This is a genomic window from Labrys sp. Lb11 (assembly GCF_057554225.1).
Genome location: NZ_BAAJOT010000004.1, coordinates 675001 through 903293, shown reverse-complemented (window position 1 = coordinate 903293; position 228293 = coordinate 675001). Strand labels below are relative to the sequence as shown.

At 69.4% G+C, this 228293-nt stretch carries 192 protein-coding genes, 1 tRNA gene, 2 rRNA genes and 2 pseudogenes (2 of these 197 only partly in view); 87 read left to right on the top strand and 110 right to left on the bottom strand.

All coding sequences use genetic code 11. From position 1 onward, the window contains the following. Positions 1-1265, bottom strand: partial view of a transcription termination factor NusA gene (gene nusA / locus AC27L4_RS18705; protein ID WP_487143806.1) — the 5' portion only. The gene continues 352 nt to the left of window position 1, outside the view; 1265 of the gene's 1617 nt are visible here — the first part of the coding sequence; the start codon lies at positions 1263-1265; its stop codon lies beyond the left edge, outside the window. A gap of 48 nt (positions 1266-1313) precedes the next feature. After that, positions 1314-1979, bottom strand: a complete 666-nt coding sequence (gene rimP / locus AC27L4_RS18700; protein ID WP_487143805.1) for a ribosome maturation factor RimP — start codon at positions 1977-1979, stop codon at positions 1314-1316. A 261-nt stretch (positions 1980-2240) separates the two neighbouring features. Here rimP and AC27L4_RS18695 point away from each other — a divergent pair, with 261 nt between their 5' ends. Next, entirely contained in the window at positions 2241-4640 is a 2400-nt protein-coding gene (locus tag AC27L4_RS18695) for an OmpA family protein (protein ID WP_487143804.1), read from the top strand. Between the two features lie 467 nt (positions 4641-5107). Here the strand turns inward: AC27L4_RS18695 and AC27L4_RS18690 are convergent, their stop codons facing one another. The 7 genes from AC27L4_RS18690 to hrpB form a co-directional block, all read right to left on the bottom strand. Next, positions 5108-6214: an endonuclease/exonuclease/phosphatase family protein gene (locus AC27L4_RS18690; RefSeq protein WP_487143803.1), complete on the bottom strand. Its 1107-nt coding sequence runs from the start codon at positions 6212-6214 to the stop codon at positions 5108-5110. A 636-nt stretch (positions 6215-6850) separates the two neighbouring features. Beyond that, complete coding sequence (locus AC27L4_RS18685) at positions 6851-7219, bottom strand: DUF423 domain-containing protein (RefSeq protein ID WP_487143802.1); 369 nt, start codon at positions 7217-7219, stop codon at positions 6851-6853. Continuing rightward, complete coding sequence (yihA, locus tag AC27L4_RS18680; RefSeq protein ID WP_487143801.1) at positions 7216-7866, bottom strand: ribosome biogenesis GTP-binding protein YihA/YsxC; 651 nt, start codon at positions 7864-7866, stop codon at positions 7216-7218. Before yihA ends, AC27L4_RS18685 begins: the two co-directional genes overlap by 4 nt. 7 nt (positions 7867-7873) lie before the next feature. Then, positions 7874-9724, bottom strand: a complete 1851-nt coding sequence (gene yidC, locus AC27L4_RS18675; protein WP_487143800.1) for a membrane protein insertase YidC — start codon at positions 9722-9724, stop codon at positions 7874-7876. Next, the gene (gene rnpA, locus AC27L4_RS18670; RefSeq protein WP_487143798.1) at positions 9721-10098 is read right to left on the bottom strand and encodes a ribonuclease P protein component; all 378 of its coding nucleotides are present in this window, start codon (positions 10096-10098) and stop codon (positions 9721-9723) included. Before rnpA ends, yidC begins: the two co-directional genes overlap by 4 nt. A 29-nt stretch (positions 10099-10127) precedes the next feature. Continuing rightward, the gene (rpmH, locus tag AC27L4_RS18665) at positions 10128-10262 is read right to left on the bottom strand and encodes a 50S ribosomal protein L34 (RefSeq protein WP_307426214.1); all 135 of its coding nucleotides are present in this window, start codon (positions 10260-10262) and stop codon (positions 10128-10130) included. A 294-nt stretch (positions 10263-10556) separates the two neighbouring features. Then, positions 10557-13019: an ATP-dependent helicase HrpB gene (gene hrpB, locus AC27L4_RS18660; RefSeq protein ID WP_487143796.1), complete on the bottom strand. Its 2463-nt coding sequence runs from the start codon at positions 13017-13019 to the stop codon at positions 10557-10559. Between the two features lie 130 nt (positions 13020-13149). Here hrpB and parA point away from each other — a divergent pair, with 130 nt between their 5' ends. The 3 genes from parA (at position 13150) to AC27L4_RS18645 (ending at position 17126) form a co-directional block, all read left to right on the top strand. Further along, positions 13150-13788 (top strand): ParA family partition ATPase, encoded by a 639-nt coding sequence (gene parA / locus AC27L4_RS18655; protein ID WP_487143795.1) that lies wholly within the window; start codon positions 13150-13152, stop codon positions 13786-13788. Between the two features lie 181 nt (positions 13789-13969). After that, the gene (locus AC27L4_RS18650; RefSeq protein WP_487143794.1) at positions 13970-15166 is read left to right on the top strand and encodes a hypothetical protein; all 1197 of its coding nucleotides are present in this window, start codon (positions 13970-13972) and stop codon (positions 15164-15166) included. A 166-nt stretch (positions 15167-15332) separates the two neighbouring features. Next, entirely contained in the window at positions 15333-17126 is a 1794-nt protein-coding gene (locus AC27L4_RS18645; RefSeq protein WP_487139914.1) for an IS1634 family transposase, read from the top strand. 235 nt (positions 17127-17361) lie between these two features. Here AC27L4_RS18645 and AC27L4_RS18640 read toward each other — a convergent pair whose 3' ends face one another. Next, the gene (locus AC27L4_RS18640) at positions 17362-18519 is read right to left on the bottom strand and encodes an aminotransferase (RefSeq protein WP_487143792.1); all 1158 of its coding nucleotides are present in this window, start codon (positions 18517-18519) and stop codon (positions 17362-17364) included. Between the two features lie 93 nt (positions 18520-18612). Between AC27L4_RS18640 and AC27L4_RS18635 the strand changes: the two genes are divergently transcribed. From AC27L4_RS18635 to AC27L4_RS18620, 4 genes are all read left to right on the top strand, one after another. Then, entirely contained in the window at positions 18613-20682 is a 2070-nt protein-coding gene (locus AC27L4_RS18635) for an FUSC family protein (protein ID WP_487143791.1), read from the top strand. A gap of 95 nt (positions 20683-20777) precedes the next feature. Then, positions 20778-21356: an ATP-dependent protease subunit HslV gene (gene hslV, locus AC27L4_RS18630; protein ID WP_487143789.1), complete on the top strand. Its 579-nt coding sequence runs from the start codon at positions 20778-20780 to the stop codon at positions 21354-21356. Positions 21357-21759: 403 nt separating this feature from the next. Then, positions 21760-23061 (top strand): ATP-dependent protease ATPase subunit HslU, encoded by a 1302-nt coding sequence (hslU, locus tag AC27L4_RS18625; RefSeq protein ID WP_487143787.1) that lies wholly within the window; start codon positions 21760-21762, stop codon positions 23059-23061. 191 nt (positions 23062-23252) lie between these two features. Then, complete coding sequence (locus AC27L4_RS18620; protein WP_487143786.1) at positions 23253-23807, top strand: cupin domain-containing protein; 555 nt, start codon at positions 23253-23255, stop codon at positions 23805-23807. Here AC27L4_RS18620 and AC27L4_RS18615 read toward each other — a convergent pair. The 3 genes from AC27L4_RS18615 to AC27L4_RS18605 all read right to left on the bottom strand — a co-directional run bounded on the left by AC27L4_RS18615 (position 23745) and on the right by AC27L4_RS18605 (position 26281). Further along, entirely contained in the window at positions 23745-24449 is a 705-nt protein-coding gene (locus AC27L4_RS18615) for a class II aldolase/adducin family protein (protein WP_487143785.1), read from the bottom strand. The genes AC27L4_RS18620 and AC27L4_RS18615 overlap by 63 nt on opposite strands. Before the next feature lie 268 nt (positions 24450-24717). Further along, on the bottom strand, positions 24718-24999 hold the full coding sequence (gene infA, locus AC27L4_RS18610) for a translation initiation factor IF-1 (protein WP_487143784.1): 282 nt from the start codon (positions 24997-24999) through the stop codon (positions 24718-24720). Between the two features lie 40 nt (positions 25000-25039). Further along, a complete protein-coding gene (locus tag AC27L4_RS18605; protein WP_487143783.1) occupies positions 25040-26281 on the bottom strand; it encodes a DEAD/DEAH box helicase in 1242 nt (413 codons plus the stop codon). Positions 26282-26856: 575 nt separating this feature from the next. On the opposite strand from AC27L4_RS18605, the gene AC27L4_RS18600 reads away from it, so the two are divergent. The 7 genes from AC27L4_RS18600 to AC27L4_RS18570 all read left to right on the top strand — a co-directional run bounded on the left by AC27L4_RS18600 (position 26857) and on the right by AC27L4_RS18570 (position 33466). Further along, positions 26857-28044 carry an aminotransferase class V-fold PLP-dependent enzyme gene (locus AC27L4_RS18600; protein WP_487143781.1) on the top strand — a complete coding sequence of 396 codons (1188 nt, stop codon included), beginning with the start codon at positions 26857-26859 and terminating at the stop codon, positions 28042-28044. Between the two features lie 86 nt (positions 28045-28130). Next, a complete protein-coding gene (locus AC27L4_RS18595; protein WP_487143780.1) occupies positions 28131-29081 on the top strand; it encodes an HpcH/HpaI aldolase/citrate lyase family protein in 951 nt (316 codons plus the stop codon). Between the two features lie 26 nt (positions 29082-29107). After that, positions 29108-30286, top strand: a complete 1179-nt coding sequence (locus AC27L4_RS18590) for a malate--CoA ligase subunit beta (protein WP_487143779.1) — start codon at positions 29108-29110, stop codon at positions 30284-30286. Positions 30287-30289: 3 nt separating this feature from the next. Further along, positions 30290-31201 (top strand): succinate--CoA ligase subunit alpha, encoded by a 912-nt coding sequence (sucD, locus tag AC27L4_RS18585; protein WP_487143778.1) that lies wholly within the window; start codon positions 30290-30292, stop codon positions 31199-31201. A gap of 85 nt (positions 31202-31286) precedes the next feature. Further along, the gene (locus AC27L4_RS18580; RefSeq protein ID WP_487143777.1) at positions 31287-32507 is read left to right on the top strand and encodes a DUF1444 domain-containing protein; all 1221 of its coding nucleotides are present in this window, start codon (positions 31287-31289) and stop codon (positions 32505-32507) included. A gap of 203 nt (positions 32508-32710) precedes the next feature. Continuing rightward, a complete protein-coding gene (locus tag AC27L4_RS18575) occupies positions 32711-32956 on the top strand; it encodes a type II toxin-antitoxin system TacA family antitoxin (RefSeq protein ID WP_487143776.1) in 246 nt (81 codons plus the stop codon). Then, positions 32957-33466 (top strand): GNAT family N-acetyltransferase, encoded by a 510-nt coding sequence (locus AC27L4_RS18570; RefSeq protein ID WP_487143774.1) that lies wholly within the window; start codon positions 32957-32959, stop codon positions 33464-33466. Positions 33467-33523: 57 nt separating this feature from the next. Here AC27L4_RS18570 and AC27L4_RS18565 read toward each other — a convergent pair whose 3' ends face one another. From AC27L4_RS18565 to AC27L4_RS18535, 7 genes are all read right to left on the bottom strand, one after another. Then, complete coding sequence (locus AC27L4_RS18565; protein WP_487141056.1) at positions 33524-35317, bottom strand: IS1634 family transposase; 1794 nt, start codon at positions 35315-35317, stop codon at positions 33524-33526. A gap of 242 nt (positions 35318-35559) precedes the next feature. Further along, positions 35560-36459, bottom strand: coding sequence for an OmpA family protein (locus AC27L4_RS18560; RefSeq protein ID WP_487143772.1), 900 nt, complete (start codon positions 36457-36459; stop codon positions 35560-35562). A 7-nt stretch (positions 36460-36466) separates the two neighbouring features. Then, entirely contained in the window at positions 36467-39157 is a 2691-nt protein-coding gene (locus tag AC27L4_RS18555; protein WP_487143771.1) for a DUF4384 domain-containing protein, read from the bottom strand. Between the two features lie 28 nt (positions 39158-39185). Further along, positions 39186-40703: a caspase family protein gene (locus tag AC27L4_RS18550; RefSeq protein ID WP_487143770.1), complete on the bottom strand. Its 1518-nt coding sequence runs from the start codon at positions 40701-40703 to the stop codon at positions 39186-39188. Between the two features lie 5 nt (positions 40704-40708). Beyond that, positions 40709-42325, bottom strand: coding sequence for a caspase family protein (locus AC27L4_RS18545; RefSeq protein WP_487143769.1), 1617 nt, complete (start codon positions 42323-42325; stop codon positions 40709-40711). A gap of 105 nt (positions 42326-42430) precedes the next feature. Next, on the bottom strand, positions 42431-43351 hold the full coding sequence (locus tag AC27L4_RS18540; RefSeq protein ID WP_487143767.1) for a c-type cytochrome: 921 nt from the start codon (positions 43349-43351) through the stop codon (positions 42431-42433). A gap of 109 nt (positions 43352-43460) precedes the next feature. Further along, positions 43461-43889, bottom strand: a complete 429-nt coding sequence (locus tag AC27L4_RS18535) for a c-type cytochrome (RefSeq protein WP_487143765.1) — start codon at positions 43887-43889, stop codon at positions 43461-43463. Between the two features lie 250 nt (positions 43890-44139). Between AC27L4_RS18535 and AC27L4_RS18530 the strand changes: the two genes are divergently transcribed. Then, on the top strand, positions 44140-45399 hold the full coding sequence (locus tag AC27L4_RS18530) for a L,D-transpeptidase family protein (protein ID WP_487143763.1): 1260 nt from the start codon (positions 44140-44142) through the stop codon (positions 45397-45399). 82 nt (positions 45400-45481) lie between these two features. Here AC27L4_RS18530 and AC27L4_RS18525 read toward each other — a convergent pair whose 3' ends face one another. Together AC27L4_RS18525 and tpiA are read right to left on the bottom strand one after the other, a co-directional pair. Next, the gene (locus tag AC27L4_RS18525) at positions 45482-45925 is read right to left on the bottom strand and encodes an RpiB/LacA/LacB family sugar-phosphate isomerase (RefSeq protein ID WP_487143762.1); all 444 of its coding nucleotides are present in this window, start codon (positions 45923-45925) and stop codon (positions 45482-45484) included. Next, positions 45922-46716 (bottom strand): triose-phosphate isomerase, encoded by a 795-nt coding sequence (gene tpiA / locus AC27L4_RS18520; protein WP_487143760.1) that lies wholly within the window; start codon positions 46714-46716, stop codon positions 45922-45924. The genes AC27L4_RS18525 and tpiA overlap by 4 nt, the downstream gene beginning before the upstream one ends. A gap of 321 nt (positions 46717-47037) precedes the next feature. Here tpiA and AC27L4_RS18515 point away from each other — a divergent pair, with 321 nt between their 5' ends. From AC27L4_RS18515 to AC27L4_RS18490, 6 genes are all read left to right on the top strand, one after another. Next, positions 47038-48183 carry a sugar ABC transporter substrate-binding protein gene (locus tag AC27L4_RS18515; RefSeq protein WP_487143758.1) on the top strand — a complete coding sequence of 382 codons (1146 nt, stop codon included), beginning with the start codon at positions 47038-47040 and terminating at the stop codon, positions 48181-48183. A 202-nt stretch (positions 48184-48385) separates the two neighbouring features. Further along, on the top strand, positions 48386-49939 hold the full coding sequence (locus tag AC27L4_RS18510) for a sugar ABC transporter ATP-binding protein (RefSeq protein ID WP_487143757.1): 1554 nt from the start codon (positions 48386-48388) through the stop codon (positions 49937-49939). Positions 49940-49941: 2 nt separating this feature from the next. Beyond that, positions 49942-50916, top strand: coding sequence for an ABC transporter permease (locus AC27L4_RS18505; RefSeq protein WP_487143756.1), 975 nt, complete (start codon positions 49942-49944; stop codon positions 50914-50916). 137 nt (positions 50917-51053) lie between these two features. After that, positions 51054-52595 (top strand): FGGY-family carbohydrate kinase, encoded by a 1542-nt coding sequence (locus AC27L4_RS18500; protein ID WP_487143755.1) that lies wholly within the window; start codon positions 51054-51056, stop codon positions 52593-52595. After that, entirely contained in the window at positions 52592-53368 is a 777-nt protein-coding gene (locus AC27L4_RS18495) for a DeoR/GlpR family DNA-binding transcription regulator (RefSeq protein ID WP_487143753.1), read from the top strand. The genes AC27L4_RS18500 and AC27L4_RS18495 overlap by 4 nt, the downstream gene beginning before the upstream one ends. Beyond that, complete coding sequence (locus AC27L4_RS18490) at positions 53365-55113, top strand: glycerol-3-phosphate dehydrogenase/oxidase (RefSeq protein ID WP_487143752.1); 1749 nt, start codon at positions 53365-53367, stop codon at positions 55111-55113. Before AC27L4_RS18495 ends, AC27L4_RS18490 begins: the two co-directional genes overlap by 4 nt. Positions 55114-55274: 161 nt before the next feature. Here the strand turns inward: AC27L4_RS18490 and AC27L4_RS18485 are convergent, their stop codons facing one another. The 4 genes from AC27L4_RS18485 to AC27L4_RS18470 all read right to left on the bottom strand — a co-directional run bounded on the left by AC27L4_RS18485 (position 55275) and on the right by AC27L4_RS18470 (position 59707). Next, a complete protein-coding gene (locus AC27L4_RS18485) occupies positions 55275-56513 on the bottom strand; it encodes an ABC transporter permease (RefSeq protein ID WP_487143750.1) in 1239 nt (412 codons plus the stop codon). A gap of 9 nt (positions 56514-56522) precedes the next feature. After that, positions 56523-57185: an ABC transporter ATP-binding protein gene (locus AC27L4_RS18480; RefSeq protein WP_487143749.1), complete on the bottom strand. Its 663-nt coding sequence runs from the start codon at positions 57183-57185 to the stop codon at positions 56523-56525. Between the two features lie 2 nt (positions 57186-57187). Further along, positions 57188-57649, bottom strand: coding sequence for a hypothetical protein (locus AC27L4_RS18475; protein ID WP_487143748.1), 462 nt, complete (start codon positions 57647-57649; stop codon positions 57188-57190). Between the two features lie 315 nt (positions 57650-57964). After that, on the bottom strand, positions 57965-59707 hold the full coding sequence (locus AC27L4_RS18470) for an alkaline phosphatase (protein ID WP_487143746.1): 1743 nt from the start codon (positions 59705-59707) through the stop codon (positions 57965-57967). Between the two features lie 234 nt (positions 59708-59941). Here AC27L4_RS18470 and AC27L4_RS18465 point away from each other — a divergent pair, with 234 nt between their 5' ends. Then, positions 59942-60433 carry a DUF2165 family protein gene (locus AC27L4_RS18465; RefSeq protein WP_487143744.1) on the top strand — a complete coding sequence of 164 codons (492 nt, stop codon included), beginning with the start codon at positions 59942-59944 and terminating at the stop codon, positions 60431-60433. Positions 60434-60509: 76 nt separating this feature from the next. On the opposite strand, the gene AC27L4_RS18460 is transcribed toward AC27L4_RS18465, so the two are convergent. After that, the gene (locus tag AC27L4_RS18460) at positions 60510-61283 is read right to left on the bottom strand and encodes an SDR family oxidoreductase (protein ID WP_487143742.1); all 774 of its coding nucleotides are present in this window, start codon (positions 61281-61283) and stop codon (positions 60510-60512) included. Positions 61284-61409: 126 nt separating this feature from the next. On the opposite strand from AC27L4_RS18460, the gene AC27L4_RS18455 reads away from it, so the two are divergent. The 3 genes from AC27L4_RS18455 (at position 61410) to AC27L4_RS18445 (ending at position 64633) form a co-directional block, all read left to right on the top strand. Next, positions 61410-62315 carry a LysR family transcriptional regulator gene (locus AC27L4_RS18455; RefSeq protein WP_487143740.1) on the top strand — a complete coding sequence of 302 codons (906 nt, stop codon included), beginning with the start codon at positions 61410-61412 and terminating at the stop codon, positions 62313-62315. A gap of 174 nt (positions 62316-62489) precedes the next feature. Continuing rightward, positions 62490-63695 (top strand): Gfo/Idh/MocA family protein, encoded by a 1206-nt coding sequence (locus tag AC27L4_RS18450; protein WP_487143739.1) that lies wholly within the window; start codon positions 62490-62492, stop codon positions 63693-63695. Beyond that, positions 63692-64633, top strand: a complete 942-nt coding sequence (locus AC27L4_RS18445; protein ID WP_487143738.1) for a sugar phosphate isomerase/epimerase family protein — start codon at positions 63692-63694, stop codon at positions 64631-64633. Before AC27L4_RS18450 ends, AC27L4_RS18445 begins: the two co-directional genes overlap by 4 nt. Positions 64634-64645: 12 nt before the next feature. On the opposite strand, the gene AC27L4_RS18440 is transcribed toward AC27L4_RS18445, so the two are convergent. Further along, positions 64646-65650 carry a LacI family DNA-binding transcriptional regulator gene (locus tag AC27L4_RS18440; protein ID WP_487143737.1) on the bottom strand — a complete coding sequence of 335 codons (1005 nt, stop codon included), beginning with the start codon at positions 65648-65650 and terminating at the stop codon, positions 64646-64648. 398 nt (positions 65651-66048) lie between these two features. Here AC27L4_RS18440 and AC27L4_RS18435 point away from each other — a divergent pair, with 398 nt between their 5' ends. Further along, positions 66049-67005 (top strand): sugar ABC transporter substrate-binding protein, encoded by a 957-nt coding sequence (locus AC27L4_RS18435; protein WP_487143735.1) that lies wholly within the window; start codon positions 66049-66051, stop codon positions 67003-67005. 82 nt (positions 67006-67087) lie between these two features. Here the strand turns inward: AC27L4_RS18435 and AC27L4_RS18430 are convergent, their stop codons facing one another. After that, a complete protein-coding gene (locus tag AC27L4_RS18430; protein ID WP_487143733.1) occupies positions 67088-67849 on the bottom strand; it encodes an SDR family NAD(P)-dependent oxidoreductase in 762 nt (253 codons plus the stop codon). Positions 67850-68026: 177 nt separating this feature from the next. Between AC27L4_RS18430 and AC27L4_RS18425 the strand changes: the two genes are divergently transcribed. Together AC27L4_RS18425 and AC27L4_RS18420 are read left to right on the top strand one after the other, a co-directional pair. After that, on the top strand, positions 68027-68938 hold the full coding sequence (locus AC27L4_RS18425; protein ID WP_487143732.1) for a class I SAM-dependent methyltransferase: 912 nt from the start codon (positions 68027-68029) through the stop codon (positions 68936-68938). Beyond that, positions 68938-69792: a TrmH family RNA methyltransferase gene (locus AC27L4_RS18420; protein ID WP_487143731.1), complete on the top strand. Its 855-nt coding sequence runs from the start codon at positions 68938-68940 to the stop codon at positions 69790-69792. The genes AC27L4_RS18425 and AC27L4_RS18420 overlap by 1 nt, the downstream gene beginning before the upstream one ends. Positions 69793-70020: 228 nt before the next feature. Here AC27L4_RS18420 and AC27L4_RS18415 read toward each other — a convergent pair whose 3' ends face one another. The 6 genes from AC27L4_RS18415 to AC27L4_RS18390 all read right to left on the bottom strand — a co-directional run bounded on the left by AC27L4_RS18415 (position 70021) and on the right by AC27L4_RS18390 (position 77447). Next, entirely contained in the window at positions 70021-70743 is a 723-nt protein-coding gene (locus AC27L4_RS18415; protein ID WP_487143730.1) for a class I SAM-dependent methyltransferase, read from the bottom strand. 11 nt (positions 70744-70754) lie between these two features. Continuing rightward, positions 70755-72362, bottom strand: coding sequence for a Mur ligase family protein (locus tag AC27L4_RS18410; protein ID WP_487143728.1), 1608 nt, complete (start codon positions 72360-72362; stop codon positions 70755-70757). A gap of 281 nt (positions 72363-72643) precedes the next feature. After that, complete coding sequence (locus AC27L4_RS18405) at positions 72644-73426, bottom strand: alpha/beta fold hydrolase (protein ID WP_487143727.1); 783 nt, start codon at positions 73424-73426, stop codon at positions 72644-72646. 10 nt (positions 73427-73436) lie between these two features. Then, positions 73437-74255 carry a M15 family metallopeptidase gene (locus AC27L4_RS18400; RefSeq protein ID WP_487143726.1) on the bottom strand — a complete coding sequence of 273 codons (819 nt, stop codon included), beginning with the start codon at positions 74253-74255 and terminating at the stop codon, positions 73437-73439. Between the two features lie 47 nt (positions 74256-74302). Continuing rightward, positions 74303-75979 carry a methyl-accepting chemotaxis protein gene (locus AC27L4_RS18395; RefSeq protein ID WP_487143725.1) on the bottom strand — a complete coding sequence of 559 codons (1677 nt, stop codon included), beginning with the start codon at positions 75977-75979 and terminating at the stop codon, positions 74303-74305. Positions 75980-76109: 130 nt separating this feature from the next. Next, positions 76110-77447, bottom strand: coding sequence for an 8-oxoguanine deaminase (locus AC27L4_RS18390; RefSeq protein ID WP_487143724.1), 1338 nt, complete (start codon positions 77445-77447; stop codon positions 76110-76112). A 190-nt stretch (positions 77448-77637) separates the two neighbouring features. Between AC27L4_RS18390 and AC27L4_RS18385 the strand changes: the two genes are divergently transcribed. After that, positions 77638-78789 (top strand): YbfB/YjiJ family MFS transporter, encoded by a 1152-nt coding sequence (locus AC27L4_RS18385; protein WP_487143722.1) that lies wholly within the window; start codon positions 77638-77640, stop codon positions 78787-78789. 46 nt (positions 78790-78835) lie between these two features. On the opposite strand, the gene AC27L4_RS18380 is transcribed toward AC27L4_RS18385, so the two are convergent. The 4 genes from AC27L4_RS18380 to AC27L4_RS18365 form a co-directional block, all read right to left on the bottom strand. Beyond that, positions 78836-80038, bottom strand: coding sequence for an acyl-CoA dehydrogenase (locus AC27L4_RS18380; protein WP_487143720.1), 1203 nt, complete (start codon positions 80036-80038; stop codon positions 78836-78838). An 87-nt stretch (positions 80039-80125) separates the two neighbouring features. Further along, entirely contained in the window at positions 80126-81157 is a 1032-nt protein-coding gene (locus tag AC27L4_RS18375; RefSeq protein ID WP_487143719.1) for an ABC transporter permease, read from the bottom strand. A gap of 13 nt (positions 81158-81170) precedes the next feature. Next, positions 81171-82691, bottom strand: coding sequence for a sugar ABC transporter ATP-binding protein (locus AC27L4_RS18370; RefSeq protein ID WP_487143717.1), 1521 nt, complete (start codon positions 82689-82691; stop codon positions 81171-81173). A gap of 80 nt (positions 82692-82771) precedes the next feature. Continuing rightward, on the bottom strand, positions 82772-83806 hold the full coding sequence (locus AC27L4_RS18365; protein ID WP_487143716.1) for a sugar ABC transporter substrate-binding protein: 1035 nt from the start codon (positions 83804-83806) through the stop codon (positions 82772-82774). Positions 83807-84343: 537 nt separating this feature from the next. Here AC27L4_RS18365 and AC27L4_RS18360 point away from each other — a divergent pair. From AC27L4_RS18360 to AC27L4_RS18340, 5 genes are all read left to right on the top strand, one after another. Beyond that, on the top strand, positions 84344-85423 hold the full coding sequence (locus AC27L4_RS18360) for a LacI family DNA-binding transcriptional regulator (RefSeq protein ID WP_487143714.1): 1080 nt from the start codon (positions 84344-84346) through the stop codon (positions 85421-85423). A gap of 114 nt (positions 85424-85537) precedes the next feature. After that, positions 85538-86491, top strand: a complete 954-nt coding sequence (locus AC27L4_RS18355; RefSeq protein WP_487143713.1) for an ABC transporter substrate-binding protein — start codon at positions 85538-85540, stop codon at positions 86489-86491. Between the two features lie 69 nt (positions 86492-86560). Next, positions 86561-88087, top strand: coding sequence for a sugar ABC transporter ATP-binding protein (locus AC27L4_RS18350; RefSeq protein WP_487143712.1), 1527 nt, complete (start codon positions 86561-86563; stop codon positions 88085-88087). Beyond that, on the top strand, positions 88084-89139 hold the full coding sequence (locus AC27L4_RS18345; protein ID WP_487143711.1) for an ABC transporter permease subunit: 1056 nt from the start codon (positions 88084-88086) through the stop codon (positions 89137-89139). The genes AC27L4_RS18350 and AC27L4_RS18345 overlap by 4 nt, the downstream gene beginning before the upstream one ends. Before the next feature lie 74 nt (positions 89140-89213). Further along, entirely contained in the window at positions 89214-90569 is a 1356-nt protein-coding gene (locus tag AC27L4_RS18340; protein ID WP_487143709.1) for a hypothetical protein, read from the top strand. A gap of 27 nt (positions 90570-90596) precedes the next feature. Here AC27L4_RS18340 and AC27L4_RS18335 read toward each other — a convergent pair whose 3' ends face one another. Both AC27L4_RS18335 and AC27L4_RS18330 read right to left on the bottom strand, forming a co-directional pair. Next, positions 90597-91037, bottom strand: a complete 441-nt coding sequence (locus AC27L4_RS18335; protein WP_487143707.1) for a response regulator — start codon at positions 91035-91037, stop codon at positions 90597-90599. Continuing rightward, the gene (locus AC27L4_RS18330; protein ID WP_487143705.1) at positions 91019-91381 is read right to left on the bottom strand and encodes a DUF2934 domain-containing protein; all 363 of its coding nucleotides are present in this window, start codon (positions 91379-91381) and stop codon (positions 91019-91021) included. Before AC27L4_RS18330 ends, AC27L4_RS18335 begins: the two co-directional genes overlap by 19 nt. Before the next feature lie 185 nt (positions 91382-91566). On the opposite strand from AC27L4_RS18330, the gene glgA reads away from it, so the two are divergent. The 5 genes from glgA to AC27L4_RS18305 all read left to right on the top strand — a co-directional run bounded on the left by glgA (position 91567) and on the right by AC27L4_RS18305 (position 100066). After that, complete coding sequence (glgA, locus tag AC27L4_RS18325) at positions 91567-93072, top strand: glycogen synthase GlgA (protein ID WP_487143703.1); 1506 nt, start codon at positions 91567-91569, stop codon at positions 93070-93072. Then, a complete protein-coding gene (glgX, locus tag AC27L4_RS18320) occupies positions 93069-95132 on the top strand; it encodes a glycogen debranching protein GlgX (protein WP_487143701.1) in 2064 nt (687 codons plus the stop codon). Before glgA ends, glgX begins: the two co-directional genes overlap by 4 nt. Beyond that, positions 95129-96892: a malto-oligosyltrehalose trehalohydrolase gene (treZ, locus tag AC27L4_RS18315; protein WP_487143700.1), complete on the top strand. Its 1764-nt coding sequence runs from the start codon at positions 95129-95131 to the stop codon at positions 96890-96892. The genes glgX and treZ overlap by 4 nt, the downstream gene beginning before the upstream one ends. Next, complete coding sequence (gene treY, locus AC27L4_RS18310) at positions 96889-99408, top strand: malto-oligosyltrehalose synthase (RefSeq protein ID WP_487143699.1); 2520 nt, start codon at positions 96889-96891, stop codon at positions 99406-99408. Before treZ ends, treY begins: the two co-directional genes overlap by 4 nt. Before the next feature lie 217 nt (positions 99409-99625). After that, positions 99626-100066, top strand: coding sequence for a hypothetical protein (locus AC27L4_RS18305; RefSeq protein WP_487143698.1), 441 nt, complete (start codon positions 99626-99628; stop codon positions 100064-100066). An 88-nt stretch (positions 100067-100154) separates the two neighbouring features. On the opposite strand, the gene AC27L4_RS18300 is transcribed toward AC27L4_RS18305, so the two are convergent. From AC27L4_RS18300 to AC27L4_RS18255, 10 genes are all read right to left on the bottom strand, one after another. After that, on the bottom strand, positions 100155-100832 hold the full coding sequence (locus AC27L4_RS18300) for an HAD family hydrolase (RefSeq protein ID WP_487143697.1): 678 nt from the start codon (positions 100830-100832) through the stop codon (positions 100155-100157). A 76-nt stretch (positions 100833-100908) separates the two neighbouring features. Further along, entirely contained in the window at positions 100909-101997 is a 1089-nt protein-coding gene (locus AC27L4_RS18295) for an ABC transporter ATP-binding protein (protein ID WP_487143695.1), read from the bottom strand. After that, positions 101994-102794 (bottom strand): ABC transporter permease, encoded by an 801-nt coding sequence (locus tag AC27L4_RS18290; protein ID WP_487143693.1) that lies wholly within the window; start codon positions 102792-102794, stop codon positions 101994-101996. The genes AC27L4_RS18295 and AC27L4_RS18290 overlap by 4 nt, the downstream gene beginning before the upstream one ends. Positions 102795-102798: 4 nt before the next feature. Continuing rightward, on the bottom strand, positions 102799-103671 hold the full coding sequence (locus AC27L4_RS18285) for an ABC transporter permease (protein WP_487143691.1): 873 nt from the start codon (positions 103669-103671) through the stop codon (positions 102799-102801). A gap of 70 nt (positions 103672-103741) precedes the next feature. Beyond that, a complete protein-coding gene (locus AC27L4_RS18280) occupies positions 103742-104767 on the bottom strand; it encodes an ABC transporter substrate-binding protein (RefSeq protein ID WP_487143689.1) in 1026 nt (341 codons plus the stop codon). 58 nt (positions 104768-104825) lie between these two features. Beyond that, a complete protein-coding gene (locus AC27L4_RS18275) occupies positions 104826-105140 on the bottom strand; it encodes an NIPSNAP family protein (protein WP_487143687.1) in 315 nt (104 codons plus the stop codon). A 10-nt stretch (positions 105141-105150) separates the two neighbouring features. Next, a complete protein-coding gene (locus AC27L4_RS18270; protein WP_487143833.1) occupies positions 105151-106620 on the bottom strand; it encodes an aldehyde dehydrogenase in 1470 nt (489 codons plus the stop codon). Between the two features lie 17 nt (positions 106621-106637). Continuing rightward, complete coding sequence (locus AC27L4_RS18265) at positions 106638-107672, bottom strand: LLM class flavin-dependent oxidoreductase (protein ID WP_487143686.1); 1035 nt, start codon at positions 107670-107672, stop codon at positions 106638-106640. Between the two features lie 15 nt (positions 107673-107687). After that, complete coding sequence (locus AC27L4_RS18260) at positions 107688-109469, bottom strand: alpha/beta fold hydrolase (protein WP_487143684.1); 1782 nt, start codon at positions 109467-109469, stop codon at positions 107688-107690. After that, positions 109462-110049, bottom strand: a complete 588-nt coding sequence (locus AC27L4_RS18255; protein ID WP_487143682.1) for an amino acid synthesis family protein — start codon at positions 110047-110049, stop codon at positions 109462-109464. Before AC27L4_RS18255 ends, AC27L4_RS18260 begins: the two co-directional genes overlap by 8 nt. Before the next feature lie 140 nt (positions 110050-110189). On the opposite strand from AC27L4_RS18255, the gene AC27L4_RS18250 reads away from it, so the two are divergent. Next, positions 110190-110861, top strand: coding sequence for a GntR family transcriptional regulator (locus AC27L4_RS18250; RefSeq protein ID WP_487143681.1), 672 nt, complete (start codon positions 110190-110192; stop codon positions 110859-110861). Positions 110862-110865: 4 nt separating this feature from the next. Here the strand turns inward: AC27L4_RS18250 and AC27L4_RS18245 are convergent, their stop codons facing one another. From AC27L4_RS18245 to AC27L4_RS18235, 3 genes and pseudogenes are all read right to left on the bottom strand, one after another. After that, positions 110866-112023: an AAA family ATPase gene (locus AC27L4_RS18245; RefSeq protein ID WP_487143680.1), complete on the bottom strand. Its 1158-nt coding sequence runs from the start codon at positions 112021-112023 to the stop codon at positions 110866-110868. Positions 112024-112133: 110 nt separating this feature from the next. Next, positions 112134-113279, bottom strand: a pseudogene (locus AC27L4_RS18240) (MFS transporter); the annotation flags it as partial. Further along, positions 113275-114042: a DeoR/GlpR family DNA-binding transcription regulator gene (locus AC27L4_RS18235; protein ID WP_487143679.1), complete on the bottom strand. Its 768-nt coding sequence runs from the start codon at positions 114040-114042 to the stop codon at positions 113275-113277. The pseudogene AC27L4_RS18240 and the gene AC27L4_RS18235, both read right to left, overlap by 5 nt. A 311-nt stretch (positions 114043-114353) precedes the next feature. Here AC27L4_RS18235 and AC27L4_RS18230 point away from each other — a divergent pair, with 311 nt between their 5' ends. From AC27L4_RS18230 to AC27L4_RS18210, 5 genes are all read left to right on the top strand, one after another. Then, positions 114354-117872 carry a helicase-related protein gene (locus tag AC27L4_RS18230; RefSeq protein WP_487143831.1) on the top strand — a complete coding sequence of 1173 codons (3519 nt, stop codon included), beginning with the start codon at positions 114354-114356 and terminating at the stop codon, positions 117870-117872. A gap of 4 nt (positions 117873-117876) precedes the next feature. After that, positions 117877-118272 carry an RNA-binding S4 domain-containing protein gene (locus AC27L4_RS18225; RefSeq protein WP_487143677.1) on the top strand — a complete coding sequence of 132 codons (396 nt, stop codon included), beginning with the start codon at positions 117877-117879 and terminating at the stop codon, positions 118270-118272. A gap of 187 nt (positions 118273-118459) precedes the next feature. Continuing rightward, entirely contained in the window at positions 118460-118879 is a 420-nt protein-coding gene (locus AC27L4_RS18220) for an NAD(P)-dependent oxidoreductase (protein WP_487143675.1), read from the top strand. A gap of 47 nt (positions 118880-118926) precedes the next feature. Beyond that, positions 118927-119376, top strand: coding sequence for an RrF2 family transcriptional regulator (locus AC27L4_RS18215; protein WP_487143673.1), 450 nt, complete (start codon positions 118927-118929; stop codon positions 119374-119376). A gap of 164 nt (positions 119377-119540) precedes the next feature. Continuing rightward, positions 119541-120494: an aldo/keto reductase gene (locus AC27L4_RS18210; RefSeq protein ID WP_487143672.1), complete on the top strand. Its 954-nt coding sequence runs from the start codon at positions 119541-119543 to the stop codon at positions 120492-120494. Between the two features lie 70 nt (positions 120495-120564). Here the strand turns inward: AC27L4_RS18210 and AC27L4_RS18205 are convergent, their stop codons facing one another. The 5 genes from AC27L4_RS18205 to AC27L4_RS18185 all read right to left on the bottom strand — a co-directional run bounded on the left by AC27L4_RS18205 (position 120565) and on the right by AC27L4_RS18185 (position 125218). Then, the gene (locus tag AC27L4_RS18205) at positions 120565-121167 is read right to left on the bottom strand and encodes a hypothetical protein (protein WP_487143670.1); all 603 of its coding nucleotides are present in this window, start codon (positions 121165-121167) and stop codon (positions 120565-120567) included. 185 nt (positions 121168-121352) lie between these two features. Continuing rightward, complete coding sequence (locus tag AC27L4_RS18200; RefSeq protein ID WP_487143668.1) at positions 121353-122369, bottom strand: sugar-binding protein; 1017 nt, start codon at positions 122367-122369, stop codon at positions 121353-121355. An 83-nt stretch (positions 122370-122452) separates the two neighbouring features. Continuing rightward, complete coding sequence (locus AC27L4_RS18195) at positions 122453-123481, bottom strand: ABC transporter permease (RefSeq protein WP_487143666.1); 1029 nt, start codon at positions 123479-123481, stop codon at positions 122453-122455. 7 nt (positions 123482-123488) lie between these two features. Beyond that, on the bottom strand, positions 123489-124229 hold the full coding sequence (locus AC27L4_RS18190; RefSeq protein ID WP_487143665.1) for an ATP-binding cassette domain-containing protein: 741 nt from the start codon (positions 124227-124229) through the stop codon (positions 123489-123491). 167 nt (positions 124230-124396) lie between these two features. Next, positions 124397-125218: an SDR family oxidoreductase gene (locus AC27L4_RS18185; RefSeq protein WP_487143664.1), complete on the bottom strand. Its 822-nt coding sequence runs from the start codon at positions 125216-125218 to the stop codon at positions 124397-124399. A gap of 103 nt (positions 125219-125321) precedes the next feature. Between AC27L4_RS18185 and AC27L4_RS18180 the strand changes: the two genes are divergently transcribed. Both AC27L4_RS18180 and AC27L4_RS18175 read left to right on the top strand, forming a co-directional pair. Continuing rightward, positions 125322-126062, top strand: a complete 741-nt coding sequence (locus AC27L4_RS18180; RefSeq protein ID WP_487143663.1) for a glycosyltransferase family 2 protein — start codon at positions 125322-125324, stop codon at positions 126060-126062. Positions 126063-126220: 158 nt separating this feature from the next. Then, positions 126221-126961: an SDR family oxidoreductase gene (locus AC27L4_RS18175; protein ID WP_487143662.1), complete on the top strand. Its 741-nt coding sequence runs from the start codon at positions 126221-126223 to the stop codon at positions 126959-126961. Between the two features lie 39 nt (positions 126962-127000). Here AC27L4_RS18175 and AC27L4_RS18170 read toward each other — a convergent pair whose 3' ends face one another. Together AC27L4_RS18170 and AC27L4_RS18165 are read right to left on the bottom strand one after the other, a co-directional pair. Continuing rightward, positions 127001-127459 (bottom strand): cyclic nucleotide-binding domain-containing protein, encoded by a 459-nt coding sequence (locus AC27L4_RS18170; RefSeq protein WP_487143661.1) that lies wholly within the window; start codon positions 127457-127459, stop codon positions 127001-127003. Positions 127460-127552: 93 nt separating this feature from the next. Beyond that, on the bottom strand, positions 127553-128239 hold the full coding sequence (locus tag AC27L4_RS18165) for a response regulator transcription factor (protein ID WP_487143660.1): 687 nt from the start codon (positions 128237-128239) through the stop codon (positions 127553-127555). Between the two features lie 105 nt (positions 128240-128344). Here AC27L4_RS18165 and AC27L4_RS18160 point away from each other — a divergent pair, with 105 nt between their 5' ends. Further along, positions 128345-128872 carry a L,D-transpeptidase family protein gene (locus tag AC27L4_RS18160; RefSeq protein WP_487143659.1) on the top strand — a complete coding sequence of 176 codons (528 nt, stop codon included), beginning with the start codon at positions 128345-128347 and terminating at the stop codon, positions 128870-128872. 7 nt (positions 128873-128879) lie between these two features. On the opposite strand, the gene AC27L4_RS18155 is transcribed toward AC27L4_RS18160, so the two are convergent. Together AC27L4_RS18155 and AC27L4_RS18150 are read right to left on the bottom strand one after the other, a co-directional pair. Further along, complete coding sequence (locus AC27L4_RS18155; RefSeq protein WP_487143657.1) at positions 128880-129287, bottom strand: ACT domain-containing protein; 408 nt, start codon at positions 129285-129287, stop codon at positions 128880-128882. Further along, positions 129284-129946 (bottom strand): YggS family pyridoxal phosphate-dependent enzyme, encoded by a 663-nt coding sequence (locus AC27L4_RS18150; RefSeq protein ID WP_487143655.1) that lies wholly within the window; start codon positions 129944-129946, stop codon positions 129284-129286. Before AC27L4_RS18150 ends, AC27L4_RS18155 begins: the two co-directional genes overlap by 4 nt. A gap of 293 nt (positions 129947-130239) precedes the next feature. Here AC27L4_RS18150 and leuS point away from each other — a divergent pair, with 293 nt between their 5' ends. The 4 genes from leuS to AC27L4_RS18130 all read left to right on the top strand — a co-directional run bounded on the left by leuS (position 130240) and on the right by AC27L4_RS18130 (position 136603). After that, positions 130240-132858: a leucine--tRNA ligase gene (leuS, locus tag AC27L4_RS18145; RefSeq protein WP_487143654.1), complete on the top strand. Its 2619-nt coding sequence runs from the start codon at positions 130240-130242 to the stop codon at positions 132856-132858. Then, positions 132845-133384: an LPS assembly lipoprotein LptE gene (locus tag AC27L4_RS18140; protein ID WP_487143653.1), complete on the top strand. Its 540-nt coding sequence runs from the start codon at positions 132845-132847 to the stop codon at positions 133382-133384. The genes leuS and AC27L4_RS18140 overlap by 14 nt, the downstream gene beginning before the upstream one ends. Before the next feature lie 97 nt (positions 133385-133481). Continuing rightward, positions 133482-134513: a DNA polymerase III subunit delta gene (gene holA, locus AC27L4_RS18135; protein WP_487143652.1), complete on the top strand. Its 1032-nt coding sequence runs from the start codon at positions 133482-133484 to the stop codon at positions 134511-134513. A 278-nt stretch (positions 134514-134791) separates the two neighbouring features. Continuing rightward, positions 134792-136603, top strand: coding sequence for a pre-peptidase C-terminal domain-containing protein (locus tag AC27L4_RS18130; protein WP_487143651.1), 1812 nt, complete (start codon positions 134792-134794; stop codon positions 136601-136603). Positions 136604-136932: 329 nt separating this feature from the next. Here AC27L4_RS18130 and AC27L4_RS18125 read toward each other — a convergent pair whose 3' ends face one another. The 5 genes from AC27L4_RS18125 to AC27L4_RS18105 are packed head-to-tail and all read right to left on the bottom strand — an operon-like array spanning position 136933 to position 143012. Beyond that, the gene (locus tag AC27L4_RS18125; RefSeq protein ID WP_487143650.1) at positions 136933-138261 is read right to left on the bottom strand and encodes an amidohydrolase family protein; all 1329 of its coding nucleotides are present in this window, start codon (positions 138259-138261) and stop codon (positions 136933-136935) included. 38 nt (positions 138262-138299) lie between these two features. After that, a complete protein-coding gene (locus tag AC27L4_RS18120; RefSeq protein ID WP_487143648.1) occupies positions 138300-139235 on the bottom strand; it encodes an ABC transporter permease in 936 nt (311 codons plus the stop codon). Positions 139236-139244: 9 nt separating this feature from the next. Next, entirely contained in the window at positions 139245-140297 is a 1053-nt protein-coding gene (locus AC27L4_RS18115; protein ID WP_487143646.1) for an ABC transporter permease, read from the bottom strand. Continuing rightward, entirely contained in the window at positions 140294-141877 is a 1584-nt protein-coding gene (locus AC27L4_RS18110) for an ABC transporter ATP-binding protein (RefSeq protein WP_487143644.1), read from the bottom strand. The genes AC27L4_RS18115 and AC27L4_RS18110 overlap by 4 nt, the downstream gene beginning before the upstream one ends. Before the next feature lie 25 nt (positions 141878-141902). Further along, complete coding sequence (locus tag AC27L4_RS18105; protein WP_487143643.1) at positions 141903-143012, bottom strand: BMP family ABC transporter substrate-binding protein; 1110 nt, start codon at positions 143010-143012, stop codon at positions 141903-141905. Positions 143013-143128: 116 nt separating this feature from the next. Between AC27L4_RS18105 and AC27L4_RS18100 the strand changes: the two genes are divergently transcribed. Next, complete coding sequence (locus tag AC27L4_RS18100; RefSeq protein ID WP_487143642.1) at positions 143129-144043, top strand: LysR family transcriptional regulator; 915 nt, start codon at positions 143129-143131, stop codon at positions 144041-144043. A gap of 9 nt (positions 144044-144052) precedes the next feature. On the opposite strand, the gene AC27L4_RS18095 is transcribed toward AC27L4_RS18100, so the two are convergent. From AC27L4_RS18095 to AC27L4_RS18050, 10 genes are all read right to left on the bottom strand, one after another. Beyond that, entirely contained in the window at positions 144053-144820 is a 768-nt protein-coding gene (locus AC27L4_RS18095) for an outer-membrane lipoprotein carrier protein LolA (RefSeq protein ID WP_487143641.1), read from the bottom strand. An 82-nt stretch (positions 144821-144902) separates the two neighbouring features. Further along, on the bottom strand, positions 144903-146300 hold the full coding sequence (gene lpdA, locus AC27L4_RS18090; RefSeq protein ID WP_487143640.1) for a dihydrolipoyl dehydrogenase: 1398 nt from the start codon (positions 146298-146300) through the stop codon (positions 144903-144905). Between the two features lie 86 nt (positions 146301-146386). Next, entirely contained in the window at positions 146387-146821 is a 435-nt protein-coding gene (locus AC27L4_RS18085) for a VOC family protein (RefSeq protein WP_487143639.1), read from the bottom strand. A 148-nt stretch (positions 146822-146969) separates the two neighbouring features. Further along, entirely contained in the window at positions 146970-148193 is a 1224-nt protein-coding gene (gene odhB / locus AC27L4_RS18080) for a 2-oxoglutarate dehydrogenase complex dihydrolipoyllysine-residue succinyltransferase (RefSeq protein ID WP_487143638.1), read from the bottom strand. Between the two features lie 38 nt (positions 148194-148231). Beyond that, complete coding sequence (locus AC27L4_RS18075) at positions 148232-148540, bottom strand: YciI family protein (protein WP_487143636.1); 309 nt, start codon at positions 148538-148540, stop codon at positions 148232-148234. An 11-nt stretch (positions 148541-148551) separates the two neighbouring features. Then, positions 148552-151506: a 2-oxoglutarate dehydrogenase E1 component gene (locus AC27L4_RS18070; protein ID WP_487143634.1), complete on the bottom strand. Its 2955-nt coding sequence runs from the start codon at positions 151504-151506 to the stop codon at positions 148552-148554. 33 nt (positions 151507-151539) lie between these two features. After that, complete coding sequence (gene sucD, locus AC27L4_RS18065; protein WP_487143633.1) at positions 151540-152424, bottom strand: succinate--CoA ligase subunit alpha; 885 nt, start codon at positions 152422-152424, stop codon at positions 151540-151542. 3 nt (positions 152425-152427) lie between these two features. Next, positions 152428-153621, bottom strand: coding sequence for an ADP-forming succinate--CoA ligase subunit beta (gene sucC, locus AC27L4_RS18060; protein WP_487143632.1), 1194 nt, complete (start codon positions 153619-153621; stop codon positions 152428-152430). 27 nt (positions 153622-153648) lie between these two features. Next, positions 153649-154611: a malate dehydrogenase gene (gene mdh / locus AC27L4_RS18055; protein WP_487143631.1), complete on the bottom strand. Its 963-nt coding sequence runs from the start codon at positions 154609-154611 to the stop codon at positions 153649-153651. A 320-nt stretch (positions 154612-154931) separates the two neighbouring features. Continuing rightward, positions 154932-155054 (bottom strand): hypothetical protein, encoded by a 123-nt coding sequence (locus tag AC27L4_RS18050; RefSeq protein ID WP_487143630.1) that lies wholly within the window; start codon positions 155052-155054, stop codon positions 154932-154934. Positions 155055-155178: 124 nt separating this feature from the next. Between AC27L4_RS18050 and rph the strand changes: the two genes are divergently transcribed. Together rph and rdgB are read left to right on the top strand one after the other, a co-directional pair. Continuing rightward, positions 155179-155895, top strand: a complete 717-nt coding sequence (rph, locus tag AC27L4_RS18045; protein ID WP_487143628.1) for a ribonuclease PH — start codon at positions 155179-155181, stop codon at positions 155893-155895. After that, positions 155892-156509, top strand: a complete 618-nt coding sequence (gene rdgB / locus AC27L4_RS18040) for an RdgB/HAM1 family non-canonical purine NTP pyrophosphatase (RefSeq protein WP_487143627.1) — start codon at positions 155892-155894, stop codon at positions 156507-156509. The genes rph and rdgB overlap by 4 nt, the downstream gene beginning before the upstream one ends. A gap of 6 nt (positions 156510-156515) precedes the next feature. On the opposite strand, the gene AC27L4_RS18035 is transcribed toward rdgB, so the two are convergent. Next, complete coding sequence (locus AC27L4_RS18035) at positions 156516-157259, bottom strand: glutamine amidotransferase (protein ID WP_487143625.1); 744 nt, start codon at positions 157257-157259, stop codon at positions 156516-156518. Positions 157260-157466: 207 nt separating this feature from the next. Between AC27L4_RS18035 and AC27L4_RS18030 the strand changes: the two genes are divergently transcribed. The 5 genes from AC27L4_RS18030 (at position 157467) to prmC (ending at position 163673) form a co-directional block, all read left to right on the top strand. Further along, positions 157467-157808 (top strand): response regulator, encoded by a 342-nt coding sequence (locus tag AC27L4_RS18030; RefSeq protein WP_487143624.1) that lies wholly within the window; start codon positions 157467-157469, stop codon positions 157806-157808. Between the two features lie 121 nt (positions 157809-157929). Further along, complete coding sequence (locus AC27L4_RS18025) at positions 157930-159180, top strand: aspartate kinase (RefSeq protein ID WP_487143623.1); 1251 nt, start codon at positions 157930-157932, stop codon at positions 159178-159180. A 218-nt stretch (positions 159181-159398) separates the two neighbouring features. Continuing rightward, entirely contained in the window at positions 159399-161663 is a 2265-nt protein-coding gene (ptsP, locus tag AC27L4_RS18020) for a phosphoenolpyruvate--protein phosphotransferase (protein WP_487143621.1), read from the top strand. Positions 161664-161736: 73 nt separating this feature from the next. Then, positions 161737-162813 carry a peptide chain release factor 1 gene (prfA, locus tag AC27L4_RS18015; RefSeq protein ID WP_487143619.1) on the top strand — a complete coding sequence of 359 codons (1077 nt, stop codon included), beginning with the start codon at positions 161737-161739 and terminating at the stop codon, positions 162811-162813. A 5-nt stretch (positions 162814-162818) separates the two neighbouring features. Further along, positions 162819-163673, top strand: a complete 855-nt coding sequence (gene prmC / locus AC27L4_RS18010) for a peptide chain release factor N(5)-glutamine methyltransferase (RefSeq protein WP_487143618.1) — start codon at positions 162819-162821, stop codon at positions 163671-163673. A 52-nt stretch (positions 163674-163725) separates the two neighbouring features. Here prmC and AC27L4_RS18005 read toward each other — a convergent pair whose 3' ends face one another. The 4 genes from AC27L4_RS18005 to AC27L4_RS17990 all read right to left on the bottom strand — a co-directional run bounded on the left by AC27L4_RS18005 (position 163726) and on the right by AC27L4_RS17990 (position 167031). Then, positions 163726-164307, bottom strand: coding sequence for a CarD family transcriptional regulator (locus AC27L4_RS18005; RefSeq protein WP_487143617.1), 582 nt, complete (start codon positions 164305-164307; stop codon positions 163726-163728). Positions 164308-164729: 422 nt separating this feature from the next. After that, a complete protein-coding gene (gene fdxA, locus AC27L4_RS18000; RefSeq protein WP_487143615.1) occupies positions 164730-165068 on the bottom strand; it encodes a ferredoxin FdxA in 339 nt (112 codons plus the stop codon). 171 nt (positions 165069-165239) lie between these two features. Then, positions 165240-166646: an ammonium transporter gene (locus AC27L4_RS17995; protein WP_487143614.1), complete on the bottom strand. Its 1407-nt coding sequence runs from the start codon at positions 166644-166646 to the stop codon at positions 165240-165242. A gap of 46 nt (positions 166647-166692) precedes the next feature. Continuing rightward, positions 166693-167031, bottom strand: a complete 339-nt coding sequence (locus AC27L4_RS17990) for a P-II family nitrogen regulator (protein ID WP_487143612.1) — start codon at positions 167029-167031, stop codon at positions 166693-166695. Between the two features lie 315 nt (positions 167032-167346). Here AC27L4_RS17990 and AC27L4_RS17985 point away from each other — a divergent pair, with 315 nt between their 5' ends. From AC27L4_RS17985 to AC27L4_RS17970, 4 genes are all read left to right on the top strand, one after another. Next, positions 167347-168108 carry a thermonuclease family protein gene (locus tag AC27L4_RS17985; RefSeq protein WP_487143611.1) on the top strand — a complete coding sequence of 254 codons (762 nt, stop codon included), beginning with the start codon at positions 167347-167349 and terminating at the stop codon, positions 168106-168108. Between the two features lie 53 nt (positions 168109-168161). Next, on the top strand, positions 168162-169619 hold the full coding sequence (locus AC27L4_RS17980) for a M48 family metalloprotease (protein WP_487143609.1): 1458 nt from the start codon (positions 168162-168164) through the stop codon (positions 169617-169619). 210 nt (positions 169620-169829) lie between these two features. Beyond that, complete coding sequence (locus AC27L4_RS17975; protein ID WP_487143608.1) at positions 169830-172343, top strand: DNA translocase FtsK; 2514 nt, start codon at positions 169830-169832, stop codon at positions 172341-172343. A gap of 46 nt (positions 172344-172389) precedes the next feature. Beyond that, positions 172390-173145, top strand: a complete 756-nt coding sequence (locus AC27L4_RS17970) for a M15 family metallopeptidase (protein WP_487143607.1) — start codon at positions 172390-172392, stop codon at positions 173143-173145. A gap of 58 nt (positions 173146-173203) precedes the next feature. Here the strand turns inward: AC27L4_RS17970 and AC27L4_RS17965 are convergent, their stop codons facing one another. Continuing rightward, the gene (locus AC27L4_RS17965) at positions 173204-174703 is read right to left on the bottom strand and encodes an HAL/PAL/TAL family ammonia-lyase (RefSeq protein WP_487143605.1); all 1500 of its coding nucleotides are present in this window, start codon (positions 174701-174703) and stop codon (positions 173204-173206) included. Between the two features lie 218 nt (positions 174704-174921). Here AC27L4_RS17965 and gloB point away from each other — a divergent pair, with 218 nt between their 5' ends. The 3 genes from gloB (at position 174922) to AC27L4_RS17950 (ending at position 176884) form a co-directional block, all read left to right on the top strand. Beyond that, a complete protein-coding gene (gloB, locus tag AC27L4_RS17960) occupies positions 174922-175689 on the top strand; it encodes a hydroxyacylglutathione hydrolase (protein ID WP_487143604.1) in 768 nt (255 codons plus the stop codon). Between the two features lie 22 nt (positions 175690-175711). Next, positions 175712-176146 carry a cupin domain-containing protein gene (locus AC27L4_RS17955; protein ID WP_487143602.1) on the top strand — a complete coding sequence of 145 codons (435 nt, stop codon included), beginning with the start codon at positions 175712-175714 and terminating at the stop codon, positions 176144-176146. A 108-nt stretch (positions 176147-176254) separates the two neighbouring features. Next, positions 176255-176884 carry a CDGSH iron-sulfur domain-containing protein gene (locus AC27L4_RS17950; RefSeq protein ID WP_487143601.1) on the top strand — a complete coding sequence of 210 codons (630 nt, stop codon included), beginning with the start codon at positions 176255-176257 and terminating at the stop codon, positions 176882-176884. Between the two features lie 111 nt (positions 176885-176995). Here AC27L4_RS17950 and AC27L4_RS17945 read toward each other — a convergent pair whose 3' ends face one another. Beyond that, positions 176996-177739 (bottom strand): MBL fold metallo-hydrolase, encoded by a 744-nt coding sequence (locus tag AC27L4_RS17945; protein WP_487143600.1) that lies wholly within the window; start codon positions 177737-177739, stop codon positions 176996-176998. A 316-nt stretch (positions 177740-178055) separates the two neighbouring features. On the opposite strand from AC27L4_RS17945, the gene AC27L4_RS17940 reads away from it, so the two are divergent. The 5 genes from AC27L4_RS17940 to AC27L4_RS17920 all read left to right on the top strand — a co-directional run bounded on the left by AC27L4_RS17940 (position 178056) and on the right by AC27L4_RS17920 (position 181626). Beyond that, positions 178056-178319: a DUF1488 family protein gene (locus AC27L4_RS17940; RefSeq protein ID WP_487143599.1), complete on the top strand. Its 264-nt coding sequence runs from the start codon at positions 178056-178058 to the stop codon at positions 178317-178319. Positions 178320-178485: 166 nt separating this feature from the next. Next, positions 178486-178788 (top strand): co-chaperone GroES, encoded by a 303-nt coding sequence (locus AC27L4_RS17935; RefSeq protein ID WP_487143598.1) that lies wholly within the window; start codon positions 178486-178488, stop codon positions 178786-178788. A 49-nt stretch (positions 178789-178837) separates the two neighbouring features. Next, positions 178838-180469 (top strand): chaperonin GroEL, encoded by a 1632-nt coding sequence (gene groL, locus AC27L4_RS17930; RefSeq protein ID WP_487143597.1) that lies wholly within the window; start codon positions 178838-178840, stop codon positions 180467-180469. Positions 180470-180555: 86 nt separating this feature from the next. Next, entirely contained in the window at positions 180556-180741 is a 186-nt protein-coding gene (locus AC27L4_RS17925) for a hypothetical protein (protein ID WP_487143595.1), read from the top strand. A 54-nt stretch (positions 180742-180795) separates the two neighbouring features. Next, positions 180796-181626 (top strand): transglutaminase-like domain-containing protein, encoded by an 831-nt coding sequence (locus tag AC27L4_RS17920; protein ID WP_487143829.1) that lies wholly within the window; start codon positions 180796-180798, stop codon positions 181624-181626. Between the two features lie 166 nt (positions 181627-181792). Here AC27L4_RS17920 and AC27L4_RS17915 read toward each other — a convergent pair whose 3' ends face one another. Further along, entirely contained in the window at positions 181793-182983 is a 1191-nt protein-coding gene (locus AC27L4_RS17915; protein WP_487143594.1) for an alpha-amylase family protein, read from the bottom strand. 5 nt (positions 182984-182988) lie between these two features. After that, entirely contained in the window at positions 182989-183999 is a 1011-nt protein-coding gene (locus tag AC27L4_RS17910) for a M14 family metallopeptidase (RefSeq protein WP_487143593.1), read from the bottom strand. A 62-nt stretch (positions 184000-184061) separates the two neighbouring features. Between AC27L4_RS17910 and AC27L4_RS17905 the strand changes: the two genes are divergently transcribed. Next, positions 184062-185021: an amidohydrolase family protein gene (locus AC27L4_RS17905; protein ID WP_487143592.1), complete on the top strand. Its 960-nt coding sequence runs from the start codon at positions 184062-184064 to the stop codon at positions 185019-185021. On the opposite strand, the gene AC27L4_RS17900 is transcribed toward AC27L4_RS17905, so the two are convergent. From AC27L4_RS17900 to AC27L4_RS17885, 4 genes are read right to left on the bottom strand one after another with little or no spacing between them, the layout of a single operon-like run. Then, the gene (locus AC27L4_RS17900; protein ID WP_487143591.1) at positions 184977-185951 is read right to left on the bottom strand and encodes an ABC transporter permease; all 975 of its coding nucleotides are present in this window, start codon (positions 185949-185951) and stop codon (positions 184977-184979) included. The genes AC27L4_RS17905 and AC27L4_RS17900 overlap by 45 nt on opposite strands. Next, positions 185948-186898, bottom strand: coding sequence for an ABC transporter permease (locus AC27L4_RS17895; protein WP_487143589.1), 951 nt, complete (start codon positions 186896-186898; stop codon positions 185948-185950). Before AC27L4_RS17895 ends, AC27L4_RS17900 begins: the two co-directional genes overlap by 4 nt. Next, entirely contained in the window at positions 186895-188400 is a 1506-nt protein-coding gene (locus AC27L4_RS17890) for a sugar ABC transporter ATP-binding protein (RefSeq protein WP_487143588.1), read from the bottom strand. Before AC27L4_RS17890 ends, AC27L4_RS17895 begins: the two co-directional genes overlap by 4 nt. 22 nt (positions 188401-188422) lie before the next feature. Beyond that, positions 188423-189475, bottom strand: a complete 1053-nt coding sequence (locus AC27L4_RS17885) for a substrate-binding domain-containing protein (protein WP_487143586.1) — start codon at positions 189473-189475, stop codon at positions 188423-188425. Positions 189476-189780: 305 nt separating this feature from the next. On the opposite strand from AC27L4_RS17885, the gene AC27L4_RS17880 reads away from it, so the two are divergent. Both AC27L4_RS17880 and AC27L4_RS17875 read left to right on the top strand, forming a co-directional pair. Next, positions 189781-190167, top strand: coding sequence for a RidA family protein (locus AC27L4_RS17880; protein ID WP_487143584.1), 387 nt, complete (start codon positions 189781-189783; stop codon positions 190165-190167). 68 nt (positions 190168-190235) lie between these two features. Further along, positions 190236-191048, top strand: coding sequence for an IclR family transcriptional regulator (locus tag AC27L4_RS17875; protein WP_487143582.1), 813 nt, complete (start codon positions 190236-190238; stop codon positions 191046-191048). A 61-nt stretch (positions 191049-191109) separates the two neighbouring features. Here the strand turns inward: AC27L4_RS17875 and AC27L4_RS17870 are convergent, their stop codons facing one another. The 10 genes from AC27L4_RS17870 to AC27L4_RS17825 all read right to left on the bottom strand — a co-directional run bounded on the left by AC27L4_RS17870 (position 191110) and on the right by AC27L4_RS17825 (position 204947). Next, entirely contained in the window at positions 191110-194274 is a 3165-nt protein-coding gene (locus tag AC27L4_RS17870) for an efflux RND transporter permease subunit (protein WP_487143581.1), read from the bottom strand. A 10-nt stretch (positions 194275-194284) separates the two neighbouring features. Beyond that, on the bottom strand, positions 194285-195454 hold the full coding sequence (locus AC27L4_RS17865; protein WP_487143580.1) for an efflux RND transporter periplasmic adaptor subunit: 1170 nt from the start codon (positions 195452-195454) through the stop codon (positions 194285-194287). A 153-nt stretch (positions 195455-195607) separates the two neighbouring features. Next, positions 195608-196369: an SDR family NAD(P)-dependent oxidoreductase gene (locus AC27L4_RS17860; RefSeq protein WP_487143579.1), complete on the bottom strand. Its 762-nt coding sequence runs from the start codon at positions 196367-196369 to the stop codon at positions 195608-195610. Between the two features lie 37 nt (positions 196370-196406). Continuing rightward, on the bottom strand, positions 196407-197393 hold the full coding sequence (locus AC27L4_RS17855; protein WP_487143578.1) for an ABC transporter permease: 987 nt from the start codon (positions 197391-197393) through the stop codon (positions 196407-196409). Between the two features lie 2 nt (positions 197394-197395). Then, positions 197396-198913, bottom strand: coding sequence for a sugar ABC transporter ATP-binding protein (locus tag AC27L4_RS17850; RefSeq protein WP_487143577.1), 1518 nt, complete (start codon positions 198911-198913; stop codon positions 197396-197398). A gap of 62 nt (positions 198914-198975) precedes the next feature. After that, positions 198976-200103, bottom strand: coding sequence for a sugar ABC transporter substrate-binding protein (locus tag AC27L4_RS17845; RefSeq protein WP_487143576.1), 1128 nt, complete (start codon positions 200101-200103; stop codon positions 198976-198978). Between the two features lie 18 nt (positions 200104-200121). After that, on the bottom strand, positions 200122-201405 hold the full coding sequence (locus AC27L4_RS17840; protein WP_487143574.1) for an acetoin dehydrogenase dihydrolipoyllysine-residue acetyltransferase subunit: 1284 nt from the start codon (positions 201403-201405) through the stop codon (positions 200122-200124). Then, complete coding sequence (locus AC27L4_RS17835) at positions 201405-202379, bottom strand: alpha-ketoacid dehydrogenase subunit beta (RefSeq protein WP_487143573.1); 975 nt, start codon at positions 202377-202379, stop codon at positions 201405-201407. The genes AC27L4_RS17840 and AC27L4_RS17835 overlap by 1 nt, the downstream gene beginning before the upstream one ends. An 11-nt stretch (positions 202380-202390) precedes the next feature. After that, a complete protein-coding gene (locus AC27L4_RS17830; protein WP_487143571.1) occupies positions 202391-203407 on the bottom strand; it encodes a thiamine pyrophosphate-dependent dehydrogenase E1 component subunit alpha in 1017 nt (338 codons plus the stop codon). Positions 203408-203441: 34 nt separating this feature from the next. After that, a complete protein-coding gene (locus tag AC27L4_RS17825) occupies positions 203442-204947 on the bottom strand; it encodes an FGGY-family carbohydrate kinase (RefSeq protein ID WP_487143569.1) in 1506 nt (501 codons plus the stop codon). 128 nt (positions 204948-205075) lie between these two features. Between AC27L4_RS17825 and AC27L4_RS17820 the strand changes: the two genes are divergently transcribed. Continuing rightward, positions 205076-206083 carry a sugar-binding transcriptional regulator gene (locus AC27L4_RS17820; RefSeq protein ID WP_487143568.1) on the top strand — a complete coding sequence of 336 codons (1008 nt, stop codon included), beginning with the start codon at positions 205076-205078 and terminating at the stop codon, positions 206081-206083. Positions 206084-206180: 97 nt separating this feature from the next. Then, entirely contained in the window at positions 206181-207155 is a 975-nt protein-coding gene (locus AC27L4_RS17815; protein WP_487143567.1) for a small ribosomal subunit Rsm22 family protein, read from the top strand. Positions 207156-207350: 195 nt separating this feature from the next. On the opposite strand, the gene AC27L4_RS17810 is transcribed toward AC27L4_RS17815, so the two are convergent. Beyond that, positions 207351-208127, bottom strand: coding sequence for a FadR/GntR family transcriptional regulator (locus tag AC27L4_RS17810; RefSeq protein WP_487143566.1), 777 nt, complete (start codon positions 208125-208127; stop codon positions 207351-207353). A gap of 13 nt (positions 208128-208140) precedes the next feature. After that, positions 208141-209583, bottom strand: a complete 1443-nt coding sequence (locus tag AC27L4_RS17805; protein WP_487143565.1) for an FAD-binding oxidoreductase — start codon at positions 209581-209583, stop codon at positions 208141-208143. Positions 209584-209718: 135 nt separating this feature from the next. Here AC27L4_RS17805 and AC27L4_RS17800 point away from each other — a divergent pair, with 135 nt between their 5' ends. Together AC27L4_RS17800 and attM are read left to right on the top strand one after the other, a co-directional pair. Continuing rightward, the gene (locus AC27L4_RS17800) at positions 209719-211005 is read left to right on the top strand and encodes a hydroxyacid-oxoacid transhydrogenase (protein WP_487143564.1); all 1287 of its coding nucleotides are present in this window, start codon (positions 209719-209721) and stop codon (positions 211003-211005) included. Positions 211006-211040: 35 nt separating this feature from the next. Beyond that, complete coding sequence (gene attM, locus AC27L4_RS17795; protein WP_487143563.1) at positions 211041-211829, top strand: AttM family quorum-quenching N-acyl homoserine lactonase; 789 nt, start codon at positions 211041-211043, stop codon at positions 211827-211829. A gap of 251 nt (positions 211830-212080) precedes the next feature. Here the strand turns inward: attM and AC27L4_RS17790 are convergent, their stop codons facing one another. Further along, positions 212081-213580, bottom strand: coding sequence for a CoA-acylating methylmalonate-semialdehyde dehydrogenase (locus AC27L4_RS17790; RefSeq protein WP_487143562.1), 1500 nt, complete (start codon positions 213578-213580; stop codon positions 212081-212083). Between the two features lie 123 nt (positions 213581-213703). Here AC27L4_RS17790 and AC27L4_RS17785 point away from each other — a divergent pair, with 123 nt between their 5' ends. The 6 genes from AC27L4_RS17785 to AC27L4_RS17760 all read left to right on the top strand — a co-directional run bounded on the left by AC27L4_RS17785 (position 213704) and on the right by AC27L4_RS17760 (position 218866). Next, a complete protein-coding gene (locus AC27L4_RS17785) occupies positions 213704-214597 on the top strand; it encodes a LysR family transcriptional regulator (RefSeq protein WP_487143561.1) in 894 nt (297 codons plus the stop codon). A gap of 176 nt (positions 214598-214773) precedes the next feature. Then, complete coding sequence (locus AC27L4_RS17780; RefSeq protein WP_487143559.1) at positions 214774-215829, top strand: Rieske 2Fe-2S domain-containing protein; 1056 nt, start codon at positions 214774-214776, stop codon at positions 215827-215829. A gap of 7 nt (positions 215830-215836) precedes the next feature. Further along, positions 215837-216679, top strand: coding sequence for a hypothetical protein (locus AC27L4_RS17775; RefSeq protein WP_487143558.1), 843 nt, complete (start codon positions 215837-215839; stop codon positions 216677-216679). Next, positions 216676-217278 carry a Rieske 2Fe-2S domain-containing protein gene (locus AC27L4_RS17770; protein ID WP_487143557.1) on the top strand — a complete coding sequence of 201 codons (603 nt, stop codon included), beginning with the start codon at positions 216676-216678 and terminating at the stop codon, positions 217276-217278. Before AC27L4_RS17775 ends, AC27L4_RS17770 begins: the two co-directional genes overlap by 4 nt. After that, on the top strand, positions 217275-217925 hold the full coding sequence (locus tag AC27L4_RS17765) for a glutathione S-transferase family protein (RefSeq protein WP_487143555.1): 651 nt from the start codon (positions 217275-217277) through the stop codon (positions 217923-217925). Before AC27L4_RS17770 ends, AC27L4_RS17765 begins: the two co-directional genes overlap by 4 nt. Continuing rightward, positions 217922-218866 carry a PDR/VanB family oxidoreductase gene (locus tag AC27L4_RS17760; RefSeq protein ID WP_487143553.1) on the top strand — a complete coding sequence of 315 codons (945 nt, stop codon included), beginning with the start codon at positions 217922-217924 and terminating at the stop codon, positions 218864-218866. Before AC27L4_RS17765 ends, AC27L4_RS17760 begins: the two co-directional genes overlap by 4 nt. A 33-nt stretch (positions 218867-218899) precedes the next feature. Here AC27L4_RS17760 and AC27L4_RS17755 read toward each other — a convergent pair whose 3' ends face one another. Then, positions 218900-219853, bottom strand: coding sequence for a LysR family transcriptional regulator (locus tag AC27L4_RS17755; RefSeq protein WP_487143552.1), 954 nt, complete (start codon positions 219851-219853; stop codon positions 218900-218902). Positions 219854-220237: 384 nt separating this feature from the next. Here AC27L4_RS17755 and AC27L4_RS17750 point away from each other — a divergent pair, with 384 nt between their 5' ends. Continuing rightward, positions 220238-222181, top strand: coding sequence for a solute carrier family 23 protein (locus tag AC27L4_RS17750; RefSeq protein WP_487143550.1), 1944 nt, complete (start codon positions 220238-220240; stop codon positions 222179-222181). Positions 222182-222429: 248 nt separating this feature from the next. Here AC27L4_RS17750 and AC27L4_RS17745 read toward each other — a convergent pair whose 3' ends face one another. The 5 genes and pseudogenes from AC27L4_RS17745 to AC27L4_RS17725 form a co-directional block, all read right to left on the bottom strand. After that, entirely contained in the window at positions 222430-223656 is a 1227-nt protein-coding gene (locus AC27L4_RS17745) for an ISAzo13 family transposase (protein ID WP_487143549.1), read from the bottom strand. 87 nt (positions 223657-223743) lie between these two features. Beyond that, positions 223744-225183 (bottom strand): annotated as a pseudogene (locus AC27L4_RS17740) (IS701 family transposase). A 416-nt stretch (positions 225184-225599) separates the two neighbouring features. Beyond that, positions 225600-225676, bottom strand: a tRNA-Met gene (locus AC27L4_RS17735). A 64-nt stretch (positions 225677-225740) separates the two neighbouring features. Further along, positions 225741-225855, bottom strand: a 5S ribosomal RNA gene (gene rrf / locus AC27L4_RS17730). Positions 225856-225989: 134 nt separating this feature from the next. After that, positions 225990-228293 (bottom strand): 23S ribosomal RNA (locus AC27L4_RS17725) (it continues 524 nt past the right edge of the window).

The window sequence follows — 228293 nt, the reverse complement described above, 5'->3', positions numbered from 1 at the left end:
TCGACGCGGGCGAGATAGTCGCGGGCGCGGGTCTGGATCTCGGCCGCCGTGTCCTCGTCGAAGCCCTCGATCGAGGCGACGTCGGAGGCGTCGACATAGGCGACCTCCTCCACGGTCCGGAAGCCTTCGGAGGCCAGCAGCTGGCCGACGACCTCGTCGACGTTGAGGGCCTGCATGAAGGTCTGGGTGCGGACGACGAACTCCTTCTGGCGGCGCTCGCTCTCCTCGGCCTCGGTGAGGATGTCGATGTCCCAGCCGGTAAGCTGGGAGGCCAGGCGCACGTTCTGGCCGCGGCGGCCAATGGCGAGCGACAGCTGCGCCTCGGGCACCACCACCTCGATCTTCTCCGAATCCTCGTCGAGCACGACCTTGGAGACCTCGGCCGGCTGCAGCGCGTTGACGATGAAGGCGGCCACGTCCGGCGACCAGGGGATGATGTCGACCTTCTCACCCTGCAGTTCGCCGACCACGGCCTGGACGCGCGAGCCGCGCATGCCGACGCAGGCGCCCACGGGATCGATCGAGGAATCGCGGCTGATCACGGCGATCTTGGCGCGGGAGCCGGGATCGCGGGCCACAGCCTTCACCTCGATGATGCCGTCATAGATTTCCGGCACTTCCTGCTCGAACAGCTTGGCCATGAACTGGGGATGGGTGCGCGACAGGAAGACCTGCGGACCGCGCTGCTCGCGGCGCACGTCGAAGAGATAGGCGCGGATGCGGTCGCCGGGGCGGAAGACCTCGCGCGGCAGCAATTCGTCGCGGCGGATGATGGCCTCGCCCCGCCCGAGGTCGACGACGACGTTGCCGTATTCCACGCGCTTGACCAGGCCGTTGACGATGGTGCCGACGCGGTCCTTGAACTCGTCGAACTGGCGGTCGCGCTCGGCCTCGCGCACCTTCTGCACGATCACCTGCTTGGCCGACTGGGCCGCGATGCGGCCGAAATCGAAGGGCGGCAGGGTCTCGGCGATCCAGTCGCCGACCTGGGCGGCCGGGTTCTTGCGGCGGGCGTCCTCCAGCAGGATCTGGGTGGCGTCGTTCTCGATCTGGTCGACCACCTCCAGCAGGCGCGACAGCCGGATCTCCCCCGTCTTCGGGTTGATCTCGGCGCGCACCTCCGTCTCCTGGCCGTAGCGCGAGCGCGCGGCCTTCTGGATGGCGTCCTCCATCGCGGCGAGCACGATCTGCCGGTCGATCACCTTTTCACGGGCGACCGCGTCGGCGATCTGCAGAAGTTCGAGGCGGTTCGCGCTGACGGCCATCGTCGTGTCCTTTTGGAGAATCCTGAGTTCGAAGTTCGGCGTTCCGGTTCAGCGCTTCCCGCGCGCCGGCGGCTCGGCCGGCTCCTCCTCCGCTTCGGCGGCCTCCAGCTCCGCCAGAAGCGCCTTGGAGGCCGCCTTGGCGCGACGCAGCGACTCCGTGATCAGCGCGTCGGTCAGCACCAGGTGAGCCTCGCTCATATCGGCCATGCGCAGCTCGACGTCGAGCGCTTCGCCGGGCTGGGCATCCGAGCGGCGCAGCTTGGCCTTGACCCCGTCGGCGCCGAGCAGCGTGCCGCGGAAGCGACGGCGGCCGGCGACGATCAGCGTCATGTCGATCTTGGCCTCGTACCCGGCCCAGCGCTGGAAATCGGAGGCGCGCACCAGCGGCCTGTCGATGCCGGCGGACGAAACTTCCAGATGGTAGGGACGCCCGACCGGATCGTCGAGGTCGAGCACCGGCGAGATCGCCTTGCTCACCGCCTCGCAATCGTCGACGGTCATCGTGCCGTCCGGCCTCTCGGCCATGATTTGCACGGTGCAGCCGTTGTTGCCGTTGATTCGCACCCGCACCAGCCGGAAGCCCATCGGCACGACCGAACGCTCGACGATCGCGGCCACGCGCGCCGCCGCACCGGTCTCGGTGATCAGGCGCGGCTCGTGCAGGGCGTCGGGCGTTGCACCCGGTTCGGCGGTTTCGATGTCGGTTTCGGCCAAGGAGGACCCCGTAATACAAAAAGAGCGGGTCCCGGCAGGAACCCACTCTCAACGGCACGATCCGAAGATCGTCTATGAGATGTCCTTATCGGACAGGGCGGAATATAGGCCTTTTTGACACTGATGCAAGGGGGCGGGAGTCGGCCCTCCCGCCTCGGTCCGGCCTGGCGCCCTCCTCGCCCTTTTTTTGCTCGCTCGGAGCGTTCAGGTTCGGTTCAGTCGAAGCAGGATTGATTCCCGGCAATGCAACAGGAGCACATCATGCCCCTCAAGACCTACCTGATCGGACTTGCCGGCGCATTGGCGCTCTCGGTCTCCCCGGCCGCGATCGCCGCAGCCCAGCAGGCTCCGTCACATCCCATGATGGTCGCCCAGGCCGAGCCGGCGGACGGCAATCCCGACGACGCCCAGGCCAAGCGTCGCAAGAAGCTTCAGGAGATGAAGGCCGCCAGGGAGGCCCAGCAGCAGGGCGCGCCCGACCAGCAGGCGGACGATGCCCAGGCCAAGCGCCGCCAGAAGCTCCAGGAGATGAAGGCCGCCCGGGAGGCGCAGCAGCAGGGCGCGCCCGACCAGCAGGCGGACGATGCCCAGGCCAAGCGCCGCCAGAAGCTCCAGGAGATGAAGGCCGCCCGGGAAGCGCAGCAGCAGGGCGCCCCCGACCAGCAGGCGGACGACGCCCAGGCCAAGCGCCGCCAGAAGCTCCAGGAGATGAAAGCGGCCAAGGAGGCGCAGCAGCAGCGTGCGCCCGACCAGCAGCCGGACATGCCCGTTCGGCCGCCCAAGCCCAAGGCGGTGCAGGACGGGGCCGACCAGATGCCGCAGGCCACGCCGGATCAGAAGCCGCGCCGCAAGCCGCCCGCCGACCAGCAGGCCGAGCCCGTCCCGGCCGAGCCCGCCCGGCCCAGGCCGGTCGACCAGGCCAAGCCCGACAAGGCGCAACCCGATACGCGGCCGGCGCCGGTGGCCGACACGCCCGACGTGCTCAAGGACAGCCGACCGGCCGGCCAGCTGAGCGATGCGGAACTGCGCGCCAGGCTCGACGCCGCGCGCCGCCAGATCAACGACAAGTCGCTGCCCGCGGCCACGCGCGACAAGCTGCGCGAGACCATCGAGACCAGCCGTCAGGAAGTGCTGTCGCGCCGCAAGCAGCCGCAGCCCGACCAGGCCGGGCAACCCAAGCCCGTCGACCAGGCGCAGCCCGGGCAGCCCAAGCCGGCAGACCAGGCCAGGCCCGACACCAGGCCCGAGCCGGTTGCGGGCGGGTCCGACGTCCTCAACGACGGCAGGCCCGTCGGCCAGCTGACCGACGAGGAACTGCGCGCCCGGCTCGACACCGCACGCCGCCAGATCGGCGACAAGTCGCTGCCCGCGGCCACGCGCGACAAGCTGCGCGAGACCATCGAGACCAGCCGCAAGGAAGTCCTGATGCGCCGCGCCCGCGCCCAGAAGGGCGACAAGACCGGGCAGCCGGTTCAGCCCGACCAGGCCGGCCAGACGCCGCTGCCCGGCCGGCCGGACACCGGGCTGCCGACGCCGGTGATCGCCAATCCGCGCGTCGACGCCAACGCCGAGCGTCAGGCCACCGCCTTGCTCGCCGACCGGACGCCCGCCGGCAACCTGTCGAACGTGGCGCTGCGCGGCCGCCTCAGCCTCTATCGCGATGCGCTCGCCGGCGGCAATCTCTCGCCCGAGACCCAGAAGGCGCTGCGCCAGCGCCTGCGGGACGAGAGCCAGGCGTTACGCCAGCGCGTCGTCCTGCAGGAGAACACGCCGCCGTCGCAGCCCAGCCAGCCGGACCAGCCCGGCCGCCCGCGCCGGCCTCCGCCGCTGGTGGTGCTGCCGCCGACGCCCCAGGACATTCCCGGCATCATCGCCGACCGGCGCCAGTCCGTCGACCTCGACGAGCGCGGGCTGAACCGGCGCATCCTGGTCTATCGCGACGCCATCAACGACACCCGCTACTCGGACGCCGAGCGCGACTATTTCCGGCGCTACATGCTGGCCGATCGCCAGGAGCTGCGCCGGCGGATGATGGACGACCGGCAGAGGCGCTGGGACGAGCTGCGCTGGGCCCGGGACAATCGCCAGCTCGACGTCGACATCGATGTCGATCTGCGGCCGCCGATGCCGAACTACCGGCCGGTGCCGACCATCTGGGCGGCGGAAGTCGACGACGACGCCATCGAGGAGCAGCTGATCGCCCGGCCGCTGCGCCCCCTGCCCCAGCGCTATCCGCGCCAGGTGCTGATGGCGCAGCCCGAGACCGTCGTCGCGCAGCCGGAAGTGCGCCAGGCGATCCCGAGCGTCGAGCTGGACACGATCCACTTCGCCTTCAACGACGCCACCGTCAGCGAGGAGGAGATCGCCAATCTCGACCGCATCGGCCGCGTGCTCGAGAAGATCGTCGCCGCCCATCCCGGCGAGGTCTTCCTGATCGAGGGCCATACGGACGCGGTCGGCAGCGACGCCGCCAACCTGGATCTGTCGCGCCGGCGCGCCCAGTCGGTGAAGGATGCCCTGACCGAGTACTACCAGATCTCGCCGGACAACCTCACCACGGCCGGCCTCGGCGCGCGCTACCTCAAGGTGCGGACGCCGGACGCCGAACCGGAGAACCGGCGCGTCACCATCCGCCGCATCACCTCGCTGGTGCAGAACTGAGCCGCCGTCCGCGGCGCCGCGATGCCCGAGGCCGGGGGCGCAAGCCCGGCCTCGGGACGGAAGCTGCGCTTCCGGGAACGGCCCCTCGCCGCCCCGCGGCGCCGCCGGCCTCGGGCGTCGTCCGAGAACAAGTGCTCCAGGCGCGACGCCGGCCGGTCCCCTCCCCTTTGCGGGGAGGGGTGAAGGGCTGGGGGTCGTCGACGTAGGGTTCATCCTATCCTGCACGACCCCCACCCTTTCATCCCTCCCCACCCATCTCGGGTGTTCCCGAGATGGGCAGACAAGGAAGGCAAGTCGGAAACATCCGACTTGCCGGGGGAGGGAAGACGCGGGCGTCGCGGCAAGTCCGGCATGGAGCCCATCTCGCCCACAGGGTGGCTTCACAAAATTGAGGTGAAGCACTTAGTCCCGGACGCCGCCTTATGGGCGCCGGCTCCGGCAATACCCGTCCGGACCGGCCGGACCGCTCAGCCTCCGGCCGCCTCCCGCATCAGCAGAGCGATCTCGGCCACGGGCATGCCGTGATCCGACGAGGTGCGGTCGCCGTTGCGCAGATCGGTCATGTGCGTGTCGACGACATGGTCGTTGTAGACCTGGAGGTAGCGCATCTCGCCGATGCGGTCGGGGTTGCGCGGATAGAATTCCTGGCTGAGCAGGATGTGGTCGAGCACCTGATAGTCGCCGAAATGGATATGGGTGTAGAGCGCCGCGCCCGTCATGTGGCCGGCCTGCATGGCCGCCGCCGAATAGAGATGCAGGTCCCACAGGCGCCGGTTCTTGCGGCTCCATTCCTGCGGATCGGCCATCAGCGCCTTGAGGCTCTCGGGCAGCGGTTCCTCGCCGCGCACCAGGCCCGTGGTGACGCTGGCCAGTTCGTCGTTGAGATCGCCGAGGACCACCACCGGCTTCGGCACGCCGCCGCGATCGGCCATGTCGCGGGTGAGCATCAGCCGCAGGGCCGCCGCCTCGGCGCCGCGTTGCACCAGGGCACGCACCACGGCGGCGGCGCGCACGGCCGGATCACGCTGATCCTCGCCGTCGAGCACCACCGGGCGCTTCGACTTGAGATGGACGACATAGACGGTCAGGGAAGCCCCGGTCGGCAGGGACACTTCGGCGCGCAGCACCGGCCGCTCGAACAGGCGCAGGCCGGTGGCCACCGCGGTCTGCCGCCCCGCCTCGTCACGGCGGGCGACGAAGGCGTCGTTGAGCTCGGGCGGGAAGGCGGCGATCGAGTCCAGCCGCGTCACCGGCAGGCGGCTGGCCAGGCCGAGGCGCGGCGCGTTCAGCGCCCCGTCCGGCGTCCTGGGTCCGTCGTCCGTCGCGCCGGGCGCGGCGACGAAGGCGCCGGCGAAACGCTCCGACTTGGCCACCGCGGCGGCGAGCGCATCCTCGTGGAACACTTCCTGGAAGCCGACGATGTCGGCGCGCGAGCGCTCCAGCATGCCGCCGATCCAGGCGGTCTTGGCCTCGTATTCCGCCAGCGTATAGGGCTGCTGGTCATGGAAGCGCACGCCCGGGCGGGCGAGCAGGAAACTGTTCAGCGTGGCGATGCGCAGGATGGCGGCGGGCATGGCGGCTCATGATGGGACTGTCTGCCGCCAGACTATCCGCCGGACGGGCCGCTGTCGAAGGCCGCCGGTCAGCGCGCCTTGTCGACGCACGAGCGCCTGGCGTTCTTCGCCGCGACGGGGCACCCAGCTCGGCGCCCTCCTGCCAAAGCTCGCGAGATCCTTGGCCGCCGCCGGCTGCGCGGCCCCGGGCCAGGCCCAGAGCCCGGCGAGCAGGGCGGCGGCGAGGTGCGATCTCATGACGGGTCTCCGGTGTTCCCGCGGCCGCCCGATCCTATGCCCGGAACCGACGCCCTGTGAAGCAGCCCGGCCCATGCGGGCACGGCGGCCGCCGCCCCGCTGTTCGATTCCGCACGGCCCGCCGCCGGCCTACGGTTGCCGGCCGGCCTTGGAGCAGGCGAGCGCGGTCTTGACGCAGGCGATCGACGGCGTCGAGCATTGCGGCTGGCCGCCTTCGATGCGGCACACCATGCAGCCGTCGGCGATCTCCAGGCACGCGGGATGGGCCTGGACGAAGGCGAGGATGGAGCCGGGGGGCAGGCGGCGCCTCGGTCGGCCCGGCGTCTTCGGCGCGGCCGAGGCCGCAGCCCAGCAGCATGGCGAGGACCGCGGCACCGAGGAAGCGGGCCGGCGCGACGCTCACCGGTTCGGCACCGGGACCAGGGCTGCGGCCGCCAGCAGCAGCCAGGCGCCGATGGCGAGCGAGCCGCCGGTGGGCGCCGCCATCGGGAAGAGGCGGCCGCCGGTGATGGCGTTGAACGTCACCGCGCCGGAGAACAGGGTGACGGCCACGACCAGCAGCACCATCGCAGCCAGGGCCAGGGTCGGGTGCAGGACGCCGGTGCGCACCGCCGCGACGACGGCGAGCAGCACGGGAGCGTGGGCCAGCACCATGATGGCGGCATAGTCGATCGCCGGCCATTTGCCGTGCGCGGCCAGCGCCAGAAGGCCGATGCCGACAGCCCCGAACAGGCCGGCGACGGCGGCGACGGCACGGCCGAGCGTCATGCCGCCCGCCGCTCGGCCAGCAATTGCGCGATGGTGGCGCGCAGCGGCTCGATGCCGTCTCCGGTGCGGCTGGAGGTGGCGAGGATCTCCGGGAAGGCGGCCGGGCGCCGGGCGATCCTTTCGGCCGTTTCGGCGATGCGTGCCTCCAGGGCGCCGGCCTTGACCTCGTCGGCCTTGGTCAGGACGATCTGGTAGACCACGGCGGCGGCGTCGAGGGTCTTCAGCACCGCATCGTCGGTGCTCTTCAGGCCATGGCGGGCATCGACCAGCACGAAGACGCGGGCGAGGTTCACCCGCCCCCTGAGATAATCGTGGATAAGCCGGGTCCAGGCCTTCACCTTGGTCTCGGCCACCTTGGCATAGCCGTAGCCGGGCATGTCGACCAGCGTCAGGGCCGGGTCGGACCGGAAGAAGATCAGCTCCTGCGTCCGGCCCGGCGTGTGGGAGGTGCGGGCGAGCGCGTTGCGGTTGGTCAGCGCGTTGATCAGGCTGGACTTGCCGACATTGGAGCGTCCGGCCAGGGCGATCTCGATGCCGTCGGCCGGCGGCAGGTTGGCGAGGCTGGTGGCCGCCCAGAAGAAGTCCCAAGGCGCCGCGAACAGGCGGCGCCCGGCTTCGGTGAAGTCGGGCGCGGTGGGGCCGGTCATCCCCGCCTCAGGCCTTGGCCTTGGATTTGCGCGAGAAGATGCCCTTGAGGTTGTCCCACAATTCGATCTTGACGCCGTTCTTCTTCATGATGAAGGCCTGCTGCAGGATGGTCAGCGTGTTGTTCCAGGTCCAGTAGATCACCAGGCCGGCCGGGAACGAGCCGAGCATGAAGGTGAACATCAGCGGCATCCAGCGGAACAGCGAGGCCTGAATCGGATCGGGCGGCGCAGGATTGAGCTGCATCTGCAGGAACATCGAGATGCCCATCAGGATCGGCCAGACGCCGAGCATGAGGAACAGCGGCGGCGACCACGGGATCAGCCCGAACAGGTTGAAGATCGTGGTCGGGTCGGGCGCGGACAGGTCGTGGATCCAGCCGATGAAGGGCTGGTGGCGCATCTCGATGGTGATGAACAGCACCTTGTAGAGCGCGAAGAACACCGGGATCTGCAGCAGCACCGGCACGCAGCCGGAGACCGGATTGATCCGCTCCTTCTTGTAGAGCTCCATCATCGCCTGCTGCTGCTTCATCTTGTCGTCGGCGAAGCGCTCGCGGATGGCGGCCATTTCCGGCTGCACCTTCTTCATCTTCGCCATCGATTCGTAGGATCGGTTGGCGAGCGGGAAGAAGGCGAGCTTCAGGAGCAGGGTGACGATCAGGATCGCCCAGCCGAAATTGCCGGTGAAGCGGTAGAGCCAGTCGATCAGCTTGAACAGGTTCTTGGTGATGTAATAGAACCAGCCCCAGTCGATCAGCAGGTCGAACCGGGCGATGCCCAGCGACTTCTCATAGCCGTCGACGAGCGCGACCTCCTTGGCGCCGGAGAAGACGCGGTTGGTCACCTCGGCCTTGCCGCCGGGGGCGACGGTCCTGGGCTCGAACAGGAGATCGGTCTGGTAGGTCCTGACGCCGCCGGCCTCGGCCGACGAGAAGCGTGCGGTATAGGACGAGGCCTGGTCGGGAATGACGGTCGTGGCCCAGTACTTGTCGGTGATGCCGAGCCAGCCGGACGTCCCCTTCCATTCCCGCGAGGCCGCCTTGCTGGTGGCGTTGGCCTCCTTGTCGATGGTGCTGTAGGTGTATTCCTGCAGGCGGTTGTCGCCAAGGAAGCCGATCAGGCCCTCGTGCAGGATCCAGTAGCCGGCGACCGTCGGCGTGCCGTGGCGCGAGATCAGGCCGTAGGGCGAGAGTTGCACCTCGCCGGTGCCCTTGTTCTCGACCGCGTCGGTGACGGTGAACATCTGGGCTTCGTCGACGGCGATGGTGCGGCGGAACAGCAGGCCGGCGCCGTTGTCCCATTCGAGCACCGCGGGCTTGGACGCGGTGAGCGGGCCGGTCGACGCCTGCGTCCAGACGGTATCGGCAGCCGGCACCTTGACGCCGGAGCCGGGCTGCACAGCCCAGCCGAAATCGGCGTAGTAGGGCCCCTGGTTCTCCAGCACGTCGCGATGGTTAGCCGCGTGGACCGGCGAGCCCGACGGCGACAGCATGATGATGTGGGGTGACTTGGGGTCGATGGTCTCGCGGAAGTCCCGCAGCGACAGGTCGTCGAGGCGCCCGCCCTTCAGGTTGATCGAGCCGAAATAGCGGGGCGTGTCGATGGCGACGCGCGGCGTCGAGGCGACGACCTCGGCCCGGGTGGCGTTGGCCGCCGGCGCGGCGGCGCTGCCCGGGATGGCCGGCGCCTGACCGGGCGCGGCCGGGGCCTGGGTCTGCGCAGCCTCGCGCTGGGCGACCTCGTGCTGACGCTGCATCTGCGGCATGCCGACGAAGTACTGCCAGCCGATCAGGACGATCGCCGACAGGACGATCGCCAGCAGCATGTTCTTGTTGTCGACCTTCTTGTCGCCGTTCATCGTGCAGCCTCGTCGGCCGGTCGCCGCGCTGCACGGCCGCCGGGGCGGTCCGAATGCACGCGGCCGAACGCCGTCGTCAAGTCGTTCAGGATCGTTGCGAACGGCGCGTCGATGGCATTGTGCCGTCCGACCACCACATAGTCATACCCGACACGCGCGTGAAGCGCGCCGATCTGCCGCATCGCCTCGCGCAGGCGGCGGCGGATGCGGTTGCGCTCGACGGCACCGCCGTTCTTCTTGGTCACGGTGAAGCCGACCGCGGCCTCGCCGTCGAGGCCGGTTCGCACCCGTGCCTGCAAGGTCATGGTCGCGGCGTTCGCCTTGCGGCCGTCGCGGACGCGAAGAAAGTCCTGGCGCTTGCGCAGTCGCTGCATCGGAGGGAACGGGCGGCGCCCGTCCGGCCTCAGGCCGACAGGCGCTTGCGGCCGTGCGCGCGGCGCGCAGCGAGAACCTTGCGGCCCCCCTTGGTCCCGAGGCGGGCGCGGAAGCCGTGACGGCGCTTGCGGACGAGCTTGGAGGGTTGATAGGTGCGTTTCACGGGACTGTCTCCGCATTCGCGGCCGGATGCCGGGATCGAACTATGAGCGACAAAGCCCAGGCCGGATGCGGATCCAGCCCCTGCCCTGCCACAGGGTGTGACGTTCACAGGATGCCCGGGCCTGCCGTCAGGCCGGTGTCCGGATATCCTGCATGGAGAATCGCGGGCCCACTAACGCGAAAACGCGCCCCGGCGCAAATGCCACGGGCGCGACCAAGCCCAGGGGGCGGCGCCGAATTCGCCGGGGCTTATGCGGGAAGACGGGGGCGAAGTCAAATGTTCCGGCGCGTGACTTCACGTCCCGCGCGGCTTGGCCCGGGTCGTCGGCGGCGCGGCCAGCGGATCGTCGGGCCAGGGATGCCTGGGATATCGCCCCTTCATCTCCGTGCGGACGGCGGCGTAGGAGCCTTTCCAGAAACCGGGAAGGTCCTTCGTCACCTGGACCGGCCGGTGCGCCGGCGAGAGCAGATGCAGCGTCAGCGGCACGTGTCCGCCGGCGATGGCGGGATGGACGGCGAGGCCGAACAACTCCTGCACGCGCACGCAGACGGCCGGGCCGCCCTCGGCGTCATAGTCGATGGCAAGGCGCGAGCCGGTCGGCGCCTCGAAATGGGTCGGCGCCTCGGCGTCGAGGCGCTGGCGCAGCCGCCACGGCAGCAGGCCCGCCAGGGCCGCATCGAGATCGCCTGCCTCGATATCGGCGAGGCTGCGGCGCCCGAGGAGGTGCGGCGCCAGCCATTCGGCCGGGGTGGCGGCCAGGGCGGCGTCGGAGAGGTCCGGCCAGTCCTCGCCTTCGGCGGCACGCAGGAAGGCGACACGCTCGCGCAGTTGCGCCTGCGCCCGCGTCCAGGGCAGGCGGCCGATGCCGAGCCGGGCGACCCCGGCGGCCAGCGCCGCGGCCGCCTCGGCATCGAGGTCGAGCGGCGCGGTCCGCTCCGCCAGGAGCAGGCGGCGATAGCGCGTCACAACCCGCGAGCGCAGGCTGCCGGAGGCCTCGTCGAAGCCGGTCTCGATGCGCGTGGAGACCCCATGCAGCGCCTCGATCTCGGCCGGGGAGATCGGAGCCGCCAGCAAGAGGCGGGCGGACTGGGCCGCGCCGGCGACCTCGGCCACGACCAGGAACGGCTCGCGCGCCAGGCGGTCGTGCGGCTCCAGGCTCGCCCCCCGCCCGTTCTCCATGGTGACGGCGCCCGGCCGGCCCCGGGCCGCGGCGACGCGGTCGGGATAGGCCAGGGCCAGCACGGCGCCGCTGCGCGCCGGATCCGTCGCTCCGGGCCGGCCGCCCGCGGCCTTCAGCCAGGAGGCGGCCAGGCGCCGCATATCCTCCGCGCGCCGGCCGCGCTCCCGCCGGAAGCGCTCGACCCGCTCCACGAGGTCCGTGCCGTCGCCGCCGAGGCCGCGCTCGACCAGGATCGCGGCGATGTCGGCGGCGAGATCCCCCTCCCCCGCGGCGCTCGCCGCCACCAGCATGCGGGCCAGTCGCGGCGGCAGGGCCAGGGCGGAGAGCCGCCGCCCCTCGTCGGTCAGGCGACCGTCCGCGTCGACCGCCTCGATGTCCCGCAGCAGGGTCCGCGCCTCGGCGAGCGCCGGCTTCGGCGGCGGGTCGAGCCAGCTCAGAGCCAGGGGATCGGGCACGCCCCAGGCGGCGCAGTCGATCAGCAGCGGGCTCAGATCGGCCGCCAGGATCTCCGGCTTGGCGAAGGGCTCCAGGGCGCCGGTCCCCGCCTCCTCCCACAGCCGGTAGCACACGCCCGGCTCGATCCGGCCGGCCCGGCCGCGGCGCTGATCGGCGGCCGCGCGCGAGACGCGCACGGTCTCCAGGCGGGTGATGCCGATATCCGGCTCGTAGCGCGGCACCCGGGCCAGCCCCGAATCGACCACCACCCGCACGCCCTCGATGGTCAGGCTGGTCTCGGCGATCGAGGTCGCCAGCACGATCTTGCGCCGGCCCGGAGCCGCCGGCGCCACGGCCCGGTCCTGGTCGCGCCCGTCCATGGCGCCGTAGAGCGGTGCGATGTCGATGCGTGGATCGCGGACCCGCTCGGCGAGCAGGCGCTCGCAGCGCCCGATCTCGCCCTGTCCGGGCAGGAAGACCAGGATGGAGCCCGTCTCTTCCGCCGCGGCGCGCAGCACGGCGTCGGCCACCTCCTCCTCGATGCGGCGGCGCGGATCACGGCCGAGGTGGCGCGTCTCCACCGGGAAGGCCCGCCCGCGGCTCTCGACCACCGGCGCCTGGCCAAGCAGCGCAGCGACGCGGGCGCCGTCCAGCGTGGCGGACATCGGCAGGATGCGCAGATCCTCGCGCAGGCCCGCCTGGGCGTCGAGCGCGAAGGCCAGGCCCTGGTCGGCATCGAGGGACCGCTCGTGGAACTCGTCGAACAGCACGGCGGCGACGCCATCGAGGCCGGGATCGTCGAGAATCATCCGCGAGAACACGCCCTCGGTGATCACCTCGATGCGCGTCCTGGCCGAGACCCGCGATTCCAGGCGCACGCGCAGGCCGACCGTGCCGCCGACCGCCTCGCCCAGCGTCGCGGCCATCCGCGCGGCCGCGGCCCGGGCGGCGAGGCGCCGCGGCTCCAGCACCAGGATCTTGCGCCCCTGCGCCCAGGGCTCATTCATCAGCACCAGCGGCACCCGCGTGGTCTTGCCGGCGCCGGGCGGCGCCACCAGCACGGCGTTGGAACCTGTGCGTAGCGCGGCGGTGAGGGCGGGCAGCGCCTCGTCGATGGGCAGGGGGAGGTCGAAGGGCGGCATCGCCCCGATGTGGCGGAAGCCGCGGCTGTGCGCAATGGCCGGGCGGGCACAGTTCGCAATTGCGGCGCGGATGTTGCGATGCAACTATCCACAGGGGAATGATTCCCGTCCCGCGGCCAGGAACCCAAGCATGTCCGGCCTCATCATCACCGTCGCCCAGCAGAAGGGCGGCTCGGGCAAGACGACGATCACCGCTCATCTCGCCGTGGCCTATGCCCGGCAGGGCCGCAGCGTCGCCGTCCTCGACGTCGATCCGCAAGGCAGCCTCGGCCAATGGTTCGAGAAGCGCGAACGACGCCTCGGCGAGGGCCGCACCGGCCTGGAGTTCCGCACCGCCAGCGGCTGGGGCGCCCGGCGCGAGGCGCGCAACCTGGCGCGCGACTATGACCTGGTGCTGGTCGATACGCCGCCGAAGTCGGACCTCGAGTCGGGCCCGGCGGTGGAGGCCGCCGACCTGGTCGTCACGCCGGTGCAGCCGACGCCGGTCGATGTCTGGGCGACCGAGGCGACGCTCGCGATGATCGCCCGCGAGCGCGGGCGGGCGCTGCTGATTCTCAACCGCGTGCCGCCGCGAGCCGCGATCACCGACGACATGGTCAAGGCGGTGCTGGCCACCGGCGCGGCGGCGCAGGCGCGCCTCGGCAACCGTGTCGCCTTCGCCCAGAGCATGGGTGAAGGCTCCACAATCCTGGAAGCGGCGCCCGGCGGCAAGGGCGCGCAGGAAGTCGAAGCCCTGGCCGCGGAAGTGCTGCGCTACGCCGCGCGCTGACGGCGCACGGACCTTCGGTGAAAAAACCTTGCGGAACGGCAGGGATGGCTCGGTCGGATCCGGAAAAAAGCCGCAGCCCGGCCATATGGTGCGCTTTTGCGGAGAGTGTGACTTTTCTCCCATTTACGCGACGACTGGCGGACGGGCAGAGTGAATCCGTTTCGGATGGACCAGTGACGCTATGGAACGGCGCGCCTATGATGCCCCCCTCGATCCCGCCCTTGCGGTGTCAGGACTGCTGACGCGCCTCGGCCTGTTCCTGCTCGTCGTCATCGTGCCGGTGCTGGCGATGGTGTCGCGCCGCACCGTCGGCATCCTCGTGCCGATCGCCACGGCGCTCCTGATCCTGGCAGCGGCCCTGGACGGGCGCCTCGTGCTGGCTTGCGGGCGCTTCGGCCGGGTTCTGGTGTCACCCCAGGCGCTCGCCCTGGCGGCCCTGCTGCTGTGGGTCGCCGTCACCTTGTTGTGGACGCCGCGCCCCATCGAGGCGCTGGGGCGCCTGATCAGCGTCATCGGCAGCGTGGCGCTCTTCGCCGGCGCCATCGCCTGCCTCAAGGACCAGGCCAAGCTCAGCGACGTCAATCTCATTCCCGTCGGGGTCGCCATCGCCGCCCTGGCGCTCGCCACCCTGTTCGTGCCGCACTCGCCGCTCGCCTCGCTGGTCGGCCCCAATCCCGACAGCGCCGAGAGTCAGCGCGCCGCCACGCTGCTGGTGCTGCTGGCCTGGCCGGCGATCGGCTCGCTCGCCTCCAAGGGACGCACCTGGCAGGCGGTCGCCATCGGGGCGCTGGTGGCGCTGGCCCTGTGGCTGGTGCACAACCTCGTGGTGATCGCCGGCTTTCTCGCCGGGCTGCTGGCCTTCCTGCTCGCGACCTGGCGGCCGCGCACCAGCATCGTCGCGATCGGCGGCAGCGTCCTGGCACTGCTGCTGCTGGCGCCCCTGGCGGGCTGGCTGATGGCCAAATATGGCGGCTTCCTGCTGCCACGCGAGGGCGACAGCCTGGTCGCGGCCTGGCGCGACGTCACCTATTCCCTGCCCACCCATATCCTGCAGGGCTTCGGCTACGAGGCGAGCGGCGCGCTCGAGCGCGGCTCCAGCGGCGTCGTGCTCGGCTCTCCCCGCAACGCGGCCCTGCAGATCTGGCTTGAACTCGGCCTGGTCGGCGTGGCGCTGGCCGCCGTCGCCCTGTTCGTGGCGCTCCTGGCGATCGAGAGGGTCGATGCCAAGGCCCAGCCGGCGACGCTGGCCGTGTTCGCCTCGGCCGCCGTGATGATGTTCTCAGGCCTGGCTGCCTGGCAGAGCTGGTGGATCACCGCACTGGGCCTGACCGCCGTGTCGCTCGCCTTCGTCTCGCGCCGGGCCCGCAGCTGGCGCTAGCCCGTCTTCGCGGATTCGCGCGCGGAAACGTCGATTTCGAGGTTTTTTGAGCGCGTAAGTATTTGATCTGATTGAGGCGAGGTTCGCATGTTCTACCGGAATCGGCTGTAGTGAAGACCTAGGCTATTTCCAAGATACGGTTTGGCGTGCATAGATTCATGTCGCCATGTTTCTGCGACGAACCGAGCGAAGGAAGGACGGCAAGACGCATACCTACTGGAACATCGTCGAGAACAAGCGTCTCGACGATGGCCGGGTGGTGCAGCGGCAGGTTTTGTATTTGGGTGAAATCAACTCTTCTCAGGCCGCCGCCTGGCGCAAAGCCATCGAGGTGCTCGATACCGACACCGGCGATCGACAGACGCTGGCTCTGTTTCCGGAGGATCGCTGCCAAGCCGTCGCGGCCGATGCCTCAGTGGTGCAGCTTCGCTTGTCGGAGCTCCGGCTGTGCCGGCCGCGCCAATGGGGTGCCTGTTGGCTGGCCGGGCTCCTATGGCGCGACCTGCACCTCGATCGGTTCTGGGCCGACCGCCTGCCGCCGAGCCGCAAGGGGACACGCTGGGACCAGGTGCTTCAGGTTCTGGTGACCTATCGCCTGATCGCACCGGGCAGCGAATGGCGCCTGCATCGCGAATGGTTCGAGCGTAGCGCCATGGCCGACCTCTTGGGGGCGGACTTCGGGTTGGCCGAGGCGCACAAACTGTATGCCTGCCACGACCTGCTCCTGGCGCACAGGCAGACCCTGTTCGCTCATCTGGCGGAGCGCTGGCGCGATCTGTTCAACGCCCGCTTCGACGTGCTGCTCTACGATCTGACCAGCACCTATTTTGAGGTCAACGCCTCGGATCTGCCCGAGGGCGACAAGCGCCGTCACGGCTATAGCCGCGACAAGCGGCCGGACTGTCCGCAAGTGGTGATCGCCCTGGTCGTCACCCCGGAGGGCTTGCCTTTGGCCTACGAGGTGCTGGCCGGCAACACCGCCGACAGCAAGACGCTGGGGATGTTCCTCGGCAAGATCGAGCAGCAATACGGCAAGGCGCGGCGCGTCTGGGTGATGGATCGCGGCATTCCCACCGAGGCGGCCCTGGCACAGATGCGGGCCAGTGACCCGCCGGTCCAGTATCTGGTGGGAACGCCCAAGGGACGGCTGAACCGCCTGGAAAAGCACCTGCTGGACAAGCCCTGGCAGGAGGCGCGGCAGGGCGTTCAGGTGAAGCTGCTGGCCGAGGATGGCGAACTCTATGTCTTCGCCCAGAGCCTCGACCGCGTCTCCAAGGAACGGGCCATGCGGCGGCGGCAGTTGAAATGGCTGTGGAAGCGGCTCCGGCAGATCGCCGCCATGGCGGTCTCCCGCGAGGAGCTCCTGATGAAGCTGGGCGCCGCGCGCTCCAAGGCGCCGACCGCCTGGCGCCTGGTCGATGTCGACATCGACAAGAACGGCGGGCTGACCTTCCGCCTCGACCGCAAGAGGCTGCGAACCATCAGACGGCGTGAAGGGCGCTATCTGCTGCGAACCAATCTCACCGACAACGATCCCGCCCTGCTATGGCAATATTACATTCAGCTCGTCGCCGTCGAAGAGGTCTTCAAGACCCTGAAAGGCGACCTGGCGATCCGCCCGGTCTTCCACAAGGATGAGAGGCGGATAGAAGCCCACATCTTCATCGCCTTCCTGGCCTATTGCCTGCAGATCACCCTGACCCGCCGCCTCCACGCCCTGGCCCCGGGACTGACCGCTCGAAGTGCTCTGGAAAAGTTCGTTGCCATCCAGATGATCGACGTCCACTTGCCCACCACCGATGGTCGCGAGATCCAGCTGACCCGCTACACCCAGCCCGAGCCCGAACTCAGCCTCCTCATCAGCCGCCTCAAGCTCCAATTGCCGCCACAGCCCCCGCCCAGAATCACCTCCTCCGTCCTCGCCCAAGCCAGTCGACGTAGTGAAGACCTTTTAGCCTAACCCATTGATCGCCAACCGCGGGGATGCCTCAATCTGCCCCCAATCCGCGAAGACGGGCTAGAGCAAAGCGCGTTTTGGTGGAAACGCTCTTTGCTCTAGCTCCTTGTTTCGACGCGTCTTTGCGACTTGACGCGAGTCCGTCAAAACGCAAAACGCTTTAGGCAGGTTCTCCGGAACCTGTTTGGGCAGAATCGAGCCTGCGAACTCGATCGTTGCGGAAGCCGCGAGGCACTGCTCAGGCTCCGGCTCGGCGCAGGCCCCGCAGCCGCTCCAGCGCCGCATCCAGCGTCTCGTCGCGCTTGGCGAAGCAGAAGCGCACCACCGAGGAGACCGCGCCCTCGGCGTAGAAAGCCGACACCGGGATGGCCGCCACGCCGTGATCCGACACCAGGCGCCGGCAGAAGGTGACATCGTCCTCGGCAATGCCGCTGGCGGCGAGGTCGACATTGACGAAGTAGGTGCCGGCGCTTGGCAGCACCGCAAAGCCGGCTTCCGCGAGGCCGCGACTCAGCCGGTCGCGCGAGCGCTGCAGGTCCCGGCGCATGCCGTCGAAATAAGCATCCTCCTTGGCCAGCCCGTAGGTCACGGCCACCTGCAGGTTCGGCGGCGTGGTGAAGGTGAGGAACTGATGGGCCTTGGCCAGGACCCGCATCACCGGCGGCGCAGCCATGACGAAGCCGACCTTCCAGCCGGTGAGCGAGAAGATCTTGCCGGCCGAACCGATCTTGACTGTGCGCTCGCGCATGCCGGGAACGCCGATCAGCGGCCTGTGGCGGCGGCCGTCGAAGACCACATGCTCCCAAACCTCGTCGCAAACCGCGATCGCATCATGGCGCTGGCAAAAGGCGGCCAGAACAGCCAGATCCTCGTCCGGAAAGATCGAGGCCGAGGGATTGAGCGGATTGTTGAACAGAACGACCCGGGTCCGGGGCGAGAACGCCTCGGCCAGCGCCTCTTCCGTCAGCCGCCAATGCGGCGGCTCCAGGCGCACGAAGCGCGGCACCCCGCCGGCGCGCCGCACCAGCGGCAGATAGGCGTCGTACATCGGCTGGAACAGCACCACCTCGTCGCCCGGCTCGATCAGCGCCAGCAGCGCCCCGGCGATCGCCTCGGTGGCGCCGGAGGTGATCATCACCTCGGCCTCAGGGTCCAGCTCCAGGCCCTGGAAACGCCGGTAATGGGCGGAGACCGCCTGGCGCAGTTCGGGCAGGCCCAGCATCGGCGGATACTGGTTCCAGCCGGTCAGCACCGCCTCGGCCGCCATGCGGCGCACATCCTCCGGGCCGGGATCGTCGGGGAACCCCTGGCCGAGATTGACGGCGCCGGCCTCGCGGGCGAGCCGCGACATCGCCTCGAATATGGTGGTGGGCAGGTCGGCGAACACGGAATTCATGACAAGATCTGTAGACGCGAGGCCCCTCCGAGGCAATGTCCGAAACGATCGGGCTTTGCGCCGGCCGGGCGGCGGTGGCAATGATCGGCGCGCATGTCCCCGCGCTTTCCCGCCCTCGCTCCCCGTCTCGCCATGCCGCCCCGGGCGGACTGGATCTTTGCCGTGCGCACCACCGCGGGCGGGCTGCTGGCCCTGGTCGCCGCCTCGGCATTGCGGCTCGGCCAGCCGCAATGGGCGATGATGACGGTGTTCATCGTCTCTCAGCCGATCGCCGGCATGGTGCTCGCCAAGGGCTTCTTCCGCCTGGCGGGCACGCTGGCCGGTGCCCTCGTGGCTGTCGGCATGACCGCGGTCGCAGGCGATTCGCCCTGGCTGTTCATCGCGATCCTGGCGGCGTGGATCGGGCTGTGCACCTTCGTCGCCTCGATGCTGCGCAACCCGGAAGCCTATGGCGCGGCGCTGGCGGGCTACACCGCCGCGATCATCGGCCTACCCGCCCTCGGCCATCCGCATCTGTCGGGCGAGCTGGCGGTGGCGCGCTGCACCGAGATCATGCTGGGCATCGTCTGCGCCGGCATCATCGGCCGCTTCGTCCTGCCCCAGCTCGCCCGCGACACGCTCGTCGAGCGTCTCGCCGCCTGCATCGCCGACCTCGCGCGCTACGCCTCCGGACCGATCCGCGGCCTCGGCAAGGACGAGCTCGACGGCATGTATGCCCGGCTGATCGCCGACACGCAGGCACTGGCCGCCCTGCGCGCCTATGCCCGGCTGGAAGCGCCGCGCCTGGTCACCCATGGCCGCAGGGCTCGCCACACCATCGGCCACATCCTCGCCGCCCTGTCGGCGGCACGGACGCTGCAAGCTCGCTCCGCCCATCCCAGCCGCACGCTGCAGCCGCTGCGACAGGCCTTCGCCGGCATCCTCGCCGACATGGCGGCCGGGCCTGAGGCCCTGCGCGAGGTGCGTCCGTTCATCGCCCGCATCGAGGCGCTCGCCGCCGCGGCGCAGCGCGCGTTCGACGAAGGCAGTCTGGAGGACGACGACAATGTCGGCACCGTCGCCCGCCTGACCATGCTGATCGAGTTCCTCGGTGCCCTGAAGACGGCCTTGCAGGGCCTGGCGGCGTTGCGCCTGCGCTCGCCCGACGCGGTCGGTCCGCACGGGTTGCCGACGCTCCTGGTCTCCCGCGACCATGAGGCGGCGCTGGCCAACGCGGTCCGCGCCGCCGCGGCCAGCCTCTGCGTCGCCGCCTTCTGGATGGCGACGCGCTGGTCGGACGCGGTCGGCACCGCGATCATCGTCGCGGTGGTGTCGAGCCTGTTCGCCTCGATGCCCGATCCCGTCCGGTCGGCCTGGGGCTTCTTCAAGGGCACGCTGCTGGCCGCGCCCTTCGCCTTCCTGGTCGGGCAGATCCTGCTGCCGGCCTTCCCGGGCCTCGGCTGGTTCGCCCTGTTCGTAGCCCCGGTGCTGATCCCGGCCGGACTCGGCATGGCCGATCCGCGCTTCACCGGCCTGGCCACCGCCTTCGCCATCAATTTCCTGGTCTTCCTCAGTCCGCATGAGATCACGGCCTATGCGCCCCATGTCTTCTTCGCCAGCACGGCCTCGATCTTGATAGGCATCCTGATCAGCATCGGCGTCTTTACCGTGGTGCTGCCGCTTCGACCGCGCGAGAGGATCGCCCGGCTGATCGACGCCATGCATGGCGATCTCCTGCGCCTGTGCCTGCATGAGCGCATCCCCAGCCCCTCGGCCTTCGAGAGCCTGGCCTATGACCGCGTCAACCAGCTGATGCCGTTGCTGCAGCGCCAGGGCGAGGCCGGCAAGGTGAGGCTGGACGGCGCCGTCGCCTCGGTGATGCTCGGGCTGGAGATCCTGCGCCTGCGCCGGGCGCTCGCCGCCGAGATGCTGCCGGCCGGCGTGCGCCGGGTGCTGGCCGACAGCCTCGCCGGCCTCGCCCGCCTGATTCGCACCGGGCCGCACGGCGAAGGGCAGGCGCTGGCGGCCGTGGCGGCGCTGCGGTCGGCCGCGGCCGGCATCACCGCGCAGGATCCGGCCCCTGCCCCCCTCCACGCCGCCGCCTCGCTGCGCCTGATCGCGGCGGTGATCGAGGACCACCCGTCCTTCTTCACACGCCCCGACGGCGACGGGCGCGCCGCCTGAGCGGCGGGCCCGGAGTCGCGGGCGCATTCGCAACCCGGGCTTTGCGTTTGCCGCAAGGCTCCATAGATAAGGCGCACCGCAAATCGAGACCGCCGATGACGTTTCCCCACGACAGCATGACCGACCACGGGCCGCGCTCGCCCTTCCACGCCACCACGATCCTGATGGTCCGCAAGGGCGGGCGGGTGGTGATCGGCGGCGACGGGCAGGTGAGCCTCGGCCAGACGGTGATCAAGGGCAATGCCCGCAAGGTGCGGCGGCTCGGCAAGGGCGACGTCATCTCGGGTTTCGCCGGCGCCACGGCCGATGCCTTCACCCTGTTCGAGCGCCTGGAGGCCAAGCTGGAGCAATATCCCGGCCAGCTGACGCGCGCCTGCGTCGAGCTTGCCAAGGACTGGCGCACCGACCGCTATCTCAGGCGCCTGGAAGCGATGATGCTGGTGGCGGACAAGTCGGTCAGCCTCGCCCTGACCGGCACCGGCGACGTGCTGGAGCCGGAGGGCGGCGTGATGGCGATCGGCTCCGGCGGCAACTATGCCCTGGCCGCCGCCCGGGCGCTGGCCGACACCGACCTCGACGCGGAAGCGATCGTGCGCAAGGCCATGGGCATCGCCGCCGACATCTGCGTCTACACCAACCACAATCTGGTGCTGGAGAGCCTGGACGCGGCGTGAGCGGCCGGCGCTCAGCCCTCGGCACCGTCGGGCAGGCCCGCGAGCACCGTGGTCGGGGCCGGCGGGAGCCGGCCGTGTCGCCGCGCAAGAGAAGGAGGCACCGCGCCCGATCAACTCGCCGACCCGCGCCAGCGCCAGCGCCATCCCGGCCGCCCGTCGAGGTTCCGCCGCCGGATCGAGCGGCGACAACCCGCGGGCAATCTCGTCGAGATCGACGAAGCGAACCGAGCCGGACACGGCTCGGATGTGCCGGAAGGCGTAGGTGGTCTTGCCCGCACCGCCCGGCCCGGCGACGATCCAGAGCGCAGGCGGCCCTTTCGCTTCCGGCGTCATGCGAGTCGCGGCTGATGAATTTCCGTCGTCTTCCCACTATGTAGCAGCTTTGCCCCACTTCCGAGTCCCCATGACCATCTTCTCCCCCCGCGAAATCGTCTCCGAACTCGACCGCCACATCGTCGGCCAGCACGACGCCAAGCGGGCGGTCGCCATCGCCCTGCGCAACCGCTGGCGCCGGCTGCAACTGGACGAGACGCTGCGCGAGGAGGTGATGCCCAAGAACATCCTGATGATCGGGCCGACCGGCGTCGGCAAGACCGAAATCTCCCGGCGCCTGGCCAAGCTTGCCAACGCCCCCTTCCTCAAGGTCGAGGCGACCAAGTTCACCGAGGTCGGCTATGTCGGTCGCGACGTCGAACAGATCGTGCGGGACCTGCTCGACATCGGCATCGCACTGACCAAGACCGAAAAGCGCAAGGAGGTGCAGGCCAAGGCCCATCTCGCCGCCGAGGAACGGGTGCTCGACGCGCTGGTCGGCGCCACCGCCAGCCCGGCGACGCGCGATTCCTTCCGGCGCAAGCTGCGCGCCAACGAGCTCGACGACAAGGAGATCGAGATCGAGGTCAAGGACACCTCCGCCCCCACCCTCGACATCCCCGGCCTGCCCCAGGGCCAGATGGGCGTCATCTCGCTCGGCGACATGTTCGGCAAGGCCTTCGGCGGGCGCACGAAGAAGCGGCGCACCACGGTCCGGGAAAGCTACGAGCAGTTGATCCAGGACGAGGCCGACAACCTGCTCGACCAGGACAACATCGTGCAGGAGGCCATCCGCCAGGTGGAGAACAACGGCATCGTCTTCCTCGACGAGATCGACAAGATCTGCGCCCGGGAGGGCCGGGCCGGCGGCGACGTCAGCCGCGAGGGCGTGCAGCGCGACCTGCTGCCGCTGATCGAAGGCACCACCGTCTCCACCAAGCATGGCGCGGTGAAGACCGACCACATCCTGTTCGTCGCCTCCGGCGCCTTCCACGTCGCCAAGCCGTCGGACCTCTTGCCGGAGCTGCAGGGCCGCCTGCCGATTCGGGTCGAGCTGCAGGCGCTGACCCGCGACGATTTCCGCCGCATCCTGGTCGACACCGAGGCCAGTCTGATCAAGCAATATGTGGCACTGATGAAGACCGAAGGCCTGGAGCTGATCTTCACCGACGACGCCATCGACGCGATCGCCTCGGTTGCGGTCGAGGTGAACTCGACGGTGGAGAACATCGGCGCCCGGCGGCTGCAGACGGTGATGGAGCGGGTGCTGGACGAGATCTCGTTCACCGCGCCCGACCGCAGCGGCGAGACCACCACCATCGACGCGACCTATGTGCACAGGACCGTCGGAGACCTGGCCAAGAACGCCGACCTCAGCCGGTTCATCCTCTGAAGACGGGCGCCGGCCGCCCGAAGCGGAAGCTCAACGTCTCGGCGGGACGTCCCGGATCGGCAGCATGGACCGGTCCGGGACGCCACCTATGGCAGGCAGCGTGAAGGATTGACGCAAGTTCACGATTTTCCCGCGATCGCGGAAAGACAAAACTCATCCCTGCGCTGTAATGCGGTGCCGAGGATGACAAAATGACAATTGACCCCATCGTCAGCGCCAGCCTGAGCGAGGCCAAGCTGAAGCCGGCGCCGATCCGGCCGGAATGGATCCTGGAAGGAACGCCGCGCGCCCGGGCGGTCGAACTGTCGCGCACGGCCGACGGCGCGGCCCTGACCGCGGTCTGGGACTGCACGGCCGGCACCTTCAACTGGTATTTCGGCGGCGACGAGGTCGTCCACATCCTCGACGGCGAGGTGGTGGTCGACGACGGCCGCGGGGCGCGGGTGCTGCGCCCGGGCGACGTCGCGCTGTTCCGGGCCGGCACCTGGGCGCATTGGCGCGTGCCGCACTATGTGCGCAAGCTCGCCTTCTGCCACGACGCCCTGCCGCGGCCGGTGAGCCTATGGCTGAAGGCGACGCGCAAGCTCGGCCGCCTGGGCGTCCGGCTGACCGGGCGGGCCGCGGCGCCTGCCGGGCCATTGGCGGCCGGCCCCCCCGCCGCCAACGGCGCGGTCGTTTCGCTGCTAAACCGCCTTGGCTTTCTTGCGATCCGCTCCGTCAGCTTCGGCTCCGCGCTTGTCCTGTAGCCCGTAGCTCTTGAAGCCTTCCTGGACCTTGGCGATTTCCGCGTCCGGCAGGACCACCGGGCCACCGATCAGCAGGGTGTGGTAGTACTGCTTGGCGAGAGTCTCGAACTCGTGCGCCAGCCACATCGCCTTGTCGAGGCTGGAGCCGACGGCGATCATGCCATGGTTGGCGAGCAGGCAGCCGTTGCGGTCCTTGAGGGCAGCCAAGGCGTTTTCCGATAGTTCCTTGGTGCCGTAGGTCGCATAGGGCGCACAGCGGATGCTCGGACCGCCGAAGGCGGCGATCATGTAGTGGCAGGCCGGAATCGGCTTGTTGGCGATCGCCAGGATCGAGCAGTACATGGCATGGGTGTGGACGATGGCGTTCACATCCGGCCGCGCCTTCATGATGTCGAGGTGGAAGCGCCACTCCGTCGTCGGCTTGAGCGGTCCCTCCCAGGAACCGTAATCCTCCTCCAGCGGCATGGAGGCGATCATCTCCGGCTCCATCTCGTCATAGGGGACGGCCGACGGCGTCACCAGCATCCGATCCTTGTAGCGGGCCGAGACGTTGCCGGAGGTACCCTGGTTGATACCGTGGGCGTTCATCCACCGGCATTTGTCGATGATCTCCTTGCGCAGTGCCAGTTCGTCCTTCTTCACGCCGCCGTCTCCCTCGCAAACGTTGCGCCATCCATGCCGCATGGGCCGGAACGCTGCAAGCGCCTTGTGACGCCGAGAGCCTCGAGCCGGCCCGGAATGCCGGCGACGGGAAGAAGCAACGGCGCGGGCGGACGGAATGACGTGAGGCCCGGCGGCGCCGCGACATCGGCGGAGCCCGGGCAGAGCCCTGCGCCCCCGTCCGCGGCGGGCGGGGGGCGACACTGCGGCGTGGTCCGTTCGCGCCGTGCGGCGCGGACCGTCGGACGGCTCAGCGCCGGCGCATATTGCCGCCGCCGCGCTGGGGCGGACGCGGGCCGGTGGCGGCGCGCTCGTCCTTGTGCCGGAAGATGATCCGGCCCTTGTCGAGGTCGTAGGGGCTCATCTCGACGGTGACGCGGTCGCCCTCGATGGTCTTGATGCGGTTCTTCTTCATCTTGCCGGCGGTGTAGGCGATCATCACGTGGCCGTTGTCCAGCGTGACGCGAAAGCGGGCGTCGGGCAGGACCTCGGAGACGGAACCTTCAAACTCCATCAGTTCTTCTTTGGCCATGGGCTCTCTCTAGGCTTGGGTCTTCATCGCAGCGCCTCTGTCAGGCAGCGCGTCGCTGGGGGCGGCGCGCGCCGCGGTTGCGATCGCGCGGACGCTGGTCCTGGTGGGCCGGACGATGCCCGCGATCGCGATGCTGGTCGGCCTCGAGCCCCTGCACCGGCGCGGCAACCTGCAGCGGCTTCCTGGTCAACCGTTCGATATCCTTCAACTCACCCTTCTCGGCGGCATCGCAGAAGGAATAGGCGACGCCGCTGCGCCCGGCGCGGGCCGTGCGGCCGATACGGTGCACATAGCTCTCGGCATCCGCCGGCAGCTCATAATTGATGACGTGGCTGATATCGTCCACGTCGATGCCGCGGGCGGCGATGTCGGTGGCGACGAGGATGCGCGCCGCACCGGTGCGGAAATCCTCCAGCGCCCGCTGGCGGGCATTCTGCGACTTGTTGCCGTGGATCGCCACCGCCCGGACGCCGGCGCGGTCGAGCTGGTCGGCGACGCGGTTGGCCGCGTGCTTGGTGCGGGTGAAGACGATGACGCGCGTCATCGCCGGATCGTTCAAGAGGTGCAGCAGCAGCGCGCGTTTCACCGAATTCGGCACGTGGAAGACGAACTGGTCGATCTTGTCGACCGTCACCACCTCCGGCGTCACTTCCACATGCACGGGGTCGAGCAGGATCTCCTCGCCCAGCTTCTTGATGGTCTTGGGCATGGTGGCGGAGAACAGCAGCGACTGGCGCTCCATCGGCGTCTCGTCGACGATCTTCAGCACGTCGCGCGAGAACCCCATGTCGAGCATGCGGTCGGCCTCGTCGAGCACCAGGATCTTGACCTTGTCGAGCCGCACCTTGCGCTGCTGGTGCAGGTCGAGCAGCCGGCCGGGCGTGGCGACCAGGATATCGACCCCGTCCGAGAGCGCCTTGACCTGGTTGCCCTGGCCGACGCCGCCGAAGACCACCGCGGTCTTGAGGCGCAGATGCTTGCCATAGGTGCGAAAGCTCTCGTCGATCTGCAGGGCGAGCTCGCGGGTCGGCGCCAGGATCAGGGCGCGCACGCCCTTGGGGCCGGGGCCGGCGGGAACGGCGGACAGGCGCTGCAGGATCGGCAGGGCGAAAGCGGCGGTCTTGCCGGTGCCGGTCTGCGCCAGGCCCATCATGTCCCGGCCTTCGAGCAGCGGCGGGATAGCCTGGGCCTGGATCGGCGTGGGCGTGTGGTAATTGGCTGCGACAAGAGCGCGCAGCAGCGGTTCGGCCAAGCCGAGGGCCGGAAAAATCAAGTCGGTCATCATAGGTCCTTCATGCCTGCCCACGTCAGAGACGACGGCGTGCGCCGTCGCCGGGTCCGCGATCACCGGCCTCGTCGGTCCGGCTACGTCGCGGCCCTCGCGCGGATGGGCTCGGCGGATTGTTTCAGGGATGGCCCAAGGTCAGGCGCTGCTTCGAAAAGACGAAAACCCAGCGCGCCGCGCGACCCTCAGGCGATCGATGCAGGCGGTTGCTGATGCATTCTGGGAATTAAGTCAAGGAAAAAGCGCAGAACGACCGGCCCGCCGGCCGCATCGCCGCCGGCGCAAAGCTCCGCCGCGCTCCTTCGCGAGCGCTCATCGCCATATGCATTTCCCATATCTCTGAAGTCATTTAAAGTAAGAAAAGCTGAATGCCGACTTCAGTTTCCCTGAAATATAAGAACGCACTAATAGCGAATCGCCCATTGGAGTGAAATCGCTTGCTTTTCATTACAATTCCTGCGCCAATATTGCGCAGCCACGCTGACTTGCCGCGCCGCCTCGTGTCGTACACCTTGATCCTCCCAGATGTACACGGCCACGTCAGCCAACCAGACACGTCAATGAGGAACGCCATGAAGCATCACACCGGTCTCTTCATCCCAGGACCGACCAACATCCCCGATCCCGTGCGTCGTGCCCTGAACCTGCCGATGGAGGACATGCGCGCGCCCGACTTCCCCGAGCTGACATTGCCGCTGTTCCGCGACGTGAAGCGGGTGTTCAAGACCGAGACCGGCCAGGCCTTCATCTTTCCGGCTTCGGGCACCGGGGGCTGGGAAGCGGTGCTCACCAACACGCTCAATCCCGGCGACAAGGTGCTGATCTCCACCTTCGGCCAGTTCTCGCTGCTCTGGGCCGACATGTGCCAGCGCCTCGGGCTTGAGACCGTGGTGGTCGAGCGTCCCTGGGGCGAGGGCGTGCCGGTCGAGGAGTTCGCCGAGATCCTCGCCCGCGACAAGGCGCATACCATCCGCGCCGTGCTCGCCACGCACAACGAAACCGCCACCGGCGTCACCTCCGACGTCGCCGGCCTGCGCCGGGCGCTGGACGCGGCCGACCACCCGGCGCTGCTCTATGTCGACGGCGTGTCCTCGGTGGCCTCGATCGATTTCCGCATGGACGAGTGGGGGGTCGACGCCATCGTCTCCGGCTCGCAGAAGGGCTTCATGCTGCCGACGGGCCTGGCCATCATCGCGGTGAGCCAGAAGGCGCTGGAGGCGCACAGGTCGTCCAGGTTCCCGCGCTGCTTCTTCTCCTTCGAAGACATGATGCGCACCAACAAGGACGGCTATTTCCCCTACACGCCGGCGACGACGCTGCTGCGCGGCCTCAGGGCCTCGCTCGACCTCCTGTTCGACGAGGGCCTGGAGAACGTGTTCGCCCGTCACCACCACCTGGCCGAGGGCGTGCGCCAGGCGGTCCAGGCCTGGGGCCTGACGTTGTGCGCCCGCGAGCCGAAATGGCATTCGGACACGGTGAGCGCCATCGTCGTCCCGGAGGGAGTCGACAGCGGCCAGGTAGCGCGGCAGGCCTATCACCGCTACGGCGTCTCCTTCGGCGTCGGGCTCAACAAGGTCGCCGGCAGGGTGTTCCGCATCGGCCACCTCGGCGCGCTCAACGAGCTGATGCTGCTGGGAGCGCTCGGCGCCGCCGAGATGGCGCTGGTCGATTGCGGCGCCCGCATCGAGTTCGGCTCCGGCGTCGCCGCCGCGCAGAGCTATTACGGCAGCCGCCGCAACGTCTACGCCGCCGCCGCCTGATCCACGCCAACCGATCTCTTCGGCACGCCTCCCGCCCCGCCAGGGGCGGGACAGGACGGCGCCGCGCCCAAGGAGGGCACTGCCCGATGAGCTTCACCCAATACAAGCCGGTCGCGACCCGCCTGCAGCGCAGCGAGCTCGCCGTCCCCGGCTCCAACCCGTCGATGATCGACAAGGCGGCCGAATCCGCCGCCGACTTCGTGTTTCTCGACTTGGAGGATGCCGTCGCCCCCGCCGACAAGGAGGCGGCGCGGCGCAACATCATCCAGGCGCTGAACGACATCGACTGGAAGGGCAAGGGCAAGACCGTCTCGATCCGGATCAACGGCCTCGACACGCATTACATGTATCGCGACGTGGTCGACATCGTCGAACAGGCCGGGGCGCGGCTCGACACCATCCTGGTGCCGAAGGTCGGCACCCCGCACGACCTCTACATGGTCGAGGCGATGGTGACGCAGATCGAGGAGGCCAAGAAGCTTCCCAACCGCATCGGCCTGGAAGCCCTGATCGAGACCGCGCTCGGCATGGCCAATGTCGAGGAGATCGCCCGCCAGCATTACACCAAGCGGCTGGAGGCGCTGCATTTCGGCGTCGCCGACTTCGCCGCCTCGCGCCGCTCGCGCACCGTGGTGATCGGCGGCCTCAACCCGGACTATCCCGGCGACCAGTGGCACGCGGCGATCGACCGGATGGTGACGGCCTGCCGGGCCTTCGGACTGCGCGCCATCGACGGGCCGTTCGGCGACTTCAACGACCCCGACGGCTACATCGCCGCGGCCAGGCGTGCCGCCGTGCTCGGCTGCGAGGGCAAGTGGGCGATCCATCCCAGCCAGATCCGTATGGCCAACGAGGTGTTCTCGCCGCCGCCCACCGAGGTCGACCGGGCCAAGCGCATCCTGATCGCGCTCGAGGAGGCCGCAGCGCAGGGCAAGGGCGCGGCCCAGCTCGACGGCCGGATGATCGACGCCGCCTCGGCGCGCATGGCCCAGAACGTCGTCACCGTCGCCGACGCCATCGCCGCCAAGGCGGCCTGACGAAGAAGAGGCAGGGGAAACGCAACATGGACATTCACGAATACCAGGCCAAGGAGATCCTGGCCAAGTTCGGCGTGCCGATCCCGCGGGGCGGCCTCGCCTACAGCGCCGAGCAGGCGGCCTACCGCGCCCGCGAGATCGGCGGCTCGGTCTGGGTGGTCAAAGCGCAGGTGCACACCGGCGGCCGCGGCAAGGCCGGCGGCGTCAAGGTGGTGCGCAGCGAGGACGAGGTCGAATCGGCCGCCGAGGCCATGCTCGGCCGCAAGCTGGTGACTCACCAGACCGGCCCCCAGGGCAAGGGCATCTACCGCCTCTATGTCGAGGGCGGGGTCGCCATCGCCCGCGAGTTCTATCTCGGCTTCGTGCTCGACCGGGCCGAGCAGCGCGTCGCCGTCGTCGCCTCGAAGGAAGGCGGCATGGACATCGAGGAGATCGCGGCCGAGAAGCCCGACAGCCTGATCCGTCTCTCCGTCGAGCCGGCCGTCGGCATGCAGGGCTTCCAGGCCCGCGAGCTCGCCTTCGCCCTCGGCCTGCCGACCGGCGCCATCGCCGAGGCGACGCAGCTGATCCTGGGCTGCTATCGCGCCTTCCGAGACAAGGACGCCACCATGCTGGAGGTCAATCCGCTGGTGCTGACCGCCGACAACCGTCTGCTGGCGCTCGACGCCAAGATGTCGTTCGACGACAACGCCCTGTTCCGCCACCCCGACATTTCCGAGCTGCGCGACAAGAGCCAGGAGGACCCGCGCGAGACCCAGGCGGCCGACCGCGGCCTGTCCTATGTCGGCCTGGAGGGCGACGTCGGCTGCATCGTCAACGGCGCCGGCCTCGCCATGGCGACGATGGACATGATCAAGCTCGCCGGCGGCGAGCCGGCCAACTTCCTCGACATCGGCGGCGGCGCCACGCCCGAACGTGTGGCCAAGGCCTTCCGTCTGGTGACCCAGGACAAGAACGTGAAGGTGGTGCTGGTCAATATCTTCGCCGGCATCAACCGCTGCGACTGGGTGGCCCAGGGCGTGGTCAAGGCGGTCGAGCTCGCCGGCCTCGACCGGCCGCTGGTGGTTCGCCTGGCCGGCACGCATGTGGAAGAGGGCCGCCGCATCATCGAGGAGAGCGGCCTGCCGGTGATCTCCGCCACCACCCTTGCCGAAGCCGCCCAGAGATCGGTCGCGGCCGCCAGAACCTACCAGCCGGGAGCCTGAGCCATGTCCGTCCTGATCAACAAGTCGACCCCGGTCCTGGTCCAGGGCATCACCGGCAAGATCGGCAGCTTCCATGCCCGGGAGATGATCGACTACGGCACGCCGGTGGTCGGCGGGGTCACGCCCGGCAAGGGCGGCACGACCGCGGTCGGCGTCCCGGTGTTCGACACCGTCAAGGAGGCGGTGCACGCGACCGGCGCCACGGTGTCGGTCGTGTTCGTGCCGCCGCCCTTCGCCGCGGATTCGATCATGGAGGCGGCCGATGCCGGCATCAAGGTGTGCGTCGCCATCACCGACGGCATCCCGGCCCAGGACATGATGCGCGTCAAGCGTTACATGCGCCGCTACAAGGCCGAAAGCCGCATGCGCCTGCTCGGCCCCAACTGCGCCGGCGTGATCACGCCCGGCGAGAGCCTGGTCGGCATCATGCCCGGCCACATCTACCTGCCCGGCCGCGTCGGCATCGTCGGCCGCTCGGGCACGCTCGGCTACGAGGCGGCCTCGCAGCTCAAGGAGCTCGGCATCGGCATCTCGACCTCGGTGGGCATCGGCGGCGACCCGATCAACGGCTCCTCGCACCGCGACATCCTCGAACTGTTCGAGAACGATCCGGACACCGATGCGGTGGTCATGATCGGCGAGATCGGCGGCCCGCAGGAGGCCGAGGCCGGCGCCTATGCCCGCGACCGCATGACCAAGCCGGTCTGCGCCTATATCGCCGGCCTGTCGGCGCCGAAGGGGCGCAAGATGGGCCATGCCGGCGCCATCGTCTCGGCGAGCGGGGAGAGCGCGGCCGAGAAGGTCGAGATCCTGAAGGCCTGCGGCGTCACCATCGTGCCGACCCCGGCCGAATTCGGCACCACGGTGCAGGCGATGCTGGCGGCGAACACGGTTCCGATCCGCAAGGCGGGGTGAACGGGCGCCGCTGCCGCAGAGGACGTCGAAGAGGCATTGTGCCCATGGCCGCCGGTCTGGCAGGATCTGCCTGCTGGAGGCGGCCATGATCGACGAAAACGAATCCGCGCGGCGCAAGCTCAAGGAGCAGTTCGCATCGCGCGTCATCGCCCGGTTCCGCCGCAAGGGCTGGGCCGGCGACATCCGCTACGACGAGGACCGGTTTGCGCTCGGGTTCAGCGGCCCGTCCGGCACGCTGTATCTCGCCAATGCCTTCGCCGAATGGCAGGAGGCCGAGCCGGCCGAGCGCGCGGGCGTGATCGACCGGTTCGTCCTGTCGTTCCATGATGGCGACTCCGACACCATCCCCTTCGAGACGGCGGCACCGCTGCTGCTGCCGGTCATGCGCAACCGGGTGCACGCACAGCACCACCGGCTCACGGTGGAAGCGGGGAGCGTGACCGGCGACCTGCCCTTCCGTGTCTTCGCGCCGACATTGGCCGTCGGCGTCGCGGTCGACCGCCCCGACAGCATCAGCTTCGTGACGGCCGACCGCCTCAAGGGCTGGAAGGTCTCCTTCGAAGAAGCGCTCGCCGTCGCCATGGAGAATTTGCGAGCCCGCAGCCCATGCCGCTTCGAACGGATCGGCGAAGGTTTCTACGTCTCGAGCTATGACGACTCGTACGACGCGGCCCGCATCCTGCTGCCCCATCTGTTCGAGCAGCTGCCGCTGCGCGGCGATCCCGTGGCTGCGGTGATCTCGCGGTCGATGATCGCGGTGGCCGGGTCGCAGGACATTCCGGTGCTGAACGCCATGGCGACGGTCGTCGAGGAGGCGTTTCGCGGCGAAAATCGACCGATCTCCTGCCGCCTCCTTGTGCTGCGCGACGGACGGTGGGATCTGTTCCAGCCGGCGGATACGGACCTGCCGGCGATCCACCGCCTGCGGGTGTTGCAGGAGGTCTGGGACACCGAGTTGCAGAAGGGCATCCTCGAGGCGCATTTCAAGTCGATCGGACGCGACGTCGACGTCGCCCGGTTGCATGTGTTCGAGCACGAGGGGCGCCCCTACACCGCCGCGATCTGGCCCGTGGGCAAGGCAACGCTGCTGCCGGCCGCCGATGCGATCGGCATCCAGGTCCTCGCCGGGCACGGCGTCTATGTGCGTCACTGGGCGCAGATCGAGGCGTTGTGCGGAGGGTTTCCGATGGAGCCCGATGCCTATCCGCCCCGTCATGTCGTCGATTTGAACCCGACAAGGGACGATCTGGTGCGCCTGCTGGAGACGGAGGAACCGTTCTGGCTTCCGCCTACGGCACCACCTTGAACTCGACCCGCCGGTCGAAAGCGTAGAGGTCGTCCTGGCTGTAGCGGGTGCGGGCCTGCGGTTCGCGCATCATCTTGCTTTTCACTGCAACGACGCCCCCCAAACCGATTCATTGCAATCCGCATTACATAGATGTATATATATCTGCAGCACAGGAATGCGCCATGGCCATCACAATCCCGAAGAAGGAAACACCCGTCTCGATGCGGTTTCGCAACGATGATCTGGCCATCATCGACCGTGGCGCGGAACTGCTCGGTCTGTCTCGCACCGAGTTCATGCGCCGCGCGTCGCTGCATGAGGCGCAGGCGGCCATCCTCGAAGAGGCCGTCATCCGTCTCTCGCCGGACGCCTATGACGCCTTCATGCAGGCGATCACGGCTCCCGTCGCAGCTCCGCCGCCGAAAGCGGCCGAACGGCTGCGCCGGCCAGCGCCGTGGGAGCGCTAGGTGGCGCTTTCAGGCATCGAACTCCTGGACGATACGCATCGGCTCGACACGTTCGACTGCGGCAAGCCGGCCCTCAATGCGTGGCTGACCGGCTTCGCCCGGATCAACCAGGCGCGCGGCTTCACGAGGATTCTGGTCGTTCACGATGACGGAGCCGTGGCGGGTTACTACGGGCTCGCGCCAAGCGTGATCCAACCGAACAGCGCACCACGTGCGATCCGAACCGGGCGACCGCCGGATCCGATCCCTTGCCTTCTGATCGGGCAGCTCGCCGTCGACCAACGCCATGTCGGGCAAGGCATCGGCAGCGGATTGGTCAAGGATGCCCTGCGACGCTGCATAGCCGGGGCCGACATCGTCGGTGGCCGCGCGGTCGTTGTCCGGGCGATCGACGCCGAGGCCGAACGCTACTGGCAAAGCTGGGGCTTCGTCGCCGCGCGGGACAACCCGTCGGTCCTCATGCGCTCCATTCAGGATGTGCGCTTCTGGTTGGCGGACCAGGCGCTCTAACCCGTCTTCGCGGATTGGGGGCAGATTGAGGCATCCCCGCGGTTGGCGATCAATGGGTTAGGCTAAAAGGTCTTCACTACGTCGACCGGCTTGGGCGAGGACGGAGGAGGTGATTCTGGGCGGGGGCTGTGGCGGCAATTGGAGCTTGAGGCGGCTGATGAGGAGGCTGAGCTCGGGCTCGGGCTGGGTGTAGCGGGTCAGCTGGATCTCGCGACCATCGGTGGTGGGCAAGTGGACGTCGATCATCTGGATGGCAACGAACTTTTCCAGAGCACTTCGAGCGGTCAGTCCCGGGGCCAGGGCGTGGAGGCGGCGGGTCAGGGTGATCTGCAGGCAATAGGCCAGGAAGGCGATGAAGATGTGGGCTTCTATCCGCCTCTCATCCTTGTGGAAGACCGGGCGGATCGCCAGGTCGCCTTTCAGGGTCTTGAAGACCTCTTCGACGGCGACGAGCTGAATGTAATATTGCCATAGCAGCGCGGGATCGTTGTCGGTGAGATTGGTTCGCAGCAGATAGCGCCCTTCACGCCGTCTGATGGTTCGCAGCCTCTTGCGGTCGAGGCGGAAGGTCAGCCCGCCGTTCTTGTCGATGTCGACATCGACCAGGCGCCAGGCGGTCGGCGCCTTGGAGCGCGCGGCGCCCAGCTTCATCAGGAGCTCCTCGCGGGAGACCGCCATGGCGGCGATCTGCCGGAGCCGCTTCCACAGCCATTTCAACTGCCGCCGCCGCATGGCCCGTTCCTTGGAGACGCGGTCGAGGCTCTGGGCGAAGACATAGAGTTCGCCATCCTCGGCCAGCAGCTTCACCTGAACGCCCTGCCGCGCCTCCTGCCAGGGCTTGTCCAGCAGGTGCTTTTCCAGGCGGTTCAGCCGTCCCTTGGGCGTTCCCACCAGATACTGGACCGGCGGGTCACTGGCCCGCATCTGTGCCAGGGCCGCCTCGGTGGGAATGCCGCGATCCATCACCCAGACGCGCCGCGCCTTGCCGTATTGCTGCTCGATCTTGCCGAGGAACATCCCCAGCGTCTTGCTGTCGGCGGTGTTGCCGGCCAGCACCTCGTAGGCCAAAGGCAAGCCCTCCGGGGTGACGACCAGGGCGATCACCACTTGCGGACAGTCCGGCCGCTTGTCGCGGCTATAGCCGTGACGGCGCTTGTCGCCCTCGGGCAGATCCGAGGCGTTGACCTCAAAATAGGTGCTGGTCAGATCGTAGAGCAGCACGTCGAAGCGGGCGTTGAACAGATCGCGCCAGCGCTCCGCCAGATGAGCGAACAGGGTCTGCCTGTGCGCCAGGAGCAGGTCGTGGCAGGCATACAGTTTGTGCGCCTCGGCCAACCCGAAGTCCGCCCCCAAGAGATCGGCCATAGCGCTACGCTCGAACCATTCGCGATGCAGGCGCCATTCGCTGCCCGGTGCGATCAGGCGATAGGTCACCAGAACCTGAAGCACCTGGTCCCAGCGTGTCCCCTTGCGGCTCGGCGGCAGGCGGTCGGCCCAGAACCGATCGAGGTGCAGGTCGCGCCATAGGAGCCCGGCCAGCCAACAGGCACCCCATTGGCGCGGCCGGCACAGCCGGAGCTCCGACAAGCGAAGCTGCACCACTGAGGCATCGGCCGCGACGGCTTGGCAGCGATCCTCCGGAAACAGAGCCAGCGTCTGTCGATCGCCGGTGTCGGTATCGAGCACCTCGATGGCTTTGCGCCAGGCGGCGGCCTGAGAAGAGTTGATTTCACCCAAATACAAAACCTGCCGCTGCACCACCCGGCCATCGTCGAGACGCTTGTTCTCGACGATGTTCCAGTAGGTGTGCGTCTTGCCGTCCTTCCTTCGCTCGGTTCGTCGCAGAAACATGGCGACATGAATCTATGCACGCCAAACCGTATCTTGGAAATAGCCTAGGTCTTCACTACAGCCGATTCCGGTAGAACATGCGAACCTCGCCTCAATCAGATCAAATACTTACGCGCTCAAAAAACCTCGAAATCGACGTTTCCGCGCGCGAATCCGCGAAGACGGGCTAACCCGGATATTTCGCGTATCGAGATCGCACCGCCGCGCACAAGGCCGCGACTCCGTTCCTGGCCAGAACGCCTTCAGGGCGTCACCTTGAACTCGACCCGCCGGTCGAAAGCGTAGAGGTCGTCCTGGCTGTAGCGGGTGCGGTCGTCGGCGGCGAAGGGTTCGCTCTTGCCCAGGCCCTCGGTCTCGATGGCGCAGTCGATGCCCTTCCGGCGCAGCATCGCGGCGACGGTCTCGGCCCGGGCGAGCGACAGGCGGTTGTTGTAGGCATCCGTGCCGCGTTCGTCGGTGTGGCCGATCAGCACGACGGCCTTGGGCTTCTGGCCCTTGAGATAGTTGTAGAGGTCGTCGACCGCCTTCTCGCCGTCCTCGGTCAGATCGGCTTCGTCGGTGGCAAAGCGGATCGGTACCGGCACGGCCACCGCGGTGAAGTTGCGGAAGGTCGGCACCATCACACCGGCCGCCTCGCCGCGGAAGCCGCGCGAGGCGATGTAGGTCGGGGCCAGCGACTTGGCCTGGTAGGCGCGCTTGGCCAGATATTCCTCCACCTCCCGCGGCGGCGCCGCGGGCACCAGCCGGACATTGCGGATCTCGTTGATCGCCGCCTCATAGGCTTCGGCCGCGGCCTTGTAGTCCTTGCCGTCATATTTCAGGTCGCCAAGCGCCATCGACACCTGCCAGGGGCGGGCGATGGCGGCGGCATCGGCAACGGCGCCGGGGGCGAAGCTGCCGTCCGGCTTCTGGCCGGCCTCGAGCATGGTAAGCGCGATCGAACGACGCGCATCCTGCACATAGCCGCCGTCGCAGGTCGCTTCGGTGGAGATGCGATCGGCGAGCGCCGGGAGCCTGGCCGTATCGCCCGCGGCAATCGCCGCCTTCACCGCCTGATCGAGGCTGCGGCAGTCGGCGATCGCGGGAACAGCCGCCGCGAGGTGAACCCCCGCGGCGGCCAGGAGGAGGTGCCAGATGCGCATCACGCCCTCACTGCACCTGGATGACGATGGCGGTGGAGGCGACCGTCTCCCTGGAGCTGGCCGGAGCCGCGCTGCCCGCCTTGTCGCTGGTCACCGCCGCCAGCTTGGCGTTCTGGGCGTCCTTCCTGGCGTCGGCATCGAGCCCGGCGGCCTCCTTGCGGATGTCGTTGGCTTCGACGACGATGGAACGCGTGACCTGCTTCTCGAAGTTCGGGATCTGGGCAAAGGTCTGCTTGGCCGGGTCGATCTGGTAGCCGAAGGCCTCGCGGGTCGAGCCGTTGACGCGGCAGACCGCCACCACCCGCTCCTTGCCGATATCCGGCAGCTTGAACTTGAAGGGCGATCCCGGCCCGCCGAGCACCACCGCCTGGCCCGCCTTCACGGCATTGTCCGCCTGGAACTTGTTGGGGAAGATGATGGTGCCGACCCCGTCCTTGGAGACGTTGACCACGAAGAGGCTGCAGTCGCGGCTGGCGACCGCCGTGAACACCGCCGCCTGGTTCTGGTTGTAGACCGTGTTGTCCGCGGTCAGGCGCAGCTCGAAGGTGCCGCCCGGCGACGGGGGCGTGATCACGGGAGCGACCTGCGCGCCGCCGGCCAGGTTCGACACGTCCACGACGCTGTCGTCGGTCGCCGTCTCGACGAACTTGATGAACAGGGTCTCGAACTGGTCGCGCGGCACGATGCCCTGCTCGAGCCGGCGCATCAGGTCGATGGCCTCGGCGCCGCCCTGGATGAAGGCTTCCTTGAAGGCGTCCGGCGCGTAGCCGTACTCGGCGGCGGCGCGGCGCAGCGACAGGTCGTCCTCGTAGCGCTTGAACAGGGCGTTGGTCATCTCCACGCCGTTCAGCTTCAGCGTCGGGTCGAGGCCGGCCCGCTTCACGGCCGAATTGAAGCGCTGGAAATCGTCCTCGATCAGGGCGTCCATCTTGTCGGTCTCGGGATAGAGCCCCTCGACCGTATCGCGCACGTCCTTGGAGAAGGACTTGTTGGCCACCACGGAGCGGCGCACCTCGTCCTTGGCCTTGCGCATGCCCTGGTCGTGGCAGCCCATGCAGGAGATGCCGTTGGTGACGGACAGATCGCGGCGCGTCGGGTCACGAACGATCTGGGTCGGCCCCTTGTCGAGCCGGGTGCCGTCGGACTTGTTGAGGTAATAGGCCTGGAAACCGTTGGGCAGGGAGAAGATGCTCTCGCCGCCGTCATGGTGGAAGCCGTTGGCGATGCCGTCCTGCTCGGGACCGAGCGGGTGCAGGAACAGGCTCTGCTTGCCCCTCGAGCCGGAGAAGTCGTACGAGGTCCAGAAATAGCCGGTCGAGATCGGATGACGCTCGATCAGGCGGTTGTTCTGCGACACGCCGGACTTCTGGAAGCCGGAGCGCTGCGCCACGAAGTTCCTGATGTTGGCGTCCAGGTCGACGCCGAGCTTGGCGGTCAGGCCCGGGAAGGTCTCGGGCAGCTCCAGGAGCTTGTCGTAGAGCGGCGGCTGCGAGGCGGTGAAGGTGAACCAGTCGGCCCGCACGTAAGGCAGCACCGCATTGGTCTGCTGGGCGGTGAAGTCGAACATCTTGGCGTCCGGCTTCGTCGCATAGGGATAGTTGGCCAGCACCGTGTTCCAGTCGGCCTCGGTCCAGCCGAGATCCTCCAGGTTGAAGGCGACGACGGTCTTGGCCGGGTCGACGGTCTCCAGCCTGACCACGTCGGAGCGGCGGGAGAAGCCGTTGAGCAGCTTGACCACCCCCTGGCGATAGACGTTCATCGCCTCGTCGGAGTCGCAGGAATTGTAGATGTTGGCGAGCGTCAGGTAGCGCCGCCCCTTGACGCGATGGTCGGGCTGGCTCTGCAGGTCGGCGGCTATGGCGTTGACGACGTCGTCCTCCGACACGAACTTGCGGGTGGCGCAGGCCGCCGCTTCCTGGTCGCCGGTCGACTTGATCCAGGCGCGCAGCGCCTCGATGTCGGCGGCCGTCACCTCGGGTTTCGACGTGTCGAACTCGTAGTAGACGTCGTAGGGCATCTCCTTGTTGATGATCTGCTGGAACAGCTTGGAGCCTTCCGGATTGCCGGCCTGGATCAGGTGCGGGTTGGCGGCGAGCTGGTCGAGCTTGAGGATGTCGCCGAAATTCTTGGCCGGCTTCTCGCGCGTGGTCAGCATGCCCGCCTCATGGCAACGCGAGCAGTGCTTTTCCAGCACGTCGAACGCCGCCTTGGTGACGGGGTCGGTCGGGATCGTGATGTCCGGCGGAATCGCCGGGCCACCGGCTGCGGCCGGCGCCGGGGCGGGAGCCGGCGGCGGGGCAGGCTCGGCTGCGGCGGGTTCCGGCTCGGGTGGTGGCGCGGGCTCGGGGGCGGCAGCGGCGGGGGCGGGGGCGGCCGGCGGCGGAGCCGGGACCGGTTCGGCTTCCGCAGCCGGAGGCGGTGGGGCAGCGGGCGGCGGGGCGGCAGCGGCCGGTGGCGGAGCGGGCTCGTCCGGCTCGGCCGCGGCGGCGGGCGGCGGCGCTTCCACAGCCGGTTCGGCTGCGGCGGGCGCAGGGGCGCCGGCCTTGGCGGGCGTATCGGGAGCCGGGGCGACCGGCACGAGGGTGGCCGGCGGCTTGGACTCCGCGGCGAGCGCGGGAAGCGCAAGGACGGACGCGCTCGCGGAGAGCGACGCCGCGACCAGCAGGCCCGCGATGCGGAATTGGTTGCGATACTTCATGGCGGTCTCCTGGCGAACGGGCTTCGCCTCAGGGAATGATCTCATAGGGAAGCGTCGCGAGCGAGCGTCCCACCGGCTTGGTGTTCTCCTGGACCGCCTCGGCGCCCGCCGGGGTGGCGAGGCTCTGGGCAAGCTCGGGCAGAACACTCGCGTTCACCTCGTCCTGCGGGATCACCTGGATCTGGCGCGTGACGAACTTCCGCGACAGTTTCAGAGGATCGGCCGCAACCAGGGCCAGGACAGTGCCTTTGGTCACAGAGGTCGCGTCGAAGCGCACCCCGTAGGATGGATCGGGCACCGTGACCGGCCGGCCGGCGAGAATGCGGCCATCCTTGGCGTGCCTGTCGGAGATGGCGTTGGGGAAGAGCTGCACGACCTCGCCCTCGTCGGACACCGAGAGGAGGATGAGAAAACCGTCATGGCCGGAGGTGACGCGGAAGCGGATGTCCGGTGTGCCGAGCTTGACCGGGGAGGCCGGGATCTGCTCCAGCCGGACATCGTCGGCCGGGCCGGCGCCGAGCAGGTCCATCACCTTCTCCGGCGTGACCTTGCCGGTGTTGATCCGGTCACCCGCCTCGACCGTCTCGGCGCCGGCCGCGGCCAGCAGGGGATTGCGGGCGGCGACCTTGACGGCCGCCCCCTCCCCTTCGAGCTCCGGCGTGACGCCCATCTCGCAGCGGCCGGCGTGCCGGCCGCAATAGTCGGCCGAACGGCCGCGAACATAGTCGAGAAGCTCCTGGTTGGAGATCACGCCGTTCCTGTTCTTGTCGGCCAGCCCCTGCTCGATGCCATCGGCGAAGGCGGTGGTGAACAGGCCGCGATAGGTCGGGGCACCATCCTCGTCGATCAGGGCGACCTGGCTCGGCGAGACCGCGGTCCAGACGACGAGATCGACGCCGGCCGGCGGCGGGGCCGGATCGGCGGCGGCCTGCTTCTCCTCGGCAACGGCCGCTTCGACCACGATGGAACGGGTCGTGCCCTTGAGTTGCGGCGTGCGGGCTGCCGGGTTGCCGCCGGGAGCCTGGGCCTCGACGGCGATGGCGCGGGTGACCGTGCCGGAATGGGAGGAATCGATCACCGCCGTCACCTGGCGGCCGGCGAGGGCGGCGAAGGCGGCCCTCATCTCGTCCTCGCCGAGCATGCCGGCGAAGCTCGGGGGCGAGCCCCCCTTCGGGGCGGCGTCGAAGGGCAGGACGGTGCGTAGCGTCCCGCCGCCCTTGCGGTCGAAATAGCCCTGCCCGGCATAGTAGAAGAAGGCCCGCTCGCCCGGCCGGGTCTGCCCGAGCCAGGACTTGAGGCCGTCCAGCACCGCGGCCCTGGTCGCCGCCCCGTCGCGCAGGACCTTGATCTCCGCGTCCTTGTAGCCGAGCGGACCGGCAAGCAGCTTGCGCATGCGCTCGGCGTCGGCGGCCGAAGCTCCGGGAAGCTGGAAGGTCAGCTGTGGATCGCGATAGGTGTCGATGGCGACGATCAGGGCGCGATCGGCCCAGGCAGGCGTGGACAGCCCAAGGAGGACGGCAACGGCCGCCGCCGCGCGGATGGTCATCGGCCTCATCCTCCGCCGCTGGTGAAGACGTCGGCGATGCCGACGGATACGGCCTGGCCGGACAGCGCGTTCCTCAGCACGTCCGGCAGGTCGGCGGCCGCCTGCGGGTCGGTCAGCCCCTTGAGCGCCGCGTGCAGCTCGTCGAGCGGCTGGTCCGACATGACGGCGATCAGGTGCTCGGAGCCGAAGGGCGGGTCCTTGACCTGCAGGGGCAGCGAGAAGGCCTTGCGGCGCCAGTCCTCGCCGCGCTCGGCCGGAGACATGGGATAGAGGAACTCGACCTTGCCGTTCGGCGGCAGGTTGAACAGGGTCATGAACGGATGCGGCGACTGGCCGAGGGCGACGGTCAGCTTCTCGCCGCGCCGATAGGTGCGCGGACCGCTGGTGACGTCGAAGGACACGACGCCGCGGGCGGAGGCCTTGAGGACGGCGATGGCCCGCCATTTGGCGACGATGCCGGGCAGGCCCGAAGGGTCGACATTCTCGGCGACGACGCCGGCGACACGCTTTTCCACGGTGCGGGCAGCGACGTCGTAGACGAGGTCGGCCGCGCCCTCGTCGGCGACGACCGCCGCGCCCTGCACCGCGGCCGGCCCCTGGCCGCCGCGATAGGCGAGCAGCAGCGGCATGTCTCCCGGCGGCACGATCACCGGCGAGGCCGGCGCCCCGCCTGCCGCCGCACCGAGCACGGCGAGGTCCCGGCTCACCGGCGGGAAGGATTGCGACACCTGCTGGCTGTCGCTCTTCTGCTGCACCGTGGCGCGGACGAAGGCGACCAGCTCCTTTTCGGTGGTGACGCCGTCGCCGTCGGCGTCCGCGGCCCCCTCGAGCGCCCGGGCGAAGGCATAGGACAGCGCCCCGCGCGACTGGCCGTCGATCTGCACTTCCGGCACGAGGCGCTCGTCGGAGACGCCGGCGAGGAAGGTGACGTCGTCGTTCGGGCCGATTCTCTCCGAGACGTCCGGCGCGGGCGGCGCGAACTTCAGCAGCTCGGTCCGGTCGATCTTCAGCTTCGGTGCGGCACGGTAGCTCACGCCCAGGGACACCGAGCGGTACATGGTGCCGGAATGGCAGGCGTCGGCGACGAAGATGACGTGCACCTTCTTGGCCGCAGCCTGCTGCAGCCATTCGGCGACGTCGTTGTCGACGATCCGCTCGGCCAGACCGGGGCCGTCGAGCGTGTAGTTGGCCAGCGGAAAATTCTCGTCCAGGCCGTCCGGCTCGTCCGGATCGTTGGGCTTGGCCGGCTCCTGGGTGCCATGGCCGGCATAGGTGACGATCAGCGTGTCGCCGGCCTTGGCCTCGGCGAGCAGGCCGTCCCAGGCAGCGAAAACATTGGCCTTGGTCGCTTGCTTGTCGGTGATCAGCACGGTACGGGCCGTACCGATCTTGTCGAGGGCACCGGCAATGTCCTTGGCGTCGTTGACGGCGCCGTGCAGCGCCGGGATCGGCGCGTCATAGGCGTCGATGCCGATCACCAGGGCGTAGCGGGCGGCAAGGGCCTCGCTCGGAAGAGCCAACGCCAGCGCGGCGGCGCCGGCGAGAAGCCGTCCGGCCCCGCGGGGCCGGCATTGCGGGAGCTTGCGGGCTGCCCGCATCGGCGATCCGTTCGTCCGCGTCACGTTCGAAGCTCCGTTGGATGCGATCCTTCGACTGTCACCGCCCCGACGAGCGAGAACCGGGCCGCGAGACTCGCGCGCCGTCCGCCGTGCCGCCGTCCGCCGGCGCTATTTCGCCTTCGGCGCCTTGCCCGGCCGCGGCGGCAGCGCGGCGATATAGGTCGCCATCGCCTGCCGGTCGTCGTCCGTGAGCCGGCTGGTGTTCTCGATCACCTCCCGCATGCTGCCGCCGGCCGAATCGAACTCCGGCGTCATGCCGGTCTTCAGGAACTCGGCGATGTCGGCCGCCGTCCAGGTCGCCAGGCCGTCGGCATGCGGGGTGATGTTGGGCACCCAGCCCTTGCCTTCGGGATCGGGCCCGCCGGCAAAGCGCTCGCCGGCGACGATACCCCCGAGCGCGTTCCGCGGGCTGTGACATTCGGCACAGTGCCCCGGCCCCTCGACGAGATAGGCGCCGCGATTCCAGGCCGCGTCCTTGGTGGTGTCGGGCATGAAGGGCTTCTGGTCGACGAAGAGAAGCTTCCAGCCGCCGAGCAGGCGACGGATGTCGAAGGGGAAGGGAATATCGTGCGGCTTGGACGGCGTCGCCACCGCCGGCAGCGTCTTCAGATAGGCATGGAGGTCGCGCACGTCCTCCAGCTTCATGCGCTGATAGGACGTGTAGGGCAGCGAGGGATAGAGGTGCTCGCCCACCCGCCCGACGCCGCGCTGCACCGCGTTGACGAAGTCGATCTCGCTCCAGGCGCCGATGCCGTTCTGCGGATCGGAGGAGATGTTGGGCGCGTAGAAGGTGCCGAAGGGCGAGGCCAGGGCCAGGCCGCCGGCGAGCTGGGCGCGGTCCTTCTGGCCCGGCGTCTGGTGGCAGGCGGCACAGCCGCCGATGGTGAATATGGTCTCGCCATTGGCGAGATTGGGCGTATAGCCGCTCGCCAGGGCCGAGGCGGGCATGGTCGAGGGCATGGTCACCACGTAGAAGACGCCGAGGCCGATCACACCGAGCACGGCAAGAACCGCAAGGATTTTCTTCATGCTTCAACCATGACGTGCGAGGGCGTGGGCCGATACGGACGGGCCGCCTTCCAAACGACAAGCGCGCCGGGGACGTGATCCGGCGCGCCGAAGGTGCCGCAAGGCGGGGTCAACCCTTCTTGATGCGGAACGTGCCGTGGCAGGCGCCGCAATGACCGGTGATGGTCTTGAAGGCTGCGGCGAAGCTGGCGGTGTCGGTGGCCGATTCGGCCGCCTTGGCGTCGGCGCCGAACTTGACGAACTCGGCCTTGAAGCCCGCCATGTCCTCCCAGATCTTCGGCGCGGCGGTGGTGTCGCCGCCGGACTTCGAATCATCGGGGAACAGGGTCGGCGCCTTGGCGGCGGCATTCTGGTAGACGGCCAGGATCTCCTTGACCTTGGCGGCATCGAACGGCGTCTCGCCCTTGGCGATGGCTGTCCCCGTCTTGGTCGCGGCTGCGACGCCCTTCATCAAGGCCTGGCGGTCCTCGATCGGCCCGGCGAAGGCGATCGTGGCGCCGAACGCGACAAACAGGGCGGCGGCGGCGAAACGTTTCATGTGGGCATCTCCGTGAATGACGTCGGGGCAGGATTGCAGCGTGTTTTGCATCAACTCGCAAGAGCCTTCCTTGCAAGTATTCCAGACAGGAATGCGACAGGGTGCCGGGCGCAAATCACGCTTTCGGGATCGGACGGCCGGCGCAGCGCCTTGCTTGCGGGCCGATGAACCACGGCACGCATGGTTAAGCCATGGTTCATCATCGCATCGTAGGTTAACGACGATGAGTTCCCGTGTTCCAGGCGTAACCATGCGTACCGCGTTGTTCCCGCGTCTCTTCCTCGCCCTCGGCATCGCCGCGGCCCTGGTCCCGGCGGCCCGCGCCGAGGACACCTATCCCGCCTTCACGCCCGATACGGCCGGGCAGACCGGGCGCGCCCTCGCCCGATACCGGCAGATCGCCGACGAGGGCGGCTGGCCGGCCCTGCCTCCGGACACCGCCGGCCTCAAGCTCGGCTCGAAGGGGCCGGCCGTCGCCAAGCTCAAGGAACGCCTTGCCGTCACCGGCGACCTCGACGAAGCGGAGTCGACCGGCGACGCGTTCGACGAGGCGACGCGCCTGGCGCTGATCCGCTTCCAGGACCGGCATGGCCTCAGCCTCACCGGCAGCGTCGGCCGCCTCACCCTGGCGGCGCTCGCCGTGCCGGTGGATGTGCGCATCAATCAGCTCAGCTCGACGCTGGCGCGCCTGCAATATGACCGCTTTCCGTTCGGCAAGCGCTATGTCGTCGTCAACATCGCCGGAGCCGCGGCGGAAGCCGTCGAGGACGGCGCGGTGGTGCGCCGCTTCACGGCCGTCGTCGGCCGCAAGGACCGGCCCTCGCCCGTGGTCGCCACGCGCATCACGGCCGTGAAGATGCTGCCCGACTGGACCGTGCCGGAGACGCTGATCCGCGAGGACATCATGCCGAAGATGCGGCAGAACCCAGGCTTCCTCGCCGCCTCGCACATGCGCGTCCTCAGCTGGAAGGGCGCCGAGCTCGACCCCGCCGCCATCGACTGGAGCGGCGCCACGCCGATCAACTTCATGATCCGGCAGGATCCGGGCCCCGACAATTCGCTGGGCTTCCTCAAGCTGGAAATGCCCAACAACCACGCCGTCTACATGCACGACACGCCGCATCGCGAGCTGTTCCGCAACGACGTGCGCTTCAACTCCTCCGGCTGCACCCGCATCGCCGGCGTCCAGGACCTCGCCGCCTGGCTGATGCAGGGCACGGAATGGACCGATGCGGCGATCCAGGCGCAGATCGATTCGGGCGAGCCCAAGACCGTGCCGCTGCCCAGGCCCGTGCCGGTCGCCTGGGTCTATTTCACCGCCTGGGGCACGCCCGACGGCCGGGTGCAGTTCCGCACGGACATCTATGGCCTCGACACGCCGGAGGGCGTGGCGCAGTCCAGCGTCTATGGCCCGGCGAAACCCAAGGACGCCCCGGCGACGGCCAAGGCCGAGCCTCCGGCCTCCAAGCCGGTCAAGGTGGCGCAGTCCCGCCAGGAGATCACGCGATAGGGCAAAGGAACGCGGTGGCGGCGACCGGCGGTCGCGGGGGCAAAACCCCTCTCCCGGAGGGAGAAGAGTTCCCCACGCTGCTCTACGGGCGGCTGTTCCGCTCCAGGCGGTCGATGGCCTGGACGTTGGCGGCGGAGGGTCCGTTCGGGTCGAAGCTGGAGGCCAGGTAGGTGTCGACGATGGCCTTGGCCAGCTCGGGACCGATCACCCGCGCGCCCATGGTGATGATCTGGGCGTTGTTGGACTTGGCCGCCCGCTCGGCCGAATAGGTGTCGTGGGTCAGCGCCGCGCGGATGCCAGGCACCTTGTTGGCGGCGATGCACACGCCGATGCCGGTGCCGCAGAACAGGATGCCGCGGGTGTCGCCGGCCTCCCCCACCGCCTGCGCCGCGCGGCCCGCCATGTCGGCGTAGAAGCCGGACTGGCTCAGATCCGTCACCTCCAGCCCCGGCTTGCCGGCCAGATGCGCCGCGATCACGTCCAGAAGCGGCTTGCCCGCGCTGTCGGCACCCAGAACGATCTTCATGCCTGCTCCTCCTTGCGTTGCGCCGCGTCCGCGACGATCCCGGCGATCTCGGCCAGCCCCTCGCCCGTCCAGGCCGCACGCCCGACGAACAGGCCGTCGACATCGGGCTGGGCGATCAGTTCCGGCCCGTTGCGCTGCGTGACCGAGCCGCCATAGATGATGCGGGTGGCGCCGGCCGCCGCCTCGCCATAGCGCCGGGCAAGATGCCGGCGCAGCGTCCCGTGGCGCTCCGCCGCGTAGTCGGGGGAGGCCGCCTCGGCCGCACCGATGGCCCAGCGCGGCTCATAGGCCAGCACCACGGCAGGCACCCGCTCCGCCGGCACGTCCGCCAGCGCGGTCTCGACCTGTCCGGCCAGCACGGCGTCGCTGCGGCCGTCGCGCTTGTCCTCGCCCGTCTCGCCCAGGCACAGGATCGGCGTCAGGCCATGGGCGAGCGCGGTGTTGAGCTTGCGGCGGACGAGGTCGTAGGTCTCGCCGAAATGCGCCAGGCGCTCGGAATGGGCGAGCGCCACATAGCGACAGCCCGCCTCGACCAGCATCGGCGCCGAGATCTCGCCAGTCCAGGCGCCCTCCGCATCCCAGTGCATGTTCTGGCCGCCGTGACCGACGGGCAGGCCGGCAAACGCCTCGCGCGCCGCATGCAGGGCGGTGAAGGGCGGCAGGACGAAGAGGTCGAGCCGCTCGGAGGCGGCCGGCGTCAACCCCGCCGCCAGCGCCTTCGCATAGCGGGCGGTGTCGGCCACGCTGTGGTTCATCTTCCAGCCGGTCCCGGCCATCAGGCGACGCTTCATCGCAAACCCGTCACTCTGGAATGAGATTGTTTCGTTCTTTTGTATCAGTTTTCAAATTTTGCAACAGCGCCTTTGCCGCAGGCGGCCTCGTCCCGCCCGCAAGCACCGCGAGATCGGGACTCCTATCGGAGCCATTCCGGAGATTCGGATTGAAATCCAGAGGGTTGGCGGCTGCTGCGGCCGCGCTCCCGCACGGGCTGAGTTGATGCGGGCGCGAAAAATCGACGGCAGCGCGATTTGATACATTGACGATAATATCACACATAAATATGCTCACTTCTCAAGTTTGTAACAAAAATCCGAACCACGATGGAGGAGACGATGACCAAGGCGGCCATTCTGGCGGCTACGGCGGCTCTGGCCCTGACGGCCGGCCCGTCCGCGGCCGAAGCCAAGGACAGCTATCGCGTCGCGGTGATCCGCTGGGATCCCAACGACATCTATTTCAACGGCGTCCAGCTCGGGCAGGACCTCGAGCGCAAGCGCATCGAGGCGGCCGACGGCGTCAAGATCGAGTTCACCGTGTTCGGCGCCAACGACGTGACGCAGCAGCGCAACGCGCTCGACGCCCAGATCGCCCGCGGCGTCGACGGCGTGCTGCTGGTGCCCTGGCGCGGCGAGGCGATGATCAAGCTGGTGGACGAGCTGCACGCCAAGGGCACGCCCGTCGTCGTCAGCAACGCCTTCGTGCCCAAGGCCAGGCAGACCTTCGTCGCCTTTGACAACGAGGCGGCCGGACGCCGGGGCGGCGAGGCGATCATCGGCTGGCTCGACAAGCATCGCGGCCAGGACTGGCGCAAGAAGGACGGCGTCATCGTCGAGCTGCGCTGCATCATCACCGCCTCCTTCGACATCGGCCGCCACACCGGCTACCGCTCGGTGTTCGACCCGCTGGTCAAGGAGAACCCCAATCTCAAGATCGAGACGCGCGAGGCCGGCTGCGACGGCTCCAAGGCGCGCAAGGCCGTCGACGACCTGGTCTCGCGCCATGGCAAGGACAAGATCCTGGCCGTGGCCAGCATCGACGGCACCATGGGCATCGGCGGCGCCATCCCGGCCTTCGCCGCCCAGGGCATGCTGAAGAAGTCGGACGACCCGGCCCATATCCCGGTCGCGACCATCGACGGCACCGTGCCGGAGCTGGAGGCGGTCAAGCGCGGCGACCTCACCCACGTCTCGGTGCAGCCGGCCACGGGTGAGGGCATCGTGTCGATGCGGCTGCTCTACGACATGATGAAGAGCGGCAAGCTGCCGGAGGCCCCGACCGCGGCCGGCACCCTGCCGATCGAGGGCAAGGAGCTCTGGGCCCCGGTGGAGATCATTCCCTCCGCCCAGTTCGCCGGCGCCTGGTACAAGACCCAGACCTATTCGGTGCCCGAGGACGTCGGCCCGGACGACGCCCGCAACTGGGCCGTGCAGATGCTGCAGACCGAGGAAGGCCGCGCGCTCAGCAAGAACGCCGACTGAGCCCCCGTCCGCACATCCCAGGCCCGCCTCGGGCTTCCCCGAAGACACGCTTCGCCCTGCCGCTCCGGCCTCCTCCCGGCCGCGCGGGCGAAGCCGGGGGCGGTCGCCTCCACGACCGCCGTCCTGCTGCGCGCGGCTCCCTCCCGGGCCGCGCGCAGCATCCGGCCCGGCCGCCGCCGGCCTCGAAAGGGTTCCCGCTCCGATGCCCGACCTGTCCACCGCCCGATCCGCCGCGGGGCCGGCGTCCTATCGCCTCACCGGCCTGACCAAGACCTTCCCCGGCCTCACCGCCGTGTCGAACGTCGACCTCGCCGTGCGGCGCGGCGAGATCCACGGCATCATCGGCCGCAATGGCGCCGGCAAGTCGGTGCTGATGAGCCTGATCGCCGGCGCGGCGCGCCCGACCAGCGGCTCGATCGAGATCAACGGCGTCGGCGTCGACATCGCCAGCTACGATCCGGTGCGGGCGCATGCCCTCGGCGTCTCCCTGGCGCCGCAGGAGCCGAAATTCGCCACGCGGCTGTCGGTGGTCGACAACCTGTTCATGGGCCACCCGATCGAGCTCGGCGCCGGCCTGATCGACCGCCGCGCCATGCTGGAGAAGGCCCGCTCCGTCATCGCCGAGCTCGGCATCGGCTTGGATCCGACCGACACCATGGGCCGCCTGCCGATCGAGAGCCAGCAATTGCTCGCCTTCGGCAAGGCGCAGTTCATCGACGAATCCCGGGTGATCCTGCTCGACGAGATCACCGCCTCGCTCTCGCGCCAGCGCAAGCAGATGCTGCTCACCCTGCTGCGCCAGCTGGTGGAGCGCCACCCCGAACGCTCCTTCACCCTGATCTCGCACCATGTCTCGGAAATCATGGAGTTCTGCGACCGCGTCACCGTCATGCGCGATTCCCGGGCGGTGGCGACGCTGGACGTGGCCCGGACCTCCGGGCGCGAGCTGGCCGACTGGATCGTCGGCGACGTGCCGGTCACCAGCCTGGAGGGCCTGCGGCCGGCGACGACGCCCGGCGGGCCCAGGCCGGTGCTGTCGCTGCGCGGCCTGACCCGCGGCAAGGCCTTCGAGCCCCTCGACCTGGAGCTCGCCACCGGCGACGTCGTCGGCTTCGCCGGCCTCGACGGCTCGGGCAAGGACGAGGTGGTCGAGACCCTGTTCGGCCTCGCCCGCCCCGACGGCGGCACGATGGCTCAGGACGGCCGGCCCGTCGCCATCGGTTCGCCGAGCGAGGCGATGAAGCGCGGCTTCGCCCTGCTGCCCAAGCATCGCGAGCACCAGGCGGTGATCCAGGGCCGCTCGATCGCCGAGAACACGCTGATCTCCAGCTATCGCAGGGTCTCCAACGCACTCGGCCTGATCGACCGGCGCCGGGCCGATGCGGTCACGGCCGAAAAGATCGCCGAGTTCAAGGTCAAGGCGGCCGGCCCGCATGTCGGCATGAGCGGCCTGTCCGGCGGCAACAAGCAGAAGGTGCTGATCGGCCGCCTGACGCTGTCGCAGCCGCGGCTGTTCATCCTCAACGAGCCGACGCGCGGCGTCGACCTCGCCACCAAGCCGGAGATCCTGAGGGCGATCCGGACCGAGCTTTCCATGACCAGCGCGGTGATCATGCTCACCGAGAGCGAGGACGAACTGGTCGCCGTGTGCGACCGCATCCTCGTCTTCTTCCGGGGCAAGGTCGTCGCCGTGCTGAAACGCGGCGAACCCGGCTTCGACGTCGGCTCGCTCTACCGCGCCATCCAGGGGGTATGACGATGCCGTCCAGCTTCACCCGATTCACCGCCATGCTGTTCGAGCGGCACCTGATCTGGCTGCTCCTGGCCGTTCTGGTGCTGATCGGCCTCGCCGTGCCCGGCTTCGCCTCGCCGCAGAACATCCTCAACGTCCTGTGGGCGGCCTCGCCGCTCGGCTGCATGGTGCTCGGCCTGTTCCTGGTGCTGCTGATCAAGGAGGTCGACCTCTCGCTCGAATCGACCTTCGCCTTCGGGCCGGCCGTGGCGATCGTCGCCATGCAGCAATGGCTGCCGTCCCTGGTCACGCCGGTCGTCGCCGTGCTGCTGACGCTGCTGATCGGCCTCGCCGTCGGCGCGGCGGCGGGCACCTTCGCGGTGAAGCTGCGCGTCAACGCCTTCCTGGTGACGCTGGCGACCCTCCTGGTGATGCGCGGCGCCGTGGTCTTCCTCATTCCCGAGGGCGTCTACTACCTGCCCGACGCCTACACCTATCTCGGCGAGCAGCGCTGGTTCGGCGTGCCCGTCGCCATCTTCGTCTGGGCCCTGCTCTATCTCGGCGCCTATGTCTTCATCGAGCGCCACCGCGTCGGCAAGGAGATCTACGCCATCGGCAACAACGAGGAGGCCGCCTTCCTCGCCGGCGTCAAGGTGCAGCGCACCAAGATCCTGTGCTTCGCCATCGCCGGCTTCGCCGCCGCCCTCGGCGGACTGCTGGAGGTCGGACGCCTGCAATCGGTGGTGGCCGATCTCGGCCAGGGCCAGATCCTGATGGTGTTCGCCGGCACGATCCTGGGCGGCACCAGCCTCAACGGCGGCATCGGCCGGCTCTCGGGCGTGTTCGCGGCCGTGATCGTCATCGCCGTCATCGAGAACATCATGAACCTGATCGGCATCGAGCCGTCGATCCGCCAGATCGTGTTCGGCTTCGTGCTGCTGCTCGCCATCTATCTCGCCAGCCTGCAGGATCGCTTCGCCCTGCGGGCGATCGCGCGCTAAAGCGTTTTGCGATTTGACGGAATCGCGTCAAGTCGCAAAGACGCGTCGAAACAAGGCGTTAGAGCAAAGCGCGTTTCCATCGAAACGCGCTTTGCTCTAGGAAGAGGCTCCAGATATCCGGCCCCCGGGAGTAAGCCATGCCCTGCCTGCTCGGCATCGACAACGGCCTCACCGTCACCAAGGCGGTGGTGTTCGACGAGGACGGCACGCCGCTCGCCGTCGCCCGCCGGCGGGTGCCGCAGTCGATGCCGCATCCGCGCTGGGTCGAGCGCGACCCCGAGGGCGTGTGGACCGCGACCGCCGAGGCCATCCGCGAGGCGGTACGGGCCTGCGGCCGCCCCGCCTCGGACATCGCCGCCGTCGCGGCGACCGCCCATGGCGACGGGCTCTATCTCCTCGACAGGGACCGGCGGCCGCTCGGTCCCGCCATCCTCTCGCTCGACAGCCGCGCCGGCGCCCTGGTCGAGCGCTGGGCCGCCGACGGCGTCGCGGCGCAGGCCCTGCGCGTCACCGGCCAGGAGCCGCACGCCTCCGCCCCCTCGGCGCTGCTCGCCTGGCTGAAGGCGCACGACCCCGAGCGCTTCGGCGCCATCGGCGCCGTGCTGGCCTGCAAGGACTGGCTGCGATTCCGCCTGACCGGCACGATCGGCACCGACCGGACCGAGGCGAGCACCTCCTTCACCGACGTGTACAGCCAGGCCTATTCGGCCGAGGCGCTGGCGCTCTATGGCCTGGCGAGCCTGGAGGCGGCGCTGCCGGCGGTGGCCGGCTCCACCGCCGTCGTCGGCGCCGTCACGGCCGAGGCCGCGGCGCTCACCGGCCTCATCGCCGGCACGCCGGTCGCCTGCGGGCTGCACGACGTCACCGCCTCGGCCCTCGGCATCGGCGGCCACGAGACCGGCACGCTCAGCATCGTCGTCGGCACCTATTCCATCAACGAGATCGTCTCGGAGGCGCCGGCGATCGACCGGCGCTGGATGTCGCGCAACGCCATCGAGCCCGGCCGCTGGAACAACATGGCGATCTCCCCGGCCTCGACCGCCAACTATGACTGGTTCCTCGACACCTTCTGCAAGGCGGAGCAGGCCGAGGCCGAAGCCTCCGGCACCACCGTTCACGCCCTGCTGGCGCCGGAGCTGGAGCGGGCCTTCGCCCACCCGTCCGACATCGTCTTCCATCCCTATCTCTTCGGCTCGCCCTATGGCAGCCACGCCAGCGCCAGCTTCCTCGGCCTGCACGGCTGGCACGACCGCGGCGACGTGCTCAAGGCGGTTCTGGAAGGCATCGTGTTCAATCACCGCACCCATGTGGAGGCGCTGCGCGAGCGCTTCCCGATCCGGGCGGCGCGCATCGCCGGCGGCGGCGCCCGCAACGCCACCTTGTCGCAGATGTTCGCCGACGCCCTCGGCGTGCCCGTGCTGGTGACCTCGGCCGACGAGGCCGGCGCGCTCGGCGCGGCCCTCTGCGCCGGCGTGGCGGCCGGCCTCTATCCCAGCCTGGCAGCCGCCACCGACCGGACCAGCCGCGTGGTGCGCCGGCACGAACCCGAGCCCGGCCGCGCCGCCGTCCTTGACGAACGCTTCGCCCTCTATACGGACTTGGCGCAGGCCCTCCTGCCGCATTGGCGCGCCATCGACCAGGCGGCGACGGCCGTCGGGGCGAACAGGGGGCGCACATGAAGGCGGCGGAACGGCGCGAGGAACTGGCCGACTATCTCATGCGGGTCGGCCATGCGCGGATCGACGACCTGGTCGAGCATTTCCAGATCTCGCGCATGACCGTGCACCGCCATGTCGACGCCCTGGCGCGGCAGGGCATCCTGCGCAAGCTGCACGGGGCGGTGACGGTACAGCCCTCCGGCCTCTACGAGAGCGCCTTCCGCTACCGCACCGCCATCGGCACCGCCGAGAAGCAGGCGCTGGCCCAGGCGGCGCTCGACTATGTCGAAGCCGGCCAGGCGGTGATGCTCGATGATTCCACCACGGCCTCGGCCGTGGCGCCGCTGCTCAAGCGCGTGGCGCCGCTGACCGTGATCACCAACTCCGTCGCCACCGCCGAGACGCTGGCCCATGCCGACGAGATCGACCTGATCAGCCTCGGCGGCCAGTACAACCGCACCTACAACGCCTATATCGGGCTGGTGTGCGAGAACGCCATCGCCACGCTGCGGGCCAACGTGCTGTTCCTCTCCGCCTCGGCCGTGCAGGGCACCACCGCCTTCATCCAGGACCAGCAGGTGGTGCGGGTGAAGCAGGCGATGATGGCCGCCTCGACCAAGCGCATCCTGCTCGTCGATCACCTGAAGTTCGACAAGATCGCCCTGCACGTGCTCGGCGACCTCGCGCGCTTCGACGTCGTGCTGACCACCGACGGACTGCCGGCGGACCAGGCCCGCAGCCTCGCCCAGGCCGGCATCAATCTTCGCATCGTCCCATCGAGTCCCGCCGAATGACCCTGGAAATGCCTGCCGCCCCGCCTGTCGACAAGCACCGGCGGCTCGCCGCCCTGGCTGAGCGCGGCACGGTCGACGTGGTCATCCTCGGCGCCGGCATCAACGGCGCCGGCCTGTTCCGCGAGCTGACGGCCCAGGGCGTCAGCTGCCTCATCGTCGACAAGGGCGACTACGGCTCGGGCACCAGCGCCGCGCCGTCGCGCCTGATCCATGGCGGCCTGAAATATCTGGAGACCGGCGAGTTCGGCCTGGTCGCCCAGTCGACGCTGGAGCGCAACCTGCTGCTGCGCAACGCGCCGCACTATGTCCACCCCCTGCCGACGCTGATCCCGATCTTCTCCTGGACCAAAGGCGTGTGGGCGGCGCTGCGCACCCTGTTCGGCTCGACCAGCGCCCCGCGCAGCCGCGGCGCCCTCCTGATCAAGACCGGGCTGGCGCTCTACGACTTCTATGGTGGGCGCCAGCGCGTCATGCCACGGCATCACATGACCGGACGGACGCGCTCGCTGCAGGAGACGCCCGGCCTGACGCCGGCCATCGTCGCCACCGGCACCTATTACGATGCCCTGATCACCCACCCCGAACGCCTGGTGCTGGAGCTGATCGAGGACGGCATGACGCTCGAGCCGCAATCGGCCGCCGTCAACCACACCAGCCTGCGCTCGGCCCGGGACGGCGTGCTCGAATTCGCGGAGACGGACGGCCGGACCTTCGCGGTAAGGCCGAGGCTGGTCGTCAATGCCGCCGGCCCCTGGATCGACCAGGTCAACCAGGCCCTCGGCATGCCCTCCCGGATGATCGGCGGCACCAAGGGCTCGCACCTGCTGCTCGACAATGACGAGCTGGTGCGGCTGCTCGACGGCCGGATGATCTATTTCGAGGCCGATGACGGGCGCATCTGCCTCGTCTATCCCTATCTCGGCCGCGCCCTCGTCGGCTCGACCGACATCCGCGCCGGCGACCCCGACAGCGTCGCCTGCGACGACGCGGAGATCGACTATCTGATCGCCAGCGTCGCCGGCCTGCTGCCGGGGGTGCGGGTGGGGCGCGAGCAGATCGTCTACGCCTATTGCGGCATCCGTCCCCTGCCCGCCTCCGACGCCAGCAATCCCGGCCTGATCAGCCGCGACCATTCGGCCCCGGTGCTGGAGCCGGCCGAAGGCCGTCCCTTCCCGGTGATCTCGCTGGTCGGCGGCAAATGGACGACGTTCCGCGGCTTCGCCGAGGAGGTGGCGGACAGCATCCTCGGCCGGTTCGGCCGGACGCGCCGCGCCGGCACCCGCGAGATGGCGATCGGCGGCGGCCGCCACTATCCCGCCGGCCCCGCCCGCGCCGGCTGGATCGAGGCGGCGGCGCGGGCCTGCGGACTGCCGCGGGAGCGGATGGCGGCGCTGTTCGAGCGCTACGGCACCCGGGCGGCGGCGGTGGCCGGCCACATCGCCCGGCATGGCGGCGACGCGCCGCTGCGCCACGCGCCGGCCTACAGCACCCTGGAGGTCGACTTCATCGTCCGGCACGAGCATGTGGTCGGCCTCGCCGACATCGTGCTGCGCCGCACCACCCTGGCGATCCGCGGCGAGGTCACCTCGCCGCTGCTGGAAGAACTCGCCCTCATCGCCGGCGCGGCGCTGGCCTGGACGCCGGAGCGCCGGAACGCCGAGGTCGCAGGGCTCGCCCGCACCCTGGCGACCCGCCATCGCGCGAGGCTCGAAGTCGGGGAGACGGACGGGAGCGGCGCACGCTGAAGTGTGCAGTCCCGCGATCTGACGGTGCATCATCACCTCTGAGTCGTCAGGGAGAGGATGCCCTTTGGGACGTGTTCTTCACGGCTGCGCCTGCACGACGCCGCGTATTCGAACCGAGCTCCAAGCGTCGCAAGAGAGCAGCCGGGCCCTTGCCGCCCGCCTCAGGACCGCAGCGCTTCGGCCGGCGACTGCCGGTAGGCCAGCAGGGCTGGCGCGATAGCGACCAGCGCGGTCAGCGCCAGCAGCACGCCGAGCGAGACCGCATCGGCCGCCGCGAAGGCGACGGGCAGCGCCACGCCGCTCGCCGCGGTGACGAAGCCGGAGGCGAGCAGCGCCCCGCCATAGCCGAACCCGAAGCCGAGCAGCATGCCGGCGCCGGCGATCACGAACACCTCCAGCCAGACAATGGCGAAGACCACGGCGCGCGGCGCGCCGAAGGCCCGGAGCGCGCCGATCTGGCGCCGTCGCTGCAGCACCTGCACGGCGACGACCAGCAGGATGGCCGCCGCGACCAGGATCTGGGCGGCGGTGGCGACGGCCGAGAGGACCAGCCGGGCATCGCCGAGCGTGCCATAGAGGCGCGTCAGCACCTCGCCGGGGAAGACGGCCAGCGTGCGATCGGTGCGGAAGGCCTGGCGGAGCTGGTAGGCGGCGGCGACGCTGCGCGGCTTGACCAGGATCGCCGGCACGCCGGGAGCATCGGCGGCCATGACGGCGGCCGGATCGATCGCGGCGGCGAAGTCGGGCGCCTCCTCGCGATGGTCGTGTCCCGGCTCCTCGGCCCCGGCGTGCCCCGGCGCCTCGCGGCCGTGGACCCGCCAGACCGCCTCGATCGGCACCAGGACGGCGCGGTCCCACGAGGTGCCGGTCGGCGCCATGCGCCCAACCACCGTGTAGGTGGCGGCGGCATGCTCCCTGCCGCCCTCGTGCAGGCGGCCATGCATGGGGTGGAAGGTGTCGCCCGGGGCCATCGCCACCCGCGCCCCGACGACCGCTTCGCCGAGCCTGGCGAAGCTGCGTCCCCGCGTCAGGCCGCCGAGGCCCTGCACCAGCGCCTCGGTGGTGCCGACGACCGGAGCCTCGCCGGCGAAGTCGCCGAAGCCGATCGGCGCCGCCCAGGCGACGCGCGGATCGGCGGCAAGGCCGGAGAGCACGCTGCCGGGCAGCAGCGGCAGCGGCGCCGCCTGCAGGAACACCGCGGACAGCACGAGCTGGGTCTCGCTGCCCGGCGCGCCGACGACGAGGTCGAAGGCGCCGGCGGCGCGGGCGCTGCCGAGGCGGAGCGCCCGCTCCTGCAGCGTCACCATCACGCCGAGCGCGGTGGCGAGGCCGATGATCAGGAGGATCGCCAGGGCGCCGATCCAGTGCCGGCGGATATCGGCCGCGATGAATCTCAGCATGGCTGCCCGTCAGCCCAACCGGCCGGCATCGAGGCGCAGCACGCGGCCGAGCCTGCCGATGAAGCGCGCCTCGTGGCTGGCGACGATCAGCGTCGCCTGCCCTTCCGCCGCGAGCTCGAGCAACAGGTCGGCGACCGCCGCGCCCGCATCGGCATCGAGGCTGGCGGTCGGCTCGTCGGCGACGATGATCCGCGGCTTCGACACCAGGGCGCGCGCCACGGCGACGCGCTGCATCTGCCCGCGCGACAGGGTCTCCACCGCCTGGGCCGGCCGCTCGATACCGACGCGCGCCAGCAGGCGGCCGGCCTCGTCCCGGGTCTCCTGCGGCAGGCGGAGCCGGCGCAGCCGCTGCGGCAGCACGACGTTCTCGAAGGCGGAAAGTCCGGGGAAGAGATGGAAATCCTGCATGACCAGCCCGACATGCGCACCGCGCCAGCGGTCGCGGCCACTCTCCGACAGGCCGGCAAGGTCGGTGCCGTGCCAGGTGACGCTGCCGCGCGGAGCCCGGCCGAGGCCGGTGAGCACGTTGATCAGCGTCGTCTTGCCCGATCCGGACGGGCCGGTCACCCCCACCTGCTCGCCCGGCTCCAGGGCGAGTGCCGGGATGTCGAGGGCGGGCCGGTCCAGGCCGGCGAACCGGACCTCGAGATCCCTGACGTCGAGGACAGGCATGGTCAGGCGACCGCGAAGCTCGAATCGACCAGGCGCAGCAGGCTGACGAAGCCGGTCTCCGGGTCGGTCCAGGAGCCGACCTCGAGACGGCCGGTGACCCTGATCAGGGCATTGGCCTGCTCGAAGGTCTGGGCGCGGTCGAGATAGACCACCAGGATGTTGTCCGGCCAGTCCGCATCCGAGGAGCAGAACGGGCAGAGCGACATCGGGATCTCGGTGAGGACGAAGAACCGGGCTTCGGCCTTGAGCGGCGGAGCCATGAAGCCGCGCATCGACACGGTCTGGCCGGCGAGGCCCTTGATCTTGTCGGAGAAGGTGAGGCCGAGGACGCTGACCTTGCCGTAGAGCTGGTCGAAGCCGATCTCCTCGACGGCCGCTGCCGCCGGCAGGCCGGTGGCGATGAGCCCGGCCGCGGCGGCCGACAGCCGCAGCACGCCCCGGCGGGAAATTCGTGGCTTGCGCATGATCGTCTCCTCGATCGTTTGCCGGCTCAGCGGGTGCGGAGCCAGCCGGTCGCGAGAGGCTGGGGGGATCTGTGGGCCTGCCCAGCCCCCGTTTACCGATAACACGTCAGGCGCGACGCCGGCCGATCCCCTCCCCCCGAGCAAGTCGGATATATCCGACTTGCCTTCCAAGTTGTCGATCTCGGGAACACCCGAGATCGACGGGGAGGGAAGACGCACGCGTCCCGATCAGACTAGAACCGTTGCGTCTCGCACGACCACAAGCAAAGCCGCCAGGCTGGCGTCCAATCGCTTCACTTGTTCACGGACAAGTTCTCAGTCCTTGGCCGGCGCGAGGGCCAGGGCGTCCACGAGCACGCGATAGACGTCGCTCTCTTCCATGTAGCCCTTGAACGCCTCCGCACCGGGGCCGGTCGCCTGCAGCACCACGTCGTCGACGGCATGCACCGCGGTGTCGGCCGAGCGCGGCAGGTTGCCGACCCTCAGCACGGCGCCGGGCACGTCCTTATACGCTTCGTTGGCGACATATTCCTTCTTCTCGTTCTGCACGGCCGGCTCGAACGGGCCGTCCATCTTCGGCCGGAACGTCTCGTAATAGTCCGGGAAGTTGCTGGCGAAGACGGCGAGGCGGCGCGACACGTCGATCCGGTCGGGATAGCCGTCGCCGTCCTTGTCCTCGTAGTTGGGGAAGCCGGCATCGGCATAGGTGCCGACCTTCTCGCGCATCTCCGTGCCCGGCTTGTCGTCATCGATGGTGCCGATGATCGAGATGCCGTGGGTGTGGTCGCCGGTGACGACGATCAGCGTGTCGGGATGACTCTTGGCGAACTCCCTGGCGACGCCGACGGCCTTGTCGAACTCGATGGTCTCGACCAGGGCGCGGTCCCAGTCCATCGGGTGGGACATCTTGTCGACCGAGGCCCCCTCGACCATCAGGAAGAAGCCTTCCGGGTTCTTGGAGAGCTGGTCGAGCGCCGCCTTGGTCATGTCGACCAGGCCCGGCTGGTCGGGGAACTTGGCCACGGTGCCCTTCTTCAGGAACTCGCGGTCGAGCGTCACGTCCATGTTGCCGGTATGGAACAGGCCGAGGATCTTGCCGGTGTTGGCGCCGCCCGCGGCCGCCAGCTCGGCCTTGGTGGTGGCGAGGGCGTAGCCGTCGTCCTTGAACAGCTTGATATAGTCCTTGTCGTCCTTGCGCTTGGAGCCCGGCGTGCTCTTGGGCAGGAAATAGGCCGAGCCGCCGCCGAGGATGACGTCGGGCTTGACGTCGTAGAGCATGCCGGCGATCGCGGCCTTCTCGGCCCGGAGACGGGTGTGGGCGACGACGGCGGCAGGCGTGGCGTCCTCGAGCTCCGCGGTGGAGACGACGCCGACCGACTTCCTGGTGAGCCGGCGCAGCGCCTCGGCGATGGTCTCGACCTTGGGGTCGTCCAGCGGATCCTTGGTGCGGTCGGCATAGACGCCGAGCGCGTTCACCGCGGTCTTGTGGCCGGTCATGTAGGCCGACATGGTGTTGGCGCTGTCGGTGGCGATGGCGTTGGTCGCCGAAGTGCCGATGAACGCCATATGGTCGAGGTCGTCCATGTTGAGGCGGCCGTTGGCCTTGCCCTCGGTCATGCCCTTGGACATGATCCGGGCGCCGGTGCGGTGGGCCACCGACAGGCCGTCGCCGAGCAGGAAGATGACGTTCCTGGCCTTCGGCGCGGCGGGCGTGGCGTAGACGTCCCATGTGACGGTCCTGGTCTCGCCGCCGGCCTTGGCCTCGACGGTGTAGGAACCGGGCTTGGCGATGCTGCCGGCGCGGATGAGCACGGCCGAGGCGTCGACGCCGTGCTCCTTCTCGACGAACTGCACGGCCTGGCCGAGCACCGTCTCGGCCGGCTGGCCGTTGATCGTCACCTTGACGTCGTCGGGCTTCACGACCGCATCGAACTCTACCTTCAGGTCGAACGGCGAGCCGGCGAGAATGGTCGCCCGGTCGAGCGGATAGACCGTCGCGGCCTCCGAGGCGGAAACCAGGCAGGTCGTGACGGCGAAAGCCGCGAGGAGAGCGCGCATACGTTAGCTCCGGAATGGGTCACACGCGCCCTGGCTATGATGCGGACATGTCAGGCGGATGACTTCCGGCGCGAAATCCCGCCGGCGGTAACCACGCCGCCGAGGTGTCCGGCAAGGGGCTGGTCAAGCGCCGCGGCATGGCCCACGCTTCGCCCGTCCGGCGGGCGCGGCGCGGCATCGGGGGATGGCCTCCACGGCCGGCGCGCCGGCACATCATCGGCAAGAGGCATGCGCATGGTCATCGTCCGGCTCAGCAAGGCGGCTCTCGTGGCCGCCCTCGCTCTGTTCTTCACGCTCGTGGCGTTCGGCAACATCACCGACTACGACAGCAACTGGCTGTTCGTGCGGCACGTCCTGTCCATGGACACGACCTTCCCCGATTCCAGCCTGCATTGGCGGGCCGTCACCGACGAGACGCTGCAGGCGACGGGCTACTGGATCATCATCGCCACGCAATGCCTGACCGCGGTGCTGCTGTGGGCGGGAGCCCTGCGCCTCCTCGGCGCCCTGCGCCGCCCGGACTTCGCCGACGCCAAGGGGCTGGCGGCGGCCGGCCTGTCGCTCGGCCTGCTGCTCTATGCCGTCGGCTTCGTCACCATCGGCGGCGAATGGTTCGCCATGTGGCAGTCGCAGATCTGGAACGGCCAGCAGAAGGCCTTCGAGTTCATCGCGATGATCGGCATCGTCCAGATCATCCTGCTGCTGCCGGAGCCGGAAGAGGCCTGAGCAGGCGTCCGGCGGAGGCCGGCGGGCAGCGGGGGCGGGGGCGGGGCCGAGGCTGACGCCCCGCTCCTGCGCCGCCCTACTTGGTGGTGTAGCCGCCGTTGACCAGGATGGTCTGGCCGGTCATCCACCAGCCGTCCGAGACCAGGAAGCGGATGAAGGGCACGATGTCCTCGATGTCGGTGAGGCCGGTCCTCGAGAAGGCCGACAGCGCCGCGGCGCTCCTGTGGTAGGCGACCGCGTCCGCGCCCTCGGCCGGATAGAAGAAGGGCGTGTCCATCGGGCCCGGCCCGATCGCGGTCACCGAGATGCCGCGCTGGCCGAACTCCTTCGACGCGGCGCGGGTGAAGTGCTCCACCGGCGCCTTGGTGCCGGCATAGGCGGCATAAAACGGCGTGTAGGCGCCGAGCAGCGAGGTAACGAGCGTGCAGATCTTGCCGTTGTCGCCGACGTGCCGGCCCGCCTCCTTGAGGAAGAAGAAGGCGGACTTGGAGTTGACCGCGGTCATCTCGTCATACTCGGCCTCGGTGATCTCGACGAAGGGCTTCTTCAGCACCTTGCCGACGGTGTTGATGGCGATGTCGGGCCGTCCCACCGCCGCGACCGTGTCGGCGAACAGCTTCTCGACCGCACCGGCGGTGGTCAGGTCGCCGGCGAAGGCCACGGCCTCGGCTCCGGCTGCCTTGACGGCCGCCACCGTCGCATCGGCGGCCGGCCGCGTGGCGGCGCTGTTGTAGTGGATCGCCACCGCCTTCGCGCCCTGCGCGGCGAGATCGCGGGCCAGCAGGCCGCCGAGGTTCTTGGCGCCGCCGGCGATGATGACGGTCTTGCCCTTGATGCTGTGATCAACCATGCGCGTGTTTCCGTTTTCTCGAAAGACCGCTCCTGCGGCCCGTGGCGACACGCTATCGTCTAGGATTGAGCAATAAAGCTGGCTATCCTGACATCATATGTCGGCAATTCCGGACAATGGCACCGCTTGGATCGCATCGAGCTCTTCCGCATTTTCGTCCGCGTCGTCGAATGCGCCAGCTTCACCCGGGCCGCCGACGGGCTCGGCGTGCCGCGCTCCTCGGTCTCCGCTGCCGTCCAGGCGCTGGAAAGCCGCGTCGGCACCCGGCTGCTGCATCGGACGACGCGCCGGGTTGCTCCGACCCAGGACGGCGCCGCATTCTATGAGCGCTGCCAGCGACTGATCGCCGATGTCGAAGAGACGGAAGGCCTGTTCCGCCAGAGCATGTCCGGGCCGAGCGGCCGGCTGCGGATCGACGTGCCCGCCCGGATCGGGCGGCTGGTGATCGCCCCCGCCCTGCCCGAGTTCCTCGACCTCCATCCCGGCATCGACGTCGATCTCGGCGTCACGGACCGGGCGGTGAACCTGGTCGAGGACAGCGTCGACTGCGTGCTCCGCGTCGGTCCGGCCGGCGACTCCAGCCTGATCGCCCGGATGATCGGCGACCTGCCGCTGATCAACGTCGCCAGCCCCGCCTATCTCGACCGGCACGGCCTGCCGCGACGGCCGGCCGATCTTTCCGACGGCCACGCCGTCATCCGCTACGCCTCGCCCTCCACCGGCCGCGTCGAAAGCTGGGAATGGATCGAGGGCGGCATCCCCCACACCCTGTCCCTGCCCGGACGCGTCACGGTAAACAGCGCCGAGGCCTACATCGCCTGCTGCCTGGCCGGCCTCGGCCTGATCCAGATCCCGGCCTATGACGTGAAGGGGCATCTGGCGGCCGGCGAGCTGGTCGAGGTGCTGCCGCGCCACCGCGCCGCCCCCATGCCGATAATGCTGCTCTACCCGCACCGCCGGCACCTCTCGCGCCGCCTGCAGGTTTTCGCCGACTGGCTCGACCGGCTGCTGAAGCGGGAAATCCTGTCCTAGCGCCGGTCGCGGGCCGCTGTCCCGGGATGCCATTTCCGTCGGGGCGCCGGAGCGAACAGATATTGGAGCGCTCCAGTATTATGGTTGCATTTCGCGTGAGGCAGATCTAACTCTCTCACCGAATACGCGCTCGAGCGATTTAATGGAGCGCTCCATCTCAATAAGGAGAGTACGATGCCGCAAGGAGGCATAGCGATCCTGGGCGCCGGCATGATCGGCGCCGCGCATGCGTCGGGCTACCGGATGCACCTGCCGCGCTTTGCCGGCCGCGAGCCGGCCTTCCATCTCCTGCGCGTCTGCGACACGCGCGAGGAGGTGGCGCGGTCGCTGGCCGATACCTACGGCTTCGCCGAGACCGGGACCGACTGGCGGGCGGCGATCGACGACGACAGGATCGGCATCGTCAGCGTCGCCCTGCCGAACTTCGTCCATGCCGAGGCGGTGTCGGCCGCCCTGCGGGCCGGCAAGCACGTGCTGTGCGAGAAGCCGCTGGCGCTGTCGGCCGTCGAAGCCCGTCGCCTGGCCGGGGAAGCCGAGGCCGCGGGCGTGACCGCCGGCACGGTGTTCAACTATCGCCGCCTGCCCGCGGTCGCGGAGGTTCAGCGCCTGGTCGCCGCCGGCGAAGTCGGCACGCCGGTCCAGCTCCTGGTCCAGTACCAGGCCGAGTATGCCGCCGATCCGGATCTGCCGCACAGCTGGCGCTACGAGAAGGACAAGGCCGGCGGCGGCGCCCTGCTCGACGTCGGCACCCATGCGATCGATGCGGCCCGCTTCGTCTGTGGCGACATCGCCGAAGTCGTCGGCGCCGCGGCTTCGACCGTCATCCCCCGCCGCTTCCTGCCGGCCCGGGCGACCTCGGGACACGGCCACGTGGCGCTCAGCACCGAATCGCGGCCGGTCGACACCGACGATGCCGTCTCCGCCACCCTGCTGTTCCAGAACGGCTGCCTCGGCCTGTTCTCCGCCAGCCGCGTCGCTGTCGGCATGGGCAACACCCTGTCGCTGACGCTGCACGGCACGGAGGGCACGGTCAGCTACAGCTCGGCGGCGCCCGGCGAATACCGGATCGCCCGTCGGCGCGGCGCGCAGGCCGGCCTGTTCGTCACCGTGCCGAACCGCCCGGCCTCGCCCTATGCCGGGGCGCTTCTGCCGGTGCCCCATGACGGCGTCGCGGTCGGCTATGCCGAGGCCTTCGGCTTCATGATCGCCGACTTCCTGACGGCCGTCGCCGAAGGACGGCCGATGACCAACGGCTCGCTCGAGGACGGGCTGAAGGCGGCGGAGGGCCTGGAGGCGATCCAGCGCTCTGTCGCGCTGCGCCGGCCGGTGGCGATCGCCGAGATCACCCAGACGCTGACCTCCGAAAGGAACGCCCCATGAAGATCGGCCTCGTCGCCGACGGCTTTGCCGCGCTGCCCCGGACGGTCTGCCTCGACCGCGCCGCCGCGCTCGGCCTGAACATGATCGAGTTCGGCACCGGCTGCTGGTCGGCCGCCCCGCACCTGGCGCTCGACACGCTCCTCGCCGACGCCGGCGAGCGCGACCGGCTTCTCGGCGAGGTCCGGGACCGCGGCCTCGCCATCTCGGCCCTGAACTGTTCCGGCAACCCGCTGCACCCCGGTCCGTCGGGCCCGGAGCACCAGGCCATCACCCGCAAGACCATCGACCTTGCCGCGGCGCTGAAGGTCGAGCGCGTCGTGATGATGTCCGGCCTGCCCGGAGCCCCGGGCGACAGCCATCCCAACTGGATCGTCACCTCCTGGCCGCCCGAAACCACGCGGATCCTCGACTGGCAATGGGCGGAGCGGGTGCTGCCCTATTGGCGGGAACTCGCGCCCCATGCCGAGCGCCGCGGCATCCGCCTCTGCCTGGAGCAGCACGGGATGCAGTGCGTCTACAACACCGAGAGCTTCTTTCGCCTGCGCGAGGCGGTCGGCCCGACCGTCGGCGTCAACTTCGATCCCAGCCACCTCCTGTGGATGGGCGGCGATCCGGTCGCCGCCATCGAGTCCCTGGGCGACTGCATCTATCACGTGCACGGCAAGGACACGCGGATCGAGCCGCGGGCCAGGATCGACGGACTGCTCGACCCCAAGCCGGTGGTCCCCATCGGCGAACGCGCCTGGAACTATGTCGCCCTCGGCCATGGCGAACCCGTCCGCTCCTGGTTGCGCATCGTCGAGGCCTTGCGACGCGCCGGCTATGACGACGTGATCAGCATCGAGAACGAGGACTACCTGATCGAGGCCGACGAGGCGATCCGCACCTCGGCCGAGGTGCTGCGCTTCTGCCTGCGCCACCTCGGCGGCGGGGCCTGACCGCCCGCCGCCTCAGGCACCCGACGAGCGCCGCACCACCAGCCGCGGCGACACCAGGGCGCGGAGCACGGCCGCGTCCGGCGCCCTGATGCGCTTGACCAGGCTGTCGAGGCTCTGCTCGGCCAACCGGCGGACCGGCTGGTGCACGGTGGTGAGCGAGATGGTCTCGGCCGCCGCCAGCGGCATGTCGTCGTAGCCGACCACCGCGACGTCGCGCGGCACGGCATGGCCGGCATGCACCAGATGGTTCATCACCCCCAGCGCCGCGAGGTCGTTGGCGGCGAAGATGGCGGTCGGCGGCGCGGGCGCGGTCATCAGCTGCAGCGCGCCGGCCGCCCCGCCGTCGATCGAATAGGCGCCGGCCACGATCACCGGCTCCAGCCCCCGCCGGATCATCGCCGCCGCGAACCCTTCCCGGCGGCGGCGGGCGCCGGCCCCGACCCCGCCATCGACATGGGCGATGCGCCGATGGCCGAGATCGGCGAGATGGTCGACCACCAGGCCGGCCCCGAGCACGTCGTCGGTGCTGACGGTGTCGATCTCCAGGGCGGAGAGCTGGCGCCCGACATAGACCACCGGCAACGCCCGTCCCACCGCCGCGATGGCCGGATGGGACGTCGGCGCATCGACCAGGATGATGCCCGCGACCCGGTGCGCCATCAGCCCGTCGATCGAGCGCTGCGCGGCCTCGTCGGGCGAGCCGTTGATGGACAGGAGGATGTCGTAGCCCTGCTCGCGCGCCACCTCGTCGATCTCGCGGGCGAGCAGGGCGATGAACGGGTTCAGGATCTGGCCGATCACCAGGCCGATCGTCCGCGTCTCCGCGCTGGCGAGGTTCCGCGCCAGCGGGTTGGGCCGATAGTTCATCTGGGCGGCGACCCGCAGGATCTTGGCGCGCTTCTCGGGCTGCACCCCCGGCTCGCCCCGGAGGGCGAGCGAGGCAAGCGAGCGCGACACGCCGGCGCGCTTGGCAATGTCGGCAAGCGTCAATCCGCGCTGCTTGGGCTCGTCCGCCATGATGTCAGGTCGCTCCCCAGGAGAGGCGGCGCGCGGACCGCGCCGATCCCCGAGACCGGAGGATCGCCGCAGCCCTGCGTCGCCGTTGACATAGCATCTCCGCCGCGTTACACAAATATTGGAGCGCTCCAATATCCATCCAAAGACATGACGTCTCATACACCCGATCTGTCATAGCGAACTCGGGATAAACGAGAATGGAGCGTTCCAAACAAATGCCGATGCCCCTAGAGCAAAGCGCGTTTTGATGGAAACGCGCTTTGCTCTAACGCCTTGTTTCGACGCGTCTTTGCGACTTGACGCGAGTCCGTCAAATCGCAAAACGCTTTAGGAAAACGGCGGCGGGCGCGGCCCAAGCAGCAAGAACGGGGGCAGCCCCCACCTTCAGGAGGAAAGCGATGAAAGGTTTCATCAAGGCAGGCCTGCTGGGCCTGGCCGCCGCCGCCGCCCAGTTCGCCGGCAGCGCCGTCGCGCCCGTTGCGGCGCAGGAGGAGGCGCGGATCGTGGTCATCACCCACGGCCAGTCGAACGACGCGTTCTGGTCCGTGGTGAAGAACGGGGTGATGCAGGCCGCCAAGGACTACCAGGTCAGCGTCGACTATCGCGCGCCGGACGGCTTCGACATGGTGGCGATGAGCCAGTTGATCGATGCCGCCGTCGCGCAGAAGCCGGCCGGGCTGGTCGTCTCGATCCCCGACGCCTCGGCGCTCGGGCCATCGATCAAGAACGCCGTCGCCGCCGGCATCCCGGTGGTGTCGATCAATTCCGGCTCGGACGTCTCCCGGTCACTCGGCGCCCTGCTCCACGTCGGCCAGGATGAATACATCGCCGGCCAGCGGGCGGGCGAGGCACTGAAGCAGGCCGGCGGCAAGAAGGCGATCTGCGTCAATCCCGAGCCGGGCAATGTCGGCGTCGATCGCCGCTGCGAGGGCTTCAAGAGCGGCTTCGGCGGCGAGGTGGCGACCGTTCCCGCCAGCATGGACCAGGTGGAGACCGAGGCACGGGTGCGCGCCGCCCTCGATGCCGACGCCTCGATCGACACGATCATGTCGCTCGGTGCCCTGAGCAGCGGCGACCCGGTGATCGCCGCCGTCGACAAGCTCAACGCCTCCGGCAAGTACAAGATCGCCACCTTCGACCTGTCGCCGGCCTTCCTGAAGGCCGTGGCCGAGAAGAAGGCGCTGTTCCTGCTCGACCAGCAGCAATTCCTGCAGGGCTATCTCGGCGTCGCCACCCTCGCGCTCTATCACCGCTACGGGCTGATGCCCGCCGGCCAGATCCTGTCCGGCCCCAACCTCGTCACCGCCGAGAAGGCCCGGCAGGTCATCGACCTCGCGTCCAAGGGCATCCGCTGAGCCCGGGCGACGACACGGGCAGGCGAGACGTCGGGCAGCCGTGCCCCCGCCTGCCCGGGACGGGACGAGGTCCGTCCCTCGCTCAGAGCTGGACGCCGCGGGTCAACGCGCCGTCCACCACCAGGTTGGTGCCGGTGACGAAGCTGGCGGCGGGGCTCGCCAGGAACGCGACGGCATTGGCCATCTCCTGCGGCGTGCCCATCCGCCCGGTCGGGTTCAGCGCCAGCGCCGTGCGGTAGAGCTCGGGATTGCCGTCCTTGATCGTGTTCCAGACACCCCCTTCGAAATAGGTGTTGCCGGGCGAGACGGTGTTGGCACGGATGCCCTTGCCGGCGAGCTGGTAGGCCAGTCCCTGGGTGTAGTGGATCAGCGCTGCCTTGAACGTGCCGTAGGGGCCGGCGGCAAAGTCGATCTCGCGGCCCGAAACGCTGGAGATGCCGACGATCGCCGCCGCCTTGCTCGCTTCGAGGAACGGCATGGCCGCCTCGACCAGGCGCACGCAGCCCATCAGGTCGATCTCGAAGCCGCGCTTCCAGTTCTCCTCCTCCGGACCGATGGCGAGGGCGCTGACATTGGCGACGACGATGTCGATGCCGCCCAGGGCCTTGGCGGCGTCCGCCACCCAGGCCTTCAGCGCCGGCGCGTCGCCGATGTCGAGCGCCGTGCCCACGGCCTTGACGCCGAGGGCTGCGACCGCGGCCTGCGCGGCGGCGACCTCATCGGCCTTGCGGGCGCAGAAGGCGACGTCGGCGCCCTCGCGCGCCAGGGTCTCGACGATGGCCCGGCCGATGCCCTTGGTGCCGCCGGTGACGACGGCACGCAGTCCCTTCAATCCCAGATCCATGGTGCAACCTCTTAAAAAATGATCCGCCCCTGTCGCGCCGGCGAGGTGACGGGGCGCTCCCCGCCGCGGCCAGGGACCGTCGCGCAAGTTCACGGCCGGCGCAACCGGCAACCGGCCGGCACGCGAATCCACCATGCCCCTTGCCCCGGAAGCCGAGTTTGTATTTTGTCGCGCGCCATGACCATCGCCGCGCCGACCGTCGCCCAATCCCTGCCCAGCCTTCTCGTCAGCGACGGCTTCGAGGGCTATCGCCTGGTGGATTGCGGCGAGGGCCGCAAGCTCGAGCGCTTCGGCCGCTTCCTGGTCGACCGTCCCGAGCCCCAGGCCATGGGCCGGCGCCGCCGACCGGAGCTGTGGGCCTCCGCCGACGCCGTGTTCATGGGCGCTCATGCCGAGGACGAGAGCTCGGACGGGCGCTGGAAGTTCGCCGGCCGCCCGGTCGAGACCTTTCCGGTGTCCTATAAAGGCGTGGCGTTCCATGGCCGGTTCACGCCCTTCCGCCATCTCGGCTACTTCCCGGAGCAGGCGCCGCACTGGGACTTCATGGTCGAGCGGCTGCGGCGGCTGGGGCGCCCGGCCAAGGTGCTGAACCTGTTCGGCTACACCGGCGTCGCCTCCCTGCTGGCGGCCAAGGCCGGCGCGGCCGTGACCCATGTCGACGCCTCGAAGAAGTCGATCGGCTTCGCCCGCGAGAACCAGGCGCTGGCCGGCCTGGCCGAGGCGCCGATCCGCTGGATCGTCGACGATGCGGTGAAATTCACGGCGCGGGAGGAGCGGCGCGGCTCGCGCTATGACGGCATCGTGCTCGATCCGCCGAAATATGGCCGCGGGCCGAACGGCGAGGTCTGGGACCTGTTCGAGCACCTGCCCCGCATGCTGGATCTGTGCCGCGCCGTGCTGGCGGAGCGGCCGGCCTTCGTCATCGTCACCGCCTATGCCATCCGCGCCTCCTTCATCGCCGTGCACGAGCTTGCCCGCGAGGTATTCGCCGATCTCGGCGGCACGCTGGAGTCGGGCGAACTGGCGGTGCGCGAGGAAGGCGGGGGCCGCCTGCTCTCGACCTCGCTCTACTCGCGCTGGAGCGCCTGATGAAGCGCCGCTTCGACAAGCCGCAGCCGCGCCCGGCGCCGGCCGCCGCCCCCTCCCGGGTCGTCACCAGCCTGACCAACCCGCTGATCAAGGACATCCGGGCGCTCGGCATGCGCAAGGTGCGCGAGGAGGCCGGCCTGTTCGTCGCCGAGGGGCTGAAGCTGGTGGCGGACGCCATCGACGGCGGCTGGCCGATCCGCATCCTGGTCCACCGCAGCGGCGAGCGCAAACCCGTGCTCGCCGAGGCCATCGCCGCGACCACCCGCGCCGGCGGCGAAGTGCTGGAGGTGACGGGCGAGATCCTGGAGAAGCTGTCGCGCCGGGACAATCCGCAGACCGTGATCGGCGTGTTCGAGCAGCGGCTGGAGCCGCTGGCTGGGCTCGCGGTCAAGGGCGACGCACTGTGGATCGGGCTCGACCGGGTGCGCGACCCCGGCAATCTCGGCACCATCGTCCGCACGGCCGACGCGGTCGGGGCCGAGGGCGTGATCCTGATCGGCGACACCACCGACCCGTTCGGCCTCGAGGCGGTGCGCGCCACCATGGGCTCGATCTTCAACGTCCGGCTGGCGGCCGGCTCCGCCGCCGAGTTCCTCGCCTGGCGCAGGGGCTTTTCCGGCCGCGTCGTCGGCACGCATCTGTCGGGGACGCAGGACTACCGGCAGGTCGACTATCGCGGCCCGCGCCTCCTCCTGATGGGCAACGAGCAGCAGGGCCTGCCGGACGAGCTGGCACGAGCCTGCGATGACCTGGTCAAGATCCCGATGCGGGGCCGCGCCGATTCGCTGAACCTGGCGGTGGCGACCGGCGTGATGCTGTTCGAGATGGCGCGCGAAAGACTGCGCCTGGGCTGACGCCGGAACAGGACAGGGCGCCGAAAGCCTTCTCCCCGCAAGCCGGAAGTTTCCGGCTTGCCCCCTTGCATGCCAATCTTGGGAACACCCGAGATTGGCAGCGGGAAAAGTGGCGCGGCGCAGCGGCGACGGATGGGGTGTGGCGGGCAGGTGCAAGTCCGTGTTCGGCTGGCACGACGGTGGTGCAAGGCAAGCAAAGGGCGAGACCTGCAGGCCACACCCCATCCGTCAATCCTTCGGATCGACACCGTGCCCGCTGTCCCCGCTGCGCGGAGAAGGCTCTCCCGCGCCCTTCCCGGCCACCGCCTTCAGCCCCCACACGCTCGACGTCTTGATCTCCAGATCCTCCAGCTCGCGCGACACCGGCACCTTGTAGCTGGCCAGCAGGACGAGCTCGTCCTTCGGCAGGTAGGTGCGGCCGGGGTCGCCGACCAGGGCAGGGACGCCGCGTGCCTGCCAGCCCCGCAGCCAAGCCAGCACGGCCGCGGCGATGTCGCGGTCGTAGAAGATGTCGCCGGCCAGGACGATGTCGGCCTCGATGTCGAAGCGGCCAAGCACGTCGCCTGCGGCCGCGGTCACGGCAACACCGTTCGCCGCCGCGTTCAGGCCGATCGCCGCGACGGCGAAGCGATCGATCTCGGCGGCCGTGACGCACAGCGCACCCGCCTTCATCGCGGCGATGGCGACGAGGCCGGAGCCGGAGGCGAAGTCCAGCACCCGCTTGCCGGCGACGAGGTGCGGATGGTCGAGGATGTGGCGCGCCAGAGCCTGGCCGCCGGCCCAGGCGAAGGCCCAGAACGGCGGCGGAAGGCCGAGCGCCCCCAGTTCCTCCTCGGTCCGGTGCCAGAGCGGCGTGACCTCGTCGGCGACATGCAGCACGATCTCCGGCGCATGCGGCACCGGGTGCAGGCGGGTGTTGGCGCGGATGAAGGCCTCGGGATCGAGCGTCATGGCCGTGTCGCTCACAGCGACAGCTTGCGCTCGTAGAGGTCCGGCAGGTCGTTCTCGATCAGCACGACGTCGCCGGCCTTGAGGTTGGCGCCCATCCAGGCCTGGGCGTCGCGGAAGGCGGCGCATTCGACCACCTCGCCGGCCGGATTGCCGGCCTGGTAGGCGTCGATGAAGTCGCGGATGCGGTCGGGCGCGACGGCCAGCAGGATGTCGACCGTCCCGGCGGCCTTGGCGCCGACGCGCTTGTGCTCGGCCGCATGCGCCTCGCCGAGTTCGACCATGCCGGGCGTGACCAGGATGCGCCGGCCGCCCTCGCCCACCAGCAGCGGCAGGATGTCGAGGCCCGAGGCGAAGCCGGCCGGGTTGGAGTTGTAACCGTCGTCGATGATGGTGACGCCGTCGCCGCCGCGCTTGACCTCAAGGCGATGGGCGATCTGCGGCGTCGACTTCATCGCCACCAGCGCGGTGTCGGCGTCCACGTCCATGGCGAGGGCGGTGACGAAGGCAAGCGCCATGTTGCGGCCGTGATGCAGGCCGTAGAGCGGGGCGAACAGCCGGTGCTCCGCTCCCTGATAGGTCAGCGTGACGCGGATGCCGTCCCTGTCCTGGCTGATCGCGGTGATCTTCGCGTCGGCCTCGGGGCCCTCGCCCACCAGCACCATGGCGGCGCGGTGTGCATCGGTGAAGGCGCGGGCGTCGGCGAAGGTCAGCACCTCGTCGTTGATGATCGCCTTGCCGCCGCGGCCGACCGCCGCGTCGGGCAGCTCGAACTTGGTGCGCGCCACGGTGTCGAGCGACTTGAAGCGTTCGTAATGGGCCGGGCCGACGGCCGTCACCACGGCGATGTCGGGCGGGGCGAGGCGGCAGAGCCTGGCGATCGAGCCGGGGCCGTAGGCGCCCATCTCGACGACGAAATGGCGGTGATAGGGTTCCAGCCGCTCGCGGACGATGCGTGCGATGCCCATCGGCGTGTTGACCGAGCCGGGCGTGATGATGGCCGAGCCGGTGCTCTCCAGGATGTGGCCGAGGATGTGCTTGGTCGAGGTCTTGCCGTAGGAGCCGGTGACGCCGACGACAACGGGCGAGAGGCGCTTCAGCTTCTCGTGCGCCTCGTTCCAGAAGCCCTGCTGGATGCGATCCTCCTGGGGCTGCAGGAGCTTGACCGCCGCGACCAGGGCAAGGGGTATCGCCTGCACCCACAGGAGGATCGCCACCGGCGGCGCCGCGAGGACGACGGGGAGGAGGCCGGCCAGCAAGAGGAGGCCGAGGGCGAGGCGGAAGATGCGCGTGGCGCGCTGGGTCATCGCCAGCTTCTTCTTGCCCTCCTTGCGCGGGTCGCGCTCGCGCCAGGCGGCGACCAGCAGCGCCAGCGCCATGAAGCCGGCGACGACGACGGCCGGCGCGGGATAGACCAGCGACAGGGCATAGAGTGCCGCGAGCGCCAGCGAGACGCGCCTGTCGATCGTCAGCGTGCGCCTGATCCAGCCCAGGAAGCGCCCCCCGTCATACTCCTCCTGCTGGAAGATATGCAGATAGGTCATCAGCCGCCGCCATGCGAACACGGAAAAGGCGGCGAGCACCAGCGCGAAGGGCGCATGGGGGGCGAGGGCGTCGAGCATTAGGGTGTGTGATCTGATATGGTTTGGGGCGAGACGCAGCGATTTTGGCCGAGTGGAAGGAGCAGCGCGACGCCAAGACATCCGTCTTGGCGAGCGGTGCGACGCGCCAATCGGCCAAAAGCGCCGCGCCGCTTCGCGGTGAGGTGAAAAATGGCCATCTGCCGCGTCCCGTCGCTTGCCAAGGCATCAGCCTTGGCGTCGACGTCGCAAGCCGAAGGCTTGCGACAGCGCGACTTGCATCTGGCCATTTTCGACCTCATCTCACCCCAAACCATATCAGATCACACACCCTGGCGCTCCAGCATCTGGCTCACGGCATAGGTGACCTGCGGGCCGCCGTCGGTGAGGATCGAATAATGGTCGAGGCCGGGAATGATCTTCAGGCTGGCGGCCGGGATCAGCTTCGACAGCCGCTCGCCGAACTCGGGCGGGGTCTCGGTGTCCTTGTCGCCGTAGATCAGCGTCACCGGGCAGCGGATGGCGCGGGCGACGTCGGTCTGGTCCTCGGAGACGACCTTGACGAAGATCGGCCGCATCGCCCCGGCATTGCGGTAATCAGCCGAGCCGTAGCGGGCCTTGCGGGCGCTGACGTCGACGCCGAGCCTTTCCAGGAGCTTCAGCGTCTTGAAGGCGCGCACCCGGAGCCAGATCCGCAGGCGCTCGAGCGGGCCGCGCCGGCGCTTCAGGCCGGCTCCGGCCACCAGCACCATGGCGTCGACGGTGTCGGGGTGGCGGGCGGCCAGGCGCATGCCGACCCGGCAACCGAAGGAATGACCGACCCAGATGCGCCGCCCGCGCGGCAGGGTGCGCAGCCATTCGGCCATGGCGTCGGCATAATCGGCGGTATCCCAGTCCTCGGGCGGGCGCGGGCTCTCGCCGAAGCCGGGAAAGTCGACCAGGACATGGCTGGCGGCGCCGGCGAGCGGACGCGCCAGCGGCAGGAAGGCGCGATGGTCCTGGCCCCAGCCATGGGCCCAGATGATCTGGGGCGCCTCGCCGGGCGCCGGCCCGAGCGCGGCATAGGCGTGCGGCGCGCCCCTGGCGGTGAAGGTCGCAAGCGTCAAGTCGTCCCCGTCAAGCCGTGCCGTCCGGAAGGCTCGTGGTGCCGTACCAGGCGGCGCGCGGCGCGCCGGGCACGCCTCTTTCCTGGAGCGTCAGCACATGGAGCTGGGTGCCGTGGTCGAAGTGCCAGAACTCATAGGCGTAATTGGTGAATCCGGCGTTAACCATGGCATTGACCAGGACGCGCCGATTGATCAGCCTGACATCGTCGGCGCCGATGGCGCCGGCGGCGAGCAGGCGCTCGTAGTGGTCGGTGAAGGAGCGCTCATGCGCCTCGTCGAAACCGGCGCCGTGGTCGAGCGCCTCGCCGGTCTCCCCGTCGACCAGCAGCACGTCGACCGAGCCGCCGGTGGAATGGATCGGCCAGGTCGTGTCGTCGTTCGGGTCGAAGCGGCGCGGATCGGACACGAAGGTGCGGACCGCCGCCTCCAGCCCGGCCTCGTCCAGCTCCGGCTGCTCCCGCCGGATCTTGTCCCAGAAGAAGGACCACAGCCCGGCCTGGGTCTCGACGGGGCGCCAGGCGTCGACCGTCTTGATGCGCAGGCCGCGCGATGCGACGGCGGCATCGGCCGCCTTCAGCCTGGGGACGAGGCCGGCGCGGGCGGCGACGGTCGCGACCGCGCCGGCGATCGGCCTGAAGTAGGGGGCGTTGGCGCCGTCGGTGCGCGCATACCAGGCCTCGGCCGGCAGCCCTGCCGCCGCCAGGTCGACCAGCGGCTCGGCCCAGCGCGGATCGGCGCGGTCGAAGGGGATGAAACGGCCGTCGGCCGCGGTGCCCGACGCGGGCGCGCGCAGCGGCAGCGGGGCGAGGAGATCGGAAGCGTGGGACATGGCCCCACGCCCTAGCACGGACGCCCCGGCGCTCCAACCGGTAGAGCTCAGGCGGCGCGGACGCGCTCGAGGAAGCGGTCGACCTCGCCGCGCAGCACCTGCGCCTCGCTCGACAGCTGCGAGGAGGCGGCCAGCACCTGCGAGGCGGTGGCGCCGGTGGCGGCGGCGGCCTCGCTGACGCCGAGGATGACGTCCGCCACTTCGCCGGCGCCGCTGGCGGCCTGCTGCACGCTCATGCTGATCTCCTGCGTCGCCGCGCCCTGCTGCTCGACGGCGGAGGCGATGCTGGTGGCGATCGACTGCATCTCGCCGATGGTGCGGCCGATGGCATGGATGGCCTGGATCGATTCGCCGGTCACCAACTGGATCTGCGCTACGGTCTGGGCGATCTCCTCGGTCGCCTTGGTGGTCTGCCCGGCAAGGTCCTTGACCTCCGCCGCCACGACCGCGAAGCCCCGGCCGGCCTCGCCGGCCCGCGCCGCCTCGATGGTGGCGTTGAGGGCGAGCAGGTTGGTCTGGGATGCGATGTTGTTGATCAGGCTGACGACGCTGCCGATGCGGTCGGCCGCCTCGGCCAGGGCCTTGACCTTGCCGTCGGTGGCGGTGGCCTCGCCGACCGCGGTTTCGGCGATGCCGGTGGAGAGCTGCATCTGGCGGCGGATCTCGCCGATCGAGGCCGCCAGTTCCTCGCTCGAGGCGGCGACGGACTGGACGTTGGCCGAGGTCTCGCGCGAGGCCGACGACACCACCTCGACCCGGCCGGACGTATCCCTCGCGGTCGCCGCCATCGAGCGGGCCGTGTCCTGCAGCTCGGTGGAGGCGCCGGTCACCTTGGCGATCACCAAGCGTGCCGCCTCGCCGAAATCGGCGATGGCGGCCTCGAGGGCAGCCTGCCGGGAGGCCTTGGCGCTGCTCTCGGCCGCCAGGGTCAGCTGCATCTCGGCGCCCCTGGCCGTCGTCACCCGGAAGACCTCCAGCGTCTTGGCCACCGTGCCGATCTCGTCGCCGCGGTCGGTGTAGGGCGTGTGGACGTCGACGCGGCCGCCGGCGATCTCTTCCATGGTGGCGGCCAGGGCCTGCAGCGGCCGGGCGATCGAGCGCGAGGCGACGACGAAGCCGGTGACGACGGCGGCCAGCGTCAGGGCCAGCAGCGAGGCGAGCAGGCCGATGCCGAGCCGGTCGAGCCAGGCCAGGCGGTCGTAATAGCCGGTCTCGCGGCCGTTCAGGGCATCGGCGACCGCATCGATCTGCTGGTTCAGCGCCTGGCGGTTGGCCCGGTTGGCATCGTTGTCGCCCATGGCGCGGGCAGCCGGTCCGCCCTGCTCGACGGCAACCCTGCCGAGCTCGGTGCGGAACGTGTCGAACTCGCCGACGCGCTGGCGCAGCGCATCGAGATTGGCCTTGTCCTCTGGCAGGGCGACCTGCTCCCAGCTGTCGACGGCAGCCGCCAGCCGAGCCAGGCTCCTGGCCTGGCCGTCGGCGAATTTCCCGGCCTCCTCCGGCTTCACCGACATGTAGAGGCCGCGGGAATCCATCACCACGGCATAGACGAGGCCGTTGATGCGCTCGACATAGGCCTTGCTCCGGCTCATGGCCTGCAGCTTGTCCATGATCTCGCGCTGCTCGGCCTTCATCCAGAAGGCCGAGGCGGCAAGCAGGATCGCCGCCAGACCGCTGATCGAGAACAGGAGGGTCAGTTTCGTCTTGACCGAAAGGGTAGCCATGATGTCCGCGGCGCGTCCAGATTTCCGGGACGGACCATGCTACCGCTGCGCCTAAGGCCGGATTAACAGGTCGCCGCCGACCGGAAGCCCTCGCGCCGTCTATGCCGATCCCGAGGGCCCGACTCCGGCGTCACGCCGCCTGGAAGCGCAGCGCCGCGCGGCCATGGGCCTCGCGCAGGGCGGTGAGGTCGATGCCGACCGGCGCGCCGTCGACCACCCGCCAGCGGCCCGCCACCATCACCCGGTCGGCCCGATGGGCGCCGCAATGGACCAGCGCGGCGATCGGATGGTGGGCGCCGGAAAAGCGCAGCTCGTCCAGGGTGAAGCAGGCCAGGTCGGCCTCCCGGCCCGTCTCGATCTTGCCGATGTCGTCGCGGCCGAGGCAGCGGGCCGAGCCTTCCGTCGCCCAGCGCAGCACGTCGCGGTAGGAGATGGCGTCGGCACCGTAGGTCAGGCGGTTCAGCATCAGCGCGTGGCGCACGCTCTCCATCAGGTTGGAGGAATCGTTGGAGGCCGAGCCGTCGACGCCGAGGCCGACCGGCGCGCCTGCCGCCTCCAGGACACGGGTCTTGCAGAAGCCGGAGGCCAGCACGGCGTTGGAGGTCGGGCAATGGCAGACACCGACCCCGTGGCGGCCGAGCGTGGTGCAGTCGTCGGCGGTGAAATGGATGCCGTGCGCCAGCCAGGTGCGCGAGGTCATCCAGCCGGTCTCCTCCAGGAGGTCGATCGGCCGGCAGCCATAGACCTGCTCGCAATAGCGGTCCTCGTCCTCGGTCTCGGCGAGATGGGTGTGCAGGCGGCAGTCGTGGCGCGCGGCCAGGGCCGCGCTCTCGGTCATCAGCCGCTTGGTCACGGAGAAGGGCGAGCAGGGCGCCAGCACGATGCGGGTCATCGCGCCCGGCGCCGGGTCGTGATGGGCCGATATGACGCGCTCGCAATCGGCCAGGATCGTGTCCTCGTCCTGCACCACGCTGTCGGGCGGCAGGCCGCCATCCTTCTGCGACAGGTTCATCGAGCCGCGCGACACGCTCATGCGGATGCCGAGGGCCCTGGCCTCCTCGACCTCGACGTCGACGGCGTGCTCCAGCCCCTTGGGGAAGACGTAGTGATGGTCGGCGGCGGTGGTGCAGCCCGACATCAGGAGTTCGACCAGGGCCAGCCGCACCGAGAGGCGGAAGCTGTCGGAGTCGAGCCGCGCCCAGATCGGGTAGAGCGCCTGCAGCCAGGGGAACAGCGCCTTGTCGCAGGCATCGGGATGGGCGCGGGTCAGGGTCTGGTAGAAATGGTGATGGGTGTTGACCAGGCCGGGCAGCACCACGTGGCGGGACGCGTCGAACACCTCGTCGACCGGCGCCGACGGCTGGCGGCCGGCGGGAACCTGCTCGACGATGCGGCTGCCCTCGACCACAACGCCGCGGGCGGCATCGTCGGCCAGGATGGCGAGCGGATCCTTGATCCAGAGGCGCATGGGGCTGTCTCCCTGTCGGCGCCGGGGGCGAGGCCGGCAAACCCGCGCACGATAGTCGCCCCGTTCCTGCCGCTCCAGACCGGATTACCCAGGTAAATGCGACAGCTGTTTCGCAATCCGGAGCCCTAGACTTTGCGGATTCGCCGCACTTGCCCTATCAGCGGTGTCGACATCTGCACGCGGCCCCTCCATGCCTCCCTCACCTGCCCGCCCCGTGGCCCTGGCTCTGGGTGGCCTTCTGTCTCTGGCCGTGGCCATGGGGATCGGCCGGTTCGTCTACACGCCGATCCTGCCGGCGATGGTCGAGGCGCTCGGCCTCGGCAAGGGCCAGGCCGGCCTCATTGCCGCGGCCAACTTCGCCGGCTACCTCGCCGGGGCCCTGGTCGCGGCCATGCCGCAGCTTCCGGGCTCGCGGCGGGCCTGGATGCTGGGCGGCCTCGGCGGCAGCGCCGCGACCACCGCGGCGATGGCCGGCATCTCCTCCGTCGCGGCCTTGTCCGCGGTGCGCTTCGCCGGCGGCGCGCTCAGCGCCTTCGTCCTGATCTTCACCACCGCGCTGGTGCTCGACCGGCTGGCGCAGGCCGGCCGCACCGCGCTTTCGGCGCTGCTGTTCGGCGGCGTCGGCGTTGGCATCCTCGCCTCGTCCGGGGTGGTGTCGTCGCTGGCGGCCTGGGGCGTGGACTGGCGCGGCCAATGGCTGGCCTGCGGCGTGCTCTCGGTCCTTGCCATCCCGGCCGTCGCCCTGCTGGTCCCCGCCGCGCCCGAGACCCGGAGCGCGGCGCGTGCGTCGGCGCCGGCACCGATGGATCGCCGCCTCAGGGTGATGATCGCCGCATACGGACTGTTCGGCCTCGGCTACGTCGTGACCGCGACCTTCCTGGTCGCCATCGTGCGCGAGAGCGCCACGGCACGCCCGCTCGAACCCTATGTCTGGGCGCTGGTCGGCCTCGCCGCCCTGCCGTCCGTCTGGGTCTGGAACAGGATCTCGGAGCGGATCGGCCTCTACCGGGCGTTTGCCCTGGCCTGCCTGATCGAGGCGGCCGGCGTCGCCCTCAGCGTCACCGGGCTGGCGGCGGGGCCGCTGCTCGGCGCCGTCGGCCTCGGCGGCACCTTCATGGCGATCACGGCGCTCGGCCTGATCGCCGCCCGCTCGCTGGCCGCCGCCGACCCGCGCCGCGCCGTGGCACTGATGACCGCCGCCTTCGGCATCGGCCAGATCATCGGCCCGGTGCTGGCCGGCGCGGCCTTCGACCTCACCGGCAGCTTCACTATGCCCACCCTGGCGGCGGCCGCCGCGCTCGCGGTGGCGGCGGCACTGACCGCCCGCCTCGGCCAGGTATGACCCGGGGCGCAGAAGGCTCCCTGGACCCGGCGTCGACATTCCTGCGTCAGAAAAACGCCTGGATGCCGGTCTGCGCCCGTCCGAGGATCAGCGCATGCACGTCATGCGTGCCTTCATAGGTGTTCACGGTCTCCAGGTTCTGCGCCACGCGCATGACGTGGAACTCGTCGGCGATGCCGTTGCCGCCGTGCATGTCGCGGGCCATGCGGGCGATGTCGAGGGCCTTGCCGCAATTGTTGCGCTTCATCAGGCTGATCGCCGGCGGCGCCGCCTTGTGGGCGTCGAGCAGGCGGCCGAGCTGTAGCGCGCCGAACAGGCCGAGAGTGATCTCGGTCTGCATATCGGCGAGCTTCTTCTGGATCAGCTGGTTGGCGGCGAGCGGCCGGCCGAACTGCTTGCGGTCGAGCGTGTATTGCCGGGCGCGGTGCCAGCAGAACTCGGCCGCCCCCATGGCGCCCCAGGCGATGCCGTAGCGGGCCTTGTTGAGGCAGCCGAACGGGCCGCCGAGCCCCTTGGCATTGGGCAGCATGTTGGCTTCCGGCACGAAGGCTCCGTCCAGCACGATCTCGCCGGTGATCGAGGCGCGCAGCGACAGCTTGCCCTCGATCTTGGGGGTGGAGAAACCCTTGGTGCCGCGCTCGACCACGAAGCCGCGGATGACGTCGTCGAGCTTGGCCCAGACCACGGCGATGTCGGCGACCGGCGAGTTGGTGATCCACATCTTCGTGCCGGTCAGCTCGTAGCCGCCGGCGACCGCCTTGGCCCGGGTCTTCATCGAGCCGGGATCGGAGCCGGCGTCCGGCTCGGTCAGGCCGAAGCAGCCGACCAGCTCGCCGGCGGCGAGCTTGGGCAGCCATTTCTGCTTCTGCTCCTCCGAGCCATAGGCATGGATCGGGTGCATCACCAGCGAGGACTGCACCGACATGGCGGAGCGGTAACCGGAATCGACGCGCTCGACCTCGCGCGCCACCAGGCCATAGGCGACATGACCCAGGCCGGCGCCGCCATAGGCCTCGGGAATGGTGGCGCCGAGCAGGCCGAGCTCGCCCATCTCGCTCATGATGGCGCGGTCGAAGGCCTCCTCGCGATAGGCCTGCAGCACGCGCGGCATCAGCCGGTCCTGGGCGTAGTCGCGCGCCGTGTCACGGACGAGGCGCTCCTCCTCGGTGAGCGCCCCTTCCAGATCCAGCGGATCGGCCCAGTCGAAACCGTCGCTGGCCTGCTTGAGCTTGATCGCCGCCTCTGCCATGGGAGTCCGTCCTCGTTCTTGAGCCTCGGCCGGACATTGGTCGCGCCGCAGGGCAAGGTCAAGGCGGATCGCGGCACCAGCGCGTCCTCAACCGGCCGACGGGCCGCTCTCGTCGCGCAGGCGCTGGGCATAGACGTTGATGATCAGGGCGATCAGCAGGATCAGGCCGCGGATCAGGATCTTCAGGAAGCTGTCGATCTGGATGTGGTCGAGGCCGTTGTTGAGCACGCCGAGCACGCACAGGCCGACGATGGTGTTGCCGATGCCGCCGCGCCCGCCGAACAGGCTGGTGCCGCCGACCACCACCGCGGCGATGGAATCGAGCAGGTAGCCGTCGAACTCGTTCTGCTGGGCGCTGCCGAAATGGGCGACGCCGACCATGCCGGCGACGCCCGAGCACACCGCCGAGATCACCAGCACGGCGCCGAGGATCAGCTTGACGTTGACGCCGGAATATTCCGCCGCCTCGCGATTGCCGCCGACCATGAAGATGTACCGGCCGAAGCGCGTATAGGTCAGCGTCACGTGGCCGGCGAGCAGGAAGGCGGCGAGCACGATGACGATCCAGGGCACGCCGCCGATCGAGCCCGAGCCCAGGGTGGTGACGATGTCGGGCACGGCATAGGCGATCTGGCCGCGCACCAGCATGGCGCAGATGCCGGCGCCGATCTGCATCATCGCCAGCGTCATGATGAAGGTCGGGATGCCGATCACCGTGGCGCCGAAGGCGTTGACCAGGCCGAGGGCGGCGCAGGCGAGCAGCGCGAGCACCACCGCCAGCCAACCGGGCACCGGCACGTTGGCGATGTTCACATAGGATTCCTGCAGGGTGAAGAAGGCGACGACGATGCCGGTGGCGTTGGCGATCGAGGCCACCGACAGGTCGATCTCGCCGCACAGGATGACGAAGGTCAGGCCGACGGCCATGATCCCCGTCACCGAGATCTGCGTCAGGATGTTGGAGAGGTTGTCGACGCTGGCGAAGGAAGGGCTGGCGAGGCTGAAGAAGACCAGGAGGAAGATCAGCGTCACGAAGGGCGCGATGTTGCGCATCTGGTTGCGCAGGAAGCCGCCCGGGCGAAAGCCCGGCTGCGCTGCGCCGCTGTCCTGAGCCGTCATGTCGGAACCTCTCTCATGCGGCTTCCAGCAGCCGGTCCTTGCTGATCGTCTCGTCGGCGAATTCACGCACGATCCGCCCCTTCTTCATCACCACCACGCGGTCTGCCAGGGAGAGGACCGTCTCCGGCTCGGCCGAGACGACGACGACGCCGAGGCCCTGGTCGCGCAGGGCGCGGACGATCCGCACCACGTCGTCCTTGGCCCCGACGTCCATGCCGCGCGTCGGCTCGCTCAGCACCAGCACCTTGGGCGGGTGGGTGAGCCACTTGGCCAGCGCCACCTTCTGCTGGTTGCCGCCGGACAGCGCCCCGAGCCGGGCATCGACCCGCGGCGGGCGGATATGCAGGCTCTCCACGTGCCGCCGGGCGATGGCGCGCTCCTCCGCCGGCTTCAGCCATAGCCGCGAGATGCGATCGAGGATGCTGATGGAGACGTTCTTGTAGACCGGCTCCTGGTGGAACAGCATGGAGCGACGGTTCTCCGGCACGAAGGCGATGCCGGCCCTGCGGGCCTGGGCGGTGTTGCGCAGCCGGATCGGCACGCCGTCGACGGCGAGCGAGCCGCTGTCGGCCGGGAGCTTGCCGAACAGGGTGCGCGCCAGCTCCAGCTGGCCGCAGCCCATGAAGCCGTAGACGCCGAGCACCTCGCCGGCCCGCACCTCCAGCGACACGTCGGCATAAGCCCGTCCATGGCCGAGGCCGCGCGCCGCCAGCACCACCGGCGCCTGCGGCTTGGATGTCAGCGTGATCGCGCCGGTGTAGCTCTCCTCCAGCTCGCCATGGCCGCGGCCGATCATGCGTTCGATCAGCCAGCCCTTGTCGATGCCGTCGACGGCGTGGGTGACGACGCGCCGGCCGTTGCGGAACACGGTCACCGTGTCGGAGATCGCCAGGATATCGTCGAGGAAATGCGAGATGAAGACGATGCTCCGCCCGCTCGCCCGGACGCCGCGCAGCACCTCGAACAGGCGCTGGACCTCCGGCGGCGACAGGGCCGAGGTCGGCTCGTCCAGGATGATGATGCGGGCGCCGGAATAGATGACCCGCGCCAGCTCGATCAGCTGCTGCAGGCCGATCGGCAGCGAGCCGATGCGCGTGCGCGGATCGACGTCGATGCCCAGACTCCCGAGCTGCTCGCGCGCGCCCTCGACCATCCCGCGCCAGTCGACCAGGCCGGCGCCGTTGACCAACTGCTTGCCGAGATAGACGTTCTCGGCGACGCTGAGATCCGGCGCGATGCTGAGTTCCTGATGCACCATGCCGATGCCGGCGGCGAGCGCATCGCGGGCGGAGCGGAAATGCACCTCCCTCCCGTCGATCAGCATGCGGCCGTCATAGCCGGCATGGACGCCGGCGATGATCTTCATCATCGTCGACTTGCCCGCGCCGTTCTCGCCGACGAGGCCGTGGACCTCGCCGGCCTGCAGGGTGAAGTCGACGTCGCGCAGGGCCGCGACGCCGCCGAAGGATTTGGAGATGCCCACCATCTGCAGGCGGGGCGTTGCGACGGGCGCCGTCGCGATGTCGGACGTCATCGGCACCTCATCGGTCCGCCGAAGCGGCAGGAACTGCGCTCGCCCCGGCGCGCCGGGGCGAGCCGCGTCACGGTCCGGCCTCAGATCAGGAAATGATCCTGCATCCACAGCATGCCGGCGGCATTCTCCTTGGTGACCACGGGGCCGTCGGTGACGACGTGCTTGGGAATGCCCTGGCCGGTCTTCTCGCCCGACACCACGGCGGCGACGCCGGCGACGATGGCACCGCCATGGATGCGGCTGGAGGGGTTGCGCACGGTGGCGTACATGCGCCCGTCCTCCACGGCGTTGATCGCCGGGGGCATGGCGTCGACGCCGCCGATCAGGATGTTGGTGCGCCCGCGCGTCTTCATGACGTTGTAGGCGGCGAGCGCCATGTCGTCGTTGTGGAAGAAGGCGGCATCGATCTGCGGATATTTGGTCAGGTAAGTCTCCCACAGGCGCGCGGCCTTGGTGACGTCCCAGTCGGCCGGCTGGTTGTCGAGCACCTCGATGCCGGGATTGTTCTTGACCACGGACTCGAAGCCCTTGGCGCGGCCCTGGGCGCCGGTATGGCCGAGCGCGCCCTGGGTCATGATGATCTTGCCCTTGCCGCCGAGCGCCGAGACCAGGGCCTGCGTCACCGAGGCGCCCATGAACTCGTTGTTCGGCGCGAGGAAGGTGTGGATGTTGATCTTGTCGAGCGGGGCGATCAGCGTGTCCATGTCGATGACCGGGATGCCGGCGTCGATCATCTTCTGCACCGGCTGGGTCAGCGTGCCGATGCCGAAGGCCTGGATGGCGACGAAGTCCCATTTCTGCGAGGCCATGTTGTCGATGGCCGCCCGCTGCTTGACGGCGTCGAGCTGGCCGTCGAACCACGTCACCTCGACGTTGAACAGCTTGCCCCAGTATTCCGCCGCCTGCTTGCCCTGGGCGCACCAGGTCGCCTGCAGGCCGGCGTTGGAGAAGGCGGCCTTCAACGGCTTCTCGGATCGGCCGGCCGCTGCCGCGGCTTCGGCCGCGATCGCCGGATTGATGCCGAGGCCGCCGAACAGGGCGGCGGCGGCACCGGCGGAGGCCGAAGCGGCGCGGATAAAATCACGCCGCGACTGCGGCGTCACGTCCTTGGTCATCACATCCCTCCCAGCTCGGCCCGGCGCATGCGACGCTCTCAGCGGGAATCCGCCGGCCGTTCAGTTGTTTGGCACTTTCGTCAGACGAAAGCGCCGGGCATATTAGGGGGAGTTTTTCGCGATTGGCAACAGGTCTTCGACGCCACGGGGCAAAGTCCGGCTGACCGGATCAGGCCATCCCTGCCCAACGGAATCATCCGCCGGCGGGATGGGACGGGGTTGCGGGATCGGCCGTCGCCATCGCCCCTTCGCCCGCCCCGCCCGGTCGTCGTCCGGCCATCGTCCCAAGCGGGCCGGACGACCCGCAGCGAGACATGCCGGCGCCTTGGCTGCGCAACGGATGGCCGCCGAGATCACCGCCCCTTGACAAAGACCGACACCGCGACTATCAGTCCACCTAATCGTTTATGCAAACCTATATGCGATTTTTTCGGCAAACCTAAACGATTAGGTGGCCTGGAAGATTGTTTGTAAGGATGCGACGCGGCTTGGCTTCGATAAAAACCTAAACGATTAGGGTAACGGGAGAGCCCGAGAGTGCGCAAATCGACGATGCGCGACGTCAGCCGCGCCACAGGCCTTTCGATGTTCACCGTGTCGCGCGCACTGAGCGGCGCCGAGGGGGTGTCCGAGGAAAGCCGCGAGCAGGTGCAGAGGGCCGCCCGGGACCTCGGCTACATCCCCAACCGGGCCGCCCAGGAGCTGAGGCGCGCCAGCCGCGACTCCGTCGCCGTCATCACCGCGAGCACCTCCAACTCCTATTATCTCGACCTCATGGCCGGCATCCAGCAGGCGCTCCGTCCGTCGAACTGGACGGTGGTCGTGGGCGACGTCGCGGTCGACGGCGCCTATGACGCGCGTCTGGAGGACCGCATGGTGCAGCGGCTGATCGAGTCGCGCATGGCCGGCGTGATCTCGACGCTGACGCTCACGCCCGAGAACACGAAGCTGCTCGCGAGCTGGGACATCCCGGTCGTCTTCGTCGACTCCTCGCCCCCCACCGACGCGCTCGACTTTCCGAGCGTCACCACCGACAACTACGATGCCAGCCTCGTCGTCGGCCGGCATATCGCCGAGCACGGCTACAAGGACTGGCTGTTCCTCGTCTACCCCGCCAAGTGGTCGACCCGCTTCGACCGCGAGCGCGGCATCCGCGACGCGGCCGCCATCCACGGCGCCCGCGTCACCATCCTCGAAAGCGAGAACGACGCGGCCTCCGCCTACCGGACCCTTGCCGCCCATGTCGCGGCGGGGCGCCTTCCGGATGTCCTGATCGTCGGCAACAACCCGCTGCTCCTCGGCGCGATGAAGCTGCTGCGCGACCGCGGGATCGCCGTTCCCGACGCCATGGGGCTGGTCGGCTACGACGAGTTCGCCTGGGCGCCGCTGCTCGATCCGCCGATGACCGTCCTCAACGAGCGAAGCGAAGAGATCGGCCGGCTCGCCGCCGAGACGCTCTCGCGCATCATCGACGGACAGGCGGACGCCGAGAAGCGCGGCCAGCCGAAATCCCCGATCTATCGCCCGGAATACCGTCAGCAGGTGCCTGCCGAGCTGATCATCCGCCGCTCCTGCGGCTGCGGCGGCGCCATCCACCGCCGGGAGGCGACGTCATGACGTCCGCCGCCCGCTGAGGCGAGACAGATCTGCGCTCCCGGCGCGGATACCCGGGCGCCCACCGGCCGGCGCCTCACCCATGGCTGGACATCGTTCCATTGGAGGAAACACGAGATGAAGCCGACCCACCATATCCGCCTGTCCCTGGCCGCCTCGGCGGCAGCCCTGATGATGCTGGCCTCGGGGCCGGCCGCGAACGCCGAATCCGCGACGCCGAAGAAGATCGAGAAGATCGGCCTGATGGTGCAGGACATGTCCAACCCGTTCTTCTCGGCCATGGACAAGGGCGCGAAGAAGGCAGCCGCCGCGATCGGCGCCAGCGTCAACACCCAGGACGCCCAGCTCGACCTCGCCAACCAGAACACGCAGATCGATGCCTTCATCCAGCAGGGCGTCAACCTCATCGTGATCTCGGCCGTGGACGAGGCCGGCATCGAACCGGCCGTCATGCGGGCCAAGGAAGCCGGCGTCATCGTCGTCGCCGTCGACACGCCGGCCCATGGCGCGGACGCGGTGGTGATGACCGACGCCGTCCAGGCGGGCGAGAAGTCGTGCGAGTATCTCTTCACGCAGATGGGCGGCAAGGGCGAGGTCCTGCTCGTCGACGGTACGCCGATCCAGACCATCATCGACCGGATCAAGGGCTGCCGCACGGTGGCCGCACGGTTCCCGGACATCAAGATCGTCGGCCAGCAAGCCTCGAAGAACGACCGCGCCTCGGGCCTGGCCGTTACCACCGACATGCTGACCGCGCACCCGGACGTCACCGGGATCTTCGGCATGAACGATCCCTCCGCTCTCGGCGCGGTCCTCGCGGTGGAGCAGGCCGGCAAGGTCGGCGCGATCAAGGTCACGGGCGTGGACGGCAGCCCCGAGGCGGTCGCCGAGTTGAAGCGCGAGGGCTCGCCCTTCACCGGCACGGCCACGCAGAGCCCGGCCGGCATGGTCGAGAAGGCGGTGGAAATCGCCCGGGACATCGCCGCCGGCAAGCCGCCGCAGGACAAGACCATTCTCATCCCGAGCGTGCTCGTCTCGCGCGACAATGTCGGCGCCTACGCGGGCTGGTGAGGAGCCGACCGTGATCGCGGCAGCGGGGCCGGTCCGCAGACCTGCCCCGCCCACCAAACGAGGATCGCGATGAGCACCATGGCAGCGGAACCGCTTCTCCGTCTGGAGGGGATCTCGAAGCGCTTCGGGGCAACGCTGGCGTTGAACGGCGTGCGCTTCGACCTCCACGCCGGCGAGGTGCATGCGCTGATGGGCGAGAACGGCGCCGGCAAGTCGACGCTGATGAAGATTCTCGCCGGCAATGTGCAGCGCGATGCCGGCCGGATCGTCATGCAGGGGCGCGAGATCGACATCCGCTCGCCCCTCGACGCCCGCGCGCAGGGCATCGCCATCATCCACCAGGAACTCAACACCGTGCCGGCGATGACGGTGGCGGAAAACCTCGCGCTGGGCCGGGAGCCGCAGACCCGCTTCGGCCTGCTCGACCGGCGCCGCATGCTGGACGAGGCCCGCGCCAAGCTCGCCCGGATCAACGCCGACGTCGACCCGCGCCGCCCGCTCGGCTCGCTCGGCATCGGCATGCAGCAGATGGTCGAGATCGCCCGGGCGGTGAGCGAGGATGCGCGCGTGCTGGTGCTCGACGAACCGACAGCGGCGCTGTCGCGCGCCGAGGCCCGGCAGCTCTACCGGATCATCGCCCAGATGCGCGCAGCCGGCGTCGGTCTCGTCTATATTTCCCATCGCATGGAGGAGGTCTGGCAGCTCGCGGACCGCGTCACCGTGTTTCGCGACGGCACCCATGTCGGCACCAGCCGGATGGCCGAGACCAGCCCCGCCAGCGTCGTGCGGATGATGGTCGGGCGGCCGATCGCCGATCTCTACGATCACGCGCCGCGCCAGCCGGGCGCGATCGTTCTCGACGTCGAGGGCCTCTCCGGCGAGGGAGTGGGGCCGGTCGACTTCCAGGTCCGGGCGGGCGAGGTGGTGTGCATGGCCGGCCTGATCGGATCGGGCCGGACCGAGAGCGGCCGGCTGGTCTTCGGCGCCGACCGTCGAACCGGCGGCACGGTCCGCATCGACGGGCGCGAGAGCCGTCCGGCCGATCCGTTCGCCGCCATCGCCGACGGGATCGGCATGGTGCCGGAGGACCGCAAGGAGCAGGGACTGTTCCTCGACCATCCGGTGGAGGACAACATCGTCATCAGCTCGCTCGACCGGTTCGTGACGGCGGGCGTGGTGCGCGGCGCGCAGGCGCGCGCCGCCGTGCAAGGCGAGATGCGACGCCTGCATCTGCGGCAGAGCGCCCTGCGCCTGCCGGTGAAGGCGCTTTCAGGCGGCAACCAGCAGAAGGCGGCCCTGGCGCGCTGGCTGCTGCGCGATTCCAGGGTCCTCATCCTCGACGAGCCGACCCGCGGCGTCGACATCGGCGCCAAGCGCGAAATCTACGAACTGATCGACGAACTCGCCAGAGCCGGCAAGGCCGTCCTCGTCATCTCCTCCGACCTGCCCGAGGCCATCGGCATCAGCGACCGCCTCCTCGTCATGCGCGGCGGCCGCATCGTCCACGAACTGCGCTCGTCCGGAGCGACGGAGGAAGAGGTGATGTTCCACGCCACCGGCACGGCCGCGGCGGACAGCATGGGAGCGAGACAATGACGAGCCATGACCAACGTCCATCGCCGGGCGCCGCCGGCAGCACCGACCGGGCGCCGTTCGATTTCGCCAAATGGTGGGACCGGGTCGGCATCCTGATGGTTCTCGTCGCCCTCGTCGTGCTGATGGCGGCGATCGCTCCCAATTTCAACCGGGTGGACAATCTCCTCAACATCGCGCGCTCGATCTCGGTCAACGCCATCCTGGCGGCGGGTCTCACCTTCGTGATCCTGACCGGCGGCATCGACCTTTCGGTCGGCTCGATCGTCGCCGTCTCCGGCGTGGTCGCCGTCGTCGCCGCCATCGCCGGCTGGTCCGCGCCGGCCGCCATCCTCTTCGGCATGATGGTCGGCGGCGCCTGCGGCCTCGTCAACGGCGCGCTCACCGCCTATCTCGCGCTGGCCCCCTTCATCGTGACGCTCGGCACGATGACCTTCCTGCGCGGCCTCGCCTACACGATCACCGAAGGGCAGCCGATCGTCTCGAGCGGCCTGAATTTCCGCGACCTCGGCAACGGCTATCTCGGCAGCGTGCCCATCCCCGTGCTGGTCATGGTCGCGGTCTATGTGGCCGCCTGGTTCATCCTGGAGCGCACGCGCTACGGCCGCCACGTCTATGCCGTCGGCGGCAACGCGCAGGCGGCCCGGCTCGCCGGCGTGCGCGTCAACCGGATCACGACCTCGGTCTATGTCATCGCCGGCGCCTGCGCGGGGCTCGCCGGCGTGATCTTCGCGGCGCGGGTGATCTCGGCCCAGCCGACGGCCGGCACCGGCTACGAGCTCGACGCCATCGCCGCCGTGGTGCTCGGCGGCACGAGCCTCACGGGCGGACGCGGCCGCATCATCGGCACGCTGATCGGCTCGGTGATCCTGGGGGTGCTCAGCACGGGGCTGATCCTGCTCAACGTCCCCTTCTTCACCCAGCTTCTGATCAAGGGCGTCGTCATCATCCTGGCTGTCGCGATCGACAGTCTCAAGCAGCGGCCGCTGCGCTTCCGGTCGGCATCCCGATCCGCCCCGCCCGGCGCCGCGCCGTCCGAGGCGCCCGGAGCCTGACGGTCGCCCCCCGGAATATCCTCGGCGGGCCCCGCCCTGCCCGCCCGCTCACCGTTGTCCCGGAGATGCTTTCGATGCCCCATTCCATCACCATCGTCGACCCGCTCGCGGGACCGAGGGTGCATGAGCCCGTCATTTTCACGGTCGACGAGGATCTGCGCGCGCCGCTGCGCTGGGCCCGATCGGACACCGGCGAGCGCGTGCTCTGCCAGCGCCTCGCCGCCGGATCGGGCGACGGGCGCACGAGCTTCGTCGCCACGGTCACCTTCACCGGAACGCTCCGCCTCGTGCTCGGCGAGGCTTGCGATCCGGGATCGCTGGCGGAAAACGACGGCATCCGGACGCTGGAAGGCCGGGAGCCGGACTGCTTCGCCCGCCTCGACACCGGCGCATTCGATCTCGAGCTCTGTTCCGGCACGGCGCAGGGCCTCGGCTCGTCGAAATGGGGCATCCGCCACTTCCGCTCCACCGCCGACGGCTTCGAGCTGCTGCCGTCCGGCAACAACGCCATCGGCGGCTTCTACGGGCCGTTCTTCACGCCGGAGAACGGCCTGATCAACCCGCCCGAGCACACCAGGGTCGAGATCGAGATCCTGGAGCGGGGCCCTGTCCTGCACCACTACCGCATGCACGGCACCGTGCCGGACGGATTGCTCGAGGAGCTGAAGGGCAAGCGCTTCTCGATCGACTGGCGCTTCACCCACGGCTCGCCCTTCTTCCAGCGCCGCTATCTCGTCGACGACTTCCAGACCGTCATCAACGGCCGCTCGGTAACGAACAAGATCACGGTCGGCGACGAATTCGAAGGCGGGGCCGGGCAGCTCGTCTTCGACCGCTTTGCCGCCTATGGCGGCACGCGCTACCGGGCCGGCGACCCCTATGCCGGCGAGCTCGTGGCGATGGTCGCCGAGACCGTCGCCCAGTCGGCCAACACCGGTCCGAAGTTCGCAGAGTTCCGCAACCAGCTCGCCGATATCGAGGCGGCCCATTGGGACCTGTACTGGCGCCTGTTCTCGCGCTGGGAAGGAGTTCTCGGCGAGGATGAGCTGCGCCGGCGCCTTGCCCGGGTCCGCGCCGCCGCCCATGTCCTGGCCGACCGCCTCGACCGCCCCTGGGTGCTCACCGAAAAGCCGGTCGACGTCTCGACGACGCCGCACGAGACGATCTTCCCCGGCCCCGCGACCAAGACGGTCGAGTACCACGAGGCCTCGGGACGGGCGATGGTGTGGTGGACCTCCGAGGCCTCCGGCGCTTTCCAGATCGTCCAGCGGCGTCAGTCGGGCTGGGTCAACTGGGGCAGCAACGGCGAGAACGAGTGCCCCGAACTGCCGGTCGGCGTCGACATCAAGACGGCTTACGGCCCGTTCGCCGCCACCTGGCAAGCCGTGGCCGACCGGCTCGAGCAGCCGCCGCTCGTCACGGTCGGCTGACGGCCGGCCAGGGCCGCCGCGCCTCGCTCAGGACGCGCGGCGGGCCAGCGCGCTGACGTGCCCGACGAGCTCGATGCTGCCATAGGGCTTGCACAGCATGTCGCAATCCACGTCGAGATCCCGCCGCGACGGCACGGCGTAGCCCGAGACCATCAGGATCTCGAGATGGGGCCAGCGCTCGCGGACGTGGCGCGCCAGGAAATAGCCGTTGGTCCGGCCGGGCATGTGGACGTCGGTGACCAGCACCTCATAGTCCTGGCACGCGCACAGGATGCGGATCGCATCCTCGGCGTCGACGGCCTCGGTCACGTCGAAGCCGGCATCCCGCAACGTCTCGGCCGTCGCCAGCCGGACATCGGCATCGTCCTCGACCAGCAGGACCGCGGGCCGCCGCGGGAGCCCCCCGGCCAGGGCGGCCGGGGTCACGCCCGCGCCGCCTTCGAGCCCCGTCAATGCGTGCCGTTCCATGTCGCTTCTCCCTGCAGCTTGACGTCGCCGAGACCGGAAGCAGGGAGCGGCGGCAGCAGCGGATCGCGCACCGCCTTCGCGCCCAGCCGAACCTGCGGCTGCGGCTTGGGCGGCGGCGGCACCTCGACCTCGATCGGATGGGCGGCCGGATCGGGATTGACGATGTCGATATGCGCGTGCGCCTCGGCGGCGGGATTGGGATTGATCAGCACCGCCTCGAAATCCTCCGTCCTGACGATATCCGCGGCCTTGTACCAGTGTTCTGCTTCCCGGCCTTCGGGCATGCCGTCGAGCACCCAAAGCTCCCGGGCCTTCTTGCGGATTCGCTCCTCGCGATCATCCATCATAATCCCCCCCTTTCAGTTTCAGTAAAATCGAGTCTCGCCTCCGCGATCATTCAGACTCCGGTGGCATCATAATGCCGAAGCCCCCCCGATTGTTCCCCGGCCGGGAACATATTCGCCGTCGCGGCATTGAAACAGAACTTTCCGCATTCTGTGCCCTATCTGAGCGTGGAGACCCGTTCCCCATGAAAATCCTTTTTGTCACCAGTGAATTTGCCGATTTCGCCAAGGCCGGGGGTTTGGCGGACGTCTCCGCCGCCCTGCCGCGGGCCCTGCGGCGCCAGGGTCTGGACGTGCGGGTGCTGCTGCCCGGATTTCAGGCGGTCATCGACGCGCTCGACAGCCTGACCCTGCTCGGCAGCCTGCCGCGGCGGGCCGGCATCGGCCCGTGCCTGCTCGGCGAGGCCAAGACGCCCGACGGCCTGCCCATCTATGTCGTGCTCGACCCCTCGCTCTTCCAGCGCGAGGGCAATGCCTATGCCGCCGCCGACGGGCGGGACTGGCCGGACAACGACCTGCGCTTCGCCCGCCTGGCGCTGGCGGCGGCGCAGATCGCCGGAGGCAGGGCGAGCCTGGCCTGGCAGCCCGATCTGGTGCACGCCAACGACTGGCCGAGCGGCCTTGCGCCCGCCTACCTCGCCTGGGACGCCACGCCCGTCCCCTCGATCATGACCGTGCACAACCTCGCCTATCAGGGCCTGTTCCCGGCCGAACGCCGCCAGGCGCTGGACATTCCCGACGAGGCCTTCGCCATCGAGGGCGTCGAATTCTACGATCAGATCTCCTTCATGAAGGCGGGGCTGCACTATGCCAGCCACGTCACCACCGTCAGCCCGACCTATGCCCGCGAGATCACCGAGCCGCAGAACGGCGCCGGCCTCGACGGCCTGCTGGCCGTCCGGGCGCGGGACGGGCGCCTCACCGGCATCCTCAACGGCGTCGGCGAGGACTGGAACCCGCGATGCGACCCGCACATCGCCGAGCCGTTCGACGCGGGCGACACCGCCGGCAAGGCGGTGATGAAACAACGCATCCGCACCAGCCTCTGCCTCGAGCCGGCGGAGGGGCCGCTGTTCGGCGTGGTGTCGCGGCTGGTGCACCAGAAGGGCATGGATCTCGTGGCGCAGGCCGCCGCCGGCATCGTCGAGCGCGGCGGCCAGATCGCCATCCTCGGCATCGGCGACGCCGCGACCGAGGACGGGCTGCGCGAGGCCGTCCGCGCCCAGCGCGGCCATGTCGCCATGCTCAACGGCTTCAACGAGCCGATGGCCCATCGCATCGTGGCGGCGAGCGACTTCTACCTCATGCCCTCGCGCTTCGAGCCCTGCGGCCTGTCGCAGATGCACGCGCAGCGCTACGGCTCCCTGCCGCTGGCCCATGCCACGGGCGGGCTGGTCGATACGGTCGATGACGGCGAGACCGGCTTCCTCTTCCCCGACTTCTCGATCGAGAGCTTCTTCACGGCGATCGAGCGGGCCTTCGCGACCTACGCCGATCCACCGGCCTTGGCGCGCATGCGCGCCGCCGCCATGCGGGGCACCTTCGGCTGGGACGTCGCGGCCGGCGACTATGCCCGGCTCTATGCCCGCCTGACCGGCAGGCCGCTGCTGCGGCTGGCCGAGGCCGGCAACGGCCGGGCCGGGGCGGCCGTCGGCGACCTGCGCGCCGCCTCGTGCATGGACAAGTCATGAGGCGCGTGGATGCGGGTGCCCCCTATCCGCTCGGCGCCACGCCGGACGATACCGGGGTGAACTTCGCGCTCTTCTCCGACAATGCGGAGGGCGTGACCCTGTGCCTGTTCGACGCCAGGGGCCAGCAGGAGATCGAGCGGATCCCGATCCGCGAATGCACCAACGGCATCTGGCACTGCCACCTGCCGGGGGTCGGGCGCGGCCAGATCTATGGCTACCGCGTGTCCGGGCCGTGGCTGCCGCGGGAAGGCCATCGCTTCAACGAGAACAAGCTGCTGCTCGATCCCTATGCCCGAGAGCTGGTGGGAACCCTTGTCTGGGACGACGCGCTCTACGGCTACACCATCGGCGCGGGCGAGGACGCCGACCTGGTGCGGGACCCGCGCGACAGCGCTCCCTTCATGCCCAAGGCCCGCATCCATCCGGCCATGCCGCTGGTGGCGACGCGCCATCCGCGCACCTCCTGGCCGAAGACGGTGATCTACGAGGCCCATGCCCGCGGCCTCACCATGCGCCACCCGCTGCTCGGCGAGGACGTGCGCGGCACCTTCGCCGCGCTCTCGACGTCGGCAATGATCGCCTATCTCGTGCGGGTCGGCATCACGGCGATCGAGTTCCTGCCGGTGCACGCCTTCGCGCAGGACCGGCACCTCGTCGAGCGGGGCCTGGCGAACTACTGGGGCTACAACACCCTGTGCTTCTTCGCGCCGGAGGCACGCTATCTCGACGGCGCCGGGGTCGAGGACATCGCCATCGCCGTCGACCGGCTGCACCAGGCCGGCATCGAGGTGATCCTGGACGTGGTCTACAACCACACCTGCGAGGGCAACCATCTCGGGCCGACGCTGTCGTGGCGCGGCATCGACAACGCCTCCTACTATCGGCTGATGCCGGACGACCGGCGCTACTACGACAACCTCACCGGCTGCGGCAACGCGGTGAACATGGACCATCCGCGCGTGCTGCAGATGGTGCTGGACAGCCTGCGGATGTGGACGACGGTGTACGGCATCGACGGCTTCCGCTTCGACCTCGCCACCACGCTCGGCCGGCGCGCCGGCGGCTTCGACCCGGCCCATGCCTTCTTCAACGCCATCCTGCAGGATCCGGTGCTGGGCCGCTCCAAGCTGATCGCCGAGCCCTGGGACGTCGGCCCGGGCGGCTACCAGCTCGGCGCCTTCCCGCCGGGCTTCTCGGAATGGAACGGCGACTATCGCGACGTGGTGCGCGACTTCTGGGTGGGCGAGGAAGGCAAGCTCGGCGCCTTCGCCACGCGCTTCGCCGCCTCCAGCGACCTGTTCGGCGAGGGGCGGCGCCGCCCCTGGTCGAGCGTCAACTTCATCACCGCCCATGACGGCTTCACGCTGGACGACCTCGTCTCCTACAACGAGAAGCACAACGAGGCGAACGGCGAGGACAATCGCGACGGCCATGACGACAACCGCAGCTGGAACTGCGGCGTCGAGGGCGAGACCGACGATCCCGCCGTCATGGCGCTGCGCAAGCAGCAGAAGCGCAACCTCCTGGCGACGCTGCTCCTGTCCCAGGGCGTGCCGATGCTGCTGGGCGGCGACGAGCTCGGCAATTCCCAGGGCGGCAACAACAACGCCTATTGCCAGGACAACGAGATCAGCTGGATCGACTGGCACCGGCAGGACCCCGAGCTGGTCACCTTCGTGTCCAGGCTGATTGCCCTGCGCCGCAGCCGCAGCGCCCTGTCGCGGCCGGAGTTCCTGACGGGGGCCCGCAACGCCCGCGGCCAGCCCGACGTGATCTGGTACGCCGCCGACGGGCGGCGCATGACGCAGGAGGAATGGAACGCGCCGCACGTCAAATGCCTGACCGTGCTGCTCTCTCCCGTCCTGCCGAACGAGCCGGCGGTGATGGTGATGTTCAACGCCTCGCATCTCGAAGTCGAGTTCAGGGTGCCGTCCCCGCGGACGGAGAGCTGGATCTGCGTCGTGGACACCGCCGGCAGCCGCGAGGGGGCGAGCGCCGCGCCGGGCTCGCGCCAGTCCCTGGCGGCGCGCTCGCTCCTGGTCTGGGACAGCAAGCCTTGACCCGGTTCGGCCCGCTGCTGACGGAAGACGGCGCCGTCCTCCGCCTCCGGGCGCCCGACGCCGCGGCCGTGGCGCTGCTGCGGCCGGACGCGCCGCCCCTGCCGATGACGCGCAGGGAGGACGTCTTCGAGGCCTTCGTCGCGGGCATGCGGCCCGGCGACCGCTACATGTTCCGGGTCGACGGCCTCGACGTCCCGGATCCGGCCGCCCGCGCCCAGGAGTGCGACGCGGACGGCTGGAGCCTGGTCGTGGCGCCGCAGCCGCCGCCACGGCTGCACCGGGCCATCCGCCCCTGGCACGAGGCGATCGTCTGTGAGGTGCATGTCGGCACGGTGTCGCCGGAGGGCTCCTTCGCCGGCCTGGCGGCGCGGCTCGACCATTTCTGCGCGGCCGGCTTCACCGCCGTCGAGCTGATGCCGGTCGCCGAGTTCATGGGCGGACGCAACTGGGGCTATGACGGCGTGCTGCCCTTCGCGCCCGACGCCAGCTATGGCCGCCCGGCGGAGCTGCGCGCCCTGGTCGACGCGGCGCATGAGCGCGGCATGGGCGTGCTCGTCGACGTCGTCTACAATCACTTCGGGCCGTGCGGGAACTTCCTGCACCACTATGCGTCCGATTTCTTCGCTCCGGCGGAGACGACGCCGTGGGGACCGGCGATCGCCCTCGACAACCCGCAGGTCCGCGCCTTCTTCTGCGAGAACGTGCGGATGTGGCTGGAGGAGTACGATGCCGACGGGCTGCGCTTCGACGCCGTGCATGCCTTCCGGACCATGGGCGCCGACCTCTTCCTCGACGAACTGGCGGCGACCGCCCGCGCGGTCAAGCCGGATGCCTGGCTGGTGCTGGAGAACGACGACAACCTGGCGCGCTGGCTCGAGCGCCGCCCGGACGGCGAGCCGCGCCGCTTCACCGCGCAATGGAACGACGACGCCCATCATGCCGGCCGGGTGCTGGCGACGGGCGAGGCCTCGGGTTACTTCGCCGACTATGTGAGCGACCCGATCGCGGCGACGCGGCGCGCCCTGGCCGAAGGCTTCGTCTACCAGGGCGAGGCCAGCGCGCATCGCGGCAAGCCGCGCGGCGAGCCCTCGGCGCACCTGCCGCCGCAGGCCTTCGTCAGCTTCATCGAGAACCACGACCAGATCGGCAACCGGCCGCTCGGCGACCGGCCGGCCGCCGCGGTCCCGGCCGAACGGCAGGCGCTGCTGCGCTTCGTGCAGATGCTGGCGCCGCAGACGCCCATGGTGTTCATGGGCGAGGAGGCCGGCTTCGACACGCCCTTCCCCTATTTCTGCGATTTCGCCGGCAATCTCGCCGAGGACGTCCGGCGCGGCCGACAGCGGGAGTTCGCCGCCTTCTTCGCGGCCCATGACGGCACGGCCGAAGCCTTGCCCGATCCACTGGCGGAGGAGACCTTCCGCAGCGCCAAGCTGCCCTGGCAGCGCCTTGTCGAGCCGGCGCACGAGAGGGCGCTCGCCGCCTTTCGCCGGCTGGCGCTGCTGCGGCGCCGGCTGGTCTGGCCGCTCGCCGCCGGTGCCTTCGCCGGAACCTCGTCCGAGCGGCGCGGCACGGCGCTGCGCGTCACCTGGCGCTTCGCCGCCGGGGTGCTGACCCTGGCGCTGAACCCGGCCGACGCGGCGGCGACGATCGAGGCGCCGGACCGCCCGCCCGATGCGGCGACGGGCGAGACGACACGCGAGGGCGCAATGCTGCGACTCGGCCCCTGGTCCGCCGCCGTCTGGTCGGAGCACACGCCATGACACGTCCGATCACCGCCACGTACCGCCTGCAGTTCAACCGCGATTTCGGCTTCGAGCAGGCCCGGGCACTGCTGCCCTACCTGGCGGAGCTCGGGGTCAGCCACCTCTACGCCTCGCCGATCTTCGCGGCACGCCCCGGCTCCAGCCACGGCTACGACATGGTCGACCCGACGGCGATCAGCCCCGAGCTGGGTGGCGAGGCCGGGTTCCGGCGCCTGGTCGAGGCCGCGCATGCGGCAGGTCTCGGCCTGATCCTCGACATCGTGCCCAACCACATGGCGGCCGACCGGCACAATGGCGCCTGGATGCAGACATTGTGCCTCGGCGAGGCCGCGCCGGCCGCGGCGATGTTCGACATCGACTGGGGCCGGGGCCGCCTCGTCCTGCCCGTGCTCGGCCGGCCGCCGGCGGAGGCGATCGAGGCGGGCGAGATCCGGCTCGGCCTCGATCCTGCCGGCTGGATCGTCGCGCGCCACCACGACCAGGCCTTTCCGCTGCGGCCGGACAGCGCCGCCGCCGTGCTGGAGCGGGCCGGCGTCCTGCCCGAAGCGGCGCGGGCCTGGCGCGCCCTGGCGGAGCGGCCGGACGCCGTGATGCTCGAAGCGGCCCTGGAAGTCGGCGCGAACGCCGCCGAGGCCCCCATGGAGGCGGCGCTCGAAGCCGCCTCGACGGCCCTGCTCGACCGGCAGCACTGGCGCCTGGTTCCCTGGCGGACGGGGGCGAAGGCGCTCACGCACCGGCGCTTCTTCACCATCGACGACCTCGTCGGCGTCCGGGTCGAGGATCCCGCGGTTTTCGATCACGTCCACCGCCTGCCGCTGGCGCTGGTCGCCGACGGCAGCGTGGACGGGCTGCGCGTCGACCATGTCGACGGCCTCGCCGACCCCGAGGCCTATTGCCGGCGCCTGCGCGAGGCGGTGGGCCCGGACGCGCTGCTGGTGGTGGAAAAGATCCTGGAAGGTGAGGAGGCGCTGCGGCGATGGCCGGTCGACGGCACCACGGGTTATGACCGGCTCAACGACATCAACGGGCTGTTCGTCGACGCCGCCGGCTACGAACGGCTGGACGCCCGGCTCCTGCGCCATGGCCTGGTCCGGGGCTCGCCGCGCGAGCGCCTGATCGCCGCCAAGCGCCAGGTGTTGACCGAGAGCTTCGGCAGCGAGCTCGAGCGGCTGGTTCAGGCGGCCGGCCCGCTCGCGCCGCCTGCTCCCGGCGTGCTGCGCGCGGCGATCATCGCCCTTGCCGTCCATTGCCCGGCCTATCGCAGCTATGCCGGCGAGCGCGGCCATGCGCCCGAGGACGAAGCGCTCTGGCGCAGCACGCTGGCGCGGATCGCCGAGCACGAGACCGAGGAGGTCCGGGCCGCCGCCGAAGCCCTGGTGGCGCGGATCCGATCCGGGGAGGCCCACGCCTTCGTCCTGCGCCTGCAGCAGCTCAGCGGACCGGCCATGGCCAAGGGGCTGGAGGACACCGAGTTCTATCGCAGCCTGGCGCTCGCCTCGGCCAACGAGGTCGGCGGCGACCTCGCCGCGCCGTCGCGGTCGATCGAGGCGTTCCATCGGCGCAACCTCGCGGCGCTCGGCCGGCGCGACCTGGTGCCGCTCGCCACCCACGACACCAAGCGCGGCGCCGACACCCGCGCCCGCATCAACCTGATCTCGCACGACCCGGACGGCTTCGTCGCCCGCGCGGCGCAATGGTCGGCGATGACGCAGCTGTTCCGGCGCCGGCACGGCGAGACCATGGCGCCGGACGCGCTGGACGAATGGCTGATCTGGCAGACCCTGGCCGGTGCCTGGCCGATGAGCGGCAAGCGGCTCGCCGCCTATCTCACCAAGGCGATGCGCGAGGCCAAGCGCCACACCCGCTGGGAGGCGCCGAACTGGGCCTATGAGGACGCGGCCTGCGCCTTCGCCTCCGCCCTGGTCGACGCGCCGGCGGCGGCCGAGTTCCGGATCGACCTCGCCGACTATGTCGCCGGGTTGCAGCCGGCAGCACGGCTCGCCTCGATCGCCCAGACCATCCTGCAACTGACCGTGCCCGGCATTCCCGACATCTACCGCGGCACCGAGCTGTGGGATCTGACCCTGGTCGACCCCGACAATCGCCAGCCTGTCGACTGGGAAGCGCGGCGGGCAGCGATCGCATCCCCTCCGCCTCCACCTGCCGCGGACGAAACCGGCGCCAGCAAGCTTCATGTCATGCGTCGCCTGCTCCGGTTGCGGAAAGCCCGGCCGGATCTGTTTGAGCGCGGCGACTACCGGCCGCTGCCGGCGCCGGACGACGCCGGCCGCTGGGTCGCCTTCGAGCGCCGCGCCGACGCCGGGCTCCTGGTGGCGGTCCCCACCCGCGCCGCCGCGCCCCTGCCCGGCCGGCTGGCGCTGCAGGGACTGGCGACGACCGGCTGGCGGGACGTCCTCGACGACCGGCCGCTCGCGATCGACGAGGACGGCATTGCGATCGACAGCGGCCGGCCCTTCGTGGTCGCGCTGCGCGACGAGAAGAGCAAGCCTTAGAGCAAGGCGTGCTTCGGCCGAAACGTCCTTTGCTCCAACTCCTTGTTTCGACGCGTCTTTGCGACTTGATGCGATTCCGTCAACTCGCAAAACGCTCGAGGGGAATACGGCTGGTCGCGGCCACGACAGGCTGGACAGTCATGGAATCATCGTGCTTTCGCCACATTGGGCGTGCACCGGGCACGATCCGAATCCGACAACAACACCGGAGACACCCATGGCAAGCACCGCTCAGCGCGATGCGGAATCCCCCAACACCATCTCGGCTCTCGGGCTGCGCCGCGCCGCCCTGCGCGGCATGCTGGCCTCGCCGATCATCGACACCGACGAGCACAAGTCGCTGCGTGACGAGCTGGTCGGCGAGTTGCGCTCGATCAGCCAGTCCATGGCCCGTCTTCCCGCCCGCAATGCCGTCGAACTCTGCGCCAAGGTCGATGCCCTGAGCGAGGAGCAGCGCCAGGAGCCGGAAGCTCCCTCCATCCAGGAACTGATCGGCAGCATCCGCCGCGACGTGATGGCGCTGGTGCCGCGCGCCGGCAACGAACGCCCGGCCCTGCATCCGATCCGCACCTTCCAGACCGCCCGCACCGCCGAGCCGGCACCGGCCGCCGCCGAGGCTTCGGCCGACGACGGCAAGAAGGACGGCGAGGGCGCGTAAGCCGAGAAGAGCGGAGCCCCTCGCCCGGTGGGGGAGGGGCTCCGCGCGCCTTCTTTTAACGGCCGCCAACCCGCGGCGAGGCAGCCGCTCAGCGCCGCACGCCGACCTCGTCGATGTGGTTGAGCAGGTCGGCCGGGCTGTCGAAGACGCGGAAGGCGCCGGAGCGTTCGAGCTCGTCGCGGCCGTAGCCGCCGGTGAGCAGGCCGATGGCGAGAGCCTTGGCGCGGCGCGCGGCGAGGACATCCCAGATGGAGTCGCCGACGACCAGGGCATCCTCGATCGGATGGCCGAGCCGTTCGGCGGCGGCGAGGAAGAGGTCCGGATCCGGCTTGGCGTATTGCACCTGGTCGCGCGTCACCACCGGCACCTCGGCCGGATCGACGCCGAGCCCGGCGATCGAGGGACCGGCCGTCTCCATCCGGCCGCTGGTGGCGATGGCCCAGGGCACCTGCCGATCGGTGAGGAAGCGCAGCAGGTCCACCGCCCCCGGCAGAGGCCGCACGGAGCGGCCGTGACGGCGGAAGGCCTCGGTGTGCAGGGCGCGCATGCGGTCGAGGCGGTCGGCGGTGATCTCGACGCCGATCTCGCGCAGCAGCATGTTGGTGAACAGGCCGCCGCTCATGCCGATCTTGCGGTGGATCTGCCAGACCGGCAGGCTGATCCCCTCGCCCTGCAGGGCCTCGTGCCAGGCGAGCACGTGCTGGTACACGCTGTCGACCAGCGTGCCGTCGAGATCGAACAGGAAGGCGGTGCGGCTGAGGGGCATGGCGGCGCTTTCGTGGATGGGCGACGATGGTAGCGGCGGCGACCGCCGCCGTCCATTTCGCCCATGCGCCCCGTCCTCAGGCGCGCGCGTAGAGCCGTGACGCCGGCGCCGGCCAGGTCAGCCGCACGGCCTCGCCCGCCCGCGGCAGGTCGCCGGCGTAGGTCTCGCAAGGCGATCGCACCGAAACCTCCGCGCCCCAGGCCGTGCGGGTCAGGACATGGACGACGTCGCCGAGGAAGGTGGTGTCGACGATGGTCGCCGGCACGCCGGCGCGGTCCGCAGCGTCGCCGGAGCGGGCCATGGTCAGCCGGTCCGGCCGCACCATGATCGAGACGCCGTCGCCGGCGCCGAAGCCGCGGGCCGGCAGGTCGTGCAGCAGCGTCCCGTCCGGAAGGGCAGCCTCGATCCGGTCGCCCGCCACCCGGGTGACCTTGCCCGGCAGGAAGTTCGAGTTGCCGATGAAGCCGGCGACGAAATGGGTGGCCGGCGTCTCGTAGAGGTCGCGGCCCGAGCCGATCTGCTCGATCCGGCCGTGATTGAACAGGGCGACGCGGTCGGACAGGCGCAGCGCCTCCTCCTGGTCGTGGGTGACATAGAGGATGGTGACGCCGGTCTCGTTGTGGATGCGCTTGATCTCGAACTGGATCTCCTCGCGCAGCTTCTTGTCGAGCGCGGAGAGCGGCTCGTCCATCAGCAGCAGCGGCGGATCGTAGGCGAGCGCCCGGGCCAGGGCGACGCGCTGCTGCTGGCCGCCGGAGAGCTGGGCCGGCATGCGGTCGGCGTAGCGGTCGAGCCGGACGAGCTTGAGCATGGCCGCGACCTTGGCGTCGATCTCCGCCTTCGGCCGGCGGCGCACGCTCAGGGGAAAGGCGACGTTGCCGGCGACGCTCAGATGCGGGAACAGGGTGTAGCGCTGGAACACCATGCCGATGTTGCGCTTGTTCGACGGCACGGCGAGGAGCGACGTTCCCTGCAGCAGCACGTCACCGACCGAGGGCTCCTGGAAGCCGGCGATGATGTAGAGCGTGGTGCTCTTGCCCGACCCGGAGGGGCCGAGGAAGGTGACGAACTCGCCCCGGGCGATGTCGAGCGAGACGTCGGCCACGGCGGTGACGGAGCCATAGCTCTTGGCAATGCCCCGGATGGAGAGGAAGGGTGTCGTCATCGGGGCTTGTCCTTGCGCAGCATGGCGGCGAGCAGCATCAGGAGGGCGGTGAAGCCGACGAGCAGCGAGGAGACGGCGGCGATCACCGGCGACAGGTCCTGGCGCAGCGTCGAGAAGATGCGGACGGGCAGGGTCTGCAGGTCGGGGCTGGCCATGAAGATGGCGATGACCACCTCGTCCCAGGAGGCGAGGAAGGAGAAGATCGCCGCTCCGAACAGGCCGAGCCGGATGGCGGGCAGCGTGACGCGCAGCCTGGCCTCCAGGGGGCTCGCGCCGCACAGCACCGCCGCATCCTCGATGGCCGGGTCGAAGCGTTCCAGCGCGTTGGAGATCGAGATGATGGCGAAGGGCAGCGCCACCACCAGATGGGCGATGACGAAGCCGATGAAGGTGCCGTTGAGATGGAGGCGCAGGAACAGGGCGTAGAGCGCCACCGCCAGCACCACCACCGGCAGCACCATCGGCGTCAGGAACAGCGCCCGGAGGACCTCGCGACCGGGAAAGCGGCCGCGCGCCAGGCCGAAGGAGGCCATCAGCCCGATCAGCGTCGAGAGCGCCATCACGGTGACGGCGATCTCCAGGCTGGTGAGGAAGGCGGTGAGCCAGTCGGGATCGGCGAAGAGCTGCCGATACCATTTCAGCGTCCAAGCCGGCGGCGGGAACTGCAGCCATTGCGAGGAGCCGAAGGACAGCGCCACGATCAGGACGATCGGCAGCAGCAGGAACAGGCCGACCAGGACGCCGACGGCGACGAGGGCGTGGCGCAGCCAGCCGAGGCGGGAGAAGTCGAGCAGCATGGCCTCACCTCGCCGCCGGGCTGGAGCCGAAGCCGAAATAGCGGATCTGCACGGCGTAGATCGACAGCGTCACCACCAGGAGGATGACGGCGGCGGCGCCGGCCAGGCCCCAGTTGAGCAGCGACTGCACCAGCTGCGCGATCAGCTCGGCCAGCATCATGTTCGAGGTGCCGCCGAGCAGCGCCGGCGTGACGAAGTAGCCGAGCGACATCACGAACACCATCAGCACCCCGGCGGCGATGCCCGAGGCGACCAGCGGCAGGAACACCCTGACGAACACCTGCAGGCGGCTCGCGCCGCACAGCGAGGCCGCCTGGCAGACGGCCGGATCGATGCTGCGGATGGTGGCGTGCAGCGGCAGGACCATGAAGGGCAGCATGATGTAGGTCATGCCGATGGTGACGCCGACCAGGTTGTTCACCAGCGGCAGGGGCTCGGAGATCAGGCCGATCTGCATCAGCGTGCGGTTGATGACGCCGGTGCGCTGCAGCAGCACCATCCAGGCATAGGTGCGGGCCAGGAGGTTGGTCCACATCGACAGGATGATGATGCCGAACAGCACGGCCGACCAGCGCGGCGGCGCGATGGCCAGCAGCCAGGCGACGGGGAAGGCCAGGACCAGCGTCACCACCGTCACCAGGCCGGCGACCAGGAAGGTGTTGGTGAAGACCTTGAGATAGGTGGTCGAGCCGAACACCTCGGCATAGTTCTGCAGGCCGGGCTCGGGCTCGAGCACGCTGCGCAGCAGCAGCGCCAGCACCGGCAGCACGAAGAACAGCAGCACCAGGGCAAGGGCCGGCGTGGTGGGGCCGAACCCCGCCAGCCCGCGGCGCCTCGGCATGGGCCCGGCCCGGCCGCCGGCCTGAGCGATGGTCATGACATCGTCCTCCGCGTCTGCGATGGGACGGGCCGGCGCGCGCGCCCGTCCCGGCGATCCTCGGGCGGGCCTATTTCGCCTGCCAGTCGTACCAGCGCTTGCCGATCTCGTCGCGGTGCTCGGCCCAGTAGGCCATGTCGAGGTTGATCTGGCTCGCCTTGAACTCGTCCGGCAGGGCCTTGGCCAGCACCGGATCCATCAGCGCCTTCGACTTCAGGTTGGTCGGCGCATAATTGGTCTGCGCCGCCATCTCGGCCTGGGCCTTGGCGCTCGACGCCAGGGCCAGGAACTTCATGGCCGCCGCCTTGTTCCTGGCGCCCTTCGGCACCACCAGCATGTCGGCCGCGGTCAGGTTCTGCTCCCATGACAGGCCGACATTCGGGTTGTCCGCCTGGATGGCGTGGACGCGGCCGTTCCAGAACATGCCGATCGGCGCCTCGCCGGAAGCCAGGAGTTGCTGCGACTGGGCGCCGCCGCCCCACCAGACGATGTCGGACTTGATGGTGTCGAGCTTCTTGAAGGCGCGGTCGAGGTCGAGCGGATAGAGCTTGTCCGGCGCCACGCCGTCGGCGAGCAGCGCGATCTCCAGCACGCCGGGGGCCGACCACTTGTAGAAGGTGCGCTTGCCCGGGAAGGCCTGGGTGTCGAACAGGTCGGCCCAGCCCTTGGGCTCCTTGCCGCCGAGCGCATCCTTGTTGAAGCCGAGCACGAAGGAATAATAGAAGCTGCCGACCGCGTGGTCCGAGACGAAGCGCGGATCGAGGTCGTCCTTCTTGATCACCGAGAAGTCCAGCGGCTCCAAGAGGCCCGCCTTCGCGGCGGCCACGGCGAAGTCGCCCTCGACGTCGACCACGTCCCAGTCGACGTTGCCGCTCTCGACCATGGCCTTGAGCTTGCCGTAGTCGGTCGGGCCGTCCTGCTTGACGGCGATGCCGGTCTCGGCGGTGAAGGGCTCGGCCCAGGCCTGCTTCTGCGCATCCTGGGTGGTGCCGCCCCAGCTGGTGAACACCATGCTCTCGGCCCGGGCGAAGCCGCTCGCGAACAGGCCGATGGACAGCGCGGCGACACCGGCTGTGAATGTCTTGAATGCCTTCATGCCATTTCCCCTTTGGTCTCTTGCGTCGTCGACGCCTGCTGCATGGACGGCCGGCTCGTCAGGCCAGGGGCGAGAAGGCCGCCGGCTTCAGGATCTTGCTGTCCATCGTCTCGATCAGGGCCTGGATCTTCGGCAGGAACGACTGCCAGCACGGATCGGCGGCGAGGGCGGCGCGACGCTCCTCGCGGTCGTTCAGATCGGCGAAGGCCCAGACATGGACGATCTGGTTGAGCGGGCCGATCTCGGAGAAGAAATAGCCGACGAGCTGGCCGAGATGGCCTCTCTGGATGGCGATGCCCTCGTCTCCGACCAGCTTGAGATAGGCCGGAACCGTGCCGGTCCTCAGCCGATAGGTGCGCATCTCGTAGATCATGGCCCCGCCCTCAGCGCATCACGAAGGGATCGGGGATGGGGTCGTCGGAGGTGCGGATCCAGACCGACTTGGTGCGGGTGTAGTCGAGGATCGACTCCGCCCCGCCCTCGCGGCCGAGGCCCGACCGGCCGTAGCCGCCGAACGGCACGATCGGCGAGACCGCCCGGTAGGTGTTGACCCAGACGATGCCGGCCCGCAGCCGCCGGATCAGCCGGTGGGCCCGGGTCAGGCTGGCGGTGAAGATGCCGGAGGCCAGGCCGAAGCGGGTGTCGTTGGCCTTGGCCACGGCATCCTCCTCGTCGTCGAACGGGACGATGCTCAGCACCGGGCCGAACAGTTCCTCGGCGACGCAGGCGACCCCGTTGTCCGCGGCCGCGACGATGGTCGGCTCGAAGAACCAGCCCTCCGGCCGGCCGGCGGGCCGGCCGCCGCCGCAGACGATCCGCGCCCCCGCCGCGACGCTGCGGGCCAGCACGGCCTCGATGTGCTCGCGCTGGCGGCGCGTCGCCAGCGGCCCCATCTCGGTCGCCGGATCCTGCGGGTCGCCGATGCGGATGGCCGCGGCCTTGGCCTCGAGGATGGCGACCAGCCGGTCATGCGCCGGCCGCTCGACATAGAGGCGCGAGCCGGCGACGCAGCTCTGGCCGGTGGCGGCGAAGATGCCGGCGACGATGGCGTTGGCGACGCTGTCGAGATCGGCGTCGGCGAAGACCAGCACCGGCGACTTGCCGCCGAGCTCGAGCGTGGTGTGGGCCAGGTTCTCGGCCGTGTTGCGCACGACGTGGCGCGCCGTGGCCGGCCCGCCGGTGAAGGCGACGCGCGAGACCAGCGGGTGGCTGGTCAGGACCCGTCCGGCCGGCTCGCCGAAGCCGGTGACGACGTTGACGACGCCGGCCGGGAAGCCGGCCTCGTGCACCAGCCGGGCGAACTCGAGCAGCGGCGCCGGTCCGTCCTCGGACGCCTTCAGCACCACGGTGCAGCCGGCGGCCAGCGCCGGCCCGAGCTTCACGGCCGAGAGGAAGAGCTGCGAGTTCCATGGCACGATGGCGGCGACGACGCCGATCGGCTCGCGCCGCAGGAATACCTCCATGTCCGGCTTGTCGATCGGCAGATGCGCGCCTTCGACCTTGTCGGCGAGGCCGCCGAAATAGCGGTAGTACTCGGCGACGTAGCCGATCTGCGCCCGCGTCTCGCGGATGATCTTGCCGGTGTCGCGCGTCTCCAGCTCGGCCAGCCGCCCGGCATGCTCGGCGACGAGGTCGCCGAGGCGATGCAGCAGCTTGCCGCGCGCCGTGGCGGTGAGGCCGGCCCAGGCCGGGTCGCGGAAGGCGCGGTCGGCCGCCGCGACGGCGCGGTCGACATCCGCCTCGCCGGCGGCCGGCATCACCGCCCAGGCCCTGCCGGTGGCCGGGTCGAGGCTCTCGAAGCTCTCGGCGCCGTCGACGAAGGCGCCGTCGATGTAGAGCTGGAAGCGCGGCAGGGTCATGGCTCCCTCCCTCAGGCGAAGGCCGGCATGACGTGCCGGATGAACAGGTCGAGCGACTTCTTCTTGCGGGCGTGGCTGAGGCCGCTGTCGATCCAGATCGAGAACTGGTCGTAGCCGAGGGCCTCGTAGCCCTTCAGCCGGGCGATGACCTCGTCCGGCTCGCCGATGACCAGGTTCCGGCGCACCGTCTCCGGCGAATAGTTCGGCATGGCCGCCATCTCGGCCTCGCTCAGCGGCGCCATGATGCCCTGATGGATCGGCCGCTTATTCTGGAACCAGGCGCCGAACAGGCCGTAGAAGGCGCTGAGGTCGCGCGACAGGACCTCGGTCTCGGCCGGGGAATCGGCGACGAAGGTGTGCTGCAGCAGCATGATGCGCGGACGCGGCACCTCCGGATGGTTGGCGCAGGCCGCGTTGAAGCGCTCCATCAGGCTCGCCACCTCGCCGTCGCCCGAGGCCAGCGGCGTCACCTGGACGTTGCAGCCGCCGGCGACCGCGAAGTCATGGCTGGCCGGGTCCCGCGCGGCGATCCAGACGGGGATGAGATCCTGCACCGGCTTGGGCGAGGCCGTGGTCGAGGGGAACGACCAGAACTCGCCCTGGTGGGCATAGTCGCCCTGCCACAGCCGCTTCACCGCGGGCACGAGCTCGCGCATGCGCTGGCCCGCGCCCCAGGCGTCGAGGCCGGGCACGAGGCGCTCGTACTCGAAGCTGTAGGCGCCGCGGGCGATGCCGAGGTCGAGGCGGCCGTTGCAGGCGACATCCATCAGCGCCGCCTCGCCGGCAAGCTTGATCGGGTGCCAGAACGGAGCCACGACATTGCCGGTGCCGAGCCGGATCATGCGGGTCTTCGCCGCCAGATAGGCGAGCTGCACGAACGGGTTGGGCGCGATGGTGAACTCCATCCCGTGGTGCTCGCCGATCCACGCCGTCTCGAAGCCGGCGGCCTCCGCCGTCAGCACCAGTTCCTCCAGCTCCTCGAACAGCTCGCGATGCGGCTTGGCCGGATCCGAGCGCTCCATGTGGACGAAGAGGGAAAACTTCACGGCACTCTCCCGATGTCAGCCGGCACGCGCCAGCGATTGGACCTTGCCGTGCTCGGCGTCGCCGACATAGACGCCGAACACGTCCTCGCTGCGCTCGCGCACATAGCGGCGCAGCATCGAGCGGATGGCATCGTCGCGCAGGCCATCCCACGGGATGTCGTCGAAGCGGACGAGACGGACCGGGCCGGACTGGTCCGGCGGCTCGAGCAGGGTGCCACGATAGACGATCGACATGGCGCCGGCCCCGGCCTGCTGGTCCTCGAACACCGCGAACAGGAAGCCGAGATCGGCCTTGATGCCGAGCTGGCGCATGCGGCCGGTCAGGCTGGCCGGATCCGTGCCGGCGCCGAGCGCCGCCCCGAAGGGCAGGTCGAGGCGGCCGGCCTCGTCGGCGATGAACAGGATGGCGCCGTCATGCTCCAGGATGGCGCCGACGCGGGTGCGTCCGCCGCTGGCCGCGACCTTGTCGAGCGACAGGCCGAAGGTGACGTGGGCGCCGCGGCAATAGCCGAGCGGATTGGCCGGCGTCTGGTCGAAGCCCTGGACCTCGCCGATCAGGATGACGTGGTCGCCGGCCTCGATCACCTGGTGGCGGCGGCAGTCGAACCAGGCGGCGACATTGTCGAGGATGGGGCTGCCGGCGGGACCGCGCCGCCAGGCGGCCTTGGCGAACTTGTCGGCGCTCTTGGTGGCGAAGAGGCTGGAGACGTCCGCCTGGGTCTCGGCCAGGATGTTGACGGAGAAATGCCCGGCGGCGCTGAAGACGGGGTAGCTCGACGCGGTCCTGGCGATGCAGATCAGCACCAGCGGCGGATCGAGCGAGACCGAGGTGAAGGAATTGGCGGTGAAGCCGCGCGGCTCGCCATCCTCCTGCAGCGTCGCCACCACGGTGACGCCGGTGAGGAAGGTGCCGAGCGCCTTGCGGAAGGCGAGGCGGTCGAACGCCGCAGGACCCGTTTCCATGGCTTGGCCTCCTTGCGCCGCCGCCTCCGCCAGGAAGGCGAGCAGCTGCCGGTTGATCTCCTCGGGCGCGGTCAGGGTCATCATGTGCCGCTCGCCCGGCACGATCTCCGCCCGGCCGCACGGGGCGAGGCGCGCCATCGCCTGGGACATGGCCGGGCTGGAATTGGGGTCGTGCTCGCCGGTGATGAACAGGGCCGGCACGGCGAGCCCGGCCAGCCGGTCGCGATGCGCGGCGTCGGAGGTGGCGAACAGGCGATAGGTGCGGGCGTAGCCGACCGGGTCGACCTGGGCCAGGAGCGCCTCGACCCGCGCGGCAGCCTCGCGCCAGCGCGGGGGGACCGGATCGCCGAACCAGCGGGCGATGGTGCCGTCCCAGGCGAAGTCGCCGTCCCCGGCATCCAGCGCCGCCAGGCGCCCCGCGATCGCGGCGCTCTGCTCGGGGCTGCGGCAGAACACGGCGTTCATGGCCGTGACGCTGGCGAGCCGGTCCGGGTGCGACAGGGCGAATTCCAGGGCGACGAGCGCGCCCATGGAATGGCCGATCAGATGCGCCGTCTTCAGGCCGAGGCCGTCGAGCAGCGCCAGCACCTGGTCGGCATAGTCGGAGAGGCGGGCATCCGCCGGCGGCAGGCTGGAGCCGCCATGGCCCGGCATGTCGAGGGCGACGACGTCGTAGCGCCCGGACAGGGCGGCGATCTGCGGCTCCCAGACCGAGGCCTGCATGCCGACGCCGTGGACGAGCACCACCGCCGCCCCCTGGCCGCGGCGGATGAAGCGGACCGCCGCCTCGGCGCCGTGCCGGTCGCGATAGCGAATCGTGCCGCCCTCAGACATCGGTGCCGCCCAGGTCCTTGAGATCCTGGTAGCGGTCGCCGATGCGGTGGTGCGGACGCCCGCCGATCGAGGCGCCGAGTGCCACCACCACCTCGTCCGGCGCCGGCGCGTCGAGGATCGAGAACTGGATGGTCAGGTAATGCGAGCGCATGCCCTCGTCGGCCTTGTGCATCAGCGGGATGACCACCGGACAGTTCGGCCCGCCGCGGGTGTTGGTGAAGCTGAGATAGCTCTTGGCGCCGACGGCCTTGCGATAATGGTTGCCGAACCGCAGCGTGTGGATCAGGGCCGAGGCGTGCTCGACCTCGCCGGCGGTGCCGACCACGGCGGCCTTGCCATAGCCTTCGACAGCCTCGCCGCTCCCGGTCATGCGCAGGATCTCGGCCGTCAGCAGTTCGCCGAGCACCGGTGCGATCGCGTGCACCTCCGGCTTCAGATCCTCGACGAAGCCGCGCCCCGCCCAGGGATTGGCCAGCACGGCAGCCGCCGCGAAGAGGTGCAGCGGCTTCGGCGCGGCGCGGCCGCCCTCGACGAGCGTCGTTTCCCGATACGTGACGATCTTGCGCGGCTCACCAGCCATCGAGGCTCCCCGGGTGTTGCGGTTCGATTTGCATTGATGAGATTATGGTATACCATATTACGATAGAGTCAAGCGCAGCTTGCGCCGGCCGGCGATCTCGGTTCAATCAGGTCGTTGAGCCGATCAGGATGGGGGTCCTCGTGGACGACCGGAACGCCGAACTGAAAGTCGACCGGACCGCCAAGACGCTGCGCGAGCTGGCGCTGGAGAAGCTGCGCGACGCGATCCTGGATTTCCGCTTCCAGCCGGGCGAGCGCCTGGTCGAGCGCACGCTCTGCGACCGGCTCGGCGTCAGCCGCACCGTGGTGCGCGAGGTGCTGCGCCACCTGGAGGCCGAGGGCCTGGTGGAGACCATCCAGAACCAGGGGCCGGCGGTGACGCGGCCCGACCCGGCCAGCGCCGCCCAGGTCTACGAAATCCGCGCCCTGCTGGAGGCGGAGGCGGCCGCGGCCTGCGCGCGGGTCGCGACGCCGGCCGACGTCGCCCGCCTTTCCGCCGCGATCGACGCCATCCAGGGCGCGTTCGACGACGGCAACTCACGCGGCGTGCTCAAGGCGACGACCGACTGCTACGAGATCCTCTTCACCATTGCCGGCAAGGCGGTGGCCTGGAGCGTGGTGCAGTCGCTCAACGCCCGAATCAATCACCTCAGGGCCATGACCATCTCGACAGCCGGCCGCTCCACCGCCGCCATCGCCGAGATGCGCCGCATTGTCGCGGCAATCGAGCGACACGACGCCGACGGGGCGCGACGGGCGAGCATCGCCCATGTCGATGCCGTCGCGGCCCTGGCGCGCCAAGTGCTGTCCTGACGCCTCAGCGCGGCGGCCAGGTCCAGGCCGGCCGCTCGTCCTCGCCGGCGACGAGGGTCTCGCCGAGCTGCTTGTCGAGGACGAAGCGCCGGCAGCCGGCCTCCCCGGCAAGCTGCGACACCAGCGCCGCGGCATGGGAGACGACCACGACCTGCGAGCGCTGCGCCGCCCGGGCGACGAGGCGCGCCAGGGGCGGGATCAGGTCGGCATGCAGGCTCGTCTCCGGCTCGTTCAGCACCATCAGGGCGGGCGGGCGCGGCGACAGCAGCGCGGCGGCCAGCAGGATGTAGCGCAGCGTGCCGTCGGAGAGCTCCGCCGCCTTCAGCGGCCGCAGCAGGCCGTGCTGGCGCATCTCCAGCTCGAAGAAGCCGCCCTGGGTCGCCACCGAGAGCGCCGCGCCGGGAAAGGCGTCGGCCACGGCCTCCTCCAGCGCGCCGCTGTCGCCGATCTCGAAGATGGTCTGGATCGCCGCCGCCAGATCCGCGCCGTCGGCGCCGAGCACCGGCGTGTGGGTGCCGACCTGCGGCCGCCGGGCCGGCGCCTCGCGGTCGGTGCGCAGGTGATCGTAAAAGCGCCAGTTGCGCATGGTCTCGCGCAGCAGCAGCAATTCCAGCCCGTCGCGCGGATCGCTGCAATGGGTCATCATGCTGTCGAACGGTGCGAGGTGCTGATAGGCCTGCCGCCATTCGCCCGCCCCGGTGCGGACCCGGACGGACGGACCATTGCGGGCGGCGACGGCGTTGGCGCGTCCGAGCGCCGCGCCGACCCACAGGCTCTCGGCCTTGATCACCGGGTCGCGCGTGAACGCCGATTCAGCGGGGACGGGCAGCCCGAGGTCGATGGCATAGCCGTAGTCCTCGCCGCCGAAGCCGAGCCTGAGGCTGACGGGAGCCTTGCGGGTCGTGCCCTGCACGGGATGCTCGCCGCGCTTCGCGGCGCGCGAGAACGCCTCCGGTCCGGCCCAGAGCGTCGAGGGCAGGCCGCCTTCGGCGGCCAGGGACTGGATGATCCGCCCCTGGGCGATGTCCGCCAGCAGCCGCAGCGACCGGTAGAGGCTGGACTTGCCGCTGCCATTGGCGCCGGTGACGACATTGAGCCGGCCGAGCGACAGCCGGACGTCGCGCAGCGAGCGATAGCCCGCGATCGCGAGCGTGGTGATCATGGGGCGTGCGGCTCCGGTCAGAGTCAGGCCGACGAGAGTCGGCACCGACACCGCCTCGTGTCAAACCCGCCGCCCAACGACGTCCCTGGCGACGCAGGGCCCGCTCCGCCTCATGTCGCGTCCGCCCCCTTCACCGCGAAGGCGCCGGCGGCCATCACCAGGCACATGGCTGCCGCGACCACGAAGATCATGCCGTAGGACGTGGCATGGGCGACGAAGCCCAGGAGCGGCGGACCGGCCAGCAGGCCGCCATAGCCGAGCGTCGAGACGGCGGCGATGGCGGTGTCGGGATGCCGGCTCTTGCCCGCGGCGCTGAACAGCAGCGGCACGATGTTGGACATGCCGATGCCGGCCACGGCGAGGCCGAGGACGGCGAGCGCGGGATGGTTGGTGAGAGGCCCGAGCGCCAGGCCGAAGGCCCCCAGCAGCGAGCCGACGAGCATCATCGCCACCGAGCCCCAGACCCGGCGCACCCGGTCGCCGACGAAGCGGCCGAGCGCCATGGTGGCGGAGAAGGCGGCATAGCCGGCGCCGGCCATCTCGGGGACCGCCCCGAGCTCGGCCGTCAGGTAGATCGAGCTCCAGTCGAGCACGGTGCCCTCCGCCTCGAAGGTGAGGCCGGCCAGGATGCCGATCAGCACGGCGATGGCCTCCGGCCGCAGCGACACGTGGCCCGAGGCCGCCTCGGCGCCGTTGCGGCCGAGGAAATGCGGCTGGGCCCAGGCGAGCAGGCCGCCGAGCAGCAGCGCCGCCAGCAGCGTCTGCCCGGCGCCGGGCAGGACATAGAGCAGCAGGCCGCCCGCGCCGGCGCCGGCCAGGCCGCCGACGCTCCACATGCCGTGGAAGGACGACATGCAGAGGCGCCCGGTGGTGCGCTCGACCTGCGCGGCATGGGCGTTTATGGCCACGTCCATGCAGCCGCCGCTGGCGCCGAAGGCGAACAGCACGAGGCAGAGCACCGGCACGCTCGGCGCGATGGCGATCACCGGCAGCGCCAGGCAGAACAGGGCGCCGCAGCGGCGTATCATCGCGGCGCTGCCGTAGCGGCGGACCAGCCAGCCGCTGCCGGCCATGGCCAGCACGGCGCCGGCGCCGAGCACGAGGATCACCAGGCCGAGCGCGGCGGCATCGAGGCCGAGACGGTCCTTGACCAGCGGGATCTGGGTGGCCCAGACGCCGAAGACCGCGCCGTTGACGAAGAAGGCGGCGGCGGTCGGCCGCCAGGGATGACTCATGAAGATCATGGGTGCCTCAGGCGGTGAGGATGTCGATGCCCGCCGCGGCGTAGCGCGCCAGCGTGTCGGGCGGGGTGCCGGCCTCGGCCACGAGCCGGTCGAGCCGCGACAGCGGTGCGACGCGGAAGGGCAAGGCGGTGTCGAACTTGTCGGCGGTGACGAGGATCGCGGTTTCGCCGGAGGCGGCGACCATCGCCCGCTTCAGGCAGGCGTCGTCATGGTCGTGCGCGGTGACGCCGAGATCGATGTCGAGGCCGCAGACGCCGAGGACGCACAGGTCGAAGCGAATGGCCTGGATGGCGGCAAGCACGGCCGGGCCGGCGGCGCAGCGGCGCAGCGGATCGAGCCGCCCGCCGAGCAGGATCACCTCCGACACCTCCCGGTCGAGCGCCGCCATGGCGATCTCGGGCGTGGCGGTGACGATCGCCAGGTCCGAGCCGATCGGCAGGAGACGGGCGAGCGCCAGCGTGGTCGTGCTCTGGTCGAGCAGGACGGTCGACCCCGCCTTGATGAGGCCGAGCGCGGCGCCGGCGAGCGAGGATTTTTCCGCGGCGCGCCGGCCGAGCCGCTCGCCGAAGGCCTGCGGCACCTGCGAACGGCGGATCGCGCCGCCATGGATGCGCTGGACGAGGCCGGCCTGCGCCAGGTCGCGCAGGTCACGCCGGATGCTGTCCTCGGAGACGCCGAGCTCGACGGCGGCGGCCGCCGCCAGGACACGGCCGTCCCGCTCGATCCGGCCAAGGATCGCGGCCTGCCGTTCTTCGGGCGACGGAGGAGCGGACATGGGGACACCGGCACGGGACACGGTGCCAGTTTATGCACGATCATGCACAATCACGCAATGAAAAAAGCCGATATCGGCATATCCAAGCACAAATCAACGTCGACGTGCACCGTCCGGCTGGACGCCGGCCGCCGCAGCGAACAAATCGGGAAAGCCGCGTCCGCAGTGATTCGGCCACGCTCCGTTCGACGCGCGTTCGGGGGGTTAACGCGGACGCGAAAAAGGACCATATAGCGTATCAGACGGGGACGGCCGACGGTTTCCCTCGATCTGACTTCGCCCGAATCCATCGAGGCCCGTTTCTGCCCATGATGCCTTCCGTGCTTCCCCCGCCGATGCGCGCGCGCGGCGTGACGGCGGTCCTCGGACCCACCAACACCGGCAAGACCCACCTCGCCATCGAGCGCATGCTCGGCCACGGCGCGGGCATCATCGGCCTGCCGCTGCGTCTGCTCGCCCGCGAGGTCTACAACAAGATCGTCGACCGCGTCGGGCCGGAGAAGGTGGCGCTGGTCACGGGCGAGGAGAAGATCAAACCGGATGCGGCGCGCTACTGGGTGGCGACGGCCGAGGCCATGCCGCGCGACCTCGACGTGCCTTTCGTCGCCATCGACGAGATCCAGATCGCCGCCGACCTGGAGCGCGGCCATGTCTTCACCGACCGCATGCTCAACCGCCGCGGCTCGGCCGAGACGCTGCTGCTCGGCGCCGCGACGATGCGGCCGATCGTCGAGAAGCTGCTGCCGGGCGTCAACGTCGTGTCGCGGCCACGGCTGTCAAACCTGCTCTTCGCCGGCAGCAAGAAGCTCACCCGCCTGCCGCGCCGCAGCGCCATCGTCGCCTTCTCGGCCGAGGAGGTCTATGCCATCGCCGAACTGATCCGCCGCCAGCGCGGCGGCGCGGCTGTGGTGCTGGGCGCGCTCAGCCCGCGCACCCGCAACGCCCAGGTGGCGATGTACCAGAACGGCGACGTCGACTACATGGTGGCGACCGACGCCATCGGCATGGGCCTCAACCTCGACGTCGACCACGTCGCCTTCGCGGGCGACCGCAAGTTCGACGGCTACCAGTTCCGCCGGCTCAACCCGGCCGAGTTCGGCCAGATCGCCGGGCGCGCCGGCCGCCATGTCCGCGACGGCACCTTCGGCACCACCGGGCGCTGCGACGGCTTCGAGCCGGAACTGGTCCAGGCGATCGAGAGCCACAGCTTCGACAGCGTCAAGGTGCTGCAATGGCGCAACCCGGCCCTGGATTTCTCCTCGGTGCAGGCGCTCCAGGAGACGCTGGGGCGCCCGCCGGACGAGCCGGGCCTCACCCGGGCGCCCGATGCCGACGACATCCGCGCCCTCGCCATCGCCACCCGGGACGAGGACGTGCGCGCCATGGCGCACGGCAAGGCGGCGGTCGAGCGGCTCTGGGAGATCGCCCAGGTGCCGGACTATCGGAAAATTTCTCCGCATGCCCACGCCGATCTCGTCACGACCCTCTATGGTTTTTTGATGCGGGACGGTAAGGTCCCCGACGATTGGTTCGCGCGGCAGGTGGCCTTCTCGGACCGGACGGACGGTGATATCGACACGCTGTCGACGCGCATCGCCCATATCCGGACATGGACCTTCGCGGCGAACCGGCCTGACTGGCTGAAGGACCCTGCCCATTGGCAAGGCGTGACGCGTGCCGTCGAAGACAAGCTCTCCGACGCGCTGCATGAGCGGCTTGCCCAACGCTTTGTCGACCGTCGCACCAGCGTGCTGATGCGGCGTCTTAGAGAAAATGCCATGCTCGAGACTGAAATCACCCGGACCGGCGACGTCATCGTCGAGGGTCAGCATGTCGGGACCCTCCAGGGCTTCCAGTTCGCCCCGGACCCCAGCGCCGGCGACGGCGAGAGCGGCCGGGCGTTGCGGGCTGCCGCGGCCAAGGCGCTCGCCGGCGAGATCGAGGCCCGGTCCCAGCGCTTCTCGCAGGCGCCGGACACCGAGTTCGCGCTCGCCATCGACGGCACGATCCGCTGGGTCGGCGAGCCGGTGGCGAAGCTCGCCGGCTCCGAAAAGGCCCTGGCGCCGCGCATCCGCCTCATCGCCGACGAGCAGCTGACCGGTCCGGCGCGCGATGCCGTGCAGACGCGGCTGGAGATCTGGATCGGCAACCACATGGCGCGCCTGCTCGGGCCGCTGCTGCTGCTCGACAAGGCCGAGGACCTGCAGGGCCTGGCCAAGGGCATCGCCTTCCAGCTGGTCGAAGCGCTCGGGGTGCTCGATCGCAACCGGGTGGCGGAGGACCTCAAGCAGCTCGACCAGGACCAGCGCGCCTCGCTGCGCAAGCACGGCGTGCGCTTCGGCGCCTATCACGTCTACCTGCCGGCCCTGATGAAGCCGGCGCCGCGCACGCTGGCGGTCCAGCTCTGGGCCCTGAACCATGGCGGCCTGGAGCAGAAGGGTCTCGACGAGATCCCGCATCTGGCCGCCTCGGGCCGCACTTCGATCCCGGCCGATACCAGCATCGACAAGGGCCTCTATCGCCTGGTCGGCTACCGCGTCTGCGGCGAGAGGGCTGTGCGCGTCGACATCCTCGAGCGCCTGGCCGACATCATCCGCCCGGCCATCGCCTATCGCCCGGGCACGACGGTGGGCGAGCCGCCGGCCGGTGCCGCCGATGGCGACGGGTTCGTCGCCACGGTGCAGATGACCTCGCTGGTCGGCTGCTCGGGCGAGGATTTCGCCTCGATCCTGCGCGGCCTCGGCTATCGCATGGAGAAGCGCAACGGACCGGCGATCACCCAGGCGATCCGCCTGCCGGCGGCCACGACGCCGGCTGCGCCGGTGGAGCCCGCCCTGCCCCAGGCCAGCGCCGACGGCGAGGCACAGGCCCCCGACGCCGAGGCTCCGGCGCAGTCCGACGCCGCCCCGGCCGACGAAACGATCGCCGAAGCCGCGACGGTGACCGAGGACAGCGCGCCGGCCGAGACTGCCGTCGAGGCCGCAGCTCCTCTCGAGCCTCCCGCTGCGGAAACCGATCCCGCCGAGGAGACCGTCGACCAGCCGGCGGCCGACGAGACCGGGACGCACGAACCCGCCGTCGCAGCGGCATCTGTGGAGTCCGTCGAGTCGGCTCTCGCCGAAGATGTTCCAGCCGAGGCCGTCCAGGCGGCCGGGACCGGGCCTGCCGCCGAGGCCGAGGCAAGCGAGCCTGCGGCAGCGGCCGATGCGACGGCGACGGCCGGCGAAGCGGCGGGATCCGCCACGGCCGAACCGCCGGCCGAGGTCGAGATCGAGGTCTGGAGGCCGGCGCGCTTCGAGCGCCATCACCGCCCGCAGCATGCGCGCGGCGGCCAGGGCGACCGGCGCCAGGGTGACCGCCAGCCCGGCAATCGCCCGCAAGGCAATCGTCCCCAGGGCGATCGGCCCCAGGGCGATCGGCCCTTCGGCGAGCGTGCCGGCGGCGGGGAGCGCCAGGCCGGTGCCCGCCGCGGCCTCGGCGCCGCCCCCGACGCCGCCCAGCGGCCGGGGGATGCGCCGCGCGAGCGCCGCGACGAGGATCGTCCGCGCCGGTTCGACCGCGACCGCCAGGGTGGAGAGCGTCGCGACAATGCGCCGCCGCGCGAGGACAGGCGACCGTTCGAGGCCCGCAACGGCGGCGGCAAGCCGGATCGCGGCCGGGACGATCGCGGCCCGCGCCGTGACCGCAACGAGGCGGACCGGGCTCCGCGCAACTGGTCGACCGAGCAGCGGCCGTCCGGCCGCGACAACCGCCAGCCCGACCCCAACTCGCCCTTCGCCAAGCTGCTTGCCCTGAAGGAGCAGATGCAGAAGTCGGGCAAGGAATCCTGAGCCCGTGAGCCCGGTCGAGGCCGCATCGCGTCTGCGCCTCGACAAATGGCTCTGGCATGCGCGCGTGGTGAAGACCCGCACGCTCGCCGCCAAGCTGGTGGCGGACGGTCATGTCCGCCTCAACGGCGTCCGGACGGACGCGCCGTCCAAGCCGGTCAAGCCGGGCGACGTGCTCACCGTCGCGCTGGAACGGACCGTCAGGGTCTACCGCGTGCTCGGCCTCGGCGAACGGCGCGGCCCGGCGAGCGAGGCGCAGGCGCTCTACGAGGACCTGTCGCCGGAACCGCCGCCGCGCGACACCCACGCCGCCGTGGCCGAACGTGTGCCCGGTTCCGGCCGTCCGACCAAGCGCGAGCGGCGCGAGATCGACCGCTTCCTCGACGAAGGCGACGACGATTGAAGCGCGGGGCTGCGCGCCCTCGGTGCGTCGGCAAGAGATATGCTGCCTCGTCCCGGCTGCGGAGAAGCCTCTTCTCCCGCGGCCGCCGACAAAAAAATCCTGCCCGTCTCGCCCCGGCCGCCGATCCGGGCCACCTTGCGGAGACGACACGGCTGGCATCCATGCCGTCCGCGGAAGGGAGGAGGCGATGGCTCTCGACGGCATGCTGCACCCGTTCCCGGCGGCCCATGCGGCCCGCGACCGCATCGTCGTCGTCGGCGGCGCGGCGAACACGCTGGACATCCTGCGATTGGCGACGGTGCGCAGCGACGAGGTCGTCCTGGTCGCACCGCGGGTCGACGCCGCCATCCGCCGCTTCGTGGAGCGCTTCGCGGTCGAACTGCGCCTGCGGCCGGTTGCCGATGTCGATATTGCCGGCGCCAGCGCCGTGCTGGTGACGGTGGAGGCGGTGGAGCTGGAAGACCGCGTCGTCCGCGCCGCCCGCCGGTTCCGCGTCCCCGTGCATGTCAGCAATCGGCCCCAGCTCTCGGATTTCACCCTGATCGCCATGCTGGAGCGCCAGCCCGCCAGCTTCGCCGCGCATTTCGAGCAGGCCGCGATTGCATAATCGATAGATTATAACTATTTTCCGGCTGCAGGAGCACGCCGGACGCAATGCTGACCAACAAGGGCAAATACGGCCTCAAGGCGCTGGTTCATCTCGCCGGTCTGCCCGAGGGCGAGACCGTGCAGTCGCACGAGATCGCCGAGGCCAACAACATCCCCAAGAAATTCCTCGACGCCATTCTCGGCGAATTGCGGGTCGGCGGCATCGTCCGCAGCAAGAAGGGCAAGGGCGGCGGCTACATGCTGGCGCGCGACGCCTCCAAGATCAGTATCGGCTCGGCAATCCGCGTGCTCGACGGCCCGCTGGCGCCGATTGCCTGCGCCAGCCGAACCGCCTACCAGCCGTGCGAGGACTGCAAGGACGTCGAGGGCTGCGCGGTGCGACTGCTGATGCTGGAAGTGCGCGATGTCTCGGCGCGCATCCTCGACAACACCTCGGTGGAGGAGATGCGGCGCAATTCCGAGCAGGGCGCGCCGATCCTGATGTACCATATCTGAGCGCCGGCCCGCCGGAACCTCGGTCCCCGGAGCCCGGGCGTGTCCCCGCCAGGCATCGAGATCGGCCTCCATCCTCATTGCCGCGCGATGCCGCCGCCATTGCCGACGGGGCGCGGCCCCCGCGCCGACGGCGCCCCGCCATTTCGAACCCGAAAGGACCCACCATGGAAAAGCGTCGCATCGGCCGTTCCGATCTTCTGGTCGCGCCCCTCTGCCTCGGCGGCAACGTCTTCGGCTGGAGCGCCGACGAAACCGCCTCGTTCAAGGTGCTCGACGCCTTCGTCGACGCCGGCTTCAACTTCATCGACACGGCGGATGTCTATTCGGCCTGGGCACCGGGCAATTCCGGCGGCGAGTCGGAGACGATCATCGGCAAGTGGATGAAGGCGCGCGGCAACCGTGACCGCATCGTCCTCACCACCAAGGTCGGTTCGGAGATGGGGCCAGGCAAGAAGGGCCTGTCCCGCCCCTACATCGCCGAGGCGGTGGAGGCCTCGCTGCGGCGCCTGCAGACCGACGTGATCGACCTCTACCTCTCGCATTGGGAAGACCCGCAGACCCCGCATGAGGAGACGCTCGGCGCTTACGCCGACCTGGTCAAGGCCGGCAAGGTGCGCTTCATCGGCAACTCCAACCACAGCGCCGCGACCATGCGCGCCGCGCTGGCGGTAAGCGCCGCCCATGGCTGGCCACGCTTCGAGAACCTGCAGACCCACTACAACCTCTATGACCGGGCCGGCTACGAGGCCGAACTCGAACCGTTCTGCCGCGAGAACGGCATCGGCGTGACCAGCTATTTCTCGCTGGCCAAGGGCTTTCTCTCCGGCAAGTACAGGTCCGAGGCGGATTTCAGCAAGAGCGCCGCCCGCGGCGGCGACATGAAGGGCTATCTCAACCCGCGCGGGCTGCGCATTCTCGTCGCCCTCGACGCGGTGGCGGCCTCCCTCTCCGGGACGCCGGCCCAGGTCGCCATCGCCTGGCTGATCGCCCGGCCCGGGCTGGTCGCGCCCGTCGCCAGCGCCACCAGCCTGGAGCAGCTCGGCGACCTGCTCGCCGCCGTCCGGCTGACGCTGGACCGCGGCGCGATCGAGGCTCTCGACGCCGCCAGCGCGCCCTGACGACGGGCCGGGCTTTTCCGATGTCCCGGGCCCCCGCCACGTCGCGGGGGCTTTGGGGCGGGAAGCGGGCTCAGGCCGGAGGCGGCCGGTCGATGCTCATCCGTTCGCGGACCTTCTCGGCCATGCGCGTCCCGGCCTCCTCCTTCTCGATCTCGGAGCCGGCGTCACGGTCATAGCCGGTGCCGACCGGCCCATGCGCGTCCAGCGTGGTCTTGACCTCGTCGGCGAAGGCTTCGTCGACCCGCACCGTCAACAGCGCGCCGCCCTTGCGGACGCCGTCGGCGTAGACCGTGGCGTGCTCCTCGGTGAGCCCGGATTCCATCAGGGCGCCGATGATGCCGCCCGCGGCCGCCCCGGCGGCGGCGCCGGCGACCAGGCCGGCGGCTGTCGAGGCCAGCCAGCCTGCCGCCACCACGGGCCCCAGACCGGGAATGGCGATCACGCCGAGGCCGGCGAGCAGGCCGGCGCCGCCACCGAGCACGCCGCCGATGCCGGCACCCGCGCCGGCGCCCTCCGCCGCCTGGGAATTCTCGGCATGGGCGAGATAGTCCACGTCCGCCGTGTTGGCGACGATCGAGATGTCTTCGCGCGCGACGCCGTTCTCGAGCAGGTCCTCCAGCGCATTCTTGGCGCCGGCATACCTGCCGTAGAATCGCGTGATCGTGGTCTTCATCAGCCTGATCCTTGCCCAGTTGCCTCCAGAAATGCGACGCCCGCGGCGTCGGCGGCTTCAGCCGCGACTTGGCGAAGCAACGCCGACAGGCAAGGGATGTTCCGCCGGCCCGGCGGCCCGCCGAAAAGCAGATCGCCGGGCGGAGGCTCCGCCCGGCGATCAGGAAGGCCTGGGAGGACGGAGGACTAGTTGCCGCCGCCCACGCAGGTGTCGGCCGTCTTCGGCGTGCAGACATCGAGGCCGGTGTAGGTCGGGTCCTTCGGCGGAGCCTTGCCTTCCTTGATGTCCTTGAGGAAGTACATCGCCTTGTAGCCCATCTCGAACGGCCGCTGGCCGACCTGCCCGGCCGACAGACCCTTCTTCATCAGCTCGATCTGCACCGGCAGCGTGTCGGCGACGACCAGGGCGAGCTTGCCCGAGGCGATGGCGTCCTTGTACTTGGAGGCGACCTTCTCATAGGCGTCCGGCACGAATTGCGGGAAGCCGCCGGTCGGCACGAAGGCGTCGAGATCGGCATATTTGCCGAGGATGTCCTCCATCTGCTGCACCGCCTTGGGGAAGTCGTCGTCGGTGTAGAGCGGGCAGCCGTCGACCTCGGTCCAGCCGTTCTGGCCGGTCAGCCGCTCGCCGGGCGGCTGGGCGCTCTCCTTGCCGGCGAGCGTGTCGCGAATGCCCTGCATGCGCTCATTGTGGTTGGCCGCCGCAGCGCCGCCCGACTGGATGCAGATCTTGCCGCCCTTGGGCTTGATCTGCTGCACCAGCTTGGCGAGGTTGACGCCGATCTCGTAATTGTGCGTGCCGACATAGGCGAGGCGCTCGCCCTTGTTGTCGGGCAGGAGGTCGCTGTCCCAGGTCAGAACCGGGATCTTGGCCCCGGCCGCCCCCTGAAGGGCCGCCGCCATCGCCGCGGCGTTGGCCGGCGACACCGCGATGCCGTCGACGCCCTTGGTGATCAGATCCTGCACGATCTGCGCCTGCTCGTCGCCGCCGCCATGCTCGCCCGGGCCGATATAGAGACACTCGACCGCGCCCTTCAGCTCGCCCTCGGCCTTCTTGCAGCCGGCCAGCGCCTGGTCGAAGAAGGGGTTGTTGGTGTTCTTGGGAACCAGCGCGAAGGTGTACTTGTCGGCAGCCTGGGCGCCGGCGCTTCCCGCCGCCAGGCCCGCGGCGACGAGCGCTGTGGTCAGCATGTACTTGATCATGGTCTCCTCCGGTTGTTGTTGTCGTTTCCGTAGGTCGGACGCGGTGCCCCGCGTCCGGTTTCGCGGCATGCCGGTTCACCCGGTCATTCGCGTGCCTTGCCGCGGATCCGCTCGAGCAGGACCGCGAGAACGAGGAAGCCGCCGACGAAGACGCCCTGCCAGTTGGAATCGACGCCCGCCATCAGGAGCGCATTGCGGATGACCTCCAGCAGCGCAGCGCCGATGAAGGCGCCGAAGGCGCCGCCCTCGCCGCCCATCAGGTTGGCGCCGCCGATCACGGTCGAGGCGATGGCGCGCAGCTCATAGCCGGTGCCGAGGGCGTTGATCGCCGAGCCGGCCCAGCCGACGCTGAGGATCGCCGCCACCGCGGCCGACAGGCCCGAGAGGATATAGGCCTGCAGCTTGACGCGCTTGACCGGCACGCCGGTGAGGTTGGCGGCCTGCTCGTTGCCACCGACCGCCAGGAGGTGGCGCCCCCAGGTGGACATGCGCAGCGCGACGGCGAAGGCGACGGTGAGGATGACCAGAACCCAGACCGGGTTGGCGAGGCCGAGTATCGAGCCGGCGCCGATGCTCTTGAAGGCCGGTCCGCCGGGGCCGAAATTGTAGATCATGCGGTTGCCGGAGAGAACCACGGCGACCGAACGCGCCGCCGACAGCATGCCGAGCGTCACCACGAAGGAGGACAGCCCGACATAGGCGACCAGCACGCCGTTGACGGCGCCGGCGATGCCCCCGGCGGCGAGCCCGGCAATGATCGCCACCCACCAGGGATATTGCGCCTCCAGGGCAAGGCCGCAGGCGACCGCCGTCAGTCCCATGATCGAGCCGACCGACAGGTCGATGCCGCCGGTGATGATCACGGCGGTCAGGCCGAGGGCCATGATGCCGATGAAGGCGAAGTTGCGGGTGATGTTGTAGAAATTATCCTCGGTGGCGAAGCGCGGCTCGCGGACCGACATGATCGCGCAGATCACGATCAGCGCGATGGTGACCCAGAAGGCCTGGCTGGAGATCAGCGTCTGCCAGAGCGTCTTCTCCTTGATGCCGAGCACGGACTCGATCGAGACGTTCGCCCGGCTCGGCGGCGGCGTGTTGGCTGCATCGCTCATCGGCGCCTCACGCGGCATGGATGGCGCCGGTGATCAGACCGGTCACCTCTTCGGGGGAACTTTCGGCGATACGCTTGTCGGCGACCTTGCGGCCGCGCCGCATGACGATGACGCGGTCGCACACCTCGAACACGTCGGGCATGCGGTGGCTGATCAGCACCACGGTGATGCCGGCGTCGCGCAGGCGGCGGATCAGCCCGAGCACCTCGGCGACCTGGCGCACGCTGATGGCGGCGGTCGGCTCGTCCATCAGCACGATCTTGGCCTCGGAGAGGCGCGTGCGGGCAATCGCCACGGCCTGGCGCTGGCCGCCGGACATCAGGCGGACGAGATCGCGCGGGCGCGTCTCCGACTTCAGCTCGGAGAAGAGCTCGCCGGCCCGCTTGACCATGCTGGCATGGTCGAGCCAACGGATCGGGCCGACCGATTTCTTCATCTCCCGGCCGAGGAAGACGTTGGCCGCGGCCGTCAGGTTGTTGCAGAGCGCCAGGTCCTGGTAGACGACCTCGATGCCCTTGGCCCGGGCCTCGACCGGCTTGTGGAAGTGCACGACCTCGCCGTCGAGCACGATCTCGCCGCTGGTGGGCGGGAAATTGCCGGCGATCAGCTTGACCAGCGTCGACTTGCCGGCGCCGTTGTCGCCCATCAGGCCGACGATCTCGCCTCGGTCGATCTGGAACTCGACGTCGGTCAGGGCCTTGATCGCACCAAAGCTCTTGGAGACCTTGCGCAGGTCCAGCAAAGCCATGAACCGTCCTCCCCTGCGCCCCTTGCGCCGGATCGAGCCGGTCGAGGAACACGTTTCTTGGCGGGCGATTATGGCCAGGAGATCGGCCGGCGCAACGGCTTTTTGTCAGACCAAAGTGGTTTTTTCGGCGCCGGCCGGGGCTCTTCCGGACAATTTTCGCGGAGGGGTCAAGCCAGCGGCGGAGGCTGGGGGCCGCTCTCGGCACAACCCCGCACCTGCTGGTCGAAATCGATGATCGAGCCGGTCATCAGGCCGGATTCGTCCGAGGCGAGATAGGCGACGGCCCGCGCCACCTCCTCCGGCTGCAGCATGCGCCCGGTCGGCAGGCCGGCATAGGCCGCCTCGCGCCAGTCGTCGCCCGCGCCGTGATAGGTCTTCATGATGCGGTCCTCGCCGGGCGTGTCCATCCAGCCGATGGTCAGGCCGTTGACCCGGATCTTGTGGCGCAGCAGCGAGAAGGCGACGTTCTTGGTCAGGGTGATCAACGCTCCCTTCGAGGCGCAATAGGCGGTGATGAAGGTCTGGCCGCCATGGCCGGACATGGAGATGATGTTGACGATCGAGCCCGGCGTGCCGTTGCGGCGCATCACCTTGGCGGCGTCCTGCATCAGGAAGAACGGCGCACGCACGTTCACCGCGAACATCTGGTCGAACAGCTCGGGGCTGGTGTCGAAGATGGTGCCGCGATCGGTGATGGCGGCGGCGTTGACCAGCACGTCGATGCGTCCGAACGCCTTGTCGGCCTCGGCGATCACCCTGCGGCTGTCCTCGACCGTGCCGAGATCGGCCTGGACATAGACGGCCCTCACGCCCTTGGCCTCCAGCGCGGCCTTCACCCGCTCGCCATTGCCTGCGTTGCGCCCGCAGATCACCAATCCGGCCGCGCCGCGGTCGGCCAGGAGATGCGCCGTGGTCTCGCCCAGCCCCTGCGTGCCGCCGGTGACGACGGCGACCTTTCCGGCTAGCGACAATTTGTCGAATGTGGTCATGATGGCTCCCTCGGGATGCGGCTCTCTGGCGGCGGCACCGACAATCGGGACCGGCGCTCGGCAGTGTCAAGCGCTGCGCGCGTCCCTCCGGATCCCATCGCCCATGCCCCAGTTCTCCGTCGTCATTCCGACCCGCAACCGGCGTGCGCTGCTGGCCCGGGCGATCGCATCCGTGCGCCGGCAAAGCCTGCGCGACATCGAGCTCGTGGTGGTCGACGATGGCGACGGCGACGGACTGGAGGAGGCTCGCAGCATCGACTTCTGCCCGGTCGTGCTGCTGGCGACCGGTGGTGCCGGCCAGGTGCCGGCGCGCAACATGGGAGTCGGCGCGGCCCGCGGGGACAGGATCGCCTTCCTCGACGATGACGACTGGTGGGAGGATCCGGCCCATCTCGCCGGCCTGCTCGCCGCCTTCAAGGACGAGGGGCTGGCCTATGCCTCGGGCAGTATCGTCAGGGAGAGGCCGGACGGGCCGGACGAGGTGCTGCCCTTCCTGGCGCACGCCGACGCCGCGAGCCTGCGCCGCGACAACACGCTGCTGATCCCCGGCGTCGCCTATGACCGCGCCCTGCACGACCGTCTCGGGCCGTTCGACGAGCGCCTGCCGCATTACTGGGACTGGGACTGGTATCTGCGCCTCGCCGCGGCCGGCTTGGGCTTCTTCCCCTCCGGGGGCGAGGGCGTCCGTGTCTCGGCCCACGGCGACAGCGTGTCGGCGGCGGCCAACGCCGCATCGCGCCGGGCCGACCTCGACCGGCTCTGCGCCAAGCACGGCCTCGCCGGCATCGTGCTCAAGAACCACGAAAGCATCGCCCGCGACCAGGGAAGCGGGGCAACGGCCTGAAAGGCCGCAGCATGGAGCAGGCACGGCCTCGACCCCGCCGCCAGGCGCGGTGCGCCCCCCGGCTGCGATCACGCCTGTCCACACCCCGTAATGCTCCGGGGTGGCGGCGGCGGCCCTGTCTGACTAAAAGGGCGAGACGTTTGGAACACGGGGGTAGCATGATCACGGATTCCAACGCCGGCGTCGCCGTCGTCACCGGCGCCAGCCGCAGACAGGGGCTGGGCGTCGAGGTGGCGCGGCAGCTGGCCGTCAAGGGCTTCGTCGTCCTGCTCACGGCCCGCGACCCGGGCGCGGCCGACGTCAACGCGGCGGCGCTGCGGGCCGAAGGGCTCGACGTGCGCGGCCATGCCCTCGACGTCACCAGCGAGGCCAGCGCCTCGGAGCTGGTCGCGACCCTGCACCATCATTTCGGCCGCCTCGACGTGCTGGTCAACAATGCGGCGGGCGTGTTCGATCCGCAGGCCCCGACATTGACCGCCGATTTCGACGATGTGCGGCAGGCGCTGGAGATCAACCTTTTCGGCCCCTGGCGGATGATCCGCGTCATGGAGCCGCTGCTGCGCAACAGTCCCAGGCCGCGCGTCGTCAACATTTCCAGCGAGGCGGCCTCGTTCGCCGCCGCCCACGGCATGCCGCGGCGCGGCCCCCTGCTCGGCGGCTATGCCGTGTCGAAGGCGGCCCAGAATGCCATGACGGTGAAGATGGCGGCCGTGTTCGCCGGCGGGCCGGCGCTGGTCAATGCGGTCTGCCCCGGCTGGATCGCCACCACCGCCGGCGCCGCCGAGCAGGGCGCGAGACCGGTGGCCGAGGGCGCCGCCGGCGTGGTCTGGGCGGCGACGCTGCCCGAAGGCGGACCATCCGGGAAGTTCTTCAGGGACGGGCAGGAGTTGCCCTGGTAGGGCCGGCCGCGCAACCGGGGGACGCGTGGAGAGGGGGTCTCACGGGTCGAGCTTGCGCAAGGCCTGCTTGACGCCGGCGATCTCCCGGGACAACCCCTCGACGCGTTCGCGCATGGCCGCCGCCAGGCGATGGGCCACCTGCGGATATTCCTCCAGCGTGCGCCGGAACATCGGCCGGGAGATGCGCAGCACCGTGCTGGGCTCGCGGGCGATCGCCGTGGCCGGGCGCTTGGTCTCGGAGATCAGGGCCATCTCGCCGATCAGGGAGGCCGGGCCGACGATGGTCTCGGCGCCGCGGCCCTCCTCCCCGACCATGGCGATCGCGCCGTCCGCGACGACATAGCCGGCATCCGAGGTCTCGCCCTTGCGGAACAGCACGTCGCCGGCACGCAACTGCCGGGTCTCGGCGGCGAAGGCGAGCAGACGCAACGCCTCGCGGCCCATGCCGCCGAGGACCGGCACCCTGGAGAACAGCGCGATGTCGTCGTCGAGAGCCATCAGGAACCGCGGCCGGCCGCGCCGGCCGTCTCAAGCCTGTCTTCCGTTTTCAGATTCCCTCTCATGCCCCCATCCCCGCTCGACGACAGATCCCTACGGCACGAGCTTGTAGCCCCCGCCCTCGGTGACGAGGAGCGCGGCGTTGGAGGGATCCTTCTCGATCTTCTGGCGCAGGCGATAGATGTGGGTCTCCAGCGTATGCGTGGTCACGCCGGAATTGTACCCCCACACCTCCTGCAGCAATGTCTCGCGCGGCACCGCCTTCTGGCCGGAACGATAGAGATAGCGCAGGATCGAGGTCTCCTTTTCCGTCAGCCTGACCTTCGAGCCCTTCTCCGCCAGCAGGAGCTTGGATGCCGGCTTGAAGGTGAAGGAGCCGATGGTGAAGATGGCGTCCTCGCTGGTCTCGTGCTGGCGCAGATGCGCCCGCACCCGCGCCAGCAGGACGGCGAAGCGGAAGGGCTTGGTCACATAGTCGTTGGCGCCGGCCTCCAGCGCCAGGATGGTGTCGGAATCCGAATCATGGCCGGTCAGCATGATCACCGGCGCCTTGAAGCCGTTCTTGCGCATCAGCTTCACGGCTTCGCGCCCGTCCATGTCCGGCAGGCCGACATCCATGATCACCAGGTCGAGATGGTCGGTCTTGGCGGCCTGCACCGCCCTGGTCGCCGAGTCGGCCTGGGCGATCTCGAATTCGTCGTAGAGTGCCAGCTGCTCGGCGAGCGCGAGGCGCAACTCGCCCTCGTCGTCGACGATCAGGATCTTACGGCTGCCGGACATCGCGGGACTCATCCATGCTTTACGGCGTGTTGACATGCATCATGCAAGGAATCCAAGTGATTTGTGAAATGGCGTGAACGCGCTGTCGACAGGGATATGCAGGACATGAAGCGTCGCGTGGCGAGGATCCGGGTGCATGCCAGCCCGATCAGCCGCACCCGCGGCGTGCTGGTGGTCGGCGGCGTCGCCTACCCTTGCGTGCTCGGGCGCAGCGGCGTCGTCGTCGACAAGCGTGAGGGCGACGGCGGCACGCCGCGGGCCCGCCTCGCCCTGCGCGGCCAGATCCAGCGTCCCGACAAGGGCGCGCGGGTGCCGAGCCTGCTGCCGTTCCACGCCACCCGCCGCGACGACGCCTGGTGCGACGACGTGGCCGACCGCCGCTACAACCGCCCGATCCGCGACGCGTCCGGCACGGCCGAGGAGAGCCTGTGGCGGCAGGACCGCCTCTACGACCTGATCGTGCCGCTGGGCTGGAACGACGGGCCGGTGCGCAAGGGCCGCGGCAGCGCGATCTTCTGGCATGTCTGCCGGGAAGCGCGGACGCCGACGGCCGGCTGCGTGGCGGTCGAGCCCGCCGTGTTCCGCAAGGTGCTGCCGCGCCTGTCGCGCCGCGCGGTGATGACGATCGGTTGACGCGCCCCTATCCCTGGACGCCGTCCCGGACGCTCTGGAGGATGCGCCAGGCCTCCTCGGCCCGCTCCTGCGGCACGAACAGATGATCGTGGTAGAAGGCGGCGACCGGGTTGACGCCCATGCCCGCCCGCGCCAGGGCGGCCGTGATCGCCGCCAGGAAGCCGACGGCGTCGAGCGAGGAGTGGATGTCGAGCGTGATCATCCGGCAGGGGAAGATGCCGGCGATGCCCGCCGCCGCCGCGGCCTCCCGCTCCAGGATCAGGGTCGTGCCTTCCCGTTCCCGGAAGGTCATGATCGGATCGAGGCCGGGCGGGACAGGCGTGCCCGGCGCCAGCGTGGCGAAGACGTAGATCGGCGCCTGCAGCACCGGCCGCATCGAGCGCAGCAGCGCCTCCAGGTTGCGCTCGCCGCTCATCGATGACCGAAAATGGCGCTGCCGACGCGCACATGAGTGGCGCCGAGCTCGATGGCCGTCTCGAAGTCCGCGGACATGCCCATCGACAGCATCGACAGGCCGTTGCGGGCCGCGATCTTGGCGAGCAGGGCGAAATGCGGGCCGGGCGCCTGGTCGGCCGGCGGGATGCACATCAGCCCGTCGACGGCGAGGCCGTGGTCGCTGCGGCAGGCGGCGATGAAGGCGTCGGCCTCATCTGGCACGACGCCGGCCTTCTGCGGCTCCTCGCCGGTGTTGACCTGGACGAGCAGGCGCGGAGCCCGTCCCTGGCGGGCGATCTCCTTGGCCAGCGCCGCGGCGACCGAGGGGCGGTCGACGCTGTGGATGGCGTCGAACAGGGCCACCGCCTCCCTGGCCTTGTTGGACTGCAGCGGTCCGATCAGGTGCAGCTCGATATCCGGCCAGCGCTCGCGCAGCGCCGGCCATTTGCCCTGCGCCTCCTGGACGCGATTCTCGCCGAAGACGCGCTGGCCCGCGGCGAGCACGGGCTCGATCGCGGCGGCGTCGAAGGTCTTGGACACGGCGACGAGCGCCACCGAGCCGGCCGGGCGGCCGGCATCGGCTTCGGCCCTGGCGACGGCGGCACGGATCTCGGCAAGGCGGGCGGGGGCATCGGACATGGCGGCAACTCGGGATTTCATCTGGAATGTCCGGGCCCGCCGGGCGGGCCGGGACATTCCGCATGGTCTGCTTCGCCGATTGATAGTCGCCGGCGGCGGCCCTGGCTATGCCCCCGCGACAACCTGCTTCAGGCACCCGCTTTCACTCCGGAAGCGAAAACAGCTTGGTTTCGCCGCGAACTCGCCCTATCCGATGTTCACCCATCGTGGACGACGCCCGGAGTCGATCGGCCAGCGACGTCCCTCGTGTGTTTCGGGCCTCTCGGCCCGCGCAGTCCTTCGAGCCGGATATCATGACCACCGAACGCTACAACGCCCGCGAAACCGAGCCCAAATGGCAGAAGACCTGGGCGGACAAGGCGATCTTCGAGACCCGGAACGAGGATCCGCGGCCGCGCTACTACGTGCTGGAGATGTTCCCCTACCCGTCGGGGCGCATCCATATGGGCCATGTCCGCAACTACACCATGGGCGACGTGGTGGCGCGCTACAAGCGCGCCAAGGGCTTCAACGTGCTGCATCCGATGGGCTGGGACGCCTTCGGCATGCCGGCCGAGAACGCGGCGATGCAGAACAAGTCGCATCCGGCGACCTGGACCTACGCCAACATCGCCACCATGAAGGCGCAGCTCAAGTCCATGGGCCTGTCGCTCGACTGGAGCCGCGAGGTGGCGACCTGCGACCCCGCCTATTACCGCCACCAGCAGGCGATGTTCCTCGACTTCCTGGCCTCCGGCCTGGTCGAGCGCAAGGTCTCCAAGGTCAACTGGGACCCGGAGGACCAGACCGTGCTCGCCAACGAGCAGGTGATCGACGGCCGCGGCTGGCGCTCGGGCGCGCTGGTGGAGCAGCGCGAGCTGACGCAGTGGTTCCTGAAGATCACCGACTACTCGGAGGATCTGCTGACGGCGCTCGACACGCTCGACCGCTGGCCGGAAAAGGTCCGGCTGATGCAGAAGAACTGGATCGGCCGTTCCGAGGGCCTGCAGATCCGCTTCGCGATCGAGGAGGGCACCGCGCCGGCCGGCGAGAGCGAGCTGCTGATCTACACCACACGGCCGGACACGCTGTTCGGCGCCAAGTTCATGGCGATCGCGCCCGACCATCCGCTGGCGCGGTCCGCCGCGGCCGGGGATCCGGCGCTGGCCGCGTTCATCGCCGAGTGCAAGCGCAGCGGCACCGCGCTGGAGGCGATCGAGACCGCCGAGAAGCTGGGCTACGACACCGGCATCCGCGCCAGGCATCCCTTCGACGCCCATTGGACGCTGCCGGTCTACGTCGCCAACTTCATCCTGATGGACTACGGCACCGGCGCCATCTTCGGCTGCCCGGCCCATGACCAGCGCGACCTCGAATTCGTCGACAAGTACGGGCTCGGCGTCGTGCCGGTGGTCTGCCCGGAGGGCGCCGATCCCGAGACCTTCATGATCGACGACGTCGCCTATGACGGCGAGGGGCGAATGATCAATTCCCGCTTCCTCGACGGGCTGACCATCGCCGAGGCGAAGGAGGAAGTGGCGCGGCGCCTGGAGAGCCAGGAGCGCGGCGGCCGGCCGGTGGGCGAGCGCAAGGTCAATTTCCGCCTGCGCGACTGGGGCATCTCGCGCCAGCGCTACTGGGGTTGCCCGATCCCGGTGATCCACTGCGAGGCCTGCGGCATCGTGCCCGTGCCGAAGAAGGACCTGCCGGTGAAGCTGCCGGACGACGTGACCTTCGACAAGCCGGGCAATCCGCTCGACCGGCATCCGACCTGGCGCCATGTCTCTTGCCCGCAATGCGGCAACGCGGCGCGGCGCGAGACCGACACGATGGACACCTTCGTCGACTCGTCCTGGTACTTCGCCCGCTTCACCGATCCGTGGAACCGGACGGAGCCGACGACGCGTTCCGAGGCCGACCGCTGGCTGCCGGTGGACCAGTATATCGGCGGCATCGAGCACGCGATCCTGCACCTGCTCTACAGCCGCTTCTTCGTGCGGGCGATGCGCAAGACCGGTCATCTCGGCCTGGACGAGCCGTTCAAGGGCCTGTTCACCCAGGGCATGGTGGTGCACGAGACCTATCGCGGCGCCGACGGGACCTATGTGCTGCCCTCCGAGGTGCGCATCGGCGGCGAGGGCGAGCAGCGCTTTGCCGTCAGCATCACCACGGGCGAGCCGATCGAGATCGGCCCGATCGAGAAGATGTCGAAGTCGAAGCGCAACGTCGTCGACCCCGACGACATCATCGCCGACTACGGCGCCGACACCGCGCGCTGGTTCATGCTGTCGGACTCGCCGCCCGAGCGCGACGTGATCTGGACCGAGGACGGCGTGCAGGGTGCCGGACGCTTCGTGCAGCGCGTCTGGCGGCTGGTCAACGACGTCGCCGCCAGGACGGCGCCCTCGACGGCGCCGACGAGCTACGGCCCCGAGGCGCAGGCCGTGCGCAAGGCGGCGCACCGGGCCCTGGCGGCCGTGGAGGCCGATATCGAGCGGCTCGGCTTCAACCGTTGCGTGGCCCATGTCTACACGCTGGCGAACGCGCTCGGCGCGGCGGCCGCCGACAGCGCCAAGCCGGCCGAGGGCATGCCCGCGGCACTGCGCGAGGCGGCGACCGTCCTGGTGCAGCTGATCGCGCCGATGATGCCGCATCTGGCCGAGGAGTGCTGGAGCGTGCTGGGCGGCGAGGGCCTGGTGGCGGAAGCCGCCTGGCCGGTTGCCGACCCCGCCCTGCTGCAGGACGACACGGTCACGCTGCCGGTGCAGGTCAACGGGCGCAAGCGCGCGGACTTGACGGTGCCCAAGGCTGCGACGCAAAACGAGATCGAGGCGGCAACCCTGGCGCTCGAAGCCGTGCAGCGCGCGCTCGAAGGCAAGCCGGTCAAGAAGCTCATCGTCGTGCCGGGAAGGATCGTGAATGTCGTCGCCTGACCGTTCTTCGCGCCGCGCCGCCCTGCTTGCCCTGGCGGCGCTGCCGGCGCTGTCCCTCACCGGCTGCTTCCGGCCGATGTATGCGACGCCCGCCACCGGCGGCCCGGGCCTGGCCGACAAGCTCGCGGCCATCGAGGTGGCGCCGATCCCGGTCGGGGTCCGGGATGCGCGCGTGGCCCAGCAGGTGCGCAACAACCTGCAATTCGCCTTCACCGGCGGCGGGGCGGCCCCGCCGCCGCAATATGTGCTCCACCTCCATGTCAGGTCGACGCTGACCGACTACATCGTCGATGCACAGACGCAGATCCGCCAGGTCGACCAGGTGATCGTGTCCGGCGAGTTCTCGCTGACACCGGTCGGATCGGAGACGCCGGTGCTGTCCGGCAAGAACTTTGCACGCAAGTCCTTCGATCGCGGCCAGCAGCAATTCGCCGCCGTCAGAGCCGGCCGCGATGCCGAGAACGGCGCGGCCGAGGTACTGGCGGACGCGATCAAGACGCGCGTCGCCGCTTTCCTGACCCGATGAGTCGCCGCCGGACGAGTGACAGAGCCGCCGCGGTTCCGGAAGAGCGCGGGCAGGCCTTCTCCGCGCTCGATCCTGCCCCTTTCGGAGCGCCCCTGTCATGACGGCGATCCCGGCGCGCTCCGCCGACGCCTTCGTGCGCAAGCCGGATGCCCATTACGCCGTCGTGCTGATCTACGGGCCCGACACCGGGCTGGTGAACGAGCGGGCCAAGGCGGTGGTGACGGCCTCGATCGACGACGCCTCCGACCCCTTCCAGATGATCAAGCTCGACGGCGACGACATCGCCGCCGATCCGGCCCGCCTCGCCGACGAAGCCTACACCATCCCCCTGTTCGGCGGCCGGCGGGCGATCTGGGTCAGGGCCGGCGGACGCAATCTCGCGCCGGCGGTCGAGCCGCTGCTGGCCAGTCCGCCGTCCGACTGCCGGGTGGTGATCGAGGGCGGCGACTGGAAGAAATCAGCCCCTCTCGTCGGCCTGGTGGAACGATCGAGGACCGGCGCGGTGCTGGCCTGCTACGGCGACGAGGCGGCGACGGTCGGCCAGATCGTCGCCGACGAGATCGCGGCGGCGGGCCTCGCCATTGCGCCGGAAGCCCGCGAGGCCCTGCTCGGCCTGCTCGGCGGCGACCGGCTCGCCTCGCGCTCGGAAGTGCGCAAGCTGACGCTCTATGCCCACGGCGCCGGGAGGATCGAGCTTTCTGACGTCGAGGCGGTGGTGGGCGATGCCAGCCTGCTCGCCACCGACACGATCATCGACGCCGCCTTCTCCGGCCGCACCGACACGCTCGACCCGGCCCTGGCCAAGGCCTGGAGCGAGGGCGTAAACCCGTCGGTGCTGGTCGGCGCGGCACTGCGCCATGCCCTGATGCTGCACCGCCTGCGTGCCGAAGCGGACAAGGGCCGCCCGGCCGCAAGCGTGGTGGAGGCGGCCGGTGGACAGGTGCATTTCCGGCGCAAGGCGGCGGTGGCGGCGCAACTGGCGGCGCTCACGGCCGAGCGGCTCGACCGCATCGTCGCCGACCTCGCCGACGGCGTGCTGGAAGCCCGGCGCAACGCCACGCTCGCCGAGGTGATCGCCTCGCGCGCCCTGATGCGCGTCGCGCTCGGCGCTCGGGTGAGGCGGCGCTGAGACGAGCCCAGGCTGCACTCGCCGGAGTCGGCTCGAGGGGCTCGGGAAGCGGAGACGGGTTCCACCCAGCCCAAGCCGATATATTTCCGTTGCGGCATATATAGATATACTTTAGCGTTACGCTCCCATGGTTCGATTCCGATCGCTGCCCTGAAAATATAAGACATTGATTCAATTAAGATTCCGGACAGACAGCCCAGCGCGAATTCGTCAGGTTCGGAATACTCCCGTATGTGGGTAATCCAGATCGTTTCTTTTCGATGGGAGCACGTAACCCCATGGTGGATATTCCCGACAACACGACCACGACCGCCATCTTCCAGGGCGACGTCCAGGTGGTCGCCTCCTGTTCGGGGACCTTCGAAACGGCCGGAGACAGCGACTGGATCAGGCTCGACCTGGTCGCCGGCACCACCTATCGCTTCTTCGCCCGTGACGCGCTGGCCGGCGGCGCAAGCGGCGACGCCTATCTCCGCCTGTTCGACGCAGCGGGCGTGGAACTCGCTCACGACGACAACAGCGGCAGCGGACAGAATGCCTTCATCAGCTTCACCGCCACGACGAGCGGCACCTATTTCGTCGGCGTCAACGACGTCGGAAACGCCATCGCCCAGTACACCATCGATGTCGTCAGCAGCAATTACCAAGGCTCCGTGATCATCAACGGAGAGACGATCGACACCGGCTCCGGGGGAGAACGCTTCACGTCCGGCAGCCCGGGCGACGATGTCATCATGTACCGCGACTTCGAGTTCTTCGAGGCGGTCGAGAATACGATCTTCGGCGGGGCCGGCGACGACAGGATCGTTACGGGCACGAATTTGATCGATCCCAAGGGCGAAGAAAGGGACGGTACGAGCACCGTATACGGCGGGGCCGGCGCGGACCATATCAGCGGCGGCTCCAACGTCGACGTCCTCCACGGGGACGATGGGGACGACAGCATCGCCGGCGGGAGCGGCGACGATACGCTCTGGGGCGGTGCGGGCAATGATATCCTCTACGGCGAGTTCGGCAAAGACACGCTGGACGGCGGCGACGGCAACGACATGCTGGACGGCGGCGTCGGCAGCGACACGCTGAACGGTGGTGCCGGCGACGACGTGTTGTCGAACGGCGGCTACGGGACGGACACCATCAACGGCGGCAGCGGCGACGACATCGTCCGTCTGCGCGGGACGGCGCTCAAAGGCACTATCGACGGTGGGACCGGCGTCGATACGCTGGATCTGCGCCTGGTCCTCCTCGGCGCCGCCGTCGACCTCACCGCCGGCACCTGGGGCGCCAACCCGGCCTCCGGCGGTCCCTACGCTATCGCCGGCATCGAGAACGTCATCGGTACGCGGTACGCCGACATCATCGTCGGCAGCGCGGCCGCGAACGTCATCGACGGCCATGGCGGCGACGACACCATTCAGGGCGGCGCCGGCGCCGACAAGATGATCGGCGGCGACGGCGACGACACCTATTACGTCGACAACGCCAGGGACGTGGTCGACGAGACCGGCACGACCGGCCTCGACAAGGTCTATGCGTCGGTCAGCTTCAGCCTGTCCGATCCCTACCACTGCAAGGGCAAGGTCGAGACCCTGGTCCTGGCCAACGTCCACGACATCGACGGCACCGGCAACGCCCTCGCCAACCGGATCTTCGGCAATGCCGGCGCCAACACGCTGAAGGGCCTTGCCGGCAACGACAGCCTCGACGGCCGCGGCGGCAACGACGTCCTGGTCGGCGGGGCCGGCGCCGACAGGCTGACCGGAGGCCTCGGGGCCGACCGCTTCGTCTTCACCGCGCCATCGGAGAGCTCCGCGGCCGCTTTTGGCCGGGACATCATCCAGGACTTCAACGCCGCGGAGGGCGACCGGATCGACCTGAAGGAGATCGACGCCAACAGCGTCGCCTCCGGCAACCAGGCCTTCAAGTTCCTCGGCAGCGCCGCCTTCACCCATCACGCCGGCGAGCTGCGCTACCAGGCTGTGAACGGGAACGCCTATGTCTATGGCGACGTCAACGGCGACGGCAAGGCAGACTTCTCGATCCAGGTCAACCACCCGGCCTCGCTGCAGGCGAGCGACTTCATCCTGTAGTCCCGACGCCGTGACACAGGCGCGGAGACGAGGCCGGACCATGCCCCATAGGCGCTGAGATACGTAATCGTCGGAGAAATGGGCTCGCCCGTTCAATCGCGTCGTGGCCGGACTTGATCCGGCCATCGCGACCAGATCGCATGCGATCTCGTCAGGGAACACGGCGATTGGAAGGCTGCTGTCACCCGATCTGTGCCGCTGACGCGCGCCAGGAGCGACATGGCCCGCTCCTGTCTTGCGAACCCTATGGGACGACGCCCGGGCCTTCCTATGCATCGCGTGTCACGTCGCGGCTTCGGCGCCGAACCGGACAAGCCGGCGCCGCCCGCTCAACCCAGGCTGCGCTTGCGCAGGGCGTGGGCCTTTTCGCGGAACCTGGCGCGGATTTCCGTTTCGTCCACGCCGGCGACCCGACGCTTCTCCATCAGGATGCGGCCGCCGACGATGCTGTCGCGCACGTCGTCGGCGCGGCTGGAATAGACCAGCGCCGCAGCCGGATCGTAGACCGGCAGGGTATGGGCCTTGTCCATGTCGACGACGATGACGTCCGCCGCCATGCCCGGCACCAACTGGCCGGTCTCGGCCCGGTTCATGGCCTTGGCGCCTTCGGCGGTCGCCATCTCCAGGATTTCCGCCGTCTTCAGGAACTCGGTATCGTCGGTCTTGTCCTTGTGGATCATGCCGGCGAACTTCATCTCCTGGAACATGTCGAGCGTGTTGTGGCTGGCCGGGCCGTCGGTCGCCAAGCCGACGGTGACGCCGTGCTCGCGCACGCATTTTAGCCGCAGCGTCCCCGATGCGAGCTTGGCGTTGCAGCAGGGGCAATGGGCGATCTTGGTGCCGCGCTCGCCGAGGATGCGGGCATCCTCGTCGTCGAGCTGGGTGCAGTGCGCGGCGGTGATGTCGGGCTTGAGGAAGCCGAGCGAGTCCAGCCAGCGCACCGGCGAGGTGCCGTAAGTCTCCGCCACATAGGCGATCTCCTGCGGCCCCTCCGACAGATGGGTGTGGATCGGCACCCTGTGCGCATCGGCGACCTCGCGCACCAGCCGGAACATCTCGGCGCCGCAGGAATAGGGAGCGTGCGGCGACAGCCCGACCTGCAGCAAGCCGTCGCGCGTGTCGTGGTGTCGGGCGACGAGGTCGCCGAAGCCGTGCAGCGTCTTCCAGGACCAGTCGGTGATCGAGACGTAGACGCCGCGGTCGGCGAAGCCGTAGCCGAGAGTGGCGCGCAGCGGCACCTGCTTCAGCGCCTCGATCTGCGGCTCGACCGCATAGGCGTCGAAATGCTCGTTGAAGGAGGTCACGCCGGACTTCACCATCTCGACCAGGCCGTTCAGGCTGGCCCAGTAGAGCGTCTCCGGGTCGAAATTGCGCTTGAGCTGCCACATCGTCGCCAGCCACTCGAACAGACGCACGTCCTCCAGGAGGCCGCGCAGCAGCATGTTCGAGGCGATATGGGTGTGGCTGTCGCAGAAGCCGGGCATGACGACGCAGTTGGCCGCGTCGATGACCTTCGCCGCGCCGGCGATGTCCACCTGCCCGGCCGGCCCGACGGCCTCGATCCTGTTTCCGACGATGGTCACCGTGCCGCGCTCGATCGCCTTGGCGCCGCCCATGGGCAGCACCGTGCCGTTGACGATGGCGATATCGATGCTCATGTGTCTCTCCCCTCTGTGTGCTCGGGATCGGCGGCCGATCAGCGGACGTCGCGGAAATAGGGCTGGCCGAGCGCGGCCGGCGCGGCGGTGGCCCGGCGCATGCGATGCCAGACGAAGGCGGGAACCATGATGAAGGCCAGGGCGCCGAGATAGGGCAGCATCGCCAGCAGCGGCGCCGCGATCGGCCAGTTGCGCGCCTGGCCGACATAGCCCACGGCGGTGATCAGGCCGAACAGCAGCGCCGCCAGGGCGACGCCGAAGGGCCGGTAGCGGGCGAAGATGACCAGCGCCGCGGCGATCCAGCCCCGGCCCGCGACCATCCCCTCCGACCAGGACGGCACGAAGGCCAGCGTCAGATAGGCGCCGGCGCCGGCCGCCAGGACGGCGCCGAGGCAGACATACCAGAAGCGGATCGCCAGGACGGGAATGCCGGCGGCATCCGCCGCGGCCGGATTCTCGCCGACGGCGCGCATGTCGAGGCCGTGCCGGGTCCGGAACAGGAGCAGGTGGACGGCCGCCGGCAGCACCAGGAAGATCAGGTAGACGAGGATGTTCTGCGAGAAGAAGGCCGGTCCCAGGACCGGGATGTCGCTGAGGATCGGCACGGCGACCGGACCGAAGGTCGCCGTGACCGGGACGCCGGAGAAGGACTTTCCGAGCGTCGCGGACAGTCCGGTGCCGATCAGGGTCAGGGCCAGGCCGCACAGGATCTGGTCGGCCCGGCAGACCACGGTCGCCAGCGCGAACACGAGGCCGAGGCCGAGGCCGACCGCCAGCGCCGCCATCAGCGCGACCAGGGCGCTCGGAACGGCCACGGTGACGGCGACCGCCGTCATGGCGCCCATCGCCATCAGCCCCTCGAGGCCGAGGTTCACCACGCCGACACGCTCGCTGATCACCTCGCCCAGCGCCGCCAGGGCGAGCACTCCGCCGGCCAGCACCGCAGTCGCCAGGAGGCCCGTCACAATGTCCATGGCGTCGTCCTATCGTGACCCGTCCGCGGCGCGGACCCGGCGGTAGCGGGCAAACTCCTCGCCGATGGCGGTGAACATCAGCACCAGCCCGGTCAGCGCGACCACGGTCGAGGTGGTCAGGCCCTGCGTCTGCAGGATGATGCCGGCGTTCAGGAGGAAGGCCATCAGGGCGGCAGCCGCCAGCACGGCCAGGCACGACCGGTTGGCCAGGACGGCGACGATGATGCCGAGATAGCCGAAATTGTTGGAGATGCCGCCCTGGAGCCGATGAACCGTTCCCGCCACCTCCAGCATGCCGGCAAGGCCGGCCACGGCTCCCGACAGCAGCATCACCGCGACGATGCGATGGCGGACGGGGATGCCGGCATAGTGCGCGCCCTCGGGGTTGGCGCCGCTGATCCGCACTTCATAGCCCCACCGGGTGAAGGTCAGGACGGCGGCGACCGCCACGGTCACGACGATCGCGATCACGAAGCCCCAATGGACCACGCCCCAGAGCTCCGGGACGGCATAGCGGATGCGCGGGGTCGATCCGAGCGTGCCGGCGCCGCGATCCCGCCACGGCCCGGTGCCGACATAGTAGACCAGCAGGGTGGCGACGAAGTTCAGGAGCAGCGTCGAGATCAGCTCGTTGACGCCGGCATAGGCCCGGGCGAAAGCGGGAACGGCGATCCACAGGAGGCCGCCGACGGCGCCGGCCAGGACCATCAGCGGCAGCATCAGCCAGGCAGGACCGTTCAGGAACAGGCCGACCGCGGTGGCCAGCAGCGCGCCGGCGTAGAACTGCCCCTCCGCGCCGATGTTCCACAAGCCGATACGCCGCGTGATCATGACGGCAAGGCCGGTGAGGATGAGCGGCGTCGCCAGGACGCACAGATCCTGCCAGCCGAAGCTGGAACCGAAGGTCGAGGCCACGACCTGGCCACCCATGCGCAACGCGTCGCGGCCGGTCAGCGCCACCAGCGCGCCGCCGACCAGCAGGGCCAGGCCGATGGCGGCGAGGCGGGCAGCCAGCGACCTCGCCGGCGTCGCCGAAGCGGCCCTCTGAAGACGGACCGTCATGATGCTGCTCCCCCGGGCGCCGGCGACGGCCGGCCGCCCATCGCCAGCCCGATCGCCTCGATATCGGCGGTTGCCGGATCGAAGGTGGCCATGACGCGCCCCTCGTAGAGGACGGCGATGCGATCGCAGACGCCGAGCAGTTCCTCCAGATCCTCGGAGATCAGCACCACCGCGACGCCCTTGTCGCGCAGGCCGACGAAAGAGCGCAGCATCGTGTCGATCGCGCCGATGTCGAGGCCGCGGCTGGGATAGGCGGCGACCAGCACCCGGCTGGCGATGCGCATCTCGCGCTGCGCCACCAGGCGCTGCTGGTTGCCGCCGGACAGGTTGCGGATCGGCATGGCGAAATCGGGAACGGCGACGGCGGCGGCCGCCGCGACCGCACGGGCCAGCCGCCGCGCCGCGCCCGGGCGATAGAACAAGCCGCGCGCCAGGGGCGGCGCCTTGTATTCGCGCATCGCCACATTGTCGTCGATCGGCAGGGACGGGGCGAGGCCGCTGCGCAGGCGGTCTTCGGGGATATGGCCGATGCCGAGGGCGGCAAAGCCGCATGCGCCGGAACGGCGGATGGCGGCTCCGTTCAGCAGCACCTCGCCCGCCGTGGGCGCCAGCATGCCGGTGATGATCTGGCTGAGCTCGCGCTGACCGTTGCCGGCAACGCCCGCGATGCCGAGGATCTCGCCGGCGCGGATGCCGAGATCGACATGCCGCAGGGTGGCGAGACCGCGCTCGTCCTCGACGCAGACGCCCTTCAGCTCCAGGGCGCAGGCGCCGGCCGCCATGGGCGCGCCGCCATGGCCGTCGCGACGGTTGCGCGCGCCGATGTCGCGGCCGACCATCAGCGCCGCCAGCATGCGCTCGTCGCAATCGGCCGTCGCATGCTCGCCGACCTTGCGGCCGCCGCGCAGCACCGTCACCCGGTCCGAAATCGCGAGGACCTCGCCGAGCTTGTGGCTGATGAAGACCACGGCGTTGCCGGCGCGGCGATAGGCGTCGAGAGCCTTGAACAGTTCGCGCACCTCGCCGGGCGTGAGCACGGCCGTGGGCTCGTCCAGGACGAGGATGCGTGCACCGCGCGCCAGCACCCGCAGGATCTCGACGCGCTGCTGCTCTCCGGCCGACAGCGTGTCGATGCGCGCCTCGGGGCGGACGCCGAGGTTGAAGCGCCCGGCGATCGCCCGCGTCCTCGCTTCGAGCTCGCCGGCCGTGATCCGCCTCGGCGTGTCCTTCCAGCCCAGGTGGATGTTCTCGGCCACGGTGAAGGCCTGCACCAGCTTGAAGTGCTGATGCACCATGCCGATGCCAGCGGCGATCGCATCCAACGGCGAGGAAAAGCGGACCGTCCGGCCGTCGATGGCGATCGAACCGGCATCGGGCTGGTAGATGCCGGTGAGGATGTTCATCAGCGTCGACTTGCCGGCGCCGTTCTCGCCGAGCAGGGCGTGGATCTCGCCTGCCCGGATGTCGAGGTCGACCGCCTCGTTGGCGACGACGCCCGGGAAATACTTGGCGATGGCGCGCAGGGAGGCGATCGCCGCACCGGCCCCGCGCCCCTGGAATGCCTCCGGCGAAGCAGACATGGCTGCGGCCCGCACGAGCGCGACGCTACGCGGCCAGGCCGGACACACCTTCCACGGACCAGTCCCAATTGTAGAGCGCGAGCTCGTCCATCGTCTCGCCCGCCTTGACGCGGACCGTGCCGCCGCTGTCCTTGATCTCGCCCGTGAAGGGGCTCCAGCCGCCGAGGATCTTCTCGCGCACAGCATCGGCCTTGGCGGCGACGTCGGCCGGGACCGCCTTGCCCCAGGCGTCGCGGTCGACGCCCCGGCCCATGCCGAGGAGCGTCTGGCCGCCGCCGGTCCAGCGCCCTTCCAGCCGCTGGCGGACCTGGTCGACATAGAAGGCGGTCCAGTCGGGGACGATGGAGCTGACATAGGCGTTCTCGCCGAAACGCCGCATGTCGGCATTCCACATCGCGGCGCGCACGCCGCGCTGCTCGCAGACCTGCAGATAGGCCGGCTCGTTCATGACGCCGAACAGGAAATCGCAACCGCTGTCGATCAGGGCGCTCGCCGCCTGGTTGGCCCCCTGCGGATCGAACCAGGAATTGACGGTGATGACCTGCAGCGTCGCCGCGGGATTGACCGAGCGGGCTCCGAGCAGGAAGGCGTTGGTGGAGCTGAACACCACCGGCACGGGGAAGGACGCGACATATCCGAGCTTGCCCGACTTGCTGAGCAGGCCCGCGGCCACGCCCAGCACATAGGTCGGGTACCAGTGCTTGACATAGTACCAGCCGAGATTGTCGGCGACCGCGCGCCCGTCGGCCTGGAGGAATGCGACCTCCGGCGCGCGCTCGACCACCGAGGTGAGGAAGTCGCCGTAGTTGGAGGTGGAGAACACCATCTGGGCGCCCTCCTGCACGAACTGCCGGAACGTCCGGCTGGCGTCCGCCGAGAACGGCACGCTTTCGACCACCAGGGTCCGCAGCTTCGGAAAGGCGGCCTTGATCGCCTCGACCCCGAGATTCTGCTTGGCATTCCAGCCTTCGTCCGCCACGGGCCCCGTCAGGGCGAAGGCGATCGTCGCGTCCTCTTCCTTGATCGCCGGCAGCGCCGCGCCGGCGCGCGCGCCCCACCCCGGCAGGACCAGCGGCAGCGCCGCACCGGCGGTTGCGACCAGGACGTGCCGACGCGTCAGACTTGCACGGATCATTGTCATGTCCCCTCCCGAACCCGAAAAGGCTAGAGAGGCGAGAGCGTATTGACCAGTGCGTAGTTGTGTGCGCACCGTACGAAAAAATTGCACGCTCTGACGCTGCGGGCGCAGGAATGCCGCTGATCACCCAAGGTGCGAACGCTCTGGAAATGGTCGCCCGCTACGGCTCGGTCCGCAAGGCCGCCGAACGGATGAACGCCACGCCGTCGGCGGTCAACCGCCAGATCCTCAACCTCGAGCAGGAATATGGGCAGCCGCTGTTCGAGCGCCTGCCGCGCGGCATGCGCCCGACCGAAGCCGGCCGCGTGCTGATCGGCCAGGTGCGCAAATGGCAGCAGGACATCGTCGGCGCCAGCGAGGAGCTGGAAAGCCTCCGCCCCTCGCAGCGCTCGCGCATCCGTGTCGGCATCATGGAGTGCCTGGCGGCGGGATTCCTGCCGTCCGTGTTCCGCGCCCTGCGGAAACGCCATCCCGCCGTGATCCTGCACGCCGTCGTCGGCGGCACCGACACCATCCTGGAGAAGATCAGGTCGGGCGACATCGATCTCGCCGTGGCCTTCAACACGCCGCATGACAGCGAGGTCCACATCGTGCGGACAGCCAACCTGCCTCTCGGACTGGTGGTCCCGCCCTGGCACGCCCTGGCCGCCAGGAGCTGCATCACGATCGACGACATCGCCGACGAAGACGTCATCATCACCGACGAGAGCCTGACGATCGGGCCCCTGTCCGAGATGATCATCGAACGTCAGCGGGCTCCGGTGCAGCGCGTCGCCGTCACCAACTCGATCGCCTTCCTCAAGGCGATGGTGCAGGCCGGCGGCGGCCTGTGCATGCTGACCATGATCGACATCGCCGAGGAGCTGAAGACCGGCAAGCTCTGCTTCGTGCCGATGTCCGGCCCACGCATGTCCACGCCCCTGTCGCTCCTGGCCAGGGACGTGAGCGCGCTGACCGAGATCGGTAACGCGGCCGCCGAGATCATCGCGGCCGCGCTGGAGGCGCTGGAGCGCCAGGCGGCCGCGTGACGGCCGCCGCTACAGCACGCGCTGCTCGTTGATGTAGAACAGCTTGTTGCTGGGCTGGGACTTGGTGTCGACGTCGAAGATCGCCACCGTGGTGTCGTAGCCCTGGGCGTCGGTGATCGTCCACTGCTTCAGCGAGGAGTCGGCCGCCGAGAACATCAGCGAGATGCGGGCCGAGCCGCCGATCGAGGATTTCTCCTCCAGCGTCACCGTCACCGACTCCTTGTCGTTGTAGAGGCCGATCAGCGCCGTGTCCTGGATCAGGTCGATGCTGTCGGCCAGCAGGAAGCGCAGCGGCGTCTGGCCGATGAAGTAGAGGTCCTGCTTGTTCTCCTTGCGGTTGCGCACCGCCACGGAACGGCCGTCGGCAATCAGCTCGAGCGGGTTGGGCGCGGCGTACTGGAAACGCAGCTTGCCGGGCTTCGACACCCAGAACTGGCCCTGGCTGCGGGTGCCGTCGGGCGCGAGCTGGGTAAAGGTGCCGCTCATGACGCGCACCGAGTTGAGGTAGGCGTTGATCTTGCGGATGGCGGCGGCCTGCTGCGGCGTCATCGCCCGCGGGTTGAACGGGCCGAGGGCGACGACGGGCGGGGCACCGATTGCCGGCGGCGGCTTGACGGCCGGCGCCTTGCCGGCGACCTGCTCTGTCGCCGCCGTGGGGGACATGGGCGGCACCGGCGCTCCTGGAGCCTCGGTCTGGGCAAAGGCGAGGCCGGCGACGGCCGGGCCGGCGGCAATGGCGAGACCGACGATGAAGGCAAGGCTCCTGACAGATCGCATCGAACACTCCGAGAACGGGATCAACCCACGCCTTACGCGCCGTTGATGGCCATTTCGCGGCCTCGAATCCCGCCGCGTCCCGTCAGATATGGATCGCGCGCCCCTCCACGGCAAGCGCCGCCTCCTTCACCGCCTCCGACAGCGTGGGATGGGCATGGCAGGTGCGGGCGAGATCCTCGGACGAGCCGCCGAACTCCATCAGCACGGCCGCCTCGGCGATCTGCTCGCCGGCACCGGCGCCGATGATATGGACGCCGAGCACCCTGTCGGTCGTCGCATCCGCCAGGACCTTGACGAAGCCTTCGGTGGTGCGGTTGGCCCGCGCCCGGCCATTGGCCATGAACGGGAACTTGCCGACCTTGTAGGCGATGCCCGCCGCCTTGAGATCCTCCTCGGTCCTGCCGACGGCGGCGACCTCGGGGAAGGTGTAGACCACGCTGGGAATGACGTCGTAGTTCACATGGCCGTGCTGGCCGGCCAGGATCTCGGCGCAGGCCATGCCCTCGTCCTCGGCCTTGTGGGCCAGCATCGGGCCGCGCACCACGTCGCCGATGGCGTAGATGCCCGGCACGTTGGTGCGGAACTGCTCGTCGATGACGACGCGGCCCCTCTCCATCGCCACGCCGGCAGCCTCCAGGCCCAGGCCCTGCGTGTAGGGCCGGCGGCCGGTGGCGACGAGCACGATGTCGGCTTCGATGGTCTCGGCCGCGCCGCCGGCGACGGGCTCCACGGTCACGGTGGCGCCGGACGCCCCGGTGGCGGCACCGGTGACCTTGGTGGCCAGCTTGAAGGCGAAGCCCTGCTTCTGCAGGATGCGCTGGAACTGCTTGGCCACCTCTCCGTCGATGCCGGGCAGGATACGGTCGAGGAACTCGACCACGGTGACCTTGGCGCCGAGCCGGCGCCAGACCGAGCCGAGCTCCAGCCCGATCACGCCGGCGCCGATGACGAGGAGGCTCTTGGGCACCTCGGCCAACTCCAGCGCCCCGGTGGAGGAGACGATGGTCTTCTCATCGATGACGACCCCGGGCAGCTCGGCCACGTCCGAGCCGGTGGCGATGACGATGGCCCTGGTCTCGACGGCCTGCCTGCCGCCGTCCTCGGCGGCGACCTCGACCTTGCCCGCGCCGAGGATCGTGCCGGTGCCGTGGTAGACGGTGATCTTGTTCTTCTTCAGCAGGAAGGCGACGCCGTTGACGTTGGCGTCGACGGTGTCCTGCCTGTGCTGCATCATCCGCGGCAGGTTGAGCACCGGCGCCGGTAGATCGATGCCGAAGGCCTTGAGGCCATGGCCGGCCTCGTCGAACAGTTCGGAGGCCTGCAGCAGCGCCTTGGAAGGGATGCAGCCGATGTTGAGGCAGGTCCCGCCATGGGTCTTGCGCTTTTCGACGACGGCGACGTTGAGGCCGAGCTGGGCTGCGCGAATGGCGCAGACATAGCCGCCGGGGCCGGTTCCGATGACGACGAGATCGTGAGGCATCCGTCTTGTTCCAATCCTGCGGTCGGGGTTGCGCGGCGCCGTCGCCGGAGCCGCGCTGGCAAATCATGGGATGGGCGGCGTCGCCCTCAGGCCGCAGTCGGGCCGGGCAGCGGCGCGTTGAAGGCCCAGACATGGCCGAAGGGGTCGCGGATGCGGCCGTAGCGTGCTCCCCAGAACACGTCGCCGGCGGGCATGACCAGCCCCGCCCCGGCCGCGACCGCCCGGTCGATGGCGGCGTCCACCTCGGCCGGCGTCGACAGGTTGACGTTGATGGCGATGCTGGCGCCGTGCAGCGTCGTCGGCGACATCACGTCGCCGCCGAACTCGGGAAACTCGTCGTGCAGCAGGATCCCGCTGCCGAACAGCGCGAGGCTGGCATGCATCACCCGCCGGCCGTCGTCGGCCAGTTGCCTCGACAGGACCGTGGCCGCGAAAGCCGTCTCGTAGAATGCGATCGCGGCCTGGCCGTCCCTGACGCACAGGTGCGGCTGCAGGGGCGGCGGGGCAGGTCCGTTGGCCATGACGATATCCTTCTCTCCGGCCGCGCCGCGAAGACGGGCTGCGGCGGCCCAGGGCGCTTTGCGATTTGACGCACTCGCGTCAAGTCGCAAAGACGCGTCGAAACAAGGAGCTGGAGCAAAGCGCGTTTCCACCAAAACGCGCTTTGCTCTAGAGATCGAGCACGAGGCGCGCCGGATCCTCCAGCGTCTCCTTGACCCGCACCAGGAAGGTCACGGCCTCCTTGCCGTCGATGATGCGGTGGTCGTAGGACAGCGCCAGATACATCATCGGCCGCGGCACGATCTGGCCGCCGATCACCATCGGCCGCTCCTGGATCTTGTGCATGCCGAGAATGGCCGACTGCGGCGCGTTGAGGATCGGCGTCGACATCAGCGAGCCGTAGACACCGCCGTTGGAGATGGTGAAGGTGCCGCCCTGCATCTCCTCGATCTTGAGCTGGCCGTCGCGGGCGCGCTTGCCGAAATCGGCGATGGTCTTCTCGATGCCGGCGAGGCCGAGCTTGTCGGCATCGCGGATGATCGGCACGACCAGGCCCTTGTCGGTGCCGACGGCGACGCCGACGTGATAGTAGTTCTTGTAGACGATGTCCTGGCCGTCGATCTCGGCATTGACCGCCGGCATCTCCTTCAGCGCCTGGGTGCAGGCGCGCACGAAGAAGGACATGAAGCCGAGCTTGACGCCGTGCTTCTTCTCGAACAGGTCCTTGTACTGGTTGCGCAGGGCCATCACCTCCGTCATGTCGACCTCGTTGAAGGTCGTCAGCATGGCGGCGGTGGCCTGCGCCTCCTTGAGGCGGCGGGCGATGGTCTGGCGCAGCTTGGTCATGCGCACCCGCTCCTCGCGGACGGCATCCTCGGCCGGCGCGGCCGGACGCGGCGCGGCCGGCCTGGCGACCGGCGCCTCGGCGGGCGCAGGAGCCGGAGCGGCAGGTGCAGGCGCAGGCGCCGCCAGCACGTCGCCCTTCAGCACCTGGCCGCGCTTGCCGCTGCCCTCGACGGCAGCGGGCTCGATGCCCCGGTCGGCGGCGATCTTGGCGGCGGCGGGAGACGGCGGCATGGCGGTGGCGGCCGGGGCAGCCGCAGGAGCCGGAGCCGCCGTGGCGGGTTCGGGCGCAGGGGCGGCGGCAGCCGCGCTGCCGGCCTCGATGGTGCCGAGCACCGCGCCGGGCGTGACGGTCTCGCCGGTCTTGGCCAGGACGGCACCGAGCACGCCGGCGGCCGGTGCGTTGACCTCCAGCGTCACCTTGTCGGTCTCCAGCTCAAGGACGGGCTCGTCCGCCCGCACCGCCTCGCCGGGCTTCTTGAACCACTTGCCGATGGTGGCTTCCGTCACCGACTCGCCGAGGGTAGGAACCTTGATTTCCGTTGCCATTGCAATGCGCCCTCGACGGGGCGTCCTCTCATCTTCGGTCAGGGATTGGGCCGGCCCACAACGGCGCTCAGCATCGGATAGATGTCGTAGGAGAAGCCGGCGGCCGCCTTGATCGCCGGGTCCTCGTCGGCGAGAGCGCGCATCGCCTCGGCGCTCTCGGCCCGGAACACGCCGAGCCCCCAGGGCCCGGCAGGATCGGCGACCGGCCCGGCAATTACCAGGACGCCGGCCGCGGCCAGGACGCGCAGCTTCTCCGCATGCTGCTCCATCATGGCCTTCTCCGTCTCCGACATGTCGAAGGCGAAGCTCGGGCGCGGTGGATTGAGCCGGCAGAAGAAGTAAGGCATTGCGCGCGCTCCTAGGCGGTCAGCGCCTCGTCGAGGAAGGCCTGCAGCTGGGCCAGGTGCTTCGACATCAGGCCCGTGGCGGTCGCGGCCGAAGCCGGCCGCCCGGCATAGGTGGCGCGCTTCACCTTGTTGCCGGTCTGGGCGAGCACCCACTCCAGGTAGGGCTCGACGAAGAACCAGGCCCCCATGTTCTTGGGCTCCTCCTGGCACCAGACCACGTCGGCCTTGCGGAAGCGCGACAGCTCGGCCACCAGAGCCTTGAGCGGGAAGGGATAGAGCTGCTCGACGCGCAGCAGGTAGATGTCGTCGATGCCGCGCTTCTCCCTCTCCTCCAGGAGGTCGTAGTAGACCTTGCCGGTGCACAGCACGACGCGGCGGATCTTCTCGTCCGCCACCAGCTTGCCCGGGGCCCGGCCCGTCTGGGCGTCGTCCCACAGCACGCGGTGGAAGGAGGTGTCCGGCCCCATGTCGTCCAGCCGCGAGACGCAGCGCTTGTGGCGCAGCAGCGACTTGGGCGTCATCAGCACCAGCGGCTTGCGGATGTCGCGCTTGAGCTGGCGGCGCAGGATGTGGAAGTAGTTCGACGGCGTCGAGCAGTTCGCCACCTGCATGTTGTCTTCCGCGCACATCTGCAGGAAGCGCTCGAGGCGCGCCGAGGAGTGCTCCGGCCCCTGGCCCTCATAGCCGTGCGGCAGCAGGCAGACCAGGCCCGACAGACGCAGCCACTTGCGCTCGCCCGAGGAAATGAACTGGTCGAACACCACCTGTGCGCCGTTGGCGAAGTCGCCGAACTGCGCCTCCCACAGCACCAGCGCCTTGGGCTCGGCCAGGGAGTAGCCGTATTCGAACCCGAGCACCGCCTCTTCCGACAGCATCGAGTTGATGATCTCGTAGGCCCCCTGGCCCGGGCGGATGTTCTTGAGCGGGGTGTAGCGGCGCTCGGTCTCCTGGTCGATCAGCACGGAGTGGCGCTGCGAGAAGGTGCCGCGCTCGACGTCCTGGCCGGACAGGCGGACGCGATGGCCCTCGTCGCAGAGCGAGCCGAAGGCCAGCGACTCGGCCGTGGCCCAGTCGATGCCCTCGCCGGTCTCGATCGCCTTGCGGCGCGTGTCGAGGAAGCGCTGGATGGTCCGGTGGGCGTTGAAATCGGCCGGGACGGTGGTCAGCGCCACGCCGATCTCGCGCAGCTTTCGAAGCTCGAGGCCGGTGGCGCCGCGGCGCGGGTCGTCGGCGCTGTCGGCGGCGACCGCCTTAAGCCCGGCCCACTGGCCGTCGAGCCAGTCGGCCTTGTTGGGCTTGTAGCCCTGGCCGGCCTCGTACTCCGCCTCCAGGCGCGCGCGCCAGTCGGCCTTCATCTTGTCGACTTCGCCCGGGGTGAGGATGCCGCCCTCGACCAGGCGCTTGGAGTAGAGCTCCACCACGCTGGGATGGGCGCGGATATTGCGGTACATCAGCGGCTGGGTGAAGGCCGGCTCGTCGCCCTCGTTGTGGCCGAAGCGGCGATAGCAGAAGATGTCGACCACAACCGGCTTGTGGAAGGTCTGGCGGAACTCGGTCGCCACCTTGGCCGCGAACACCACCGCTTCCGGATCGTCGCCGTTCACGTGGAAGATCGGCGCCTCGATCATCTTCGCCACGTCGGAGGGATAGGGCGAGGAGCGCGAATAGCGCGGATAGGTGGTGAAGCCGATCTGGTTGTTGATGATGACGTGCATCGAGCCGCCGGTGCGGTGGCCCTTGAGCCCGGACAGGCCGAGGCTCTCGGCCACCACGCCCTGGCCGGCGAAGGCGGCGTCGCCGTGCAGCAGGAGCGGCATCACCGAGGTGCGATCCTTGGCGTCCTTGTGCTGGTCCTGCTTGGCGCGGACCTTGCCCAGCACCACGGGGTCGACGATCTCCAGGTGCGAGGGGTTGGCGGTCAGCGACAGGTGCACCTTGTTGCCGTCGAACTCGCGGTCCGACGAGGCGCCGAGATGGTACTTGACGTCGCCGGAGCCCTCGACGTCGTCGGGCGCGTAGGAGCCGCCCTTGAACTCGTGGAACAGGGCCCGGTGCGGCTTGCCCATCACCTGGGTCAGGACGTTGAGACGGCCGCGATGGGCCATGCCCAGCACGATCTCCTTCACGCCGAGATTGCCGCCGCGCTTGATGATCTGCTCCAGCGCCGGGATCAGCGATTCGCCGCCGTCGAGGCCGAAGCGCTTGGTGCCGGTGTACTTGACGTCGAGGAATTTCTCGAAGCCCTCGGCCTCGATCAGCTTGGACAGGATCGCCCGCTTGCCCTCGCGGGTGAAGGTGATCTCCTTGTCCGCGCCCTCGATGCGCTGCTGGATCCAGCTCTTCTGCTCGGGATCGGAGATGTGCATGAACTCGATGCCGAGCGTCGAGCAATAGGTCCGCTTGAGGATCGCGACGATCTCGCGGATGGTGGCGAACTCCAGCCCGAGCACCCGGTCGATGAAGATCTTGCGGTCCCAGTCGGCGTCCGAGAAGCCGTAGGTCGCCGGGTGCAGCTCCTCGTGATCCCGCTGCGGCTCCAGGCCGAGCGGGTCGAGATTGGCGTGGAGATGGCCGCGCATGCGGTAGGAGCGGATCAGCATGATGGCGCGCACGCTGTCGCGCGCCGCGCTCTGCAGGTCCGCGGCCGAGATGGCGGCGGGCGCCTGCTTCTCGGCCCTGGCCTTGATCTTCTCGCCGAGGCTCTTCTCGATCGCCGCCCAGTTGCCGTCGAGCGCCGAGACGATCTCGCCATTGGCCGCGATCGGCCAGCCCGGCTTCTTCCAGCTGGCGCCGCGGGCGTTCTTCTCCACATCCGCCTTGTCGTCGGCGAGGCCGGAGAAGTAGCGCGCCCACTCGCCGTCCACGGAGGAGGGATTGTTCTCGTAGCGGGCATAGAGATCTTCGAGATAGGCGGCGTCGCCGCCATAGGCGAAGGCTTGTTCGTTCAAATCGTCCTGGCGATCCATGGTCCCGATCCCTCTATGTGATCCGGCGCTGCGTCAGCCCTTGAGCACGTCGACGAGAGTCTTGCCCAGACGTGCCGGTGACGGCGACACCCGGATGCCCGCCGCTTCCATGGCAGCGACCTTCGAGCCGGCATCGCCCTTGCCGCCGGAGATGATGGCGCCGGCATGGCCCATGCGCCGGCCGGGCGGGGCGGTGCGGCCGGCGATGAAGCCGACCATCGGCTTGGACCGCCCGCGCTTGGCCTCGTCGCGGATGAACTGGGCCGCGTCCTCCTCGGCCGAGCCGCCGATCTCGCCGATCATCACGATCGAATGCGTGTCGGGGTCGGCGAGGAACAGCTCCAGCACATCGATGAACTCGGTGCCCTTGACCGGATCGCCGCCGATGCCCACGGCCGTGGTCTGGCCGAGGCCCTCCGTCGTGGTCTGGAACACCGCCTCATAGGTCAGCGTGCCCGAGCGCGAGACGATGCCGACCGAGCCCTTGCGGAAGATGTTGCCGGGCATGATGCCGATCTTGCACTCGTCCGCCGTCATAACGCCGGGGCAGTTGGGCCCGATCAGCCGCGACTTCGAGCCGGAGAGGGCCCGCTTGACCTTGACCATGTCGGCCACCGGGATGCCCTCGGTGATGCAGACGATCAGCGGCACTTCCGCGTCGATCGCCTCGCAGATGGCATCGGCCGCGCCCGGCGGCGGCACGTAGATCACCGAGGCGTCGGCCCCGGTCGCCGCACGCGCCTCGGCGACGGTGTCGAACACCGGCAGGCCCAGATGCACCGCGCCGCCCTTGCCGGGCGAGGTGCCCCCGACCATGCGCGTGCCGTACTTGATCGCCTGCTCGGAATGGAAGGTGCCGTTCTTGCCGGTGAAGCCCTGGCAGATGACGCGGGTGGACTTGTCGATCAGGATGGACATCTCTTAGCCCCGCACTGCCTTGACGATCTTCTGGGCCGCGTCGTCGAGATCGTCGGCCGAAATCACGTTCAGTCCGGATTCCCGGATGATCTTCTTGCCGAGCTCGACATTGGTGCCTTCCAGACGCACCACCAGCGGCACGGAGAGGCCGACCTCGGTCACGGCCGCGATCACGCCTTCCGCGATCACGTCGCAGCGCATGATGCCGCCGAAGATGTTGACCAGGATGCCTTTGACGTTCGGGTCGGCCGTGATGATCTTGAAAGCCGCCGTCACCTTTTCCTTGGTGGCGCCGCCGCCCACGTCGAGGAAGTTGGCCGGCTCCTCGCCATAGAGCTTGATGATGTCCATGGTCGCCATGGCCAGGCCCGCGCCGTTGACCATGCAGCCGATGGAGCCCTCGAGGGCGACGTAGGAAAGATCGTAGCGCGAGGCCTCGATCTCCTTGGGGTCCTCCTCGGTCTCGTCGCGCAGGGCGACGATGTCGGGGTGGCGATAGAGCGCGTTGGAATCGAAGCCGATCTTGGCGTCGAGGCACTTGAGCTCGCCGCCGGTCGAGACGATCAGCGGGTTGACCTCCAGCATCGCCATGTCCTTGGCGACGAAGGCCGTGTAGAGCTTGGCGGTCAGCGCCACCGCCTGCTTGGCGAGATCGCCGGAGAGGCCGAGCGCCTTGGCCACGGCCAGGCCGTGATGCGGCATGACGCCGGTGGCCGGGTCGATGGAGAAGGTGACGATCTTCTCGGGCGTGTCGTGGGCGACCTTCTCGATGTCCATGCCGCCTTCCGTGGAGACCACGAAGGCGACACGGCTGGTCTCGCGGTCGACCAGGATGGAGAGGTAGAACTCCTTCTCGATGTCGGAGCCGTCCTCGATGTAGAGGCGGTTGACCTGCTTGCCGGCCGGGCCGGTCTGCACCGTCACCAGCGTGTTGCCGAGCATCTCCCGGGCATGAGCGCGCACCTCGTCCAGCGACTTGGCCAGGCGCACGCCGCCCTTGGCGTCCGCGGGAAGCTCCTTGAACTTGCCCTTGCCGCGGCCGCCGGCGTGGATCTGGGACTTGACCACGTAGAGCGGTCCGCCCAGCGCCTCGGCGGCCTTGACCGCCTCATCGACGGTGAAGGCTGGCACGCCGCGCGAGACGGGCGCACCGAAATCCTTCAGCACCGCCTTGGCCTGGTATTCATGGATGTTCATGGGAAGATCCCGCGTTGCTGGGAAATGTCAGGCGAGGCTCGGCGCGATGGCCTTGCAGGCCTCGACCAGGCTCTTGACCGCGTTGACCGACTTCTCGAAGCCGGCCCGCTCGTCCTTGTCGAGCGCGATCTCGACGATGCGCTCCACGCCTTTCTCGCCGATCACCACGGGAACGCCGACATAAAGGTCGCGCACGCCGTACTCGCCGCTGAGATGGGCGGCGCAGGGCAGCACCCGCTTCTTGTCCTTGAGATAGCTCTCGGCCATGGCGATGGCGGAGGCGGCCGGGGCATAGAAGGCCGAGCCCGTCTTGAGCAGGTTGACGATCTCGGCGCCGCCGTCACGGGTGCGCTGCACGATCTCGGCCAGGCGCTCCTCGGTGGTCCAGCCCATCTTGATCAGGTCGGGCAGCGGAATGCCGGCCACGGTGGAGTAGCGCACCGACGGCACCATGGTGTCGCCGTGGCCACCGAGCACGAAGGCGGTGACGTCCTCGACCGAGACGTTGAACTCGGCGGCGAGGAAGTGGCGGAACCGCGAGGAATCGAGCACGCCCGCCATGCCGACCACCTTCTGCTTGGGCAGGCCGCAGGCCTTCTGCAGGGCCCAGACCATGGCGTCGAGCGGGTTGGTGATGCAGATGACGAAGGCGTTCGGGGCATACTTGGCAATGCCGGCGCCGACCTGCTCCATCACCTTGAGGTTGATCGTCAGGAGGTCGTCGCGGCTCATGCCGGGCTTGCGCGGCACGCCGGCGGTGACGATCACCACGTCGGCGCCTTCGATGGCCGCATAGCTCTGGGCGCCGGAGAGGGCGACGTCGAAGCCGTCGACGGGCGAGGCCTCGGCGATGTCGAGCGCCTTGCCCTGCGGCACGCCCTCCATCACGTCGAACAGGACGATGTCGCCCAGTTCCTTCAGGCCGGCGAGGAGAGCCAGGGTGCCGCCGATCTGGCCGGCCCCGATGAGTGCGATCTTGCTGCGCGCCATGAGCAGTTTTCCTAAGGAGGGACTAAGAGGAAGAAACCGATCTTCCGTTCCGATAGACCCTTTGTTTCGCCGGTTCAAGGCTCGGGCATTTCGGGCGGATTCCAGGCCTGCCAGTGATGGCTCCGACCTGAAGGCCGCTCACAAAAATCCCGACATGTCATATAGTTGTGCAAAGAACCCCTGTAAGCCCCCATCAAGAATCCTGATCGGAATACGCTGTTACAGATTACATATTTTGTAACACGTAACGCGTTCTCGCTGCCAGGTGCGCCCCTGTCGGACGGTTCGTGGCGGCTGGGCGCGATGCCCCCGCCGAGCCGTCAGGCCATGCAGTCATGCCCAGCTTCGCCGAGTCCGGGGGGCAGGTCGACGCGTCCCGGCAGTTGCCTGGGGCTGGTCTGCGGCATGGCGAAGGCGCTCTTGCTGACGTCGGCGATCTTCATGGCTGTCTCCGGACGCGGATGCGGGCAGCATAGGCCGCCAATCGCGGCCGGGTTGTGACACGCTCCATTCTTGCCGCCGCTGCCTGCGCCCTTTAGAAGCGCGGCAGAAACCGGAGACTTGTCCATGCGTCCTTCCCGCCGTGCGCCGGACGAATTGCGCCCCATTTCCATCGAGCGGGCCGTCGCGCGTTATGCCGAGGGCTCCTGCCTGATCAAGTTCGGCGAGACCCATGTGCTCGTCACCGCCTCGCTGGAAGACAAGCCGCCGCCGTGGCTGCGCGGCACCGGCAAGGGCTGGGTCACGGCCGAATACGCCATGCTGCCGCGCGCCACCCATGATCGCACCCGGCGCGAATCCACCTCCGGCAAGCCGTCGGGCCGCACCCAGGAGATCCAGCGCCTGGTCGGCCGGTCGCTGCGCGCGGTGGTCGACCTCGTCCGCCTCGGCGAGAAGCAGATCATCGTCGACTGCGACGTGCTGCAGGCCGACGGCGGCACGCGCACCGCCTCGATCACCGGCGCCTGGGTGGCGCTGCACGACTGCTTCCAGTGGATGGTCGGCCGCAACATGCTGCCCGTCAGCCCGCTGAAGGACCATGTCGCCGCCGTGTCCTGCGGCATCTCGCGCGGGCAGCCGGTGCTCGACCTCGACTATGCCGAGGACTCCGAGGCGCAGACAGACGCCAACTTCGTCATCACCGGTTCCGGCGGCCTGGTGGAGGTGCAGGGCACCGCCGAGGGCGCGCCCTTCAGCGAGAGCCAGCTGATCGACATGCTGGCACTGGCCAAGAGCGGTGTCGCCAGGCTGGTCGAGCTGCAGAAGCAGGCGGTGGCCGGATGAGCCGCCCCCTGACCGGAAAGGTCGTGCTGGCGACCCACAATGCCGGCAAGCTCGCCGAGTTCCGGGCGATGATGGCGCCCAAGGGCGTGGACGTCACCTCGGCCGGCGAGCTCGGCCTGCCCGTGCCGGAGGAGACCGGCACCACCTTCTCCGAGAATGCCCGCCTCAAGGCTCTCGCCGCCGTGACGGCCACCGGCCTGCCGGCGATCGCCGACGACTCGGGCCTGTGCGTCGAGGCGCTCGGCGGCGCGCCCGGCGTCTACACCGCGGATTGGGCCGGCGAGACCCGCGACTGGATGCTGGCCATGCGCCGGGTCCAGGCCGAGCTGACCGAGGCCGGGGCGAGCGCTCCGGCCCGGCGCCGCGGCACCTTCGTGTCGCTGATCGCCGTGGCCTGGCCCGACGGCCATGTCGAGGAGTTCGAGGGCCGCGCCGACGGCACGCTGGTCTGGCCGCCGCGCGGCACGCACGGCCACGGCTACGACCCGATGTTCCAGCCGGACGGCAGCGACAGGACCTTCGCGGAAATGACCGAGGCCGAGAAGAACACCCGCTCGCACCGCTCGCGCTCGTTCGCCAAGCTGGCGGCGGCGTGCCTGGGGGAACCGGCCTGAGGCGCCCTACTCCGCCGCAAGCGCCAGCGGCCAGGGCTCCAGCCAGAGGTCGAGGAAGTCGTCGAGCCACAGCTTGACTGCATGGTCGTGCTGGAAGCGGCCGGCGATCTGGGTGGCGCGGTCCTGGGCGCCGGGGCCGCAGAGCTTCTCCTCGCTGCCGATGGTCCAGCGGCAGAGCATGAGATGCGTGACCTCGGGATGGAACTGCAGGCCATAGGCGTTGCGGCCGCAGCGGAAGGCCTGGTTGGCGAAGGTCTCGCCGGTGGCGAGCAACTGGGTGCCCGGCACATGCTCGAAGCCCTCGTTGTGCCAATGATAGACATGGCCGGGCCAGGTCATCAGCGCCTCGCCGGCCGCCGTCGGGCGGATCGGCCAGTAGCCGATCTCGACATGGCCGTCGCGGTGGCGCGACACCGGGGCGCCGAGATGGCGCGCCATCATCTGGGCGCCGAGGCAGATGCCGAGAAAGGGCTTTTCCTCACGCAGGGGCACGTCGATCCAGTCGATCTCGCGCCGGATCCAGGCCTCGTCATCGTTGCAGCTCATCGGGCCGCCGAAGATGACGGCGCCGGCATGGTCGGCCATGGTCTCCGGCAAGGGATCGCCGAAGCGCGGCCGGCGGATGTCCAGCTCGTAGCCCCTCTCCCGCAGCAGGCGCCCGACCCGGCCGGGGGTGGAATGCTCTTGGTGCAGGACGACCAGGATCTTCGATGTGGTCACGACGGGCTCGCGAAACACTTTCCTAACCATGATGGTACGAGAATCTTGGTGAAACGTTAACAGATCGGCCGTGCATCGGGGCAAGGACGCCCTGGCTTTCCCGCAATCGGGCCGAGCTGTGTCGCCCGGGATACAGATGCGAGGATCGCGGGGGACGGGAACGGGTGCGGTGCGAAAACGCACAAAGCCGCAACGGCTTGGCGAACCTTTTCGGCCCGTCGGCGTTTGCAGTGCACGATGACCACGAAACCGATCCTGATCGTCGAGGACGATCCTTTGATTGCCCTGGACCTCGAGACCATCGCCGGCGAGGCCGGCGTCGCCTGCGTGTGCTGCGGCACCCTGCGTGAAGCGGTCCGGGCCGCGGACGGGATCGACTATGGGCTGGCGCTGCTCGACGTCGAGCTCCCCGACGGCGTCACGTTTTCCCTGGCCCGCAACCTGCGCGAGCGCGGCGTGCCTGTGCTGTTCATCTCGGCCAGCCGCCGGGCCGACCTGCCGCCCGAGTTCTCGGCGGCGCCGTTCCTGCCCAAGCCCTATCGGCCGGCGGAACTGAAGGCGGCGATCGTGCGGGCGTGACGGCGCCCCGGTCGCTTGCCTTCCCCTCCCCTTTCCCTTAAACGGCGCTGCGATGCGGTCGGGCCTCCCGGCCGCCTTTTCTTGCGTGGATCGCCACGCCCCATCGGAGCCACGTCGCCGCATGTCCGGCAGTTCCCGCCCCCGTCTGGTGATGAAATTCGGCGGCACCTCGGTCGCCACCGTCGAACGCATCAAGAACGTGGCGAAACATGTCAAACGCGAGATCGATGCCGGCTACGACGTCGCCGTCGTGGTCTCGGCCATGTCCGGCAAGACCAACGAGCTCGTCGCCTGGTGCAACGAGGCCGCGGCGCTGAACGACCTGCACGAATATGACACCGTCGTCGCCTCGGGCGAGCAGGTGACCTCCGGCCTCCTGGCCATCGTCCTCAACGGCATCGGCCTCAAGGCCCGGTCCTGGCAGGGCTGGCAGGTGCCGATCGAGACCAGCGAGGCGCACGGCTCGGCCCGCATCACCGCCGTTCCCTCGAAGAACCTCGACGACGGCTTCGCCCGCGGCGAGGTCGCGGTGGTTTCCGGCTTCCAGGGCATCGAGCCGAAGAACGGGCGGATCGCCACGCTCGGGCGCGGCGGCTCCGACACCTCCGCCGTGGCCATCGCCAGCGCCATCGGGGCGGAGCGCTGCGACATCTACACCGATGTCGACGGGGTCTACACCACCGATCCGCGCATCGTGCCGAAGGCGCGGCGGATGGACCGCATCGCCTTCGAGGAAATGCTGGAAATGGCCTCGCTCGGCGCCAAGGTGCTGCAGGTGCGCTCGGTCGAGCTCGCCATGGTACACAAGGTCAAGACCTATGTGCGGTCGTCCTTCGACGATCCGGCCAATCCCAACCCCGGAACCCTCATCTGCGACGAGGAAGACATCGTGGAACAGCAGGTCGTCACCGGCATCGCCTATTCGAAGGACGAAGCGCAGATCACCCTGCGCCACGTGCCGGACAAGCCGGGCGTCGCCGCCGCCATCTTCGTGCCGCTGGCCGAAGCCAACATCAATGTCGACATGATCGTCCAGAACATCTCCGAGGACGGCAAGTCGACCGACATGACCTTCACCGTGCCTCAGGCCGAGTTCCAGCGCGCCCGGGACGTGATCAACAAGGCCCGGGCGGTGGTGGGCTGCGAGATCGTCGAGGCGGCCACGGACGTGGCCAAGGTCTCGGTGATCGGCATCGGCATGCGCAGCCATGCCGGCGTCGCCGCCAGCTGCTTCCAGGCCCTGGCCTCGCGCTCGATCAACATCCGCGCCATCACCACGTCGGAGATCAAGATCTCCGTGCTGATCGATGCCGCCTACACCGAGCTTGCCGTCAGGACGCTGCATTCGCTATACGGCCTCGACAAGGCCTGATTTGCCGGCCAGAGCGAGGCAGGACCGAGGACCGGACGGCGCCGGCGCATCCGGCCTTTGAGTGAACGCTTGACGGGACAGGACGACCCCGCCCATGGTTCGGGGTCGAAACCGCCTGACAAGCATTTGAAACCTTGCAGGATTTTCGGGCACCGTGCGGCGGCCGGAACTCCCGGGGAAACCGGCCTCGCTGCGCAAGCCGGACAGGAGGGCCACGCATGCCTGGCGCGATCGCCGGACCGCGCCTGCTTCTGAAACGGCTCCGCGAGGTGATGGCGGAGCCCGTCTCCGCGCAGGAACGCCTCGACAAGACAGTGGTGCTGATCGCCGCCAACATGGTGGCGGAGGTCTGCTCGGCCTATGTGCTGCGCTCCGACGGCACGCTCGAGCTCTACGCCACCGAAGGCCTCAATCCCGACGCCGTCCACCTCACCACCATGCGCAAGGGCGAGGGCCTGGTCGGCCTGGTGGCCAAGGAGGCCGAGCCGGTCGCCACCTCCGACGCCCAGCATCACCCGGCCTTCTCCTACAAGCCGGAAACCGGCGAAGAGCTCTACCACGCCTTCCTCGGCGTGCCGATCCTGCGCGCCGGCGAGACGCTGGGCGTGCTGGTGGTGCAGAACCGGGCGCATCGCGTCTACAGCGAGGAAGAGATCGAGGCGCTGCTGACCGTCTCGATGGTGCTGGCCGAGATGATCGCCTCGGGCGAGCTGCAGGCCCTCGCCCGTCCCGGCGCCGACATCGCAGGCCGCCGGCCGCTGCACCTCGCCGGGGTCTCCCTGGCCGAAGGCGTCGGCCTCGGCCACGTCGTGCTGCACGAGCCGCGCGTGGTGGTGAAAACCCTGATCGCCGAGGACACGGCCCGCGAGGCCGATCGCCTCGACCGCGCCATCACCGGCCTGCGCGATTCCATCGACAGCATGCTCGACCGCGGCGACGTCGCCCGCGCCACCGAGACGCGCGAGATCCTCGAAGCCTACCGCATGTTCGCCCATGACCGCGGCTGGCTCGCCAAGATGCGCGAGGTGATCGCCACCGGCGTCACCGCCGAGGCGGCCGTGCAGCGCATCCAGTCCGACACCCGCGCCAAGATGCAGCGCGTCGCCGATCCGATCCTGCGCGAGCGGCTCTACGATCTCGACGATCTCGCCAACCGCCTGCTGCGCCAGCTCACCGGCGACGGCCATCACGCCTCGGGCGAGCGCATGCCCAAGGACGCCATCCTGGTGGCCCGTTCGATGGGGCCGGCCGCCCTGCTCGACTATGATCGCGAGCGCCTGCGCGGCCTGATCCTGGAGGAAGGCGGCCCGACCAGCCATGTCGCCATCGTCGCCCGGGCGCTCGGCATCGCCGCCGTCGGCGAAGTGCCGGAGATCACCAGCCTGGTCGAGGAGGGCGACGCCATCATCGTCGACGGGTCCTCCGGCGCGGTACAGGTGCGCCCGGCCCCCGATGTCGAGGCGGCCTATGCGGAGAAGGTGCGCTTCCGCGCCCGCCGCCAGGAGCAGTACCAGGCGCTGCGCGACCTGCCGAGCCGCACCCGCGACGGGCGCGACATCGGCCTCTTCCTCAACGCCGGCCTGCTCGTCGACCTGCCGCATGTCAAGGAGAGCGGCGCCCACGGCATCGGCCTGTTCCGCACCGAGCTGCAGTTCATGATCGCCTCGCAGTTCCCGCGCACCAGCGAGCAGCAGGCGCTCTACCAGGCGGTGCTGCAGGCGGCCGGCGACCGGCCGGTGACCTTCCGCACCCTCGACATCGGCGGCGACAAGGTGCTGCCCTACATGCACAAGATCGAGGAGGAGAACCCGGCGCTCGGCTGGCGGGCCATCCGCCTCGGCCTCGACCGGCCCGGCCTGATGCGCTCGCAGCTCAGAGCGCTGCTGCAGGCGGCGGCCGGCCGCGAGCTGCGCGTGATGTTCCCGATGATCGCCGCCGCGCACGAGTTCGACGAGGCGCGGGCCATGATGGAGCGCGAGATCGCCTTCCTGCGCCGCCACGGCAAGGCGTTGCCGGACCTCGTCAAGCTCGGCGCCATGGTCGAGGTGCCCTCGATGCTCTGGCAGCTCGACGAGATCCTGGCCCGGGTCGACTTCCTGTCGGTCGGCTCGAACGACCTGTTCCAGTTCCTGTTCGCGGTGGACCGGGGCAATGCCCGCGTCGCCGGACGCTTCGACACGCTGTCGACGCCGATCATGCGGGCGCTGAAGTTCATCGCCGACCGGGCCGCGGCCGCCGGCGTGCCGGTGACGCTGTGCGGCGAGCTCGCCTCCAGGCCCCTCGAGGCCCTGGCGCTGATCGGCGCCGGTTTCCGCCTCCTGTCGATGACGCCGGCGGCTATCGGACCGGTCAAGGCGGCGTTGATGGAGGCCGATGCGGCCGAGCTCGAGGCGGTGGTCGACCACCACCTCGCCGCCCATTCCGACAAGCCGCTGCGCGCCGCGCTGCGGGACTTCGCCGAGCGACGCGGCGTGCCGTTGTAGCGGGCCTTCCCGCCCTGCCCGCGCCGGTCCCGGCGCCCTCCTTCCGGCCGCCACCCAACCCGCCTCCCCGCTCATGCTGCCCATCGACAAACTCGACGCCCTCGTCCGCCGCCGCGACTTCGTCGAGGCCGAGCTCGCCTCCGGCCCGAGCGCCGAGACCTTCGTCGCCCTCTCCCGCGAGCTCGCCGAGCTCGACCCGGTCGTCGCCGCCATCCGCGACTGGCGCGCGGCGCAGGGCGAACTCGCCGGCGTCGAGGCGATGCTGGCCGAGCCTTCCGTCGCCGGCGAGATGGCGGACCTGGCCGACGAAGAGCGCAAGGAGCTGATCCAGCGCATCGGCGAGCTGGAGACCGCCATCCGCCTGTCGCTCCTGCCCAAGGATGCGGCCGACGAGAAGTCGGCGATCCTGGAAGTGCGCGCCGGCACCGGCGGCGACGAGGCCTCGCTGTTCGCCGGCGACCTCCTGCGCATGTATCTGCGCTACGCCGACCTGCAGGGGTGGAAGACCGAGATCCTATCGGAATCGCCCGGCACCGCCGGCGGCTACAAGGAGGCCTCGGCGGCGATCCGCGGCCGCGGCGTGTTCGCCAAGCTGAAATTCGAGTCGGGCGTGCACCGCGTCCAGCGCGTGCCGGTCACCGAGGCGGGCGGACGCATCCACACCTCCGCCGCCACGGTGGCGGTGCTGCCGGAAGCGGAGGAGGTCGACATCGTCATCGACGAGAAGGACCTCAAGACCGACGTGTTCCGCGCTTCCGGCGCCGGCGGCCAGCACGTCAACACCACGGACTCGGCGGTGCGCATCACCCATTTGCCGACGGGAACCGTGGTCGCGGTGCAGGACGAGCGCTCGCAGCACAAGAACCGGGCACGGGCCATGGCGCTGCTGCGCTCCCGCCTCTACGAGGCCGAGCGCGAGCGCAACGACGCGGCCCGCGCCGCCGACCGGCGCGACCAGGTCGGCTCCGGCGACCGGTCCGAGCGCATCCGCACCTACAACTTCCCGCAAGGCCGCGTCACCGATCACCGCATCGGCCTGACGCTCTACAAGCTCGACCAGGTGATCGCCGGTGACGCGCTCGGCGAAGTGGTCGACGCCCTCGTCACCGAGAACCAGGCCCGGCTCCTGGCGGCGAGCGAAGCCCGGTAACGGCGATGACCACGCTCGGCACGCTCTACCGCGAGGCGGCGGCGGCGCTGGCCGCAGGGGGCGTGGCGACACCCGAGCTCGATGCGCGCTGGCTGGTCGCGGAAGCGGCGGAGGCGACGCCCGCGGACATCGTGCTGCGGGCCGACGCATCGGTGGCGGACGGGGCCGCGGCGCGCGCGCGGGCGATGATCGCCCGCCGCCTCGCCGGCGAGCCGGTCGACCGCATCCTCGGCCTGCGCGAATTCTGGGGCCTGACGTTCCGGCTCGGCCACGCCACCCTGTCGCCGCGCCCCGACACGGAAACCGTGGTCGAGGCCGCGCTCGCGACCTTGCCGGACCGCGCCCGGCCCTATCGCATCCTCGATCTCGGCACGGGCAGCGGCGCGATCCTGGTGGCGCTGCTGCATGAGCGCCCGGCAGCCACGGGCATCGGCGTCGACCGGGATCCGGCGGCGGCGGCCCTCGCCCGCGACAATGCCCGGGCAAACGGCGTCGGCGAACGGGCAGCTTTCCTGGCGGCGGACTGGACCGGGGCGCTGCAGGGCGTCTTCGACCTGATCGTTTCCAATCCGCCCTACATCCCGGCCGGGGACATCGCGGGCCTGGCGGTCGAGGTGCGCGAGCATGACCCGCTTCTCGCGCTCGACGGCGGCGCGGACGGGCTCTCGGCCTATCGCGCCATCGCCGCGGCAGCGTCCGGGCACCTCGTTCCCGGCGGCGCGCTGGTGCTGGAGCTCGGGGCTGGGCAGGAAGCGGACGTCGCGGTCCTGGCCGCGGCCGCAGGCCTCTCCCCGTCCGGTCCGGCGCGATGCGACCTCGGCGGCGTTCCGCGCGCGCTGACCGCCCGGCGCCCCCTATGAAAAAGGCCCGGACGATGCCGGGCCTTCGTTCCAGTTCCGCCGGAGGAGCCGATCAGGCGGCCTCTTCCTCGGCGACTTCGTCGAGATCGGCTTCGGCATCCTTGGCGGCGCCGCGCTTCGGCCCCTTGGCGAGGTTGGCCTCGAGCACCTTCACCGCGTCGACCTCGGAGAGATCCTGCACGGCCGCGATCTCGCGCGACATGCGGTCGAGCGCCGCCTCGTAGAGCTGGCGCTCGGAATAGGACTGCTCGGGCTGCGCGTCGGAGCGATAGAGGTCGCGTACCACCTCGGCGATGGCGATCAGGTCGCCGGAATTGATCTTCGCCTCATATTCCTGCGCCCGGCGCGACCACATCGTGCGCTTGATGCGGGCGCGGCCCTTGAGCGTGTCGAGCGACTTTTCGACCAGAGCCGGATCGGCGAGCTTGCGCATGCCGACCGCAGCCACCTTGGTGGTGGGAACGCGCAGGGTCATCTTGTCCTTGGCGAAGGTGATGACGAACAATTCCAGCTTGAAGCCGGCCACTTCCTGCTCGTCGATCGACACGATCCGGCCGACGCCGTGCGACGGATAGACAATGTGCTCGCCGGTCTTGAAACCCTGCTTGGTCGACGCCTTCTTCACGCTCGTCATGACGCTTCAACGCTCCTTTTCGTGGTGGCTCGACGCCACAAGATGAGCGGGCAGACGCTTTGGCGCCCGTTGCCGCGAGGCCTCATTCGACAGGAACACCACGCACGCCCTGCGGCGTACTGTGGCGGTGCCGAACCGGAAGGGGGTCAAAATGTCGCGCCAACGTTCCGAGAGCGCGAAACACGCCCGCGGATAATGTCTTCCTCATTGTGAGGCCACAAAAAAATGGCTCCTTGTCGGAGCGGTGGCAGATGCGGCGGCCTTTCCTGACCTTGTTGCAATTGGTAGCACAAAAACTGGCGAAAATCAATGCATAAGCGCGCCAACGCATAGCAGCCCCGCCCTCTGTGGGCATTATGGTTGCCATGCGGTCGACGTTGCGCGGAACGGCCGCGCCTTGGCGTCGGTGACGGACGGCCGGTTCAGGCGTCGCCCTGACCCGGATCGGGCGAGAAATGCTCGAGCTTGCCGGCCACGCCGTCCCACGCCTTGGCATCGGCGGGGCTGTCACGCTTGATGGTGATGTTGGGCCAGGTCTTGGCATACTGGGCATTCAGCTCCAGCCAGGATTCCAGGCCACGCTCCGTATCCGCCTTGATGGCGTCTGCCGGGCATTCGGGTTCGCAGACGCCGCAGTCGATACACTCGTCGGGATGGATCACCAGCATGTTGTCGCCCTCGTAGAAGCAGTCCACCGGACACACTTCGACGCAGTCCATGTACTTGCACTTGATGCAGTTCTCGGTGACCACATAGGTCATGGGGCAACGTCCTGGAGGATTTCACGTCTGTGCAGTTGCCTAGCGGAGATGGGCACGGGGTTCAAGCGTCACGGACCGCCGGCCGTGCAAGGCAGGCCTGCTACGGGGCGCGCCAAGCGAAAACCCCGGCTTGCAAGGCCGGGGTCCGCGGCAGCCGGCGAGGCCGGCCGGTCAGTAATTGTAGGCGCGCTCGCCGTGCTCGGCGATGTCGAGGCCCTCGCGCTCCTGGTCGGACGTGACGCGCAGGCCCATGGCCAGATCGACGAGCTTGTAGAGGACGAACGAGCCGATGCCCGACCATGCCAGCGTCAGCAGCACCCCCTTGAGCTGGATCCAGACCTGGCCGACGCTCCATTCAGCCACCAGGAGCTTGCCCGGCTCGGTGACGTAGTCGGGGATGCCGACGCCGCCGAGGGCCGGGTTGACCAGGATGCCGGTGGCGATGGCGCCGAAGATGCCGCCGATGCAGTGCACCCCGAAGACGTCGAGCGAGTCATCATAGCCGAGGGCGTTCTTCACCGTGGAGACGAAGAAGAAGCAGATCGGGCTGACGGCGAGGCCGAGCACCACCGCGCCCATCGGGCCGGCGAAGCCGCAGGCCGGCGTGACCGCCACCAGGCCGGCGACGGCGCCCGAGATGGTGCCGAGCAGCGAGGGCTTGCCCTTGATCGCCCATTCCACGAACAGCCAGGACACCGCCGCCGCGGCCGTGGCGACGAAGGTGTTGATCATGGCCAGGGCTGCATAGGCATTGGCTTCGAGGTTCGAGCCGGCATTGAAGCCGAACCAGCCGACCCAGAGCAGCGAGCCGCCGATGGCGGTCATGGTCAGCGAATGCGGCGGCAGGTGCTCGCGGCCATAGCCCACCCGCTTGCCCAGGACCAGCGCGCCGATCAGGCCGGCAAGCCCGGCATTGATGTGCACCACGGTGCCGCCGGCGAAGTCGAGGCCGCCCCAGGTGTAGATCTGGCCGGCCGGTGCCGTCGCCGCATCCGGGCCGCCCCAGTACCAGACCATATGGGCCATGGGGAAATAGACGAAGGTCACCCACAGGACGATGAAGACGATCATCGAGGAGAACTTGATGCGCTCGGCAAAGGAGCCGACGATCAGGCCGGGGGTGATCATCGCGAATGTCATCTGGAAGGCGATATAGACATATTCGGGGAGGTAGACCCCGTGGGAGAAGGTCGCCGCACCGGTCGAGGTGCTGACGCCGGCCAGGAACATCTTGCTGAAGCCGCCGAAGAAGGGCTGGAGCAGGCCCGAGCCTTCGGTGAAGGCGAGCGAATAGCCGTAGACCACCCAGATCACCGAGACGAGCGCGGCGATGACGAAGACCTGGGTGAAGACGGAAAGCATGTTCTTGCTGCGCACCAGGCCGCCATAGAACAGGGCAAGGCCCGGCACGGTCATCAGCAGCACCAGGGCGCTGGCCGCCAGCATCCAGGCGGTGTCGCCCTTGGCTCCGGGAGAGGCAAGCGCGTCGGCGACGGCGTCGGCCCAGGCGGGTGAAGCCGAGAGCAGCGCTGCCGCAAGCGCCGGCGTTGCTGCCTTCAGTACGCGGGAAATGGTCATCGAGGATGGATCCTGTCGCGGTCGTGATTGTCGCTGGGAGGCCGCGTCAGAGCGCGTCCGTGTCCTTTTCACCGGTGCGGATGCGCACCGCCGTCTCGATCGGCGTGACGAAAATCTTGCCGTCGCCGATCTGGCCGGTCTTGGCGGCAGCGCTGATGGCGTCGATCACCTTGCCGACGAGGTCGCCGGCGACCGCGACCTCGATCTTCAGCTTGGGCAGGAAGCTCACGACATATTCGGCGCCGCGATAGATCTCGGTGTGCCCCTTCTGGCGCCCGTAGCCCTTCACTTCCGTCACGGTCAGGCCGTGCACGCCGACGGCGGTCAGCGCATCGCGCACCTCCTCCAGCTTGAACGGCTTGATGATGGCCATCACGATCTTCATGCTGCTTCACCCTTGAGCCTTGAATTCGCCGCAGCGGCTCCACCCCGCATGGATGGCGACGCCGTGAATCGGGAGCGGCCAATCAAGCCCCGTGCCAAGCCGGGAAGCACGCCTTAACGAATTGTAAAACAACAAGAATTCAACAGGCTGCCGATTTCGGTCTCAACGGTCGCGCCAAGGGCTGCTCAAAGATCAGGCGCCTATCCAAAATTTAATCAGACGCCATCCGGACGCCGTCGCCGCATTTTCGCCTTTCGAATCCGTAGGCTTTTTTCGAGGACACATGGGACGGGCATCGCCCGGTAAAGCGTCACGATGGCGGGGCGGGCCTTGATGAGCATGGCCAATGCGGCATGCGCCGCGATGGTGGTGTGCAGTCCTTCGATTGCCATGGCCGATGCCTGCCGCCAGTCGGCTGCGGCAGGCGAATCCGTCGTGATCGCGGCGGTGTTGCCGGGCAACGCCCTGCGACTGGCCGACGGCCGGCTGGTCCAGCTCGCGGGCCTCGACGGGACGAGCCTCAGCCTGCCGCCGATCGAGGATATCGAGGTGACCCTGGTCGGCGCGGGGCAGCCGGACCGGCACGGCATGATCCGCGCCGATCTCGTCGTCGACGGCCTCTTCCTGTCGGAGCGGCTGGCGTCGGAGGGACGGGCGCGCGTCCGCCCCCGGCCCGGCGACGAGCCCTGCTATGCCGATCTGCTGGCGGCCGAAGACACGGCGCGCCGCGCCGGGCTTGGCCTTTGGGCGCAACCGGAGTATGGAGTGGCCGACGCTTCGGACCCGGATGCCGTGGCGGCGCATGAGGGCCGCTTCGCCATCATATCGGGCCGCGTCACGCATGCGGGCTCGAGCGGGGCGATGCTCTGGATCGACTTCGGCGCGGTTTGGCGCACCGACGTGACCTTGGCCATACCCAAGAGGGAACGGCCGCGCTTCGTTGCGGCCGGGATTGCACCGGAGGCGCTCAAGGGTCAGAGGATCCGGGCGCGCGGCGTGGTGACCTTGCAGGGCGGGCCGCGCATCGACATCACGGAGCCGTCGGCGATCGAACGTCTCGATGAGCCGACGCCATGAATGGAAGGAATGGACGGGACGCGATGACGGCGCGTGTTTCAGGACGGAGTTCGGTGGTCGGGATTGGTCTGGCCGCGTTGATGCTCGGCCTGGCCGGCTGCACCTCCCCGGGCGAAGGCCTGGCCGACATGGGCGAGCAGGCCCGTCCGCTGGTCGCCGCCCTGCCGAAGGAAGCGCCGAAGGTCATCGCGCCGCCCACCGCCGCCGACCGCGAGCACGACCGCCTCGTCGCCTCCTATGGCGGCGCCTATCGCAATGCGGCGACGGAGCGCTATCTCGGCGACCTGGTCGAGCGCCTGGCGGCGCAGTCCGACCGGCCGGACATCCCCTACAAGCTGACCATCCTGAACGCCCCCTCGGTCAACGCCTTCGCCCTGCCCTCCGGACGGATTTACGTCACCCGCGGCCTGCTGGCGCTGGCCAATGACGATGCCGAGATCGCCGCGGTGCTGGCGCATGAGATGGCGCACGTCTCGGCCCGGCATGCGGTCGCCCGCGCCAACATGGAAAAGCAGTCGGTGCTGGTCTCGGCGGTGATGACCGACGTGCTGCACAAACCGCAGGAGGGCCAGGCCCAGCAGGCCAAGTCGATGGTGACGATCGCCAGCTTCTCGCGCCAGCAGGAGCTGGAGGCGGACCAGGTCGGCGTGCGCACCATCGCCCGGGCCGGCTTCGATCCCTATGGCGCGTCGCGCTTCCTGGCTTCGATGAGCCGGCAGGTCGGCATGCGCTCGCCCGGAGCCCCGCCGAACGCCAACGCCTATGATTTCCTCAACACCCATCCCTCGACGCCGGAGCGCATCCAGCGGGCGGTCGAGGTGGCGCGCCAATACGGCGCTCCCGGTTCGGGGCGCCGCGACAAGGTCAGCTATCTCCAGGCGATCGACGGCCTCACCTATGGCGAGGATCCGACCCAGGGCTTCATGCAGGGGCGGTCCTTCCTGCATCCGCGCCTCGGCTTCACCTTCGCCGTGCCGCAGGGCTTCACCATCGACAACACGCCGCAGGCGATCCTCGGCGTCGACGGCGGCGGCAGGGCTCTGCGCCTCGACACCGTCAAGCCGAAGGACGGCCAGTCGCTGGTCGACTATCTCAACTCCGGCTGGATCGAAGGCGTCGATGCGGGCTCGGCCTCGACGCTGACCATCAACGGCTTCGAGGCGGCGACGGCGGTGGCAAGGGGCGAGGAATGGAGCTTCCGACTCTATGCCATCCGCTTCGGCCCCAGCGTCTATCGCATGATCTTCGCCACGCGCGATCTGACGCCGGCGACGGACGCCGTGTTCCAGCAGACGGCCTCGACCTTCCGCCAGCTCACGTCGGACGAGATTCGCAACGTCAAGCCGCTGCGCGTCGACGTCGTCACCGTGCGTGCCGGCGACACCCCCGCCACCATGGCCGCCCGCATGGCCTATGCCGACCAGTCGCTCGAGCGCTTCCTGGTGCTGAACGGGCTGGATGCGAACGCGACGCTGCAGGCGGGCGACAGGGTCAAGATCGTCTCCGAATAACGGCGCACGAGCGGTCACGCCGGGCCGGGCGCAGCCTGCATCCGTCGAACCGGGATGCGGCCGTGCCGGGATGCGCCATGCCTGTCTCGGCGGCGCGACCGGGATGCCACAGCCTTCGGCAGATGGGGACATCGTAGCGCCCCGTTAACCACGCCTTTCCGATTGGGCGCGATGTTCCCGTCCATAGGCCCAGTTTGTTCGAAGGCGGTTATGCGTATCCCCAGACCCAACTACGTCGCCCCCCCCGTGCAGCCCGCCGAGGCGCCCGAGACGCCTGGACCTGCCGGCAACCGCTTCCATATGCCGGCCTGGCAGCGCTCGCTGTCCCTGCCTGAGAATGTTCGCTTCACGCGCACGCCCGACCGCCACTTGCGCCGCGGCGACCCCGCCGAATCGGGCGTGGCGGCGACGCAAGCCGCCCTGGCCAAGGCTATCGCCGAGGCCGGCATCGGCGACATCCACGTCGAGGCGCCGGCCGATTCGGCCGTCGATGCCGAGGCGGCCATGCCGCCGGCCGAGCCGGACGCCGCCGGGGACACGCAGGGTGACACCGTCGCCGCTGCCACGCCCTGGCCCTATCTGCCGGACAGCGTGTTCTGGGAGAGCCTGGAGTTGCTGGGCGAGCCGCCCCGCGCCATCGAGGCGCCGGCCCCGGTGCCCGTGCGGGTCGCGCCCGGCATCCCCATCGTCTCGCTCTTCCGCAGCTATTCCTGGAGCCCGGCCGGCAAGGTCGTGCCCGTGCAGGCGGCCCAGCCGCCCGCCCTGGCTCCGCCGGAGCCGCCGCAGGTCCAGGCCGTGCCCGATACGGGCTCGGTCGCCGAGGAGAGCGCCGTCATCCGCCTGCCGGCGCCGGAAGACGTCGCCGACGAAGAGGAGCTTCTCGAGGCCGAAGAGGATGTGATCGAAATCGGCGCCGAAGACGAGGCGGACGAGGCCGACAGCGAGGAGGCCGCGGACGCGGAGGTCGACGACGAGGAAGACGAAGAGGACGGGCAGGACGAGGAGGACGAGGAGGACGGGGAGGTGCTCGAGACGGCCGTAGCGCCCGTCGCCGTTCCTGTCCCGGCTCCGGCCCGCCCCGCGCCGACCATCACCCCTTATGACCGCGCGCCCCTGCCGGCGAGCAAGACCCCGCGGCCCGTGGCGGTGCGTGCCGGCTATGAGCTGCCTCCCCTCACGCTGCTGGCCGAGCCGCGCAAGCCGACCGGGGCGGCGATCTCCATGGAGGCGCTGGAGCAGAACGCGCGGCTCCTGGAGAGCGTGCTGGAGGATTTCGGCATCCGCGGCGAGATCATCCATGTGCGGCCCGGCCCGGTGGTGACGCTGTACGAGCTGGAACCGGCACCGGGCATCAAGTCCTCGCGGGTGATCGGCCTTGCCGACGACATCGCCCGCTCGATGTCGGCGCTGTCGGCGCGCGTGGCGGTGGTGCCCGGGCGCAACGTCATCGGCATCGAGCTGCCGAACGCCAAGCGCGAGATGGTGTATTTCCGCGAGCTGATCGGCTCGGAGGATTTCGAGAAGTCGAAGTTCAAGCTGGCCCTGTCGCTGGGCAAGACCATCGGCGGCGAGCCGGTGATCGCCCAGTTGGAGAAGATGCCGCACCTCCTGGTGGCCGGCACCACCGGCTCGGGCAAGTCGGTGGCGATCAACACCATGATCCTGTCGCTGCTCTACCGGCTGAAGCCGACGGAGTGCCGGCTGATCATGGTCGACCCGAAGATGCTGGAGCTGTCGATCTATGACGGCATCCCGCATCTTCTGGCGCCGGTGGTGACCGACCCGAAGAAGGCGGTGCTCGCGCTCAAATGGGCGGTGCGCGAGATGGAAGAGCGCTACAAGAAGATGTCGAAGCTCGGGGTGCGCAACATCGACGGCTACAATGCCCGGGCGGCGGCGGCGCAGGAGAAGGGCGAGAGCGTCATCCGCACGGTGCAGACCGGCTTCGACAAGGAGACGGGGGAGGCGCTGTACGAGCAGGAGGAGATGGACCTGTCGGCGATGCCCTACATCGTCATCATCGTCGACGAGATGGCCGACCTGATGATGGTGGCGGGCAAGGACATCGAGGGGGCGATCCAGCGGCTGGCGCAGATGGCGCGGGCGGCGGGCATCCACCTGATCATGGCGACGCAGCGCCCGTCGGTGGACGTGATCACCGGCACGATCAAGGCGAACTTCCCGACCCGCATCTCCTTCCAGGTGACCTCGAAGATCGACAGCCGGACGATCCTGAGCGAGCAGGGGGCCGAGCAACTCCTGGGCCAGGGCGACATGCTGCACATGGCCGGGGGCGGTCGGATCACCCGCGTGCACGGGCCGTTCGTGTCGGACGACGAGGTGGAGAAGGTGGTGGCCCATCTCAAGGCCCAGGGTCGGCCGGACTATCTCGACACGATCACGGCGGACGAGGAGGGCGAGGGCGAGGAGGCGGAGGCCGATGCGGCGGTGTTCGACAAGGGCGCCTTCGGCGGCGAGGAGAGCGGCGAGCTCTACGACCAGGCGGTGAAGGTGGTGATGCGCGACAAGAAGTGCTCGACCTCCTACATCCAGCGCCGGCTGCAGATCGGCTACAACCGCGCCGCCTCCCTGGTCGAGCGCATGGAGAAGGAGGGCCTCGTCGGACCCGCCAACCATGCCGGAAAGCGCGAGATCCTCTCCTACAGCCGAGACAGGATCATCCATGTCCCCGCCAGTCAGGACATGGACTACGAGGACGAATGAGAGGACGGGCCGCCCGCGCCGGGCGGCCGCAACGACGGGAGGCGGTGTGAGCGGCATCCGCGGACGGCCCGGCTCGCGCCGGGCGGCTCTTTGCCTTCTGCCGCTGCTGGCTGCCGCCCCGGCCGCCTCCGCCGAGCTGCCGCCCGGCTTCTCCCGGCTCGCCGTCCTGGCCCCGACCATCCGCCAGGACATGCGCTATGCGGGACCGGAGAATTTTGCCGGGCGCCCGTTGGCAGGCTACGAGGCTCCCGCCTGCATCCTGCGGACCGAGGCGGCACAGGCCCTGGTCCGGGTCCAGATGCGGCTCGCCCCCGAGGGACTCGGACTGGTGGTTTTCGACTGCTACCGGCCCGCCCGGGCCGTCGCCGACATCCTCGCCTGGGCCAAGGCGGGCGGACCGCAGCGTGCGCCCGACCATCCGCAGGTCGATCGCCGCAGCCTGGTGAGGCTCGGCTATGTCGCGGCCCGGTCGCTGCACGCGACCGGCTATGCCGTCGACCTCGGCCTCATCCGCCTCGGCACGCCCGCGACGCCCGCCGCCCCGGGCGTGCCCTGCACCGCGTCGGCGGCGCAGCGCGGCGATCAGGGCACGCTCGACTTCGGCACGGCCTTCGACTGCTTCGATCCGCTGTCCCGGACCGACGCGGACGGCCTGCCGGCAGAGGCCGCCCGGAACCGGCGGACGCTGACGCTGGCGATGCAGGCGGCCGGCTTCCGCAACTATCCGCGGGAATGGTGGCACTTCACCTATGAGGGGCGGCAGGATGGCCGCATGCAGGACTTTGCCGTGACCGCTCCCTGATCCTGTTCCCGCAAGCGTGGCTGCGTGCCGAACCCCGACCGGGCGCTGCCGCCGTCCGCTACAGCCCCGCCAGCCCGCCGGCCCGGATCGCCTCGGCGAGGCGCGACACATCCGGACCGCTGGCGCGATCCTCCTCCAGCTTGTCGACATGGCTGCGCACGAAGGCGAAGATGCGGGCCGTGCCGCCGCCGAGGTCGGCGCCGCCGCGCAGGTCGATGGCCTGGGCCGCCACGATCATCTCGCAGGCGGCGAGCGCCACCAGCCGACCCGCGCTCTCCTTCAGCTTGGTCACGGCGGCCGGCGCGTTGGCGGCATGGTCCTCGACGCCGTCGGCGGCATGCAGCAGCGCCAGCGTCGCCGGCTGGGCCCGGGCCCGGACTTCGCCCTCCAGCGCGCCGATCGCCTTCTGCAGGGTGGCAAAGCCGGTGCGGCTCTGGCCGAGCGGGGTGAGGAAGCGCGGCTGCTCGGAATAACCCGGCGACATCAGCTTCAGCGCCCGCTGGGCTGAGATGGTGGCGGCATGGGACAGGGCCTGCGCCAGCGCCTCGAAGCGCAGGGTGAAGACCGTCATGTCGAAATTGCCGTTCGACAGCATCTGCCCGTCGATCACCACCGGATTGTCGCCGGCATGGTTGAGCTCAAGCTCGACCATGGCCACCGCCTCGGCGAGGGCCGTGCGCGCCGCGCCGTGCACCGGCGCGACGCAGCGATAGGACAACGGATCCTGCACCCGCCGTACCGCGCCGCGATGATCGCCGAGATGGCCGCCGACGAGCAGGGCGAACAGGCGCTGGGCGGCCTGGGCCTGGCCCGGCCCCGGCCGCGCCGCGTTCACCACCGGCAGAAGCGGCGACAGATTGGCGCCGAATGCCTCCATGGCCAGGGCGGCCGAGGCGTCGAGCGCGTCGAGCGCCAGCCGGGCGTCGGCCAGCGCCAGGGCCCCGCGCCCCACGGACGCGGCATTGGCGACGACCAGGGCATGACCGTCCTTGGGACCGACCGGCACCGGCGCCAGGCCGGCCCGCGCCAGGGCGGCGCCCCCGGACATGCGCTCGCTGCCGAACTCGGCCTCGCCCTCGCCGAGCAGCGCCACCGCCATATGGGCGAGCGGCGCCAGGTCGGCCGCGCCGATCGAGCCGATCGAGGGCACCACCGGGTGGAAGCCGGCGTTGAGCGCCGCGACCAGCGCTTCCGGCACGGCCGGCGAAACCCCGGTCTGGCCCACCGCCATGCCGGCGACGCGGGCCGCCATCATGGCGCGCACCTCCTCGACCGGCATGGCCTCGCCGATGCCGACGGCGCGGGCGAAGGCGACGCGGCGCTGGAAGGCGGCGAGGTCGTCGGCGGAAAGGCGAGTGTCGACCGCGGCGCCGAGGCCGGTGGTCAGGCCGTAGACCGGCACGTCCTCGGCGATATGGCGCTCGACCACCCTGCGCGCCGTCGCCATGCGCTCGCGGGCCCCGCGCGACAGGGCGGCCGGCGTATGGCGGCGGGCGATCGCGGCGATGTCGTCGATCGTCACGGCATGATCGCCGATGATCACCACACCGTCTGCCATGCAGCCCTCCCCCGAAGGTGGCCTCGTCCGGCCGAGGCTGGATTATTGCGGCGTCTTGTGCTTCGAACGCAAGTTGAAGACTGCCAGGCCGCTTCCCGCGGCCTTCGCCACGAACGGTCTTGCCGCTTTCGACGCAGGATCGACGCTGCCCGGATTCTCGCGTGTGAGCAGGTTCGGGAGAACCGGCTCAAGGCCAAGCACAGGAGCACGCCGCCGCCATGGCTGCGACCATCGATCTCTTCCTCTGCCGCTCCGACAATTTCGGGGCCCTGATCCACGACCCGGCCACCGGCCGGACGGCGGCGATCGACGCGCCCGAGGCCGCTCCGATCGAGGCGGCGCTGAAGCGGCGGGGCTGGCGGCTCACCGACATCCTGGTCACGCACCACCATGACGACCATGTGGCCGGCATCGCGGCGCTGAAATCGGCCTGGGCCTGCCGCGTCGTCGCGGCCAGGGCCGACGCCCACCGCATCCCGGCCGTCGACGAGACGGTGGCCGAGGGCGACACGGTCATGGTCGGGTCGCTCGCAGCCAAGGTGATCGACACGCCCGGCCACACCGTCGGCCACATCGCCTACTGGTTCGAGGCCGAGAAGGCGCTGTTCGCCGCCGACACGCTGTTCTCGCTCGGTTGCGGCCGCCTGTTCGAAGGCACGCCGGGCCAGATGTGGGGCTCGCTCTCCAGGCTGCGGGCCCTTCCAGACGACACCCTGCTCTATTGCGGGCACGAGTACACCCTCTCCAACGCCCGCTTCGCGCTGACGGTCGACCCCGGCAACGCAGCGCTTCGGGCGCGCGCCGCCGAGGCCGAGCAGCAGCGGGCCGAGGGCCCCTTCACCTTGCCGGTCACGCTCGGGGCGGAAAAGCGGGAAAACCCGTTCCTGCGCGCCGACGACCCGGCGATCGCCGCCGGGCTCGGCCTCGCCGGCGCCGATCCGGTGGCGGTGCTGGCGGAGCTGCGCGAACGCAAGAACCGGTTCTGAACGCCAACGGAGCCCTCGGCGCATGCCCGTCCCCACCGCCCAGGACATCATCGCCATCCTCGGCATGCGCGCCCATCCCGAGGGCGGCCACTATGTCGAGACTTTCAAGGATGCCCCCGATCCCTGCGGCCGGGCGGCCTCGACCGCCATCTACTACCTGCTGCAGGCCGGCGAACGCTCGCACTGGCACCGGGTCGATGCGAGCGAGGCCTGGCACCACTATGCCGGCGCGCCGCTGGCGCTGCATGTTTCGGCCGACGGCCTCGCCGCCGCCACCCATGTGCTCGGCCCGGATCTCGTCGCCGGGGAGCGCCCGCAAGCCGTGGTGCCGGCCGGCGCCTGGCAGGCGGCCGAGAGCCTGGGCGCCTGGACGCTGGTCGGCTGCACCGTCGCGCCGGGCTTCCGCTTCGAAGGCTTCGAGATGGCGCCGGCCGGCTGGCAACCGGGGCCGGGCTGAGCCGGAGGAGCCCAGCCCGGAACCAAGTATGGACTGCACCTTTCTCCCGAAGCGTGGCATCATCGCCCCGCGCCCGGCGGGGCCGGGCCAGCAGCCAGGGAGGGTGGGATGCCGGAGGAAGTGGTTCGCGGCCGCGAGGCGGTCATCCGGTTCGACGGGACGCTGTGCATCCATTCCAGGGGCTGCGTCCTCGACCGTCCGGACGTGTTCGTCCCCAACGTCAAGGGCGAATGGATCCACCCGGACGCGGCGAGCGTCGCCGATCTCGAACGCCTGGCGCTGAACTGTCCTTCCGGCGCCATCCGGGTCGAGCGCCCGGACGGCACCGCGCTCGAAGCCGCGCCGATCGTCAACACCGTCCGCATCCGCGAGAACGGCCCGCTGGCGCTGCACGCCGAGCTGACGATCGGCGAGCACGAAGCGCTGCGGGCGACGCTGTGCCGCTGCGGCGCCTCCGCCAACAAGCCCTATTGCGACGGCAGCCACACCGCCGCCGGCTTCACCGCCACGGGCGAGCCGCAGACGCAGACCTCCGAGCCGCTGGCGGCACGGAACGGCCCCGTGACGGTGACGCCGCTGAAGAACGGACCGCTGCGGGTGGCGGGCAACCTGGAGGTGGTGTCCGGCACCGGGCGGACGATCAACCGCGTCACAGAGACCTATCTGTGCCGCTGCGGCCACTCCGGCAAGAAGCCCTACTGCGACGGCAGCCACAAGGCGGCGGGATTCGTGGGGTAGCCGGCTCCGTCATGCGGGCAACGTCGCAGGTCCGCTTGCAGACGAGCCCGGAGACGGGCTTGCCGCCCGGGCCCCCTGCCCCCATCCGGGAGAGGGGCTGATCACATCCCCCTACCCGCCCTTCGCGGCGACATAGGCATCGATCAGCTGCCGGAATCGGGTCGGGCCGAAGCTGGCGAAATGGCCGCCATGGACGATGCGCGGCTGCAGGCCGCGCAGGCGCTGCAACGTCGCGACATAGACGGCGATGTCGGAGTGATAGCAGTCGTCGACCAGCGGCCCGTCATAGACCACGTCCTGCGCGAACAGGGTGCCGGTCTTCTCCTCGAACAGCGAGACATGGCCGGGCGAGTGGCCCGGCGTGTGCAGCACGGTCAGGGCGCGGTCGCCGAGGTCGATCACGTCGCCATCGGCGACGAGGCCGGTCGCCGGTGCCGGGGCGATGCGATAGCGCGTTGCGTCCCAGCCCGGCGGCAGGCCCCAGAACATCTCCGCATCGCCCGAGCCCGAAGCATAGGCGGCAAACAGGGTCGCCTCGTTGGTCGGCTCGGCCAGGATCGGCGCCTCGATCGGATGGGCGAGGCGCGTGTCGAACTCGGCGGCGGCGCCGATATGGTCGAAATGGGTGTGACTCGCCAGCAGCGTGACCGGCCGGCCGGCCAGGGCCGGCACATGCCGGCGCAGCGGCACGGCGCCGAGCCCGGCATCGATCAGGAGATCGCGGTCGCGGCCACGGATCAGCCACATGTTGCAGCGGAAGAACGGCGGCAGCCAGGGTTCGTGGATCAGCGTGACGCCGTCGGCGAAGGGAATCGCCTCGTACCATCGGCCGGCCGGAATCGTCGCAATGGTCATGATCACTCCACATCGGCACAAGGCCGGCAGACCGCCGGCCGCACGAGGGTCAAGTGGCAAACGGGTCGAGCCGGTCCGAATTCCACCCCTGCCCGCACTGTTGCCGCCGTGCGAAAGGAGATGAGCATCAGTGGCCTCGCTTCATATGGCACGAGAACGTGCCTCGCAATTTCCAAGATTGCGTTCTATATGTTACAGGTTCTTCGGCTTTTACTTCTCGAAAGCTGATCGTCGTCGATGTGTCCGACGTCGGTCGGCCTCTCACGCGCTGAGGACGAGCGCGAAGGGCCTTGGCCGGCACGCCCAAAGGATGCCCATGTCCCTGAGTTTTCCCAACGCCAGCCGCAGCTACGACGCGGCGAGGCACAGCGTCCGTTTCTGGGGCTACGACTCGGCGTTCGAGATCTCGTTCTATGTGGGCGAGGATGCCCTTCGCGTGATCAGCCCGCAATCGCGCCCGGACGAAGCGGCGCTCCTGCAGGCGTTCGATGCCAATCTCCCATGGATCCGGCAGGTGGCGTCGAAGGCCTATGCCCGGAAGCGCCAGAGCTTCTACCAGTTGTCGGCGCCGGACTTCTGAGGGCGGCGCGCAAACGCCGCCCGGGCCGCGCGGCGGCGGGCGGGCGGTGCCCGTCGCTTCGCAGCGGCGAGAATAATTCGCTGGCACTCATATCAATCGAGTGCCAAAGGGCCTACATGTAGGGAACCGGCACGCCCATGCGTGCCCAGCCCGAAAGGGGCATCCCATGACATTCCGCCCTCTGCACGATCGGGTCGCCATCCGGCGCCTCGAAGGCAAAGACAAATCCAGGGGCGGGATCATCATCCCCGATACGGCGAAGGAGAAGCCGCAGGACGGCGAGGTCATCGCCGTCGGCTCCGGCATCCGCGACGACAGCGGCGGGCTGATCCCGGTCGATCTTGCAGCGGACGACGTCGTGCTCTTCGGCAAATGGTGCGGCACGGACGTCGGCATCGACGGCCAGGACCTGCCGATCCTGAAGGAAGCCGACATCATGGGCGTCGTCGACAAGGCCGCGGCCAGCTGACGCTTCGACCTTCACGAGCCGTTCTCAAGCGATATCGGAGCACCGAACCATGGCCGCCAAGGTCGTCAAATTCTCCAGCGAAGCCCGCGACAGCATGCTGCGCGGCGTCGAGATCCTCAACAACGCCGTCAAGGTGACGCTCGGCCCCAAGGGCCGCAACGTCATCATCGACCGCTCCTACGGCGCGCCGCGCATCACCAAGGACGGCGTCACCGTCGCCAAGGAGATCGAGCTTGCCGACAAGTTCGAGAACATGGGCGCCCAGATGGTGCGCGAAGTGGCCGCGAAGACCAACGACCTTGCCGGCGACGGCACCACCACGGCGACCGTCCTGGCCGCCTCCATCATCCGCGAAGGCGCCAAGTTCGTCGCCGCCGGCATGAATCCGATGGACCTCAAGCGCGGCGTCGACATGGCCGTCGTCGCGGTGGTCAAGGACATCGAGGCGCGCGCCAGGAAGGTCCAGACATCCGAGGAGATCGCCCAGATCGGCACCATCGCCGCCAATGGCGACACGTCGGTCGGCGCGATGATCGCCAAGGCGATGAAGAAGGTCGGCAACGAGGGCGTGATCACGGTCGAGGAAGCCAAGAGCGCCGAGACCGAGCTCGACGTGGTCGAAGGCATGCAGTTCGATCGCGGCTATCTCTCGCCCTACTTCATCACCAATGCCGAGAAGATGTCGGCCGAACTGGAAGATGCCTATCTTCTGATCCATGAGAAGAAGCTGGCGGGCCTGCAGGCCCTGCTGCCGCTGCTCGAGGCGGTGGTGCAGACCGGCAAGCCGCTCCTGATCGTCTCCGAGGATGTCGAGGGCGAGGCCCTGGCGACGCTGGTCGTCAACAAGCTGCGCGGCGGCCTCAAGGTGGCGGCCGTCAAGGCTCCGGGCTTCGGCGACCGCCGCAAGGCCATGCTCGAGGACATCGCCGCGCTGACCGGCGGCCAGGTCGTTTCCGAGGAACTCGGCATCAAGCTGGAAAACGTCACCGTCGACATGCTGGGGCGCGCCAAGCGGATCCGCATCGACAAGGAGACCACCACCATCATCGACGGTGCCGGCAAGAAGAAGGACATCGAGGCCCGCGTCCAGCAGATCAAGGCGCAGATCGAGGAGACGACCTCCGACTACGACAAGGAGAAGCTGCAGGAGCGGCTCGCCAAGCTCTCCGGCGGCGTCGCCGTCATCCGCGTCGGCGGCGCGACCGAGATCGAAGTCAAGGAAAAGAAGGACCGCATCGACGACGCGCTGAACGCCACCCGCGCGGCGGTCGAGGAAGGCATCGTGCCCGGCGGCGGCGTCGCCCTGCTGCGGGCCAAGGCGGCCCTGTCGAAGGTCACCTCCGACAATGCCGACGTGAGGGCCGGAATCGCGATCGTGCTGCGCGCCCTCGAGGCGCCGATCCGCCAGATCGTCGAGAATTCCGGCGTCGAAGGCTCGACGGTGGTGGGCAGGCTGCTGGAATCCAAGAACCCGAACGCCGGGTTCGACGCGCAGGCCGAGGCCTATGTCGACATGATCGAAGCCGGCATCATCGACCCCGCCAAGGTGGTGCGCGCCGCCTTGCAGGACGCCGGCTCCGTCGCGGCGCTGCTGATCACCACCGAGGCGATGGTCGCCGACGTCCCGCAGAAGGACGCCCCCGCCATGCCCGGCGGCATGGGCGGCGGGATGGGCTACTGATCCCGGCCTGTCGGACGGGGGCGGATCGCCGAGGCGGCCGCCCTGCCGTCGACATGCCGGACCGGTTGCCAACAGGAGCATGCGCAGTGGCAGCGAAAGACACTTCGGACGAACGCAAGGCCCTGCTGGCCAAGACGGCCCGCCTCCGCGCGCTCCGCCTTGCCAAGGAGGCGGAAGAGGCGCTGGCGGCCGGGGCGGCCCCCGCCAAGAAGCCGGCTGTCGCCAGGGCGGCGAAAAAAAAGAAGCGCACGCCGCCGCCCTGGCCCTGGTGACCTCCGGGGCTCCCGATCCGTCGTCGGACGCGAGGCTTCGAGAGGCGCATGCCCATGCTGATCCGATACGGCTACGACATCACCGTCACCTGCCCGCAGCCGACGCCGATGGTGTGCCTCCTGGCGGTGCATGACGACAGGGCCGCCGACATGCGGTCGGCCGAGGTGCTGATCACCACGCCCGATGTTCCGATCACGACCTATCGGGACCTGTTCGGCAATGTCTGCCGCCGCTTCGTGGCGCCGGCGGGCGATTTCTCGATCTGGAGCGACGGTACGATCGAGGATGACGGAGCCCTCGATCCGGTGGACTGGGGCGCGGCCGAAATCCCGGTCGCGGCTCTGCCGGACGATTGCCTCGTCCATCTGATGGGCAGCCGCTACTGCGAGACCGACAGGCTGAGCCAGGTCGCCTGGGATCTGTTCGGGCATGTCAGCCCGGGCTGGGGCCGCGTCCAGGCCGTCTGCAACTTCACCAACCGCCACATCAGCTTCGGCTACCAGAACGCCCGCGCCACCCGCACGGCCTTCGAGGCCTATCAGGAGCGTGTCGGCGTCTGCCGGGACTACGCGCACCTCGCCATCACGTTTCTGCGCTGCATGAACATCCCGGCCCGCTACGTCAACGGCTATCTCGGCGACATCGGCGTCCCGGTCGTCGACCCGATGGATTTCAGCGCCTGGATCGAAGTCTATCTGGGCGGCCGCTGGCTGACGTTCGATCCCCGCAACAACGTGCCGCGCATCGGGCGCATCGTCGTGGCGCGCGGGCGCGACGCCGCGGATATTCCGCTGATCAATTCGTTCGGTCGGCATACCCTGACATCGTTTCGCGTCTGGGCCTATGACGCCACCGACCTGCCCCAGCCGCCTGCCGGCGGCTAGAGCAAAGCGCGTTTTGGTGGAAACGCGCGTTGCTCTACCCCCTTGTTTCGACGCGTCTTTGCGACTTGACGCGAGTCCGTCAAATCGCAAGACGCTTTAGCCGCGACGGACCGCCCCTCGTGCAGCGGCGGAGGCGGCCGCTCCGCCGCCGTGGCCGAACGCCCCGTCACCCTGCGGGGCGGACGGCTTCGGCCGCCTGCCTGACCCAGTCGAGACGCGCCGCCGGCACCAGGCCGTAATTGTAGAAGTTGATGCCGTCGGCGCCCGCCGCGGCCGCGGCCCGGACCTTGGCCGCGAGGTCGGCGGCGTCCGCCATCTCCGGATGGAACACGCGGAACCCGGCGCCGAGATATTTGTCCGGCCCGAGCGCCGCCCGGCCGAGGGAGAGCGCGTCGGCGGTCTCCTCGCGGCTCATGTCGTAGACGCAGAAGACCATGCCGTCGCAGACGCGGCCGAGCGCGGCCGCGTCGCAGCCGCCGAGCCAGCCGTCCCGGATGTCGATGACATGGATCCGGCTGGCCGGGTCGGCCCGCTCGCGGATCTCGGCGACCAGGCTGGCCACCGGCTCGGTCCGCCAGGCGGCATAGGCAAGGATTTCCGGATGGTCCCGGAACGAGTCGAGCCCGCGGGTCGCGAAGTCCGGCCAGCGCGGCGCCGGCACCGCGCGCTCCAGTGCCTCGGCCACCAGGCGCCGCGTGGTCCGGCGTGCCGCCTCGCCGTCGACGCCCGCCTTGGCCGACCGGGCGAGGCAGGCCTCGCAGAAGCACAGCGACAGGAGAAAATCATCCTCCGGCAGCAGGCCGACGCCATCCTTCTCATGGTGATAGCCATGGGCATAGGGCATGAAGCAGGGGGTCTCCAGCTCCACCACGTCCGGCCGGTAGTTCGCCGTCATGTCCTCCACCAGCGTGCAGACATAGCGTCGCGCATCGGGATGCGAGGGGCAGAGGCCGAACGGATTGGCGTCGCCGAAGGCGGTGCGGGTGACGACATCGGGGTGCAGCAGGCCGAGCCGCATGTTGTGCAGGCAGACGGTCCAGGCCGAGACGGCGAGGCCGGTGCGTTCGCGCTCGTCGACGAGGCGGCGCAGAACGTCGCCGCCGTCGAGCATGTCGGCCGGCTTGGGCTGGAGGCGCGAGCCCTCCCAGCGCCCGGGTTCCGGCCGGAAGTAGATGGTGCCGTCCTCGGGGAAATACACCTTGCGGCGGGGGCTGCGCGGCTGCAGGAAGCGCCCGGCATGGTAGGAGGCGGCGAGGCTGACGCCGTTCAGCCCGGCCCGCTCCCTGAGGTCGCGCACGACCGGCTCGAAGCCGCAATCCTGGACATCCCAGGGATAGGTCCACATCGAGAGCTGCATAGGCCTCATCCTTCCACCAGTTCCGCCACCTGCACCAGGCAGTCGCCCGCCTCGCACATGGTGTGCAGGCGCTGGGAGAGCACGACGCCGCCTTCGGCGAAGCGCAATTCCTCCTCGGCATCCTCCAGCCGCTCCAGATCGTGCAGCCAACCGGCGACGTCGCCCGCCCGGACGATGGCGCCGAGCGGCGTCGCCGGCTCGAACCAGCCATGGCGCGTGGCATAGATCGCCTGCGCCTGGCGCGCCAGCGAGAGGATCCGCATCGTCGCCGGCGGCTCGGGACGGCGCGACAGCAGCGGCGCCTCGATGACACCGAGGGCGACCAGGAGATTGTCGATCGCCCGCTCCGTCGCGGCCATGGTCTGCGGCGTCACCGTGCCGCCGCCGCCGAACTCGCCGCTGACGCCGATGGCGCCGGCGCGCCCAGCCGCGCCCATCGAGGTCGGCGTGCCCCGGCCATTGTCGGCGACGAAGCCGTAGGCGAGGCCGAGGCGGCGCATCAGGTCGAGCGCCGCCTGCGTGCGCGCCGGATCCTCCTGCTTCTCGATCAGCGCGCAGAGCAGATGCGCCATCGAGGTGCCGCCGGCATGCAGGTCGAACACCACGTCATGGCGCGGGAACAGCTCGTGCTCGAGGAAATGCGCCAGGCGGGCGGTGGCGTTGCCGGCGGGATCGCCGGGAAAGGCGCGGTTGAGGTTGCCGCCGTCGAGCGGCGAGCAGCGCCTGGCCGCCCGCACCGCCGGCGCGTTGGTCATCGGCAGGATGGTGACCCGACCGCGCATCGCCGCCGGATCGAGCCGCCGGATCAGGCGGCCAAGGGACAATTCGCCCTCATATTCGTCGCCGTGATTGCCGGCCATCAGCAGCACCGACGGGCCGGGGCCGTTGCGCACCACGCAGACCGGCACCTTCACCTGGAAATAGGGCGAACGGTCGATCGACAGCGGCACGCCGAGAAAGCTCAGGGCCTTGCCGTCGCGGTCGAGGTCGAGGGTGTGGAAGACGCCGGAATGCATGGTGGGAAACCCTATGAAGCGATGGCAGTGTGGCCGGGGCCTGAGGCAAGGGAGGAAAGAGCGTGCCGAAGCCCTATGACGGCCCGATCGTCGACGCCCATCATCATCTGTGGGACCTCGGTCTCGGCAAACATCCGTGGCTGGCGGCGGAGGCGGGCGAGCGCGGCGGCCTCGGCGATCTCGGATCGCTGCGCCGGGACTACCTGCCGGCCGACTATCGCCGCGACGCCGCATGCTGGCCGATCGCCGCCACGGTGCATGTGGAGGCGGGCTGGGATCCGGCGGACTGCCTCGGCGAAACGCGCTGGCTCGACGCCCTCCCGGCGCGCGGCATGGTGGCGGCGCGCTGCGTCGCCCATGTGCCGCTCGCCAGGCCGGACGCGGAAGCCCTGGTCGAGGCGCAGGCCGCCTCCGCCCGCGTCGTCGGCATCCGCGACATCCTCAGCTGGACGCCGGATCCGGCGCGGCGCTTCGCCGCCCGCGGCGACCTGATGGACGACCCGGCCTGGCGCCGCGGCCTCGCCCGGCTGGCGCGCCATGGCCTCGTCTTCGACCTCATGCTGTTCCCGAACCAGCTCGGCGATGCCGCCCGCCTCGCCGCCGCCTTCCCGGACCAGCTCTTCGTCCTCAATCATTGCGGCAGCCCGTTCGAGCGCGACGCCGAGGGCATGCGCCGCTGGCGGGACGGGCTCCGCCGCCTGGCGCGCCTGCCCAATGTCGCCGTCAAGATCTCCGACCTCGTCGCCTACGACCATGAATGGACGCTCGACAGTCTCGGCGCCGTGGTCCGCCACTGCGTCGATTGCTTCGGCCCGGAGCGGGCGCTGTTCGCCAGCGACTTTCCGGTCGCCGGGCTGCACGCGAGCTTCGACCAGGTCTGGGAGGCCTTCATCGCCATCACCGCGGATTTCTCGGCGGACGAACAGCACGCCCTGTTCTTCGCCAACGCCAAACGGCTCTACCGCCTGGACGAGGTCTCATCGCCGGCTGGCCTCCCGGCCCGACAGCAGCAGCAGCCCTAGGATGAGCGAGCCGAACAGGATGCTGCGCCAGCCGGGCGAGGCGTTGACCACGGTGATCAGGGCCGTGATCGTCACCAGCAACACCGCGCCGGGGATGGTGCCGGCATAGGTGCCGGCGCCGCCGAGGATCGAGGTGCCGCCGAGCACCACGGCCGCGATCGAGGCGAGCAGGTAGGGATCGCCGATGCCGACATAGCCCTGGCCGTTCATGCCGAGCACCAGCACGCCGGCGAGGCCGGCGGTGAAGCCGCTCAGGGCGTAGATCGCCGCCGTGGTGGCGCGGCTCGCCACGCCCGACAGCGTGGTCGCCAGCGGATTGGCGCCGAGGGCGAAGACGCGGGCGCCGAAGGGCGTGGCGTGCAGCAGCGCCAGCGCCAGCGCGGACACAGCCAGCCAGAGCAGGATGCCGGCAGGCACGCCGAAGAGCCGGGCGTTGCCGAGCCAGGCGACCAGCGGGTTCTGGGCCGAGACCGCGCTGCCGCCGGCGATGATGATCAGGACGCCCTGCAGGAAGGTTGCCATGGCCAGGGTCATGATCATCGGATGCACGCGCAGGAAGGCGACGCCCAGGCCGTTGAGCAGGCCGATGCCGGCGGCGATGGCGAGCATGCCCGCCACCGCCAGGGCGCCGCCGGGGTCGCCGCTCCAGGCCAGCAGCGGCACGCCGACGGCGCTGACCGTGACGATGGCGCCGACCGAAAGATCGATGCCGCCGCCGATCACCACCAGCGTCTGGCCGGCCGCCACCAGGCCGATCACCGCCGCCAGTTCCAGGAGATAGCGCAGGTGTCCATAGGAGCCGAAGCCCTGCCTGGCGAAACCGGCCACGACCCAGACGGCCAGGACGATCAGCAGCGTCAGGACAGGCCGGCTGCGCAGGAGGCCGGCGAGGCGCCGGCGCGGAAAGCGGGTGACGTCGACGTCGCTCATGCCGTCCTCCCGCGCGCGGTGAATTGCGGCAGAGCCACCGCACCGATGATGATCAGGCCCTGGGCGACATATTGGGCCACGGGCGGAAAGCCGAGGAAGAACATGACGTTGATCATCACGCACAAGAGCAGGCTGCCGGCGATGGCGCCGCGCATGGTGCCGGCGCCGCCGAGGAAGCCGACGCCGCCGAGCACCGCCGCGGCGATCGAGTTCAGGGTGAAGGCGGTGCCGATCACCGGGTCGCCCGAGCCGGTCTGCGCCGCGACGAACAGGCCGGCGCCCGTGCAGAGCAGGCCGCTGAGGGCATAGGCGACGATGCGGGCGGCATCGACCGGCACGCCGGAGCGATAGGCGCCGACCGGGTTTTCGCCGGCGGCGTAGAGGCTGAGGCCGAGGGGGGTCGCCAGATAGAGCTTCCAGGCGAGCGCGGTCAGCACCAGCAGGACGGCGGCGACCGGCGTATTGCCGGCCAGCAGGTCGGAGAACCAGTCGGGGATGGCGCCGCCCGGCCGCGGCAGCACCAGGAGCGCCGCACCGCCGACGATGAAGGACCCGGCCAGGGTGACGATGATCGCCGGCAGCCTGAGACGCACGACGATGACGCCGGCCGTCGCGCCGATGCCGAGGCCGGCCAGCGCGACGGCGACGCTGCCGCCGGCGACGCCGAGCGGGCCGCTCATGGTCGTGGCCGCGATCACCGCCCCGAGGCTGACCATGGCGCCGACCATCAGGCTGATGCCGCCGGTCAGCATCAACAGCGCCTGCGCCATCGCCACCAGGGCGAGCGGCAGCCAGCTCTGGGCGAATTTCGACACGCCGCCGACGCTGAACAGGCCGGGGAAGAGGTAGAGATAAAGGGCGAGGAAGGCCGCCACGACCAGGAACAGGCCGTGGACGCCGCGATTGCGGCCGCGCTGGACCGGCCAGTAGAGCGAGGGCCGGGTCATGCCGCCTCCCTCGCGCTCTCCGCTCCCATGGCGGCGGCGACGATCGCCTCCTCGCTGAGCATGTCGCGGCCGAGCATGGCGACGATGCGTCCCTCGCGCATCACCGCCACGCGGTCGCACAGATGCACCAGCTCCGGCGTGTCGGAGCTCGACAGCACCACGGCCTTGCCCTCCCCGGCGAAGCGCCGGAGCAGGCCGTAGATCTCGCGCTTGGTCTCGACGTCGACGCCGCGCGTGGGGTCGTTGAGCAGGAGGATCGGTGGGTCGTGCGGCATCCACTTGGCCAGCGCCACCTTCTGCTGGTTGCCGCCGGACAGGGCCTGCACCGGACGCGTCAGGTCCCCCTTGATGCCCAGCCGGTCGGCGAGGTCGCAGGCCAGACGCCGCTCCGCCACCCAGTCGCGCAGCTGCAGCGCCGCGGCGCGGGCCAAGCCCGGCAGCATCATGTTGGCCGCGATGGGATGGATCAGGTGCAGGCCCTCGCGCTTGCGGTCGGCCGGGACATAGGCGAGGCCCAGGGCGTTGGCCCGCGCCACCGAACCCGGCAGGCCGGCAGCGGCGCCGAAGCGGGCGGCGGCGGCCGTCGCCGGCAGGGCGCCGTAGAGGGCGAGCAGCAGGTCCTCCTGCCCCTGGCCGACCAGGCCGCCGATGCCGAGCACCTCGCCGCGCCGGAGCTCCAGGTCGACGTCGCGCACCATGCCGGCGCAAAGCCCGGAGACCGAGACGATCGCCTCGGCCTGCGACGCCGGCGTCCAGCGCGGGAACAGGTCGCCGGGGTCGCGCCCGACCATCAGACGCACCAGGCCGGCGGCGTCGATGCCGTCGAGCGGCCGGTCCGCGGTGACGGCGCCGTCCTTCAGCACGGTGACGTGGTCGCACAGCGCCATCACCTCGTTGAGGCGATGGGAAATATAGAGGATGGCCGTGCCGGCGGCCCGCAGCCGGCGGATCAGCCCGACCAGGGTGGCGGTCTCGTGGGCCGAGAGCGAGGAGGTCGGCTCGTCGAAGATCAGCACGCGCGGCTCGCGGTAGAGCGCCTTGGCGATCTCCACCATCTGGCGTCGGCCGAGCGGCAGGTCGCCGACCGGACGCGACAGCGGCTCGTCGAGGCCGACGCGGTCGCAGACCGCCTTGGCGCGCTCGGCCAGCAAGCCGTAGTCGACCAGGCCGAGGCGGCGCGGATAGGCGCCCAGGCCGATATTCTCGGCGATGGAGAGCTGGCTGGTCAGGCTCAGCTCCTGCTGCACCACGGCGACGCCGGCGCGCCGGGCATCCGCCGGGGTCAGGCGGTCGAGGCTGCGGCCGTCGACCTCGATGCTGCCCCCGTCGGGACGCAGTGCGCCCGACAGGAGATTGATCAGCGTCGACTTGCCCGCCCCGTTCTCGCCGAGCAGCGCATGCACGCGGCCGGGCTGCAGGGTGATCGAGACATCGCGCAGCACGGGATTGCCGAAGAACGACTTCGACACGCCCCGCGCCGCGAGGATCGGGGCAGAGCTCATGAGGCAGGACCCGCGGCCGGAATCACTTCTGGGCCAGAAGCTTGTCGAACAGAGCCTGATCGTAGGGCGAATAGATGTAGCCGTCAGCCGGGAAATCCTTGGCCCGGGCGAGATAGCCGTCGAGATTGGCGTCGTCGATCACCGGCAGCGGCACCTTGACGAAGGGCGCGACGTCCTTGCCGCTCAGGGCCTGGACCGCGGTGTAGGCGGCCAGGGCGCCGAGCCAGTTCGGCTGCATGGTGGCCCAGCTCTTCAGGCCCTTTTCCTTCCACAGCTCCAGGAATTGGCGGGCGTTTTCGCCGGTCATCGGCACCATCGGCCGGCCCTGCTTGTCCATGGCGAGCACGGCGCCGGCCGAGAGGGCGCCGCCGAGCGAGAGCACGCCGTCGATTTCGGGATGGGCGAAGAGCAGGCTGGTCACCGCTTCCTGCGCCGGGGCGACGTTGTAGGCGGTGTTGGTCTCGGCCAGGATGGTCACCCCCGGATTGGCCTTCAGCACCGGCTCGGCGCCCTTGCGGCGGTCGTCGCTGACGGAGATGCCGGCCGGGCCGTTGAGCACCAGGATCTTGCCCTTGCCGCCCATCTGGTCGACCAGCCACTTGGCGGCGCTGGCACCCCATTCGGCCGAGTCGGTGTTGATCTTGGCCGTGACCTTGTCGGTGTCGACGAGGCTGTCGAAGTTGATGACGGCGATGCCCTTGGCGCAGGCATCGGCCAGGACGCGGGCCGGGGCGGTGGAGGAGCCGGCGATCAGCAGGATGGCGTCGACATTGGCGTCGATCATCGACTGGATCTGCTGGATCTGGGTGTTGGCATCGCCCTGGGCGTCGGTGATCACCAGCTTGTCGACGAGGCCCTCCTTCTTCAGCCTCTCGACCTCGGCGGCGATGGTGCCCTCGGTCTGCTTCATCCAGGTCGGCACGGAATAGATGTTGGCCCAGCCGAGCGTGAACGGCGGCTTGCGGTCGCCCTTGATGCAGTTGGCGGCAGCCTCGGCCGCGGTGGCGAGGCCGGCGCAGGCGACGAGGCCGAGGCAGACGGCGCCGATGGCCGATCGCAAGGATGACGTGAACATGGCTCTTCCCCTCAATTGAAGCAGGTCGTCGTTGCACGGCCGGGCAGCAGTCCGGTCGCGATCACCTTGATTGAAATTCCATTATACCGGACTAACGAACACTATTCCGGACACACTGATGCTAGATCCGTTTCCCGGCCGTGCGCAAGAGGCCGCTTTCCGCCGATCGACGCGATTCCTTGACAGGCAGGATCGACGGAGCTTATTGATCGATCCGGTATATTGCCATTTAGTCCGGTATATTGGACTTTCAGGCGACGGGCAGCCGGCGCCGTCATCTTTTCCGACCATTCCGGAGGAATGCTGTGAGCATCACGCGTTACGGAGCCAGCAAGGCCGGCGCAGGCGGCCAGTCCCTGCCGTTCGCCCGCGCCGTCGAGGCGGACGGCTGGCTCTACGTCTCCGGCCAGGTCGCCATGGTCGACGGCGAGATCATCGAGGGCGGCATCATTCCGCAGACCCACAAGGCGATCGAGAACGTCATCGCCATCCTGGAGGAGGCCGGCTACGGCCTGGAGCATGTGGTGCGCGTCGGCGTCTGGCTCGACGACCCGCGCGACTTCTGGACGTTCAACAAGATCTACGCCGGCTATTTCAGCGCCCACCCGCCGGCACGGGCCTGCGTCCAGGCCAGCATGGTCGTCGACTGCAAGATCGAGATCGACTGCGTCGCCTACAAGCCGAAGGGGTGAGCCGCCGACGGGTTGCCCGGCCGGCGCAAGCTGTGGCACATGCGGGGCAATCGCGCGAGGAGCCTGACATGTCGGCGGACGGAGTGACCGAGATCGGCGTCAACCGGCGCATGCGCGGGCTCGACCGGGCCTTCGAGATCCTCGACTTCCTGCGCGAGCACCACCGGCCGGCGCGCGCCAACGAGATCGCGGCGGGAATCGGCGCGCCGAAGTCCACCGCCTACGAACTGGTCAACCTGCTGCTCAACGCCGGCATCCTCGAATATGCCGACGGAGAAGGCCGGGTCTATCTCGGCCGCAAGCTCTATTTCCTCGGCCTCGCCTACCAGTCGCAGTTCGACCTGACCCGCGAGTGCAAGGCCTATCTCGCCCGCCTCGCCGAGACCACGCGGGAGACGGCGCAGCTGTGCATGCTGGACGGGCGCAAATACACGGTGGCGATGATCAAGGAGGGCGCCCGCCCGTTCCGCATCTCCTCCGATGTCGGCGAGCCGATCCCGGTGCCGTGGACCGCCTCCGGACGCCTCCTGGTGGCGCATATGAGCGACGAGGAGATCCTCGCCTTCATCCCCAGAGGCGACTTCGTGCTGCCGGACGGCGCGGTGCTCGACAGCGCCGTCTTCCTCGGCGAGGTCCACCGGGCGCGTAGCGAGGGCTTCTATTCCTTCGACAGCGTCGCCGACACCTTCACCCACTGCTTCGCCGCGCCGATCTGGCAGGAAGGCGTGTGCGCCGCCACGCTCTGCCTCGTCGCCCCGCGCGCCGATGCCGCCCGCAACCATGCGCAGTACCGCGAGGCGCTGGTCGCCGCGGCGCGCGAGCTGACGGACAAGCTCGCGGACACGCCCGTGCGCTTCTCCAAGAAGGTGGCCCACGGCTGAAGCCCCGGCCGCTCCCTGCCCTTGGCGGAAAGGGCAGGGACGAGGTTCGTCGACAGGGCCGTCAGGCCGCCGCCTTGGGTGTCGGCCGCGACCGCCGGCCGAGCCACATCGCGAGGGTGCGCAGCGTCACGTAGAACACCGGCGTCAGGAACAGGCCGATCACGGTCACGCCGATCATGCCGAAGAACACCGCGGTGCCCAGCGCCTGGCGCATCTCCGCGCCGGGGCCGGTGGCGATGACCAGCGGCACCACGCCGAGAATGAAGGCGAAGGCGGTCATCAGGATCGGCCTGAGGCGCAGCCGGCAGGCCTCGATCACCGCCGCCACCGGGTCCTTGCCGTCGCGCGCTTCGGCCTCGCGGGCGAACTCGACGATCAGGATGGCGTTCTTCGCCGCCAGGCCGACCAGCACGATCAGGCCGATCTGGGTCAGGATGTTGTTGTCCTGGCCGCGCAGCATCACGCCGATCAGGGCCGACAGCACCGCCATCGGCACGATCAGGATGATCGCCAGCGGCAGCGACCAGCTCTCGTACTGGGCCGCCAGCACCAGGAAGACGAACAGCACCGAGAGGGCGAAGATGAAGATCGCCGTGTTGCCGGTCGAACGCTCCTGGAAGGCGAGATCGGTCCACTGGAAGGTCGCGCCCTGCGGCAGGGTCTCCCGCGCCAGCTGCTCCATGGCATCCAGGGCCTGGCCCGACGACACGCCGGGCGCGGCGTTCCCCTGGATCGGCACCGACGTGTACATGTTGTAGCGCTGGATCAGGTCCGGACCGGAGACGTCGCGGATCTCCACCAGCGTGCCGAGCGGCACCAGCGCGCCGGTGGCCGAGCGCACGCGCAGCCGCTCGATCTGCTCGGTGTCGGTGCGAAAGCGCGGCTCCGCCTGGGCGCGCACCTGGTAGACGCGGCCGAAGGCGTTGAAATCGTTGACGTAGGCCGTGCCCAGATTCTCCTGCAGCGTGTCGAAGATGTTGGAGATCGGCACGTTGAGGAGCTCGGCCTTCTGCCGGTCGATGTTGAGGAAGATCTGCGGCGAGTTGGCCGAGAAGGTGGTGAACACGCCGCTGAGGTTGGGATTGGCGCGCGCCTTGCCGACGATCTCGTAGGCGGAGGCCAGGATGCGGCGCACGTCCGGCCCGAGCCGCTCCTGCACCTGCATCTTGAAGCCGCCGGAATTGCCGATGCCGCGCACCGGCGGCGGCGGGATGGCGATGATGAAGGCTTCCTCGATCGACTGCATGCGCATGAACAGGTCCTTGACGATCTTGTCGGCCGTCAGGCCCTCGGCGATGCGTTCCTCGAACGGCTTGAACGGCACGAAGATCGCCGCCGCGTTCGAGGCGTTGGTGAAGGTGGCGCCGGAGAAGCCGGCGAAGGCGACGGCATGGGCCGCCCCCGGCGTCTGCAGGGCGATCTCGGTGATGCGCCGGGTGACGCGGTCGGTGCGCGACAGGGCGGCGCCGTCCGGCAGCTGCGCCACGATGATGGCGTAGCCCTGATCGAGCTGCGGGATGAAGCCGCGCGGCACCGCCTGGGCGATCCAGACCGTTCCGCCGAGCAGGCCGGCATAGATCGCCAGGGCGATCAGCTTGTGACGGACGACCCCGCCGACCGCGCCGGCATAGCCGTTCGACATCCGGTCGAAGCCGCGGTTGAAGCCGCCGGCCAGCCGGCTGCCGAGCCGTCCGATCGCGCTCCTGGGAGCCGCCGCGTGGTGGGGCTTGAGCAGGATGGCCGACAGGGCCGGCGACAGCGTCAGCGAGATGAAGGCGGAGATGAAGGTCGAGACCGCGATGGTCAGGGCGAACTGGCGGTAGAACTGCCCGGACAGCCCGGGGATGAAGGCGGTGGGGATGAACACCGCGCCCAGCACCAGGGCGATGGCGATCACCGCGGTGCCGACCTCGTCCATGGTCTCGTGCGCCGCGTCGCGCGGGGACATGCCCTCGGCGATGTTGCGCTCGATGTTCTCGACCACGACGATGGCGTCGTCGACGACGATGCCGATGGCCAGCACCATGCCGAACAGCGTCAGGTTGTTCAGCGAGAAGCCGAAGGCCGCCATGATGGCGCAGGTGCCGATCAGCGACACGGGGATGGCGACGATCGGGATCAGGGCGGTGCGCCAGCTCTGCAGGAACACCAGGATGACCAGCACCACCAGCACCACGGCCTCGCCGAGGGTGTGGTACACCGCGTTGACCGACTCGGCGATGAACTGGGTCGGGTTGTAGACGATCGTGTAGTCGATGCCGGGCGGGAAGGACTTCTTCAGCTCCTGCATCTTGGCGATGATCTCGGCGGCCGCGTCCAGCGCATTGGTGTTGGGCCGCTGGAAGATGGCCAGCGCCACGGCCGGCTTGCCGTCGAGATAGGAGTTGGTGACGTAGTCCTGGGCGCCGAGCTCGACCCGGGCGACGTCCTGCACCCGGACCAGGCGCCCGTCCGGGGTGGAGCGCACGATCACCCGGCGGAACTGGGTCGCGTCCTGGAAGCGGCCCTGGGTGTTGATCGTGATGCGGAAGGCGCTGTCCGCCGGGGTCGGCTCCTGCCCGAGGGCGCCGCTCGACACCTGCACGTTCTGGGCCCGGATCGCGGCGACCACGTCCGAGGAGGTCAGCCCGAAGGTCGCCAGCTTGTCCGGATCGAGCCAGACGCGCAGGCTGTACTGGCGCTCGCCGAAGATGGTGAGGTCGCCGACGCCGTCGAGCCGCAGCAGGTCGTCGCGGATGTTGTTGCGGGCGTAGTTGGAGACGTAGAGCTGGTCGTAGGCCCCGTTCGGGGAGAACATGTGCACGACCATCATCAGGTCGGGCGAGCTCTTGAGCGTGGTGACGCCGAGGGCGCGGACCGCGTCCGGCAGGCGCGGCGTGGCGATGGCGACCCGGTTCTGCACCAGCACCTGGGCCTGGTCGAGGTCGACGCCGAGCTTGAAGGTGATGGTCAGGGACAGGCTGCCGTCGCTGGTCGAATAGGAGGACATGTAGAGCATGCCCTCGACGCCGTTGACCTGCTCCTCCAGGGGCGTGGCGACCGTGGCGGCCACGGTCTGGGCGTTGGCGCCGGGATAGGAGGCGCGGACGACGATGGTCGGCGGCGCGATCTCGGGATATTGCGCCACCGGCAGGCCGAGAAAGGCGATGGTGCCGACCAGGGAGATGACGATCGCCAGGACCGCGGCGAAGATCGGCCGGTCGACGAAGAAATGCGCGAACCGCATGGACCGGCCCCTATTGCTTGGCGACCACGTAGACGTCGGGCAGCGTCGTCATCTTGGGCTCGATCTTGACCCCGGGCCGCACCCGCATCAGCCCGTTGACGACGATGGTCTCGTCGCCCTTCAGGCCTTCGCGGATGACGCGGTAGCCGTCGACCCGGGAGCCGACCCTGACCGGCTGCAGCGTCACGGTGTTGTCGGGGCCGACCACATAGACCACGCGCCGGTCCTGATCTGTCGACAGCGCCTCTTCGGGCACGAGCACGCCGCGATATTTGTCGGAGCCGAGGATGCGGATGCGGCCGAACAGGCCCGGCAGCAGGGACAGATCCTTGTTCTCGAACACGGCGCGGCCACGGATCGTGCCGCTGGCGGCGTCGAGCCGGTTTTCGGTGAAATCCAGGTATCCCTTGTGCGAAGGCTCCGGCTCGTTCGACTTGGCCACCAGCACCTCGTTGGGGTTGCCGTCGCTGGAGACGCGGATCGAGCCGGTGCCCAGGCGCTGGTAGGCGAGGAAGGAGCGCTCGTCGACGTCGAAGTAGAAGTTGATCGGATCCAGCGAGACGATGTTGGTCAGGACGGTGTCGTTGGCGCTGACGAGATTGCCGATGGAGACGAGGCGGCGGGACAGGCGCCCGGAGATCGGCGCCCGGATCTCGGTGAACTGCAGGTCGAGCCGGGTGCGGTTGAGGGTGGCCTGGGCCTTGTTGACGTCGGCCTTGGCCGTGGCCACCGCCTGGGCCCGTTCGTCGAAAAGCTGGCCGGTGATGTTGCCCGTCTTGCGCAGGGACTCGGCCCGGTCGAGGTCGCCCTTGGCGAAGTCGAGCCGGGCCTGCGCCGCCTCGAGGGTAGCCTGCGCCTCGTCCAACGCCGCCTGGTAGGGGCGCCGGTCGATGACGAAGAGCAGGTCGCCGGCCTTGACGGTGGCGCCGTCGGTGAAGGCGATCTGGTCGACATAGCCCGAGACGCGGGCGCGGATGTCGACCTGGTCGACGGCCTCGAAGCGGCCGATGAAGTCGTCATACTCGACGACATCCTTGACCACGGGCTTGGCCACGGTCACCGAGGGCGCCTGCTGGGCGGCGGCCAGTCCCGGCCACAGGAGGGACAGGACGAGAAACGGCGCAAGGCGCGCAGACCGCCGGCACGCGGCCGGGCGCGAAAGTGACGCTGCATCAGACATGAATGGCCTCGCTCGACCGGATCAGACGGGCACCATCCTCGGATACCGCGTCGGCCCGGAAGACAGCCAACGCCAGATGGTGCGGTCCGCCGATCCTATCAAGAGTGCCTGCGGGAGCAATCCACGATCGCGAACGCCCGAGGCCACCCGTCCTCAGCTCAGGTGGATGCCCCCGCACACGTTCAGCGTCTGGCCTGTGACGAAGGCCGAGGCGTCCGACGCCAGGAAACAGACCGGGCCGGCGACATCCTCGGGCTGGCCGAGCCGGCGCAGCGCCGTGATCCCCACCCAGCGGTCGATGCTCGCCTGGTCGCCGAGATTGGTGCGGCCCATCTCGGTGACGATGATGCCCGGGCAGACGCAGTTGGCGGTGATGCCGAAGGGACCGACCTCCTGGGCCAGGACCCGGGTGAAGCCCATCACCGCCGCCTTGGAGGCGGAATAATGCGCCTGGTTGGGAGCGCCGTGCTTGCCGCCGATCGAGGCGATGTTGACGATGCGGCCATAGCGCCGTGCCTTCATGTGCGGCAGCAGCGCCTGCACCACCAGGAAAGTGCCCTTGGCGTTGACGTCGAGCACCGCGTCCCACTCCGCCTCGGCGAGGTCGTCGACCGACCGGGAGATCAGGATGCCGGCATTGTTGACGACCGCATCGACCTGCCCCGCCTCGGCGACGGCGCGGTCGGCCATCGCCGTCACCTCCGCCTTGCTGCTGACGTCGGCCGTGACGGCGAAGGCCCGGCGGCCGAGGGCGCGGATCTCGCCGGCCACCGCATCGAGGTCGGCGGACTGGCGGGCGATGTCGTTGACGACGACGTCGAAACCGTCCGCCGCCAGTCCGAGCGCCAGGGCCCGGCCGATGCCGCGGCTCGCTCCCGTCACCAGCGCCACGCGCCCGTTCGATGGCTTGCTCATGTCTGTCCCTCCCTGTCCTCGACGCTCCCGGCGTTTCTCACCGGAAGAAACGGATCTCGCTGCGCAGCACGGCGAGGCTGACGGCGGCGATCATGACGATGCCGCGCACCTCGTTCTGCAGGTAGAACGGCGCGCCCATCAGGTTGAGGCCGTTGTCGAGCATGCCGATGATGATCACCCCGACCAGCGTGCCCTGCACCGTGGCGCGGCCGGGCTTGAAGGCGGTCATGCCGAGGAACACGGCGGCGAGGCTGTCCATCAGGTAGGCGTCGCCGGCGCCGGACTGGCCGGTGCCCAGGCGCGCCGTCAGCATCACGCCGCCGATGGCGGCGCCGAAGGCGGAGAGCGCCAGGGCGACGATGCGGGCGCGATTGACCTTGATGCCGGACAGGCGCGCGGCCTGGATGTTGGCGCCGGTGGCGACGATGCTGCGGCCGAGCCGGGTCCGGTTCAGGAGCACGTAGAAGGCGGCGACCATGACCACCGCGATGACGATCGGCACGGGGACGACGTCGAACAGCCGGCCCTTGGCGATGAAGTAGAAGCTCGCCGGCATCTGGGCGTAGATCGAGTCGCCGTTGGTGTAGGCGTAGTTGAGGCCGAGCGCGATCGGCCCCATCGCCAGCGTCGCGATCAGCGAGGGGATGCGCAGCCAGGTGACCAGCAGCCCGTTGGCGAGGCCGATGAGGACGCCGGCCAGGACGGAAAGGACGATGGCGACGGCCACCGACTGGCCGCTCCAGATCATCAGGCCGGCGACCAGCACGCCGGACAGGCTCGCCACCTGGCCGACGGAGAGGTCGAACTCGCCGCTCGACACCGCCACGGTCAGGCCGGAGGAGATCACCATCAGCACGGAGATCTGCACCAGCACATTGCTGATGTTGCCGACGGAGAGGAAGCGCTCATTGGCCAGGGCAAAGCCGATGAAGATGACGACGGCGGCCGCCACCGTGCCGTATCGGCCGATCAGCCCGCCGAGATCGATGCCGCGGCCGCCTTCGGCCCGTGCGTTCGTCGCCATGGTCAGTTCACCTCGAGCAGCAGTCGTTCTTCGGAAAACTCGGACCGCTCCAGGCAGCGGCCGACCGCCTTGTCCGCGATGCAGTAGATGCGGTCGCACAGCTTCAGCATTTCCGGAAACTCGGCGCTGGCGATGAGGACGCTGGCGCCCGAGCGGGCAAGGTCGCGGATCAGGGCGTAGAGCTCGGCCTTGCTGCCGACGTCGACGCCCTCGGTCGGGTTGTCGAGCAGCAGCAGCGGCCGTGCCGGGGACGCGCTCCGGGCCATGCGGATCAGCCAGCGGCCGAAGGCGACCTTCTGCTGGTTGCCGCCGGAGAGCTGCAGGATGTCCTGGCCGCGGCCGCTGCACTTGATCGCCAGCCGGCCGATGGCGTCGTCGGCCGCCGCGGCGCCGAGCCCGATCTGCATGAAGCCGTAGCGGCTGGTCTCGGCCAGCGAGCCGGTGAGCAGGTTCTCCTCCACCGACAGGCCGGGGAACAGCGCCTTGGTCAGCCGCTCGTCGGCGACGAGGTAGACGCCGCGGGCGATGGCGTCGGCGACGTTGGCGGGGCAGCCCGGCCGGCCGTTGACCAGCACCTCCCCGCCGGCGGGCGGCTCGCCGTCCCCGGCCAGGGTTTCCAGGATGCGGGTCTGGCCGCCGCCGAGCACGCCGGCCAGGCCCACCACCTCGCCGGAATGCACGGTCATCTCCGGGATGGCGAGGCCGGCGACCGACGTGTTCTTCAGGCGCAGCGTCACATCGCCGTGGACGGCGGAGCTCGACCAGTCGGTGTCCTCGATGGCGCGCCCGACCATGAGCCGCACCACCGCCTCGGGCGTGGTCGCTGCGACGGGGCCGTCATGCACCTTGCGCCCGTCCTTGAGCACGACGACGTGGTCGCACTGCTCGAAGATCTCGTTGAGGTGATGGGAGATGAACAGGATGGCGAGTCCCTGGGCCTTGAGGTCGCGCAGGAAGGCGAAGAGCTTGCGGCTCTCGTGCAGGGTGAGCGAGGCCGTCGGCTCGTCGAGGATCAGGATCGCCGGTTCCCCGACCAGCGCCTTGAGGATGTCGAGGATCTTGTTCTCGCCCAGCCCGAGTTCGCCGCATTCGCGGTCGAGGGCGATGTCGATGCCGAAGCGGACCGCGATCTCGCGCGCCCTGACCTGGAGCGCGCGGTTGCGGATGAAGCCGCCGCCGAGCGGCTCGCGCCCGAGCATGATGTTCTCGGCCGCCGTGAGCGAGGGAATGATCGCCACCTGCTGGTGCGCCACGGCGATACCGGCGGCGAGGGCGTCGCGAACGGTGTGGAAGGAGACGGCGCGGCCGTCGATGCGGATCTCGCCCTGATCCGCCGCCAGCGCCCCGCAGACGATCTTGACCAGCGTCGACTTGCCGGCGCCGTTGGCGCCGACGAGCGCCAGCATCTCGCCGCCGCGCAGGTCGAGGTCGACGTCGTCGAGGGCGGGATTGCCGTGGAAGCTCTTGCCGATGCCGCGCGCGCTGAGGCGCGGAGCCGCGGCGGCCGCGGTGCGGTCCATCTTCGTCTCCGGTCGATGGCAGGAGCCGGCGGGCGGGCAAGGCCGTCCGCCGGCGGGACGGGCTACATGCCGGCGAGGGCGCGGTCGCGGTAGATGTAGTAGAGGTCCTGGGCGTTGTAGGTCGGCGTGTCCGGCGCGGGAATGTTGACGCCGCGCACCAGGAGCGGCGCCGGGAACTCGACGGTCGGCACCGGCACCAGCTTCTTCACGTCGCCGCCCTTGCCGACGATCTCGTTGATCAGCCAGCCGGTGTAGGCGCCCCAGACCTCGAAGGCCTGGGCGGTGGTGGCCAGCAGCGGGTAGTCGGGCTGGCGCATGCGGTCGAGCGCGGTCGGATGGCCGTCATGGCCGATGACGAAGATCTTGTCCTGCAGGCCGCGCGAGACGATCACCTCGGACGCGGCCATGGCCGGCTCGTCCCACGGGCACCAGATCACGTCGAGATCGTCGCCATAGGTGGTGAGCCAGTCGTTCACCGTGTTCTGGGTCGCCTCGTAGAAACCGGCATACTGGATGACGCGCTCGGCCTTCATCGAGATCCATTCGTTCTCGGTGAGTGCGGTCTTCATCACCTTGCCGCGCTTGCGGGTGCCGTGATGGAAGTTGGCGATGACCGCGCACATGTTGGCCGAGGTCTTGCCCTTGGCCAGGAGCGTGTCGATCATGAACTGCGAGGTCTGCGCGCTCATGGCGTAGTTGTTGCTGGTGATGTCGGCGATGGCCGGCGCCTGCCAGCCCGAATCCAGGCTGAAGAACGGGATCTTCGAGGCGGTCAGGCTGTCGAGGGCGCTCTTGGCCGCGGTCAGCGTGCCGTACATCACCAGGATCGCGTCGGACTTGGCGGTGATAGCGTCCTCGATCTGGCTGACGAGCTGGCCGGGATCGCCCTTGGCGTCGGTCTGGTTGACCTCCCAGCTCTTGTCGAGCCCGGTCTTCTTCAGCCATTGCTGCAGGCCGGCCCAGGAACGCTGGGCTGACTGGGCCGCCATCTGCTGGGCGATCACCGCCACCTTCAGCGGCTTGCCCGACTGGGCGAAGGCGGGCGAAGAGCCGAACGCGAGCTGCGCCAGCTGCGAGCCGCCGAACATCGCGGCGGCCCCGGCGAGGCCCATGCCGCCGAGCAGGCCGCGGCGGGTGGGGCCGGTCAAGGGGTGGTCCTGGTCGTCCATCGTGTCTCCTCCGGTTGTCATGGTCTTGTCCGACGGCCCTCAGGCGAAGAGGGCCGCCAGCTTCTGCGGCTGGTCCCATTGCGGCATGTGCCCGGCATCCGCGACGAAGTGGACCGGCGTGGCGCTGCCGGCGCCGAGGGCGTGCCGCCAGGGGATGATGCGATCCTCCAGTCCCCAGACGAGCCGCGCCCTGCCCTCCAGCGCCGCCAGGTCGCCGACGATGTCGACCTGCTGGCGCCCGTCCCGCACCAGCGCGGCGGCGAGGCCGGCGAGGCGTCCCCGGCCGCCGAGCGAGGCGGCCATCGCGTCGAGCTGGCGGGCCGAGAGGACGGGCGGGCGCACCGCGACGCGGCGCAGCAGATGGGCGATCCCGCCGCCGGTCGCGGCATGGGCCATGCCGTCGACGAAGTCGGCGTCGATCTCGCTGCCGAGGCCGGCCGGCGCGATCAGGGTGACGCGGGTGGCCGCGAGCCGGCGGGCCAGCCGGGCGGCGACGGCGCCGCCCAGCGAATGGCCGACCAGTTCGACCGGGCCGGGGGAAAGCGTCCCGGCGAAGGCGGCGAGGGCCGCCACGAGGTCGTCGAGCCCGGCCGCCTCGATCGCCGTGGCGCCGTGGGCCGGCAGGTCCGGCGCCAGCACGCGCCGGCCGAGGCGGGCGAGGCCGGCGCCAAGGAGATGCCAGGTCTGGGCATCGCCGCCGAAGCCGTGCAGCAGCAGCATCGGCGGCGCCGAGCCCGAGGCCGCGCCCCATTCGCGGAAGGCCATGCGACCGGCGGGCAGGTCGAGAGCGGCGGCCCTGCCCGGATCGGCCGGGACCGGCGCGGCGTCCACGGGCGCGGCGTTGCCGGCGACGAAGGCCTCGACGTCGCGGGCCTCGATGCGCGAGCGGCGGCCCGTGCCCGGCACGGCGGCGATGTCGATGCCGTTCTGGCGGGCGATGCGCCGGGCGAGAGGGGTCGCTCGCGGGCGCTCCGCCGAAGCGGGCGCGACTGCCGGCGCTGCGGCCGCCGGTTCCGGTGCCGGAGCAGGCGGAGCGGGGGCCGCGACCTCGGCGGCGGGCGGCGGCGCCGCATCGGCTTCGGCAGCCTCGCCGTCGTAGCGGCACAGCGGCTGGCCGACCTCGATCTGCGTCCCCTCGCCGGCGAGGATCTCGACCAGGACGCCGTCGACGAGGGCCGGCAGTTCCACCACCGTCTTGTCGGTCTCGATCTCGACGATGGTCTCGCCGCGGCGGAACGCCTGGCCCGGCCGCTTCAGCCAGCCGACGATGCGCCCCTCCTCCATGGTCTCGCCGAGGCGCGGCAGGGTCAGGATCGCCGCCATCAGCGCACCATCCGGGCGACGGTGTCGACCACGAGGCCGACCGAGGGGATGCTCGCGCCTTCGAGCTCCGGCGAGACCGAGATCGGTATGTCCTCGCCGGCGATCCGCACCACCGGATCCTCCAGATAGTCGAAGCACTCCTCGGTGATGCGCGCGGAGAGCTCCGCCGCGACGCCGCAGGTCATATGCCCCTCGCTGAGGGCGACGGCCCGGCCGGTGCGGTTCACCGAGGCGATCACGGTGTCCATGTCGAGCGGGTTCAGCGTCCGCAGGTCGATGACCTCGACCTCGATGCCCCGCTCGGCCAGGGTCCCGGCCGCCTCGATCGCCACATGCACCATGCGCGAATAGGTGACGAGGGTGACGTGCGCGCCGCGCCGGCGCACCACGGCCTTGCCCCAGGGCGCCTCGGGAGCGGCCAGATCCGCCTGTTCCTTGCGGGCGTAGAGCGACTTGTGCTCGATGAACACCACCGGATCGGGCAGCGTCAGGCTGTGGCGCAGCAGGTGGTAGGCGTCGGCGGCCGTGGCCGGCATGGCCAGGCGCAGGCCCGGCACGTGCATGATCCAGGCCTCCAGGCTCTGGGAATGCTGGGCCCCGGCGGAGCGGCCGGTGCCGCCCTGGGTGCGCAGCACCATCGGCACGCCGATCTGGCCGCCGAACATGTAGCGGATCTTGGCGGCCTGGTTGCCGACCTGGTCCATGGTCAGGCCGAGGAAGTCGACATACATCAGCTCGGCCACCGGCCGGAGCCCGGCCATGGCGGCGCCGACGGCGGTGCCGATGATCGCCGGCTCGCTGATCGGCGTGTCGATCAGCCGCTCCGGCCCGAACTCGCGGATCAGGTCCTTGGTGACGCCGTAGGCGCCGCCATAGACACCGACCTCCTCGCCGATGACGACGACCCGGTCGTCGGCGACCATGGCGTCGCGCAGGCCCTGGCGCAGTGCGTCGCGATAGGTGATCTCGACCATGACAGCTTTCCTCACGCCCGTGCCAGGATGCGATCGATGCGGGTGCGCACCGGCTCGGGCTCGGGCTCGCCGACGGCGAAGACGTCGCGGAACATCGAGGCCGGCGGCGGCTCGGCGGCGGCGGCGGTGAAGTCGATGGACTGGCTCATCTCGCGGACGACGGCCAGATCGAGCGCATCGAGCTCGGCGGCGGTGGCGAGCCCCCGTTCGATCAGGCCGGCTCGCGCCCGCGCGACCGGATCGCGTCGGCGGCCGGCCTCCTCCTCCTCGGGGCTGCGATAGGGGCTCTTGTCCATGCGGCCATGGCCGTAGAAGCGGAAGCAGGACACCGCCATGAAGCCGGGGCGGCCGGCGCGCGCGGCGTCGATCAGGCCCTGCGCCTTCTGGAAGACGTCCTCGACATCCTCGCCGTCGACCATCTCGGCGTTGAGGCCGAAGGCCTCGGCCCGCCGGTCGAAGGCGGTGGAGCGCGTCGCCTTGTCGATGCGCGTGCCCATGCCGTACTGGTTGTTGATGCACACGAACAGCACCGGCAGGTCCCAGAGGGCCGCCATGTTCATGCTTTCGTAGAGGATGCCCTGCTGCATCGCCCCGTCGCCGAAGAAGGCGACGGAGACCGCATCCTTCTTCAGCCGCTTGTAGGCGAGGGCGGCGCCGACCACGTGCGGGATGCCGCCGCCGACGATGGCGTTGGCGCCGAGATGGCCGAGCGCCATGTCGGCGATGTGCATGGAGCCGCCCTTGCCGTGACAGTAACCGCTCTCGCGGCCGCCGATCTCCGCCATCATCCGGTTCGGTTCGGCGCCGCGGGCCAGGAAGATGCCGTGGCCGCGGTGATGGGTGGTGAAGCTGTCCTGGGGCTGCATCGCCGCGCACACCCCGGCCGCAGCCCCCTCCTCGCCGATCGACAGATGCAGCATCGAGCCGGCGCTGAGGCCGCGGACGTAGAGCTCGCCGACGTGCTCCTCGAAGGTTCGGATGCGCCGCATCGTGCGGTAGAGGTCGAAAAGAGGCGTGTTGGACGGCATGGAACCACCGGGAAAGAGGAACGGGGTGCCCGGGCTAGCCTGCGGCCGGCTTCGGGGCGAAAGGCTTGAGGGCCGGATAGAGCCGGGCATAGGTCCGGTAGAGCTCGTCATAGAGTGCCCGCTCGCGCGGCCGGGGCTCGATGCGCCGGCCGGGGCGGACCATCGCCGCCACGCCGGCATCGATGTCGGCGAAATGGCCGGCGCCGACGCCCGCCAGGATGGCCGCGCCGAGCGAGGGCGCCTCGCTGGCGGCGGGCACGCTCACCGGCAGGCCGGCGGTGTCGGCGTGGATCTGCAGCCAGAGGTCGGACGAGGTCGCGCCGCCGCCGATGGTGATCTCGGTGGCGGTGAAGCCGGCCGCGGCCATGCCGTCGAGGATGGCCCGGGTGCCGAAGCAGATGCCCTCGATCGCGGCGCGGAACAAATGCGGCATGCCGTGTCCGAGGGTGAGGCCGACGAAGGCGCCGCGCGACAGCGCGTCGACATAGGGCGTGCGGTTGCCCTGGAAATGGTCGAGCACCAGCAGGCCGTCGCAACCCGGCTCGAGCCTGGCGGCCTCGGCGTTCAGGGCCGCGAAGTCGAGCGTGCCGCCGGCGAGCCGGCGCAGCCAGTTGATGATCGAGCCGGTCGAGGTCTGGCCGCCTTCCATGATGTTCAGGCCGGGATAGACCGCGTCGGCATAGGTGCCCCACAGGCCGTTGGCGGAGGCGGGCCGGGTGGCGACGCCGAACATGAGGTGGGAGGAGCCGGTGATCAGGGCGAGCTGCCCGGGCTTGCTGACGCCGAGGCCGATGATGCCGATGAAGGCGTCGGCGCCGCCCTGGACAACCTTGACCGTCTGCGGCAGACCGAGATGCTCGGCGGCCGCGGCGGTCAGCGGACCGATGACGCCGCCGGGCGCCACCACCTCGGCCGGCCATTTGCCGAGCAGCGCCTCCAGGCCGAGGCGGGACAGGATGCCCTTGGCATAGCCGCCGCGCAGGGTCGAATAATGCCAGCGCGCCGAGACGTTGTTGAGGCTGGCGCAGCGCCGGCCGGTCAGGCGCAGGCTCATGAAGTCCTGATATTCGCAGATCGTCGCGGCGCGCTCGAACAGCTCAGGCTCGTGCCGGGCGAGCCAGAGCGCCTTGGGGATCATCCATTCGGCCGAGACCGGCCCGTTGCCGGCGCAGTTCACCGCCAGGGCTTCGTCACCGGTGGCCAGCACCGCCGCCGCCTCGGCCTCGGCGCGCACGTCCATCCAGATGATGGCGGGCCTGAGCGCCCGGCCGGCTTCGTCGAGGGCGACGACCGTGCAGCAGGTGGTGGCGAGGGCGATCGCCTCGACCGAGGCAGGCGGAATACCGGCTTCGGCCACGGCCCGACGCACCGCGTGGCCCATGGCGCTCCACCAGTCCTCAGGGTCCTGCTCGGCCCGGGCGCCGGGGGAGAAGCGGGTCTCATAGGGATGGGCGGCCGAGCCCTTGCAGTCGCCGGCGAGGTCGTAGACGCGGGCGCGGATGCTCTCGGTGCCGCCGTCGATACCGATGACGAAGCTCATGATCCTCCTCCCCGGCCGATCTGCGTCGACTCGCTTTCGCACTTTTGTCGTTAGTCACGACATTTGATGCATGTTTGATTTATCCACCGACACTTGTCAATCTGTCAGTGAACCGCAGCGGGACGACGATGCTGAACCTGAACCTGGCCCATGAGACCGACGACGCCCTGATCGTGCGGGTGGCGTGGCTCTACTACGTGGCCGGCCTGAACCAGGAGGAGACGGCGACGCGGCTCGGCCTGCACCGCTCGCGGGTCAACCGCCTCCTGTCGGAGGGGCGCGACCGCGGCCTGATCAGCATCGCGATCAACCACGACTCGGCCCGCGACATCGCCGTCGAGCACGGCATCGCCCGCGCGTTCGGGCTCGACTTCTGCATCTCGACGCCGCCGGTCGGCTTCGTCCGCGCCCCGGCCGATCCGGAGCTGGCCCGCATCCAGAGCGCCGTCGCCCGCCGCGCCATCGGCACCGCCGGGGCCAACTTCCTGAAGGGCAAGCTCGGCAGCGGGCCGGTCACGGTCGGGGTGAGCTGGGGACGCAGCATCGAGCAGGTGGCGCAGCAGCTTTCGGGCGTGCGCAACCCGCAGGCCCGCTTCGTCTCGCTGATCGGCTCGCTGACCCGCAACTCCGCCTCGAACCCGTTCGAGGTGGTGCAGGCCTTCGCCGCGCGCACCGGCGGCGAGGTGCACTTCCTGCCGGTGCCGTTCATCGCCGATTCCATCGCCGACCGGCAGGTGCTGATGTCCCAGCGCATGGTGATGGACGCAGTCGAGATGGCCCGCAGCGCCGACCTCTACCTGATCAGCGTCGGCGAGCTCGAGGAGACCGCGGTGCTGCGGCTGCAGGACATGATCTCGGCCGAGGAGATGCAGAGCGTGCGCGACAGCGGCGCGGTCTGCGACACGCTCGGCCGGCTCTACGACGCGCACGGCCGCGAAGTGCCGCACCCGCTCGCCCAGCGCAGCCTGGCGGTCGCGACGGAGCATCTGCGCGGCCGCAACGTCGTGCTGCTCGCCGCCGGCCTGGAGAAGACCCTCGCCACCGTGGCGCTGCTGCGCAGCGGCCTCGTCCGGGGCCTGATCATCGACGGCGATACGGCGCTGGCGGTGGCCGATCACCTCAAGGCCGCCCCATAGGCGCGGGAGCCCGGCTTCGTGTAAGGGTGCGCGGACGGAGAGATGCTGCGGCCGCTCCCATTCCGGGACGCGGGCCTCTCCGGCACCGGCGAGGATCATGGAACTGCCAGGCCCCCTGCGACAGGAAGTGGAGCGGCTGCTCGCGGCAAGTCCGGGCGCGGAGATCAAGGGGGCGGCGGCACGGCTGTCGCAGCGCTACCGGCAGGAAGTCCGGGACGGGCGCCTGCACATCGACGGCGACGTCGCGGCGAGGGCCTATCTCGCCACCCGCCTGCCCGCGACCTATGCGGCGATCCGCGCGGCTCTCGGCCTGATCGAGGACGTTGCCCCCGACTTCGCCCCCCGCACGCAGCTCGACGTCGGCGCCGGCCCCGGCTCGGCCCTGTGGGCCGCCGCCGACTGCTGGCCGGCTCTCGCGGCCGCGACGCTGGTGGAAGCGAGCCCGGCCATCCGCCAGGTCGGCGAGACGCTGTCGCGCCGGCTCGACGTCGAGGTGCAATGGCTGGCGGGCGATGCCGTCCGCGCCATGCCGGCCGCCGCCCCGGCCGACCTCGTCACCCTCGCCTATGTGCTGGACGAGATCGAGGACGAGGAGATCGCGCCGCTGGTCCGTCGCCTGTGGAACCTGACTGACGGCATCCTCGTCGTCGTCGAGCCCGGCACGCCGGCCGGCGCCCGGCGCATCCTCGCCGTGCGCGCGGCGCTGCTGGAAGCGGGCGCCTATCCGGTGGCGCCCTGCCCGCACGCCCTCGCCTGCCCGCTCGCAGCGCCGGACTGGTGCCATTTCGCCCGCCGCGTCGCCCGCTCGCGCCGGCACCGGCTCGCCAAGGGCGCCGAGGTGCCGTGGGAGGACGAGAAATACGCCTTCTTCGCCGCCTCGCGCCGGCCGGTGTCGCTGCCGGACGCCCGCGTCCTGGCCCGTCCGGATGCGGCGAGCGGCCTGGTGCGGCTGAAGCTCTGCCGCTCGGACGGCGAAGCCGGTCTCGCCGTCACCAGCCGCCGCGACGGCGCCCTGTTCAAGGCGGCGCGGCGGGCCGACTGGGGCGACGCCCTGGATCGGGGCGAGGGCTGACGATCGCTTGCCAGGCTATCTGCCATGCGCATCCGCCACGCTCGCGACGCGGCATGCCACCCGATGGCATGCATTCATGGGCATCTCGATCAAACCGGGACATCGCGAAACGCCCGGCGCGTCGACGTCGCCCCCCTGTGCGCGCCGTCTCGCCTCCCGTCAGGGTTGGATAAGGTCGAGCTGCGAGGTCGCGCCTCAGGACAGTCGCGCGGCCTCCTCGGCGGCGATGACGCCGAGGCGGATGGCGGCGGAGAGGAGGTGGCGGCGCATGGCCTCGCGCGCCGCCGCGGCCGAACCGTCGGCGATGGCGCGGTGGACGCGGCGGTGCTCCTCGACCACGGCGTCGACCAGTTCGGGCTGCTTCAGCGTGTTGCCGCGGGCGACGGTGACGCTCTGGCGCAGCAGCACCGACAGATAGCGCTGGAAATCGGCGACCTTGCCGTTGCCGCTGGCGATCGCCACGCTGCGGTGGAACTCCACGTCGGCGGCAACCCCGAAATCGGGGCCGAGCTTGGTGCGGTCCATCTCGGCCAGCCAGTGGGCGAGGGTGGCGAGATCCGCCTCGGTGCGCCGGACGGCAGCCAGCGCCGCCCCTTCCACCTCCAGGCACAGGCGCAGCTCGAAGATCTCGCGCAGCGCCACCCCGCTCGTCACCTCCTCGTCGCGAATGCGGAAGGAACGCTGCAGCGGCGCGTCCGACACGAAGACGCCGGCGCCTTGCCGGCTGACCAGGATGCCGTCGGCCTTGAGGCGCGACACCGCCTCGCGGATCACCGTGCGGCTGACGCCGAAGCTGGCGGCGAGATCCGGCTCGGTCGGCAGCCGATCCCCGGCGCCGAGGCGTCCGCTCTCGATGTCCTCGTGCAGCGAGGCGACCACCCGTTCCGCCAGCGGCTGCGGCCGGTCGATGCGCCGGTCTCCTCCCGATCCCGCCGGCTCGGCCGCGTCTCGCACCGGATCCTTGACGGCCAACCCTGCCCCCTTTTCAGCCCTCGGACAGAATCTTGCCCGGGTTCAGGATGTTATGCGGATCGAGCGCCTGTTTCAAAGTCGCCATCAGCGCGATGTCCGCCTCCCCCTTGTGGCGGCGCAGGCTGGCCGCGCGCAACTGGCCGATACCGTGCTCGGCGCTGAAGGAGCCGCGGCGCGCCATGGCCATCTCCTCCACCGCCAGGGTGATCTCCTGGTAAAGCGGGCCGAGATCGGCGACGCGGCGGCCTTCCGGGGGGCGGATGTTGACGTGCAGGTTGCCGTCGCCGAGATGGCCGAAGATGTTGGGGCGGCAGCCCGGAAAGCGCCGGCGCACCAACTCCTCCACCGCCGCCACGGTCTCGGGGATGAGCGCAATCGGCACGGCGACGTCGTGCTTCACGGCACCGCCGTCGGCGAGCTCGGCGTCGGAGATTTCCTCGCGCAGGCGCAACAACTGCGTGCGTTCGCGCTCGCTCTGGGCGATGACCGCGTCCTGCGCGACGCCGTCGGCCAGCGCCGCCTCCAGGATCTGCTCCATCACCCGCGGCAGGGGATCGTCGACGCCGGGGGAGGACAGTTCCATGAGGACATAGGCCGGCGCGTCGAAGGGCGGACGGGCTCCAGGCATGTGCCGCGCCACCAGCCGCATGGCCTCGCCCGCCACGAACTCGCACATGGTGAGGGCGCTGCCGGTGCGGCCGCGGGCGGCCTGGAACAGCGCCAGCGCCTGCTCCACGGACGCCACGGCGACGAGCGCGGTCACGCGCTGGGCCACTGCCGGGAACAGGCGCAGGCAGGCGGCGGTGACGATGCCGAATGTACCTTCGGAACCGATGAACAACTGCTTCAGGTCGAAGCCGGTGTTATCCTTGCGCAGCGCCCGCAGGCCGCTCCAGACACGCCCATCCGGCAGCACGACCTCGAGGCCCAGCACCAGGGCGCGCATCGATCCATAGGCCAGCACCTGCAGACCGCCGGCATTGGTGGCGATCAGGCCGCCGATCTGGGCCGTGCCCTCGGCGGCAAGGCTGAGGGGGAAGAGCCGCCCCGCCTCGGCCGCAGCCTCCTGGACGCTGCGCAGCGTCGCACCGGCCTGGGCGGTCAGGCTGTCGCCGACAGGGTCGACCTCGGTCACCGCCGCCATGCGCCGGAGCGACAGCACGACCTGCGGCACGCCGGCGATCGGCACGGCGCCGGCGACCAGGCCGGTGTTGCCGCCCTGCGGCACCACTGCGACGCCGGCCGCGGCGCACAGCCGCACCGCCGTCGCGACATCGGCGGTGCCGGTGGGCAGCACCGCGCAGAGCGCAGGATTCGAACGCAGGCGACGCCAATCGGTCTCGAACGCGGCGAGATCGGCGGCATCGTCGAGCACGGCCCCGGTCGGCAGCGCCTCGCGCAGGCGCGCCACCAGCCCCTGGTGGGCCGGAGAGGGATCGGGTCGTAAATTCATCATATGACCATGTCAGCCAGTAACATTGACATCTAGTCACCATTGTGGGACGGTCCGCGAAATTTCGCAAGCGACCGCTTGATGCGCGCTGGCGGCGAACGATGCCGGGCCCTGCCCCGGCCGGCAAAGGAGAGGGTTATGGCGCCTGCGGATCGCGGTCCCAACGAGACGATCTTCACACTGGAGGCCACCCAGCTCAAATTCGGCAACGGCGCCGTGGAGGAACTGGGCTGGGAGCTGAAGCGCCTCGGCCTCGGCAAGGTTCTGCTGGTCGCCGACCCGCAGTTGCGCAAGCTCGGCCTGACGGACCGGGTCGTCGAGATCGCCGCGCGCGCCGGCACCGGCGTCGTCGTCTACGAGGCGATCCATGTCGAGCCGACCATCGAGTCCTTCGGCCAGGCCGCGGCCTTTGCCGCCGAGCATGCCGTCGACGGATTCGTGGCGCTGGGCGGCGGCTCGACCATCGATACGGCCAAGGTCGCCAACCTCATCCGCAGCCACGGCGGCGCGATCATCGACTATGTCAACGCACCCGTGGGCGGCGGCCGCAAGCCGCCCTCGCCGCTCAGGCCGCTGATCGCCATCCCCACCACCTCCGGCTCGGGCTCCGAGGCGACGACGGTGGCGGTGCTCGACATCCCCGAGTTGAAGATGAAGACCGGCATCTCGCACCGCTATATGCGGCCGACGCTGGCCATCGTCGACCCCGAACTCGCCCGCACCACGCCGGCCGCGGTCACCGCCGCCTGCGGGCTCGACGTGGTCTGCCATGCGGTGGAATCCTACATCTCGCGCCCCTTCGATGCCCGGCCGCGGCCGGCGACGCCGGACGACCGGCCGCCTTACCAGGGCAGCAATCCCGTCGCCGACATCTGGTCGCTGAAGGCGATCGAGTTCGGCGGACGCTATCTCCGGCGCGCGGTGCGGGACGGCAACGACCTGGAGGCCCGCGGCACGATGATGCTCGGCGCCACCATGGCCGGCATCGGCTTCGGCACGGCCGGCGTGCACATCCCGCACGCCTGCGCCTATCCGCTGGCCGGCCTCAAGCATGTCTACCGGGCGCCCGGCTACGAGACCGGGCACAATTTCGTGCCGCACGGCTTTTCCGTGATCGTCACCTCGCCCGCCGCGTTCCGCTTCACCTTCGACGCGGCGCCGGACAAGCACATCAAGGCGGCCGAGCTGCTTACCGGCGGTCCGATCGCCGATCCCGGCCCCGATTCCCTGCCCAACGCCCTGATCGAACTGATGCAGGCGGTCGGCGCGCCGTCCGGCATCGCGGCGCTCGGCTATGGCGAGGAGGACATTCCGGCCCTGGTGCAGGGCGCGCTGAAGCAGCAGCGCCTCCTGGTGATCGCACCGAAGGCGGCCGGCGCGGCCGAGATCGAAACCATCATGCGCCGGTCGCTCGCCAACTGGTGAGCGAGCGGACAGTTACAGCCCTTGGGAGGAATGGGATGAGCGACATCGAGCTGCACATGTTCCAGAGCGGAACGCTGAAGTGCAAGGTCCACAACATCAAGATGAACCAGGGTCTCGACCAGGACTACGAGATCCCGGTGCCCTGGTTCATGATCCGGCACCCCAAGGGCATCGTGGTGATCGACGGCGGCAACGCGGTCGAATGCGCCTCCGATCCGCGCGGCTACTGGGGCGGCATCGTCGACGTCTACTGGCCGGTGATGCAGGAAAGCGACGGCTGCGTGCAGCAGCTCGCCGCCATGGGCATCCGGGCCGAGGACGTCACCCATGTCGTGCAGTCGCACCTGCATCTCGACCACACCGGCGCCGTCGGCCGCTTCCCCAACGCGCTGCACATCGTCCAGCGCCGCGAGTACGAATACGCCTTCACGCCGGACTGGTTCGCCCGCGGCGGCTATATCCGCAACGACTTCGACCGGCCGGGCCTGAAATGGCAGTTCCTGGAGGGCGACGTCACCGATGGCTACGATCTCTTCGGCGACGGCACCCTGAAGATGATCTTCACCCCCGGCCACGCGCCCGGCCACCAGTCCTTCCTGGTGACGCTGCCCCGGAGCGGGCCGCTGCTCCTGACCATCGACGCCGCCTACACCCTCGACCACTGGAACGAGAAGGCCCTGCCCGGCTTCCTCGCCTCGACCGTCGATACGGTCCGCTCCGTCCAGAAGCTGCGGCATCTCGCCGAGCGCACCGGCGCGCGGGTGGTGACCGGCCACGATCCCGACGCCTGGCCCGGCTTCAAGCAGACGCCGCGCTACCTGTGAGGCCGGACGCCCGTGCGGCGGCGCCCCGGATCCGGACGATGAGCGATGCCGGCACAAACTTTGCCGGCAAATCACACCGAACGGACATGAAGCCCGCTCGCGAATGATTGCGCCGGACGCGACGCCGGCCAGTCCCGCTTGAAACGATTCAATACCGTTCCTTGAATCGCTTCAAACAAGCACGAGCCCGCCGCCTTTTCCGGGCGGCGGGCTCGCGCGTCAAGACGGGTCCGGTGCGTGCCGGCCGGCGCCTACTTCATCGTCGGCATGACGAAGTCGGCCCCGGCGCGGATGCCGGTCGGCCAGCGGCTCGTGATCGTCTTCAGCTTGGTGTAGAAGCGCACGCCCTCCGGCCCGTGCATGTGGTGGTCGCCGAACAGCGAGGCCTTCCAGCCGCCGAAGGAGTGGAACGCCATCGGCACCGGGATCGGCACGTTGATGCCGACCATGCCGACCTGGATCTGGTGGGCGAATTCGCGGGCGGCGTCGCCGTCGCGGGTGAAGATCGCCGTGCCGTTGCCGTATTCGTGCTCGTTGATCATGCGGGCGGCGGTCTTGTAGTCGGGCACGCGCGCCACGGCCAGGACCGGCCCGAAGATCTCCTCCTTGTAGATCGTCATGTCGGTGGTGACGTGGTCGAACAGCGTGCCACCGACGAAGAAGCCGTTCTCGTAGCCCTGCATCCTGAAGCCGCGGCCGTCGACGACCAGCCTGGCGCCCTCGGCGACGCCGGCATCAATGTAGCCGCGCACCTTGTCGAGATGCTGACGGGTCACCAGCGGCCCCATCTCGGCCTCCGGGTCGGTGCCGGGTCCGATCTTGAGGGCGCGCACCTTCGGCTCCAGCTTGGCCATCAGGGCGTCGGCGGTCTTCTCGCCGACCGGCACCGCCACCGAGATCGCCATGCAGCGCTCGCCGGCCGAGCCGTAGGCCGCGCCCATCAGCGCGTCGACCGCCTGGTCGAGATCGGCGTCGGGCATGACGATCATGTGGTTCTTGGCGCCGCCTAGGGCCTGACAGCGCTTGCCGTTGCGCGAGGCCGTCTCATAGATGTAGCGGGCGATCGGCGTCGAGCCGACAAAGCTGACCGCGGCGATGTCGGGATCGGTCAGGATGGCGTCGACCGCTTCCTTGTCGCCCTGCACGACACTGAACACGCCGTCCGGCAGGCCGGCCTCCTTCAGCCACTGCGCCAGCAGCAGCGAGGCGGAGGGATCGCGCTCCGACGGCTTGAGGATGAAGCAGTTGCCGCAGGCAAGCGCCACCGGGAACATCCACATCGGCACCATGGCCGGGAAGTTGAACGGCGTGATGCCGGCGACGACGCCGAGCGGCTGGCGCAGGGAATGGCTGTCGACGCGGGTGCCGACATTCTCCGTCACCTCGCCCTTGAGCAGCTGGGGGGCGGCGGTGGCGAACTCGACCACCTCCATGCCGCGCTGGATCTCGCCCTTGGCATCCGACAGCACCTTGCCGTGCTCGGCGGTGATCACCACGGCGAGCTCGTCTGTGCGCTCCTCCAGGATGTGCAGGAAGCGGTTGAGGATGCGGGCGCGACGCAGCGGCGTGGTGCCGGCCCAGGCCGGGGCGGCGGCCTTGGCCGCGGCGACGGCGGCGCGCACCTCCTCCACCGAGGCCAGCGCGACATTGGCGGCCACCTCGCCGGTGGCGGGATTGTAGACCGGGGCGCTGCGCCCGCTCCGGCCGGCGGTGAGCTTGCCGCCGACGAAGTGGGAAATCTCGCGTGTCATGATGTCCTCCGGAGCCGGTGGGGCCGGCCTTCGCGCCGGTGTCGGCAAGGCTTATGCAATCGACACGTCCGCACATCAACGCGAGGTATTGCACTCCTGATGTGCGAATTTTAAAGTCATCCCATGGACTGGGACCATATCCGCATCTTCCTGGCCATCGCCCGCAGCGGGCAGCTGCTCGGCGCGGCGCGCCAGCTCGGGCTGAACCACGCCACGGTCGGGCGCCAGCTCACCGCCCTGGAGGAGGAGTTCGGCACCCGCCTGGTCGACCGCCAGACCCAGGGCTGTACCCTGACCGCCGCCGGAGAGGCGCTGCTGCTGGCGGCGGAGACGGCGGAATCGGAGTTCCTCAAGGTCGGCGCCCTGGTCTCGGGCATATCGGCGGCGGTCAGCGGCACCGTGCGGGTGGGCGCGCCGGACGGGCTCGGCAACTACTTCCTCGCCCGGGAACTCGGGGCGCTGGCCGCCCGGCACCCCGACCTCGTCATCCAGCTCGTGCCGCTGCCGCGCACCTTCTCGCTGTCGCGGCGCGAGGCCGACATCGTGGTGACGCTCGATCGCCCGGCTCAGGGGCGGCTCCTGGTCAAGAAGCTGACCGACTATACGCTGAGCGTCTATGCGGCCGAGAGCTATCTCGAGAGCGCCGGCGCCATCGACTGCGAGGACGACCTCGCCGGCCGCCTCTTCGTCACCCATGTCGACGACCTCGTCTACAGCCGCGCCCTCGACTATGCGGAAGCGCTCGGCCGGCTGATGCACCGGCGCTTCGAATGCGGCAGCGTCGTCGCCCAGATGGAGGCGGTGCGGGCCGGTCACGGCGTCGGCATCCTGCACGACTATGCCGCCTGCCGCTATCCGGAGCTGCGCCGGCTGCTACCGGGAACCCGCTTCACCCGCAGCTACTGGCTGGTCTCGCACCCCGACACCCACGCCACCCGCCGCGTCGCCGCCGTGGCCGACCACATCACCGCGCGGGTGCGGGCCGAACGGGCGAGCTTTGCGCGCGGGCAGGCGTGAGCGCCGGCGGGACGCGGGATGTCCGGGACGGCGCCTCACGTCCGCTCCCGAGCGGCCGGCCGCAGCTTCGCCATCGTTCATATTGCTGAACGCCCCGTCTGCTTTCATTGCCTTTTTTGGCCGCCGTCTCACCGCTATCCCTGACGCATCGCCAAACGAAACGGGATGTGGGGACGATGGGGATTTCCAAGCCTCTGGTCGCGGACCGGACCTATCTCAGACATTTCTGGCATCCGGTCTGCACGGTCTCGGAGCTGGAGCGCGCCCATCCTTCGGGAGAGGGGCCGCTGGGCGTGACGCTGCTCGACGAGGCCGTCGTCGTCGCCAGGCTGGCCGGCAGGGTCGTCGCCCTGCAGGATCGCTGCGCCCACCGGTTCGCCAGGCTCTCCGCCGGCAAGGTGGTCGAGGGCAAGGTGCTGCAATGCCCCTATCACGGCTGGCAGTACGACGAGGCCGGCCGCTGCGTGCGCATGCCTGCCTGTCCCCGCGATCCGATCCCGGCCAAGGCCCTGACCAGGGCCTATGCCTGCGAGGTCAAGTACGGCCTCGTCTGGGTGAGGCTCGACTCGTCCTGGGACTGCACGACGATCCCCTATTGCGGCGCGTGGGACGACCCGCGGCTCAAGCGCGTCATCGTGGCGGAGCCGTATGACTGGAGCAGCTCGGCCGAGCGGCGCTGGGAGAATTTCACCGATTTCTCGCATTTTGCCTATGTCCATCCCGGCACGCTCTACGATCCGGCCTATGCCGAGCCGGCGATCGTGCCGATGGACCGCGTCGACGGCGAGCTGCGCTTCGTCATGGAGCCCGGCAAGGACATGCTCGACATGCTGCCCCCGGACAGCCCGCTGGGCTCGTTCGACTACCGCGCCTCGATGCCGTTCACGATCAATCTGAGTATCCGGCTCTACCGCGACGGCAGCCCGTTCCTGCTGTGGACGGCCTCGAGCCCAGTGAGCGAGAACGCCTGCCGCAACTTCATGATCCTCGCCCATGCCGATGCCGACCTCGACGATGCGGTGCCGCTGGCCTTCCAGAAGGTCGTGCTCGCGGAGGACAAGCCGATCATCGAGACGCAGCCGGGCGGGCTGTCGCTGGAGGAGATCTCGCTGCCGACCGACAAGGTCTCCAACCAGTACCGCAAATGGCTGCGCGAATTGTCCGCCGCAGCCATGAGCGGCGCCGAGGCCTTCAGGGAGGCCCTGCGCACCACGGTCATGGAAAGCGCGTGAGGGGGCCATGGATGCCGAGGACGACAAGACGGCCTGGGACGCCTGGTATCCCGTCGGCTCGCCGATCGACCTGCGGCGGCAGGGCCGCACGCGGACGCGGCTGCTCGACCGAGACCTGTCGCTGACCCTGCATCCGACCTGGATCGCCGTCGCGCTTGACGGCCGGCCGCTGCCGGCCATCGAGCGCCTCGGCTATGTCTGGACGACCCTCGGCGAGCCGGCGCAACCGCCGCCGCCGCTGATCGAATATTACGAGGTCGACCGCCTCGTCATGAACGTGTGGTCGACGCCTCTCCGATGCTCCGGGCTCCGCGTGGTCGACAATGTCGTCGACAACGCCCACTACGCCTTCCTGCATCCCGGCATTCTCGGGGACGAAGCGCACCCCGAACTCGCGTTCCATGAGACATCCGTGGACGGGCATGGTGCTCTGTGGTCGCACAGCCATCGGGCCTATCTGCCGCTGACGGGCGGCATGGCCGAATACACCTACCGTATCCCGGCGCCCTATTCGGTGATCCTGTGCATCCATCGCCCGCTGCGGGACGGGGAGGCGCAGCGCTACGACTTCCTCGGCATCTTCTGCCAGCCGACGTCGGAGGAAAGCTTCATCGCCCACAAGATGCTGGCCTGGGTGCGGGAAGACTGGATGGACGAGAGGCAGCTGCGGTCCGACCAGCAATGGATCTCGGTCCAGGACAAATACGCGCTGGAGCGCCATACGCGACGAAAGCTGCCGCTGGACGAGGTCGCCGAGACGTCCGTGTCGGTCGACCGGGCCTCGCTCGCCTATCGCGCCTGGCTCCGCGCCAGGAATGTACGCTACGGCGCGGCATGGGGTGCGTCATGACGATGTCCGGAACCTGGCCCGTCGCGCTGGAGCGGGATGTCCGCCCGTTCAGCCTGGTGCGCAGCGCGCTCGGCACGCTGGCGCTGGTGCTCTGGCGCTGCAATGCCGGCCGCATCCATGTCTGGGAGGACAATTGCCAGCATCGCAGCGTCCGGCTCAGTGCCGGACGCAATCTCGGCGGCTGCGTCGAGGACGTCTATCACGGCTGGCGCTTCGGCGCGGACGGATCGGTCGTCTTCATTCCGGCGGAACCGGGCAAGGCGCTGCCAAGGGCGGGAGCCCGCGTCCTGCCGTCGTCGACAGCCGGCGGCATCGTCTGGGCGTCGGGGAGCGACGACGCCGTGCCCCCGGCGGGATTTGCGCCGACTGCCGAGGAGATCCTGCTGCGCCCTCTGCCTTTCAACGCCGACGCCGGGACCGTGGCGCAGGCCTGCGCCGGCCTCGATACGCTCCGCATCGTCGTCAGTCCCACCGGAGCACGGCAGGCGACGGCCTATGGGTTCGTCCGTCGCCGCTCGGGCGAGCCCGACATCGAAGCCGCGCGGCGGGCAAACCTCGCTTTGACCGCGTTGCGACGCAAGCTGGAGGCGGGGGCGTGATCAGGCTCCACGACTATGCCGTGTCCGGCAATTGCTACAAGGTGCGCCTGCTGCTGGGCTGGCTCGGCCTCGCCCATGTCAAGCAGCCGGTGGACTTCTACCCCGGCTTCGAGCATCGCTCCGACGCGTTTCTCGCGCTCAACCCGCTGGGCCAGCTTCCCGTTCTTGAGGACGACGGCGTGGTCGTGCGCGACGCCCAGGCGATCCTGGTGCATCTGGCTGCGAAATACGATCCCGACGGTCATTGGTACCCGCTCCGCCAGCCGCACCGGCTCGGGCCGATCCAGAGCTGGCTGGCCTTCGCCGACGCCCTCACCGCGACGATCTCCGCCGCCCGGCTGCACGACGCCATGTTCTTCGACGTCGACATCCGCAAGGCCCGCGCCGGCGGCCATCGGCTGCTGCGCGTGCTCGACGAGCATCTGTGGTTCGCCGAACGCGCCGGCCATGACTGGCTGTGCGAGGGCGAGCGGCCGACGATCGCCGACATCGCCTGCTTTCCCTATGTCGCCCTGGCCGAGGAAGGCGGCGTTTCGCAGGCGGACTACCCTTCGGTCATGCGCTGGGTCGAACGCTTCATGCGCCTCGAGGGATTCAGTCCGATGGCCGGGATGCTGCCGCTGCCGCTCCGGGGAGGCCGCGCATGACACGACAGGTCGTGGTGTCCCGCCTCTGGGACGAAACCCCGGAAGTCCGCTGCTTCGAGCTGACGCCCGCCGACGGAACGGCCCTGCCGCCGGCCGAGCCGGGCGCCCATATCGACGTGCACGTCGCCGACGGGCTGGTCCGGCAGTATTCGCTGTGGAACGGGCCGCGGGACGACGGCGCCTATTACATCGGCGTGAAGCGGGAGGCCAAGTCCCGTGGCGGCTCGGTCGCCATGCATGCGCTCAAGACCGGCGACCGGCTCGGCATCAGTGCGCCGCGCAACAATTTCCACCTGCACGCGCATGATGCTCCGGCGCTGCTGCTTGCCGGCGGCATCGGCATCACGCCGCTCCTGGCCATGGCGCGCCACCTGGAACAGCGGGGCACGCCGTTCGGGCTGCATCTCTTCGCCCGGGACGCCGCCATGGCGCCCTTCTGCTCGATCCTCGACGCCGATGCCCGGATGACGATCCATTGCGGCCTGGTGCCGCCGGCCCTCGACGGCCTGCTGGAGCAGCTCCTGTCCGCGGCCGCGACGAGGGCCCACGTCTATACCTGCGGCCCGGCGCCGTTCATGGACCTCGTCACCACCCTGGCCAGGACACGCGGCATCCCGGAGGAGCGGATTCACCTGGAATATTTTGCCGCCGCGCCAGTGCCAGCCCGATCCAACGGCAGCTTCGAGGTGGTCGCCCGCCGGTCCGGCGTCACGGTCATGGTCGAGCCGGGCCAGACCATGGCCCAGGCGCTGATCGAGGCCGGCGTCGACCTGCTGACCTCCTGCGAGCAGGGAGCCTGCGGCACCTGCGCCACCGCCGTCGTCGAAGGCGAGCCCGAACATCGCGACGTCTATTTCAATGCCAGGGAGCATGCATCGGGCAAGGTCATCACGCCGTGCGTCTCGCGCTGCAAGGGCGGCAGGATCGTCCTGGACCTGTGAACGCGCGCCCTGAGCGGGTTCGAAAAACCCCGCTCAGGCCCCGGGTTGCCCCTGCTCCGATTCGATCAGCGAGTAGCCGGGGTCGCGGATGAAATCGCCGAAATGTGCGCAGAGCATCTCGACGAACTTCATGACCCGGGGGTTGCGGTGGCGCTGCGCCGGATAGATGGCGTAGATGTCGGTGCTCTCCGAACGCCATTGCGGCAGGATCGGCACGAGCGCGCCGCGCTCCACCTCATGCTTGACGAAGAAATCGGGCAGGTAGCCCATGGCCGAGCCTTTGACGACGAAGCACTTGCCCATCCAGTATTCATTGACGTTGAATTTGCGGTAGGGCCTCACCTGCACGACACGGCTGCCGTTGCGCAGCGTCCACTGCTCCGCCGCGCCGTTGCGGGCATAGACGACGCCCTGCATTCCCTCCACGGCCTCGATGCTCTCGGGCGTGCCGTGCCGGCGCAGGAATGACGGGCTGGCGAAGAGGCCGTAGGACACGGTGCTGAGCTTGCGTCGCATCAGGCCGGAGTCGGCGGGCTCGCCGACATGGATCAGGCAGTCGAAATCGAGATGCCCCGCCAGGATCTGCTCGGGCGAGTAGAGGTGCAGGTCGAAGTCGATGCCGGGATTCTCGGCCGAGAACCGCAGCGTCGCGGCGCCGAGCATCAATGTGCCGAACTCGGAGCTCGAGGCCACGCGAACATGGCCGCGAATGGTCGAATGCGCCCGCTGCGCGGCGAGAGCCGCATTCTCGCAACTGTCGAAGATCGCCGCGCAATGCTCCAGGAACTCCTTGCCGGCATCGGTGAGATCCAGCCCCTTGGCCTTGCGGACGAACAATTCGACCTGCAGCGCATCCTCAAGGCGGCGCAAATGCAGGCTCAGGGTCGCCTTCGGCGCATTGTAGAGAGCCGCCGCCCCGGAAATGCTGCCGGCCTTGGCAATCTGCCGGAAGGCAAGAATGTCGCTCAGCTCGTACTGATAGCCCATGAGCGTCCATAATCCTGAACGACGGGTTCAAGATCCCCCGCTTTCCAGGAAGCTTAGCGAGCCATACAGTTTCCGGCAACAAGATATCCGGAAAGGATCGGGAGGAAAAAGCCGTGCTCGAAGCCACTTCGAAACGAAGACTTGTATCTTCATTGCATTCTCCACACGCGCAGCAACACTTCAACAGACCTGCGCACGCCGCAATCCATCTCCTCAGGTTGACAAATTAGCCCGACATCGACGGACGACGTCCGATTTCATGCGAACGCCGCAAGTATTTTCTGAGATTACCTCGGTAATGCGCGGCATGTGACCTGTTTTCTCCCCGCCGAGACTGCCTGGTGCTCCTCGTCCGGTCCTCGGCGATTTCGTGCGAGATGCAAGATGACGCCTTCCCTTGGTATCGAGCGCCGGACCGATCCCGGCCACGCATCCCGGATCCACCCGGTCGACGAGATGCTTCCGGCCTCGAAGCTGGCGGCCTACGGCATGCAGCATGTGCTTGCCTTCTACGCCGGCGCGATCCTGACGCCCATCATCCTGGCGGGAGCCCTCGGGCTGACGACGGAACAACTGATCCACCTCATCAATGCCGATCTCTTTACCTGCGGCATCGCCTCCCTGCTGCAATCGGTCGGCATCGGACGCATCGGCGTCCGCCTGCCGCTGCTGCAGGGCGTGACGATCACCGCGGTCGGCCCGATGGTCGCCATCGGGCTCGAGGCCGGCGGCGGCACGCAGGGCCTCCTGGCGATCTATGGCTCGGTCATGGTGGCCGGCGTCTTCACCTTCCTGGCGGCGTCCTATTTCACCAGGCTGATGCGCTTCTTCCCACCGGTCGTGGTCGGCTCGGTCATCCTGATCATCGGTGTCGGCCTGCTGCCGGTGGCGGCAAACTACGTCGTCGCCGGCAGCGGCCCGAACGCCATGCAGAACCCGGTCCTGCTCAAGAACCTCGCCTATGGCCTGGGCACGTTGGCGCTGATCGTCGCCATCCAGCGCCTGTCCTCGGGATTCCTGCAAACGATCGCCGTCCTGATCGGCCTGGTTGCCGGAACGGCCGCGGCGTGGCTGCTCGGCGACGCCCATTTCGGCGATGTAGGCTCATCGCCATGGTTCGGCTATACGCTGCCGTTCTATTTCGGCTGGCCGACCTTCGGCCTGTCGGCGATCCTGTCAATGATCGTGGTGATGATCATCACCATGGTCGAGACCGCCGGCGACGTCTACGCCACCGGCGAGATCGTCAGGAAGCGCATCCGCCACGAGGACATCGCCAGGGCCATCCGCGCCGATGGCCTGGCCACCTTCATCGGCGGCGTGCTGAATGCCTTTCCCTACACCTGCTTCGCCCAGAATGTCGGCCTGGTGCGCCTGACCCAGGTCAAGAGCCGCTGGGTCGTGGCGGCCGCCGGCGTCATCATGATCCTGCTCGGCTCGCTGCCGAAGGCCGGGGCTATCGTCGCCGGCATTCCCGCTCCCGTCCTGGGCGGCGCGGCCCTGGCCATGTTCGGCGCCGTCGCGGCCGTCGGCATCCAGACGCTCGGCAAGGTCGACTTCAACAACCAGAACAACGTCGTCGTGGTCTCCGTCAGCATCGGGCTGGGCATGCTGGTGACGGCGCAGCCCTTCGTCGGCAATGCGCTCCCGCACTGGGCGCAGATCATCTTCAACAGCGGCATTATCTTGGGCGCCCTGTCGGCGATCGTGCTCAATCTGCTGTTCAACGCCTTCGGCTCCGGCGGCGCGGCCGTTGCCGGAAGGCCGGGCGCCAGGCTCGTCACGATCGAGGACGTCAACGGCATGAGCCGGGAAGCGTTCTGCGAGACGTTCGGCAGGCTGGTCGAGAACACACCCTGGGTGATCGAGCGTGCCTGGGCGATGCGGCCCTTCGCCGACACGATCGCATTGCGCTCGGCGTTCCAGACCGCGATGCTCGCGGGAACCACGCAGGAGCAGCAAGACCTGCTCGCCTCCTTCCCCGACCTGGGATCGGAGGCCGACGCCGACAACGCCTACCTGCTGGACCATGCCGAAGCCGGCATCGGCGGGCTCGATCCCTCCGACCATGATGCGGTCGTCCGGCTCGCGCGCTCCTATCGCGGGCATTTCGGCTTCCCGCTGATCGTCTCGGCCGGGGATGTGGAGCGCTATGAGCGCGTCGTCGCCAACGGCCGCGCCCGGCTGGCGAACGCGCCCGCCGTGGAGCGGGCAGCCGCGCTGGTCGAGGTCGCCAGGATCGCCAATCACCGCTTCGACCGTCTCGTCGCCGACGCCAATCCGAGAGCCCACGCCCTCGCATCGATCCTCCTGCCCCAGCCGGCCTAGCATCCGCCCGGCCCTCTCATGCGCGGCAGTGCCGGGACCGGTGCTGCCGCCGCCAGTTTCCATCATTGCAAGGCGTTGTCGTGGGTGCCGGACGGCACCCACCGCTTTCCGGCCGGCGGCCAGGGGCGAGCCCTGGAGCAAAGCGCGTTTCGATGGAAACCCGCTTTGCTCTAACGCCTTGTTTCGACGCGTCTTTGCGACTTGACGCGATTCCGTCAAATCGCAAAACGCCCTAGTCTTAGGGTCGGTCAGGAAATAACCGCTTCTGGTATTTGGGTTGATGGGTCGATTGTATAATTCCATTCGCCGTGGAAATCGTGGCGGCGGATGTTGATGTTTTGCCAGTCGGCGTCGGAGACGGCGATGCCTTTGGGATATGTGTTGGTGTCGAGTTCACACAGGACCGTCAACCCGGTCTTCGTGGTTGTCGAGGCGATCAGATCGACGATGACGCGATAGCTGACGAGAGGGTGCGCGCGCCAATTTTGGGTGATGAACGAGAACAGGCGGTGCTCGATCTTGTTCCACTTGCTTGTTCCCGGCGGGAGGTGGTGCACTTCGATCGAGAGACCCAGTTCATCGGCGAGGCGCTGCAATTCAAGCTTCCAAAGGCGTCCGCGCGAGGCGTTGCTGCCGCCACCATCGGCGGTGATGACCAGGCGCCTGGCCAGGGGATAGCGACAGCAGCCGACCTCCCGCCACCATCGGCGGATGGTCTGCGCGGCGAAAGCCGCGGTGTCATTGTCCATGCCGACACTCACCCAGCCCGCGTTGGCGGCGAGGTCGTAAACGCCATAGGGAATGGCGCGCCCCAGTTCCTGGATGAGAAAGTCGTGCACGCGCACCGTCTCGGGATCGCCTCGGGGCCGCCATTCCCGGCCGGCGTTCTTGAAGTCGCCGACCAGTTCCTTCTTCTTCGTATCGACCGAGATGACCGGCTGCTGGTCCGCCAAAGCGGTCTTGACCGCGGCGTTGACCACTTGGAACTGAGCGTCGCGGTCGGGATGGTCCGCGCCTTCCAGGGTTTTGCGATTGGCCTGCAAGCTGAACTTTTCCGCCTTCAGCAACTCTCCGACCACCGTGTGGCTGACTTTGTGGCCAAGTTCCCCGAGTTGAGCGGCCAAGCGACGGGTGCTCTTGCAGGTCCAGCGCAGCGGCGACATCGGATCCCCGCGCGCGCCCGGCTCGACCAGCCCCAGCAGATCAAGGAGCAACTGGGGCTCTTTCTCAACCAGTGACTTGCGTCCGCCGCCCGGGCGACGAACGCGACCTTTCGGCAGGGACGCAGGAGCCGCGATGTCCTTCAACCCGCGCCCGATCGTACTCGGCGCGATGCCCGTCACACGCGAAACCGCCGCTATGCCGCCATGACCGGCCGCCTTCGCCTCGCTGGCCGCAAACAACCGCCGTTGCCGTTCGTCAAGGTGCCGCAGAAGCGCAGACTGGCGCTTGCGCAGGGAAACTTCGTCAATCATCCCCTACGATACGACACTCTGCCTCCGACAGGAATCCCACGACATCACCAAAAAGCCCAACCGATTCGCCTATTCCCTTCCGGCCCCTTACTGCGTCACAAGCATTGTGGGGCAGTCGGTGGCTTGCGCGGTGCGTTGCAGCAGGGACAGCGCTGCAGGCTGCCGGCGAGAGCGACGGTGAGGCGTCGGCGCATGGAGGCGATCGAGTTGGGCATGTGCCGTTCGGGCCGGACCGGCGGCGCCTCGGGGTCGATAATCGTCGGGAAGGGCAGGTTGCGGGAGGTTCGCGGCGGTGCCCGGTCCGGAGGGGGGAATCGTCTCCCTTTCGGAGACCAGGAAGCCGTAGGCGGCGATGCACAGGGTGGCGTGATGGTGGAAGCCTCGCCAGCCTCGCCCTTCGTAGTGGCCGAGCCCGACCTCCTGCTTGAGGTCCTGGTGGTCGCGTTCGATGCGCCAGCGCAGCTTGGTGACATCGACCAGGTCGGCGAAGGGGATGGCCTCGGGCAGGGTGGAGAACCAATATTTGACCGGCTCCACCTCGCTTTCGGGCCATTCGATCAGCAGCCATTCTTCCGGGCGCGGCTGGGTGAGTTGCTCGTCGCGGTGGGCCGGGCGCACGCGCACCCTGGCGTAGCGCGAGCTCAGCCAGTCGGCCGCGCCCTCGCGCCAACGGATGGTTTCCCAGGCCGAAGCCGGCAGGCTGAGCGCCAGGGCCTTGACCGTGACCGGCCGATGCTCGGCATCCCGGCGCAGGCGCGTGCCCGGCCGGCCCCGGCCGCTCCGCTCCCGCGGCGGCAACGGCCCGGTGCCGGGCGGCCACACCGTCATGGTCGACGTCAGGCCCGCTGCGTAGCGAAGGCCGAGGGCGGTGATCTCGGTGCGCAGGCGCGTGTCGACGCCATAGCCGGCATCCATCAGCACCGTCCCTCGTGGAAGACCTGCCGCACACGCCGCCCGCAGCTGGGCCAGCGCGATCTCCGGCTTGGTCGCAAACGCCACCTCCGGCGGCACGCCCGCCTTGGCCCGCCGCAGCGGATCTGCCGCCCAATCTTCCGGCAGGTACAGCCGGTAGGCCACCGGCAGGCTGGCGGCATGGTTGGCGATCGACAGGCTCACCGCCACCTGGCAGTTGTCCTGCTTGCCGAGCTGGCCGCAATCTTGCCGCGTCACCCCGACCGAATGACGCCCCTTCTTCGGAAAGCCCGTGTCATCGATGATCCAGGCTTCGATCGGCCCACTGCGCTCGATCGCCGGCAGCACCTGCTCGCGCACCTTGGCCAGCACCGGCTCATCCGGCTACGGCGCATTGCCGACAAAATGCAGCAGCGCCTGATGCTGCGCCGCCACCCGGGACGGCGCCGTCACCGCCGCCATCGGCTCCACGCTCTTGCGCTCGCCCGGCAGCAGCAGCCCGAGACAATAAGCGCGCAGCGGCTCCGCCCGGTCCGCATGCCCGATCACCCCGACAAGACCCTCGACATAGCTCGAAAAGCGCGCTTCACTCTCCCGGCTCGCCAAACCGTCCATCCCACCCTGCTTCTACTGCTGCCGGACGTTTGCCGCGGCCGATATCGAGGAATGGTTGGAGGACGTCGCCGGAACGGCCCTCTGCCCGTGTTGCGGCATTGATTCCGTCATAGGGTCAGCATCCGGATATGCGGTCGGGGATCGACAATTTCTCGGCGCGATGCAGCGGCGCTGGTTTGGTGAAGCATCTCCGCCGACCGCCAAGGCGGGGCGTTCGTGCCGGTGAGCCGTCACACCGCGCATTGCCGTTCAGGCGATCTGCGGCGGGGACGGAACGGGGTGTCGCTTGTGGCGCGGAGAGGGCTTCCGGCGGTTCGGCGCGGTTCAGCTTGTGCGGCGCGGGCCTTGCCTGGCGGGTCGGGGATCGGAACGGCAAAAAGCCCGCGGTCCCTGGGGGACGGCGGGCTTTTTTGCGTTGGTTGCGGGGGCAGGATTTGAACCTGCGGCCTTCAGGTTATGAGCCTGACGAGCTACCGGGCTGCTCCACCCCGCGGCAGGGTCGTCGGTGCCCGACAACCGGAGACGGGAGCATGATGAAGAGGAATTGTCCTTGGCAGGCCTGGCGACGACCTACTCTCCCAGGTCTTGAGACATAGTACCATCGGCGCGGAGGAGTTTAACGGCCGAGTTCGGGATGGGATCGGGTTCAGGCTCCTCGCTCAAGCCACCAGGCCGGCGAAAGACAATTGAAGCAAGCGGTCCTGCGTGTGCGGCCGACGAACCGTTCGGTTCGCGGCTGTTGCGACGAACTTCGTTCGCGCAGTCGACAAATCTTGCGATTTGCGACGTGAGCATTGGCAATGAGAGCGATCAAGCCGATCAAGCGATTAGTACCGGTTAGCTGCGCGCCTCGCGGCGCTTCCACACCCGGCCTATCAACGTGGTGGTCTACCACGGCTTTCAAGGGAGAACTCATCTTGAGGTGGGTTTCCCGCTTAGATGCCTTCAGCGGTTATCCCGACCGTACATAGCTACCCTGCACTGCGGCTGGCGCCACAACAGGTCCACCAGAGGTACGTCCATCCCGGTCCTCTCGTACTAAGGACAGATCCTCTCAATTCTCCTACGCCCACACCAGATAGGGACCAAACTGTCTCACGACGTTTTGAACCCAACTCACGTACCACTTTAATCGGCGAACAGCCGAACCCTTGGGACCTTCTCCAGCCCCAGGATGTGATGAGTCGACATCGAGGTGCCAAACGATTCCGTCGATATGGACTCTTGGGAATCATCAGCCTGTTATCCCCGGCGTACCTTTTATTCGTTGAGCGATGGCCGTTCCACAACGGACCACCGGATCACTATGGCCGACTTTCGTCTCTGCTCGACGTGTCAGTCTCGCAGTCAGGCGGGCTTATGCCATTGCACTCGACGACCGATTTCCGACCGGTCTGAGCCCACCTTCGCACGCCTCCGTTACTCTTTGGGAGGCGACCGCCCCAGTCAAACTACCCACCATACACTGTCCCGGAACCGGATGACGGTCCGCGGTTAGACATCCATGTTCATAAGGGTGGTATTTCAAGGGTGGCTCCACGAGAGCTGGCGCCCTCGCTTCAAAGCCTACCACCTATCCTACACATGCAAACACGAATGCCAGTGTAAAGTTATAGTAAAGGTGCACGGGGTCTTTCCGTCTAAGTGCAGGTACCCCGCATCTTCACGGGGAATTCAATTTCACTGAGTTGATGCTGGAGACAGCGGGGAGATCGTTACGCCATTCGTGCAGGTCGGAACTTACCCGACAAGGAATTTCGCTACCTTAGGACCGTTATAGTTACGGCCGCCGTTTACCGGGGCTTCGATTCAAAGCTTGCACCTCTCCTCTTAACCTTCCGGCACCGGGCAGGCGTCAGACCCTATACGTCGCCTTGCGGCTTAGCAGAGCCCTGTGTTTTTGTTAAACAGTCGCCACCCCCTAGTTTGTGCCCCTCGCCAATGGTTGCCCACCAACGAGGCCTCCTTATCCCGAAGTTACGGAGGTAAATTGCCGAGTTCCTTCAGCATCATTCTCTCAAGCGCCTTGGTATACTCTACCAGTCCACCTGTGTCGGTTTCGGGTACGGTCTCACGTGGAGGCTGTTTCCTGGAACCCCGAGGCCGCCTGATCAATCCGATAAGACCGGACGACGGTTGGGATTCGTCACCTTCCACTGGTTGCGGAATATTCACCGCATTCCCATCGACTACGCTTTTCAGCCTCGCCTTAGGGGCCGACTAACCCTGCGCAGATTAGCTTTACGCAGGAACCCTTGGACTTTCGGCGACAGTGTCTCTCACACTGTTTGTCGTTACTCATGCCAGCATTCGCACTTCCAATACCTCCAGCAGCCCTCACGGGTCCGCCTTCACAGGCCTATGGAACGCTCCGCTACCGCGTGCTTGCGCACACCCACAGCTTCGGCTCGTGGCTTGAGCCCCGGTACATTGTCGGCGCAAAGACCCTTGTTTAGACCAGTGAGCTGTTACGCTTTCTTTAAAGGATGGCTGCTTCTAAGCCAACCTCCTGGTTGTTATGGGATCCTCACATCCTTTCCCACTTAGCCACGAATTGGGGGCCTTAGCTGGTGGTCAGGGTTTTTTCCCTCTCGACGACGGACGTTAGCACCCGCCGTCTGTCTGCCGCACATTGCTTCCAGGTATTCGGAGTTTGGTTAGGTTTGGTAGACCGGTAAGATCCCCTAGCCCATCCAGTGCTCTACCCCCTGGAGCATTCATGCGACGCTCTACCTAAATAGATTTCGCGGAGAACCAGCTATTTCCGAGTTTGATTGGCCTTTCACCCCTAGCCACAAGTCATCCGAGGCTTTTTCAACAGACACCGGTTCGGTCCTCCAGTGGGTGTTACCCCACCTTCAACCTGCTCATGGCTAGATCACATCGGTTTCGGGTCTAATAAGACGGACTGAACGCCCTGTTCAGACTCGCTTTCGCTGCGCCTACACCTATCGGCTTAAGCTCGCCCGTCTCACTAAGTCGCTGGCCCATTATACAAAAGGTACGGTGTCACCCAGGCTCTCGCGAACCTCGGGCTCCACCTGTTTGTAGGCATCCGGTTTCAGGATCTCTTTCACTCCCCTCGTCGGGGATCTTTTCACCTTTCCCTC

Bases quoted from the DNA above. Each gene is read 5' to 3' on its own strand.
- AC27L4_RS18695 (WP_487143804.1), top strand. From the start codon at position 2,241: ATGCCCCTCAAGACCTACCTGATCGGACTTGCCGGCGCATTGGCGCTC.
- AC27L4_RS18690 (WP_487143803.1), bottom strand. From the start codon at position 6,214: ATGCCCGCCGCCATCCTGCGCATCGCCACGCTGAACAGTTTCCTGCTC.
- AC27L4_RS18685 (WP_487143802.1), bottom strand. From the start codon at position 7,219: ATGACGCTCGGCCGTGCCGTCGCCGCCGTCGCCGGCCTGTTCGGGGCT.
- yihA (WP_487143801.1), bottom strand. From the start codon at position 7,866: ATGACCGGCCCCACCGCGCCCGACTTCACCGAAGCCGGGCGCCGCCTG.
- yidC (WP_487143800.1), bottom strand. From the start codon at position 9,724: ATGAACGGCGACAAGAAGGTCGACAACAAGAACATGCTGCTGGCGATC.
- rnpA (WP_487143798.1), bottom strand. From the start codon at position 10,098: ATGCAGCGACTGCGCAAGCGCCAGGACTTTCTTCGCGTCCGCGACGGC.
- hrpB (WP_487143796.1), bottom strand. From the start codon at position 13,019: ATGCCGCCCTTCGACCTCCCCCTGCCCATCGACGAGGCGCTGCCCGCC.
- parA (WP_487143795.1), top strand. From the start codon at position 13,150: ATGTCCGGCCTCATCATCACCGTCGCCCAGCAGAAGGGCGGCTCGGGC.
- AC27L4_RS18650 (WP_487143794.1), top strand. From the start codon at position 13,970: ATGGAACGGCGCGCCTATGATGCCCCCCTCGATCCCGCCCTTGCGGTG.
- AC27L4_RS18645 (WP_487139914.1), top strand. From the start codon at position 15,333: ATGTTTCTGCGACGAACCGAGCGAAGGAAGGACGGCAAGACGCATACC.
- AC27L4_RS18640 (WP_487143792.1), bottom strand. From the start codon at position 18,519: ATGAATTCCGTGTTCGCCGACCTGCCCACCACCATATTCGAGGCGATG.
- AC27L4_RS18635 (WP_487143791.1), top strand. From the start codon at position 18,613: ATGTCCCCGCGCTTTCCCGCCCTCGCTCCCCGTCTCGCCATGCCGCCC.
- hslV (WP_487143789.1), top strand. From the start codon at position 20,778: ATGACGTTTCCCCACGACAGCATGACCGACCACGGGCCGCGCTCGCCC.
- hslU (WP_487143787.1), top strand. From the start codon at position 21,760: ATGACCATCTTCTCCCCCCGCGAAATCGTCTCCGAACTCGACCGCCAC.
- AC27L4_RS18620 (WP_487143786.1), top strand. From the start codon at position 23,253: ATGACAATTGACCCCATCGTCAGCGCCAGCCTGAGCGAGGCCAAGCTG.
- infA (WP_487143784.1), bottom strand. From the start codon at position 24,999: ATGGCCAAAGAAGAACTGATGGAGTTTGAAGGTTCCGTCTCCGAGGTC.
- AC27L4_RS18605 (WP_487143783.1), bottom strand. From the start codon at position 26,281: ATGACCGACTTGATTTTTCCGGCCCTCGGCTTGGCCGAACCGCTGCTG.
- AC27L4_RS18600 (WP_487143781.1), top strand. From the start codon at position 26,857: ATGAAGCATCACACCGGTCTCTTCATCCCAGGACCGACCAACATCCCC.
- AC27L4_RS18595 (WP_487143780.1), top strand. From the start codon at position 28,131: ATGAGCTTCACCCAATACAAGCCGGTCGCGACCCGCCTGCAGCGCAGC.
- AC27L4_RS18590 (WP_487143779.1), top strand. From the start codon at position 29,108: ATGGACATTCACGAATACCAGGCCAAGGAGATCCTGGCCAAGTTCGGC.
- sucD (WP_487143778.1), top strand. From the start codon at position 30,290: ATGTCCGTCCTGATCAACAAGTCGACCCCGGTCCTGGTCCAGGGCATC.
- AC27L4_RS18580 (WP_487143777.1), top strand. From the start codon at position 31,287: ATGATCGACGAAAACGAATCCGCGCGGCGCAAGCTCAAGGAGCAGTTC.
- AC27L4_RS18575 (WP_487143776.1), top strand. From the start codon at position 32,711: ATGCGGTTTCGCAACGATGATCTGGCCATCATCGACCGTGGCGCGGAA.
- AC27L4_RS18565 (WP_487141056.1), bottom strand. From the start codon at position 35,317: ATGTTTCTGCGACGAACCGAGCGAAGGAAGGACGGCAAGACGCACACC.
- AC27L4_RS18560 (WP_487143772.1), bottom strand. From the start codon at position 36,459: ATGCGCATCTGGCACCTCCTCCTGGCCGCCGCGGGGGTTCACCTCGCG.
- AC27L4_RS18555 (WP_487143771.1), bottom strand. From the start codon at position 39,157: ATGAAGTATCGCAACCAATTCCGCATCGCGGGCCTGCTGGTCGCGGCG.
- AC27L4_RS18550 (WP_487143770.1), bottom strand. From the start codon at position 40,703: ATGACCATCCGCGCGGCGGCGGCCGTTGCCGTCCTCCTTGGGCTGTCC.
- AC27L4_RS18540 (WP_487143767.1), bottom strand. From the start codon at position 43,351: ATGAAGAAAATCCTTGCGGTTCTTGCCGTGCTCGGTGTGATCGGCCTC.
- AC27L4_RS18535 (WP_487143765.1), bottom strand. From the start codon at position 43,889: ATGAAACGTTTCGCCGCCGCCGCCCTGTTTGTCGCGTTCGGCGCCACG.
- AC27L4_RS18530 (WP_487143763.1), top strand. From the start codon at position 44,140: ATGCGTACCGCGTTGTTCCCGCGTCTCTTCCTCGCCCTCGGCATCGCC.
- AC27L4_RS18525 (WP_487143762.1), bottom strand. From the start codon at position 45,925: ATGAAGATCGTTCTGGGTGCCGACAGCGCGGGCAAGCCGCTTCTGGAC.
- tpiA (WP_487143760.1), bottom strand. From the start codon at position 46,716: ATGAAGCGTCGCCTGATGGCCGGGACCGGCTGGAAGATGAACCACAGC.
- AC27L4_RS18515 (WP_487143758.1), top strand. From the start codon at position 47,038: ATGACCAAGGCGGCCATTCTGGCGGCTACGGCGGCTCTGGCCCTGACG.
- AC27L4_RS18510 (WP_487143757.1), top strand. From the start codon at position 48,386: ATGCCCGACCTGTCCACCGCCCGATCCGCCGCGGGGCCGGCGTCCTAT.
- AC27L4_RS18505 (WP_487143756.1), top strand. From the start codon at position 49,942: ATGCCGTCCAGCTTCACCCGATTCACCGCCATGCTGTTCGAGCGGCAC.
- AC27L4_RS18500 (WP_487143755.1), top strand. From the start codon at position 51,054: ATGCCCTGCCTGCTCGGCATCGACAACGGCCTCACCGTCACCAAGGCG.
- AC27L4_RS18495 (WP_487143753.1), top strand. From the start codon at position 52,592: ATGAAGGCGGCGGAACGGCGCGAGGAACTGGCCGACTATCTCATGCGG.
- AC27L4_RS18490 (WP_487143752.1), top strand. From the start codon at position 53,365: ATGACCCTGGAAATGCCTGCCGCCCCGCCTGTCGACAAGCACCGGCGG.
- AC27L4_RS18485 (WP_487143750.1), bottom strand. From the start codon at position 56,513: ATGCTGAGATTCATCGCGGCCGATATCCGCCGGCACTGGATCGGCGCC.
- AC27L4_RS18480 (WP_487143749.1), bottom strand. From the start codon at position 57,185: ATGCCTGTCCTCGACGTCAGGGATCTCGAGGTCCGGTTCGCCGGCCTG.
- AC27L4_RS18475 (WP_487143748.1), bottom strand. From the start codon at position 57,649: ATGCGCAAGCCACGAATTTCCCGCCGGGGCGTGCTGCGGCTGTCGGCC.
- AC27L4_RS18470 (WP_487143746.1), bottom strand. From the start codon at position 59,707: ATGCGCGCTCTCCTCGCGGCTTTCGCCGTCACGACCTGCCTGGTTTCC.
- AC27L4_RS18465 (WP_487143744.1), top strand. From the start codon at position 59,942: ATGGTCATCGTCCGGCTCAGCAAGGCGGCTCTCGTGGCCGCCCTCGCT.
- AC27L4_RS18460 (WP_487143742.1), bottom strand. From the start codon at position 61,283: ATGGTTGATCACAGCATCAAGGGCAAGACCGTCATCATCGCCGGCGGC.
- AC27L4_RS18450 (WP_487143739.1), top strand. From the start codon at position 62,490: ATGCCGCAAGGAGGCATAGCGATCCTGGGCGCCGGCATGATCGGCGCC.
- AC27L4_RS18445 (WP_487143738.1), top strand. From the start codon at position 63,692: ATGAAGATCGGCCTCGTCGCCGACGGCTTTGCCGCGCTGCCCCGGACG.
- AC27L4_RS18440 (WP_487143737.1), bottom strand. From the start codon at position 65,650: ATGGCGGACGAGCCCAAGCAGCGCGGATTGACGCTTGCCGACATTGCC.
- AC27L4_RS18435 (WP_487143735.1), top strand. From the start codon at position 66,049: ATGAAAGGTTTCATCAAGGCAGGCCTGCTGGGCCTGGCCGCCGCCGCC.
- AC27L4_RS18430 (WP_487143733.1), bottom strand. From the start codon at position 67,849: ATGGATCTGGGATTGAAGGGACTGCGTGCCGTCGTCACCGGCGGCACC.
- AC27L4_RS18425 (WP_487143732.1), top strand. From the start codon at position 68,027: ATGACCATCGCCGCGCCGACCGTCGCCCAATCCCTGCCCAGCCTTCTC.
- AC27L4_RS18420 (WP_487143731.1), top strand. From the start codon at position 68,938: ATGAAGCGCCGCTTCGACAAGCCGCAGCCGCGCCCGGCGCCGGCCGCC.
- AC27L4_RS18415 (WP_487143730.1), bottom strand. From the start codon at position 70,743: ATGACGCTCGATCCCGAGGCCTTCATCCGCGCCAACACCCGCCTGCAC.
- AC27L4_RS18410 (WP_487143728.1), bottom strand. From the start codon at position 72,362: ATGCTCGACGCCCTCGCCCCCCATGCGCCCTTCGCGCTGGTGCTCGCC.
- AC27L4_RS18400 (WP_487143726.1), bottom strand. From the start codon at position 74,255: ATGTCCCACGCTTCCGATCTCCTCGCCCCGCTGCCGCTGCGCGCGCCC.
- AC27L4_RS18395 (WP_487143725.1), bottom strand. From the start codon at position 75,979: ATGGCTACCCTTTCGGTCAAGACGAAACTGACCCTCCTGTTCTCGATC.
- AC27L4_RS18390 (WP_487143724.1), bottom strand. From the start codon at position 77,447: ATGCGCCTCTGGATCAAGGATCCGCTCGCCATCCTGGCCGACGATGCC.
- AC27L4_RS18385 (WP_487143722.1), top strand. From the start codon at position 77,638: ATGCCTCCCTCACCTGCCCGCCCCGTGGCCCTGGCTCTGGGTGGCCTT.
- AC27L4_RS18380 (WP_487143720.1), bottom strand. From the start codon at position 80,038: ATGGCAGAGGCGGCGATCAAGCTCAAGCAGGCCAGCGACGGTTTCGAC.
- AC27L4_RS18375 (WP_487143719.1), bottom strand. From the start codon at position 81,157: ATGACGGCTCAGGACAGCGGCGCAGCGCAGCCGGGCTTTCGCCCGGGC.
- AC27L4_RS18370 (WP_487143717.1), bottom strand. From the start codon at position 82,691: ATGACGTCCGACATCGCGACGGCGCCCGTCGCAACGCCCCGCCTGCAG.
- AC27L4_RS18365 (WP_487143716.1), bottom strand. From the start codon at position 83,806: ATGACCAAGGACGTGACGCCGCAGTCGCGGCGTGATTTTATCCGCGCC.
- AC27L4_RS18355 (WP_487143713.1), top strand. From the start codon at position 85,538: ATGAAGCCGACCCACCATATCCGCCTGTCCCTGGCCGCCTCGGCGGCA.
- AC27L4_RS18350 (WP_487143712.1), top strand. From the start codon at position 86,561: ATGAGCACCATGGCAGCGGAACCGCTTCTCCGTCTGGAGGGGATCTCG.
- AC27L4_RS18345 (WP_487143711.1), top strand. From the start codon at position 88,084: ATGACGAGCCATGACCAACGTCCATCGCCGGGCGCCGCCGGCAGCACC.
- AC27L4_RS18340 (WP_487143709.1), top strand. From the start codon at position 89,214: ATGCCCCATTCCATCACCATCGTCGACCCGCTCGCGGGACCGAGGGTG.
- AC27L4_RS18335 (WP_487143707.1), bottom strand. From the start codon at position 91,037: ATGGAACGGCACGCATTGACGGGGCTCGAAGGCGGCGCGGGCGTGACC.
- AC27L4_RS18330 (WP_487143705.1), bottom strand. From the start codon at position 91,381: ATGGATGATCGCGAGGAGCGAATCCGCAAGAAGGCCCGGGAGCTTTGG.
- glgA (WP_487143703.1), top strand. From the start codon at position 91,567: ATGAAAATCCTTTTTGTCACCAGTGAATTTGCCGATTTCGCCAAGGCC.
- glgX (WP_487143701.1), top strand. From the start codon at position 93,069: ATGAGGCGCGTGGATGCGGGTGCCCCCTATCCGCTCGGCGCCACGCCG.
- treY (WP_487143699.1), top strand. From the start codon at position 96,889: ATGACACGTCCGATCACCGCCACGTACCGCCTGCAGTTCAACCGCGAT.
- AC27L4_RS18305 (WP_487143698.1), top strand. From the start codon at position 99,626: ATGGCAAGCACCGCTCAGCGCGATGCGGAATCCCCCAACACCATCTCG.
- AC27L4_RS18300 (WP_487143697.1), bottom strand. From the start codon at position 100,832: ATGCCCCTCAGCCGCACCGCCTTCCTGTTCGATCTCGACGGCACGCTG.
- AC27L4_RS18295 (WP_487143695.1), bottom strand. From the start codon at position 101,997: ATGACGACACCCTTCCTCTCCATCCGGGGCATTGCCAAGAGCTATGGC.
- AC27L4_RS18290 (WP_487143693.1), bottom strand. From the start codon at position 102,794: ATGCTGCTCGACTTCTCCCGCCTCGGCTGGCTGCGCCACGCCCTCGTC.
- AC27L4_RS18285 (WP_487143691.1), bottom strand. From the start codon at position 103,671: ATGACCATCGCTCAGGCCGGCGGCCGGGCCGGGCCCATGCCGAGGCGC.
- AC27L4_RS18280 (WP_487143689.1), bottom strand. From the start codon at position 104,767: ATGAAGGCATTCAAGACATTCACAGCCGGTGTCGCCGCGCTGTCCATC.
- AC27L4_RS18275 (WP_487143687.1), bottom strand. From the start codon at position 105,140: ATGATCTACGAGATGCGCACCTATCGGCTGAGGACCGGCACGGTTCCG.
- AC27L4_RS18260 (WP_487143684.1), bottom strand. From the start codon at position 109,469: ATGTCTGAGGGCGGCACGATTCGCTATCGCGACCGGCACGGCGCCGAG.
- AC27L4_RS18255 (WP_487143682.1), bottom strand. From the start codon at position 110,049: ATGGCTGGTGAGCCGCGCAAGATCGTCACGTATCGGGAAACGACGCTC.
- AC27L4_RS18245 (WP_487143680.1), bottom strand. From the start codon at position 112,023: ATGATCACCACGCTCGCGATCGCGGGCTATCGCTCGCTGCGCGACGTC.
- AC27L4_RS18235 (WP_487143679.1), bottom strand. From the start codon at position 114,042: ATGTCCGCTCCTCCGTCGCCCGAAGAACGGCAGGCCGCGATCCTTGGC.
- AC27L4_RS18230 (WP_487143831.1), top strand. From the start codon at position 114,354: ATGCCTTCCGTGCTTCCCCCGCCGATGCGCGCGCGCGGCGTGACGGCG.
- AC27L4_RS18220 (WP_487143675.1), top strand. From the start codon at position 118,460: ATGGCTCTCGACGGCATGCTGCACCCGTTCCCGGCGGCCCATGCGGCC.
- AC27L4_RS18215 (WP_487143673.1), top strand. From the start codon at position 118,927: ATGCTGACCAACAAGGGCAAATACGGCCTCAAGGCGCTGGTTCATCTC.
- AC27L4_RS18210 (WP_487143672.1), top strand. From the start codon at position 119,541: ATGGAAAAGCGTCGCATCGGCCGTTCCGATCTTCTGGTCGCGCCCCTC.
- AC27L4_RS18205 (WP_487143670.1), bottom strand. From the start codon at position 121,167: ATGAAGACCACGATCACGCGATTCTACGGCAGGTATGCCGGCGCCAAG.
- AC27L4_RS18200 (WP_487143668.1), bottom strand. From the start codon at position 122,369: ATGATCAAGTACATGCTGACCACAGCGCTCGTCGCCGCGGGCCTGGCG.
- AC27L4_RS18195 (WP_487143666.1), bottom strand. From the start codon at position 123,481: ATGAGCGATGCAGCCAACACGCCGCCGCCGAGCCGGGCGAACGTCTCG.
- AC27L4_RS18190 (WP_487143665.1), bottom strand. From the start codon at position 124,229: ATGGCTTTGCTGGACCTGCGCAAGGTCTCCAAGAGCTTTGGTGCGATC.
- AC27L4_RS18185 (WP_487143664.1), bottom strand. From the start codon at position 125,218: ATGACCACATTCGACAAATTGTCGCTAGCCGGAAAGGTCGCCGTCGTC.
- AC27L4_RS18180 (WP_487143663.1), top strand. From the start codon at position 125,322: ATGCCCCAGTTCTCCGTCGTCATTCCGACCCGCAACCGGCGTGCGCTG.
- AC27L4_RS18175 (WP_487143662.1), top strand. From the start codon at position 126,221: ATGATCACGGATTCCAACGCCGGCGTCGCCGTCGTCACCGGCGCCAGC.
- AC27L4_RS18170 (WP_487143661.1), bottom strand. From the start codon at position 127,459: ATGGCTCTCGACGACGACATCGCGCTGTTCTCCAGGGTGCCGGTCCTC.
- AC27L4_RS18165 (WP_487143660.1), bottom strand. From the start codon at position 128,239: ATGTCCGGCAGCCGTAAGATCCTGATCGTCGACGACGAGGGCGAGTTG.
- AC27L4_RS18160 (WP_487143659.1), top strand. From the start codon at position 128,345: ATGAAGCGTCGCGTGGCGAGGATCCGGGTGCATGCCAGCCCGATCAGC.
- AC27L4_RS18155 (WP_487143657.1), bottom strand. From the start codon at position 129,287: ATGAGCGGCGAGCGCAACCTGGAGGCGCTGCTGCGCTCGATGCGGCCG.
- AC27L4_RS18150 (WP_487143655.1), bottom strand. From the start codon at position 129,946: ATGTCCGATGCCCCCGCCCGCCTTGCCGAGATCCGTGCCGCCGTCGCC.
- leuS (WP_487143654.1), top strand. From the start codon at position 130,240: ATGACCACCGAACGCTACAACGCCCGCGAAACCGAGCCCAAATGGCAG.
- AC27L4_RS18140 (WP_487143653.1), top strand. From the start codon at position 132,845: ATGTCGTCGCCTGACCGTTCTTCGCGCCGCGCCGCCCTGCTTGCCCTG.
- holA (WP_487143652.1), top strand. From the start codon at position 133,482: ATGACGGCGATCCCGGCGCGCTCCGCCGACGCCTTCGTGCGCAAGCCG.
- AC27L4_RS18130 (WP_487143651.1), top strand. From the start codon at position 134,792: ATGGTGGATATTCCCGACAACACGACCACGACCGCCATCTTCCAGGGC.
- AC27L4_RS18125 (WP_487143650.1), bottom strand. From the start codon at position 138,261: ATGAGCATCGATATCGCCATCGTCAACGGCACGGTGCTGCCCATGGGC.
- AC27L4_RS18120 (WP_487143648.1), bottom strand. From the start codon at position 139,235: ATGGACATTGTGACGGGCCTCCTGGCGACTGCGGTGCTGGCCGGCGGA.
- AC27L4_RS18115 (WP_487143646.1), bottom strand. From the start codon at position 140,297: ATGACGGTCCGTCTTCAGAGGGCCGCTTCGGCGACGCCGGCGAGGTCG.
- AC27L4_RS18110 (WP_487143644.1), bottom strand. From the start codon at position 141,877: ATGTCTGCTTCGCCGGAGGCATTCCAGGGGCGCGGGGCCGGTGCGGCG.
- AC27L4_RS18105 (WP_487143643.1), bottom strand. From the start codon at position 143,012: ATGATCCGTGCAAGTCTGACGCGTCGGCACGTCCTGGTCGCAACCGCC.
- AC27L4_RS18100 (WP_487143642.1), top strand. From the start codon at position 143,129: ATGCCGCTGATCACCCAAGGTGCGAACGCTCTGGAAATGGTCGCCCGC.
- AC27L4_RS18095 (WP_487143641.1), bottom strand. From the start codon at position 144,820: ATGCGATCTGTCAGGAGCCTTGCCTTCATCGTCGGTCTCGCCATTGCC.
- lpdA (WP_487143640.1), bottom strand. From the start codon at position 146,300: ATGCCTCACGATCTCGTCGTCATCGGAACCGGCCCCGGCGGCTATGTC.
- AC27L4_RS18085 (WP_487143639.1), bottom strand. From the start codon at position 146,821: ATGGCCAACGGACCTGCCCCGCCGCCCCTGCAGCCGCACCTGTGCGTC.
- odhB (WP_487143638.1), bottom strand. From the start codon at position 148,193: ATGGCAACGGAAATCAAGGTTCCTACCCTCGGCGAGTCGGTGACGGAA.
- AC27L4_RS18075 (WP_487143636.1), bottom strand. From the start codon at position 148,540: ATGCCTTACTTCTTCTGCCGGCTCAATCCACCGCGCCCGAGCTTCGCC.
- AC27L4_RS18070 (WP_487143634.1), bottom strand. From the start codon at position 151,506: ATGGATCGCCAGGACGATTTGAACGAACAAGCCTTCGCCTATGGCGGC.
- sucD (WP_487143633.1), bottom strand. From the start codon at position 152,424: ATGTCCATCCTGATCGACAAGTCCACCCGCGTCATCTGCCAGGGCTTC.
- sucC (WP_487143632.1), bottom strand. From the start codon at position 153,621: ATGAACATCCATGAATACCAGGCCAAGGCGGTGCTGAAGGATTTCGGT.
- mdh (WP_487143631.1), bottom strand. From the start codon at position 154,611: ATGGCGCGCAGCAAGATCGCACTCATCGGGGCCGGCCAGATCGGCGGC.
- AC27L4_RS18050 (WP_487143630.1), bottom strand. From the start codon at position 155,054: ATGAAGATCGCCGACGTCAGCAAGAGCGCCTTCGCCATGCCGCAGACC.
- rph (WP_487143628.1), top strand. From the start codon at position 155,179: ATGCGTCCTTCCCGCCGTGCGCCGGACGAATTGCGCCCCATTTCCATC.
- rdgB (WP_487143627.1), top strand. From the start codon at position 155,892: ATGAGCCGCCCCCTGACCGGAAAGGTCGTGCTGGCGACCCACAATGCC.
- AC27L4_RS18035 (WP_487143625.1), bottom strand. From the start codon at position 157,259: ATGGTTAGGAAAGTGTTTCGCGAGCCCGTCGTGACCACATCGAAGATC.
- AC27L4_RS18030 (WP_487143624.1), top strand. From the start codon at position 157,467: ATGACCACGAAACCGATCCTGATCGTCGAGGACGATCCTTTGATTGCC.
- AC27L4_RS18025 (WP_487143623.1), top strand. From the start codon at position 157,930: ATGTCCGGCAGTTCCCGCCCCCGTCTGGTGATGAAATTCGGCGGCACC.
- ptsP (WP_487143621.1), top strand. From the start codon at position 159,399: ATGCCTGGCGCGATCGCCGGACCGCGCCTGCTTCTGAAACGGCTCCGC.
- prfA (WP_487143619.1), top strand. From the start codon at position 161,737: ATGCTGCCCATCGACAAACTCGACGCCCTCGTCCGCCGCCGCGACTTC.
- prmC (WP_487143618.1), top strand. From the start codon at position 162,819: ATGACCACGCTCGGCACGCTCTACCGCGAGGCGGCGGCGGCGCTGGCC.
- AC27L4_RS18005 (WP_487143617.1), bottom strand. From the start codon at position 164,307: ATGACGAGCGTGAAGAAGGCGTCGACCAAGCAGGGTTTCAAGACCGGC.
- fdxA (WP_487143615.1), bottom strand. From the start codon at position 165,068: ATGACCTATGTGGTCACCGAGAACTGCATCAAGTGCAAGTACATGGAC.
- AC27L4_RS17995 (WP_487143614.1), bottom strand. From the start codon at position 166,646: ATGACCATTTCCCGCGTACTGAAGGCAGCAACGCCGGCGCTTGCGGCA.
- AC27L4_RS17990 (WP_487143612.1), bottom strand. From the start codon at position 167,031: ATGAAGATCGTGATGGCCATCATCAAGCCGTTCAAGCTGGAGGAGGTG.
- AC27L4_RS17985 (WP_487143611.1), top strand. From the start codon at position 167,347: ATGGCGGGGCGGGCCTTGATGAGCATGGCCAATGCGGCATGCGCCGCG.
- AC27L4_RS17975 (WP_487143608.1), top strand. From the start codon at position 169,830: ATGCGTATCCCCAGACCCAACTACGTCGCCCCCCCCGTGCAGCCCGCC.
- AC27L4_RS17965 (WP_487143605.1), bottom strand. From the start codon at position 174,703: ATGGCAGACGGTGTGGTGATCATCGGCGATCATGCCGTGACGATCGAC.
- gloB (WP_487143604.1), top strand. From the start codon at position 174,922: ATGGCTGCGACCATCGATCTCTTCCTCTGCCGCTCCGACAATTTCGGG.
- AC27L4_RS17955 (WP_487143602.1), top strand. From the start codon at position 175,712: ATGCCCGTCCCCACCGCCCAGGACATCATCGCCATCCTCGGCATGCGC.
- AC27L4_RS17950 (WP_487143601.1), top strand. From the start codon at position 176,255: ATGCCGGAGGAAGTGGTTCGCGGCCGCGAGGCGGTCATCCGGTTCGAC.
- AC27L4_RS17945 (WP_487143600.1), bottom strand. From the start codon at position 177,739: ATGACCATTGCGACGATTCCGGCCGGCCGATGGTACGAGGCGATTCCC.
- AC27L4_RS17940 (WP_487143599.1), top strand. From the start codon at position 178,056: ATGTCCCTGAGTTTTCCCAACGCCAGCCGCAGCTACGACGCGGCGAGG.
- AC27L4_RS17935 (WP_487143598.1), top strand. From the start codon at position 178,486: ATGACATTCCGCCCTCTGCACGATCGGGTCGCCATCCGGCGCCTCGAA.
- groL (WP_487143597.1), top strand. From the start codon at position 178,838: ATGGCCGCCAAGGTCGTCAAATTCTCCAGCGAAGCCCGCGACAGCATG.
- AC27L4_RS17920 (WP_487143829.1), top strand. From the start codon at position 180,796: ATGCTGATCCGATACGGCTACGACATCACCGTCACCTGCCCGCAGCCG.
- AC27L4_RS17915 (WP_487143594.1), bottom strand. From the start codon at position 182,983: ATGCAGCTCTCGATGTGGACCTATCCCTGGGATGTCCAGGATTGCGGC.
- AC27L4_RS17910 (WP_487143593.1), bottom strand. From the start codon at position 183,999: ATGCATTCCGGCGTCTTCCACACCCTCGACCTCGACCGCGACGGCAAG.
- AC27L4_RS17900 (WP_487143591.1), bottom strand. From the start codon at position 185,951: ATGAGCGACGTCGACGTCACCCGCTTTCCGCGCCGGCGCCTCGCCGGC.
- AC27L4_RS17895 (WP_487143589.1), bottom strand. From the start codon at position 186,898: ATGACCCGGCCCTCGCTCTACTGGCCGGTCCAGCGCGGCCGCAATCGC.
- AC27L4_RS17890 (WP_487143588.1), bottom strand. From the start codon at position 188,400: ATGAGCTCTGCCCCGATCCTCGCGGCGCGGGGCGTGTCGAAGTCGTTC.
- AC27L4_RS17885 (WP_487143586.1), bottom strand. From the start codon at position 189,475: ATGTTCACGTCATCCTTGCGATCGGCCATCGGCGCCGTCTGCCTCGGC.
- AC27L4_RS17875 (WP_487143582.1), top strand. From the start codon at position 190,236: ATGTCGGCGGACGGAGTGACCGAGATCGGCGTCAACCGGCGCATGCGC.
- AC27L4_RS17870 (WP_487143581.1), bottom strand. From the start codon at position 194,274: ATGCGGTTCGCGCATTTCTTCGTCGACCGGCCGATCTTCGCCGCGGTC.
- AC27L4_RS17865 (WP_487143580.1), bottom strand. From the start codon at position 195,454: ATGTCTGATGCAGCGTCACTTTCGCGCCCGGCCGCGTGCCGGCGGTCT.
- AC27L4_RS17860 (WP_487143579.1), bottom strand. From the start codon at position 196,369: ATGAGCAAGCCATCGAACGGGCGCGTGGCGCTGGTGACGGGAGCGAGC.
- AC27L4_RS17855 (WP_487143578.1), bottom strand. From the start codon at position 197,393: ATGGCGACGAACGCACGGGCCGAAGGCGGCCGCGGCATCGATCTCGGC.
- AC27L4_RS17850 (WP_487143577.1), bottom strand. From the start codon at position 198,913: ATGGACCGCACCGCGGCCGCCGCGGCTCCGCGCCTCAGCGCGCGCGGC.
- AC27L4_RS17845 (WP_487143576.1), bottom strand. From the start codon at position 200,103: ATGACAACCGGAGGAGACACGATGGACGACCAGGACCACCCCTTGACC.
- AC27L4_RS17840 (WP_487143574.1), bottom strand. From the start codon at position 201,405: ATGGCGGCGATCCTGACCCTGCCGCGCCTCGGCGAGACCATGGAGGAG.
- AC27L4_RS17835 (WP_487143573.1), bottom strand. From the start codon at position 202,379: ATGGTCGAGATCACCTATCGCGACGCACTGCGCCAGGGCCTGCGCGAC.
- AC27L4_RS17830 (WP_487143571.1), bottom strand. From the start codon at position 203,407: ATGCCGTCCAACACGCCTCTTTTCGACCTCTACCGCACGATGCGGCGC.
- AC27L4_RS17825 (WP_487143569.1), bottom strand. From the start codon at position 204,947: ATGAGCTTCGTCATCGGTATCGACGGCGGCACCGAGAGCATCCGCGCC.
- AC27L4_RS17820 (WP_487143568.1), top strand. From the start codon at position 205,076: ATGCTGAACCTGAACCTGGCCCATGAGACCGACGACGCCCTGATCGTG.
- AC27L4_RS17815 (WP_487143567.1), top strand. From the start codon at position 206,181: ATGGAACTGCCAGGCCCCCTGCGACAGGAAGTGGAGCGGCTGCTCGCG.
- AC27L4_RS17805 (WP_487143565.1), bottom strand. From the start codon at position 209,583: ATGATGAATTTACGACCCGATCCCTCTCCGGCCCACCAGGGGCTGGTG.
- AC27L4_RS17800 (WP_487143564.1), top strand. From the start codon at position 209,719: ATGGCGCCTGCGGATCGCGGTCCCAACGAGACGATCTTCACACTGGAG.
- attM (WP_487143563.1), top strand. From the start codon at position 211,041: ATGAGCGACATCGAGCTGCACATGTTCCAGAGCGGAACGCTGAAGTGC.
- AC27L4_RS17790 (WP_487143562.1), bottom strand. From the start codon at position 213,580: ATGACACGCGAGATTTCCCACTTCGTCGGCGGCAAGCTCACCGCCGGC.
- AC27L4_RS17785 (WP_487143561.1), top strand. From the start codon at position 213,704: ATGGACTGGGACCATATCCGCATCTTCCTGGCCATCGCCCGCAGCGGG.
- AC27L4_RS17780 (WP_487143559.1), top strand. From the start codon at position 214,774: ATGGGGATTTCCAAGCCTCTGGTCGCGGACCGGACCTATCTCAGACAT.
- AC27L4_RS17775 (WP_487143558.1), top strand. From the start codon at position 215,837: ATGGATGCCGAGGACGACAAGACGGCCTGGGACGCCTGGTATCCCGTC.
- AC27L4_RS17770 (WP_487143557.1), top strand. From the start codon at position 216,676: ATGACGATGTCCGGAACCTGGCCCGTCGCGCTGGAGCGGGATGTCCGC.
- AC27L4_RS17760 (WP_487143553.1), top strand. From the start codon at position 217,922: ATGACACGACAGGTCGTGGTGTCCCGCCTCTGGGACGAAACCCCGGAA.
- AC27L4_RS17755 (WP_487143552.1), bottom strand. From the start codon at position 219,853: ATGGGCTATCAGTACGAGCTGAGCGACATTCTTGCCTTCCGGCAGATT.
- AC27L4_RS17750 (WP_487143550.1), top strand. From the start codon at position 220,238: ATGACGCCTTCCCTTGGTATCGAGCGCCGGACCGATCCCGGCCACGCA.
- AC27L4_RS17745 (WP_487143549.1), bottom strand. From the start codon at position 223,656: ATGATTGACGAAGTTTCCCTGCGCAAGCGCCAGTCTGCGCTTCTGCGG.